A 230686-nucleotide genomic window follows, 5' to 3' on the forward strand; every position below is an offset into this window, starting at 1 on the left:
ATTCAAAAGCGATGGTAATTGATGGTAAAATTTATGTAGTTCCAGCTTCGGTTATCATTGGTAATCAAGGCACAAATTATGTGTTTAACTATGACAGTGGTACCAATACGTGGAAGAAGGTAAGTGATTATCCTAATTATCCATTAAAAGGCATGTCTGCATTTTCAAGTAATAACTATGGCTATTTGCTGAGTGGCTATATATATGACAGCAGAAACTATCAGTATGTTTTCAGTTATGTAATGCGCTATGATCCATTGAAAAACCTTTGGAAGGTCATTGAAAATTTCCCTGGCACCCCTCGTGGTGAAGCTACTGTCATTAAAATCGGGAATAAAGTGACCTTATTAGCTGGAGATTCTTACAATTTTTCTGTTGGGCCAAGGTATCCCGCCGATTCCTGGTCTTTTGATTTAAACACGGAAAAATGGGTAAAGTTAAAGGACCTTTCCCCTATTGTAAACACCCCACAATTTTCCTTTACTGTTAACGGCAAAGGTTATATAGGCTCAGCTTTATTTAACACCAATAGTGTAACTTCTGAACTAATTGAATATAATCCTGAAACAGATACTTATGCTAAAGTTGATAACCTGCTTGACCAAAACAAAGTCTTTGCAGGAGCAGCCGCTGTAGGAAATGTAGGTTACATTCTTTGTGGTGATAATAACTCCGGAAACCGGGGTACAAATGTTATTTTAAGATTTATTCCTTAAAAATTAAAATTACCGCTTTACCATTATTGCTTTTTCACGGAGCATCTTATTATTCAAATTGTCTAAAATCTACTCGCCACCACGCTGCAACTCCAGCGTAGCTCTCTCTATAAGGGCTTTATTTGTGGAATCCAACACTGCTTTAAAAAAATTATCTGGCCCCAGCACACTATAGGCTCTGCCTCCTAAATAGGGTATATAGCCCACTTCCTGCGTATATTCGGTCCAGCCGCTTAACATCTCGTGAAGCTTATCCGGGTTTTGTTCGGCAAGGTCTCGCTGCTCTATAGGATCCTCCTTTAAATTAAACAGCTGCCAGCTTCTGCCATCTCCGAAAGGTGGCATCAGGAACCGGATTTTCCACTCGCCCTTGATGTAAGCCTTGTTCTCCAGGCTTTCAATCCCAAAGCCACTCTTTTCATTCCTCACGGAGCTTTTTTTATTGCTTAACATTTTGTTAAATGAAATTCCCGTCATGGTTGCCAGCTTATTGTTTTGGAAGGTGTCTGGCCGTTTAATGTTAGTCATTTCGAGCAGCGTAGGCATGATGTCGGTACCTAAAATTTTGTTGGTCGCATCCACTCCTTTTACGGCAACACCGTGCCCAGAGATGATAAACGGCACCCGGATACCTCCCTCACCAGTGGTGGTTTTGAAATAGGAATAAGGCGTAGCAGTCACCTCTGCCCAGGCTCCTTCCAATGAAACAAAGGAGTTTGCTTTGCCCATGTTCTCCAGGCTGTTATCAAATGGCTTCATGATTGTTTTATAAAATGAAGGATTTTTGGGGTTGGCGCCGTTGTCACCTATAAGGATAATGATGGTATTTTCCAGCTTGCCTGCTTTTTGAAGGGCCTTCAGCACGCGGCCTATTTCCATGTCCATTATCTCCAGCATGGTGGCATAGAGTTCCATCCGTCGGGCTTCAATCTTTTTCTCCTGCGCTGAGAGCTGATTCCACTTCTTATATTCTCCTGAACCCATGTTAATTGGAAGATCGTTAGCTATCAGGCCAAGCTTTTTCATATTGTTCATCCTAACCTGGCGAATGTGGTCATATCCTTTGTCGTATGCTCCCTTGTATTTATCCATCCATTTATCTGGCACATGCAGCGGATCGTGTGGCGCAGTAAAGGCCAGGTAACCGAAGAATGGTGCCTCATCCTTTTGTTTGGTGATGTATTGTATCATTTTGTCGGCGTAGAAGATGGAGGAATAAAAATCTTCCGGAAGCTTTTTCACCTGTACGCTGTCGTCCATATACACGGTGTGTATCATTTCCTCAGGGCCTAATGGGAAAATATTGCTAAAATGGCTGGCTCCGCCGCCCAGGAAGGTGAAGCTACGCTCGAAACCTCTTTCAAACGGCCGTCTTCCTTCTTCGTGGCCCAGGTGCCATTTGCCGCTCATGTATGTGTGGTAGCCGTTTTTTCGCAGGGTTTCGGGAAGACTCATCACCCGGTCGTTCAGGTAGCCCTCATAACCTGGTTGCATGTACTGGTTGGCGGCCTGAAATGGAGACATGGCGCCTATTCCGCTGATATGGTTATCTATTCCGGACATGATCATGGCCCGGGAGGGCGCACAAAGCGGCGAGGTATAGCAATGCTGCACAATCAGCCCATTGTCGGCCAGGCGTTGGATATTGGGCGTTCGGATCTCCCCACCAAATGGCGACAGGTCAGAGTAGCCAAGGTCGTCCACCACGATCAGGAGGATGTTAGGCTTGTTATCGTTTGCTGTTCTATTGTTTCCGCAGGAACCCAAAGTGAAAATAAGTCCTGTACAAAGCAAGTAAGGTACGAAGGATGTTTTTTTCATTGGAATATAGTTTGTTTTTTTAGGTGATAAAGCTAATTTATGTCAAACGGGTTCAACACGGTGTCCACCGCTGACAAACATTGGTCTCATTTAGTCAACTAGTAGGTTAATTTACAGATATTTAAGGTGCTTGTCGCTTAAACAATTAAGAGAATTTACGATAAATAATTTTAATATTCTATATTAATGGCTTAAACGCTCTTATGAAATTTATTCTCACTGTTCCGCTCCGCTTTGGCCTATTTATAGCTTTAACATTGTCTGTACTTGCCGTCCAAGCCCAGATAAAGTTAAATGGCACTTATATTGCTACAAAGGTCACCTACTTAAGTGATGATGAGCTCCCCGAAGACAATCTTCTTAAGTATAACTACGTCAAATATACCTTCACTAGTCCAGATCAAATCAGTAGTTCAGGCGTCTACTATGAAAAGGGCACACCCTATTTATTTGCAATCAGAGGAAACCATTTAGTGATTAAAAGCGAGGCCGGTTCAATTATAAATACAATGAAGGTTTTGGAAAGCACTGCAGACAAAATAGTACTCGTTAGCAGTGCTGAAAATGGCTCATTAGAGGACCCCTGGGCGATTAAGTATACACTATATAAGGAACAACTCCTGCAAAAAAGCATGCCGCTCCATTCAGATGACATCTTTAGCATCAAGGGGACCGATACAATTTTTAAATCTGGTCAAAAAATATTTGCTCAGTTTAAGGGGCCATCTTTTCAATCCTATATTTATGATAAGATCCGAAAAAAAAAGATGGACGTCAAGAGTGGACAACTGCTTTCTACCTTTATCATTGATGCAAATGGTTTTCCTAATAGCCTTAGAATCATTCAGGGAATCAATCCGAAATTTGACGCCGAGTACATCAAAGCGTTCAATTCCGCTAGAAATAGTTGGCAACCGGCTTATTATAATGGAAAATCTGTAAAAGTGCTGATGAACCAGGAGTTGAGATACCTCTCCTCTGAGCAAACACTACCGTCCTATTTCGATGCCCAAAAGGCTTATGCCGCTTATAAAAATCGAGACTATGAACTCGCTTTGTATTATTACAATAAAGCACTCGAGGCCAAGAGTGATGATGTGGATAATTTGTACCGTAGGGGAATCTGCAAACAGATGCTCGGTAATTTAGAAGGAGCATGCGCAGATTGGACTAAAATACAGCTCATGGGTGATAAGATAGCAGATGAGCTCTTGCTGAAATACTGTAAATAACAGTAAATAATAGGCTTCAAATTCATTCCTAATATTGCAAAAATGAATCCACTTCTTTGGTTAAGTCGCACATTATCTATGTGTTAGTGTTTTACCCCGTAGCCTATCTACATTTGATAACAACAGGAAATAAAATTTAAAATATCAGTGATATTGGTATCTAAACCAGTAATCTGTAAAATTACTTTGCAGAACAAACACCTGCAAGAGGGTTCCAATGTACATGACCAAGGTGCTGAAATTAAAGCAGGCGAATTGGCGATGTCAAAAGGCAGCCTCTTAAGCCCAGCGGCCATTGGATTCCTTGCAGGAATTGGGACCACTGTTCTGGACGTTTATCCCATGCCCAAAATTTCAATCATTGTTACCGGAAAAGAACTCCAACAACCCGGGCTTCAGCTGAATTTCGGTCAGGTCTATGAATCCAACTCTTACTCGCTGTCTGCCGCATTAAAGCTAGAAGGTATTGCTAAGGTAAACATCTTTCAGGCTGACGATGAGCTGAGCATCCTGACAAGTGGAAGGCGTACTAACTGTTGCCTATTGTGCAGAACAACTCCATCTTTCTGCAAACTATTTTGGGGACCTGATCAAAAAGGAGACTGGAAAATCAGCTTTGGATCATATCCAGGCTAAGGTAATGGATATAGCAAAGGAAAAAATATTTGATCACCGAAAATCGATAAGTGAGATTGCATATGAACTGGGCTTTAAATATCCACAACATTTTACACGGGTATTTAAACAAAGGGTTGGTTCAACGCCATATGAATATAGAAAATTAAACTAAAAGGGTGATTGCGCTATTAATTCCCTGATTCTCCTGCTTTAGGTTCCTGATGGTCATAGCTCAACACTTCACTTAACTTCCAGCTATCGTTTTCAAGGACCCAGACCGAAGTGAATTTTGCAGTAGCCGTCCACACATCTTTTTTACCAGCTTCTCTTCTATAAAATTGATGAATGCCGTGTTGGATAGCCCCATAGAGCACGCCATTATTATAAAGTGGAAAGACAACAAAGCTTCCTTCCTGCGGCTTCCTTATTGGTTTTTTATCCGGGGTGCCACAGATGTATTTCTTCATATTTTCGAAAAAGATCTTCCTGTCCTGAAAGCCACTTTGGTCGTGATAGAATTTTAGGTCCTGGCTGATCGTTTTTTCAAGGTAGTCCATGTCACAACGATTGAACCCCCGTTCAAAAAAGATACTGTCCTGCTTTTTGATGTTGATATAAAGCGCTGAACTGGTGTCAACCTGACTGTAAGCGCTAAATGCGGTTACGGTCAAAACTAGAAGGATGAGGTTCTTCATGATTTCTCTTTTATTGACTTAATCTAATATCGGGTTAATTTTACTTATTAGAAGATTTGCTTAAAGGGATTTATGTAGTTGTTACCTCCCTCCCAGCCTTTTTTGTTCAGCATCCAGTCCTGTTGCCCTGTCTCTGGCTGATTTAACTGTCATTTTTCCAAAGCGGTAAGTGAAAGTTAAGCGCACACTTCTGCTGGTTCCCCATTGTTCAAGTGTGTAAACATTGCCGGGTAAAGTACTATTGATCCTTGCCCGCTGACTTTGAAAAATGTCGCTTACCCCTAGTTTCAAGTTTCCTTTTTTATTTGGCAGGTTAAAGCGAAGTCCTGCATCTAAACTATAGAGGCTTTCTAATTTGAAAGCGCCTTCAATTTGAGGCGTGCTGTACCAAAACGAGGCATCGGCGCTGAAGGCATCACTGATCGTAAAGTTATTTTGAATATTGAACTGCCCGGTCCAGGCTTCAGCATCCAAACTTGCACCATTTAAGTCTGGTGCCTGCAATTGTTTGTAATAGCCGAGGAAATTTGTGTTCATGTTCCACCATTTACCGATATTTACGGGGAAATTCAGTGTAAATGAAAGCACGTCTGCAGCTGCTAAATTGGTTACCGTTTGATACATCGCATTCGTTTCCGCATTCTGCAACAACACCTGGCTGATGACATCATCAGTACGGCTATAATTAATAGCGAAACTTATTTTTTGCCGAAGCAGATAGCTAAGTTCCATATTATTGGCATACTCTGGTTTTAAGTTGGGGTTGCCTATATTATAAGTGTATTGATCCAGGTAGAACACAAATGGATTGAGGTTTTGGTAATTAGGCCTGTTGATCTTCCTTGAATAGGAAAATTTAAGGATATGATCTGCATGAAAGTTTTGGCTAAAGTTGAATGATGGAAATAAATCTGTGTAATCTCTTTCGGTGACTTGCTGGGTAGTTGGCGAATTGCCTGTTGATCTGGTGTTCTCCACACGTAAGCCTCCCTGGAAGGAGGTCTTTCCAAGATTTAGGTTAATAATCGCATAACCGGCATTCACTTGTTCATTGTATAAGAACCGGTTACTTCTGCTGCTATCAAATACCCAACTGTTGTTGACATTGTTTTCATGAATATAGTCATTGTCACTTTCAACGTCAGATAACTTAAATCCAGCCTCCATTTTCAACTTTTTAGTGATCGGCAAGGTGTAATCTACTTTAATGGCCTTGATTATAATTTCTGAAGGTGCAAAATTTCGGTAGACCTGTCCGTTCTTTAAAAATGTGCCATCCGGCAGGCTGAACCGGTTCAAATAGTTGCCATCATTGCGGCCATCAAATGTAGCGTAGTCGGCATCAAGACTTAATTCTTGTCCTGCTGTATCCAGAACTCCCTTGTAGTTGATGTTATAAGATAAATTTTTCCGGTAAACATCCAGAAAGCCTGGCGTCAACAACACAGAATCAATTGCGGTAAATGAAGGGCCTATGTTGACCATACTATAACTATGCTGGATTCTTTCATATACATTTCCCTTGGCTAAAATGCCCAGGGTGTGATTTTTACTTAAAAAAAAGTCCGCACCAATTTTATAGTTGTGAGCTGAATTAGCGGAGGTATCTTTATTCTTCTGCGCAAAATATAGTTGATCACCTGGTGAAACCCTGTTGATTTCTAATTCTTCTTCATACTTTCCCTTGTTATAACCGTAGGATCCAAAAAGATTGAAGAATTGTTTGCGGTAATTGAGGTTGACAGAATTGCTGGTACTCATGAATTTGTTATTTCCACCTCCCAATGCCAGGTTGCCATTAAATCCTTCTGTTTTACTTTTTTTAGTTTTGATGTTGATGATACCTCCTGTGCTATTGGCTTCATGTCTTGCCCCTGGATTATTGACAATTTCGATGCTCTCAATTTCCGTACTTTGCATCGACTTCAATAAGTTACTTACTTCGGGGCCACTCAGGTAGGTTTGCTTACCATCGATGGTGACCAGCACATTGCTTTTTCCTGCCAAAGAAATATTATCGTTGTTATCTACAGTCACTCCCGGTGCTTTTTTCATCACTTCCAGTGCATTCAAGCCTGCAGTCGATGGTGTAGCATCTACATTGAAAATCAGTTTATCTGCACGTCGTTCAAGTACAGGTTTTGTGGAAGTAATGGCTACTTCGCTAAGACTTTTTGAATCTTCCTGTAGGACGATAGCCGGCACTTGATAAGTTGATGCGTCATTTAATTGAAAGACAGGTGTTTGTGACTTGCTGTATCCTACAAGACTGGAAACGATGTAGTAATTTCCACCTTTAGCCATTAATTTAAAATTTCCATTGTGATCTGAAATCCCGGTGCTTACCAGTGTAGAATCTTTAGCATTGTATAACAAAACACTGGCAGATGGCAGGCTTTCTGTATGGTCTTTTACCTGACCTGTAATATTTGAAATTTGTTGCGCATTTAAAAATCCAGGAGACAAGAAAAAGAGGGCAATAAAAGGTAAATGGAATTTCATGTAAATTAAGGTTGTTTCTCTATAGACGCAAGCTCCGCCTTAAAAGTTACCTTAATGCTGAAATATTTTTATCCCGAGGGAATCCCTGTTACTTTATCTTCCTTAGCGCCAGTTTTTCCGCAAAAAACTCAGCCAGTTACCATGCATCAGTTTCTCCATATCAGTTTGGTTATAACCTCTGTTAGCAAATAATGCTGGAACCTTGTTCAAGTCCGCAATGCTTTCTAAATCATAAGGGCATTGTTCTTTTCCGAATCCACCATCCAGGTCTGAGCCAATTCCAACGTGATCTGTATTTCCGGCGAGCTGGCAGATATGGTCGATATGATCAATCATCACCTCCAGGTTACAGTTAGTACCCATAGGTGTGGAGACCTTTCTTTCCCAATCAGGAACCATCATCCAGGCATCTAGCGCTGCACCAATCACCGCACCTCTTTTAATCAGTTCCTTGATCTGTTCGTCGGTAAATTGGCGGTTATGGTCTACAATAGCCCTGCAGTTGTTATGTGATGCCCATACCGGACCATTGAAATGATCCAAGGCATCCCGAAAACTTTCGTCACTCAAGTGGGTAGCATCTAAAATAATGTTTAAACGTTCCATTTCTGCCAGCAATGCATAACCGTCGGGTCCCATTTTCCCTGTGGCATTTGTTCCCTGGGCATACCTTCCTGGTCCATAATGTGCTGGACCTACAGCCCTTAAGCCTTTTTCCCAGGCTTTTTCAAGGTATCCCACATCGACCAATGAATCTGCGCCCTCCAGACTCAGGATGTAACCAATGGGTTTTTCCATCACTGGTGTTCCACTTTGCCATAAAGCCAGGTGCTTTTCCAAACTTTCAAGGTCCTTCACCTGCACCATTTCCCCTGCCGCTTCCATCGCCTGGTACCATGCCAATTGCCCTTGTGTTTGTGCCCATGCCTGTTCGGCGGAATGCCAACCTGGTAATGGATTGTCTGGAGCAACATAGCGTGCAATTTGTGTAGCCACAACCAATCCAATATTTCCTTTTCTCAGTTCCGGAAAGTTAACCGTTGCATTGCCACGATCTGGTTTATCGGTTAAGCCGCGCTCGCGCTCATTGATTGTTTTCAAAGGAAGCCTGAGGTCACGGTTCCATTCCATCGCATTCATACTCAAATCCAGGTGGGCATCGATTGTAAACATAATTGGTTTTTAGCGGTGATAGTTTTTAAGTTATTTATTAAAATAAGGCGTTATATGGTATCTTTTCTTTTTCGGGAATTGATCGGCCATATTTCCGGCGGCCTTTCGGTGGATACACTCAGGGCAGTATCATAAAGTGCAACAGTCGGACAAATATGGAATGGTAATCCATATAATAAATCGCCCACCTTGTAGCCGTGATTTTCACCTGCCTCAAGTACCAGGTGTTCTTCGCTTTGGCTTACAGGAATCAAATTTGGGGCGTTAAGGAAAGTTATCCTTTGCGACAAGCTATTTTCTGCCGATACGGCTTTATGTCCAAGATCCGTACAGATAAGGTTTTTATCTGGTAGAGATACAATTCTGGAAAGCACTAATGCTGCCGGTAAGAAGGGTTGTTCATGGAAAGCTTGCTGATAGCCATGATCCCAAAGGGCAAAGGTCCCCGGACTGCATTCAAAGTTGCTGGCTGCTGCATAAATCGGAAAACTCGGTGTACCACCAGCGATGACTTTTGGTTTGTGCTGGTCATGTTGTTCGATCTGTTCACTTAGGTCCTGGAGCACTGTGATGATTGCCTCGACTTTCTCTTGCCGGATACTATAGTCGCTATCATGAACATGACCGTCATAGGCATGCAAACCAAGTACATTTAATCCTTCCATGGAGCGGAGGTCTTCATAGAGTTTAAATGCTTTGCTCGAAAGAACGCCTGTCCGGTTCATGCCTACATTCACATCGATAAATACCTGTATAGTTGTGTTATGTTGTTTCGCAGCTGCAGCGACGCTTGATGCGGTTTCTTTATTGTCTACAAGGCAGCTGAATTTGGTTTTTGGAAATCGTTCCTGTAAAACCATGAACCGGGTGATATTAGGACCCACTGGTTGGTAAGCGAGTAATACATCGGGGGCTTCACAAATGCCCAACATCTCAGCTTCTGCAATGGTAGCACATTTGAATTGCTGTAACCCTGCGGCTAACAGCAGTCTGGTGACCTCAGCAGATTTATGTGTCTTGACATGTGGACGCAAACGGCTTTTATGATCGATCATACCGAGTAGCATTTTTATATTTTCCCGGATACGGTCTTCATAAAAGATCAATCCCGGGGAATCAATGTTTGCCAGGTTTTCCAGTTCATACCAGTTTGACTTATTCATAGTTGATAATTGTAATTAATTGACCAATAAATCAATATAGATTAATGCACTCCTTTTTTGATCAGTACAATTCAAAGAGTGCCTCCACTTCTACGGGAATATTATCTGGTAAGGATCCGAAACCTACAGCACTTCTTACGCCGACACCATGCTCTGGTCCCCATACTTCAGCAAATAATTCACTGCAACCGTTGATGATAAAAGGATGCTTTTCGAAATCAGGCGTACAGTTCACCATACCCAACACTTTTATCACACGTTTTACTTTGTCCAGGCTGCCTAGATTAGCTTTAATCGTAGCTAACATGGTCAGACCTACTTGTCTTGCCGCCATTTTGCCCTCATCCTGATTCAGATCTGCTCCTATCCTTCCAATAATCAAGGTTTTGTCGTCATTTACAGGGCCATGTCCGCTTAAATAGAGCTGTTTACCATCAATGAGGCAAGGTTTATAAACACCTAAAGGTGCAGGTGCTGGCGGGAGATTTAATCCCAATTTTTCAAAACGTTGGTCTGCAGTTAGATTTTCCATGTTAGAAGATACATTGTGTTTTATACTAATTAATTTATTCCAGGCAATTTATTTATCCCAGGCAATTTACAAAAGAGCATTGAGAATCAAAATGCCAATCAGTCCTACGGTCCCAACAATGGTTTCCATCAATGCCCAGGAACGGAATGTTTCTTTGAGGCTGAGGTTAAAATATTCCTTAAACATCCAGAAGCCAGAATCATTCACATGGGAAAACATCAGGCTTCCGGCACCCACGGCAAGCACCATCAGATTTGGATCAGTCTGTGCGTTGACCATTAGTGGAAACGCAATTCCTGCAGTTGTTAATCCGGCTACGGTAGCGGAGCCTACAGCAAAGCGGATTAAAGCGGCAATCAGCCAGCCTAAAAATAAAGGTTCAACTGATATTCCCTGAAGGTACTTTGCTATTTCGAGGCTTACCCCGGTTTGTACCAATATTTCCTTCAATGCCCCTGAGCCTGCAATAATCAATAAGATCATGGCGATGTCCTTAATTGCTTCCCCGTAAATGAACATGATATCGCTCATTTTCTTTCCCCTTGATAAGCCAAGCAGCCAGGTGGCGATCAGCAGTACAATCATCATCACGATAGATGGGTTCCCTATGAAACTGATGACTGGGGAAAGTGCTGAACCTGCCGGCAAGAGTAACGGCAGGATAGATGCCAGGGCCAATAAAATTACAGGAAGCAAGGCTGTGAACAAGCTGATCCACCGCCCTGGCAAATCTTCCGACGGCATTTCTTTAGTTCTGAAGGAAGCAAGTGGTTTTGCCTCTATATGTTTCAATGATTTGGAAAAGATAGGTCCTCCAACCACAATGGCAGGTATGGCTACGATCATTCCGTAAAATAAGGTAAGTCCCATATTGGCATCAAATTGCACCACAAGTGCTGCAGGCGATGGATGCGGAGGTAAAAAGCCATGGGTTACTGACAAGGCTGCCAGCATGGGTAAACCAATATAGATCGCATTAAGCTGGTAACGGTAAACCACAGAAAAAATCAGGGGAACCATTAACACAAAGCCAATTCCATAATATAAGGGGATGCCAATGATGAAACCCGTAATGACCATTGCCCATTGGATATGTTTTTTTCCAAATGTGCTCATCATCACCTCGGCAATTTTTTGTGCTGCACCACTTTCTGCTACCAATTTACCCAGCATTGCTCCTGTCGTAATGATGATTACCAGTGAGCCTAATACATCACCCATCCCTTTTTCAACTGCGCCAGCAATTTTTGTTAATGGTAAACCCAGGCTAATGCCTGCTATTATAGATACCACCAGAAAAGAAAGAAAAGCGTTGATCTTAAAGACGGAGATCATGACGATCAACAGAATGATGCAGAGTAAGACGGTGAGTATAGTCATCAATTAAATATCAAGATAATTAACAACTAATCAAAAGATTAATCAAGAAGTTAGGGAATTTACCGCCATTTATGATTTTACAAAATAGTGTTTGGATGATCATCACCTGCTGGCTCATCCTGACGAGGGGCATTTAATACAATTAACCATTATCATTTCACTTGCGTTATCAACAGCTGTTTAATCCAGCCAAGCTCGGGTGTGGTGCCTTTTTTAATGGTTAAGAAATATTTTGTTTGCCAATTTTGAGTTTTCTCAGCTTGTTTATTTGTCGCAATGTCCCAGGGTGGATAGAAAGCTCATCATTGTCTTTCGTATATCAAATATTTGCTAAATTTGAATGACAAGGACATGTCTTAAAATCAAGGGCTGGACCCCTGCACAATCCACTAAAGGTATTGTTTGTGTATTAAAGATTATATACTTATGAGCAACATTAAAAGCATTGAAAAGGAGTTGTCTCCAGAGCAGCGTGAAGAATTACTGAACGCGTTGAAAGTCCGTTTTGAGAAAAACATGGACCGCCATAAAGGCATGGAATGGGCTAAAGTACAAGCGAAGCTTGAATCGAATGCTGAAAAACTGTGGTCGCTCCATGAAATGGAAAGAACTGGGGGTGAACCAGATATTGTTGCCCATGATAAAAATACGGGCGAGTACATTTTTTATGACTGTTCAGCGGAAAGTCCGAAAGGTCGCAGAAGTCTTTGTTATGATGTTGAAGCACTGGATGCCAGGAAAGAAAATAAACCGGAAGGTAGCGCTATTGGTATGGCAGCTGACATGGGCATTGAACTGCTAACAGAAGAAGAATATCGGGCGTTGCAGCAATTTGGAAAATTCGACTTGAAGACGTCGAGTTGGTTGAAAACACCTGCAGCTATAAGGAACTTAGGCGGCGCCATCTTTGGTGATCGCCGTTACGACAATGTCTTTGTGTATCACAACGGTGTGCAATCTTATTATGCTGCAAGGGCTTTCCGTGGTTCGCTAAGCGTCTGATTTGATCATCTTAGCGTGCATTTTAAGTCAGAATCTTTACTATATTTTATAAAGTAGAGCGGAATGTCTAAATTTGCGCCAACATGAAAATAAATTATTTTAAATACATCAATACTTTTTTTGTGGTCGCACCAATGACCTTATTAATGGCATTTATAGCAATGGTATTAAACAACGGCTATATTCATGAAGATTGGGTTAGGCGTTTTTTTAGTTCATGGCTGATCATGTTTCCAATTGCATACCTGTCTGCACTAATGATTATTCCATTTGCAAGGAAGGTGACCAACCGGTTGTTTCAGGTATAAGAATATAAGATCAATCTGGCTTGGGGTGCATCTTTTTCCGCTGTCTAGAATAAAGGGTTTGTTCTAAAGTATTTCCCATCTTCAAACTTGACAACGATCCATCGTCATCAATAGGGTTCAGCATTTTGTTGTTTTTCGTCAAATAGTGTCAGAGTTCTGCTCCAGTAAGCATATCATAAGTATTGGACACTTCTTCTATGGCGGCATAACCACTATAGTTCAATCCTGATTGACCTAATTTAGATTTCTTTGTGGTGACGATAATTACGCCATTTGCAGCTCTTGACCCATATATAGCCGTAGAAGAGGCATCCTTCAAATATCAATATTTTCTATGTCTGCTAGGGCAAGCAGATCTATAGAAGCTCCCGACATGAAACATCTTGAGCAAATTTTACATAAAAAATTTCATAGTTAACAGAATTTAATATACATTATCTGGTATATACATGGGAGTTAAAGCGTTGAAAATCTGTTAAATATGGCCTCTTTCGTAAATAAAGATTCAATTGTCAGAGAGATCTGGGGGAAGGCTGATACCATCCTGTTTATTTTTGCAGGTGCGGCTGCTGAATTTGCGTTGAATAAAGCGGTAGACTGGCTGTATTTCACCGGCCGTCTCCCTGCAGATCCGCTTGGGAGATTGTTCTCTACCGTGTCTTATGCCCGAAGGATTGTTTTCTCTGAACATGAGGAGGCGCTGAATGCCATTGATAAAATCGCTGCCATACACCAAACAGTGGAAGATAATCGTGGTGCAAAAATACCCGACTGGGCTTACCGAGATGTATTGTTTATGCTCATTGATTACTCCATCCGGTCATTTGAAGTACTGGAGCGGAAACTCCAGGAAGAAGAAAAATCAGAGGTTTTTAATGTCTTTTATCGTGTAGGGCACCGCATGGGCGTTAAAGGCTTACCCCTTACTTATCAAGCCTGGAAACAGATGCGCGACGCGCATTTAATACAGGACCTCATCAAAAGTGAGTTTACGGTTGATTTGTATCGACAATACAAAAAACATCTTGGGGGGCCAAGGTATCTCCTTTTAAAAGAGGTACAAGTGTTGGTGGTGCCAAAACAAGTGAATAAGCTGCTTGCGCTGGGAAATGTTCCACTACTGCTTCCCGTGTTAGGTGCCTATAAATTAACACGGTTTCTTAAAATAGAAGGGATATTTAAAAATGCACTGCTGCCTGCTGCCTATAAATCGCAGATTCAGGAACTGGATGTCGTTAAAGATTACGCGGAGTGAGTGGGCGATTATGATTCAAGAATACTTTCAAGCATAGAGTTCCTGGCACTTTTCACAAAAATAGGCTGTCCTCTTTGTTTTTCCCAAAGTGCGGAGGTGTATAGGCGTATGATCTCTTGGGCAAGCCTTCTGGTAATGTATTTTCATTCCACCTTCAGTCCTGTCGCTCCGCTCCCATTCCAGGTGCTCAAAACCTTTAATAACTGCCACCTCAATCATTTCCTTAAGCTTTGCTTCTGGTATTTTACCGATGATACTCTCAGGATGCACATGAGTTTCAAATAAGATCTCATCTTTTAACTTATTACCGACTCCAGAAAAGATATCCTGATCTAATAACGCATCGCAAGCCATAAGTTTGGGCTTTTGAAACACCTTTTCTAGTGCGCGCTCCGGATTCCAATCCGGGTTCATGATATCCGTCGTCCAATCAATCACCTCATCTAATGTTTCCTCAATGATGGTGCTTTCGCAAGCGTAAAAATTAAGCTCACCACTTTCAAACCGCATTCCCAGCTTTAACTTCCCGTCTTCCTTCTTTTCGTTAATTCTATAATACCCCAATAACATCAGGTGAATTCTTACGGCAAAGTCGGGGAAACAAATAAAAAATTCCTTTCCATGCGTCTTAAAATCAAGTACAGGCTGATCAACCAGACGATTGACATCCATCTTTTTTGATTCGCCCGTTGCTTCAAGAACTTTATTCCCTACAAAAGGCTGAACCTTTTCTTTTAGATAAAACATAAAAGGACCTTCAGGCATAATAATTTAAATTTGGTAAGAAGTTGGACCGGTTGACAAGCATTAATTAAATTTAACAATAAAAATCAAAAAGATTTATCATTTCTATAATCAAAGCATCATCAACTTACCGCTTCATTACCATTAATAAACAAATTATATACCAATGATAATGGAAGGAGATTAGATGAGCCAGGCATCTACAGTAGATCTACGTTTTCACAGTAAAAGGTAGATACAACGTACATCCATGGTAGATCCACCCTAGATACATTATCAGCTGATCATAGCCTAACTAACCCGGTTTGCTGATTCCTATGATGTCGTTCAAAATTCTGCAGGTGCTTACACCCTATTTAAAGTGGTCAATGGTCAATGGATAAAAAATGAGCAACCAGGTATTGCTTACATGCGTTTCCCTGTTTTTTACAGAACTGCAGCCGGAATCATGTCGACGGCTAAAGAAATGGCAAACTGGATCATTGCCCTTCAAAATGGCCAATTGTTACAGCAAAAATCCAGCATAGCCACTTTATGGGATCCCGCTATATTGAATAACGGAAAAATTGGCGGGTTCAATCAACTGACCAATGGTTATGCCCTGGGATGGCCAACCGTTTACCAGGGAAGAGCATCCCGCTGTAGCACCGGTGGGTGGCGGCAGGTCTGCTTTGTTTGTTTACACGAAAGATGATCTTTCCATCATTATACTTACCAATATGATGGGCGGTAGTCCTGAAGGTTTTACGGATGAGGTGGCAGGTTATTATATTCCGGAGATGCATGCGGCTAATGGCTTTGGCTTGGCTCCTGCTGTTAAAAAACTACGCGCTGAATTGTTGAAACAGGGATTTAATAAAGCGGTGACAGCAGCTTCAAATTTAAAGAAAAAAGATCCTGCTTTTAGTTTAAAGGAGGATGACCTTAATGCCTGGGGATATCAACTTTTAAATCAGAAAGAAATTGGTAAAGCATTGTCAATCTTCAAACTAAATGTTTCACTATCTCAAAGCGCAAATACTTATGATAGCCTGGGAGAAATCCAGGAAATGATGGGTGATACTGAATCGGCGCTTGTCAGTTATAAAAAGTCTTTAAGTCTGAATCCTAAAAATAAGAATGCTGAAAATCGAATAAAAGCGCTTTCAGGCCGATAAGATCAGTCAGTTCAACGCTTCAAAATCTGCAAAGCATAGATCCCGGAACAGGTCCGGGATCTATGCCGCTAACCCGCCTTATGGTTACTATTAAGGCTTCAATACCACTTTAACACAATTATCCTGTTTTTCATCGAAGATCTTATAAGCATGCGAAACTTCACTTAACGGTAAGGTATGTGTGATGATATCGTCTAATACCACTTTTTCCTCTTTGACCAATTCAATTAGTTTGTCGATATAATTAAGCACTGGGGCTTGTCCTTGTTTAATCGTCAGTCCCTTATCAAAGATCCTGAACAGCGGGAAATTGTCTGATGGGCTGCCGTATACGCCAAGAATAGATACTGTGCCATTTCGTCGAACGGCCTCAAAACACATTTCCAGCACCTTTGTGCTCCCTTTTTCAAAGTTGATGGTAGATTTGATTCTATCCATCAGGTTACGTTCCGGTTCAAAGCCCACCGCATCAATGCAAACATCAGCACCCCTGCCTTGTGTCATTTCCCGGATGGCCTCCACAACCTTAACTTTATGTGGATTAAGGGTATCTACATTATTTACGGCTTTAGCTTTTTCAAGTCTGTAATTTAATGGATCTATGGCAATGACCCTGCCGGCACCATTTAACCAGGCCGCCTTTTGTGCCATGAGCCCAACCGGCCCTGAACCAAAAATTGCCACGACCTCACCCCCTTTAAGTTGTGCCCAATCAACACCTGACCATCCTGTAGGGAAGATGTCTGTTAAAAACAAAGCCTGTTCATCAGTAATGTTATCCGGGATGATTCTGGGGCTTACATCAGCATAAGGAACCCGGACATACTCTGCCTGCCCTCCAGCATAACCTCCATAGAGATCGGTATACCCGAACAAGGCAGCTCCTTTTTGATCCATCAAATCACCATTAGGGCCATAATGTTTATAATTGGAGTTCTCACAGGCTGGAGAAGCACCATGGCTGCAGAAAAAGCAGTGACCACATGCAATTGGAAAAGGCACTATGACTCGGTCACCCTTTTTAAGGTTCTTAACCTCCTTGCCTACTTCCTCTACAATGCCCATAAATTCATGGCCCATCACCATATCGGTGGTTTGAGGAACGGCCCCGCTAAGAATGTGAAGATCGGATCCGCAGATTGCTGTGGAAGTTACTCTTAAAATAACATCCGTAGCCAATTCAATACGGGGATCTGCTACGGTGGTATAACTGATATCCCCTGGTTTGTGGAATACTGCTGCTTTCATAATTCTCTGTTTTAAAAGTTTTAGTTATAAAGCAACGTATGTGGTAATTAATTGTTTGACTATCTGCTTAACAATTAGACTAATGGCCATCAATCATGGTACCTCTATCATAAAAAAACGCCTTTAAATTTCTTTAAAAGCGTTTAATCCAGGTATCGATACCGATCCCAATATTTATACCCGGGACATTAACCAAACTATTTATTTCCTAATGCTTTTTGTAAAGCTTGTGTGGTTGTATAATATTTAGCAATCATATTTGGTACTTCCCATTCAGGCATATTTCCTTCTTTTAAAAATCTAAGGTATTTTTTAGTGACCTCCGCGAAATGAGCTTCATGTCCTTGCTTTAAACTTTCAGGAATGATAATTTCCCATCCGTTTTTGACTTTTTTATAACTCAACTCCGGATAGTTTACCTGAAAAGCTTTAATCGTGGCTTTTAAACTTTCCTCATCACCATTTTTGGTAAGCGGCTCCACATATAACGTCGGTTTATACCCCTGTTCTTTACCTTGTTTAATAATGATATTGGCCTTGGTCCCTCTCATAATTGAGTAATGGGTATCGCCGGTACCAGTTGGTGCCTGGAAATTCCAGATCACAGATACTTTAGCGTGTACGCCTTTGATAGTGTAGTTCATCTCGCCATTAGAAAATACATTTAATACGGTATCCTTTACATCCTTTTTAAGGAATTCAGGGTAGGTATCGCTTTTAGTGGAAATCTTAAATTGTGATGGCGTTATGGCAGTCGTCCAGCGTTTAGCCGCAATCATTTGAATGTCCTTCTTATAATCCAGGGTAACATCAGGAAAACATTCCCATTGAATCAGGTCTACCAAATGTGTGGTTACATCCACTAGTCCATGACCTTCCTGCTCCACATCATAATACCATGTTGGTCTGATTAACGGAGATCCGGAAACAAATTTAGAAAAATGGTGTACACTTTCTTTTGTCACTGCGGGATTTTCCAGCGTTCCTTTTTCGAGTTCGCCAAACAGTTCTTTCTGTTGCGACAATTCTTTTTGGAGGATGCTGGTGATTTCATAACGCTCGGTCATGATATCATACAATAACACCTTGTTCTTTTTCGCAGCAGTAAAAGCATCAAGCAGTACTTCAAAACCCTGGGCATCGATAGCCATAGGTTTATCAGATAAAACATTCAAACCTGCTTCTACTGATTTTTTAATGTAAGCAGTTTTTTTCTTGTTGTTACCGGCAAGAACCACCACATTTCCAGCCTTTTGTTCCAGCATTTTTTCGAAGTAATCATCTCCTTTATAGACAGATTGCTCCCAATTTGTGGGGTTTTCTGCCTGGGTATTGTATTTATCGATAAGTTTGAGGTAGGCATTCAGTTCTAAACCTTCCGGTGCGTAAACACTGACTACCGGGTTAACGTCATCGTACATCGATTTTTGGACCAATGCTGCATGAAAGTGTCCCGGATCTACCGTGATTAATTTTACAGGGTATTCATTAGCTTCTTTATTACTTTTTGCGGAACATCCTGCTAATAAAAGCACACATACGCCTGCGCCTGCACCTACTACTTTACTTTTATTCATCGCCCAGCTTCTTATTTTATGTCCCGAGAAAGCATAAAACACTAAATATAAATAACATGGAAACAATACCCAGTAAGCTTGTCTTACATCATATACATCAGCAAAGTGGCCATAAAACAAAGGCAAAATCGCATTTCCGCAAAGACCCATGATCATGATTGAAGCTCCGATTTTTGTAAAGCGGCCCAACCCATCTAAAGCCAAGGGCCAGATTCCAGCCCAGACCATTGAATTTGCAAATCCAAGTAATACAATAAACCAAATAGAAACATCAGCAGTAGTACCCAGTATGGTAATTGGGCCTTTAGCGAAAATAATTAACAGGGTGAAAATAACACCCAGCACGGTACATAAACGCAAAGCATTCACCTGGCTGATAAATTTGGGTATACTGATGATCCCTAAAATGTAGCCTATGATGGTTGCCGCTAAAGTATAAGAAGGAAAAACTTTTGCCTCCATTAATTGGATATTCATGGAGCCGGCATAACCGATTATGGTATCAATTGCAATTACTTGTGTGCCTACATGCAGGAAGATGCCTAATGCTCCTAAAATAAGGTGTGGGAATTGAAATATACTGGTTTTATTAGAGTTTGCAACAGCAACAGTACCTGTTTCATGTTCTGTATCGATTTCAGGTAAAGGAGAAAATCTAACAAATAAGCCCAGTCCGAGAAGTATGATACCCACACAAGTGTAAGGTAAGATCACCCTGCGGATCAACTCATCCAGAACCAGGTTTTTTTCCGCCTCACCCATAAATGGAATTTGCTTAAATAATTCGCTGTCCGTACTTCTTAAAATCACAGCTGCAAATAATAAAGGCGCTAAAATACCAGCAGCTTTGTTGCAGATTCCCATGATGCTAATGCGCTGGGCAGCACGTTCTTTCGGCCCCAATACGGTTATATAAGGGTTCGCTGCTGTTTGTAATATGGCTAAACCTGCTCCTAATGTGAATAGCCCCACCAGGAAGATTTCATAGGTACGAAGATAAGCAGCCGGTACGAAAATAAAAGCCCCAATAGCCATTGTCCAGAAACCTACCATCATCCCCTTTTTAAATCCCACCGATTTTAAAAGGTAGGAAGATGGAACAGACATCACAAAATAAGATATGTAAAATGCGAAAGCCACCAGGTAAGATTGGAAATTGGTAAGCTCGCAGGCGATTTTGAAATAGGGAATTAATATCGCGTTCACCCAGCTGACAAAGCCGAATATAAAAAATAACAATCCAATAATGAGGATTGATAAGGTGGTTTCCCGTTTACTTAAGGAACTGACACTTATTGAAGAAACTTTGTTTTTCATTGGAATTTAGTTTGTTTTTCAACGGTAATGAAGCTATTCTAAGCTTATTGATTGCTTTTTTGTAAGCTGCAAGCTTATGATGGTTTCATTAGTATATTTTGGTTATTCAAAGGTGATGAAGCGATGAGCAGCAAGCTATCATCAGCTTATTTCCCGGGAGTTGTTACAGTTTTTAATTGTGGTTCTAACATTCCCAGGCTCGGTAAAATGTTGAAAGAGGCCGTATCATAAATTAAATGTGATTTATGATACGGCCTTAATGATTAGCTTAAACTTTAGGTTCCCATCCTGGCTGATATTCTCTGCTCCAGAATTTTAATGCTTCTTTGTTATTTAAGATGTGACCATTACTCGCATCAATATCAAGGGTGCTGCCGCTTCGTTGAGCGATGTTTCCCAATTGTACCAGCAAAGTGCTTTGATGTCCACTTAAGATATCTGCATTAAGATTCTCACCTTTACGGATGGCGTTGAAGAAGTTTTGAATGTGGTAGCCATCGAGTACTTGTGATGGATTAGTAAGACTGGTTGCATCTACAACAACATCATTTTTTACTGACTTTACCAGTTTGTTGTTCAAATCATGGATAACGTAGGCGTTATTTCCATCTATTTGCAATGTTCCATTTTCACCATAGAATATAACACCTACGGTAGCACCTTCAACTGTACGTCCATTACAGCTTCTGCCTTCCCAGCTGATCGCTCCTTTTTTACCAAATTCCATATTGATGACTTGTGTATCTGGTGTTTCCCAGTCGTCATTGTAACGATATCTACCACCTGCTGATGAAACTTTGGTCGGATAATCAACTTGTAGCCCCCATCTGGCAATATCCACCATATGTGTACCGTTATTTAAAGCTTCACCAGTACCCCAGTTCCAAAACCAATGCCAGTTATAGTGAATAAGGTTGTCCTTGAACGCTTGTCTTGGCGCAGGTCCTTGCCATAAGTCAAAGTTCAGATAATCCGGAACTGCTGCCGTTTTACCGATGCCAATAGAAGGGCGGTTATTTGAATACCAGGTTTTTGCGAAATAAGGGCGGCCGATCACTCCATTATGTAGTTCTTTAATAGCTGCAACTATATTTGGCCATGAACGGCGCTGGTTACCCATTTGGATTACATTTTTATATTTCCCTACAGCTGCCACCAGAATCTCACCTTCATTAGGATTGTGACTGGCAGGTTTCTCTAAATAAACATGTTTTCCTGCTTGTGAAGCCAGAATTGCCGCCGGAGCATGCCAATGATCTGGTGCCGCCACGACCATGGCGTCTACATCTTTATATTCAAGGGCTTTTCTGAAGTCCGGTTGTGCTTTCGGACGCTTTTTTTGCGTTGTAGCAACTTTTGCTATACATTTTTCTGCAGCGCGACTGTCGACATCACATACATAGGTGATTTCACAGTTTGGCTGAAGCGAAAAGTTGGTCGCCAATGCCAGTCCCCTGGCATTTACGCCCATCATCGCTACTTTAATTCTATCATTTGACCCGATAATACTTGCATAACTTTTCGCGCTAAAGCCTGGGAGAATACCTCCAAAAGAGAGCGCAGCGGCACCAGTAACTGCATGTTTTATAAAATTCCTGCGGGTGTTTTCTGTTTCTTTCATAATTTTCAGATTGATCCTGTCTTAATATTTTAACCTTTTTTAATAAATTCTGATAACAGTACAGGCTTACCATCTCTTGCCTTACTTGCATCTGCTGCTTCCATAAAAGCACAAATTTCAAGGGTTTCTTCAGGTCTGACTGGCACTGTTCCAGATTCAAAAAAATTGATGATTTGTATCAATAATGGATTATAACCCTTGAACTTACCCAGGTTAACCGTCGCTTTTTCTCCGAATACGGTAGCTCCATACTCGCTTTTTCCATTACGAGTGCCACGGAAAGTTCCAATACGGTTATCATCCCAAATTCCAACTACCTCATCCACATCAGGTGTGTGTACACGAGTTACACTTTTACAACCTGTTCCCATTAATGTAAATAGAATTTCAACACCATGGATACCGTACCAGAAAAAATCAGGATGGGTCTTTTCAAAAGCAGCAGGGCTATATGTATGAGCACCTAATACTTTGCCGATCTTTCCTTGGTTAATATCATCTATGCCATCTATATATCGCAGGGACGATGAAGAGAATACGGGTGTATTGTATTTTTTAGAGGCATCGAAAATAGCTTTTGCATCAGCAACAGATGCCGCTATTGGCTTGTCTATAAACATTCTTTTGCCTGCTTTTAAAACAGGTAATGCTTGTTCAAGGTGAAGGCGGCCATCATTCGTTTCCAGCAACACAAAATCAACCTTTTTTAATAAATCATTGATTGAGCTCACGATCTCTACGCCCATTTTTTTCACTTCTTCAATGTAACCCGGAATTCTATCTACGCTTGATTTAATGTCATTGCTTCCTTTAGGGTAGGCGGCCACCACTTTATATCCTTTATACTCCGGCAGCGCATCTGTGGCATTCAATGTTTTTGTAAAAGCAACTGCATGTGATGTATCTAGTCCTATAATTCCTACTCTTTTGCCTTTCATTTTACTTTGTGCAAAAAGTGGATTTAAACTTCCTGAAAACGTCAATCCGGCTCCGGTTATTGCAGCAAGTTTTATAAAACGACGTCGGTTATAATTATCCTTCATATTGGTCTATTTAGTTATAAATGGTTTAGGTTAATATATACTATTTCTAAGAAGATCTTAAATTGAATATTCGGGCTTCCAAAATTGAACATTTCCCGTGTCAATAGTTTGATTTCCCATGTGAACGGCAATTGCCGCGTCTCGTCCTGTTTCTACATTCGAAAATGGTTTTTTATTATTTCTGATGCAATCAGCGAAATCCAGCAAGGCGTAAGCCGTTGGGTCCAGGTTCATTCCATCCTGGGAAATGTATTCAACGGGAATACCTTGTCCTTTTTTGATAGATTCAATCGTGGCTCCGGTAACACCATCAACTGTTCCGTAGTTTTTCTTGGTTTGCTCAGGATAAATGAATGCTTTTTCCCGTTCAATCACTATGGATGCCTTAGTACCTAAAATGCGCATCGCATAACCGTTATGCTCGTTGGAGAGTATAGAGGTAACATTCGATTTAATGCCCTTCTGGTATTCATAGATGGTGTGAATATGATCATTGGTTTCACGCCCGTCCTTCCAATAGTTTATCCCGCCTAAGCCGGTAACCTTAATCGGATGATCATCAAGCATCCAATTCACCACATCAATTTGATGAGCACATAGTTCGGCCAGTAAGCCCCCCGAATATTCTTTGTACATCCTCCAGTTAACCTGGCGTTCAAGTTGCGCATCAGGGACAGGCCGACGCCAATCTGAATTTCTGTTATATTGAGACTCAATTGCTGTAATTGTTCCTAACCAGTTATTGGAGATCATCTCCTTGATTTTGTGGTACATGGCATAATAACGGTATTGATGCCCAACCTGTAATACCAGTTTGCTGGTCTTCATCCGGTTTACCAGCGCCACCGCCTGGGGAATGTCATAAGTCATAGTTTTCTCTACATACACATGCTTTCCTGCACTTAAGGCGTCCATTACCATCTGATAATGTAAATAAAGTGGTGTGGCAATAATCACTGCATCAATATCTTTATTTTTAAGCAGGCTATGGTAGTCTTTATAGGCTTTTGCCTTAGGCGCAGCCACAGCTATGCCGTTTTGCAGATTCTTATCTACAATGTCGCAACAGGCAATTAACTCTGTACCAGCCGTATTTTTTAACAAATTAGCCAGTCCTAAACCTCGCTGTCCGACACCAATTAATGCCACCCTTACCCTGTTCTGTTTTGAAATACGACTTGCAAAAGCGGGCATATCCACCATGGCTAAACTTGATAAAGCTATAGTTCCGCTGGTGATAAATTTCCTTCTCGAGATGAATCCGTTCATATTGATTAGTTACGTGTACGTTACCGAAGATAAAAAATAAAAATACTTTTTACCAATTTTATCAACTTACTTTTGAAATATTAATGATACAATATATGTTTTATTTAAAAAACCTATAAAATATACCTTAGTGCAAATTTTCTAGTGTTTTTATATGAAACACTAGTTCTTATAAAATTCAGAATTTTCACGGGTAATAATGTCAATCGGCATAAATTGTGTTTTTTCCACATTCATTGATAACACTAATTTACGATGTAAACTCATTAGTCCTTTGTATGCTTGTTCTTGTGGTTTTTGGCAGATCAAGAAATCTATGATGTCCTTTTTTAAATACTCAATATTTTTCTCTAAAAAGTCGTAACCCACCAGTAATATTTTAGTATTGTCGGTTTCTTCCAGATAACGAGCCACAGCCATCACCCTTGAATTGGTAACAAATACAGCATCAATATTCGGGTGATCTTTGAAAGCTGTCAGTAGATTCTTTTTTATGGAGAGGTAATCAGTTTGTCTGATATCAATTTTGACAATATCAATACCTGAATCGTTGTCTTTAAAGTAAGCCCGGAAGCCCTCTTCTTTCCTTAATAAATGGTGATGATTGTCTATCTCTTTTGAAATATTGACAAGAAGGATTTTTGCGTCTTTTTTAAGGACATAATTCATTAAATGTGCACCCGTATATCCGCTATGAAATAAATTCGGCCCAATATAACATAAGCTTTTCCGGTTTGGAACATCAGAGTTTATAAATACATAAGGTATGTTACGCTCTTCGCAGATTGTCGTAAAGTTTGTAGCCTCTTCGATAAACATAGGGGCCAACAAAACGCCGTCGACTTCCTTTTTAAGGATGGCTTTCGCCTGACTGACAAAGGTTGCTTTATCGTTTTGATCAAAGAAATACTTTTCGACACTAATTCCATAACGTTTGATCTCCGCTTCTGCTTCTAAGATACCATTTAAGGGTGCAACCCAATAAGTTGTTTCCTCAGATACTTCTGGTATCAATATAGCGAAGTGAAAAACTTTTCGCGTAGCCAGGCTTCTTGCCAATAAGTTTGGCTGGTAATCAAGTTCTTTTATAATCGCCAGTATCTTATCTTTCGTTTTTACAGACACTCCCGTGCGGTTATGAATAACCCGGTCTACTGTTGCAATAGATACATTTGCTCTTTTTGCAATCTCTTTCACACCAACCAGTTCCTTATCTATAGGTTTCATTCGTTTATCTTTTTCTTTAATAATGAAATGATCATTAGCTGTTATGCTTCGCTATTTAAGCCGCAGGCTGAATGCTTCATTAGTTATTATTTGTTTTTCCCAGCAACCTGCTACTGTCTTTGTCCAGGTAAAGAATTGCCTCCTGGTGTTTCTTTAATATAGTAGAAGGATACTTTTCTGAAATTTCGCTAATTATTGTATAATACACCGCCTGCGCTTTTTTCTCCCCTGGCACCATGCAATATGCATATTTACTTTTAAATAATGCAGGTATAGTTAATGTCAAGGCATGCGTTGGTACTTCACTAACTTCTATAAAACATCCATCATTTACCTGCTGATTACGGCATTGCTCATCTAAGGTGACCACTTTTACCAAAGTACTGTCTTCAAAATCAGCAACATGGGGATCATTAAATGCAAGGTGGGTGTTTTCACCAATTCCCAGACATACAATATCGCATGGATATTTTTTTAACAGCATCTCATAACGTTTACACTCGGTTTCCAGGTCTGAAGCATTTCCGTTTAAATAGTGAACTTCATTAAAGGGAACTTTACCAAATAATTTATGACGTAAAAAATTACCAAAACCTTGCGGTGCGTCTGCTGGCAAGCCAATATACTCATCCATATGAAAAGCATTGATCTTTGACCAATCAATTTGTTTTTCAATTAGTGCAGCCAGGAACTCATTTTGAGATGGTGCCGCGGCAAAGATCATATTGACAGATTCCTGCGACTGCAGCAATTCATTAATTTTTGCTTCCACAGCAGCTGCAGCAAGCGCTCCCATTTCTGCCCGGGTTTCAGCGGTCACGACCTTCAATTGTTCAACTTCTTTAATCATTTTAATTTCTTATTACGGTCAATATTATTTAAACACTTATTGCTTTTTATTGATTTTCAGGTGCGGTATAAATTATTTCTCCTTTCACTATGGTGGTCTTAATATTGATTTGATTATCAAAAATTAAAATATCAGCATCTTTCCCTGCCACCAGTGAGCCCTTTGTATCTGTAAGCCCCATAATACGTGCAGGCGTACTGCTCATCATCTCCACAGCCTCCATCAGTGGAACCCCTGCCATGTCAATCATGGTACGAATCAAACGATCAGCGGTTGCTACACTTCCTGCAAAGGCAGATCTGTCCGGTAATTTTGCAACTCCATCTTCTACAATTACCTTTAAACCACTCTCTCTGTTTCCAAGAATACTATCCCCGGGTGGCATACCCGCTGCACGCATGGCATCAGTAACTAATGCGGTCCTTCCCGGACCTTTAATTTTATAAACCAATTTCAATAAAGGCTCAGGCAGATGTATTCCATCAGCAATAATTTCAACATCCATTTTATCGATGATAAAAGCAGCTTCTACAGCTCCGGCGTAACGGAATGCATTTTTTCTGGTGACCCCTGACATCGCTGAATAAAGATGGGTTGCTAATGTATAGCCATTTTCATAGCCTTCCAGTACTTCCTCATATATCGCATCGGTGTGCGCAAGGGCTACCAGAATTCCTTTTTCACGTAAGCGTCTGGAGAATAGTAAGGCACCCTTTAGTTCAGGTGCAGCACTCCAACGCTTTATGGCCGAGGTCCTTGACAAAATATCTTCGTACTCTACAGGATCAGGGTTACGGATATAACGCGGATCCTGTGCCCCCCTTTGACTCAATGCAAAATAAGGCCCCTCTAAATGTATTCCTAAAAACTGCGCACCTTTATGATTTATTTTGTTTGCTTCTTCATAACATTCAAGAGTTTTAAAAAGCACTTCTTTCTCAGAAGTTAAAGTAGTCGGCAACATGGAAGTGGTACCATACTTAGCATGTGTTTCAGCGATTTTTAAGAAAGCTTCTACAGAATTATCCATAAAATCATATCCGCCACCGCCATGGACATGAATATCCATAAAACCAGGTGAAATATATTGTCCTTTGGCATCAATTGTCTTGGCATGCGGAGCATCAATATCGCCATGGGCTACTTCCAGTATTTTTCCCCCGTCAACTAAAATAGTTCCATTTTCTATAGTGCGGTAGGGCGTAATGATTTTTCCGTTAAATATTTTAAGCATAGTAAAACTGAGTTATGATTATTCAATCACTAAACGAACCCAAATATAATATTTGTTTTCGTGTACGTACACGAATCTTGTAAAAATGTCATTTTTATTTTAACTTTTAATTTTGTGACGTCATGAAGTGTAGAAATCCATTGTAATAACTTAAAATTCAAAGGAATATTGTTTGATTAAATTTATATAACGTTCTGCTGATTTGATTTTTTCCTCATACAACATCGGATCACTCATTTCCAATGCATTAAGCAGGTAAACCTTGGCCCTGATATTGGCACGATAATATTTAAAATACTTAAATATTAAAGCCGTTTCTATACTTTCCTTATTTCCGGAATACTGGTGATAAAATTTATGGAAGTGTTCACTCAGGTCATTTCTGCCATAGGCATCCAGGTCCATGCCTAGAAAAGCAATCTCATCCAGGATGTCCATTTCTCTAAGTTGATCATTGAACTCTATGCAATCAAAGATGACCGGCTCATCATACAAAAATATATTCCCCATATGCAGGTCACCATGTACATCCCTCACAAAGCCATTTACAGCTCTCTCTTGGATGTACAAGTGATGCTTTTCGAGAAAAAGATTTGATATTTCAATGGCATCATTAATAACATGGTGAAAAGTTTCAGCAAGGGGAGAAATAATTAATTTCAACACATTTTCAATGTCATTGAACCTGCTTTTGATCGCATCGATATCTATGGCTTTTTTAATTATGGTTGATTCCTGATGAAATTCAGCTATCTTTTTTGCCAGCTTTTCTATTTCTCTGTCTGTTACCTGATTATTTAGGAGCAGTTTATCCATTTCCCTGGAGGTATCCATTCTGGTCATGAGTACCGCATAGTCAACTATTTCTCCCTCCTGGTTGATAAAAGAATACTTATCATTTTTTTTATAAATAGGAATAGATCGTAGATACATGTCGCCCGCCAGTCGTTTATTCAATTCAACTTCCCTCTTACAAAAGTGTTTTCTTTTTTCAAGGGTAGAGAAATCAAGAAATTTAAAGTCAACCGGTTTTTTTATTTTGTAGGCATGTTTTTCTGTCAATATCACCCATGAAATATGAGTTTGAATTAAAGAAAGTTTGCTATTACCTTCTTGTAATTCTTTGCAATTCATGAGCTGATCAATATCCTGCTGTTTCATCTTGAAGATTTTTAATATAAACCACTGCCCTATTTAGCATTTCATCAATAGATTCCTGATCCGAATGCAACATCAGATGATCTTCGTCTAGTTGTTCGAATTCTTCTTTTATTTTTAAATAGACATCAAAATCAGCTTCACTGTCTGGTCTTTTATGACGCAATCTTTCACGGATCACCGATTCATCCGCTTTAATTTCTATAAAATAAAGTTGGTGATGAAGCTCCCTGGCTTTCTCTATAAACAGGTTACGTATATGTCTCTTATTGAAGGTTGCATCCAATACTACATTTTGTTGGTACTTATTCGCGTCTTCCATTAGTTGTAACATAGCCTGGTAAACAGATGATTTAGCCTGCTCTTCATAATGGCCCATTTGCAGCAAGTCCTTTCGAACAGCATCACTGCTAATATGCAAGGCCTTGATTTTTAAAGCAAACTGTGAAGCGAAGTATGTTTTTCCGCTACCTGGTAGTCCGAAAATTGCTATATTCATTTCTGTAAATTGCAGAATTTATGGCAGCAAAAAAAATACTTCTATTTTTTCCGTTTAACCTGTTATCTCATTACTTAAGATGCCTGGTTCTGGCTGATACCTATAATAAAGCCGAATATTCAATTTACTTCTTGAGTTCTGTTTCTTATGATCATTTTGTTTTAAAGCATGGTTATAAAACTTTTGACTGTCTGCAATTTGATGTTAAGCATGTCATGGGATGTGCAAAGGAATTTGACTTTTCCTGGTTAAATAAACCGGTACTTGAGAAAATTATGCTTGCCCAGGTTGCCGCAATTAAGAAATTAAATGCTGACCTGGTTATTGGTGATGTTGCCCCCACATTAAAAATGGCCGCTGAGATCACCGGAATTCAATATGTTTCCTTATTAAATGGCTATATGACCAGGTACTATGCCCTAAACAGAAAAATATCAAAAACCCATTTTACCTATAAGTTACTAAACGGTTTACCCCCTCTGCTGGTGGTATGGTTGACTAACATTGGTGAAAATATATCATTTAAGAAAATTCAGCAGCCCTTCAATTTACTGCGGTTAAAATATGGGCTTCTTCCGTTGCCCAATTATCTTTGTGAGATTGAAGGCGATGTCGGTCTGATTTGTGATTTGCCAAAGCTCTTTCCACAGAAAAACCTACCTTCTTCCTTTCAATTTGTTGGTCCCCTTGTCTACCAATACCAGGAGGAAAACAGCTCCTGGCTCACCGATATTCCTTCCAACAAGAAAGTCATTTGTATTTCATTAGGCAGTACCGGAGATTGGACAAAACTTGGGTTTTTAAATGATTCCTATTATGCTAAATATACCATTGTGGCTACGGGTGATACAACGAAAGTGTTGTCAGCTGCTCATGTTGTTTCCAGAGATTTTGTAAATTTAGCACAACTGCTTAAAAGATCTGGGTTAATGATCTGTCACGGTGGAAACGGAACAATCTATCATGGTATAATTAATCAGGTTTACATGCTGTGTTTGTCTTCTCATTTCGAACAGGAATGGAACATCGATGCGCTGGAAAGAAATGGATACGGGAAATCAGCGGATAGTTTTACAGAACAAGACTGGAGAAATGAAATTGAAGCAGGTATGAAGAACTATGTTTCAAGGGTTTTTTAAAATATTTATGCTATATTATTCAGATGACCCCAGTTAAACGTCGTAAACGTCTCAGGTACACCCGACATGCTGTTCGTAGCCTCTTACAACTTAATCCAAGTCCCTGGCGATGGTCGGTTGGTGTTGAAGCGGGAGTGGCCATACTGTTGCCAATGGGATTGTTTACACTGCTTGGCAACCAGACTTTTGGATTAATTGCTGCCTTAGGCGGATTTACAGCCTTGTATTGTGCTAAACTTCAGCGGAACGACCGCGTCAAGGTTTTGCCTATTTTAGCGCTTGGTTTTATTGTCTGTTCCACTTTAGGCGTATTGTGTTCAGGAAACGAGTGGTTAACAATCGCCTGTCAGATTTTTGTTGCCGCAATGAGCTGTTTGCTATCAGTAGGCTTCGGAATTGGCTCCCCGGGGCCATTGATGTTTGTATTGGTTGCTGCTTTAAGTGGCCGGATGGCAAATACAGTCAACTTACAACATACTTACCTTCAGGAATACACCATTCCTTTGCTAGTTGCCCTTGGTAGTATTCTGGCCATCCTTGTTGTGCTTGTACCCCTCGCTATACCCTCCTTTCGAAAACGTCTTGGTACTGCGTCAGGTTTGCAGGCATTATATCCTAAATTAAAACTGGATAAGCAAAATACAACTGTGATTGTCCGTGTAGTTATTGCAGTAACCCTGGCTAGTTTTTTAAGCAAGCCATTAGGTGCCCACCGTGCTTATTGGGTTGTCATTTCTACAATTGCCATTTTGCAATCGGGGCATAACCGGCGCTTAACCAATATCAGGGCGCTGCACAGGGTACTGGGTACCCTATTCGGTGTGTTAATTTTTGAAGCAATCATGCTTATAAAGCCGAGCGGCCTGCTATTGGTTTTGATGATCGCTACGCTTCAATTTGCTACCGAGGTGGTGGTAGGTCGCAACTACGGTCTCGCATTATTGTTTATTACCCCCCTTGCCCTTACTAATTCCACTGCCGGCGCCACTGGAAATATCAACATCACAGTACAAGGCCGCATGTCGGATATGCTTTTTGGGGCAGTTATCGCTATGTTGGTGTTTTGGATTGGAGAGTGGCTAAAACAGAGAAAGGCTTATTTATGATCCGTGTGACCCAGATCCATTTCCGGATTTACATAGTCTCTAACCAGACGCTTTAGTTCCTTAATTTCCGGAAAACGCTGCATTTCTTTCCTGTCAAATATGATTACATCATCAATTGAAATGATAAAAGCACCACCTGTTTCACTGGGAATCAGGCTTACGCCCTTAATTGCATCGGTAAATGTGTTTAACAGTTCCTGCGCCATATAGGCTGAGCGTAACATCCATCCGCATTTTGGACAGTACTCAATTGAAATTAGTGGCTTCATGGTGTGTTTTTTGATAATTGGTGAATTTAAGCATTATAATTAAACCTGACTTCCCCCACCCCTTTTTCCTGAATCAGGACTTTATATTTTAAACCCATATCATACAACAAGGTATGGCTGATCACTGATACTTGTCTGGCTGCCTGAATTACATTTTTTGTCGCTGAAAACTGGTTCTCTAAAGCCTTTTTGAATCCTAAACCAAGGAGAAAATGGCACTGATCGGTATAACCGCAAGTTCTTAAACCATATTTCTCCCCCCAGTGGATTAGCGCGGAAAAGTTAACATGTGCAGTAATATCCTGCTGGCCCACATGATCATACAGGTTGTCAGAAATTGAATGATGACAATATCCCAGGAGTGTACCTTGACTTCTGCCTTGTTTAAACAATTCTGCTATCAAATACCCATAATCAATGGTAAGCACAAAACCCCGGGTTAGGGATTGGGCAATGGTTTTTAACCATTCGAGCGCCTGCAGGTTAATTTCTGTACGGAAACCCTTGGACAGCTCCATCCCTAATTCTTGTAGGTAGCCTTTTAATTCCTGACTGGCTGGTTTCCAAACCTCTTTAAAGCCATTTTCATACGTTATGTAAGCTTCCAGGAGTTCATCTTCCATCAGCACCGGGTGTACTGCAAAATTATCCAGCAACTCATTGGATAGGATACAGCCAGTTATAGCAGAAATCTCCTCAATAGAATTGAACCAGGTTACCTTATCAGGCAAGTGGCTCCTTTCAATATGGCGCATCGCAGCACTTTTCTCAATGATGCAATAGTTTAGCTGTTGATACAATTTTTCATTGTGTTGAAGGTAATCCAGTATGTCATGGCATAGGCTGCCCTCACCTGCACCATATTCGACAATGGTAAAACTGTTGCTGCCCAATGCTAACCACATTTCCTCCAGCTGTTTGCCAATCATTGCCCCAAATACAGGTGTGAGACAGGCGCTGGTATAGAAATCGCCGCCGCTTCCAATTTTATTCCTGCCCGAGGTATAATAGCCTAATTCCGGGTAGTATAAACACGTTTCCATGAAATCATGGAAACGGATCTGACCTTCATCCTGTATCTTTTGTATAATGATTTCCTGAAGATTCATATGCTGATTATCACCTAGGTAATAACAAAATAATCAGGCTTTGTTTGTGAAATGTTAGTCAACAGCTTTCATTGTTCCCGTTTCTTTTAACCTGGTATGCCAGCTAAAAGCTTCCTGCAACAAGTGTGGTGTTTGTCCGCCATTTAAACAAGCCCTTTCAAAGTAATCATTCAATTGTTCCCTATAAAATGGATGCACACAATTGTCAATAATTTTTCTTGCTCTTTGTCTTGGTGCAAGACCACGAAGGTCGGCTAAACCCTGTTCAGTTACAATTATATCCACATCATGCTCTGTGTGATCCACATGGGATACCATAGGAACAATGCTGGAAATGGAATTTCCTTTAGCCAAAGCCGAAGTAACAAAGACACTTAAATAAGCATTACGGGAAAAATCACCAGAGCCGCCAATTCCGTTCATCATATGTGTACCATGAACATGTGTAGAATTAACATTTCCATAAATATCACATTCCAAAGCAGTATTCATCGTAATCACACCCAGGCGGCGAATTACTTCCGCTGCATTGCTGACACTTTGTGGGCGCAACACTATTTTGTTTTTATATTTTTCAAAATCACTGAAAATGCGTTTGTAATAACTTTCAGAAACTGTAATTGATGACCCCGATGCAAATGTCATTTTACCCGAATCCAATAGGTCAAAAGTGCTATCCTGCAATACCTCAGAGTACATCGTTAAGTTTTCAAAGTCACCTTCTCTAAAACCATCAAGTACTGCATTGGCTACTTTACCGATTCCTGCCTGTAATGGAAGTAATGATTTAGGGAGGTTGCCAATACTCACTTCATTGGCGAAAAAGCTAACCAGGTGTTTAGCAATCATTTTTGTAGCCTCATCTGGTGGTGCAACTTCTGCAGGTGCATCCACTTTGTTGGTCATCACAATTCCAATTATTTTCTTGGGGTCAATGGGAATCGTGGTTCTTCCTATTCGGGTATCTGCTGCGACGATCGGGATTTCTGAACGGTGAGGGTAATCACCGGTGGAAAACAAGTCATGCAAACCGCAAAGAGAAAACGGCACTGCCAGATTGACTTCAATAATAATCTGGTTGGCAAGTGCCGCAAAAGCACCGGAATTACCGACAGAAGTAGTCGGGACAATACTCCCATCCTCTTCAATTAAAATAGCTTCTAAAACTGCGATATCAATTTTTGGAAAATTATTAGCCTTTAATAAATTTGCCGTTTCACCCAAATGCTGATCAATGAACATGATTTCGCCATTATTAATGGCTTTACGCAAAATAGGATCTACCTGAAAAGGCAATCTTAAAGAAACTGCTTTCGCAGCTGCCAATGCACCATCAGTACCATAACCTAACGAAGCTCCGGTCATCAGTGTGATTTTAAGCGGATCGGTTAAAGCCCTTTCTGCCAGCGCAGGAAGAACAGCTTTACTGTCTCCCGCTTTTGTAAATCCACTTGATCCAACCACCATTTTATCTTTAAACATTGCTGCTGCTTGTTCAGCAGTCATTATTTTATCAATTAATTCGGTTCTTTTAATTCGGTCTTCGTACATGTTATGTTTTTTATGGACTATTCTATAAATGCATTTATCTTAATCATCCCATTTCAATTAAACGGGCGGTCATCAAAGATAATCAAGCAATATGGAGTCATTGTTGGGTTCCTGTAAAAATGTTAATCCGGTTCATGCCTGCATAAAATGCAAATTAAATTCTAAACTCTATATAAAAAAAATTGTTATCCATGAGGATCACGATTGAATACAAGCCCGAAACAGTTTAGGCTAAAATATAGTGGCTATGGATTTGAAGCCTAAGGAGTTTTTAACTGAAGAAGAAGTACAAAAAGGACTGAAAGTAGTAATATGGGATGGCTTAACTTCTGAAGTTATGACTTCTTTTACTGGGGGAGCTTTCCTGGTTTCAATGGCGCTATTGCTGGGTGCCAGTAATGTAGAAATCGGGGTGTTGGCAGCTTTGCCGATGTTCACCAATATCTTCCAGCTCTTATCCATCTGGTTGGTGGGTAAATTTAATAACAGGCGTGCCGTAACTGTTTATTGTGCATTTCTGGCTAGGTTTCCATTAATCATTGTTGGAATCCTGGTGTTAACCTCTTCAAGCACCTCCATTAACGTCCTTATCTTTTTTCTCTTCTTTTATTACCTGTTTGGCTCTATTGCGGGGCCAAGTTGGAATTCATGGATGAAAGACATGGTGCCAGAAAACATGTTGGGAGATTATTTTTCCAAAAGAAGCCGGTATACGCAGACATTAAATGTAGTGTTGAGTCTTAGCCTTGCCTTGCTGCTGGATTTTGTGAAGAGTTTTTATATGGAGTATGAATTAACGGTATATGGCGTTTTCTTTATTGCCGCAGGTATTATCGGTATTATTGGAGGCGTTATATTGTCAAAAGCACCCGAACCACAATCTTACTTATCTAACACAAATATTTTTGCCTTGTTTAAACGGCCAATGCAAAATGAAAATTTCAAAAGACTGCTGCTATTTAATTCTGCATGGGTATTTGCCCTAAACATCGCTACCCCATTTTTTATTGTGTTTTTGCTTAAAAGCATGAGGTTGCCAATTTCTTATATCATTGTTTTGGCGACAATCAGTCAGATTTTCAGTATTCTAACCATCCGTACCTGGGGAGCTTTTTCAGACCGGTACAGTAATAAAAGCATCATTTCCATAAGTGCACCCTTATATATTTTATGCATGATAGGTTGGTGCTTTGTAGGTAGTTTCCCTCATCTTTATGCTAACATGGCCTTACTGGTGGTTATTCAAATGATTAGCGGAATGGCCACCTCTGGTATTAATCTTTCGCTGACCAATATTGGTTTAAAGCTTTCTCCAAAGAAAGACGCTATTGTATATTTATCTGTTAAAAACATTATCACTTCGGTGTTTTCGTCTATCGGACCCTTAATCGGCGGTTTCCTGGCCGATGTCTTTGCTGATAAAAGCCTTTCACTCGGTGCCCGCTGGATTAGTCCAGGTGTGAATCAAGTGATTCGCGTGGTTTCCATCCATGACTGGAAATTTCTGTTTATCATCGGTGCATTATTGGCCTTGATATCCTTAGAATTGTTAATTGGCGTAAAAGAAGTCGGGGAAGTAAATAAGGATGTTGTTCGCCGGATTATGCGTAAAAGTATCAGGAGTAATTTAAAAGACTACTTTTTAATAGGCGACCTGATACATATGCATCAGCAATTGAAGGCTGTGGTGCGGAAAAAGGAAAAAGATGGGAAGCAGGATAAAACCTAGGTTATGTTAAGTGATCTACATAATCACAATTAATTGGCGAAATTAATTCATTGATTTGTTGCTCCAATGTATTCAGGTCAAATGGCTTTTGTATAAAAAGATCGCAGCGGTAGCGCTCAAGCGATAATACCCGTTCAGGGAATGCGGAAAAAATAATTACCGGTAAAAGGTTATACTTATAACTGCTTTTTATTTGATAACATAACTCACCACCATTGGTTCCTTTGAGAAGGAAATCGAGAAGTATAACATGTGGGTTAAAAGTATCAATTACATCTAAGATGTTTTTAATTTCTGAAATACCCTTTACTTGAAACCCATCTTGACTTAGCCACTCATTTAGGATTTCTAAAACAGCCTGATCATCATCAATAATTAAGATTTTTCTTTTCATGACTATATCAATTTAGGAGGAGGATAATCACAAAGAAATATAATTTCTTCTGCGTGTATATACTTAATTACAGTATAAGTTGCAATTGATATAAATGTACAATTTATTTTTAATCAATAGCATTATTATCATTAATAATTATTTATTTATAAAAATAGGTATTTATACGGCTCTAAGCTGGGTAAGATCAAACATTTAAGCGAATATGATGTTTGCTAAACATACAAACCAGTAGCGATATGGAAGTAGATTGGCATAGAATACTTTTTAATGATGAACCTTATTCCTTCTTCCTTGAAATATTATTTCGTACCCCGCTGATGTTTTTGGCGGTGGTGATCATTTTGAGATTTACGGGTAAAAGAGGGGTCCAACAACTATCTATATTCGAGATGGTGATGATTATTACTTTGGGATCTGCTGCAGGTGATTCCATGTTTTATAAAGACGTTGGTCTGTTTCATGCTGTTGCCGTATTTGTCATTATTCTGGGCATTTATCGGCTGATCATTATGTTAATCACTAAATATGAGAAAGTTGAATTGCTTTTAGAAGGCAAGCCTATGTATATCATTAAACATGGGAAGCTTAGCTTAAAGAGTGTCAATGGCCAGAATTTGGGTTCTGATGAGTTTTTTGGCGAACTCCGAAGCCATAATATCGAACACCTGGGGCAAATCAGGTATGCAATATTGGAAGATACCGGAAGGATCAGTGTGTTTTACTTTCCAGATGACGAAGTTTTACCGGGTTTGCCGATTTTACCTGATGATTATAATAAAAAGCAACAACAGATTACGAAACCAGGACTGTATGCCTGTGCTAAATGTGGCAGTATTTATCCTATGGAAATCACTGATCTGGTCGTTTGTGAGAATTGTGAGCATAATGAATGGGTTGAAGCTTTAGATCGGAGAAGAATTACTTAAGTTGTGTCAATGGGAAAAATCAGTGCTGGTATATTGCTATATAAATTGGAGAAAAGTCAACTGTTGTTTTTTCTGGTTCATCCCGGTGGTCCCTTTTTCCGCCGTAAAGATGAAGGCTGGTGGACAATTCCTAAAGGCGAACCCTTGGAAAATGAAGAGCCGCTCGATAATGCGTTGAGGGAGTTTGAAGAAGAGACCGGATACCGGCTGGCTGGTGATTTTATTAAATTAAAGCCGGTCACACAAAAAGGCGGAAAAAAGGTTGAATGTTGGGCTGTTAAGGGAAACCTCGATCCTGAAACCATTGTATGTAATACTTTTGAAATGGAATGGCCACCTCGGTCAGGTAAGCTTCAAAGTTTTCCTGAAATTGATAAGGCTGCATGGTTTGATTTCAAGCATGCTCAAGTGAAGATTAACGAACGTCAGCTTGCCTTTTTGGAGGAACTATCTCTGATTATTGACTCTTCCTCGAAATAATTGTGAGATAAATTAGAATATGATAAAAATAAATCTATCTTTGCACCCTCTTAAAAGGGGAATGATTCCGTAGCTCAGCTGGTAGAGCATTACACTTTTAATGTAGTGGTCCTGGGTTCGAATCCCAGCGGGATCACCAGATTCATCATCAAAACCTAAAAACCCTGCAATCGTATAGATTAGCAGGGTTTTTACTTTTATGGGAACTCCAAACACCGTGGTGTCTCTGCTTATTTTTGCCATAATTCTTATGTAGCAGAAGTTGTAGATGTAGTCATGAAAAACAATGCTCCCCACGTTGAAAAAGTGGTGGCTGCGATTGACTGCGGTATTGTGGTTAACAAAGATGCTGCGACCAACATGGCTGAAGGTGCTATTATTGACGGTATCGGAAACGCGCTCTATGGAGAACTTCCTTTCAAAGACGGAGCGCCGCAAAAGGACAACTTCACGACCTACCGAATGATCAGGATGAACGAGGCACCGAAAACAATTGATATACATTTTGTTCAAAATGAGTACGACCCTACTGGTATGGGAGAACCTCCTTTTCCACCAGTTTTTGCGGCAGTGGCCAACGCACTTTATTAAATCTGGAGCCGGATGTGTTTTTAACCAGTTTATGGTCTGACCCACACTTTCGGTATTTCCTGACACCTGAATAGTCGGATCAATTTCTTTTAAAATTTCTACTAAGCTTTCATAAGCCGCTGTTTCATCTTCAACGATCAGTACCTTCATATACGATTACTTTAGTGGTAAATAAACAGTAAAAGTAATCCCATCATCTTCAATTTTTATTGATCTTCCCGTTAATAACAAAAAGCGGCTCTCCAGGTTTTTAAGACCAGTACCATTGGTTACCGGACTAGATAGTTTTGGAAAAATAGGGTTTGAAACAACCAATTCGCTTTTATCGTTAAAATAGATATCGATGATCATTTTGTGATCGCTATCAATGATATTATGGACAACGATGTTATCAAGAAGCGGAAGGATTGACAGCACCGGTAGTCGATAGGCTAACATATTTTGATCCATGTAGACGTTATACTCCATTTTGTTAGCAAAGCGGACTTCCATCATATAGCGAAAGGAATTTACAAAGGCGAGCTCCTCTCCCAGGCTTACCAATCCTTTTTTATCACTTTGCAGGATATAGCGAAAACATCCGACAGCTTACTCACATAGGTCAGTGTTATTTCATCATTTTTTTTTCGGATTAAGGACGTTAGGCCATTCAGTGAATTGAAAAAGAAATGTGGATTAATCTGGTTAGTCAGTGCATCGTAACGGCTTTGCAGGCTTTTTATCGTTAACTCCTCAATCTCCTGCTCTTTTTTCCTTTTTTCGGTATATAGAACGATGATATGCCCAATCAGGGAAACCAGGATGGAAACAACAAAAAACTGAAACAGCACTAAACTACCGTAGTGCCTGACTTTTGTGAAAACCAAAAAAGAGATTCCTCCATAAATAGCATAAGTTATAATAGAACTTATCGTACTGAAAATCAGCCGTTTCTTAAAGCAAGCGGACTGTAGATAGTGTAAATTAAGTTTGATGAGGCTGAAAATCAAGCCAACAAAGAATGCATATCGAAATAAGAAAAAAACGATATGATTGTTCTTTTCCGATGATTGTAGTCCTTTTAATTCGAAGGGCAGCCAGGTTATATCAGGGTATATCACAAATATTGCGGACACCAAACTGATTAAAAGCAACTGATAGGAATTGTATTTATTTAGCAATTTACTCCTTTATTTATTGAGGTAATTAAACCTTTTTTTTATAAACATACAACTTCTGTTTCTAAGTGAAGGATGTAATTCTATGAAAACGAATAATGAAGGACAAAAGCGAAAATAGAATTATAGAATTTCACTTATAGGCGATTGCAGCACTTGATGGCCCTGCCAATGGAACTAAGGCAGTGGATCTGAAACCTACGGTCTTCGCCCAATTGTTGAAATCGTTGAAAGTATAGTCAAAACCCTTTCCGGTTTCGATAAGCATATTGATACTCATCATCAGGCCGAAGGCGTTTTGTTTCCTGTCATTATCAATCACACTTTCTATGGCAACAAAAGCACCCCCTTCCGGAACGGCCTGGTAGGCCTTTCTCATCAGGTTTATTTTTTTCTCTTCATCCCAATCATGGAGAATGTTGCCCATGACAACCACATCTGCTGCCGGAATGGGATCAGTAAAAAAATCTCCAGATGCCGTATTCACCCTGTCTGCCAGGTCAAATTGTTCGATATTTTCCTTTGCAATAGGTTCTACGGCAGGTAAGTCAAAATTTGTGCAGGACATATGGGGCTGGTGCCTGGCCACTAATAATGACAATAGGCCACTTGCCCCGCCTACATCAGTGAGGGTTTTATAATTGGAGAAATCAAATTTTTGAGCAAAAGCCATAAAATTGAGCTTTTGGATACCACTCATGGCATTGATAAATTCCCTTAATTTTTCAGGAGTTTTGTAAAGGGCCTCGAAAAGATTTCCGCCTTCATTCTTCGCCTCATTTTGCGGAAGGCCGGTCAGCAGCCCTTCTTCCAGGTTGCCCCAATGCTGATACAAACGATTGTTCAGCATTTCCAGTAACCCACCAATATAAGATGATTTGTTTTTGTCCAGGTACACATCGGTGTGAACATTGTTAGCATATTCAGCGTTTTCCAGTATTCCCTCCCGGGTCAAAAATTTAAATGCCGTGAGCGTGTCCAGAAAGTCATATACATTTCTGTCAGTACATCCAAAGTTTAGCGCAGTTTTGATTTGTTTTGCAGACATCGTTTTTTGCTCGGCAAGCAATGTAAACAGTTGAAATTTTACTGCTGTTAACAGAATTTTTGAAGCCCAGAATCCGGTTCCTATTTGCATGATGCTTTCCGGAGATGGTTGGTTGATTTCTTTTTCCATGATACCTCGGATTTTAATGGTGATATGCTTTATCAATGAACAAACGCTTGTTTATTAAGTTTTTAACAAAGCAGAAATAAAGCAAAAAATGCCGTCATTTTGATCATAAGGAAAAGAACTGCTATGGTTGACTTACGGTTCAGTAAGCATAGATGAAAGGATCATTTAAAGAAGGGTTGAATGAGCGCTATACCTGGCAGTGGTTTGAGTCTGGCCTGCTACCCAATTTCCGGTACCAGGTCGGTAGCAGGTCCGGTGGAGGTCGATGTTGGTAGGGCCTGGTTTCTTGGTCTACCCTTCGCTGATTTGAAAGATAAAGCAACGTTTCTTTAATGCTACAGCAGTGACGCTTTAATGCTGAGCCAATCTTTCTTTTAATTGTTGCAAAAACAACGATTCTGGTAATAAGCCAGCCATGGGTTGGTTAACTCCATCCACATAACCGTAGGGGTATTGTGGAAAAGGTGTATTTTTATTAACCGTGCCATATCCGCCGATCACATAATTCTGGGCTGTTGGCGGTTTCTGGCAGGTCATAATTCCATGCTGTCCATCTTCTCTTCTTACATCACAATTCCAAAGCACACTGTGCGCATTGGCCCAGCCATGACCGGTGCCATAACTCCCGCGGTTATAGATACCGAGCACTAATTTATTCTTTGGCATGGTTCCTATATCTTTAAAGTTATCAAAAAGCATGGCCATCGACCATTGGCGATGGCCTTCTGTTGTGGCATAAGGATCGACAGATAAACAATTAAGGTATACAATTCCCGCCACGGTAGTGGTGCCGTTAGAAACATAATTATGTCTTCCCTTTTTCGCTATACAATCTTTGAAAAGGATCTGTCCACAATAATCATCTACACTAAAATTATATCTCCGCCCTCCTTTGATCAGGGACACCGGGTCTTCGGCAATACAATTCAATACAGAAACTCTTTCTGCATTGACAAAAGAAAAGCCTGACATGGAGAAATTGGCCGCGGACACATCTTTAATCCAAGAATCTTTTACACCAGCCATTTGCAGTGCACTTTTAGCATGGTCTTCATCGTTATCTCTTTCTTTCCAGTCCAGAATTTCTATTCGCAAGTTTTCTATGCCGATATTGGATTTCACATCATCTTTTACCTTGTAGATAACAGACTGCGAAAGTTTTCTGTTTAAATGATTATAAAAGGGCACGTCTATAGTCACCTGGTTCCCCTTAATTTTAGTGATGGTCCTTTTGAAAACAATTGGCCTGAAACCAACCGTCCATTTGCCGATCGTATCATCCGCTGTACCACCATAATCAACTGCTTTCAACCAATCTTCAGAACATGGATGCTCAATGACAATCAGGTCTCCTATCTGATAAGGCTTTGCGTCTTTTATTTCGAAGGAATTACTGCTAACCTGCACAAAGTCGGTAACGATATCAGTTTGAAGCGTTGCCTTCTGCCATTTTTTTGTACCGCTCCCTACCACCATGATGTTTCGCTGGGCAGGTGAATTTCCCCTGCCATAAATTACCGTTGCTTCATCCGGATTATTGCCGGAGCCCTCGCCCCTGATCACCAGACCATCAACATCAACATTAATTATTCCATAGACATCATATTTACCCTTTTTAAGGAGTAAAACGCCTCTCTGCCCATGGTCATCTTTTGGGACATTTTTACTTGCTTGTATAGCCTTATTGATATGATCGGTATTGTCGCCTGGTATAGGAGAAATGGTTCTAATCACGTTTTTGATTGCGGGAACATCCACATTACTGTTTTTGTAACCTGCGAAACTAAAATCCGGGATACGGTTGAACTCTTTGTCCTGGTTATAAACTAGTTTGTTATTCTCAAATTTAACCATGCGGTTATCCGCTGAGGTTTGGGCCTGGATAGATACATTGAGCGTTAAAATGGATACTAAGGCAATTAATAAGTACAAGGGCATAAAAAATCTTTGGCTCTAATATAGTATTTAATTGGTTGAAGGTTTATATTGGCAGTTGATTAGGAATTGAATTTAATTTAAGATGATGTTACAAGGGAGTTTATTTCAACTGGAAGACCAAACTGAATGGGATGATTTGGGTAATGGAATCATGCGGAAAATTTTTGGTTACGATGACAAGATCATGCTGGTGAAAGCTAAATTTGAAGCCAAAGCAGTTGGCACATTACATGAGCATCACCATTCGCAGGTGACCTATGTTGACAGTGGTGTTTTCGAAATGACGATCGGTGAAAATAAATGTATCATCAAAAAGGGAGATGGCTATTATGTGCCGCCACATGAAATACATGGTTGTGTTTGTATTGAACCAGGAATTTTAATCGATGTATTTACGCCTTTACGTGAGGATTTTTTAAAATAAAAGGTCAGGCAAAGCTTTCAATTGCTTGAAATTACCAGCAGAATGAATCATGATTTCAATTAATTTCAATTAATATTTTGAACTTGACTGAAAGTTTCTATCTTTGCACCCTCTTCAAAAAGAGAATGATTCCGTAGCTCAGCTGGTAGAGCATTACACTTTTAATGTAGTGGTCCTGGGTTCGAATCCCAGCGGGATCACCAAACAAAAGCCTTCAAATCAATGATTTTGGAGGCTTTTTTGGTTCTATACAAAATTTTCTATCGCCATTAATAAACAATCGTTTACACAAGATATACACACTTTTAAAGTGGTTTAACGTTGTAAAACAGTGTTTTTATCCTTTAAATCAGGATTTCACTTTTTTGTCTCCCTTCCCAGTTGTAACCCTGTAATCAATTTGATAGTCAGTATGTTAAGGAAGTATAACAGTAAAATATTTTATAGTATTTTACTTCCTATAATTACACTCATAATTTTAATATGTCGGGTTCGGAGAATAAATTAAAATGGGTCATTCAATCTAAAAGCAGCTACTTTGATTTTAATTTGAGTGAACTTTTTTCCTATTATCACCTGCTGTTTAGGTTAGTGAGGAAAGAGTTTTTAATAAATTACCAGCAAACACTTTTAGGACCGCTATGGGTTTTATTTCAACCAATCCTCACCACTCTTACCTATGTATTTATATTCAATAAAGTAATTGGTGTTGAAGTTGGTGGAAAATTGCCGCCTGTTTTGTTCTACTTCTCCGGAATTGTGCTGTGGAACTTTTTTAGTGAAAGCTTTTTAGCAACTTCTAAAGTTTTTCGTGATAATTTTCATTTGTTTAGTAAGGTTTATTTTCCAAGGTTAATTGTACCATTAGCTTTAACTATTACACAGTTTTTTCGTTTTCTTATACAATTAGCTTTACTCATCATCATTTTAGGCTATTTTATTTTATTTAAAGGTTTCCATATCACCTTTACCTGGTACTTGCTTATGCTTCCGTTAGTTGTTTTTACAGTGGGAATGATTAGCCTTAGTATAGGGCTTTTCTTTTCTATTATTACCGCAAAGTATCGTGATCTAACCAATTTCGTCGAAATATCGCTAAGACTTTTAATGTTTGGAACACCCATTATATATCCCTTGTCCTTAGTGAAAGAAAATATCCGATGGGTTGTGGAGCTCAATCCTTTAAGCTCTTTATTTGAATTGTTTCGCCTGGGCTTGTTAGGTGAAGGCATCGTATCTCCCTACCAACTTCTATATAGCATGGTATTTATGACCGTGTCTTTTTTTATAGCAATCTTATTATTTAACAAACAAGGAGCTAAACTCATTGATGTAATATAGGCAGGCCATGGCAGAAAATGTATTGGAGATCAATAAGATTTCAAAATTATACCGGCTGGGTGAGATCGGTTCGGGTTCTCTAAGGCAGGATTTGAATTACTGGTGGAAAACATCCGTTCTTAAAAAGGATGATCCTTATTTTCTCACAGATGATACACCTCACCTATCCAATCAGAATTTATGGGCACTGAATAATGTTTCTTTCGAGGTAAAACAAGGTGATGCTCTGGGGATTATTGGTAGCAATGGCTCGGGCAAATCTACCCTACTTAAAATCCTGTCCAAGATTGTGAAGCCTACTAAAGGCTCAATTAAGGGTACTGGCAAAATTAGTAGTATTCTGGAAGTAGGTACTGGTTTTTATACTGATCTAACAGGTAGAGAGAATATATTTATCAGTGGTTACACCTTTGGAATGAACAAACGTGAAATACTGCGGAAATTCGATGAAATAGTTGAGTTTTCTGGTATTGAAAAGTTTTTGGATACACCGGTGAAAAGATATTCCTCGGGGATGTACGTTCGGCTTGCTTTTGCGGTCATTGCCCACCTGGAACCGGATATTTTAATTGTGGATGAAGTTTTAGCAGTTGGTGATGTAGATTTTCAAAAAAGGTGCTTTGCTAAAATGAAGGAGGTTTCACAAAATGAAGGAAGGACAGTTCTTCTGGTGAGTCATTACACACAAGCTGTTCAGAACCTTTGTAATAAAGCTTTATGGTTAAACAAAGGTGTGGTGAAAGATATGGGTGACTGCGCTGGAGTGGTTAATAAGTATCTCGCCAGTAATCAGCAGTTTAATCTTAAACAAAGCTGGGGTGCTGAGAATGCTCCCGGCAACGATTTTATCCGTTTTAAAGAGGTTGCACTGATTCCACAATTTGTAAATGCGGATGATTCTCTTGATATCAGAACACCGTTAACTGTTAAATTTAAATTCTGGAATTTATCCGACGATATTTATATTTCTATCGGCTTGCATCTCTTTTCTTATACCGGAGAATGCATTTTTGATAATCAATCTTTTTCAAAGCATTTTGATAAAGGACTTATTGAAGGTGAATGTGTCATCCCCGGGAATTTTTTGAATGATGGCTCTTATTATATTTCTATCCAAATAACTGGCGATGATTCGATTCCCTTATTTTACTTTGAAGAGTGCATGTCTTTTGATCTGGAAGACTACAGGTCTGAAATGAAATGGTGTGGTAAATGGATGGGTGCTGTACGTCCTCATTTCCCCTTTCAGATCGAACAGACGACTTTTAATTTAGAACTCTATCTCAAATAAAGTATGAAAGTGTTTCTTCCCTATATCATCCACCATATTGAGCTTAACAAGTCACTAGTCAATCCGAAATTTGAAACGAAGGGCGCAGGGAGTTATGTGGTTTTTTGGTGGAATGACATCGGATTGGGTCAATGTTTCATAGATCCTGATCAACACATGTCAGAAAGTGATTATGATGAACATCTGATTAGAGCCATTAAACCATTTATATCATTTTATTCTAAACATTTACTGAATAGCAATGAGGATTGGGAAGGTTGGATCAGGCTTAAAAAACTCGACTGCTGGAATGAGTGGATGAGAAAGGTACTTGATAAATTTACATCAATCACTATTCCATTTACTGTTCCGGTGTCTGTCGTAATTTGTACACATAACAGGGCTGCTCAATTACAGCAATGCCTTTTGGCGATTAAAAAGCTGGAGTGCCAGCCTGAAGAAATTATCGTTGTGGATAATGATCCCGCTGATGATTCAACCAAAGTTGTAGTGGAAGGTTTTCAGGGCCTTAAATATGTCAGGGAGCCCAAAAAAGGCCTTGATAATGCAAGAAATACAGGAATATGGAATTCCACACAAGCTATCATAGCTTTCACCGATGATGATGTAATTGTTCATCGTTTATGGGTTTACCGCATTTGGGAAACATTCCGGGATCAAAAAGTTGGAGCAATGACGGGGTTAGTCATTCCTTTAACGCTTGACACTGAAGCGCAGTTTATTTTTGAAAAGCATTGGAGTTTTAACCGTGGTTATATAGAAAAGATTTATGATGAAAATTATTTTATATCGGCCCTGCCAACGGGCCCCCCTGTTTGGGAAATTGGTGCTGGAGCAAACATGGCTTTCCGGAAATCTATTTTAAATAAAACCGGGTATTTCAACGAGATCCTTGACGTCGGAGCCGCAGGTTGTAACGGGGATTCAGAATTGTGGTTTCGGATATTAGCTAAAGGATACTCCATTTATTATAACCCAATGTGCATTGCTTTTCATGAACACCGGCAAGAATTAAAAGCATTAAGAAAGCAATTGTTCTATTACATGCGGGGTTTCACAACAGCCGCCCTTGTTCAGCAAAAACAGCTTCCGGAAGCTGACTATAAAAGACATAGATTAAGGCAATTTCCCAGGTATTATTTGAAATTGTTAGTGAAGGGTTTTCCCCACAATCGTTTGCGCTTAAAGACCATCTTCGCGGAAGTCTGTGGCATCATTTCGGGACTAAGATTCTATTACAAACATCATCGGGATTTTTTATAGATTAAAAAATGACAATTATAGATCAGAAAGATTCTTCTTTAGTTTCCATCATCATACCATGCTTTAATCAGGGTAAATACCTGTTAAATGCGCTGGAAAGCATTTGGTCGCAAAATTACGCTGATGTAGAAATCATTGTTGTCGATGATGGCTCTACAGACAATACAAAAGATATATTAAAAGAGCATATTGAAGTAAAGTATATCCATCAACAAAACGCTGGCCCTTCTGCAGCACGAAATAAAGGTATTTTAAGCAGTAAAGGAGCGTATTTGATATTCTTAGATGCCGATGACTGGCTTTTACCAAAAGCCATTGAAACCAATATGAGTTACCTCTTATGGAATAATGAGTTAGCTTTTGTTTCTGGTGCACATGAAAAAGTGTTTGTGGACAGCAACGACACGGTTGATGTAGTCAAACAAATTAATGCTGACCATTATATTCATTTACTCTGCGGCAATTACATTGGGATGCATGCCACGGTTATGTTTAGAAGATGGGTGTTTGATCATGTTTTATATGATGACTCTTTAAGGGCATGTGAAGACTATGATCTATATTTTAATATCACTAAAAGATTTCCTGTTTTTCATCATACACATAAGATTGCAGCCTATCGCATTCATCAAACAAATACCTCGGGTAATATTCCCTTAATTTTAAATTCCGCATTGAAAGTATTGCACAAACAGAAAAAAGACCTGCATACTTTACAAGAAAAACGGGCATACCATACGGGACAGCGTTCATTTAAAAATTATTATGGCTCACTGCTTTATAATCAACTTGTCAATCAGAAAATAGCCGTTACCATACCCCGTTTTTTAACCCTTGCAAGGTATTGCCCATTCCGAAGTTTCAAACTTTTCATTAAAATTTTATTCAAAAATCAAATGAGGCTAAAATCTATTTTGAAGGAAAAAACACCTGGCTTTTGTAAGCGCTGGATGCATGAAGCTGGTGTCTTTAAATCTTATAATCCCGCTATCGGGGAGGTGTATACCGGCGATTTTAACAGGCTATCCCCTTTCAGTACAAAATTCGGGTATGATCGTGGGGGACCCATTGATCGGTACTATATAGAGAAGTTTTTAAAACAGGAAGCTGATCATATCAAAGGCAGGACTTTAGAAATCGGAGATAATGAATATTCTTTGCTGTTCGGACAAAATAGAATTTCCAAGAGTGATATCCTTCACATTAATGATACTAATCCTAAGGCCAGCTTCATCGGCGACTTAAGTAATGCACCACAAATACCAGAAAATACTTTTGACTGTATTATATTAACACAGACCTTACATTTGATATATGACTTTAAAGCCGCTTTAGCTACCTGTCAGCGTATTTTAAAACCGGATGGTGTTCTACTTTTAACCACACCTGGTATTACCCCTATTGACCATGAAACCTGGGAGAGTACATGGTATTGGTCTTTTACCGATAAAGCGCTAACAAGACTCATTTCAGAAACTTTTCCCGGGGATATTGCTAAAATTGAATCTTTCGGTAACGTGTTTATTGCTTCAGCCTTTCTTTATGGTATGGGTGTTAATGAAGTGGCCGTTGATCAATTAAATTTTCATGATCCGCATTTTCAGGTTACTGTAACCGCAAAAGTCATTAAAAATCCCGCAAAATGGAATTGAGGCTGTTTAACAGATTGAGAAATAGTGTTGTGCAAAAATCTTTGGTGCTCATGTATCATAAGATTGCTGAACAGGAGCTTGATATATGGGACCTTGCGGTAAGTCCTGATCGATTTGAGCAGCAGCTGCAAGTATTGAAAAAGAAGACGAAAATAGTATCCTTACAGCAATTGATGACGACCAAAAGTCGGTTTAAAAACCGGGTAGCCATTACTTTTGATGATGGATATATGGACAATATTAAAATGGCAAAACCGATTTTAGAGAAATATCAGGTACCGGCAACCTTCTTTGTCACATCGAGACATGATCAACATGAATGTGAATATTGGTGGGATATACTTGAAAACTGTATATTAAATACAGAAAATCTTCCCCCTGTTTTCATGATGTTTATTGAAGGGAAAGAGTTTGTATTTTGCCTTGAGGAGGAAACTTATTTAACAACTGAAATTTTTGAATTGCATAAACAATGGAAAGCTTATTTGGAAGATCCACCTACACTAAGAGCCAAGTTGTATTATGAACTATGGCTCCTGCTTAAGGTCTTACCATTTAAGGAGCAAAAACATTACTTAAAAAAGATTCAGCAATGGGCCCAAGTAGCAGATGGGCTAAGAGCTGATTACAGAACGATGTCTGCCAGTGACTTGGAGCTGCTTGCAAATTCCAGTTTGTTTACTATTGGTTCCCATACTGCTAACCATCCTTCTTTGGCACAACATGATGCGGCTTTTCAAAAAAGGGAAATTGTAGAAAACAGGGACTATTTAGAGAAAATTGTAGGTCGTAAAATTCAGTTCCTGGCCTATCCTTATGGTAATTGCAATAATAATACTTTAGCGATAGCGAGAGATGTAGGTTTTGACGCTGCATTTACAACAGAAGAACGGACTTTTGACTCTTCAGCGGTGTATAGTGTAGGTAGGTTTCAGGTGAAGAACTTAACCGGCGGGGAATTTAGAAATCAGCTTAAAAATTGGCTTCTTTAAGTTTTTACTAAATAGGTGAATTTTAGCCAAAGACACTACTTTACCCTTATGATTTACTTTTGTATTTAATCATAATTTTAACGCAAATTTTCACTAATGACACTAGCGTTTCCTTATTTCTGGATAACATAAACGCTGCTTTTGCTTGTGTTAAGGCAACTTGAGCGTTTTGATCTAACCGGTAAATTTTCTGTGCGTTGATGGTGAAGTAATTAGCGAAATTCCTTCTTGCCTCCACTTTTCTTTCTTTTCTTATTTCTGTTGGCAGATAGTTCTGCGTGATGTCAATTACTTTTTTGATATCGCTAACGTTCTGGCCTGTAGACAAACACCTGGAGCTTATATTATTGTTGTGTACTCGATATAATGCCAGGTTTTGAGGTGTGTAAGCTACCTGAAATCTGGAAGCTATTCTAACCCACATTTCCCAATCTTCACCGTAATGAACAGCAAAGAAGCTGCCTAGTTCTTCATATACTTTCCTTTTTACCACAATTGAGCAGGTTTGTAACAGCTGGCATTTTGATATTTCCATTAGCCAGTTTTTTATGATACCGGAGTGTTCTTGTACTGGGGTATAATGTTCCATTAATTCACCATCTTCATCGATATTTGATAAACCCGTGAAAGCAGCACCAATCGATGAATACCTGGTAAATAGGTGTTCTATTTCATTATAAAATCCAGGTTTCACGAGATCGTCTCCGTGTAAGATATGAATCAACTCTCCCCTGGATTTCTTTATACAGGTCTCAAAATTCCTCAAACTTCCGACATTCTGGTGTTGCCGATGAAATTCAATTCTTCCCATGCCAACTTCTTCAACAAGTTTTTCAATATCATCATCCGTACTAAAGTCATCAATCACAGTGATTTGCATCTCTTGTTTTGATTTTGATTGAATCAAAACACTTTCAAGGCATGCTTTTAAATACTTGCTGCAATTATAAGTGGGAATCATCACTGACCAACGGGGCCTGTTTTCTGTACCGGGCAAAGGTTCAATTAGCGGTGGAAACTTGGGTGTACGTTCATTGACCATATTTTTACCATTAAGAAAAAACCTAAATGTTTCCATTTAAGCTTAATTATAATATTTTGAATTACATTTTTTCCGCTACACACATTAAGGATAATGCACTTGAATCAGCATTGGGATTTCTGCCCGACAATAAATTGCCCATCCGGTACTTAAAAGATGCTCTACCTAAATTACCTTGTAACACTTCTGCTCCCAATTCATGATTGTGTGGAAACACGTTTACTTTAAAACCCATCGGTTTAAGTAAATCATTGAACATCTCCTTGGTTACACCATGTCCCGGTTTGTGATGGATTTCACATGCAAGGCCCCAAAGTTGCTGATCTGAAGTTTTATGAAAACCATGGCCGATAACCTTATAATAATAAAGTCTGCCTATCCAAAGTAATTTGGCTATACCCTTATAATTCCAGGCACTTCGCTGTGGATCATGATCTGTAATTAACAAGCCACCTGGTTTTACTAGCCGTGCTGCTTCTTTTAACACCGCTTCCATATCTTCGCAATGGTGTAATGATGCATTTAAGGTAACAATATCTGCAAATTCGGATTTAAAGGGAAGATGGGTTGCGTCAGCCAATATTGGTAGATAGCCAAGTTCAGCGGCCAGCTCCAGGGATGTAGGAGCCACATCTATTCCTATTAACAGTTTCGGTTTCCCTTTTAATGTGGCAAAGATGTTGCCTGGTCCGCAACCAATGTCAACGATCACTTTATCGCTCCAATCGCCAATCGCTGCTGTCCAACGACTTTTGAATGCTTCACTTCTATGACAATAGATAAGATACTCTTCGGCCCATTCATGGTTTCCGAAGTAATGAGCATTTGCCTTGATGGCCTCCGATGGGTCATCAATCGGACATTCAAGATAATTACCTCTTTCTTTGATCTCAATCCCGGGTTTTAGATAGGATTTTATTCTGCTTTTCATAACTAGTTAATTAATAGGAATCTGTTAATAGCATCTGTGTACGGGTTTTAAATGTTACCGCATTATGGATTAAGCCTTAAAGGATAGAAACTTTTGTCAGCCTGATAGTTTTCTTCTACATTATTAGCATTTTCAAGCATATTTTTGGTGTATGTGGAAATAATATTCCCAATTGAAAAATGCTTTTTTGCATAGGCTAGCGCGTTCATGCCAATTTCATTCGTGTTATCAGTAATGCCTTTCAAAATGGCTTTTGTCAGGGATTCAACATCCTCTGGTACTGCAATTATGCCAACATTATTATTTGAAACTAACTGAAATAATGAAGAGTCTGGCAAAGCTGTTACGATTGCTACGCCACCAACAGCCAGGATATTGGTTAACTTGGAGGGCATGACCAGATCGCTTGCGTTCGCTTTTTGTATAATTAAATGCAGATCAGCCATGTTTAGTAAACAATTCAGTTTTTCAACGGGTTGCGTGGGCATAAAGATGACATTGGATAATTGTAATGTCTCTTTAAGCGTTTCTAGTTTGTTCAGATAAGGTCCCGAACCACAAATAACAAATTTCAGCTGTGTGTTAGCTGTAAATGCTTTTGCAGCCAGCATGATGTTCTCTAACCCTTGTTTTTCTCCGATTGCTCCAGAATACAAAACAATTTTATCAGACGATTTAAAATTGAATAGTTCCTTTAAGGGGCCTTTATTTGTAATCGGGAAAATCACTTTAGCATCTACCCAATTAGGGAAAAAATCAACTTGTTTATTACATTTACCCTTCACCTTATCCATCATTCCAGTAGAAACCGTGCTAATGACATCAGCCTTTTTAAGGATATATTTCTCTATGCTAAACATTGCGTTTAGCAGTGCTTTAGATTTGACCATTTTGAGATCCCGGGCAGCATCTATTTGCAGATCTTGAATATGGTATAAAAACCTTCCTCCTTTGAAAAATTTATAAAATATAGCCAGCAGGCCAGTTTCAAAAGATGGTGCTACTGTTATCACAATATCGTACTTCCTCTTCGTTAATAACTTCAGGACGATTAACGAAGAAGTAAGAAAGAATGATAGACCGAGTAACATTCTTTTAGCTCCAGAAGGGTTATCTGGCACATATTGAGGGCATCGGTAAATTTGGATGCTATTTTCATAAAAAGGCTTGCAAAATTTGGTTTCCTTTTTATACCAGAATGAATTTTTTAGATAGGGTTGTTGAATTTTCCATTGTGGATAATATGGAAAAGAAGTAATTACTGTACATTCATACCCATTTTGGGCAAGCCATTCGATCATTTCACCATTATACTTGCCAATTCCAATAGGTTCAGGATAATAGTTCCCTCCTATCAATAAAACTCGTTTTTGCATAATATTGATTGTTTTTTGTAAGGAAATAAGACGAGAAGAAGTTTATGCGGCTATATAAGGTGCTATACAGCATTTTTAGACGGTGGTTAATGAATTTAAATCTGTAGTAGATTTTTTCCTGTTGTACAGGTACATCATCAGGACGATAATTGTGTAAGCTACAATGTTAAAAAGGTCATGGTGGTCGATAGAAATGCGTTCTGTCCATTTATTGTCCAACGCAATGATCAACAAAGCTATTCTCCAGGTATTGATGAAACAGATAGCAACGATACCCATAAGTGACCAGGCCAGTTTTTTCTTCCAGTGTCCATCATTGGTAAGCACAAAGGCAACCCAAAAACTAATGACCCCTAAACCTAGACAAGGCAGCCAGATGTTTAATTGAACAACGTTTTCAATATTGATCAATTGTGAGCCAACGATATAGGCTTCTGTTCCTAAATTATAGGCAATAACGATAGCTGCATACATGATGCTGCTTCTTATCCAATCAATATAATTGAGATATTGGTCCAGGAAAGCACTATATAAACCCCCTTCCGGAGAAACCAGGCCATTAAATGCAACTGAGAAATAGTAAAATAGCAATACTAAAGCGATGAACTTAAAAAAATGAACTACGTCAAAATATTTTTCAATAAGATTCATGAGGTTTGGTAAAAAATAGCCAGTATGGATTCTCATCCTAACTGGCTGGTTACTTAAGGGAAAACTGGATTAAGTTCGGTTTTTTCTGCGGTCATATGCTTTTTTCATACCATAAGCTACACCTGCAGCAATAAGTAAACTGGCTCCGCCATCAAATGGCGCATTTTGTTGTTGGGGAGGGTTGCCATTACCCGGACCACGCGGTGGTGGTCTTAAACCGTAACTGTAAAAAGTTACACACCCTAATGAAATCGTTAGGAGTGTTGAGATGACCAATTTTTTCATAATTAAAAATTTAAGGATGAAGTAATTTGTTCCGGTGCTCTCTAATTCTACTGTATATCTGCATATAATAAGACATTCTAAGAATTTCGTGGGTTAAGCCTGTAGCGCCATCCCTGAAACCACCATACAAGATGTAGCTACCCATGAAAAATAAAGGGGCCAGAAAAACACTGTTCATTAATTTGTATTTTAGCCTTTGCTTAAATGTCCATTTTAAAGAAACATCAGGGGAAGCCATTGCCTTTAAAAATCTTGCTGCTTCCCAGCTTGCATATTCATCATGTTTAAGAATGAAATTTGAAATTCCACGATAATCCTGGTGGTCTATTTTGCTTCTGATAGTTCCAATACTTCCATTTATGATAGGATGTTCATGTACTTCCATATCTAAGTTACTCCAATGTTCTTCATCGATATGTTCATACTCACCACTTTCAGTCCGGAATAACGCTAGTTTTCTTAAAGGATACCCTCCTTTTAATTGCCTTCCTAAAAAATAAACTGTGTAGCTTAACCAGTAACCTGCTTTATCACCTTTCATCAACGCCGTGTACAACTCTGATTTAAATGCTGGTGTGAGGTATTCGTCAGCGTCCAAAAATAAGATCCACTGTGTTTTTATACGGTGGTTTTGTAAGTACCAATTTCGTTTTTTTGGAAATTTCCCATTCCATTTGAAATCAATTAATTCTACACCATAGCTGGCTGCAATTTCCTTTGTACGATCTGTACTGCCCGAATCTATGACAACAATATGTTTTGCTAAGTTTTTTCCTATGGCCGCTAAACATTTTGAAAGATTAGCTTCCTCATTTTTAACAGGAATGGCTATCGTAAGATCCAATGTTTCATTGAAGGGATCTTGATGCAAATGCATTCCGTTTTCGGACTGAACCGCATTTTTTATGAGTATTTCACGCATTAATGTAATTGCCATGAACATTTTTTTTAGTTAAAACTCTATTTTTTATAGGCTTACAAGGATGACCTGCGCAGACCTGCCAGGGGGGCATGTCTTTAGTTACAACGGATCTTGCCCCGATAACACAACCATCTCCAATGGTGACGCCAGGATGAATGAATGCCTCGGCTGCTATCCAGGCATGATCTCCAATATGTATCGGCATGGTTATCAGCGGAAAGCCTGTTTTTGTGTAGTCATGTGTACCAGTTACCAAATGCGCCCCTTGAGATATTACTGCGCGATAGCCGATAAAAATTTTTCCTTGAGAATAAAGGATAGCTCCCTTTGCTATTCCACATTCATCTAAAAGGACGAGATTCCATGGAGCCCAAATTTTTGTACCGGGATACACATGTACATTTTTACCTACTTTGGCACCAAAAATTCGTAACAGAAATGCTCTCCAGTGATGAAGGGGCTTTGGGGATGGGTGAAACAATAATGCAGATACTAAACCCCATAGTACCCTGTACATTCTATTGTGCAGGGAAAAAGACGGACCTGCATGTGTATCTGTATTTTTCATCATGATATATTTTTTTAAGGTGATGAAACTATGATGAGCTATCTTCATTGTTCTTGAGGAGTGTATGCTCATGCTGGTTACATTTCGAAAAAATATTTGACTTATAAATTGTTTTTGATAGCGTTTAAAAGCCTGGAAGTAGCGGGACCTATTGCAAATTCATTTTCAAAGCACATCCGCGCACGATTCCTCATCTCGAGTTTTTCATGATCAGACATATGGAGCCAGGTTCTAAAGGCTTTTAAAGTTCCTTCCATTGTATCGTCTTCTATTAAACCAGCATCCGCCTCATTAATTTCCCGACTTATATTTATTTGATTAGAAATTATGACTGGCTTTGCACATGCCAATGCTTCTACGACAGCTATACCAAAATTCTCCTGATGGCTTAGAAGTACAAAAGCCTCACAGCCATAGAAAGCACCCCATTTACTCTCATTTTCCAGCATACCAGGGAAAAACACAGAACTTTTGAGGAAAGGATTCTGATACACCATTGAATATATTTTTTTTCCATAGCTCGTTTCGAGACCAGGTCCTGCTATAACTAATTTTGGAAGTTTTTCCTTTTTTTTCGCTAATGAATGAATGAAAAGCTTTTCGTAAGCGTGGAGGAGTAAGTCGATTCCTTTTTTTTCGGCAATTCTACCCAGAAACAAGATATAAGAATGGTTTTCAATGCCCCTGCATTTTGTTTGGAAAGCCTCTTTCATTAATAATGTATACGCTGGGGGGGCTGTAATCCCTAATCCTACAATTAATTTATTTTTAGGCTGATATGGCGTAAATGGTTCATTGGCAAGCCGACATTCTTCTTTACAGGTGAAAAGAAGACCTTCAGCAGCATTAATTATCTTTCCTTCTATAAGTTTCCAATAAAGCCAGTTTCTAATTGCTTTAAGCTTTCTGGAGCTTGACCGCTGAAAATATGGATCAAGCATTCCATGAGGCATAATGAACAGTTTTGGAGCAGCATTCTCTGACATTTGCTGGGCAGCATTTCTTCTGTAATCACTTAAAGCTTTTGAAACCCCGAAATTTTGGAATAGCCATAGTCCATGGACAATGATGGCATCAAAACGGCTTAAGTTGCTTTTAAGCCATGGAATTAACTTGCCGCTATAACTCCATGGGCCTTTTGACGGCCCTAACGCATGGATAATGTAGGTAGTTGAACAATGGTGCTTTTGTGGATCGTCAAGTGTAACTACCTCGTTATTTATGCCAAATCTGGAGATTTCCATGGCCATGGCATTAACGGCCTGGCTTACGCCGCCCTTTTTTGGTTCCAATGCATCAACTACGTGTAGCAAATTCATATGAATGGGATTAAGTATTAATCTTTTAAGGAAGCGATGATAAGTCCGGAAATTAAGGTGCAAAAACCTAATGATGTTGGTTGTGACCAGCTACCTTGGGCGATGGCGAGAACACCAAAACTAAGTAGCATCCAGGGCAACAAGTTTCCCGACAATAGACTTGAATAACTTCTATATGAAATATGTAAAGCTAATTTTATACGTAAAATGATAACACTCATTCCCATAATTGGACCTAGTTCACCTATTATCCTGCCCCATTCTCCTTCTGAAAGTAAAAAATATCGTCCTCCTTTTAAGATCATACTGCCTGCATTTGTTCCCATTCCAATGCCATAGCCAAAGAATGGCTGATTGGAAGAAGAGTAAATGGCTTCCAGCATACCGCCCAGGAACCTATTGAATAAGACACCGCTAATTCCACCTTCAATATTATTTGCATTGGTAAAACGTTGTGAAAATACCTCCGTAGCTGTCCGGAAAAAAGAGGAAGATCCTAAAAGAATAAAACAAATAACTAGTCCCCCGATAACGAATAACATCCCGGTCAGGTATTTCGGTTTCATTGAAATTGCAACAGCAGCAAACAACATAGAAACAACTACCTGAAACAACAGTCCTCTGCTAATAGAAAACGGAATAGCTAGCAATAATGATAAAGTCGCCGTAACCAAGAGCAGTCGGTTAATGGTTTTATATTTAAACCAAAAGTATAGAATAAAGCAAGCAGCAAAACTGTAAAAGAGTGTATTTCCATTGATAAACGAAAAAATACCTGGTGGGCGGAATACCTTATTTACTCCACTAAAACCACCACCTGCTTCTCCTCCAACATTAATGTTGATTAACGCTGTTTGAGGGCTATAAAATTGCAATATGATCAGGATGGTCATTGGGATAGCAATGATCAAGGTAGCCTTCCCCATTTTTATAGCATCCTCTGTGTTTAAAACCCTCCCTATCACAAAAATTAAAGGAAAATGAAGGAGCAATATGCGAGCACCATATAGTGCAACCGTAATATTCCCGTGACCGAGAAAATAGGCGGTATATATTCCTACAATGCCTATTATGATCATACTGATGACGTAGTAATTAAAATTAATTAATCCTTGTTGCCATGCTTTTATCAGTATCCACAATACTAAGGGATCCCTGATGACTAATATAGGATCTGCAAGAGATGGAAAAATCCACTTACGCAAAGCACCTTCAAAAATCAGCAGTATAAAGTATAACCAAATAGCTTGTTTAAGCCTTGAAACTGCTGGTTCCATATTTATAATTTAATTTATTTAAAACCCGTTGTGGCAGGGTCCATTCGTTTTTCCAATACATACTTAAAGATTTCCACCTTTTTAGCTCTGCTTCTTTTGTGGTTACAGGTGATTGCCTTAACAGCGTTAATAAGGTATTGGCATAATATTGATTAATAACATCGGAACTGAAATATTTTCGCCATGCTTCAAGGGCACTTTTACCCATACCCATCGCCAAATATTCATTTCTACGTAGAAATGATGGTAATCCGCCAAGTTCCTTCTCTGGATAGAACAATGCGAAATCACGCCAATCTGGACCATTTGGTGGTACAAAATCATCTGCTAAGATTACAGGACACCTTCCTAAAGCCATGCTTTCATATATTCTAAAACTAACCGGAACCCAGCCAGCAGGACATAGAGAAAATTTTGAGGCACGAATTACGTTCACATAGGCCTTCTTTTCATCCTCATCATGGTTGAGCCAACTATCTGTTTTCTCTATACAGAAATCACTTTTAGTCTCTAATAAACTCACCATCTTTGGTCTGAGGCTATTTGAGTTAATATTGCCCCTCCAGCCAGCTAAATAAACCGGAGTTTGTTGATCGCTATGTTCGGCATTTATATATTCGTTTGGAAAATGCATATAGGGTACCAGTGCGTGTATATTTGGGTTATACTTGTAACTTGGAAGACTGGTGTATAACCCACGTAAGAGTCCGGTAGCACAATCATCAGAGTTGATGGTGAATACTTTTTCCGGATAAGCAGATACAAGCTCGTCAAGTTCCAAATTCTTTATATATCTGAAATTTTTAAAGGAATTTTCTTCCTGTATAATGATTGCATCAGCTTTATCGGGATTAAACACCTCGTGGACACCTTCTGCTAAAAGTAGGTTATCCTTTATAGCCGTCAGTATTTTCGATTCCTTATCTGACAAGCTTGTTAAATTCTCTTCTGTGAAAAAAAGTTTCATATACCATTAAGCGTTCATTGATTAACAAAGACTATTAAAACTGCACCTGATCAGGTTAGAACTGAATTTTTGGTTTAATGGTTAGTGCATCCCATTGATGTCGCGCTGCCTTTTCTGCTTCGTATTCAGCGATTAATATGCTGTTAGCTAAACCTCTAGATGCTAACCTTTTTTTCCAGTATCGACCCCACTTGATGATGGGGTTCTCTGGATATTTTTCAAACTGCCACAATTGTGCAAGTAGATAGCTGGATGCTGCATGACCAGCTGCAATCTTAACCAGATATTGATGTGTCAACCTGTTTTTTGGAATGATGTGTGTTAATTCTAACTCAGGTAATACACCCGCTAAATAACCATCGCGACAAGCATGAAGAGCGAGATTTATATCATCACCGGATGTAACTATTTCCCCAATCCGTCCAAGGGTACTGGCAACGGGACAATGCACACATGTGTTTACAAACGCTTGCGCAATTTTTCGACGAATACCTAAACCAGCCCCAAAAGGTAAAGCTTTATGATAGGTAACATCATTTGAAAAATGAGCACGTTGTTCATTTCGTAGCGCCAGTGATCTTAAAAATGGAAACTCTTCTGGTGTAGGGTCTATTTCAAAGTCTGGAACAATTCTGCCCGCACCCAGCGCGCCGATTAAAGGCACAGCATCCATGGTGCTTGTCAAAATATAAAGGTAATTTTCTTTTAAACAATTGTCATCGTCAACAAATATGATCACATCACCTGTTGCCTCTTCTATTCCTTTAATTCTTGCCGAATTAAGACCCAATTTTTCTTCTTTTAGATGCCTTCCCAGTGGATGCCACGATATATCAACCGCTTTTGCAACTTGTATGCTGCTGGCATTATCAACGATTAATAACTCCCATTTATTAAAACTTAAAGATTGGCTTTTAAGTGACAATAGGGTCCTGTTGATATGACCAAGCATTGGATTATGTGTACATATTATAACAGAAGCAACCATCATTTTTTCTTATTAATTACCCCTTGTTGTCAGCTTTATTGTACTTTATTAATTTTCAAAACGGAATACACAAAATAGATAAGTAATTCTGTCGATGCTAAAAATATATTAAACACCAAAATTCCAGACAGCGTGGTGATATTTAATACCAGGGCTCCAAAAATTACTGTAACAATTTTTATTGGTATTGAAACAAGCGGATTAATGACCCAGTTTCTACTTGTTGATATATTAAATAGAAAACTTGCGTATAGACTTATACAACTACCGGCCACACTCAATATCAGTTCTATTTCCAACCCGGAGTAGTCATTACCAAGTACCCATAATATTTGTGTAGGAAATATTGAAACTATAAGTACAATCATTAAAAACAATATCACTAGTCCAACTTGGATTTGCATAAACCTTTTAAAAATCAGTTCCTTATTGTTTTTTAGCCTGGCAAATCTGGGAATTATTAGTGCACCAAAAATGGAGCTGAAAAAATTCAATACCATGGCTAATCTCCCAAGTGCTCCTATTTGTGCGACTGCTGCAGTAGTTCCGATAAATGAAATGAGCCATATGGTAATTTGATTTGATATGCAGAAATAAATCGAACCTGGCAGGATGCGCTTTACAACACTTACAATTTCTTTCTTTATTTCAGGATCTGGTTTTTTTGTCCAATCTGCGTATATGGAAGATATTTTCCGTATTCGCGTGTTACCCCAGATTTGAGGGATGCTTGCGGATAAAATTGCAAGATAAGCCCATGGAAAAGCAAAAAGGGTTAATATAAGCATCATTAAACGACAAATACTCACTTTGATATGAACCTTTTGTAAGGGTATAATATTTTGGTGTAGTACTGGTCCAACTGTAAGCAGATTAGTGGAAAGCGAAGCTAAAAAAGCAGGTATAATAGATAAGGTAATAAAGATAGTCGTGACCCACCCTGTATGATGTAATCTTAGCAGGTATATTAATATCGGAATTGCAAAAATCAAGCTGGCAACGGCAAACTTCTTCCTTAGGTCAAAACCGGTTACCAATACAGATCCTAGTTTTTCCCGGTTCTGCCATACTTTGCCCCCCTGGGCCAATACACTGGTGGAAATCCCCCCGTCGGCAAGTAATACCATCGTACCGAGCATCGTATTTGCTAAAGTATAGTACCCATACTCCTGAGTTGAAAGCAGGCGGATGACCAGAATCCCACTAATGAATCCTATAGACTGTATGACTAATTGTGATATTCCGGTGATTGAGATGAGCCTGGTCCATTCAGTTATCTTTTCGTAATTCTGGCTTTTGGATATTCGCTGAACAAGGTCTTTCATAAATGGCTGTCGCAGAATTATTCGTGAATAATTTTAAAATGCTGTCAATAATATAATTTATTTCGTTTCTCTCCATAGGTACATAAATTGGTAAAAGAATAGAGTTATCCTGGAGATTCTCGGAAACTGGTAAGCTGATACCTTCCATGTATTTGTAAGCTGTTTCCCGATGTGAAGTCATAATTCCCCTTCTGGTTGCAATACCACAATCTAAAAGCATTTGCATTAAAGCATTTCTATTTAACGGGGAATTATCTTTGAGGTAAATACTATAGGATTGGTAATTACTAAAACAATCTCCTTCTTCACCTGGTAAACGGATAAAATCAAGGTGTTTCAATCCTTTATAATATAAGTCAGCAATTTTTCTTCTTTCTTGTACAATCCAGTCGAGTTTCTCTAGTTGTTTAATACCTACAGCCGCCTGAATATCAGTCATTCTGTAATTGTAAGCAAGTTCCAGATGATCTTCAAATACTATTTTGGAATTTTCATGCCTTGTTCTGTCGTTAATTGACATTCCATGCTGCCTTAACAATTTTAGTCTTTGTTCATAATCTTTCCGGTTAGTGGTTATCATTCCACCATCGCCAGTTGTGATGACCTTACGCGGGTGGAATGAAAAACACACGAGGTCGGAATGTGTTCCAATTTTACTGTTTTTATAAGATGATCCTGCAGCACAGGCGGCATCTTCAATTAATTTAAGGTTATATTTTTCACAAAGCTGCTTAAATGCATCAATGTTTGCTGGCATGCCTATTTGATGTACCAGTAAAATGGCTTTGGTTTTGGAGGTAACCCTTTTTTCTGCATCCAAAGGATCAAGATTGTATGTTTCGAGTTCAACCTCTGCAAATACTGGGGTTGCTCCAACATACCTGATGGCATTCGCAGTAGCAATATAACTTAAGGATGGACATATCACCTCATCATCAGCACCAATTTCCGCTACAATTAATGCTAAATGTAAAGCTGCTGTGCAATTAGAAAGCGCTACAGCATATTCAGTGCCTACATAGCTTGCAAACCTTGCTTCAAACTCTTCTACCTTGGGTCCTTGAGTTATCCAGCCAGTAAGTATGGTTTCATATGCTGCTTGTGCTTCTTCAGAAGTTAAAAAAGGTTTTGCAATTGGAATCATGTTAATTAATTAAATGTGTTTTCTTTTGAAAATACCATTGACTAAGCTCTAATAATCCTTCATTTAAATTTACTGCAGGTTCAAAGTTTAACATGTTAAATGCCTTCTGATTATTTGCTAATCTTCTGCTTACAGGATTAATTGTATTGTCTTCTAAATGACGAGGCGTTATTTTCGATTTATTCACACTTAATAACTCGTGTAATAATTGTTTAAGCGAGGTTTCTTTATTGTTGCCAATATTAAATACTTCATCTGTTATCGGCGCTAATAATGCTGCAACATTAGCCCTTGCTACATCTTTTACATTTACCAGATCCATTGATGTGCTACCATCACCATAAATATCAGGTGCTGCACCATTCCTTATGCAATCAAGCCATTTAATCATGACTTCGGTATATTTGCCATCCGTATCCATTCTGGGCCCATAAACGTTGAAATAACGCAAGGCCACATAATCTAATCCATACATGAACTTATAGCTTCTCCACAGTTGTTCTCCCCATAATTTCGCTCCACCATAAAATGTTTGGTTGTCATAAGGATGATCAGTTTCAGGTGTAGGAAAATTTTGAGCCAATCCATATACAGAAGCACTTGAACTGTAAATCACCTTTTTTATCTGATGCTTTACACACAATTCCGCTAATTCAAAAGTAGATTTGAGCATGACATCAAATCCATCCCTAGGACTAGCAGCACAGGCATTGATTCGTAACGCCGCCATGTGAAATACGTAATCAATGTGTATGAGATGCTGATCAAGTACTATTGTATTTCTGATATCTTCTTCGATGAATTCAACACAGGGGTTTTTAATAAAGCCTTCCATGTTCCCATAGCTACCTCTACTTAAATTGTCGATGATAACGATCTTGTTTGGACTGAATTTGAGCAATTCTTCTACTACATAAGAACCAATAAATCCTGCGCCACCGGTAATAAGTATATTACTGCCTTGAATTTTATTTAACATATTCATGATTATTTACAGATAGGATGAAAACGCCACTAATGATAAGTATAAAACCCAGGTAGGACAGCATGGAAAGGCGGTCTTGAAACAGGAAATAGCCCACAGCTGTTGTCAATATGAAATTTATGCCAGTTGCAATTGGAATTACCAATGAAAATTGGTTAGTCGACAAAGCTTTAAAAAGGAACAATGCAGATATTACAATTAATGAAAATGCAATTATGAAGTTTAAATTAAATAGGAGCCTATACCATTCCTTCCAAATAGATAAGGTGCTTCCTCGTAACTGAAATTTAATTATAGCTGCACCAGATACATTACATGCAGCATACAGGATGATATAAATAATTGATTTTGTCATTTCAGTTATAAATTGGATGTAGTTCAACAATTTCATCAATTACAAAAACAGGTCTATTCCTGCTGGCATCCAGTGTACGCCATAGATATTCTGCGATAATACCCAGTGAAATATTTGTAACGCCAAATCCTACCATGAGTATGGAAATTAATGCAGGCCATCCTCCATCGAGATCATCAAAAATAATTGTCCTGACAATAATATAGATCGTCCAGACAAGGCCAAGAATGAAGAAACTAATTCCCATTAATGAAACGAGCCTTATGGGCGCAAAAGAGAACGCAACGAATGAATCGATGAGCAGTTTTATTTTCTTAGATATCGTCCATTTGGATTCACCTATTAATCTTTCCCTCTTCGAATAATTTATTCCAGATTGTTTAAATCCAAGGCTTAATATTTGAATAAAAACAGAAGAATTACTTTCTATATTATTGTTTAAGCAATTTTGGACTTTCTTGGTAAACATTAAAATATCAAAACCATTTTTTGGGAAATTTGATATTGCATACCTTCTCATAAAAAAGGCATAGGTCATTGACAATAGTTTTTCAGTTCTGGCTGCTTCAGTATGATTTCTAAATGCCCAGCAAATGTCAGTACCCATTTCAATAATGTTTTCAAACATCTGATTGATCAACTCCAGTGGATCTTGAAGGTCTGCATACATAAAGGTGATATAATCGCCTTTTGCTTTCAATATACCCGCTCTCAAGGCTGCATGTGAACCAAAATTCTTTGAAAAGCTAATAATTTGAGTCGTATAAGCAACATGTCTACCATGTTTAAGCTTACTTAATGTATTATCACTCGATCCATCATTTACAAATACGACTTCGGTATCAAAACTTCTATTTTTTCCCAGATATAGGTTTAACTGACTAATTAGATAATCAATATTTTCCTGCTCATTCAAAACTGGAATTATGATGGAGACTTTCATAATTGTTTGTTCATTAATAAGTTACATACTTAGCCGGATTTCCAGCAACCTTTGAGTTCTCCGGAACGCTCTTTAAAACATTACTTCCCAAGCCCACCAGCGTTCGTTCGCCTATGTGTATGCCATTAATAATATTTGAACCGCTTCCTATATAGCAGTTGGAACCTATGTCGGTACTGCCAGCAATGAGTACATTACTCCCAATTAGTGTGTAATCGTCTATGGTAACATCATGATGTATAACAGAATTTGGTAAGATGCAAATGTGATTATGTAATCGGGCATTACTGGTTATTACAACCCCAGCCATAATTAAACAGTTATATCCGATCTGAACATGTTTACCAACTGTGGCCCTAGGATGAATGGCAGTTATAAACCGTTCCTCACTTATTTCTAAAGAACTTATCATTGCAGCCCGCTCTTTATAAGAATGGTAACTACCAGGTACTGCTAGCATGCATATTTCCGGGTGTTTTTTTATAATTGCCCTTGGGAAAATCTCATGAGTTGTTGAAGTTAGAGTTGAATTGTCATCAATAAAGCCCAAAAAGTCATATTCATGATCGTTAATACAATCCAGCGCCTCTATACCATTCCCATTGAAAGGGAAAATTAACAACTTCTTCATTTAGCTTAATAACTGTTCAAGACCTCTATGATATAAACGATTTCTTCATCTGTCAACTCAGCGTACATGGGTAAAGACAGACAGTGGTTTGCCAAATATTCAGCCTGGGGACAATCGCCATTTTTATAATTTAAATAGCTGTAAGCCTTCTGAAGGTGACATGGGACAGGGTAATGAAGCCCGGCTGTAATGTTTTTTTCGTTTAAATAACTGATGAGCTCATCTCTTTTGGCGGTGGTAATTACAAATAGATGGTATACAGAATCGGCCCAAACGGGTTGTTTCTGCATCGTTATTTTTGGATTTATAATTTGATTTAAATACATCCCCGCAATCGCTTTTCGGCGATCATTCCAACCTGTTAAATGTTTGAGTTTAACCTTTAAGGATGCCGCTTCTAAACCACCCATTCTCATGTTAAAACCTATCTCATCATGATAATACCTAACCGTTGAGCCATGATTTCGTAAACTTAAAAGTAAGTCATAATAGGACTTATAATTTGTGGTGATACCACCTGCCTCACCACAGGCCCCTAAATTTTTCCCAGGATAGAAGCTGAAACAGGCCATTTCACCAAAACTGCCCACTGGGATTCCTTTATATTTTGCACCATGTGCCTGAGCTGCATCTTCGATAAAATGGAGGTTATATTTTTCACATAGCTCTTTCACACTATCGATGTCAAAGGGTTGTCCGTATAGATGTACGCCTATAATGGCTTTAGTTTTTGTAGTAATACGGTCTTCAATGAGATTGATGTCCAATTGCCAGGTATCACCCGTGCAATCCACGAATACTGGTGTGGCACCTGTATACGTAACGCCCCATGCAGTGGCAATAAAGGTATTTGCAGGAACGATAACTTCGTCACCGATTCCAATATTAAGTGCAAGCATGGACAGGTGTAGTGCCGAGGTTCCATTATTTACACCAATTGTGTAATTGGTTTTGCAAAACTTCGCAAACTCTTGTTCAAATTCTTGCACAAATACACCGCCTGAAAAGGAAGCATGGTCATACACCTCTTCGAAGGCACTGAACACTTCATTTTTAATCTGGTGATGCTGTTCCTTTAAATCCAGACAAGGGATCTTTTTACTCGATGTAATGCTATCCATTTTTAAGCGATTTGATAAGATCAATTCTTAGATAATTACCTGGTCTACTGATTTCAGGAACCTTGCCGGATTTCCTGCATATACTGTGTTTTGAGGAATGTTTTGCAGCACTACTGAGCCTGCTCCAACGACAGCATTCTTGCCCACGTGCACGCCACAAAGTATTGTAGCACTAGATCCAATAGATGCGCCTTCTTCAATAAAGGTTTCTATACATTCCCAGTTTTCTTCTGACTGTAAAGAACCATCCTTATTAATTGCACGTGGAAACTTATCATTGATAAAGGTTACATTATGTCCAATAAATACATAATCAGCAATATGAACGCCTTCGCAAATGAAGGAATGACTAGATATTTTACAGTTTTTCCCAATGGTTACACCTTTTTGTATTTCTACAAAAGATCCGATTTTACAACCATCATCAATTGAACAACCATATGCATTGACGAAATTATAGATCTGTACATCTTTTCCTAAGAATACATTCTCCAGGCATTGTCTATCTTTGTGAATTGTAACCAGTTCCATACTAATTTTTTAAAATATGTGTTTCTGTTTCTTTTTGAAGACATTCCGTTTGCTTAATTAAAACTTCACATCCATTGTTTTTTATTGATTTAGTTGATGCTTCTAATATATTCACAACATCCAAACCAATAGCAGAAGACGATCTCGGTACTGTGCTTTCAGACAGGCAATTAATAAAGTCTGTAGCCATTTCAAACAGCGCTTCTGTTGTTTTCAATTTAGGTACATGAATATCCCCTATTCTGTAATCAACAAGTATTTTGTTTCTGTCTTCATTTCTCGAGTGCTTATAACCGCTATCATATATCTTCACCTTTTCTGTAGGCTCAACATCATTGTACAAGATCATCTTTTGGTCTCCCCCGATCAGCATCATTCTTAACTTTACGGGGCTTGTCCATGAACAATTAAAGTGGGCTATAAAACCGGAGTTATAATTCACAGTTAGATAAGCAATATTTTCAATTTCATTATTTGTATGTGTTGTGCCTGTGGCATTTACACTATAGGGTTGTTCAGCAATGATATAATTTAAAATGGAGATGTCATGAGGTGCAAGATCCCACAATACGTTAATGTCGGGTTGAAACAGACCAAGATTGATTCTGGTAGAGTCCAGATATTTGATTTTTCCCAGTTCCCCTTCTTCTATTAAAGACTTCATTTTTTCAACCGCCCCAGTATATAAAAATGTATGATCAACCATCAGCAATAGGTTCTTTTGTGTTGCCAGACTGATCAAAATTTCTGCTTCCATTGCCGTCGAAGTCATGGGCTTTTCAAGTAACACATGTTTGCCCTGCATGAGCGCAGTTCGGGCTAAATCGAAATGGGTAAATACCGGAGTTGCAATTACGACTGCATCAATGTTTTCGTCAATGATAAGGTCTTCAGCGCTTTCATAGCCCTTTATATTTGGATATAAACGGCTGAATTGCATTAAACGATCAGTACTTCGGTCAGCTACAGCAATTACGCTGCAGTTTGAAACCAGCGAAAAATTCCTAACCAGGTTTGGCCCCCAATACCCAATGCCTATTATGCCTACATTTACCATAACTCAATTATTTTTTATGCAGTGTTGTTATTAAAGGCTTTTGATGACGAACGTAAAGTCTGTAAGGACCATAAGGTTTAATATAAATATGATATAGATTTCTGAGTCGTCTTATGTTATCTGTTTTAAAATCATCATGATAGGTGTCAGCATATAAACTATAAACACCTTGATCGTGCATTCCAGCTTCTTCCAATCCAGCTGCAAATTCCGCCGTCATTTGCCTCTCCATCATTAAAAAATAATCCACCGTCGGCAAGACAATCTTTATGGTCTTAAATGTCAAAACATCACCGAATGCGAGGTATGGTGTATACATTTTCCAGCCTAAATTGCGACCAGCATAATAGAATTCAGAAGCACATAAGAAAACGTGGTGATCACCTTTGCCGATTAGTTGCTGTGCTGCCACACTAATTTGTCCTCTTTCTCTTTCTTCTTTGTTATCAAAAGCTAAAACTGTTCTCGCTATCAATGTTAAACCAACGCACCATACCAATAGGACGGCTAAAAAACCATTTAGCACCGACTTTTTAATTGGTTTAAAGCTTTCGGGTTGACGAGCAGGGTAAAGATAGGCTACCACAAATACAAAATATGGAATCATGTAAAGCACCCGGTTGATATAAACAACGGTAAGCACCAGCAAAACTACGATGGTCATACCGGCTATAAGTAGCCCAAGTTCTTTTCTTACTATTATTGTGAACAGTGCAATTATTGGAAGAAAGGGGCTGAATTTAAGGCTTCTAAGTATCTCCACACTGTTAGTATAGATATCCGGCGGACCAGCATTCTCAGAAGAATTTGGTCCCGATATCAAATTTAAACGAAGTCCTTCTATTACATTATTCATTGAGCTGAAGGCTACTGGGGCGACAGGAATAAGGATTAGAATTGTTGCGATAAAACAGGTTGAAATCAATATTACCATTGTTTTAAACAAACCTCGTGGTTCGTTTGCCGTACCTTTATCTTTTACGAGTGAGATCAATTCAAGGATAACTAGTGGGAAAAGGAACAATGCCGATGGCCAGATAAAAAAACTTAATGTCATTAAAAGACCCGCAACGACAATTTTCCCGTTCCATTTAAGGCTTGTTTTATTACTTCTTAATATCCAGCAGGCAAAAAAGCAAAGGGCTATTGCCCAGCAATCTATTCTGGCAATTGTGTAAGACTGTACAATAAGCGGATCCAGAAGAAAAATTATCCCGAGTAGGAAAGCAACATATCTTTTGATTCCACAAGCTAATAACCAGCCAACTGCTGCGGTTGCTGCCACCAATGCACCAAATAGGGACATTACTCTTGGACCATATTCGCCGAAAATATGATAAGTTAATTCCTGTAAAACTGGTCCGATATAAAACCAGGTAAAAACGGGCTGTTTTTTTAATGTCAACCAAGCAATAGACCAGTCAGAATCTGGTTGAAGGGTGTTTCTTCCAAGCTCAATAGTTGTAGGTTCATCCTTATGTAAATAAGGCGTGCTGTCTATCGTTGCTATAAAGAAAAACGATATGAATATGATGGAGCATAACCATTTCAGCCAAAATGAAAAATTCTTTCCATTGTACTTATAGTCTCGAACTAACTGCATATCTGAGGGGCTAATTGAGTATCAGGTTTATTTAACAGGCTAATTATTCTTCATGATGGAAAGCTTTGGTTTTGGCTTATCATTTCCAAAATATTGGTACGCATATTTATTTTCATAACCGTAGGATGCTTTTGACAGAACCCCATTATAAATGATATACATATTCTCCATTTGATGTTCATTAAATAGTTGATTAATATAATTCAGGTCGGATTTGGGAGTATAACCATCGCGTACTACATAGAGGTTTACATCACTGTAGGCGGAAACAATCATGGCGTCGGCAACAAGCTGCACAGGTGGCGTATCGATAATAATTTCGTCAAACGTAGTTCGTAACCACGTCATTAGTTCTTCCAGCGCTTCCTTTTCTAAAAGTTCTGATGGATTATCTGGTTCTGGTCCTGAACTAATGATAAAAAGATTTGAATGGATCTGCGAGGACTGGACAATCTGCTCTTTAAATTTGGTTCCATTTAAGTGATTGCTTAAACCAACATCATTTGATAAATTAAAAGTTTTCGCTACCTGAGGTTTTCGAAAATCCATATCTAATATTACAGTTTTCCTACCCGATGCGGCCATTACAGCCCCCAGATTACACGCGACCATACTTTTTCCTTCTCCCGGGATGCCAGAGGTTACCAGGAGTACTTTCCCATCTCCTGTTTTCCCATTGATATGACGAAGTTTTGTGCGCAATATTCTAAATTGTTCAGCAATCATATTTCTTGAACCACCGAGAACAAACTCCCGTGGGACGTCTTTTTGAAAGGAAAGTTCTCCAAGAATTGGGACCAAAACAGCATTTTCAATCTCATGAAAATTGTTTATTTTGTTGTTCAGTGAGTCCTTTATAAAAAGGATACCCCCTGGAATGATAATCCCCATAATGAAGGCCAAGGCGTAGGTAATACTTGAATTTGGTGATTGCGCTTGTCCATAATGGGCATCATCAACTATCCTGCTTTCCATAAGCTTTGCGGAGTTGATTAATCCAGCCTCTTCCCTTTTTTGTAATAAATAGATGTATAACTCTTCTTTAATACTTTGTTGTCGTTTGATATTAATGTACTCCCGTTCTTGTCCCGGTAGTTTTTTTATGGAAGATTCAAAACCAGAATTATATTTTTGCAATTGCTTTCGGGTGGTTAATAAAGACCGTTTGATAGCTGTAATTGTTCCATAAATTGCATGCTTTGTGGAGGCGATCTGTTGGTTTAAAGGGTCGAAGACAGGGTTTTTTTCTGGCGTATTTGCCAATAGTTTGTCTTTTTGTAATTCCAATTTAATTAACTGGTCTACCAAAGAAACCAGGCCAGGGTCGGATAGTCCAGCTGTGGCAGGGGCATTTACAGAATTGCCTGCAGAATTGATATATCGCTGAATTCCATCAATAACCTGTAGCTGGACATTGACTTCATTCAATCGGGAATCATTATTTTTAACATTATCCAGGTAAAACTGTGATTCTGATGATAAATCAGTTATACCCCTACTGCTTTTGTATGACTCCACTTGTTTTTCCACCCGGTTCAATTCTTCGGTAATTGAGTCCAGCCGGTCATCCAAGAAGCTTAACGTACTTAAGTTGACTTTATTTTTATAATCTATGGAGGCAACATTATATGCTTTGATCAGGTTGTTTAAAATATCTCGACCTCTCTCAGGGACCGTTTCTGTAATTAGTAATTCGGCAACGGAAGTTTGCTCTCCTGTCAGGTAAGCCAGATAGCTCGTCAAGTATCCGTCGGTTACGTTGTCAGGATTATTAATGTTTATCTGAATGGTTTGGCCAATATATTTTTTCAAGTTAGCGGTGGGGGTTAACTTCCAACTTCCCCATTTACTTTTTAATGTGCGCTCAAAAGAATAGACATTTTGAGACTCAGGTTGATTTAGAATGAAGGAATTTTCATCCTTGATCGTAACTTCTATCTGATGTCCATTTTGCGGGCTTGGAGGTTCAAGGAGCGTGAAAACTACCGGGGTGTTTGAATGGATATCTTTATCATAAAATTTTCCTGGGGAAGTGTAATTTATCCATAATTTAAGGTCATTTACCACTTTTCCCATTAAGGTTCTTGATGTTAATATCTCGATTTCATCATTCACCCTTTTAAAATTGTCAAATAAGTCGCTTCCCTTTTCGACCTTTTGCCTATCCCGTTCATCATTAATCAATATTTTTGCTTTTACAGTATAATAAGGTACAGTAGATTTAATATAAAAATACCCCAATCCCATACATACCAAAATGCTCAAAAAGAAAACTGGCCAGTATTTAAAATAGTTCCTATACCTTATTCCAGGGCTGCTATGATTTTCTCCTGCCAGTGGATCCTGTTGTTGGGCTGTATGTTTTACATTTGTTTTCATAGTTCGGCTTTAATGAAATTTCAGCAGATTGTTAAGCTCAGCAGCGGCCAACTTAGCCAAATGAAGAACCATACTTCCTCACAAAATTTACTTTATCTTTTTCTATCTCAACAGTCATAAAGCATCTTAACGAGGGTAGCATCACCTTAACTGACCTTTTACTAACTGCAATAACCTGTCCCTCCATTTCACTGAATGGCCCCTGAAGAATTTTGATTCTATCCTGAACATTAAGGGATACAGGCTTAATTTTGACATTTTGATAAAGAGATAAAAACTGCTTAATTGATTGAATCTCTGGATCCGGAATAACCGCCGGTTTACCTAACCAGCATACAAAGTTGACAATACCATATAATTCTCTAACCAGATTCATTTGCTGTTTTGACACTCTTACAAACACATAAGAAGTGAACAATGGTTCTTCAACGATTTTCTTTCTGTCACTCCATTGTTTTTCTACCCGGTTAAGTGGGCAGTAGTTTTCAATAGCAATCCTATTTAATTGATCGGCTACTTTCTTTTCCCAACGGGCCCTGGTATATACGGCGTACCAATTCAGTTCCATAAATACTAATTTTGACTATCCAATAAATACAGTTTGGTTTTACCTGGTTATAAAGATTCCAATTACGGAGATTACAGTTAAAAGCAAGCCTATTTTTTGATAGGTCTGGTTTAATGCAGGATCTTTAGTTTTACCAGCCTCTACGTAGATGACGTCGTTTGTCTTTAGGTAATAGTACGGAGAATCAAATATGTTCTTTTTGGTGAGATCTACGGTAACAAACAAGCGCTCACCATCGTTCTCTCTGATAATAAGTACCTTTCTTAAGGCGGTCATATTTAAATCGCCCGCCAAACTTATTGCTTCCGGAATAGTCAGCCTTTCACTTGGAACTTTAAAAAGCCCAGGTTTGGCTACATCACCCATTACTGAAACTTTAAAATTCATCAATTTGATCATTACCACAGGTTCTTTCAAATATGGAATCAACTTCATTCGAATATGTTCCTTTAGTTGGGCAGTGGTTAAGCCGTAAGCTTTAATGTTGCCTATCACGGGTAGCTGGATCTCCCCTTTTTGATCAACCAAATTGCCACTTAAAATTTCTGTGTCTCCATTGCCCGCATTAGAAGCAAAATTAAATACTGCAGAGGATTCAGGATTTAAGCTGGAAATGCTGATACCTAATATATCATCATGTTGGATAGTTGGTGGCAGATAATTGGTGACTTTTTCTCTGGTCACTACTGATCGATTAATATCCTGAAAATAGGTGGTCTTTTTATAAGAGCCACAAGAGTATAAAAGTGAACCTAATAAAAGATACAATGCGCAAGAACCTAATGATTTCATAAAACGGTTTTATGGATATTAAAAATGACTTGAGTTAGTAATTGATTTGTTATCAATGCATCAGCAAAATAAGCTCGGATTTTATATAGCTTCGCTCTTTCTCACTCACAGTGAGTGGATTACGTTGGGTGTGAAGGGTGAATTATTGGTTACAATATTATTTGTAACAATAAAAGTACATCAACAAAACTAAAAAGTAGATTCAATTCCAAATTTGTGTATTTGCTGTGAAAAAGTTGTCACCCTATATAAAATACCCGTTGGAAAATATACTTTTGAAGAGAACATCTAAATTTGTGATGTTCACTTCAAAATGTTGATTAAAATTAATTTAAATCAGTGTTATCTGTTCTTTTTTATATTGTATAAACCTCAAAATAAATTTTTTACGAAAAATTCATAGTCTCAATCATGTTAATTAGTGTGAACCAAGTAGTCTTATCTTTCTCGGGTTCAGCCCGTCTGTAAATACAGTTATTGGTTTTAGTAAGCATTTTCATCGCCATTCACCATGTTAATAACAGTCTGAAATATAATTTTGACGTCGAGCATTAAGGACCAATTTTCAAGATACCAAATATCATGATTGACACGCTGTTCCATTAGTTCCTTCGTATAGGTTTCTCCCCTATATCCATTTACCTGTGCCCAGCCTGTTATACCCGGCTTCAAATAATGTCTAACCATATACCTGTCGATGATTGCACTATATTGTTCAGTATGTTTTAACATATGGGGCCTTGGCCCAACTATACTCATATTCCCAAGAAAAACGTTAAAAAATTGCGGAAATTCATCAATACTGGTTCTGCGTAAGAATCGTCCGATCGCCGTTATTCTAGAATCCCCTTTACCAGCTTGTTTACTGTCACAATCTGAATTAATGCTCATACTGCGGAATTTATAACACCAGAAGTTTTTATTGTTTCGACCGCTACGAAGCTGTCTGAATAACACCGGTCCTTTGGATTCCATTTTTATTATTAAGGCGATTAAAGGAAATAGCCATATTAATACAAACACAATGATGAACCCGCTAAAAAGGATATCGAACACACGTTTTTTGAAGCCATTATCTGCATTTTCAAGGGGTTCAGTCCTTAAGGTGATAATAGGAAAGCTCTCCATGAAATTTATTCGAAAAGGATTGATTAAGGTTTCTGTGAAGTCAGGAACAAATTTCAACCGGATAAATTGCTTTTCAGCTTCCTTTAAAAGATAAATGGCTTCTCCTAACCTTTGTGGTGTTAATGACACGTACACCTCTTGAATTCCCCTTGCAGCAGCTTGTTTGATCTGCTCACAAGTGCCGGGCATAATTTTGCCAAAGACATCTACGAATAAGGCATTCTCATTGTTTAGAAAACCTTCGAAACGATAGGTCGACTGATTTTGCTTGAAATATGTAGCTAAACGGTTCCCGGTATCATTCATGCCCATTACGGCTACAATTTTTCTTACCTGGTAACGTTGTCTTAAATAAGGGTCCAGCACGGTACAGATAAACCGACTTGCCAGTATACTAAAACACAGTACAAAGTAGAATAAGAATAATAATGACCTCGGAATAGAACTGTTAAGATTAATAATTAAATAAAGCATAAAAAATATCATATGCAACGCAGTACTTTTCCAGCTTGCCCTATATAACTGCTCCAGGCTTTTGATACTGTTTACACTATATAATCTTAATATTATTGAGCTGATGATCCAGAATAAGTTAATATTGAGCAGCAGGTTAAAATTGTATTCAAATGTGAAGTTCATTTTTAGATGAATAGCCACATTATAGGCAATGAAAAAAGAACAATTTACCAAGAGGATATCAGTGAGAATCAAAAGTATTCGAAAGGAGTATAAGTAGCGGTTTTTCACAATGTATATTTAAAACGGTTAAATAATAAATGATTAGCTTACTCTTATTTCAAATTTTAAAGCATACTTTTTTAATATTTTTTTAGTTATTTACATTTTCTGTTAAACTTCTTCATACACTTAATGAATTAATTCTGTCTTTAATATTCAGAAGCTGATACTATGTTGCTAAAATTAGAGAGAATAATATTCCCTTTTTGTAAATATTATAGAATGAGCGTATTATGTGTACTTTCTCAGCCGTGATTTCGTGATTTATGAAAATATTATTTGAATAGTTAAATAAGTGGCAATGCAATTATGGATAATAATAAAAAAGAAATAACTCTGTGAATACAATTCACAGAGTTATTTCTCATAGTATACATTGACAAAGTATGTAGATTTTAAGCGAACTTTAATTAGACACAATGATTTCCCCTGGAAGGTCATCTCAGTTCATGTCAAAAGTTTTAGCTGGCTTCGCTATTTGGAAATTTGTCTTTTACTTCCATTGTACCATCTTCAATTCTTAAAACTATAATTTCTTTAGGATCTGATACGTTGACGATCCAAACACTCCTATCTTCTGTTTTTACGTTAATGGTTGAATTAATTTTATAATCGAAGTATTTACTTTTTACAACTTTTCTTACATCAGCTGGCATTTGTTTTTCTGTTCCATAGACTAAATGATAAACCAATAGACCATTTTTTTGAAAAACAGCCTTATTTTTCTGATCATTAAGAATAAAATTCACAATAATTTGCTTATTCACAACGTACCAAGTGGCATCAGTTGCATCTTTAAATACACGATCAAAGGATTTTGTTACTTTATCGGATATTGCGGCCTTATTTGAAGTACCATAGATTTCAATCTCTTCCAATTTAATTTGAGCCGATGACTCTGTAATTTCAGCTAAAGACGTCAATCCACTTAACAATAATAGAATAACTAGATTTTTCATGACTCTTAGTTTAATTTGTTGTAAAAATAAATACTTTAACAAAATCCCTGAGGAAAAGTATCTGTTAGCAAGTACGAGCGGATTTAAATAACGATCCTGCAGCGATTAACTGCTTTAAGCCTTTATTAAGGTCGTTCATAGGTAAAAGGACTTTATTCATCGACGAAAAATGGCTGTTTTGATTGAAAAATTTTTGTTTCTTAAACATTAGTTTACGTATTGTGTTAAATAAATACGTTGGGTGAAGAGGAGATATAATTCAAGAGCAAATGATTTGGAAATGTTTAATCGTGGATCCTGATCCGAATGCCTCGAAAATCGTGCAAAAATATACCGCATTGGTTGAACAACTCGAAGTGGTCGCCCTTTGTGATGATGCCTTTCAAGCAATGGCACACATGCAAACCGTAAGAATAGATCTCCTGTTTCTTGATATACAATTACCGAATTTACTCGGAACAAGTTTTATAAAAACCTTACAGCATCCTCCGAAGGTTATTTTCATAACTTCATTGCCTGAATTTGCAGTGGAAGCTTTTGAATTAGGGGCGGTCGACTATTTATTAAAGCCGCTTACTTTAGAACGTTTTTTAAAAGCTGTATATAAGGTTGTTAGCTCAATCAATGGTTCAAATGATGCCCAGACGCTGCCGCTTATCCGGAGGTCATTATATTTCAGGTCCGACAGAAAAATGGTTAAAATTTTCCTGGATGAGATCATTTATGCTGAAAGTATTAAAGACTATATAAAGATCTACAGGGATCACCACACGCCTTTATTAGTTAAACAATCTCTAACTTCTTTAGAGGCTTCGTTGCCACAACATTTATTTTTGAGGATACACCGTTCTTACCTGGTTTCCATAAACAGGGTAACTGCCTTTACAAACTATGATATTGAAATTGATAACATAGAAATACCCATAGGAAGACAATTTTTAGGACATTTAAAGAGGCTTACGTTAAAAAAGTAAGCCGATTTTTCAATAAGAGTCAACAACATCAGCTGTTGAGTGTTTATTTAACAAAAACATATAATTATGGATAACAAAGCAATCATAGAAGAGGTTATTAATGCCTTTGACACCAACGATGTGACCAGCCTGTTGAATTATGTTACCGATGATGTGGTTTGGGAAATGCGTGATCAAAAAGATATGGTGATATCAGGTAAAGAGAATCTTCGGAATTTTTTCTCCGAGTATAATGAAATGAAGATGATAAGATCAACACGTGACCATATCATTATTGATGGAAACCAGATCGCTGTTGACGGTACGGTTACTATGGAGGGCAAGGATGCCGAACAGTTTGAGATGTTTTACTGTGATATTTATGAGCTCACTGATAATAAGGTGAGCAAAATTATCAGCTACCCTATTAAAAAAATTTGATATTTAATTCTTCCCTGGGCTATCCATCCATAAAATAGCCCGGGGATATTAGTTTTTAAGTGGAATAGTAAAATAGAATTCAGTGCCTTTATCAAATTCAGTATTTACATCAATATTTCCATTATGCCTTTCAATAATCTCTTTGGAGAGGTATAAACCCAAACCCAGCCCTGAAATATTTGTTGGACCGTCGGCTCGGTAAAATCTGCTGAAAATTTTATTCTTTTGCGTTGAACTCAGCCCAATTCCTTCATCTTTGATGCTTACTTTAACAAATTCATTTTCCTTTGTTATGGATACGTAAACTTTATCCGCTTTTGGTGAATATTTAATGGCATTACCTAAAAGGTTGAACATCACCTGTTCCATCCTTTGTTTATCCGCCTCTACAATAAATTCTCCCTCCTTTTTATTGAAAATAAGCTGATGTGTTTTGTTCGTATATTGTTGCGTTTCTATAACATCTACAATTAAATGTTGTAGTTCGAAAGTTTCAAAGTTGAACTGTAATTTCCCAGCTACAATTTTTGAACTGTCTAGTAGATCTGTAACAAGGGTATTTAGTTTTTCAACCTGAGTTAATGCCTTTTCAATGAACATTTGTCCAACTTTTTCCTTTTCAGACCTTGCTTTTATTTGTAGATATCCTTTAATACTTGTCAGCGGAGTTTTTAGTTCATGACTTGCCAGGGCGATAAATTCATCTTTCTTAGCACTCAGGGCTTTCACCTCTTGAAACAACTTAGAATTGTCTAAGGCTACTGCAGCCTGTGAAGCTATACTTCCAATGATATCTTCATGTTCCGGTTTAAACATTCCAGCTTCGCGATGACCAAACAAAAGGCTACCTATTATACTGCCATCCGTAGATACTACGGGCACAGCTAAGTAACTTACCACAGGAAGATGCCCTGGAGGCATGCCAAAATGAGGGCTATTCTTACCATATCGCTCATCTTTAGTGATGTCGTCAGATCTCAATACTTCTTTCTGGTTAAAAGTTTTATCAAATATTGCCGAATTTCGCGGCATTCCTATTTTCTCAAACGATTCGGGGGGAGCTCCTGAGAGGGTGTAAAGTTTAAATTCTTCTCCCTCCTCATTAACCGAATTATAGAAAAAGGCACCGAAATCTGCTCCTGTGATCTTTGTGGTAACATCTGTTACCTGCTGAAGGATAATTTTTACATCAAGCTTTTCAAGTATCACTTTGCCTATGGCATTAAGCATCTCCAGGTTTTCCGTATTCTGTTTGATCGCTTTCAACGAACGTAGCTCCTCGGAAATGTTTCGTGCAATTTTAGATGCACCAATAACCTTTCCCGAGCCATCTTTAACCGGTGATACTGTTAGAGAAATGGGTATTTCCTGTCCGTTTTTCGCTATCCTAATTGTTTGTAAATGGTCAACTTTTTGTCCGTTTTTTATTTTAAAAAGAATACCATCCTCTTCAGTCCTCCGGGAATCAGGAATTAGGAGATTTATCGAATTACCAATAATTTCTTCTTCGGTATAGCCGAATATTTTTTGAGCACCTGTGTTCCAGCTTGTAATGATACCTTTAAGATCCTTACTGATAATAGCATGATCTGAAGATTCAACAATAGCTGAAAGCATAGCTTGTCTTTTATCTGTATCATATTGTTCCGTGATATCTATTAACGTGTTATGTGCACCAATCTGCCTTTGTTGATGATCAAATATCGGACGGGCGAATACCATTAAGTTTTTAAAGAGGTGGTTCGGCGTTTCTATGGTAATATAATGATTGTCATAAGCTATCCCTTCTTTCAAAGCCAATGCCATCGGGCAATCAGCTAATGGCATACTTTGACCATCCGGCTTATATATTTTCCAGGATCCACACCATAAGTCCTTCCCTATTTCTGGTTCACGGCCCCATAATTCTACTGCCGCCTGATTATAATAAGTGATATACCCCTCCAGGTTGCAGGAATACATGGCAAGTGGCGAATCATAAAAAAAGTGCTGAAAAAAAGTCTGCTCATTTTTTTGCCCCTCATTTAAAGCCTTTTCACTTTCCGGGTTTTGTGAAGGGTTTATATATGATTCCTGTATTTTCATCAGTTTATAGTTTGTTATTTAAAGGTGATGAAGCTATCATAAGCCTATGATGGTTTCATCAGTATATAGTTCGTTATTTAATGGTAATGAAGCTAAAGTGCTTCCTGTATAAGTATATTTTCAATGGAAAGCAGTTCTGACTCATCAAAATGCATACAATCCATACACTTTAAAGAATCGGCAAGTTGTTCTGGTCTACTGGCTCCAACGAGTACTGAGGTAATTCTTTTATCTTTCAACAGCCATGATAATGCCATCTGGGCCAAATTCTGCCCTCGTAAATTGGCAATTTCATTTAACTTTTTAATTTGATGCACTTTTTCTTCGGTAATTTGGTTGGCTTGCAAAAATCCATGAGCCTTAGCAGCTCTGGAATCCATGGGGATGCCATTCAGGTATTTATTTGTTAACAATCCTTGTGCCAGAGGCGAAAATGGGATGCAACCTACCCCTTCGTGTTCCAAAATATCCATCAACCCTCCTTCTACCCAACGTTCAAACATAGAATACTTAGGTTGGTGAATCAGGCATGGGGTTCCCATCTCTTTTAAAAGCTTTATTGCCAGCTTTGCTTCCTCAGCTCCGTAATTGGATAATCCTATGTAAAGTGCCTTCCCCTGGCGGACAATTAAATCAAGGGCAGCCATTGTTTCTTCCAATGGGGTTTCAGGATCTGGGCGGTGGTGATAAAAAATATCCACATAATCAAGGTTCATTCTTTTTAAACTTTGATCAAGACTGGATACCAGGTATTTTTTTGAGCCCCAATCTCCATATGGACCTTCCCACATGTGGTAGCCTGCTTTGGTGGAGATGATCATTTCGTCACGGTAACCTTTGAAATTAGCCTTTAATATCTTGCCGAAGTTTTCTTCAGCCGAGCCTGGAGGAGGACCATAATTATTGGCTAAATCGAAATGGGTTATACCTTTATCGAAAGCCAGTTTAAGGATGTCACTCGAATTTTCTAAAACATCTACATGCCCAAAGTTATGCCATAAACCGAGTGATATAATAGGAAGTTTTATTCCGCTGTTGCCACAACGTCGGTATTGCATTTGCTGGTATCGGTTCGCTGCTGGTAAATAGGTCATGAAAATAAAATTGAATGTGATTTGCTACTAAAATAACAAAGTAAATTAATTTTAAAACAAAAAAGGTCAGCATTTAGCCGACCTTCTTATTTAATATGCTATTAGTTGCGATGTATCAGAAATATTAGAATATAAGTAAATTAATAATCATCGTTCAAAGCAAAAATTGGTTTCTTGGTCATCCACTTTCCTCCGGTAAAATCAGGGAAATCAATTGTTTCATTTCCAAGTTCTATGGATTGTTCACTCAGCGGTGTAATTGCGCTCCAGGCAGCACCATCATATACATCTAAAGGTGTTTCCGTATTTCTTTTAGCGGCTTCAACAAAAGCATGCAGTACGAAGAAATCCATTCCTCCATGTCCGGCTCCCTGCGCATCATTTCCATATTTCTTCCACAATGGGTGATCATATTTCTCGAACCATACTTTTGCATCATCCCATTTGTGTGCATCACTTGTGCCCTCTACATGAATGCTCTTGTTAAGATCCATCCATAAACCTTTGGTTCCTTGCACCCTGAAGCCTAAAGAATAAGGTCTTGGTAAGTTAGTGTCATGCTGTAAAATGATAGTTTCACCATTGGCACAGGAAATTGTTGTGGTTACAATATCACCCAACCTGAAATTTACTTTAGCATTCGGATGATTTTCACCACCGTTTTCGACGATATAATTATGAAGGCCTCTTGCTTTAGTAGAGAAGGAATTTAATTTGATGAAGCGGTTTCCGCGATTGATGTTTATACATTGAGCAACCGGGCCAACACCATGTGTCGGGTATAAATCTCCATCACGGAAAACACTGTGATTTGTTCTCCATTTTGCTTCTGAGAATCCTTTTTCATTAAATTCTACGCCTTTACCTCCAGCACCATCATTAAATTTTATTGGCCTTAAATCATGCTGATAACCACCTTGAAGATGTATTATTTCACCAAATATGCCTTGTCTTACCATATTGAGCACCGCAAGCACATCTCTTCTATAACAAACATTTTCCAGCATCATCACATGGGCACCATGTTTTTCCGCTGCATGGACTACATCCCAGTGGTCTTGTAATGTTATTCCTAAGGCGACTTCAGTCCCAACATATTTAACCCCAGCTTCAATAGATCCAACAATCATCGGTTTATGCCATTCCCATGGGGTAGCAATCACCACTGATTTAAGATTTTTAATTTCCAGCATTTTTTTCCAGGCGTCATCATTTCCTGTAAATACTTTTGGCATTGCTTTTCCGCTTTTTGAAATGATCTTTTTCGACATCTCCAGCATTTTAGGATCTACATCACAGATAGCAACCACTTCAACGTCGCTTCTTTTTAATAATAAATCCAAGTGACCCTGACCCCGTAAGCCTACACCAATGATTGCTATTTTAAGCTTTTCACCTGCAAAACTAGCAAAAAGTGATTTTTCCGGCATTGCCGTTAAAGCTGCTGCAGTTAAACCGCTAGTTTTAACAAAATCTCGTCTGTTCATAATTCTTCTTTAGTTCAGATTATTGTAGTTATAAATAATTTTTAATTGATTTGTGTCCTTGCATACGTAAAGAATTGAATTTCAATGTTGATAGATTGATATCCCCTTCCCAATCACTGGTTTTTATTTTGTCGGTTTTTACAATTGATAAAGTTAAACCAGCGTTATCAATAGCTTTCAGTTTGGCGTGTGTCATCCCATTTTTTAGTGGGTTTACAGTTAAAACCAGTTGAAATCCTTCTTTTAATTTTTCGATTGGTAATGTTCTATGATCTGTAGTCTGGTCGATAAAAAGTTGACCTGAACCATGATATCCTAATTCAATACCACTACTTTGTGTACCATCTTTTATGCCTAACTGTAATACCGAAGCCACCAGGTCGGCGTGGTTAAAGTTAATACATATTGTAAATGCATAAGCCGTTGAAATTTCTGGCTTAATACAATCCATGTATTCAGTTCCCTCCCAAACCTGCTCCATTGCAATCGTTTCATCCTGCCTGAAATAGCTGGAAAGGTCCAGAACTGGGTCAGGTTTAATTGAAACAGGAGCATTTGTAGAAATTCCTTTTAAAAATAGATTAAAGATGTCTCTTCGCTGCATTTTTAGGGGTTGATTACATGTTTAGGCATTACAAGGTAAAAAAAAAATGCTTCCTTGATAAGGAAACATAGAAGCAATTGTTGCACAAACGTTTGCATGCCTTTGTAATGAAGTATAAAATGATGATTAAAAGATTTTTGTCGCTGTGTTCAGCTGTAATTTTATCATTGGCCTTGGGATGCCAAATGTCCTGTAAAGGAGCTTGTAATGGTATTAAAAAACAAAACAACCTGCATTTGGCAGGTTGTTTTGTTTACAGCCATTGCTTATTTAGCACTGTTTTTTTTCTCAGTTACTTCTGTACGAATATCTTGAGCTAATACTTTTAAATCTTGCATTGCTTTACGAACTCTTGTTCCAGCAGCACCATTACCTGAATTGTAGAATTTCTCAATATCGACCTCAACTGAAGCGACAAGTTCTTTAAGTTTTGTGAAGTTTTCCATTATTTGCTTTTTAATTTATTGCCAAATATATACTTTTTACTAAAAAAACCGTCATAGTAGCAATTTAAAGTGCATTTTTTTGATTTTCATAGGTAAAAACAACGATTTATACATATGTCGGCTATCACTTCTGTAAAAAAAATATCACAAAAGTATATAATAGTTCATCATATTACGCTTCAATTCTTATGGTGAATAAATTAAAATCTTCCTGATATAGATACGCCTAAAACTCCATCTTGATAAGCTGGAACAGCTGTAAAATTGAAATCCTTCTCCTTATTTACCAAAAGTTTCTTTAAATGGGGATAAACTACATAAGCCAACTTTGTAGATAATACACCTACCCCCGCACCAGCGACCACATCACTAAACCAGTGGTCGTTACTATAGATTCTTAACACGGAGGTAGCAGAGGCAACCGTATACCCAGCAATACTGTACCATGGTGATAGATCCCCGTATTCTTGATTGATGAGTTCTGCGCCGGTAAAAGCGATGGCCGCATGCCCGGAAGGGAAAGATTTAAAATCATAGCTATTGGGACGCTCTTTGTCGATTATATTTTTTAATATTTTAGTGCTTCCTACAGAAACGACTGCTGTCAGCAATACCAGGGAAGTTTTTTCTTTAACGTCATGCTTGCCTTTAATTCCTAATAATTCATAACCATATAAAGCAACAAAGGGGGCATACCTTAAGTAATCATCTGCAGTTGTATGAAAGGTTGGCCTTCGGTCATTTCTCCTTTCCGCAATATCTTGGTCTAAATTTTTAAGTGGCCCGTCACCAAGGGCAACAACACCATAACTAATGGCAATTATTGCTGGCAAAAATGTTTTGAATTTTAATCGGTCTTTTTGTGTAATGGTTGTATCGCTGTACTGCGAAAATCCTTGCAATGGAATGGTGATAAAAAAACTGATTAAAGTAAATAAAATGAGAAAGGTACGTTTCATTTGTCTACAGTTAGGTTTTCATCCGGATACTATTGTTTTCATGTAATGAAGCTAATTTTTATGCAATATACATAGTGATTTGTAGTCTTTTATTATAGTTTTCTTACTGATCAGTAAATAATGACAAGTGGTTTGCTAAACAGCGCGTTGACTCTTGCCTTTACCTGGCAGGTACTCAAGTCGGAATTGCTATCGGTTTTCCGGTACCAGGTCGGTAGCAGGTCCGACTTATACCCCTGTTCCTTCCGTCTTGTTTTCTATTCTTATTTGAGTTTCCTTTAAGGGTGTTACAATGTCTCTTTTAAGTATCCCTTGAGCAACTTTCATCTCAATTTAAAGTGATGCATCCATACGTTGTACGCTAGCAGCTGAAACAGTTGAAATTTTGTTATAATTTACTAACTTCCGGCATGAAAAATTTGATGTTCTTGCTCCCCCTTTTTATAGCCTTACAATTATCTGCCCAAAAAAACGCCAAAAAAATTCACGAGAAAGCTTTGGTTATAGATGCACATAATGATGTGTTGTTGAATCAGATGGTGAGTGGTGTTGATTTATCTAAACGATTAACAACAGGGTATTTCGATTTGGTCCGGGCTAAAGAAGGCGGATTAGATGCTCAAATTTTTTCTATCTGGTGTGGCGATGATTACGGCAAGGGTCGGGCTTTTGCTTTGGCAAACCGGCAAATAGATTCACTTTATGCTTTAATAGATCGCAACCCTGATAAAATTGTATTGGTGCGCAACAGTACAGATCTAAAAAAGGTAATCGCACAAAATAAAATGGCTGCACTTATCGGCGTTGAAGGCGGTCATATGATTGAAGACCGAGTGGACTATGTAGACAGTCTGGCTAAACGTGGGATGTGTTATCTGACACTGACGTGGAATCACAGTACATCCTGGTCTACTTCTGCTTATGACGAAACTTTTAAGCGTGACAGCCTTCCGTACCTGGGCCTAAACTCGCTCGGTAAACAAATAGTGAAACGGTTAAATAAACTAGGGGTCATGGTGGATGTTTCTCATGTGGGGGAACGTACTTTTTATGATGTATTAGCAACGACCAGCAAACCTGTAATTGCATCCCATAGTAGTGTTTATGCAATTGCTGCCCACCAACGAAATTTAAAAGATGAGCAATTAAAAGCCATTGCTAAAAATGGCGGCGTTGTATTTGCTAATTTCTACAGTGGCTTTTTGGATCCTACTTATAAGGAATCGGCACAAGTTCGGCCACCATTAAGTTTATTAATTAAACACATTGACTATATGGTGAATTTGATTGGTGCAGATCATGTTGGCATCGGTGCAGATTTTGAAGGTGCTGAATCTTTTCCTTTGGGCTTGGATGGCGTGCAGGATTACCCTAAAATCACGGCAGCGTTATTAGATTTAAATTATTCAGAAAAAGACATCAATAAAATTATGGGTGAAAACTTACTACGGGTACTTAAAGCTAATGCCGGTAAGTAAAAACAGGCATTGGCATGTGCTTAAGTACTTCTTTGAATTAATAAGCCCTCCATTTCTTTCAGGGCATTAAGTATTCCCTCTCTATGCGTTTTTAATAACTGCATATGATCTGCATGTGAAGCGTAGTCAGCGATATATTTATCATATTTTTCAAGGGCTGTTTTTTCGCCGGTGATAACGGCTTCTAATATAGCCACGTCTTCTTTTGAACTTAGCGACTGTTTAACGTCTATCCAGGTGCGGTGCAAAGCGCCTAATATTCCACCCTCTTCATTATTGGCAACTCCGCCATGGGTGGCAATATGGGTTTTTAACTCCTCGGCATAACCTGCGCGTTGTGCAGCGTATTTTAAAAAAGCACCCTGAAGCTCAATCTTATCTGTTATTTCACAAGCAGATTCATAGCCTTCCTTTCCATCGTTTACGATAGATAATAAATTTTTGAGGTCACTTATAATTTCGCTGTTTGTTTCCATGTGTGGTTTTTTTTAGTATTTATATAACCTTTATGCCTTCAAATAGTTTTAAAACTGCTGCTGTAACCCGGTCAACAATTGTGAATTTTCAAAAACCTTAACTATAACAAGCTGTTTTTAAAGAACTTAAAATTTAAAGGCCATGAAACATAAATTAATCATGCTCCTTGCTGTTGTGTTTATATCCAGTATCGCATTTGCACAACTAGGTCTGCCCCCAAAAGCTAAAACAGGTACCGTAAGTTATACTAACTACCCCCGTCATGTTGATTTTCTCCCTAGCCTGGTCAAGTATTTGAAAGTGCCCAAAGGTTGGGAAGTCCGGGTTGCTGCGAGTGGTTTAGGTAAACCCCGAATGCTGTATCCAGGCCTTTCCGGACGGCTTTACATCACCCGTCGTGATGCGGGCGATGTGCTCATGCTGACAGATAAAGATGGTGATCATAAATTCGAAGACCTGGTTACGGTAATTTCTGATTTTAAAGGGGTTCATGGCATTACCATTAAAGAGGGATGGATTTATCTTTGCAACAACAATGAACTGCGGCGTTACCCTTTAAACAGCGATGGTACCCTTGGCCCAATGGAATTACTGATTAATGATTTACCAAGTGGCGGCCAACATCCTAACCGAACTATAGCCTTTGGCCCCGACGGAATGCTTTATATCAGTGTGGGTACGCTTTGCAATGATTGTATAGAAAAAGATAAGGAAGCAGCGAGCATATTGCAGGTTGACCCGAAGACCTGGACACGCAGGGTTTATGCCAGTGGTTTACGTAACACCATAGGCTTTGATTTTCATCCGGCAACTGGTGAAATGTGGGGCATGGATAATGGTGCAGACACAAAAGGGAATAAATGGCCACCTGAAGAGCTGAATAATATTATTGATGGTCGAAATTATGGTTACCCCTTTGCCTACGGCTTTAATAAATTGGATAAAACTAGAGAAGATCCTCCAGGTGATACCAAGAAAGAGTGGATAGAAAATGCCACCCCATCTATCCTGAATTTTAAGGCACACATGGCGCCAATTGCCTTTAAATTTTTTAACGATTCAACCAATATTCCTTCCGATTTTACCGGGGATGCACTTGTAGCCTGGCATGGCTCCTGGAATAGTAAAAAACCGGTGGGCTTTAAAGTGCAGCGTATCCTGTATGAAGATGGTATGCCTATACGTGCTAAAAATTTCTTAACCGGTTTTCTGGCACCAGGTGGTAAGGCCCGCTTTGGAAGGCCTGCTGGCATCACCATCACATCAAATGGTGTAGTGTACATTTCTGATGATGCTAATGGAGTGATTTATGCAATTTATAGAACTCAGGAATTATGAAAACGATAAGATCAATGTTTATTGGCTGTATCTTCCTCATGGGGTGTGTAGCCGTAGGGCCTTCTGAAAGGATAAGTTTTACCGCTCCTGACGCTTATCCTGAAGGACTGGTATTTGATAGCCTCCGAAATGTTTATTATGTATCTTCCGCCCGGACGGGCACCATAGGCCTGGTTACGCCCGAAGGAGAATATTCTATTTTACATGCCGACAGTACCCTCAAATCAACCTATGGTTTAAAAATTCACCCCGATGGAAATCGTCTGTTTGTTTGTGTTGGTGATGCTAATTACAGTAAATTTACGTCTGCTGATACCAGGAAGAAAATGATCCGGTTGATTAGTGTGGACATTGAGTCCGGTCAAAGGCTGTCTGATATTGATTTATCTGGTTTATTACCAGGCAACCATTTCGGCAATGACCTTGTTTTCGACGACCAGGAAAATATTTATATGACGGATAGCTATGCGCATGCCATATATAAAGTTACCCCCAGTGGTGAGGCAAGTGTTTTTGCAAAGGATCCTAAATTTGAAACCGAAGGTGTAGGCATTAATGGAATAGTTTACCACCCTGACGGGTTTTTACTGGTAGACAATACGAATACAGGCCAATTGTATAAAGTTGCACTCCATAATGCGCAACAGATTGAAAAGGTGACTTTCAATCAATACTTTGTTGGTGCCGATGGGTTATTGCTTACTGCTCATGATACGCTGACCGTGGTGGTTAATGGCGGTAATGACAAAGTGTATCAATTAAAAACAGAAGATAATTGGAGAACTGCAAGGTTGTGTGGTACAACTTTATTACTGGAGCGATTTACTTATCCGTCTACTGCAACAATAAACGAAGATGAAGTATGGGTAATGAATGCTGAATTCAATGAATTACTTGACAGCAATGCAGTCCCATCCAGCATCTTCGCTATTCAGAAAGCTGAATTTAAAAAAGTTCCTAAGCGGAAACTGAAATGATTTTTCCGGTTCTCACCGACTCATCACAGGCAAACGCAATGCGTAAACTATTAATGGCATCTGCTGTTGGCTCGGTAAGATCTATATCTTCTAAAATTGACTTTAAAAAATACCGTTGTTCCCGGTTACAAAGTTCCTGGTGGTCTGGCTCATCAGTCATGTCTATCCAACGGTCTGGCTGCGCAAAAGCATCCTGATCGTCCAATGTGGCATAATGTACTTTAATGGAGTCTGTTTTTGTATGGGCATCGATAACGGCTGAATTTCCCGTAGCTGCTGCTTCTTTTGCCACAATTGAAACTGAACCCTTAGGTCCGAAAACATCTTTTATAAAAAAGGCAGTCTCACTGATCATCGGCCCCCAGCCTGCTTCATACCAGCCTACTGAACCATCCTCAAAGCGAATCTGGAGCTGACCGTAATTGTAATTTCCTTCAGGGATATCTTCCGTGAGCCTGGCACCGATAGCTGACACCTGTACAGGTTTTGAGCGTGTCATCTGGCACATCACATCGATGTAATGCACTCCACAATCAACGATCGGGCTTAAACTTCCCATCAGGTTACGGTGGACCATCCATTTTGCTCCGGAACTTTGCTGATTAAGGTTCATTCGCATGACTAAAGGCTTGCCCATTTCTGCAGACAACGCTATAAAGCGCTGCCATGACGGATGGTAGCGCAGGATGTAACCTACCAGTAATTTCCTGTCATATTTTTTGGCCGCTGCCGCCACCCGTTCAGCACCTTCCAGTGAAGCAGCAAGTGGCTTTTCTATAAAAACATGACATCCATATTCAAAAGCTTTGATAGCATAATTTTCATGGGTATCGGGGTAGGTGGAAATGCATACTGCATCTGGCCGGGTATTTTCCAACGCTTCCTCATATTCGTCAAATAAAGGGTATGCTCCTCCTAATTTTTCGTTCAAAACGACTTTACTATTTCCCCTGGATACCAGGCCACAAATTTCAAAGCCTGCTAATTCATGATAGGCAGTAGCATGGGATGCCCCCATGTTACCACAACCTACCACTAATACACGTAAATTCTTATTTTCTACTGCCATAAAATTTATACACCCAGGCTCCAGCCCTGACGGTATTCCCTTTTTACAAATTGGTTAACAGGATCAAAATTTGTCACTCTTAAACTTTCTTTATCCCATAGCAGTTTAATATCCCTGCCAGGATAAGTAAAGCCCTTACCATCCGCCCTTGGAATTTGAACATCCGTACCTCTGATAGCCAGGTTTGCAATGAGTAAGGTTTCTGTAAGTGGACCAGCTATTTCAAAGGGAGAACTCAGTTCTTTCTTGCCATATCCAGCAATACAGGCCTCAACCCATGACCAGTAATGACCTTCTACTCCACCAGGTACTCTTTCTGAACTTTGCTTAACGCGTACTTCATTAGTGCGTGATAAAGGTAAAAGTCTTGGGTTCCCGCCATAAACATCACAAACCATTTTCCCTCTTGTTCCTTCAAATAAAACGCCGTTTGCCCCAAAAGGCTCATTAGGTCCTAATTCTTCCGGACGTGTCGGTTTAATGCCACCGTCCATCCAATGCATTTCCAAATCGTCTTTGGTTTTTTTAGTTTTTTTGAAAGTTAAGGTAACGTGACTTGATGGCGGACAGCTATCGGGGAAGAAACCTCGCTTAAATTCGTCCAGGTAAATACTACCCACACTACATTGAACTTCGGTTGGGGTATCTAAACCTAATATGCTAAAAGGCACTTCTACCAGATGGCAGCCCATGTCACCGATCGCGCCCGTACCAAAATCCCACCAGCCTCTCCAATTAAAAGGAACAAGCTTATCAACAAAAGGCTTTTCCTGAGCACTCCCAAGCCAAAGGTTCCAATCCAATTCTTTAGGAACCTCAGCAGTGGTAGTTGGCCACATGATTCCCTGTGGCCAAGAAGGACGATCTGTCCAGCAATAAACAGTTTTAACTTTGCCTATTACGCCTGCATCCACCCAATCCTTTAATTTTCTTACACCATCACCCGAAGCACCCTGGTTACCCATTTGGGTAACCACTTTATAACGTTGTGCAGCGAGTGTTAGCTGACGGGCTTCATAGATATCATGAGAAAGTGGTTTCTCTACGTATACATGTTTACCTAATTGCATTGCCGCCATAGCGATCATTGCATGGTTATGATCAGGCGTAGAAACCACCACGGCATCAATATTTTTGGCTTCCTTGTCCAGCATTTCCCTATAGTCTTTAAAATACTTTGCTTTAGGGAAATTCTTTACAGAAGCAGCCGCTCTGCGGTCATCAACATCGCATAAGAAAGCAATGTCAGCTTTTCCGCCTTTATAAATGTTATTTAAATTGCTTTGTCCTTTTCCACCAACTCCAACTCCTGCAACATAAAGACGGTCACTTGGGGCTAAAAATCCTTTTCCCCCTAGAACGTGTCTTGGAACAATCATGAACCCAGCAGCAGCAATTGCCGTATTTTTAATAAAGTTCCTTCTGGAATTTGTTAAAGCTGAATTTTTATTGTCTTCGGTCATATGTTTATACTGTATATGCTAATTAATGTTATTTCTTACTTAAATCTTTGACGCGGATATTTCTGAATTGCAATGGTGAACCATGTCCTAAAAATCCAATATGGCCACTGTTACGGAATATTCCCGGGTGAGATTTTTTGTCTGCAGTGCCATTTTTCCGTGCTTCAGTAAGGTCCCCATCAAGTATAACGCTACCATTTAGGATTACCTTAATTTTCGGGCCCTTAACAATTACTTCCTGATAATTCCATTCACCTGTGGGTTTTAGAAAACCTCTTTTCGCTGGCAGGATGCCGTAAACAGAACCATGGTACTGATAAATATGAAGATTTTTATAAATAGGCGCTTCATTATCCAGAATCTGTAACTCCATTCCACTGTAGGCAGCATCTCCAGTAAGTGGTGCCCTGATACCTAAACCATTGTTAGCTCCAGGTGTTAATTGAAATTCGAAGCGGAATACAAAGTCACTGTATTCGTCTTTGGTAAATAAATTACCACCTGAACCTTTTCCAGGTTTTGGGCGAATAGCTATATTTCCATCTTCAATAATATAGTCAGTTGTATTTCCAGTCCATTGGTGCATATTGGTACCATCGAAAAGTACTTTAAAGCCTTCTTTTTTTTCAGCAGCACTTAATGCAAATGGCTTTGCTCTTGGAATTTCCCTGATGAAAATATCGCGGTATGCAATTGGCGATCCATGTGCCTGTAATTCGATTTGCTCTTCTGCGAAAATAGGCAGACTTCTGTCCCAAAAGTTCTCCAGGATTACATTGTCAGTAACCAATACACCATTAAGGTATACAGTAACACGGTCACCTTTCATTAAAATCCTAAAAGTATTCCATTCATCGAGCTTGTTGTCAGCAACGATTAAAGGCTTGCTTTCATTCGCTTTATTATTATATAAACCTCCGGATCCTACTTGGGCACCATCTTTAACCCGGGCATTGTCCCAAATTTGAACTTGTGGGGTTCCACGCAAATAGATACCAGCATCACCATTTTGCTTCTTGTCGTCAATAATTTTCCAGTCAACAAGCATTTCAAAATCACCGTATTTTTTAACTGTAGCTAGGTTGTCACCTTTACTGGCGAAAAATAATTCACCGTTTACTACTTTCCAGTTCTCCATCATTTCCCCATCTGCCTTTTTTTGCGCTGCAGTTAGAGTCTTGGCATCCATAGCTGCTCTTTTTATAGGATTAGCTACTAAACCTTTCCAGCCTTGAAGGTCTACCCCATTAAATAAGGCAACAAATCCTTCGCCTGCTGGCATTTCTGCAAGAAATTTGCGAATGGCTTCTTTTTCGTATTCGCTATCACCACCAGTTTTTACACTAAGCGTTTTGTTTAGTAAATTTTTTACGATTGTACCGGAGAAAGATTTATCTGACAAAGCGATATTCATCACGGTATTTGCCGCTGTTTGTTGTAACGCTGAATCATCAAGGTACTTACCCGCAAAGATCAGGGAGTTCATCGTTTTGGATTGTTCTAAATCCTTTAAGATCATTTGCTTTTGTGCCGTTGTTTTGGCAATAACCATAGCTTCACGTAGCTTTAGCAAGCGCTGTTCTCCAGGGTACGAAGCTGCTCTTACAGAACGAAGGTAACCTAGTAAGGCTTGGTTAAAATCTTGATCATCTTTGGTTTCGCGGGCAATTTTAATAAGATTTTCAATTGCACCTTCATCAGTCCATGAGGCTAAAGCCGCCAATGCTGATTTTTTATTTTGGGTGTCGCCTGAATAATAAGCCTCAGAAATAGCATCCAATGACTTTTTACCACCTAAACTTCCAAGAATTTTATAGTATAGAGGTTTTCTATCCTGAGGGGCTGCTGCCATTTGCTGCAATACCATATCTACCTGCGGCGAGTTATCTTTATTTCCTTTTACGGCAGCGATGATTGCATCTTGAACGGCTGTTAACTCTGCCGGTTCGCTTGTTTCATTTAACAGGGTAAACAGTTGTGGTAGGTCCTTATTTATAGCCGTTTGTTTAAGTGCAGCAAAAGCCGCTTGCCTAACATCAGCATTTTTATGTTTTAACAGACTGTATATACTGCCTATCTGCTCGTTGGCAGCACGGGAAGCCAGGATATTAACCAGCGCAATTTGTACCGGTGCTTTTGACTTTGGAATATAGGAAGCTATTTTCTCAGAAATTTCTTTTCCTTTCATCCTTAGAATAGCATCACTTGTGATTGCTATTGTAGAGGAATCTCCTTTACGCATTACTTTATATAAATCATCCAAGACCTGCACCTCTCCTATTTCGGCTGCTGCTTGTATAGCGGCAAACTTTAAATCCTGGTCTTTGCTTTTCATCAATTTCAGAATAGCAGGCAAAGCTTCCTTAGACTTACTTTCTCCAAACATATTTACAATACCAGCCTTTGTCGCTGAATTTGCTTTGGATAGTTTTGAAAGCCATACTGAAGTTGTTGTTGGGGTAAGATACGGTTGAGCAAACTTCAACGCCGCCTCACGATATTTCGTGTCTTTATCATCTGCAGCTTTTAACAGCAATGCGGTACGGTTGTCTGGCTGGCCATCGATAAGGATCTTCAGTGCCGCAGTACGCGTATGCACTTGATTGTCTGCAAGTGCTATCTGCGACAACTGCTGTGCGATTTTTACAGCCAGTGTGTTATTACCCTCTTTTAATAGATTTTGTGCATATAGAAGGTTGGCCGATAACGCGTCGGTGTTTTCATACAGGTAATTTGCTTTTTTGGAAGCAGCATTGAAAACAGTTTCTGATGATGGATCAGCAATAAGTGCCAATGCAAATAGGGTTACTTTGTTCTGCTTCTCATCTGCACTTTGTGCCAATGGATTTAACGCCGAAACCGCTTCTTTTGTACGGCTCATTCCTAACGCTTCGATAATAGATAACTTCGCTGGTTGTTGTGCTTTTGGCAATGCAGCCAATAAAGCAGCTTTAGCTGCCGTGGAGTTGACTTTTACCAAAGCCCTGGAAGCTGCATCAGCAAGTTGTGCATCGGTTAAATAAGGTTGAAGGGTGGCAACAGCATCATCTTTACCAATCAGTTCTAACTGACTGATTAAGAACTGTATGTTCTGCTTATCTGAGATGTTTTTTAAGGCTATGCTATAAGCTTTTACAGCATTACTTCTTTCACTTTCCTTTCCTGGCTGCATCACATAGGCAGAATAGCCGCCAATAGCATATTCTATTAGCGCATTATTCCCTTTTCCTGCAGGGCTAAGGCCATTAATCAGGCTAACCAAGCCGTTTTCTCCCAATTGGGAGATTTCCACCATGTTTCCATTAAGCTGTTTGAAATCCTTTGCAGGCAGCTGAGCTAATAGATCTGCTATTCTTGTGGTTAAAGTTCGCTGATCAGTGCTTGTTTGAGCAATAGTTGAATGATGTAATCCTATCGCAATCAATAGGACGAAAAATATTTTTTTTATCATTATTATTAAAATAAAAGTATCGACAGAATGAATTTAAAAGAACAATTACAGTACATAAGGCGCACGCATCACCGGATTAATGAATCTGTTTGCGGCTTCATCATTCACAAACTCTTCCTTAACCGGATCAAATTTCAGGGAACGGCCCAATCTTAATGCAGCCAACCCGATATTAATTATAGTACATGAGCGATGTCCGTTTTGTTCATTTAACGCGAATTGCTGTCTGGTTTTAACCGAGGTAGAAAAATCGATCATCTGTTCTGGGGGCTCTGGGAAAGAAGCGAGTTTACGTTCCAGATCAGGAATATCGGATTTAAAACCCGGGTAAAGTTTTCCCTTTGGACCTTCAATATAAGGTACATTCGTATCTTTTCCTTCACCATCTAAAATGATCTGGCAACCATCGGCATAGGTGTAAGTAATCCTTCTCCAGGTTCCTACAGCATCGGTATGTTGTTGTGGCGCATCGACCTCCACTGAAATAGGACTTGTATTATCTTTACCAAGGAAGTATTGAACCGGATCCAGGTAGTGTTGTCCCATATCAGCCAATCCACCACCATCATAATCCCAATAACCTCTGAAGGTAGAATGTACGCGATGGGTACTATATGGTTTATATGGTGCCGGGCCTAACCATGACTCATAATCCAATTCTGCAGGAACGGGTTCGACAGGTAAATTATCTTTACCTACCCAATAAAATTTCCAGTCAAAGCCAGTATGTTTACTCAACGTGACTTTCAAAGGCCAGCCTAACATACCGCTATCAACAAGCTTTTTAATCGGTTTTACAGTGGTACCCATTCCGTAAAATCTATCTTTAAATCGAAACCAGGTGTTAAGTCTGAACATTCTGCCATGCTGCTGTACAGCCTCCATTACTCTTTTACCCTCACCGATAGTATGTGTCATGGGTTTTTCACACCAGATATCTTTACCTGCATTAGCTGCATCCACAGACATGATACCGTGCCAGTGAGGTGGCGTTGCGATATGTACAATATCAACTTCAGGTAATTTGATTAATTCGCGATAATCGCTAAAGGTTTTAACACCTTTGTCCAGCATGGGTAGTGATTTTGCAATGTGACGTTTATCAACATCACATATGGCAACTACCTGAGTACCATCATACGGGAAGTGATTTCTACCCATTCCTCCAACGCCAATAACAGCTTTTGTAAGCCTGTCGCTCGGAGCTATAAAACCCGGGCCTCCTAATACATACCTCGGGATGATGGTAAACGCGGCTAATCCTACCGCAGATTTTTTAATGAAGTCTCTTCTTGAATTTGGTTGATTTGGTTTCATTTATATATTGTAAATTAAATTAATAAGTGGTTCTTCCTTTTTTAAAGATAATAATTAAAGGAAATATCGGATGATTAAATTCAATAGCTCTTATGCATCATCACTATGCAATGATATGAATTATAGCTATTGAATAATAATAATTCAGCATTCGCAATACTAAATTAATTTGGAATTAAGCAAGGTTTTACTTTTCAGGAATAGGCAGTAACTGGTTTTTATCAGGTCTATTTTTTTGCAAAATTGGTATCTATTAATTAGCCATTTTTGCCTTTAATGGCTGTTGGGTAGGTTTTTGCCCTTCTCCAGCCCGCTATGTCACTTCAAAACAAGCGTTCCGCTGCAAATTCAACCCACCGTTTATTTCTCCATTTTTTTTGTACCTATTCAATTGAGAAGCCTGCGGAGAAGTCCGGAAGTATAACATCATTCCCTTCCATTTCTTTGTCTTTAATAAAAGTTATTGCTTTTGTAATATTTTTGTTATTATCCGTGATCCGCACTTCTGCGGTAGTTGACAACACTTCTGCACCCGTTAAAAAACTAATTTTGGTGATGGAGATTAAAGATGGCAAATTCGATTCTATTAAGGAGTTTTTAAGAGTTCCATTAGTTTTTGATAGTTTTTTTCGATACTGAAGTCTGTTTCGACCAGGTTCAGGCTTCCCCGCCGATGCTTATTGATGAATTCTGGCTGTAATAAGTATTTTTCCATGGCCTTTTTGAGTTCTGTTTGGGTGGCTTTGATTAAAAAGCCATTCATTTGATCCCTGATGTAATGTGCAGTCCCATTATCCTCAGAGCAAATTATTGCCATACCGTTAGCCATTGCTTCCAGCTGAGAAACTGAAGCGGGTTCTTGAATACTGGGCATTAAAAATATGTGATGAGATTGATAGTGCTTTTCCATTTGAGGAAAAGGGACGTTTTTTAAAAGGGTAATAATATCTTTTAAATTTGTTGACTGAATGTCTTCTTTAATTTTTTCATAATATGCTTCCCTTTTGTCATTGCCTGTACTTCCTATGATGGTTAGCTTAAAGTTTTTATATCTATGATTTAGCTGGGCAACAGTGTCCAACAACATGCTTAAGTTTTTCCTTGGTTCATATTTTGCAACACAAAGAAAATTAATTGTTGCATCCGCTAGTCTTTCTTTGATTTCTACTGTTCCGGGATATATAAAAAATGGAATATAATCCATGTAGGCTAAATCCTTTAACTTTGTCTTTTTATTTACTTCATATAAAACCGGTGTGTACCATTTGATTTTATATCTGTTGGAGAGCACATAATCATACACCTTACGCAGTGGGGTTACGTTCGTAACCATTTTTGGTGATTGTGTGTAGTAAACTATTTTGATCTTAGAAAAGAGAAATGGGAAGAGACACTTTGCATACACAGGTTCTGGTCCTCCTCTTACCACCATTACATCCGGTTTGAACTTTCTGATCATGCCATAGTACTTGCAAAGGTTGGGAAGGGCGAAATTCTGAAAATCAGCTATATCTACACTCTTTTTGAAGTATTGTATATATTTTTTGGTAAGGAATGAGGCTGGTATTACTTTCGGGGTAATTGTCCTATAATCTTCGCTATTTCCCATTCCCATCACAAAAATATCCAGCTGATGACCTTCTTCTAATAGTTTATTTACCAATGATATTTGATTGGTGTGAAAACGTGGTGCTATAAATAATATTCTCATTAAATAACTTCATCAAGTGGTATAAAGCTATAATTTTGTTTGGGTAAAAAGAAACTTTACATTCCCTTTGTTTAAAAGATTATGAAATAGAGAAATTTTATTTAAATAGAAAATTTCAATCTTATTGGGAATTCTAATCCAGAGATACGTAGAGCTCACATTGTGTTAACCACTTGCCTTCTTTTTTACGCCACATAGCTGCGTAATTCCCTTTGAATTTTTCATTTTTATACGCCCATGTGCCTTGCTCCCAGGCGATACTTCCACTATCGCTGATTTGGATGTCAAAAGGTATGCGCTCAAACACAGGGCTGCTATGAGTGAACATGTATTTCCAATCTGCGGCTATCTTTGCTTTACCAATAGTATGGCTTCCATCCCCTGCAACCTGCACAAAATCTGGTAACCAGTATTTTGAAACACCCTCTACATCTTTTTCTAAAATGGCCTTATTAGAGGCTAACCGGTTTTGTCTGATTGTGGCGGCATCTTGTATTAAGTTCATCTTCAAATTTGCTATTTTCTTTCCTTATGATCATTATAAATCTCATTTTGTTCTTCCATTTGCGGTATTTCTATATAGGATCATCATTCTATAGTACTTATTTATATAATAATTATTCTATAGTAGTAATATATTGAATAAATCTTCTATATATTTGAATTATAGAAGAAATGAGCTATATTGTTTAAAAATAATTAGATGAAAACGTATGCTGTAATTACTGGTGATATAATTAACTTCACAAAGTTGACTCCGGTGAATAGACAATTATTGATTGAAGATTCTGCGAAGTTGCTTAAAGGTTGGATAAAAAAAAGTGCTGATGCGGAAATTTACCGTGGCGACAGCTTCCAGGTATTGTTTGAGGATATTACAGAAGCCTTAAATAGAAGCATTCAACTCTTGTGTTGGTTTAAATTGCGTTCAGATCAGATCAATAACATAAATATTGGAACCCGAATCTCAATTGGTATCGGGGAAGTATCTTACCGGGGAAAAAATGTACTAAGTTCAGATGGAGAAGCGTTTCATTTATCTGGAAGAAACTTTGATCAAATGAAAAATGGGGAGCTATTAGCAATTATCACCCCTGATCAGGAGAAAAATGCAGCTATAGAGGTTATTCTTAATTTTGTCAATAAAATAATCAGGGATTGGTCATTTGCGCAAGCGGAGGTTATATACCTGCTCGTTGAAGGGAAAACACAACAGGAAATAGCTAACGAACTCTCTTTAACCCAGCCTTCAGTGAACAGTAGAATAAAATTAGCTAATTGGAAAGATGTGGAATTAGCATTAAAGTATATTTCAGAATTAGCACAAAGAAAATAATGGAAATAAGTTTATTACTCCGTCTACTTATCGCGCATCTGGTTACAGACTTTATTTTACAGCCGAAGGATTGGGTCGCTGATAAAAACGCGAAGAAGTTTAAGTCTAAAAAACTTTTACTGCATATTATCATAACGACTGTGGTCGCCTATATATTCTCAGGATATTATGATAACTGGTTTATCCCTTTAACCATTTTTATTACACACTACATTATTGATCTAATTAAGATCTTTCTGAAAGATACTTTTAAATATTTTATAATAGACCAACTCCTCCACATTGTAGTGATTGTTATAATTTGGTTAACAGTACAAAATAAGTGGAATGACGTTGTGCTTTCGTTTGCTGGGCTTACAGACAAAACAAATTTTTGGTTGATTTTTTCGGCTTATTTGTTTGTGACCTGGCCCCTGGGGATCATTATCGGTAAAGGCACACAGAAATGGAGAAATCAGATTGCAAAAGAACAGGAAAAAGCCCAGCTAAAACAGTTATATAAAACAAGTTTGGAGGGAAACATGGGCAACGGAGAAAAACCAGCGGAAGTTCATGAAGAGGAACAGGGATTAGGGTTGGCCAGTGCGGGGAAATGGATAGGAATTTGTGAGCGAGTTTTAATACTGACTTTTGTGTTGATGCACCAATATACAGCAATTGGATTTTTAATGACGGCTAAATCTATTTTGCGGTTTAGTGAAAAGGAAACAAATACACAACTTAAAACAGAGTATGTTTTGGTAGGTACACTGGTAAGTTTTACTTCATCGGCCATTCTCGGAGTTTTAACCTCCTATTTATTGAAATAGTAAGTAACCCATTGAAACAGCCAATGTGAATTTTATTTAATACCCGTGCATCATAAATTACCGGCATGCATCGCTCCGTTGTTTCAACATCTGTTTATCTAAAGTTATCATGGGGAATTCCATGAATAAAAAATAACACAAACATTTAATCAAAAATGCTGTTTTATTTAAAACTTAAATACTTAAAGATATGGGATTATTTAAAACAGTGGTAATAGGTGCTGCATTGTATGGGGCCTATAAATATGCAACAAAAAAAGACGTCAATGGAAGATCCATGGTCGATGATTTGAAAGATAAAGCTCCTGAGTTTATGGATAAGGCAAAGCGTTTTAAAGAGGACATGGAAATGAAATATACCAACAGGGCTGATTCTTACACGGATGTAAAACAACCTTAATAATTTTGTCATGGTAGAAAGAAAACCAGGTTCGAAAAATAATTGGCTATTATGGTTAATAGGAATTGTTGTGGTGATGGTTATTGCTTTCTTTCTGTTCAGGGATAATACAGATACAGCTTATCAGGGTGCTGCCAGTGATTCCGCAACAATTGAAAGTGAAATCAATAATAATTGGACAGGAATTGACCCTAATATACCTGTTGCGAATTATGAAGAGCTGAAGGACACTTCCGTTCATGTAAAAGCTAATAATGATTATGCTGTTTATAGTTTGAAAGAAGCAATACTTTTCGAACCTGGTAAAGATTCTATTGGTGAAATTGGAGCGGAAAAACTAGGTCAGATTTCCACTTCTGCAGAAAAAAGATTTGCTGGAGGGCAAATTATTATTTATGGTTACACGGATTCGACAGGAACACAAGCAAGTAACAAAGAACTTGCGCTTAAAAGAGCCAATGCTGTAAAATCCTGGTTAATCCGAAATGGAAATATAATTCCAAATCGGATTTCTGTAAAAACCGAAGGTGAATCTAATCCAGTATCTTCCAACTCAACAGTGAAAGGCCGGGCTGAGAATCGTCGCGTCGATATCGTTGTCAGAAAGAAAGAAGGTTAATCCTTCCCTCCATTATTCGTTTTGTTTACGATTCATATTTTCATATCTCGAATCATAAGATGATGAATTCTGCAATAGTTTTTTATAGTCTTCCAGTAAAGTAATGTATTTTTCCATCCAATAATACACTGACTCCTGAGCCACATATTCTTTATTTACTTTAGGATTCAACACTCTTTCTTTACTTTTCAGTTTACTAGTCTCGAGTTCTTCATTGAAGTCTTTAGAAAAGTCATAATTAATAACTTGCCCAATCCCACAAATGACATCCGCGTTTAAGCTTTTTTGTTGAAACCAGTTGTATAATGTTCTTCTATTAACTTTCATCCTTCTGGATAATTCACTAATATTTACATTTTGACGGCGAACTGCGTGTTCAACTATTTCTCCAGCGTTTAATTTCATGATATCGTTATATAATTTCTCCCCAATAAATATTTCTAATTCTCAATATATGAATTCATTAATAATTTTAACTGTAATTATTGAATTAAATTATTAATGAGTTTCATTATTTAGGTAATAAGTTTATTAATAATCAAAAATATCTAATACTACAAAATTGATGAACCTACTGGTGGTCAAAATATAACTGTTTATGTTCATTAGTAATTTTCCCTAATTTGGAAGTATATATTATTAATCCGCCTATTTTTCCATAATCATCATACCAAGGTCGGATATCCCATTTTAACCAGATTCTATTTCCCTTGATGTCTTCAAAGTAATCCTTTTCACAGTTCATAATTTCTCCAGCCAAGCATTGCTTTTCAATCCTCCGCCATTTAATACCTTTATCTGGAAAGTAATCATAAAGATTTTTCCTAATTAAATTGATTCCTGATAAATTGAAGTCAGATACCCATTTTTTCGATACAACCAAGTAGTTAATGTCAATGTCCACCATAGCAATTGCAACCGGCAGCTGTTTAATTAATAGCCTGTGCTGATCTTCAGTGTTCATCTGAAAGCTAGTCTTTGCTACTTTAACCTCTTGATTTTTAAGCCAACGGTTATAACAACTTGTAAAATTCCCGGGGTTAGAAAATCCAAGTAATAAAGCAATTTGCTTTTTTGAACAGCCCGTCTCATGAAGATATTGATGAGCATATTCCATTTGCATTTTCCTGTAATAAATAAAGGGACTCGTGTTAAATGCATTTTTGAAATCTCTCATTAGTTTAGAGACTGATATATGATGCAAATCAGCGATATATTCAATGGAGGGGAACGCCGATAACAATTGTGTTTCCAGATATTGAGCTACCTGGGGCATTTTGTTGTTGTTATTCAGGTTATGCTGTTTACTTTTTAATCCTGCAAAATAAGATTCATTTTTTTTTGAATGTCCAAACTGACTTGGTTTCTTAAGCGCCAAATGCAAAAAGAAGCCAGAAAGACAACCACTTTCAATATCCGGATAATAGCTAGCTGTAACTTGATACCTGTCCCCAGAAAAGAAAAGCATCTCATACTCATATACCTCTGAGCTGCCTTCAAATACTTTTTTTATATATGGAAGATGTAATTGGTATGCAGTGCCTAATAATTCCTTTAATGTTGTTTTTCCAATAAGGTCAATGGGTTTTCTACCAAACCATTTCATGAATTGATTATTTGCAAATCTACAGATCATGTCTTTATCCCAATAGGATAAGATATTGTTCACCTGCTCAGAGGATAAATTGTCTGTAAATATATTCGATCGAATGGTCATGATACCTGCAGTTTCAGCTTATTTAAGTAAATTAAACCCGTTGAATCTAAAGCTAGCACAAATTAAAGAAGGAAAACACATAATTAAATAAAATTATTCTATCATATTTACCCATTAAGACCTATTTCTAATTAACAGATTTGTATAATCCTCAAGAAGATTTATATATTTTGTTTTCCAATAGAGAGCCAAATTGGGATCATAATCAAGATTAGGAGCGTTTTCACTCTTCATTTTTCCTAATTCAATATTTAGCTCATCATATTTCCCTGGTAGATCTTTCATAAAATCATGATTCAAGACATCTCCAATTTTATTTATAACCTCCAGGCTAAGGTTTTCTTTCTTAAACCAATTATATATTGATTTCCTGCTTACTTTAAGCTTTCGTGAGAGTTCACTAATACTAATTTTATCACGTCGTACAGCAAGCTCAATGATTTCACCATCATGCATAAAAAATTTATATTAAGGTTAAATTTTTGGACCTGCTTAATTACAATCAAATATGATTCCAATCAAGCTTTTTATACATAGAAATTAAACAAGGCATTATACAGTTTTGAGTCCACGACGATATAAAGGGGGGTAAGTATTTGATTGATTATCAATGTAATACTGCTGCATTATACTGCGACATGCCAATGGATCAACAAGGTATCTCCAGATTCTGTGAGGTAGAGTCAGATTTGACAATGTCTGTTTCCATTGGTATATTGAATCTTCTTGATAACCGGGGCCAGCCTGAAGATTTTGTATTTTATTCCTTGTTCTCTGTCCATATTGAGACATCATCAAACAAGCAATTTAGCAGGGAAACCGATCGAAATTCTTCCCTTGTAACTATTAGATGTTCTTTGGATAAGTAAGTATTGTAAATACAATGATAGATCATGGTGTAGTAGCGTAATAATTTTTTTCATACTGATGAGTTTGGTTGCTGATATATCTCGTACTCGTTAATTCCATCACGTTATATGGAAAGGAGAGATCTTTGTTTTCAAACCCCTGGCTACTATAAATTGTAATTGCGGGCAAATTCTCTCTATGGACCTCTAAGAAGACCTTCTGTAAATTCTTTTCAAGAAAAGCGTAGTTGAGTAATAGATTTGTTGATTTGCGGCCAATGCCTTTGCCCCACCAGTCTGTATCTCCAATAAAGAGATGGAATTCAGCATCGATATTGCTCATTTTAATGAGTTGCACATTGCCTATATAAGTATGAGAATTCTCCACACAAATCGCAAACCGCACCTGGTCTTTTTTTTCTAAAGACTCGGCTAACCATCTAGTTTCGGCTTCCAAGGTGGTGGTATTGGTGGGAACAAATCTCGAGTACTTCCAGATTTGTGGGTTATTTCTCCATTGATAAGACACCTTGGCATCTTCAATTGCCAAAGGCCTTAAGTAAATACTATTGCTCATAACAAAGTTTTTAAAATATTAATGATTCTTTTCATGTCAGCGTGGGTGTACCGATGATCAATTGGTAAAGACACAAGGTGCTCAGCTAAATAATACTCCAGCATTTTCCTTGTTGTCCAATTAAAAACATTCGGCCAGTAAGTAGGTATGTAAATTTTTTTTTCTATTAATTTCTGTTTAATTGTTGTAGATGTATGCACAAGTGGGTAAACCATTGCTCCATTTAAAGAAGATGCATCAAATGAGTAATCATTATATTTCAAAAGAAAATCATGTAAATACATGAAATTTGAGTTTCTACGATACTTACATTCCTTATAATCTATACCAGCTAAAACTTTCTGAGAAAAATTAGACATTCTACGTATAGGATTGTTTGATAAAACATTGTTGTTATCAATGAAGTCCTGGTAACCGCTTTCAATCCCTAAGTCAATGCTTTTCACCAGGTGAGAAATTCTATTGATGGAAATGTCCTTTTCTAATTTTAATTTAACGTTACTCGTCGTGTATAAATAGGCACCATCAGGAACGCCGAAGAATTTCCTGCAGGAATAAAAGGTGTCAATACCCGCCAAAGGTTCCGAGAAAAAGGCCTGGGAATTATCTATAATCAGATTCTTAAATTTCTTACTTAGCGATAGAACAGTTTCCTGCTTAAGCCCAAAATAATTCGTGTATAAAAAACATTCTGTAGGGCCAACTTCAAAATCTAAAACGGGGTCAAAACTATCATCGATGGTATAAAACTGATAAGGGATTCCTAACTTTTTTAAAGGCTCTAGTATGACCTCACAGGTAAAGTAAGGTATATAAACAGAAGTATACCTCTTAACCTTTAGAATATATTCCAGGGCATTCCTTCCTGTGTTTAATTTCAATAAATGCGGATAAAGTTCATTCCCGTTCAAGAATTGTAATTCCAGGTAACCACCAATTGGTTTTATTCTATTTAAAGATTTCGTTTGCATTTCAATTGGAGTTAATAAAATTTGATAAGTGTATACTTAACCTTGGTTTGGCTGATACATCCTCTTTTCTATAGGTTGGTAATATTCATGAAGTGTTGCTGGAAGCCTTGAGTTATAGCCTATAATTTGTCTTAAGTCGTCATTTAGTTCCTCTTTTAATTCATACCCTAATAATCTAGGATAGTCCATTTGTTGCTTAAAAAAAGGACGGGTAAAAGCCATGGTTAATGCTCTCCTTTGGTGGTCGGTATAATTTTTACCTGCAGCATGCCATAAGTTAGCATCAAACAAAATAATGCTTCCCTTATTTGCAATAGCACGATCTGAATACTCATAAAAATACTTTTCATCAGGCTTTTGTTCCTGTTTATGAGATCCGGAAAGAAAATAAGTCGCTCCATTTTCTTCGGTGAAGTTATCTAAGACAACCATCATTTGGATCATTAATTTGAAGTCACCGGTATAACTCCTAATATCTCTGTGAATATTTTGAACATATGGTTTTTCATCTTTCATGTTGATTACAGCACCAAGTGAATTCAATATGTAATTCCCCTTTAAAAAATCTTTTATTTCGAAATCACAGAATTTTTGTTCCAAAAACTTAAGTGAAAAACTATTTTTATCGACAAGGTGGTGAAGAGTGCCATTCATATTCGCACCGATACCATTTTTTATTTGTATGTCACGTCTGATTATATAGGCCTCCTTTAATGATTCGTTTATTTGATCTATAAATTCATCTTCCAGTGCATTTTCATATATAATCCAGCCATATTCTTCCATCAATTGATTGAAAGTGGTTAGATCACGATCCTGGTAAAAAATTCTATTTTTCATATATGGATTGATTAGTGTTCAGTGCAATATTCTGGTTAGCGATTATTTCTTTGTTAAAAGACTTTCTATATAATGGGAAAAATTCTGAATGAAAATTTTGATTATTTAAATGGAGGGTTACAAGCGAATTATAAACTTCATTATTGTCTATATAACACCATAACGTGTCATTTATTAGCAAATTTGAAAAATGACTTTTGAATTTAAATAAGTTGTCCTCCTTACCTCCTACTCCGCCTCCCAGGTGAAATACTTTTTTTCCAGTTCTTCTTCCGATCATACTGATCTCATCTGTCATTAGTTTACTTGGCGATTCTTTTAAATAATGAGAAGCTGTAGCTGAAAGATGATTTCTAATGATTTCGTTTGATAAGAGGATAATGGCCCCACATATCAGCTCGGGTCCGTTATAAATAAGAATGAGTTTCGATTCGAGTGTGGGGCTATTTAAAAGGTTAGTGAAATATTGTTCATCAAAATAATAGTTGGGTGATGCATTAAGTCGATCCATATTCTGCCAATACATATCAGTAAACATTTTAATCTCTTCCTGGGAATCAGCTTCTTTAATGAGGTACCCAGATTGGCGCAATTTCTTGACCTGTCGGTAGAGCCTTTTCTCGTATCTCTTTTTTTGTTCTTCCAGCGGAATTGTCAAATCCATGTATATAGTCTTGCCGTTATCTTTTAAGCCCCCAATATTTTCAAGCAAATATTGTTGATTTAAAAAAGGGTGTAGCCTGGAAAAAACACATATACAACGTTCTTCATGCATAAAGTTAATAAAGGCTGTTTTGAAGTTTTGGTTGGTTAGGCGGGAAAACGTGGAGAGATCTTTGTTAGAAAAAGGTCCTGAATGACCATAAACAGAAGTGAGATCGTAAAAAGAAGTTCCACTAATTTCCCTTTTTATTAATGGTAGTGCGATAAACCAGTCCCCCTCTTCAAATACAAAAAGTAGTGGTTCTCCTTCCTTATTTAATGTATGGTAATACCAGGTATGGTATATTTCGTACGCTAAAGCGCGTTCAGTGTAAGCGTTCCATTCGCTTTCTTCACGAATAATAAAGTTTCGATACATTAGAGTAGCTCTTGAATTTAAGATGATTTGATTAATGAACTTAGGTGCTTTGAATTTAGTTGTGAATCATGAGTTTCGAGACGAATGGTTAACAGCCTGCCAATATTTTCAACATTTGTTGATTTACTTTGTTTACGTCAAATTTCTCTTCTGCATAATTTCTGCCGTTTGCACCAAACCTAACGATGTCATCCGGGTGACGGATGTAATATTCCATTTTTGAAATGAGCTCCCGAACATTTTTAATGGGAACGAGAAAACCGTTTGTTTTTTTAAGGTCAGGATTGATGGTTTCTTTACACCCCACTGAATTACTGGTGATTATCGCACGTCCCATGGCCATTCCCTCCAGAATACATCTTGGAACACCTTCGCCATAGTAAGAAGGAAGGACAACAACGGAGGAATTATATATAAAAGGCCTGATATCAGTAACCAGCCCAATATAATTGATAATACCATCAGATTTAATTTTGTTAAAAAGTTCAATGTTTATCGCATCAATATTATCATCATATGGACCAATGAGATCAAAAGACACAGCAGGATATTTCTTTTTAATTATTTTGGCTGCCTCATAATATTCATTTATCCCCTTTGCATTAATAAGGCGTGCGATCATTAAAAACCTTATTTTTTTCACATCCGGCTTGGAATAGTCATAATGATTAAGGTCAACACCGGAGCCATTAACTATAAATGCTTTATTTCTCCTGCTAATTGTATTTGCTTTTAAAAGTGTATTGTAGTCGTCCTGATTTTGAAAAATAATACGCATCCTATCATTCGCTTTTAAACTCAGTTTTAAAAGAACTCTTGTAATATTCTGAACTAACGTTCTTTTTGTAGATAGGTCTAAGAAGTTGTAACCCAATCCTGTTAACATTGGTGTTATACAATTTACTTTTCTAAAATTTGCTACAAGGGATCCGTAGATTACCGGTTTAAAGGCATAAGGAAAAAATATATCCGGCTTGGTGGATTTTATTAACTTGTTAAGTTGAATAATATATCTAAGATCCGCTAGGATTGAAACATTGCTGGTGTTCAATTTACTTTCGTAAATTTTGACATTCATCTTATCAAGCTTGTTTCTGATCTCTTGCTGATCGATTTCAGGTGTAAATATACTTACCTCATGTTTTACAATTAATTCTTCAATTAATTTTCCCCTGAAATCTAATAGTGATCGCGGGGAATCACAGGCTATTAAGATTTTCCTTTGTTCTTTTTCCATTCGATGTTAAGTTTATTGTATAGGAATGTGATTTTAAAAGATAATGCCCTTTACAAATAAAGGTCAGTCCAACATTTCTGTTAGACTGACCTTTAAAACTTAAAATCTGTGTTTAAGTGTAACCCTGAATGTTGTTGTTAATTAATTACAAATTTAAAGTTGCTCCTGCTCCTGCAGTAACTACCGCTGGTACATTTGCTGCTGGAATTAACTCAGATTGGTACGAATATGTAGGTACCCATTTAGATTCTGGAGTGGAAATTTTATTTGCACCACTACCTTTGTAGACATTAGTACTTGCACCACTTACATAACCTGGTGCAGCATTGTATTCAGTAGTGATTGGTGTGTTTTGATTTTCAAAATAATTATTATCTGTTCTAACAGTTGCACCCATCGTTACTCCTACCGCATAACCACTACCATCTTTCATATAGTTGTTAAACACGTGCATAAATCCAAATCTAGTACTTGGTTGTCTTTCTGAAACATTATAAAAGTAATTTTTGTATACCGTTACTTTTAAGAAATCCTTATCAACAGTACTTCCATCTCCAAAACCAATTAACAATGGAATATGGCTGTCATGTAATTTATTCCATGATAGAGTTACGTAATTGGCTTTTTTACCAACATCTAACAAGCCATCATAATATTCCCAACCGTTATTTCTATCTGAAGATAGTGTACAGTGGTCAACCCATACATGGTGAGCACCTTCCTTAATGATTATGTTTGAATAAGTTTTTACATTTCTAATGGTCATGTTACGGATGATAACATTGTTTGTTCCGTAAATCATTAAACCAACGCCTTCTAAGCTAGAACCTTTTAATCCAAGGATTGTTTTATTGGAACTTACGTTAAGGAATCCAGTTCCGGTTATTTTACCAGAAACTTTAATAATAGTTGGTGCGCTTGATGCGATAGCTGATTTTAAAGCTGACAAAGTAGAAACTACTACAGTTTGACCACCTTTACCACCAGTTGTAGTCCCACCAACCATTGCATAACCAATGATATTGTCAGAGCTTACTGGAGTTGTAGGTGTTGTTGGTGTTGGTGTAGTTGCTGATGTGCCAGCACTTCCAACAGTAAAAGTGTACTTTTTGCCATTGGTTTTTGGATTTGAGTTATCAGAAGCTGAAATATAAATCGATCCAGTTAACCAATGACTAAATTTACCTTTTCCAATATTTCTTATATCGGCGTGTGTTGCATGTGCCTCACCCAATTCAACACCATCTTCGAATACTCTTACGGTAGAAACCTTAGGGTTTTCAGGTGAGTCGCCTGGGGTTCCTAGGCTAACGTTTATTTTGTAAGCATAACCGCCATCACTTTTTGATTTTGAAACATCCAGTGCTTTTGGTGTACTTACAGTTGTTGATTGTGTAGCAGACTGAGATTCTGCCGAAAGTGCAACGTCATCCTGAGGAATTACCTCATTTGAATCTTTTTTACACTGACTAAATGTTAATACGACTAATAGCAATAACATGCTCATAGGTAAACCGTTTTTTAGTTTGTTCATTCTTTCCATTTGATTTTTTTAAAGTATACAATGGAAACGCTGTTGAAGGCCCATATATATACCCAAAAAATTATGGAAAGTAGTTGATTTTACTAAGGAAGTTTTGGTGTATCGGTCTGGCGAATTTTAATAATTCTTTGCTGTGATAGAAATAGTGTAATAAATATAGTAGTAGTACAAAAATAATAATTAAAAGAATTGTAAATTGAATTTACTTAATTTTTATTATTTTAAATTAAAAAATTTTATTGTTGTTAGATTTAAAATATTCAAAAATAATCGGAAAATATTTTGTTTTATTTTAAAATTGGCTATTTTTTTAAGTATACACATTAATTAAATTGGAATTATTTGTAAAAAAATAGTCATAATACACTAAGATTATTGTTATGTAATTGATTAGTTACTTAATTTTTATTGAAAGCCTTAGTTTTTTAGCTATTAAATGTGAGGTTTATTAGTGGTATTATATTGCTTCGACTTTCCTCTTCTGATTTGATTCCTCCGCAGAACCATAAAAGTCTAAATACCACTTCACAAACTTTTCTATGCCTTCCCTTACTGATATTTTCGGATCATAGTTAAACGCACTTTTCATGCTTTCTATGTCGGCCCAGGTGTCAGTTACATCTCCACTCTGTAAGGATAAATAAGATTTTTGTGCAGTGAAACCTGTTTGCCTTTCTATCTCGGTTATAAAATCCAGTAAATTAACTGACTGTCCGCGGCCAATATTAAAAACCCTGTAGGGTGACTTTGATGTTGATGAATCTGGCTTAAAGCCATTCCAATTAGAATCAGTTTCAGCAGGGTTATCCAAAACCTTTACAATTCCATCAATGATATCATCAATGTAGGTGAAATCCCTTTTCATATTTCCTTCATTGTAGACCTCAATAGTTTTATTCTCTAATATTCCCTTTGTAAAAATGAACAAAGCCATGTCAGGTCTGCCCCATGGCCCATAAACTGTAAAAAATCTTAAACCTGTCGTGGGAATATTGAATAAATGACTGTACGCATGGGCCATGAGTTCGTTACTTTTTTTAGAGGCTGCATATAACGAAACCGGATGATCGGCACTATGATTTACAGAGAATGGCATTTCTTTATTTAACCCGTAAACGCTCGACGAGCTCGCATATACCAGGTTCTTTATGTGGAATTTTCTGCAGCATTCCAGTATATTCAAGAAACCATGGATGTTAGCGTCAAGATATGCTTGAGGGTTGGTTAAACTATACCTTACCCCTGCTTGAGCTGCAAGATTACAAACCGCATCAAAATTATAAGTTTCATAAATATATCTCAATGAATCCTGGTCAGTAATATCAGTTTTTATGAATATATAATTCTGGTGTTTTGTGCTTTTTAATGCAACGTTATATGCAATCTGACTTTTATTTATTCCGGATTCTTCCAGTCGCCCATATTTTAAGTTTACATCATAGTAGTCATTTATGTTGTCTATTCCAACTACTTCATCACCTCGTGAGATTAAAAATTTGACTAAATGATATCCGATAAATCCGGCAGAGCCTGTAACTAATACTTTCATAATGCTTTTTAATTATTTAAAAATTGGATTGGATTATAAGTTTTTATGCCAGACTTCGAGGCTGAATACACAAAACAGTATTTTTGCACGTCGTTCATCCGATATCTTGATCTTTCTTGAAATAAGGTTTTCGATAAAGTCCTTCTTTAAAATTTTAGAATATAAAGTATCTGAGCTCAATAGATAGTCATTGATGATATCTTTAAGTTCATTATCAACCCATTTATTCAGTGGAATTTCAAATCCCCTTTTAGGCTGGTGTACCAGATCCTGCGGTAGATATCGCTTACTTAAATCCCTTAAAATATGTTTGGTTTGAATGTTCTTTATTTTATACTCATCTTTTAAACCCGGAGCAAATTCAAGGATTTCTTTAGCTAAAAATGGACTTCTTCCCTCAAGAGAATGTGCCATGGTCGCAATATCCATTTTTGGTAATAAGCGACTGAATAACATCGATTCAAAATCCATCAGCAATATCTTTTTTAATGATGATATTGGATATTCATTTATCCTTATTAAATCAGCAGTAATGTCTTTCATCTGCGGCTTGATCAAAAATTGATCTTCGAAACCAACGAACAAATCCGACGATGCAGAGCAGTATATTTTGGTAAGGTCTGAATAACTGGCAAATTTCAATAGTCGATAGAGGTATGTATAATTACTTTGTTTTTTATTTGCAATGGGTAATAATGCAGACAGCATTTGTGAACCGAATTTGGTAACAGCATTTGGATTAAAAAAATCCATATGCTTAAACGGAACGTACCTTCTGTACCCTCCGAATAATTCATCTGCACCATCACCATTTAGAACGACAGTTATATGTTTTTTCGCTGCTTTAGCGACATAGTAGCTCGGTATTGCAGAATTATCTGAATTGGGTTCGCCATGGTTCACAATTATTTTCTCAATATCATTTTTCAGCTCCGAGAAATTGATCTCTACCACGGTATGATTCGTGTCATACTTTCGGGCAACTTTTTCAGCTAAAGCCGATTCATCAAAACTACCCTCCATCTTCACAGTAAATGTTTTTAACTTCGTATGGTGTTGAGCAGCAATTGCAGTAACAATACCACTATCAATGCCTCCGCTTAGAAAGGATCCAACATCTAAATCTGAACTGTCAATTCTACGGCTTACTGCCTTTTTAAGGATTTCATCAAGATGATTTATGGATTCTTCATACGACATCTGATTCTCTTTAGTATAACTGGCTTCAATCTTGAACCATGTTATATCCTCCGACAAGCCAGTCAAAGCATCAATTTTTAAATAATGACCATTCTCGAGTTCCGTGACAAGTTTATACGGCGTCGATCTACGATAATGATGTCCCAGATATAAGTAATCAGCTAAGGATGTATAATCAATTTCAGGTTTTGTGATCTTATAAAGAATATTAAGTTCAGAAGAGAACACTACTGTATCTCCATTACTATATATATATAAAGGTTTCTTCCCTGATCTATCCCTGGCTAAATATAACCTTCGGTTTTTGGTGTCATATAAGGCAAATGCAAACATGCCATCCAATTCATCCAACATCTTCATTCCCAGTAGTTCAAATAACAGTAGCAGGGTTAATGTATCGGAATTAGACTTTGCTTCAATTCCATATTTCAACCTTAATTCCATGTGGTTATAGATTTCCCCATTGAATACGATGATTAGACCGTTATGCTCCATTGGCTGCTGGCCAGATACACTTAAATCTTGAATTGCGAGGCGTGTGTGGTACAAGGTCAGATTATTAACTTTTCTCATATGTTGCTCATCTGGACCCCGATGCCATAAACCATCGAAAATTTTGCTGTCCAAAGGAGTTTTATAATTTACTGTACCAAATATTCCACACATATTGTTTATATTTTTTTATTAGTTTGCTACTTGATTGATTAAGTTCATCCAGTTCCCCATCACAATTTCTTCCTTGAAATTTGCTACTATGTATTTCCTTCCATTAAGGCCATACTGTTCTCTTTCTCCAGGAGTCATCTCCATGATTTTGATCATATTTGCAGCCATATCATGTTCGTCTTGTTTCTCACACAGAAATCCACATTGGGCTTCATTCACTAATTCATTGTTGCCATCAATAGCCGTTACCACGATGGGTTTACCATGTGCCATTGCTTCTAATATTGCGTTTGGCATGCCCTCTGAGAATGATGATAATACAAATGCATCTGCCTTTTCCAGGTAAGCTCCAATGTTTTGTTTAAAACCCAAAATATTGACATGCTTTTCTAGTCTCATCTCCTGAATAATTTTATACGGCCACACCTCGTTGTTTAATTCTCCTATAATATCAATTTTGAAATTTCTGTCTTTAATTAATTCTATAGCCTTAAATAACGTGAGGTAATCTTTATTCCACCTGAAATGTGCAACACAGATCCAATTGAATTTTTCGTTTTCAATTCCTGCATTCTTTTTGTGTTTCAGCACAGGTATTGAAATTCCATTATTTATTACTATTCCGCCCTTTTTGATTAAATTTTGTTTTTCAAAATTGATTTTTGAAGCAAATGAATTATAAACAATTGCGTCGTCTATGTTTGACGTGATCTTAAAAGGTATATACCATTTCTTTTGTATGACCGAAATTCTGATTGTCGATATGAGTTTGAAATTGAAAATTAATTTATACAGCCGTGCAAAGATGATTGCGATAAACATGAAAGCAATTACAACAGTTGGCCGGAATTCTCTTATTGTGTTGTATATTAATTTAGTATTCGAAAGACCATGTCTGGTCCAACTTTTTAAAAAAAGGACATTTAAGTTCTGTTTTTTAAGGTCACCATTGAATTCGTCTATTGGCTTAAGAGAAATAATTAAAACCTTGTTAAAATTATTTTGCAGATGTAGAGCAATTTTAACTAATTGGGTTTCTGCCCCACCCTTACTCATAGAGGGTGTCATCAAGATCACCCGCTGAAACATTTTCATACAGTAAATATTTGGTTATTATGATAAAAAGAAGTTGTTATGAACAACAAGAGCCAGAGAGGGTTATAAGACTATACGATGGGTATTTTTAATTAACCTTTGATTTGTATAGTAATTCAAAAGCACTATCTCTTCCTTCGAAAAGATTTAATGCCTTGTTGTATGTTTTTAGATGATTTTTTGCGGAAATTTCAATGTGATACCGATTGTTGTATGCTTTTAAGATGTTATCCTTTATAACGTCTTTCTCTTTTGAATAGACTGCTCTTTTCAAAGCTTGATAAAAAGATTCCAGCGTGGTGTTTTTACTTATAAAGCCTGTGACCCCATCTTTTATCATTTCTTTAATGCCGCCTACCGGTGTGCAAACTGGAATACAACCCACTGACATAGCCTCAATTAAGGATATAGGCATTCCCTCATATATACTGGAAAGACAAAATGCATCCGCAATGCTTAAATAATCAGCTATGTTATTTTTTCCACCCAAGATTTCAATATTTGCATCGTTCAAGGCCCTTGATCTTAATTTTATACTCAATTGCTCATCTTTAATATCTCCAATGATCAATAATTTGCATTTTATTGATTCTGTTTCATTAAACTTTTTAACACTTTCAATCAACATTTCTTGGTTCTTCTCCTGTGAAATTCTGCCAATATTTACCAGTAAAAACCTGTTATCAGCTCCTTTGTATTTTTCATGTAGTCGCCTGAACTCAGCTGTAGTAGATAACGTTGGACGACCATTTTCAACGATGACGTCGTTATTTAAATTATAATATTCTCTATATGTTTTGCTGCCATTCATCGAAATTGTGACAGGGATTACTTTATTGTTTCTGTAAAAAAAGGCACGTATATTTTTAATGACAAGATTCGGGCATTCAAAACTTGCCGTGTTATGAATGGTGTGAAAAAATGTTGTTCTGGATTTGAAAGCTCTGTATAAGGCTAAATATTCAAAAGCATTCAAATGGCTATGCACAATGTGAGGTGTTTTAACCTTCAGCCAATTGGTTAACTTCACTAATACACTTAGACTTAATCCACTTTTTTTATTAAAGGATATATAATTTACCCTATTGCTTAAGTCATTAATAAACGTATTCTGGGGATCATTACCAGATAGAGAAAGAATGTATACTTCATACTTTTCTATTTTAGCTATTTCATTGCACAGATCAATTACAAAGCGCTCGGCGCCCCCCCTGCTAAGTGTTCCTATGACATGAACAATTTTGATTTTATGCATAATTCAAAGTTTTTAATGACTGATCTGGTGCTACTAAATCTACCATTTTAAATTTATACATGTGAAGTATACTGAAGAAAAGAAATACTGTTGGTCCGTTAGCTTCAATTAACCAGGCATTATGAAATAAGGCATTTATTGAAACACTCAGGAAAGAAAAACATAGGCACACTAAAAGCCTGTTTTCTGGTTTTCTGATCACCTGAATGATGTTTAAAAAAATTCTGCAAACTTTATGATAAATAGAAATCAACAACCCTAATCCCAGGAACGGTCCTAGATAGGTGATGAACATCAAATAAGCATTATGAGAAGTTATACCATCCGAGAAAATATAATTACGATAGATGACATCACCCCAGGTCTTACCATAAAATATAAGCCCAAAAGGATGTTCCAAATAAATATTTAAATTTTCTTCAGTAAGGCTGGTCCTGTTGTGAGACGGATCGCTTTGCTCATTTTTCGCAATGATATTTTCCATTCCATCCAGGTAATCGTTTAGTACGAAATAATAAATCAAACCACATAACACCACTGCTATAGATAAAAAAAAGACTGCTTTAAATTGGTAGTATATTAATAAGAACAATGTTGTGGCAAATAAGAAAGTTACGAAAGCAGAACGCTGCATTCCTAATAATAAGAATACCAGGCAAATAAACAAAACCCCTACAGGGGCAATAAAAGATTTGTTAAAAGTGCAGGTATAAATAAAAAGAAATGGTGTAAGTGCAGCTAATTGATAACCAAATGTAAACTGATAGACCGAAATCCCTGCAGGACTTTGCATCACCCTTTCATCCAAAAGCATTGCTCTGAGTGTTTCTATTCCGTAGAAACTATCGATTACCATCAGAATGGCCGAAAAGGTTAATAGGCCATAAAACATTAAAACTGCGGTATTAAACCGGCTCCTGTTAGTCCCAATATAGTAATTGAAGAACAAGGCGCAAATCATGACGGAAAGCATATTCCTAGCGAACGTTTTAAATTCTGATAGTCCTACAAAATAATAAAGGAATATAGCTAAGCTAATGAAAACAACCTCTTTTATGTATAAAAATGGTGTCTCTTCTTTATTTCTAAAAAGAAAAATAAGCGGAAAACAAAATATTAAAGGTGCTGGAATTCTGAATGTATCTGTTAAAAATATTCCAAAAGACAATGCATATAGATATAAAATCATTAATAAAGCAGCAATTAGTTTCATGGTATTTAATTTAGGTTATCAATTATTATAGACAATGATTTTTTACCGATAAGAGCTCAAAATCAAAAAAATTAGTAAAGCATGTGCTATTTAATGATGATACTTTTTAAAGTAGAAGATATAATCTTTAAGTCAATCCATAAATTATTATGGTCAATATACTTAAGGTTTTCGCTCACTTTTGTTGGGATGATGGTATTGATATAATAGTTCTCTGGGTCATCAGAATTCTCCAGTAATTGATTTTCATTTATAAATCGAATTGACGCCCAGTCTGTTATGCCAGGCTTTACCGTTAATACCCTCTTCTGAACAGCATTATATAATTGTACATATTTCAAAACCTCTGGTCTGGGGCCAACAAAGCTCATCTCACCCTTCAAAATGTTAAATAGTTGCGGTAGTTCATCGATTTTATATTTCCTCAACCAGTAACCAATTCTTGTAATGCGGTTATCATGATTGCCGACAGTAAGGAGACCCTTCTTATCTGCATCTTTACACATCGTTCTGAACTTATAAAGTTCAAAGTTATTTAAGTTCAGCCCAACGCGAACTTGTTTATAAATGATAGGCCCCTTTGAATCTAATTTCAATAAAACGATAACGACCAGAAAAACAGGCAACAGAAATATAATACCTAATAGTGAAAACACCACATCAAAAATTCTTTTCCCATTCATATCAACGATATTAAAATAATACTTTGATTACTTCTTCAACCGGTTTAATCGTTTGCACAGCCTCCACAACGGCTTCAATAATATACTCTACCTCAGACTCTGAGAGTTGCGGGTAAATAGGCAGAGAAATTTCACAAGCATATTGTTTGTAGCTATTTGGAAATTGAGCAATATCATAACCTAAACTTTTAAAATAAGTAAGCATAGGCATCGGAATAAAATGAACATTGACCATCACTCCTTTATTTACTAAATCCTCAATGATCTTATCCCTCTGGCTTTCAGAAATATCCTTAATTCGCAAAGGAAATAGGTGGTAGGATGATTCTCTATTTTGATCTTTACAAATGGGCTCAATAAACCAGTTATATAGTTTAAAAGAATTGCAATATTTCTGAAATATATTTTTTCGCTGAGGAAGTAAGGTGTTATTATATTGCCTGATCTGTGCAAGGCCGATAGCGGCACAAATATCAGGCATGTTCATTTTGAAACCTTTAAACAGAATGTCGTATTTCCAGTTAGCACCATTTGATTTTGCAAATGCATCCTTGTTCTGTCCATTCAAGGAAAAGATTTTCAAGAAGTTATATTCATCCTGGTTATTAAATTCAGGAGGTAAGTTTAAGCAGATGCTGCCTCCTTCGGCGGTAGTAATATTTTTAACGGCATGGAAAGAAAAGATGGTGATATCGCTTTTCAATGAGGCTGGTAATCCATCATAGTATGCCCCAATGGAATGAGCGGCATCTGATACCAACAAAATTCTTCCAAGTGTCGCTTGTCTGTCTGAAGCTGGAACAAACTGACTTTGAATTTGTGGATCTTTAATGATCGCCTGGAGTTCATTAAAATGGCAAGGTAATCCGGCAATATCAACAGAAATTATAGCTTTTGTTTTGGAGGTAATTTTGCTTCTGACCATTTCAGGGTCAATAGTTAAATCATCCAGAATATCAACCATTACCGGAGTTGCCCCACAATGAATGACACATAAAGCAGTGGCACAATAGGAGTAAGCGGGAACTATGACTTCATCTCCTTTTCCAATACCAAACCATTTAAGGGTCATGATGGCGCCAGAGGTCCATGAGTTAACACAAATTGCCGCTTGGGACCCGGTTAGTTTAATTATTTCTGATTCCAAAGCTTTTACTTTTGGTCCGGAAGTAATCCAATTTGAATGAAGTGAATCAAGAACTTCATTGATAACAGCTTGATCAATGAACGGTGGGGAAAATGGGATATTCATAATCTTAATTTTTTAAGTTCTTTCACCAATAATGCATTCATGACTATAAATGCGTTGTTTTTTGTAGTAGATTAGTTTTTACAAAGGATCAATTCCTCCCATTTACTGGAGATGACATCAAGTGAATTTGTTAGCGCAATCTGCCTGGCGTTGATTGATAATTTTTCTTTGTAAATAGGGTTAACCAAAACCTTAAAAATTGCTTTAGAAAGCATGTGAACATTGTTGTCTTCTATTAATATGCCATTGACGCCATTTTTTATGATCTCAGAGGGGCCAAATTCACAATTCATTGCTATGCAGGGACAGCCAATACTCATCGCCTCGATCAACGCATTTGGGTAACCTTCGTTTCTTGAAGGCAAGACAAAAAGCTCTGTTTGCTGATAATAGTCCAGGAGTTCATTCTTTGCTCCTACCAGGTATACCCTGTCTTGGAGTTTAAGTTTAACTATCAGATCAGTAAGGTTTTGCTTTTCAGCCCCATCCCCTACGATAAGGAGATCTATATCATTTAAGGAAATGCCACTAAAAGCTCTAATCAACTGATCAAAACCTTTTTCATAACCTAACCTCCCAACTCCGAGTATAAACTTTCTATGATGGACATTTCGATTCAAAGAGCGTTCAAAAGTATTTATGGGATTCCTGATAACTTTATAGTTTTTTAGATTTTGGAAAACCTTGTTCTGTTTCATGCAGTCTTCAATTCCTTTTGAAGGAATTACAATGGCTTTTGACTTACGATAAATAATATAGGATAACCATTTGAATACAAACCCGAATTTATTAACCGTATGGTCAGGTGTAGTTCTTTCGGAGACTATGTAAGGGATTCTTAAGAGATTACAACTCAACCCAGTCCATAAATTGGCACTGGTCATAAAGGAAATCACACAATGTGGTTTTTCTTTATGTAATAACTTGACCAGGCGATAATATGTAGTCAGTCCATAAAAAATCCTCCTGGTTAGATTCTCATTCTTTTTCCGATTTAATAAGTTGACTATTGTAATAGATTTAGAAAGTTCATAAGCCTGCTCGGCCTCATTCATGCAGACAATAATAACTCTGAAAGCTTGATCTAAGCTGTTTCCTAATACTGAAACCACCCGTTCTGCCCCTCCCCTTTGTAAGGTGTTTATAACAAATACTAATGTTGGTTTAGACATGATAATCATTTATAATAATTTAATTATGGTATTAAAAGCATGACCGATTCTGAAATTTTTCATTTCAAAGAGCAAATATTCATGGAGGTATATTTTAAGAAGTTTGCGTTTTAAATCTGTAGAATATTTAAAATTTCTAATCACCAAATTAAAATCGCTGATCATTCTACTTTTTCTCAGATTTGAATTAATCATACTCCAAACTCCTCCAGAATGTAAACGATAACAGGCCATCACATCAGGAAGTACATATATTTTTTTATTTGTGGAGGCTACCGCAAAAAGTTTAAAAAACCGATCCGCTCCATGTGCCTGCGAATACCAGCCTTGTGATTTAATAGCGCGAACTTCGTCAACGTTTCTCACCACTAAGGAACAGAGGCGAGTTTCCTCCTTTTTTCCTAGCAAAACATCCTGGTAAGCATATTTTATACTTGTAGGACTAGGATTTAAATAAACAAGCTCTCCATTTTCATTGATCACTTTGGAATAGTGGCAGCAAATGACGTATTCCGAATTGGCATCCAGGAAATCAACTTGCTTTTGTAGCTTTAAGGGATCTGTCCAAAAATCATCACCATCGCATAGTGCTATATATTTCCCTTTAGCTAAATCAATAACTGAAATGTGGTTTGTAAATGCACCAACATTTTTCTCGTATGTGATCAGTTTTATCCTGTCGGGATAGCTGATGCAAAACTGATCGATGATGGATCTGGTTGAGTCTGTGGAACAATCTTCGCCAATTATGATCTCGACATTGAAATTTGTTTTTTGCATTAGAAAGCCTTCTATTGCCTGGCCAATATACTTTTCATGGTTGTAGGTGATACAACAAATGCTAACTGTTGGAACTGAAGAATTGCTCATTTGTTTTTGATTGAGTTATATAGATTCATTTACAAGGCATTCTGTACGAAAGCCAGGCTCGGAATAACATTATCCATTGCACTTTCTTTTTCTGAATTTTGAAGCTCCGCAGGGAATTCATAATTCTGGACACGTAAGATTATTCTTGTTATTAAATCCAAATCGCTGCTGGTGAGGGTATGGTAAAGTGGTAAACATAAAATTCTGCTGGCTACCGATTCACATACAGGCATATGTGATGGGGCGACAAATGGTAATGTGGAGAGTGATGGAAAAAAATATCTTCTGCAATATATTTTTTCATTTTCCAGCGTCTTTAAACACTTTAGCATTAGTTTCTCATTATCAAATAAGACAGGGAAATATGCGTAGTTGTAATCTAAGTTCTCATTTAATTTAGGGTATTTTGCTTGTAAACTGTCTAAATTTCTCCAATAATAAAATGAAAGCAGTCTTCTTTTATCTAAAATTTCATCGACATGTTTTAGGTTACACAAACCCATAGCTGCATGGAATTCACAATTTTTGCCATTTATACCTACTTCAGAAAACTCATCAGGTCCATTATGACCGAAGTTCCGCATTGAGGCCATTTTCTTTAATAACTCGGGATCCTTAGTAAAGACAGCGCCACCTTCTATGGTATGAAAAAGTTTAGTTGCATGGAAGCTGGTTGTGCTTATATCACCATATTCGAAAACAGACTTGTTTTTGTATTTGGTGCCGAAACAATGTGCCGCATCGTATATTACTTTTAAAGAATGTTTGTCTGCAATTTCCTGAATTGCATCAATATCACAAGGATTTCCATAGACATGGGTAGCTAGTATGGCTGAAGTTTTCGTAGTGATTGCCTGTTCAATTTTTTTGGGATCAATATTAAATGTCTCTGCATCAATATCAACAAAAACAGGCGTACAACCTTCCCAAATAATACTGTTCGTGGTAGCCACAAAAGAGAATGGGGTAGTGATGATTTCTCCAGTTAATCCTAATGCTTTGATAGCAATTTGGAGAGCTATAGTGCCATTTGAAACATAAAGAAGGTGATTTATATTTAAATAGTTTTTAAGTTTTAGTTCAAGTTCATTCACCAAAGGACCATTATTGGTAAGCCACTTACGTTCCCATATACTGTTAACGTATTCTTCAAATTCTCCGACTCTTGGAAGAAAAGGTTTTGTTACAGGTATCATCTTTTTAAGATTAAATGTTTAAAATCATGTATTGGTGTAAGTTTAAGCAGGGTGCTACATCCTATATAAAGAAGGAAAAAGAACAGGCCGTCAATTATTATCCTGGTGATGTCGAAAAATCCTATTGGCTTTAGAAACATTTGGTCGAATAGGTAACATATCAAACCGGTGGATAGGGAAATTATAATCGTCGGCATGATATCAGTGATCTGTTCTGAAATTGGGTAGTCTAATAACTTACCGCTGTAGAGTGAATTGATGTAATAGCTTATGAAACTAAATAACAATTGAACATATAGTAAGCCATAAATTCCAAAAGGAATGACACATAAAATGCCGATTACGCTGATAGATTTTTTAATAATTTCGAGTTTTAGTATGAGATCACTCCTGCCTTTAACCTTTAGAATGTTCAAATTGTAGGAATGTAAAGGGTACATCACTCCCGACAAGCATAATATTTGAAAGTACGGGACAGCCGGTAGCCATTTTACTGTAAATAAAAATGTAAATAGCGGCTCCCCTATAACTGCCAGGAAAATCAGGATCGGTGCATTCCAAAATAGTACTTGCTGCATCAATGTTTTATAAACCAACTTCAATTTGGTGTCGTTGTCATTAATTGAAGCAAACATGGGATAAGTAACCTTATTGATTATTGCAGATATGTTGCTGGTCGGAAGCTGGCTTACTGATTCTGCTCTGGAATAAAATCCCAACTGTAGTACCGAATAATATTTACCGATAATGAGTACGTAGATATTTCTATAAAGCGTATCCATGATGCCGGTTAAAGTCATCTTATAACCGAAATTGAAATGCCGTAAAAAACTCTTTTTGTCGAAAACTAAGCTTGGTACCCAGCCAGAATAAATCCAATGCATCACGGTGGACAAAAAAGATTGAAATAAATTCATCCAAACTAAGCTCCAGACTCCATAACCTTTCATGGCCAGTACCACACCTAACAATCCACCAATTAACACCGCCGGAATTTGAATGGTCATTTGAATTTTAAAATTCATCTCCTTGGTTAGCCGGGCATTTTGAACACTATAAAATGCATTGATGATGAAACCAATTGCATAAACTCTTAATACAAGTGCTAATACGTCCTGCTGGTAAAAGGAAGCGATATATGGTGCCGAAAGATAGATCAGTCCATACATTACTGCGCTTCCGGCCAGGTTGAAGAAGAATACAGTGGAATAATCTTTCTGAGTAAGATCAGCCGACCGTATTAATGAGGAGGCTAAGCCACTATCCATTAAGTTATTACCGATTGAAATAAATACCGTCAGCATGGCTATTAATCCAAATTCTTCAGGTAATAAAATTCTTGCTAAGATTACTGTTACTCCAAAATTAATCAGCTGTATGCTGAATTGCTGTATGAATGTCCATAAAAAACCAGACAAAGTTTTTTTAATCAAGCTCATTTAAGTAGTTATAAGCGCATGTCTACTAGAGACTCTGGAAGCAAAGATTTTATATCATAAACTACGGTATTCTCTTTGCACATACTTGAAATATCAAGATCCTTGAATTTTTGATGAGCAACAGCGAGTACGATAGCATCATATTTCCGCTCTTTTGTCTCTCCGTTTTGACATATCACTCCATATTCATTTTTTACCTGGACTGGATCAGCCCAGGGATCATGAATGGTGACTTTAATATTGTATTCCTCCATTCTCCTTACAATATCAATCACTTTTGTATTTCGAACGTCGGGGCAATTTTCTTTAAATGTAAACCCAAGGATAAGTACCTCAATGTTGTTGATATTCCCAATTGATACCATCCGTTTTACAAGCTCATCTGCAATGTAGCTTCCCATTCCATCATTCACGCGTCGACCCGCAAGAATAATTTCCGGATGATATCCGGCCTCCTGGGCTTTCTGAGCAAGGTAATAAGGGTCTACTCCGATACAATGGCCACCGACGAGCCCCGGTTGAAATTTTATAAAATTCCACTTTGTGCCTGCTGCATCCAATACCTCCTGGGTGTTGATACCGAGCTTGTTAAAAATCATAGCTAATTCGTTAACAAAGGCGATATTAATGTCCCGTTGTGCATTTTCAATCACTTTGGCAGCTTCCGCAACTTTTATAGATGAGGCTTTGTAAGTGCCGGCTATAATAATTGAACTATATAAGTCATCTATAACCTGCGAAGATTCCGGTGTAGAACCAGCTGTTATTTTTAGAATATTTGCAACAGTGTGATGTTTGTCTCCTGGATTTATCCGTTCAGGTGAATAGCCAGCAAAGAAATCAACGTTGAATTTCAAACCGGAATGCCGTTCCAGCACTGGAACACATTCATCCTCAGTCACCCCCGGATATACCGTAGATTCATAAATGATGATGTCACCTTTTTTTAGGATCTCACCAATCATTTTACTAGCACTCAAAAGAGGTTGCAAATTTGGCCTGTTATTCTTGTCAACCGGCGTTGGAACAGTAACAATAAAGATGTTGCAATTTTTGAGCAACGCTACATCGTTGGTGCAAAACAAGCCGGTTAATGTAGTACAGTCGTCTGTAATGATGGTTTTAAGTACATTAGATTCAATTTCATTGGTATGATCAAAGCCTTCTTTAAGGTTATTAATGCGTTGATGACTAGTGTCAAATCCAAATACTTTGTATTTTTTCGCAAACTCAACTGCTAGCGGTAAACCGACATAACCAAGCCCAATGATTGCGATTTTATTGTTTTTTAAGGAAGGAAAGTTCATTTGGCTTAGTTGATTAGTTCCAGGTTAGACGATGGTACTTTGGTAATTAAAGCGCAGCTCAAGCTGTCTATCACCACCAAAACATTTTTTCCTTGTAATTTGATGATCTGTCCTTCCTTCTGTTTCATAATCCCCTCTTTGATTTTTACCCGGTCACCAACTTCCATTCCCTGTAAACTCATCACTTCTGCTTCTGGATAGATTTGCAGGTAGCCCTTGATAGAATCAATCACATTAGGTCTGATTTCAGCAGGTTTACCCATAAAATATACAAAGTTCATGACGCCCAATGTCAGCCTTACTTTCAGTTCTTCTTTTGGTGATATATGGACAAATACATACGAATTAAATAAGGGTAGTTCAATGCTTTTAATTCTATCAGCCCATTTACTTTGAACTTTTCTTAAAGGGCAGTAAGAATTTATGCCCTGCATTTGTAAAAGTTGATTTACCTTTTTTTCCCATCTTGGGCGGGTATATATAACAAACCATTTTTTCACATTTGCTGCTTTATAAGTTAAATTTTCCATAATGTATTTTTAAATGTTAGTATTGACCCGCCCTGGCACAGCTTCGCTACCTCACTTACATGAGTATTTTTCTTTTTTTTAATTCACTTATACCTTGATACAGGGCAATTGCCTGCTTATTGATGTATTCCTAATGAAGTACCTGCCACAATCCCACCTCACACAGTTTGAATATGATTTAAACGCTCACGATAAGACCGGTGACTCCACCGCTACTTATGAGGAATAGGAATATCTTCCGTAACGATATATATTCTTGTTTTCTTTTTTAGCATCGTTAAAAACTAGCATAGGATTGTTTAACCTCTTATTTTCACATATCTCTTCAAATATTCCCAACTCACTTTTCTCCGTGAAATTGTACCTCACCAGGTAGATGCTTGCGTCGGCAAATGGCGCCAGACTAAAGGCATCAGCTACCTGCCCCACAGGTGGTGTATCTATGATGATATAGTCAAATCGTTTCTTCAATTCATGAAATAATACATTGATTTTATCATTCAATAAAATTTCAGATGGATTTTCAGGAATACTTCCGCATCCTATAACAAACAGGTTATCGGATGTTTCTGAGGGAATAAGAACGTCATCGACAGTCAGACTTGAAGAAGTTAGATATTCTGACAAACCAACATTGGAATTTAATTTCAAACTATTCAATAAATCAGGTTTCCTTAAATCAAATTCCAGCAAGACCACTTTCTTATCTACAAGAGACAAGGTTATACCTAGGTTAACACTGAAGAATGTCTTACCTTCTCCTTTTACACTGGAAGTGATCAACAGGGTCTGTGTGCTTTTGTTAGTTTGTAAAAAATTTAGATTTGATCGTATGTATTTAAACAGTTCTGAAATTGTAGTGCTTTTATCTTTGTGAACCACAATAGACTCTCCTATTTGTTTATGTGTTAGCTCACCTAAAATTCTTGCTCCACCAGTTATATATTCAACATCCACAAGATCTCTGACTTTATTGTTTAGTCTGTCTCTGCTGTAAATTACAGATGCAGGTACAAGAAATCCAAAAATTATACCCAACAAATAAACAAGCTGAACTTTTGGCTTATCAGGAATTGACCTATGTGCTGGCTTATCTATAATTTGTGAAGTGGGAATAGTTGCAGATAAGGATAATTCAGTTTCCTCTCTTTTTTGCAACAGATAATGATAAAGCGCTGTTTTAACACCTTGTTCTCTGCTTCTTTCTAATAATCCTCTCTCAAGAACAGGTACACTTCTCAATTTGGCCTCAAATTGAGATGATTTACTAGAAAAACTGTTTTGTTCTACAGTTAATCCATTCCTGATCATTTTCAAATTCTCCAATAGATTGGATTTCAACGCAACTAACTGCTCTGTGATATTTACAACCAATGGATTATTGACTCTGTTTGTCCGTAACAGCCTCTGTCTTTCAATCTGCAATGTATTGTATTTCTCAGTGAGGGTTGTTAATACAGGATCTTTCAAGCCTAGTGTTGTTGGAACTAATTCGAACTGACCGCCATCATTACTTAAATAGGTAATTAAAGATTGAACCAGACTTAACTGTACTGTTGAAGCGTCAAGTTGCATGTTGTAGTTGCCCGATGATTGCAAATTCATTTGGGCATCCGTTCCCAGTTCTGTAACCAGGTTATTTCTTTTATACATTTCGACATCTTGCTCAACACCTGTCAAATCCTTTGATAAAACCTTCAATTTTCCATCAATAAATTTAATGGTGTTTAAGGCCATCAGATTTTTATTACTTACGTTCTCCAGGTTATAAGTTTCTATTAATTTGCTTAACAAATCAACTCCACGCTGAGGTATAGCATCCAATAAAGAAATCACAATGGTATTGGCTTCCTTTACAGTTGGCAATACATTAATCCTCGCAGCACTGTAAGATTCGGCTAATTGATTCAGGTCGTTGAATTTAACATATACAGGCTTGTTGTTTATTGCAAATGCAGGACCTTTGACAACCTGAATGTTATATTCCGGTCGGGTGATATCCTGTTCAAACTGGTAAGTAAACTTCTTACCATTGTCAGTCAGGACAAATTGATCATCATTTAAGATTTGAACTGATATCTTTTTAGGATATGCCTGGTCAGTTAAATTCTTTACAATTACTTGAACAGGTAAAGTTTCTTTGTATAATGCTTGTTGTTTTAAAGGAAGCTTATAATAGTAACTCGTTTCAAAGGACATTTCGTCCAGAACCTTATAAAGTAAATCTCTTGATCGTAAAACTTCCATTTCATTTTCTACTGTTCTGGAGGTTTTAAACATATTCAAATCACTGAAGGCCGTTCCTCTTAACAAACCATCTCCCTGGGCATCATCCTGGATTAAAAGAGTGCTCGATACTTTATAAAGTGGGACGGTTACTTGCAGATAAAAATATGCACCGCCAATACCTAATATTAGGGCAATGACAAATAAATACCAGTATTTAACATATTTCATACTTTGAGCCAAGAGATCAGGTTTTTGAACCGGAGGGTGTTTATATATACTCATGATGGATTTAATTTATGATTTAAGATATTTGAACTGTGGGATAATTACTGTAATAAAGCGGTGGCGAGAACGGCTACTGCTGAGATTGCTGCCACAACCAACGGCATGGTGTTAGAGCTATTGCTATATTCTATAGATTTGGTTTTATCCGGTTCGATGTAAATCACATCGTTTTGTTTTAAGTAAAAATATGGGGAATTTAAAACGTTCTGTTTATTCAGGTTAACCCTAGCCATAGTCCGTTTACCATCTACTTCACGAATGATTAACACATTTTCTCTTTTACCGTAAGGAGTCATGTCGCCAGCCAGGCCCAATGCTTCAAGAAGATTTATTTTTTCGTTCGGAACGACAAACGTCGAAGGCGTGTTAACTTCTCCAATAACAGTAACCCTGAAATTTAAAAATTTCACATTTACCACTGAGTTATTGACGTATTTACTAAGTTCTGATTCAATTAAACTTTGTGCCTGCACAATGTTCAATCCCTCTACTTTTATTTCGCCCAGAACTGGAAATTTAATTTTCCCGTCCGAATTTACCCGATAACCTTCTCTTTCGTATAATCCATTTGCCCCAATATTATTGGTGGTAGACGCAAACAACACATTTGATTCCGGACTTGTACTATTTACAGTTATGCTTAAAATGTCATTTTCAATGATTTTTGGAACACCATCATTCATGATTTTAGTGGTAATTTCATTCTTTGATGTAAGATCACTGAAGTAGACCAAATTTCTTTTAGCGCATCCGCTTAGTAGTATTATGCATAAAGCATAATAAATGTAGTTTCTTTTCATAAATTAAACCTCCTATTAAGATTAATAAATATTACATTAAATAATATGATCTAAATCTAGGAACTTATACACTCAAAAAGAATTATTTTAACCATTTGTGAACTATATTGTGAATTACAGTCAATATTTTCACGTTTTAAAGAAATACATGCACACTTAAAGCTAAATTTTGCTTTCAGGAGGAAATTGAGGAGGGAGTTAAAATGTACAGCTGTATAACAAGGCAACAATTTCGTACCACATGTTACAGCGTTTAATATTTGTAAAATAGGAAGAGAATTTTTCAAAAGAGGATAATTACAACATCAAAACGATACAGGTTGTGATTAATCATTTAAAGATCAGTAAATAGTACCATTTTAACACGGGTTTATACTATCATACTATTTCTATAATAAGTATCTTTGAGCGTGAAGATCAACAGCTCAGTTTACAGCTGAATTTGATAAAAAGTTATTTACCTGGAAGGAGTTGGTACTTATCTTTAATTGTTTTTAAAAGATCATGTTAGATGATTTAAGCAATAGATTGTTCAATCCTTAGTCCTGATCAGGAAGACCAAAAAAAAATAAACAAAGTAAAATGGAAGACAATAATAAGCGTACAAAAATAACTCCTGTATCTCAATGGAGTGCCTTTGTTGATGCAAAGTGTCCTAGATGCAGGGTTGGTAAAGTGTTTGAAGGGCCTACCTATAGTTTCAAAGCTCAGCACATGAATGAATATTGCCCCCATTGTGCGCTCAAATTTGAAAGAGAGCCAGGGTATTTTTATGTAGCGATGTTTGTCAGTTATGCTTTTAATGTTGCTGAACTAGTTACTGCAGGCGTAGCTTCCTATATCTTTGGGCTAAAACTTGATTATGAAAACCTATGGTATTTTGTGGGCATTTTATTACTGGCAGTAGTAGCCTTCGCACCCTTTAATTATAGGTATTCCAGAATGGTTTTACTGTATTGGCTATCACCCGGACTGCGATATGAACCGGAAAGAGCAAACATGAAATAAGTAACTGAGAATTAAACTGGTTAGTCCTGTAATTTAGTTTTTGATTTCAAGAAATCAAAATATAAGGGTTCATCATCGAACATCTCTCTTCCTTCAAGCATATATGCCTGAAGCAGGCAATCTTTTGCTTTTTCCTCTTCACCAAGATGAAAATAGCATTGACCCAGACGAAGTAAAACAAAGGGATTAGCATCTTCAGGACCATACACATCGTAGGCCCGTTTTAAATTGCTGATTCCTTCTTCATAATTTTGTAAATAATAACAAGCATCCCCAATGGATGCACTCAACCACCCGGTGGCTTCCCATTTATCTTTTGGTTCTGGTATTACTTCAAGTGCCTTACTAAACCACCCTATTGCATGTTCAAAATTTTCATTTTCTATCTCATCATTTCCATTTTGAGCATAAATATTAATCCATTTTTGTTGTTCGTCCGACAGTTCTTCGTGTTCAACAGCGTTCTGGGTTTTAACTATATTATTCATAATAGTTATTGGGTTAAGTAAAAGATGGCTTAATATTGCGCTTGTTACCTCCTAACTTATTCATAAACAAGCCATTAATGAAATTAACAAATTTATTTTAATAATCAAAATAAATTTGTTAACCAAACTAACACTTAAGAAACAGAATGACTATCTATTTGTTTGATTATATTTACGACTTCATGCTCAGTTGCACGTAACTTAGTCTGACAAAAGGTGATTAAGTCTGAAGCTCGTTTTACTTTTTCAGCCAAAACATCAACAGAAATAGACTCTGTTTCTATTTCATGAGCAATTTCTGCCAGTTCTTTATAGGCGGATTCGTAAGTTAAGTTGCTTTCCATTATAGGTTTTTTATAGATTTTACGACGGTGTTAATTTCTGCAGTAGAAAGTTGTATAATCAACTCTTTTCCGGGCAAGAGAGCTGCTGTGTTACTGATTATTTTCCCATCCAATTTAAGTATAGCAAAGCCCTTATTTAATATATTTTGCGGACTCATCAAATTTACGATTGATAGATAATGATGCAAATTAACTTTTTCATGGGCAATAAATATGCTGTTAAAGGTTTTGATATTACCTAACAAATTAGAAATGTTTTTGTGTTCATTACTCAGCCACATTCCCGGCTTGTTTGTGATGATCCCTGACAATGTTAATATATTTCGATGGTTATCATTCAACAACCTCAAAACGTCTTTTAGAAGGTGTGTTTTTAAATCATTTAGTTCTCTCACATAGGAAGCGAATAGCTGCTGGGATTTGATGATCATCGCTTTTTGTATCCTGGACAGGTTCTCTTCAAAATTTCTATTGTGTGCTATGATTAATTCTGCTGCTTTAGTAGGTGTTTTAGTGGCAGTGTGCGCCATTAGGTCTACTATAGTTTCATTTTTTTGATGGCCTATTCCTGTGATGACCGGAATAGGAAATTTTGCTATAGCCCTGCTCAATTCATAGTTATCAAAAAGTAAGAAATCTGATTGCGCACCCCCTCCCCGAATGATAACTATTGCGTCATAATCTTTTTTGGAATTGAAAACATCAATTAATTTATCAAGAAAAGGTTTTGCATTTTCATCCCCCTGCACCTTGGCCAGGTACAAATCCAGTTTAAAAGCATATTTAAATGGATTATTTAATATTGTATGTTCAAAATCCTGATAACCAGCTGATGTAACGGATGAGATGACGGCAATGTACTGGATGGCCTTCTTAAACCGAAGCTCGCTGTTCCGGGTGATGTAACGACCTTCAGACAGCCTGATAAACGACGGATTTTCTGCTACCAATTTTGCCAATGTCAGGTTACGTTGCTGTTCAAATTGCCCCAACGTAAAATTGGTATCAATATCTATTAGGTTAAGTTGAAGACCAAAAGCCTGGTGATACTGTACACTTACCTGTACCAGTACATTGATATTGTTTTTAAATTTTTGACCAGTAGCTTTCTCAAAGTTTGAAATATGAACTGCTGCAGTACCCCATGCCCTTCCAGAAATTTTAGCCACAACTCCTGAGGATGCCTTATCTTTTTCAATCAGGTCAAAGTAATGCTGGTTTGTTTCACCCTTGTATGTATAATTGCTGATATCTGCAATTACCCAAAATGACCTGTTACCAAACACACCATCAATGGCAAGTCTGATTTGTCGGGCGAGGTCTGATAATTTTAATACCGAAATAGAAGTCAATACCTGAAATTAATTAATCCCTATAAAGTTAGTCATTTCAGCTAATAGCAGTGGCCATCCTGTCTAATAAAACTTTAATGGACTTACGCTTACTTAACCAGTTAAATAAGACAATTCCAACCATTGCACAAAATATGCCAGCAAGAACATCAAGCATATAGTGGTGGCTGCTGTAGACAGCTGTAAACCATATCCCTAACGTCACTATAATAAAGAATAAATTAATTAAGCCCAGTTTATTTCTCAGGCCATAATACACAACAATAAGCGGATATGATGAATGAAGTGATGGCATGGCTGCAAAAACATTTGATCCTTTACTGTAAACGGTTTGGAAAATTGGCAGGTTAAAGAACTGATCAAACCTGGCCAGGCCTCCGGTATTTCCCGGCGTTTGAGCATAAAACTCAAATCCGTGTAATTGAACATACCATGGGGGTGCGGCAGGATAAATGTAGTAGACGATAAATCCTAAAATATTCACCAGCAGAAATGTAAAAGAAAAATATAAAAATTGCCGGCGGTTAAAATAGAACAAGTAAGCAGCAAATGCCAGTGGCACTGGAATCCATAAAAGATAAAAAATACCACAGCAGACATCGGTAACGGTATTACTATTAATCAACCAATACTCGTTCGGAGTAACTGTGGTGCCATTTAATTTAATCCCAAATAGGCTTTTCTCCAGGTTATACAGGCTTTCAATACTTACGGTCTCGTATAAGTAATTAGGAAAAGCTTTCATGTAATCATAAAGGATCCAATAAACAATAAAAATTGAAAATCCCAGAATAAATTTTCTTGTATACCATGATGCGTAATAACAAACATTAAAAATCATGATTAACACAAGCTGATCAGTTTTAAACCCTACCAGGAATGCGGATAAGATTAAATAAGCTATGGATATTAATGTAGTTGTTATTAAGTTAAAACTTGTAAAAAGAGGCATTTTAAGTGGTAGATCTTCTGGCATTTTATTTCTTTAAAAAATTAGATCCTAAGATCTTATCCCAAAAATCTGAGCTGACCCCAAAACCTTTGGTTGAATCTGAATAGTGATGTAGCATGTGATGCTGTTTAAGCTTTTTCAAAAAGCCATTTTTAAAATTTGCATGGTGAAGTGCATAATGCATCATATCGTAAACCAGGTAGCCACCGATAAAGCCGATGAAAAAGGCCTGATTGGTGTCTGCAGGCAATAAATAATCAAATAGAAAATAAAACCCAAAAGCCAATGGAATACTCGCTGATGGAGGCATCACCAGTCGTTTAGCATCATTTGGATAGTCATGATGCACCCCGTGAAAAATAAAATGAATCCGGCGAAGCCATTCTGATTTTGGGTAAAAATGAAAAACAAAACGATGTAGTATATATTCGGTTAAAGACCAGACAAATAAACCAAAAAGCATATACCCAACAAAACTCAATATATCCATTTGGATCTTAAAGAGTGCATACCAGCCTAAATAGAGGATTACTGGAATATAGACCACCAATGGTATATAAAAACTTACCTTAGATAAGTTCTCCAAAAAATTACTTTTAAACATTCTGACTGATTCAGAAGAGTTCGAAATAAAATTCCTTTTCATGACCTTATATCTTTATTCGCTCAGTAAATGAAGCATTATTTACAGGATTTGTTCCTTTCAATTCTACATATTTAACATTCGGCACCCAGAAAGTTCCCCCCTCTATCCTTACAAAGATCCGTTCCAACTGCATTTTCTTTTTATTTGCCGTTACAAAAACATGGTATTTGTTATCCGCTTTTGACTTAACCAGGTATAAAGGGAACTTCTTATAGGATACAAAATTAAGTTTATAATGATCTTTCCCTATCTGTTCGGATTGAATCCCATAGGCAAATTTCCTTTGTATATAGTTCAATTCCTTTTTCTCCCCATCATCCTGGTATCGTTTCCAATACACTTTAATAGGCTCGTCTTCAACTAACTGTCCCTTGTCATCTATATTTAATTCACAGATAATCGTATTGGTGTTCGGATCGCGCTGTAGGTAGAATAATTGATTCTTTATCCCTTTTGGTGTTGGGAATTTTATTTTAGATGGATCGCTTTTATCTTCCTGGGCAACTGCGCTTGTTACGTTTCCGAAACTAAAGGCAGAACCAATTACCAGTAAGGCAACGATTGCTACTTTTCCGCTTTTTAAGGTATTGTTTTTTTCCTGGTCTCTTAAATTTAAGGCTTTTTTAGCATCATTCAACCTGTTTATGGCGGTTATATTTGTCATAATTGCCATTATTGTAATTGGTATCGTAAATATGGACATGGTTTCAAACACCTGTATGGAGATACCTGGAATGTAAACTTTATAATCGCCGCCCACATAATTTGCTGTGATGCCGCATGCTATGGCACAAACACCAATCGTAATTACCCTTTCAGGACGTTGCATTAAACCGCCCTTACATTCCACACCGAGGCCTTCTGCCCTTGCTCTGGTATAACTTACCATCATTGAACCTATCAATGCAATGAAGGCAAAAAGTGAACTTAAGAAATAGTGGTGTGCAACAAGATAATAACAGATACCTAAAAACATAACACACTCACTATACCTGTCAAGTACAGAATCATATAAAGCGCCGAATGTAGAACTCATATTTCCCAACCGGGCAACCTGTCCATCCAGCATATCGAATAATCCAGCCACCAGCACTAAAGCTCCGCCCCAACCTATAAAGGAAAGATCACCCCGGTTGCTTTTTTCTGCACCGAATATAAAGATGACAGCCACTCCCAGATTGAGTACCAGGCCGATCGTGGTTATCGCATTTGGTGTAAGCCCTATGCGTATAAGTGCCCTTACAAAGGGGTTTATAACCACATAAATTCCCTGCTGTAGACGATCTCTTAACTTAATTGTAGCCATTATATTTATTGTATTATTTAAAAATCAAATTTAACTCTTGCCCGGATTCCCCATTCAGATACCACGGGATGGTCCAGATAATTGAACCTTTTAACAAGGTCAACTCTTAAAAGTTTAAAAATATTCCCGATTCCAACACTTCCTTCCATATACGGTTCCCTATCTAGGGAGTAAGTTGTAGAAACACCATCTTGATTTACCGGAAATGTAAGTAAAGACTGATTTAATGCTGGGTCGTTCTCGTTTCTTATTCCACCGTATAAAATTTTGAAAGAAGCATTCTCCCTTAATTTCAATTTTTTTAATAGCGGTATTTTGTTAAAAAAGAAACCATTAAAATTATGGTCTATATTGAAACTGGCGTAATGATCACTTACAAACTCTAAGAAGTTCATCAGGTTATATGAATTTAACTGGTAAGCGTAACTTTGGTTTGCACGGTGGATAGTTAACAAAGGAAAAGGCAATTTTCCGAATGTATAACCTCCTTCTGCTGTTACGTCCGAATAGCCTAACTGAGACAGATAAAATCTCTTCTGAATGCTACCGTCAATTTTATGGTAGTTGTAGTCTCCATCAAAGACCCCTTTTAATCCGGCTGTATAACGAAAATTTAAAATGGGATATTTGTCTATAATTGGGGTCCGGTAAAGTTTCCCTTGATAAAACCGCTCTTTTGGTGCATAACGTAAAGCAAGTGTTACTTCCGAGGTGTTTATATTGTCAATTCTCTGCGCCCTGTTGTTTAAAAAATTATTAAAAAATAAGGTGCCTCCTGGCTTTTGAGACCATTTCCTGAACGACAGGTTATAAGAAAAATGATTCTCAAACTCCTTCATGTACTCAAACTTATAGGTGTCGTTGTAAAGCATCATGTTATTTTCGCCCCTTTTAAAAGATAAAAGGAAGTTGTCTTCCTGAACAAATTGCAACTCCTGGCCTGGTATTTTCGTATCTCTTTGGAAACTTGCCCGCAAGTAACTCTGTGGGAAAGTATAAATAGACTTGTTATTCAAGGAGTAGGTACCACTCAAAAAGTATTTCCATTTCTCGTCGTTAAATCCATAAGCACCATAAGTCTCGAAATAATATCTTTTGCTTAAAGCAGTTGTGGTACGGCCGCCTAAACGTAACCTAAACCCTTCAACTTCGTTAAAGCTATAAAATGTATTTACCGGTCCGACTTCAAATGGTCCGAAATCTTTGTATCCTGCAAAAAGCAGCGTTACCAGGTCCATCGTTTTTTTGAACGAAGTCATGTTTTTTAAGGTATCTACATTGCTATAAATCTGCAAGTCGTTCTTTGAAAGGGTGTCTGTCCTATTTTCCAGCCAAAACTGGTTTCCGCGTTTCTCCGCCTCAGGCACCACCACCAGCTTCGGTCCATCATACACTTCTGCCGGTTGTTTTTTATTAATCTGGTAGTCTGTAAGTGTAACAACTCTTTCCCCTGTAAAACCACCTCCCTTATTTTGATTGAGCCCAAAATCTACCAGAAGATTTGTTTTAGCTAAATAGTAACGGTTGACTTCATTTTTGTCAAATGTAAGTTTCACCTCCAGAGCCCTGACAAAGTTTAGGTTAATATTTTTATTGACTGTCAAAAATGCATCCTGAACAGCATAATTCCCGTCCATAGTGATATAAATTCTCCCTTCAAATAACATGTCGGTATTATTTCTTGGAATAAAGGACAGCTCTATTAATTGCGGAGAATGGTTCTTTATGGTATCGGTGATGAAAAATTTATAAAATGTAGGTGCAGCATCCGCGATCGGGCTAAGGAACTGATTACTTACCAAAGATATATTGTTGTCGTAAATGTTCACATCTGCATACATTCTTTCAAAATATTGGCTTAACCCTTTACTATCTATGAGGGGCGTATCATAATTCACATGCTTGTCTCCCAAGATGATGGTTTTTGTCTTTTCAGGGTTTTTGTTGTAATAATTTTGTGAAAATTTCTCTTGTATAAAGATAGGAAGAAGGTTTTTACCGCCAATTTTGGTGGAGTCCTGCTCTTCAAAAAGGAATTGGTAATTACGGAAAATCCTTTTGTTCTTAAATTTCTCTGAAAGATTGCTCATGTTAAAAACCATCTTTTCATATTGTTTATATTCCACCTGATCATAAGCTTCCATCCGGTTAGAATTCTTATGATCAATAACTCTTCTTATCAGTTCAACAGCAGGATTGTCCCTGTTTTTATAAGATGGTCTTTTTCCACTGCTGATCACAACTTCATTTAAAGATGTGGCAGCAGATTCCATTTGTACAGCAATTGTTTGTGTTTCTCCTGGTTTAATATTAACAATCTTGGTTTTGTAACCTACAAAACTAAATTGCAACTGTGTATGGTTCTCAGACGTGCTGATGGTAAATTTACCATCAGCATCTGATCTGGATACAATGTTTGTTCCTTTAAAGAGCAAAGTGACATAAGGCAATGGATCTTTATCATTAGCGTCTGTTATGATACCTGTAACTGTAGTACTTGCTGACAGACTTTGCGCTGAAGATTGAATAGCCATAAATGGCAGTAACAATGTCCCAATATATATTAACTTTTTAAGGTACTTTTTCATATTATGCGAATACAAATTTTTTCTGCATCAGGTAATTATAAGTTACCCCTACAGTACTTGTGACAATTATTTTAGATATGATGTAGTTGATGCTTAGGTAATGGGTCAAAAGAAATACCCCAGAGGTAGTCAGCATGAAATTGCCAGACCATACCAGCACATATTTCATGATCTGAAAATGTACTTTCTTTTTTGATGCACCGAAAACCCAATGACGACCCATGCTGAAATTTATAATCCCCCCAACTATTGTTCCACTTGCGCTACCCATCAGGTACCAGAAATGTAAATACTGCGTACAGACTAATGTGGTAAGAAAGTCAAATATTGAGGCCGATAGAGAGGCGACCTGAGCCTTGATAAACGTCGCCATATCAAATAAGATTAAATTTTAAAACAACTTGTAACACAATATTAGCATAAACACCTGCTAAAACATCATCAAACATTACTCCCCAGCCACCTGGCCACTTCTCCAGTTTTCTGATCAACAATGGTTTTAAAATATCAAAAAATCTGAATAAAAGCAAGGCAACTATTACATTTACAGGAGTTACAGGGATCCATAATAAAGAGATACACATCCCCGCTACTTCATCAATAACTACCCTTTGGTGGTCTTTTCCCCAGATCTCTTCCACTACATTAGCTGACCAAATGCCGAGTAGCGTAATTAATACGGTAATGATTAAAGCTGCGTTAAAATTTCCTTCATTCACCTGGGCGAAATACCAGACCAAACAAGTTGCAGCCGCTGCCACTGTACCTGCTCCTTTGCCGATATAACCTATCCCCAGGCTTGTTGATGTAATTTTATGAAACAGCATTATTGTTCTATTAATTAACTATAACCAATGATTGCTCTTGTACCAGGATAAGGTCTCTTTAAGTCCTTGCTCCAAATTGAAGCTCGGTTGATAATCCAAATCCTTTTTAATATTTTCTATACTGCATGCCCAATTAACTGCTGTTAACTCGGCCATTTTCTCTTTATTCAAGGCAGGAGTTTCTTGACTTCTGCTATATAACAAATCCATTATCGTAGCTAAACCACTTACTGTTGTAACGGGTAGATGGAATTTGATTGTTTTCTTTTGTAGTAATTCTTTTGTAAAATCAGCAAGTGCATACCTGTTATAAACCTCTCCGTCAGAAACATTATAACTTTTATTTTTTACAACTGCACAAAGTGCATTTACAATGACCCTGGCTAAATCTTTAACATAGATAAAGCTCAATTGTTGTCTGAAATTACCAATATATGGCTCTATACCTTTGTTTATTGTTTTAAACAGAATCAATATATCTTTCTCCCTGGGGCCGTATACTGCCGTTGGCCTGATGACCACTAAGGGCAGGCCATTGATTTCATTTAAATACTTCTCAGCAAGCAATTTGCTTTTCCCATAACTTGTGACAGGATTAGCAATCGTATCGTCATTAATCTTGCCATTGAGGTCTTTTAAGGGACCTAAAGCAGCAAGACTGCTTACAAAAACAAATTTCTCTATAGGTTTATTTAATGAATTGGCAGCTAAAGCAAGATTCCTGGTGTATTCGGCATTGACTACATTGTATTCGGCTTCACTTTTTGCTTTCGTAATTCCGGCGGCATGAATAATGTAATCATATTCTTTTTCCGCCAGCTGATGTTTTAAACTGTCAACAGAGGTAAAATCAAGATTTACAAAATTTACGGGAAGGTTTTGAAGGTGTTTAATACTGCTATTCGAACGTACTGCGGCATAGACCTCTAAATTATCGGCTAAGGCCTCATTTAGGAGATGAAAACCAACAAATCCGCTGGCACCAGTTATTAATACCTTTTTTTTCATTATTTCGTTTATTTTGAATAGGTAATAGCGCTTCCATGAGCAATATTCATTTTATATAGATTTTTCTAATATTCTATATTTCCTATACAATTCCCCTCCAATTTGTTCTATCGGTTTGTTGATTAAATCGTTGTTATCTAAAGTCCACGATGCCTCCGCATAGGTCATTTTCTTCTTTTGAAATGCCTGGATGATCAAGCCATATAAACAAGCTTCGATACCCATTTTACGATAGCCATCCACAACACCAAGCAATAAAATACGGATGCCCTGTATTTTCTTCCGTTGGGTTAGTAATTTATACCAGCCTGTTGGAAACAGTCTTCCTCGTTTCACATTGATCAACACCTGGTTAATGTCTGGAATAGCTAAACCAAACCCCACAATCTTTCCCTCTTGTTCGGCAACTAAACAAAAGTCAGGATCCATAATTAATTTTAGATCTTTTGCCGTATAGTCAAATTCATCATCCGTCATGGGTACAAAACCAAGGTTTTTGTCCCACGCTTTATTATAAACTTCTCTTAATGCAGCAGCCTCCTGTTTAAAGTTTTTTAGATTTATCTTACGGATCACGATTTTGTTTCGTGACAACCGTTCCTGCAATGCTGTGACAAGTTTTGCCGATCGATCATTATAGTTACCTGCAGAAAACCGATAAGCTCTTAAATCCACTTTTTTATGAAAACCAGAATTTTCAAGCAGTTGTAAGTAATAAGAAGCATTATAGGGCATCATTGCTAAAGGAGGTCCATTAAAGCCCTCTATTAACAATGCGCAGGTTTCATTGGTGGAAAAATTTACCGGTCCGACCATTGTCGAAAGCGACCGTTCTTTTAGCCACTTTGCCGCAGTATCTATTAATAAGTCGGCTGTTTCCTGATCATTGATGCAATCAAAGAAACCAAAGAAACCATCATTTACCTGATTGATTTTGTTGTGGTTGTTGTTCTGAATGGCTGCAATTCTTCCAATAATCTTATCGCCGTCATAGGCCAGGAAAGTTTGGAGGGTAGAATGTTTATAAAAAGGATGCTTACCAGGAGTAAGCATATCCTTTTGTGCAATAAATAATTCAGGTACATAGTTAGGGTCCGCTTTATACAGTTCATGCGGAAAATCAATAAATTTACCTAATTGCCCTTTGCCATTTACGGCAACTACGTGTTTCATATACTAACCTTAACTGGCGTAATTTCTACTTCTTTAAAGGCTTCGTATAATTTTGTGATGGCTTCTTCAATCTGTTCGAAGGTATGTGTAGCCATTAAAGAAAATCTTATTAAAGATGAATCTGAAGGTACCGCAGGTGAAACAACAGGATTTACAAACACACCATTATTAAGCAGAATGTTTGTGATTTGGAACGTTTTGAAATTGTCCCGGATATATACAGGAATGATTGGGCTGTCTGAAGCTCCAAGGTCAAACCCTGCATCTAAAAGTAGTTTTTTTGCATAATTGGTATTAGCCCATAATTTGTCTATTCGCTCCGGCTCAGATTCAATAATATCCAATGCCGCAATAACACTAGCTACAGCCGCAGGAGGCATACTTGCACTAAACATCAACGAACGCGCCCTGTGTTTAATGTATTCAATAGTTTCCTCATCAGAAGATATAAAACCGCCAAGAGAGGCTAATGATTTGCTGAAAGTTCCCATAATCAGGTCAACTTCCGACGTAAGTCCAAAGTGAGATGCTGTTCCAGAACCGTTGAAGCCAATAACACCTAAACTATGTGCATCGTCCATCATAATGTTTGCACCGAATTCGTCAGCAATTTTTACCATTTCAGGAAGCTTAACCAAGTCCCCTTCCATACTAAAAATACCATCGGCAACAATAAGCTTTGCAGCATCTTCAGGAAGTCTGCTCAATTTCTTGCGCAGGTCTTCCATGTCATTATGTGCGTATTTAATTGATCTTGAAAAGGAAAGCCTGCTTCCGTCGATTATAGAAGCGTGATCATACTCATCAAGTACCAGGTAGTCGTTTCTGTCTAATAAACATGAAATCACCCCAAGGTTTACCTGGAATCCAGTACTGAACAAAACTGCAGCTTCTTTTCCAACGAAACTGGCCAGTCTTCTCTCTAATTCAAGATGAATATCCAGTGTCCCATTTAGAAATCTTGATCCGGCACAACCTGTACCGTATTTTTCAATTGCACTTTTGGATGCTTCCTTTATTTTTGGATGATTCGTTAGTCCCAGATAGGAATTTGATCCGAACATCAAAACCTTTTTTCCATCAATAATCACCTCGGTATCCTGAGCCGATTCAATTGCCCGGAAATAAGGATATAGGCCCTTTTCTTTAATTGCATTTGCCTCCTTGAATGATGCAATCCTATCGTGTAATTTTTTACGCATGCCTGAATTATATATTTTTTACTTCAGCGGTTTTCATATTATTTTACGCAAATAAGCTCAACCCATATGGTTAAATTAAAACTTAATCTAATATATTAATAAAATGTTAATTTATGATGAACAAAAGTAATTCATTGATAGACCTTATTTAGGTATTAGTCTATAATATTTTTGTCACACTTTTAATTATCTATTAACCGCTGCTTTTTATTATTAATTTTCAATAATTTATTTATTTTTCTTATTAGAATTTTAGACCTATTTGGTCTTAAAGTCCAGACTACTAAGGTTTTTGTTGCCAATTCCTTCAATAAGTAGATCTACCAGACTATCAAAAAACTCGCCAGATTTTAGCTCTGTACTTTCAATACTTAACGGATAATGCAATCCTCTAAGAGCAGTAACCATCATAAATGCCATTTTATTCATTTTTGCTATAGAAAGTTCTTTAAACTCTCCTGACTGCACTCCTCCTAGCAGGATTTCCCTGATCATGTCTATTTGAGTTTGCTCATAGCGTGTTTTTAAACAAATCAACATTTTGAAGCTTTCCATTGCCTCTTCAAAAACGACTTCTTTTAAATTGTGGTAATCAACAATTGCCGTAATCTGTTCCTTAAGAAATGCTTTTAATTTGGCTTGTGCTGTATAGGCGCTATTTACGGCACTTCTAAGTCTTTTAACCAAATTTTTCATTTCTATCTCTACAACAGCCTCAAAGATTTCTTTTTTACTGGGAAAATAATAATAGAGTGTACTCTTTCCTTTCCCAACGGCAGTGGCAATGTCCTCCATAGTGGTCTTTTTTAAGCCATGTTTTCCAAACAGCTTATTAGCACCGGCAAGAATCTCTGTAATTACAATTTCATCCCTTTCCATCTCTGTATTTATATTTTAGACCAGAATTGAATTCCAGTCCAAAAGTACATAAATAATTATTTTCCAATAACGGAAGGTGGGTTTGTAGCGAAAGTTTACACTAAAGAAACATAACTTAGCCTTAAAAGGTGAACCGTAATTTAACTCCGCCATTGCTGAGTTGGAGGTCTTCGTTAGATAATTTTCCGACAGGAATTTTGAGAAAAGGCTCAATCACAATATGATACTGTTTAAATACTTCTTGCTTGTGGCCTATGGAAAGGTTGAAAAAGCCAAGGTAACTGTTCCCTTCTAACGGAGCGTCAGTAGATGCTTCTGCGTTCTCTTCGGCTAACCTTGTCTGAAAGGTTTCCATTATCCCTGTTTCAGGATCTTTAAGTGTTCTGGATACTTCTAACTCAGTAATGTAACGGTTATTTCTCTTTTCAGTTAATACATTAAAGTAGGAAACTCCTATTGAGGTGTATAATTTCTTGTTTAAATTATAGGTCAAAGATAATGGGATGTCAATTCCGCTGATATTTGCATCGGTGGATACGAGTCTCTTATTGGATGAATAGTTTGCTAATCCTGCGGCTGGTGAATTTGGAGCTAAGTTTAAACCAGCGTTTGAACCTGGATTTTTACTGGCGTCCAAGGCTACATAGGCAATTCCTGAGCTGATCGAGAAGCTTTTAGATAACCTGAACTCTGTGGTGATACCAGCCCCTAAGTTAACCTTGCTTTGCAATACCGTTGGTAACAACTCGACCCCAAAATTCCATTTAGAGGTTTTCTTTTCTTTTATATGCGCAACCTTTGTCTCCTTTTGAAGGAATTCCATAAAGTTATTCTCCATGACAGGTTTTGGTTTATCAGGTATTGGTTTTGATGTATTAGCGTTTACCGGATCAATATCATTACCCCCATCGCTATAAGATGCAATTTGGTTGTTTGTTGCAGTCTCGACATTATTTGTATTCTGGTAATCTCTATTCTCTCCCTTTAATTCAGTGTTTCTTTGTTTAACAACCTTGTTCGTTTTCGCTATAAGCTTAACTTCTTCATGAGGTATTTCTGTTGCTTTCGTGGTAGGCATTTCTTTTGAAGGACTTGTCTCTGGAATGCTTTTTCTATTTACAATGATTGCGTCATTATTGCTGTCTTTTAAAATAAAAGGAACAGCAGTGATGATCAGGGCAATCGCAGCTGCAATGCTTAACCAGGTAATGGCAGCTGGTCTCTTTCCCTTTTTTGGCTTAGAAAAGTTTTCCCATGAACCGGGCTCATAAGGTTCCTCATGCGCCTTTAAAAGCGCAGAAATTCCGTCTATCAGTTCTTTTTTATCTGGAGTTTTCATTAGCTATTTCATTCGTTTTTATATACAATTCCCGCAGTCTTTGTTTGGCCCTGGTGAGGTAGGTTCGACTGGAGCTACTGGGTATGGTCAGGATTTTTGATATTTCTTCATGGTTGAATCCTTCAATTTCATACATATTGAAGACCATTCTATGTAAATCGGGTAAATGGTACAACAGTTTCAGGATGTCATCGACATGAAGTTTATTATTGATTTCTACATGATCGACATATAAGTTCTCATAGGTATCTACAAAATTTAATGGCGATTTATTAATACGGATTTTATCAAGCGCTGTTCGGACAGTTATTTTCGCTAACCAGGACTTAAAGGTTTTCTGAAACTCTTCAATATCATGGGGCCGTTTAAAGTCATACATGCGCTTAAAAGCTTTCACAAAGCTATCGTTCACAACCTCTTTAGCTGCATTGCGATCTTTAATGTACCGGCTGGCCACACCCATCAGGTATCCCCAATAGTGAGTATATATACGTTCCTGAATACGATGATCATGAGCTATAAGTGCGTCAATAATATCCTGAAACAACAGATTAGTTTTTTTTATGCTTCCTTGAGCCTTAACCTCCATTATGTATGCAAACGGGTGATCTCCTTTAAGTGCTACAAAAGTATCATCTTTTTCAACAATATATTTATTTTGACAGGTGATGAGGGACGGAGCTAAAACTTTTCAATGAAAACTGTAGCGTTTAAGATGGCACCCCCGTTTTACCTATAAAAACATTAATCAATTATTTTATATGAAAACATTTACAAGCCTTAATTCATTGTCAAAAAAATCATCTTTATTCGCAGCCTTAATTGGTGCAGCCGTATTTTTTAATTCCTGTAAAAATGATATTGATGATACCAGGCCCGCAATTGCAGCATTAACTGTTGTTAACGCTTATCCTGACACCAATCCGCTGGATTTTTATATGGGAGGTACCAAGGTCAATAATACAGGAATTGCATTCGGACAAAAAATCAATTATTTTGAGGCTTACGAAGGTTCTCGTTCTGTGAACATTACCACAGCGGGAAGTTTAACAAGCTTACTAACAAAACCTGTAATTTTAGAGGGTGGATTCTATCAATCTTTATATGTTATCGGTAAAACAGCTGCAGATTTAGACTTCCTGCTTTTAAAGGATGTATTTGTGCCAACCACTGAAAAAGTAAATGTGCGCTTTGTAAATCTATCTCCGGATGCTGCTGCCCTGAGCCTTGAAGTTGTAGGCGACACCACTACTTTTAATGACCAGGCTTATAAAAAGGCTACACCTTTTAAACCAGTTGTTGCTGCAAAAGCGGAATTAATTTTGAAAGATAAAGCAACCAACACAGTGAAAGCCACACTTAAAGATGTTACTCTTGATAAAGGAAAGATCTATACCATCTGGGCTAAAGGTTTAGAAACAACGACTACTGATGCGCATAAGTTATCTATCCAGGTAACGGAACATTAAAGTTACCAGGGCGTTGGTAGGGGGTTGCTAGGGCCTTGCTAGGGTTTAACAAGGGCTGGTAGCCCTACCAAAGCCCTGCCAATGCCCTCGCAATGATTCATCAGCGGTCAAACAATAATGAGCCGATAATCAAATTAGCGAAAGGCAACTTAAATAAAAAGGGCCGGATCATTCAAAATGATCCGGCCCTTTTTATTAGGAAATTTTTGGTTATCGCCTCCCCTGTTTCAGTATAAAAGCACCCAGCATTAGGGCTACTGATAAACCGGAAGTTCCCGGGAAGTTGATGAATAAATATAATAGTCCGCTCACACCAGCTATAGCTATCATAAATAACAGCCCTTTAACAGGTGTTTCCATTTTACATGCAGCAATGAATGCAGCAATGTAAAAAACCGCCGCTAGAATATATATAAACATTTTACAAATATGTGAATAGAATATCAAATTATTGTTAAGTTTTCTATGAAACTTAATTATCTTTCTCCACCGGTTTAATCAAAAACCTCAATGACTGATCTTTTGTGAAATAGGAGGTTGTCCAATTATATAATGTTTTGACTTTATTTCCACGGGCAATTAAGGAGATCAGGTGTATTACTAACCAAGCTACCCAGGCAATAAATCCGTTGAAATGTACTTTAGGACTAGGAAGATCGGCTACCGCTTTATTACGACCAATAATTGCCATTGATCCCTTATCAATATAGGCGAATGCCTCAAGTGCTTTTCCATCAACCATGCGCTTAAAGTTCTTACCTAAGTTTTTAGCCTGTTGTATAGCTACCTGGGCAACCTGTGGATGACCATCAGGAAAATTTTTATCAGTGGTTTGCAGGCAGGTGTCTCCTAAAGCATATATGTTTTTGGTGTTTAATACCAGGTTATGTTCATTGACCAGCATCCGCTTGCCACGGCCATAACTTTCTTTTTCAATCCCTTCAAAAACCATTGACGTAACTCCAGCCGCCCAAATAAGTGTACTTGCCTCTATGACTTTTCCATCTGCAAAGTAAACAGTATCATCAACATAATCTTTTACCAGGCTATTCAGGTGAATCTTAACACCCAATTTGGTAAGCATATCATGAGTATACTGCTGTGACTTTTCACTCATTGGCGCTAAAACAGTCTTCACTCCGTCCACAAGATAAATTTCTGCGTTGGTGCCAATCAATTCAGGATAATCACTGGGTATCACGGTTTTCTTCATTTCCGCAAACATCCCTGAAATTTCAACACCCGTTGGCCCGCCTCCTGCAACAACAACGGTAAGCATTTTCTTTCTTTTTGCCGGATCCTTTTCCCGGGATGCTTTTTCCAGTTTGGCCAGCATGGTATTTCGCATGTATAAGGCATCAGACACAGTTTTCATCGGAACCGAATTTGCTTTCACATTTTCCATACCGAAGTAATTGGTTTCTGTGCCTGTTGCAATCACCAGGTAATCATATTCCAATTCCCCATTATCTAAGATAACTTTGTTCTCTTCCTGATTAATGCTTTCAACAATACCCATTCTAAAAGTAAAGTTCTTTTTACCCCTGAAAAGCTTTCTAAAAGGATAACTGATATTTGAAGTTTCCAAATAACCAGTAGCTACCTGGTATAATAAGGGAGGGAAGAAATTGTAATTGTTTTTATCAACAAGAATGACTGAATAAGCAGCATCGTCATTTAATTGATTAACTAAATTTACGCCTGCAAATCCCCCTCCAATAATTACAATAGTTTTTTTCGTAGTCAACATATTTTTTATTTCGCATGTCCATACGCTTTTCAGGAAAAACGGTTTTATTTCATTTGATACAACCTATAACCTGCTAAGTGTGTTTTTTACACTTATGCGTTCAACTGCAAAAATCCGCAAAAATATTCGAACTATAAGCTTTCCAGGATACTTTTTGTGTTTTCAAAACTAATATGTTGGAAAGATTTGATTCCAAGGCCTTGTGCCAGGTTAACAAACATGATCCTGTCATCGAAATAAATACATTGTTCAGGAGCAGCCTGGGCGATGCCTAAGGCCAGTCTAAATATACCTGGGTCAGGTTTCCGCATTTTTACCTCACAGGAAGATATAAAGGCATCAAAACACTCATGTAAATGAAACTTCTTAATCCTATACTCATTTAGTTCTTTGCCTTCATTATTGATCGATATGATTCTGAATTTACAATCTCTTTTCCAGTTTTTGAGCCATTGCAGCATTTGTGGAAGCTCGGCTGATTGTGCGTACATAAAATTCTTAAATTCATCTCTGCTGAATTCCCTTGGATGGTTAAATATCACGAGGTCAAGGTATTCATCAAGGCTGATTTTACCTATCTCATAAATATTAAATATAAAATTGTGAAGGGAGTTCACTTCATTATAGTCTAAATCAAACTTTTCTGAAGCTAAAATTCTCGACTCATGGCCCCAACCATTGGTAAGCAGGATACCACCGATGTCAAAGAAAAGGATTCGTAGGTCTGTGTCTTTCATATGTTTTCCAAAGCACTAATCTTTTTAAGCCTTCGAACATGTCTTTCTTCGTTAGAAAAATCAGCTTCCAGAAAGGCTTTCACCAACTCTTGCGCTGAGTTTAATCCGGTAATTCTTCCACCCAAACATATCATATTCAGATCATCGTCCTCCACCCCCTGGTGTGCAGAGAAATGTTCTGTGATCAATGCTGCTCTTACACCAGGAATTTTGTTGGCAACCACCGATGCCCCAACCCCACTCCCGCAAACAGCAATTGCCCGGTCAATTTTCTTTTCCTGAATGGCTTTGGCCAAGGGTATGATAAAGTCGGGATAGTCGTCGGTTTTGTCCATAACAAAAGCGCCAAAATCTTTCACATCATAGTTCAACGTTTTTAAATAGGCCAGCAGAACCTCCTTGAGTTCAAATCCACCATGGTCTGCAGCGATTCCCAGTTTCATCTGTTTCATTTGTATAGGTATGTTATTTACTGATCAGTGCTTTAGCTCTTTCTACAACATGTTCCACCGTAAAACCGAATTCTTTATATAGGTCTGCAGCAGGTGCTGACTCCCCATAACCAGACATGGCAATCATATCCCCCTCATCTGTAATGTATTTATGCCAGCCCAATGCAGATGCCGCCTCTACAGCCAATCTTTTTTTTAATCCTGGCGGAAAAACATGCTCTTTATATTCTTGGTCTTGTTTTTCAAATAGTTCCCAGGAAGGCATGCTGACAACCCGTGCAGAGGTACCCTGTTCCCTGAGTTCACTTTGTGCCGCCAACACCAGACTAAGTTCAGAACCTGTACCTATTAAAATTAACTGCGGATTTTCAGCATCAGACAGGATATAGGCTCCCTTCTCCAATGCTGCTGCTGGGGTGTATTTTTTCTGGTCTATCACTGGTAAAGCTTGTCTGGTTAATACCAGCACAACCGGACCGCCCTGATGTTCTAGTGCCACCCGCCAGGCATGACTGGTTTCATTAGCATCTGCGGGCCTGATCAGTGTAATATTCGGAATAGCTCGTAACGAAATGAGTTGCTCTATCGGTTGGTGTGTGGTTCCATCTTCTCCAAGGCCTATACTATCATGTGTATAAACAAATATGGGTTTAATTTTCATAATTGCCGCCAGCCTTATCGGCGGGCGCATGTATTCAGAAAAAATTAAAAAAGTGGCACCATAGGGAACAATCCCTTTTGTTAACGCCATGCCGTTTAATACAGCACCCATCCCATGTTCCCTGACGCCAAAGTGAAAATTACGACCCTCTCTTTTTTCGGAAGTAAAGGAAGCAAACTCATTTAAATTAGTGTCCGTTGATGGAGCAAGATCTGCCGAGCCACCAATTAAACCAGGAATAAATTCAGCGATTGCATTTAATACTTTCCCTGAGGCCTGGCGGGTAGCCATTTTTTCTGTAGCTTCAAAAACGGGTAATTTTGCCTGCCAGCCATCAGCCAGTGTATCTGTTAAGGCCTGTTCATAAGCTTTGCCAAGATCCGGAAATTTCTCTTTGTATGCTTTGAAAAGGGTATTCCATTTTTCCGCTACCGTTGTTCCTTTTTCACCTATATTCCGGTAAAAACTCAATACTTCTTTAGGTACCTCAAAGAATTTTTCGGTGTCAAAACCAAAGAACTTTTTAACCAGGGTTACTTCTTTCTCGCCAAGTGGTGATCCGTGGGATCCGGCCGTATTCACTTTGTTAGGGCTCCCATAGGCAATTTGAGTCCGTACTTTGATGAAGGAGGGTTTTTGGGTTTCTGCCTTTGCATTCCTTACCGCAATTTCAATGGCATTGATATCATTGCCATCCTCAACCACTTGTACATGCCAGCCATAGGCCCTAAAACGCATGGCTACATCTTCATTGAAAGCAATGTCAGTGCTTCCTTCAATGGAAATGTGGTTGTCGTCATAAAGACAAATGAGGTTACCCAATTCAAGGTGCCCTGCCAGGGAAGCAGCTTCAGCAGATACGCCCTCCATCATGTCTCCGTCACTGCAAATCACATAAACTTTATAATTAAACAGCTCAAAACCTGGCTTGTTAAACCTGGTTGCCAGGTGCTTCTGACCAATAGCAAAGCCAACGCTGTTAGCAAAACCTTGCCCTAATGGACCCGTAGTGACATCAATGCCATCCGTTAGGCCATATTCAGGGTGCCCTGCTGTTTTGCTGTGTAATTGCCTGAAGTTTTTTAAATCATCCATCGTCAGGTTATAACCTGTAAGGTGCAGTAAGCTATATTGCAACATACAGCCATGCCCCGCGGATAAGATAAAACGATCACGGTTGGGCCAATGTGAATCTTTAGGATTGTAGTTCATGAATTTTGTATACAGCACATGCGCCATCGGTGCTGCCCCCATTGGCATTCCAGGATGTCCGGAATTTGCTTTTTGAACTGCATCCACAGCTAATACCCTTACTGTATTAATGGCAAGTTCCTCTAGTTCCCTGTTATATTCCATTATCTGTTTGATTATTACGTTAATAGGTAACGTTTCCAATCTTAAACAGTTTTGAAAATCTTACATGAGATGTGATAACAGGCGGGCCACTTTTTCTGGAAATTGTTTGTATAATGGTCGCTTAAACCATTCTGCAGCATCAATTTTCTGAGCATTCTTTAAATCTTCGTAAAAAACATCCCGTAGCTGCAATGCGAAGCTGGCATCATAAATTATGGTATTTACCTCAAAATTGAGATCAAAACTTCTGTGATCCATATTGGCAGTACCAATGATAGACAGCTGGGAATCTGAGACCACTGTTTTTGCATGAATAAAGCCTTTCTTGTAAAAGTAAATCTCCACCCCTGCTGATAAAAGATCACCGTAATAAGAGCGGGCTGCTGCATCTACAGTAAAGGAATCGGATTTGTCTGGAACTAATAGTTTAACCTTTACCCCACTTAAAGCTGCAACAGTCAATTCATCAATTAAACTAGGGCCTGGAATAAAATAAGGGGTGGTAATTAAAACCTCCTCTTCTGCCATACCTATTGCACCTAAAAATGAATAAAGAATGGTTGGATTGTCGGAGTCTGGTCCACTTGCTGCAATCTGTACGACCGCACCTACGTCATCGGTAGCTTCAGCAGTGCCGAAATAGTCTCTCTCCACCACCAGATCATCGTCCGAGCAAAAATTCCAATCATTAATAAATAAAAACTGAAGGTAATATACACCTTCACCGGTAATTTTAACATGCGTATCCCGCCAGTATAACTGATCGGGTTCATCGGGATGGTTAATATAGCGGTCATTTACATTAATACCCCCTGTAAACGCAATATATCCATCAATAATTATAATCTTACGGTGATTTCGGTAATTGATTCTGTTGGCTAACTTTATAAATAAGACTTTATAAAATGGTGCACATTTAACACCTGCCTTTTCCATCTCCGGAACCAGTTTTTTCCTGATGGAGCGGCTACCAAAATCATCATAAATGAAACGAACATCTACCCCTTCCTGTGCTTTTTCAATTAAAACTGCAGCAATCTGCTGACCAATAACATCATCATCAAATATGTAATATTCCATATGAATATGTTGTTTAGCCGCCTTTAATTCCCTTATTACTTCCGGGAACTTCTCTTCCCCATTCAATAACAACTCCACCTTGTTGTGGTCCGACAACCTGCTCAAACTGCCATTTAATAAAAGCTTGGCTAACCTTTTAAATTTTTTTACCTCAGGTTTTTTTTGTGACATCACACTTTCAGACTGCTCATGGATTCTAACGGTGAGCTCTTTAAGCCGCTTTTCGTCTTTAATCAGTTTTTTTGTATACAATTTACGTTTTCTATAATTTGTACCTATTGAGAAATATATAATCATCCCTCCAAAAGGCAGAAACACAGTTAACAGCAGGTAGGATAATGTTTTGCTGGTATTATTCGTATCATATACAATGCGGATGCAGACGGCAATTACAATAAGAATGTAAATAAGTTCAGCAAGTAAAATCCAATTCATTTAATATAATTTTGTTGATTTTAAAATTAGCAATATCTTTCACATTTATATAAAGATATTAATTGAGGAAACTGTCACAGGCTGACGATCGATCATTACCTATACAAAGCAAAAAACATATACATGAAAACGTTCTTTAAAAACTACAGGGGTATCATTTTATTACTGATTGGGATCATTGCAGGTAGTATAGCAGGCTTAATTTTCGGTAAAGAAGTAGAGGTATTGAAGCCCATTGGTGATATCTTTTTAAACCTGCTCTTTACAGCGGTCATCCCACTCGTTTTTTTTGCAATATCCTCCGCCATTGCCAGTTTAAAATCTTCCAACCAGTTGGGTAAAATGATGGGCATTATGTCTGTTGTTTTTTTAAGCACTATTATCATAGCTGCTTGTATCACCATAGTTGCCGTACACCTGTTTCCCATCCATGAAAATATTCAGGTCATTAAATTAACGGAGACTATAGAGAAAAAATCAATAGGTGAGCAAATTACGCAGATGATCACCACGGGAGAGTTTTATGAATTGCTATCCCGGAAGAGCATGCTGGCGATGATCATTTTTTCGGTGCTGATTGGCTTTGCCACGCTGCATTCAGGCGAAAAAGGCGCTTCGTTTGCAAGATTTTTGCACGCTGGTAATGAGGTGTTTAAAAATGTGTTTATCCTGATCATGAAATTAGCGCCAATAGGCCTGGGCGCCTATTTTGCTTACCAGGTTGGCGTATTCGGGCCCCAGTTATTTGGAACTTATGCCCGGTCGCTGGGTTTGTATTACGCCGTCGGTGCTTTTTATTTTATCTTCATTTTTAGTTTATATGCCTTTATTGCTGGCGGTAAACAAGGACTTAAGAGATTCTGGCCCAATAATATTATACCTTCAGCCACCGCTGTAGGTACTTGCAGCAGTATTGCTACAATTCCAGCTAATATGGATGCCTGCAAAAAAATCGGCGTACCTGATTATATTACCAATGTTACTATTCCATTGGGTGCCACCTTGCATAAAGATGGTTCCAGTATTTCTTCTATCGTAAAAATGGCAGTAGTTTTTGCGATGTTCGGGATGAGCTTCAACAGTGCGGATGTGATTATATTAGCGCTTGGAATGACTATCCTGGTAAGTATTGTTGAAGGTGGTATCCCCAACGGCGGTTATGTGGGTGAGCTTTTATTCATTTCCGCTTACGGTTTTCCACCTGAAGCTTTACCTCCTGCAATGATTATTGGCACCTTAGTGGACCCGATGGCAACACTTTTAAATGCTACGGGTGACAATGTATCTGCAATGTTGGTCAGCAGGTTTACGGAGGGTAAAAACTGGTTAAAAGCGGCAGTTTTGCCTGGTTGATGTCCTCGGCGTATCTTTTATAAACCATTCTAAAGGGAAAGTGTTATCTATTCATAAATTATGGAAACATGAGAGAACGTGATAGCAACACAAAAAGTCTTTGGCAGGACCTGCCCTTAGTTTGGCAACCAGCAAATGTAGCGGTCGATGACGCTGTTTATGATGTATTGATTGTAGGCGGAGGCATCACTGGATTGACTACTGCCGTCCTGCTTCAAAAAGCTGGGAAAAAGTGCATCCTTGCTGAAGCCAAGAATTTGGGCTACGGCACTAGCGGGGGTACGACCGCACATATTAATACCTTTTTTGAAGCTTCTTACAAGGATATAGAGAAGGATTTTGGTGAAGATGCCGCCAGACTTATAGCGGCGGCGGGCACGGAGACTCTTTCCATGATTAAAAGTTTAATAGATTCACATTCGATTGATTGTGATTTTCAATATAAAGACGCCTATTTATATGCAGAGAATGATCAGGAGGCCAAAGCGTTAACGGAAATTCTGGCATCTTCAAGAAAAGCAGGAATAAGTGCCGTTGAAGTAAGAGAAAATAAGGTCCCGGTTCCGTTTCAACTATCTGTTTTGTACAGTGAACAGGCTCAGTTTCACCCATTGAAATACATTTACCAATTAGCGGAGGTATTTGTGAAAGCGGGTGGCATTATTCTGGAAAATACTTTCATCAGGAAAACTGAATTTAAGGAGGGGGTTCATTTTGCTGAAAGTGACCTCACTACGCTCAAAGCATCCAACCTGGTTTATGCTACACACCTCCCACCCGGCATTAACTTGTTGGATTTTCGTTGCGCACCCTACAGAAGTTATGTTTTGGGTATCAAGTTAAAAAACGAAGATTACCCTGATGCACTTATTTATGATATGCAGGAGCCTTATCATTACTTCAGAACCCATGAAATTAACGGTGAAAAATACCTGATTTTAGGTGGAGAAGATCATAAAACAGGTCATGATGATCCGAAAAAGGCTTTTGAAAATTTGGCTTCTTACGCCAGGAAATATTATTATGTATCTACCATAGCTTATCAATGGTCGGCACAATTCTATGTTTCTGCTGACGGCCTACCCTATATCGGACTTTTACCCGGAGGTGATGATCGATTGTATATTGCCACGGGTTACAATGGTAATGGAATGACATTTGGCAGCCTGGCGGGAAAAATGATCTCTGATCAGATCCTAGGTATTACTAATCCTTATGCTGAATTGCTGAGCCCCTCACGTATTAAGCCTATCGCTGGTTTTGAGGAGTTTGTAACTGAAAATGCTGATGTGGCTTATCACTTTATTGCAGACCGCTTGTCGGCTTCAGCCATTGATTCTTTACAGGAAATTATGCCAGGTACAGGACAAATTGTGAAGTATAAAGAGGAAAAACTAGCCATATACAAGGATATGAATGGTGTGGTAACAGCTTTAAATCCGGTTTGTACGCATGCAAAATGTATTGTAAATTTCAATCCTGCAGAAAAAAGCTGGGATTGCCCTTGTCATGGCGGAAGGTATTCCATCACTGGGGAAGTCTTAACCGGTCCGCCGAGAAGAAACCTTGACCGGATTCCAATAAGTGATTTATAATAAAACCACATTATTGAGCAATAGTACGTTGCTCAATAATAACTGTGCGTTAAGTAGATATTAATTTAATGTCATGGGTAGATTCGTTGTTGAATTGTCAAACTTTTGCTAAAAATCACTTTAAAAGCCGTGTTTTGCAAGATCGCCCTGAAAAATAAGATCAGATTCAATATTTTTGCGCACTTTAAATAGAATACTAATTAACTAAATTAACATTAACAGCAAATAATGCATAACCCGGAAAATAAGATCAGAGTAGCAATTTTAGGCGTAGGAAATTGCGCTAGTTCACTGGTACAAGGTGTAGAATATTATACGAAAAACAATGAGCAAAAATCAGGCTTGATGACTGATGATATTGGTGGGTATAGGGCTAAGAATATAGAATTTGTTTGCGGGTTTGAAATTGATGAAAGAAAAGTTGGCACAACTTTAAAAGAGGCTATTTTTGCAAAACCAAATTGTACGATTGTTTTAAACGATACGATACACACAGAGGCGCCAATTTACAGATCGCCTGTACTTGATGGTGTATCACCATTGATGGAAGCCTATCCTGAATCTGAGCGCTTTGTTATTAAAGAGGAGTTAATCAATACGGATCTTTTAAAACAAACAGTTTCTTATGACAAAGAACTTGTTAATGCCTTAAGAAGTGAAATTATATCACACCTTAAATCGCATCAGGTTGAGGTGTTGATTAATTACCTTCCGGTTGGTTCACAAGTGGCAACTGAATTTTATGCAGAAATCTGTATTGAATTAGGCATTTCCCTGGTAAACTGTATTCCGGTGTTTATTGCTTCTGATCCTGTTTGGGAACAAAAATTTATAAATGCAGGAATCCCGATCATTGGTGACGATATGCGCAGCCAGTTTGGTGCTAGTATTGTTTCTCAAATGCTTCAGGAGCTTGCTTTTGAACGTGGACACCATGTAAAAGCACATATTCAAAGAAATGTTGGTGGTAATACCGATTTCCTGAATATGGAAGATAAAAATCGTTTGAAATCTAAAAAAATCTCTAAAGAGAATGTGATCAGAGCTCAGAATGATATCAGAAATATTTCAACTGAGAACAGCTTTTTACATGCAGGCCCTTCTGAATATATTCCTTTTTATGGCGACAATAAAGTGGCCAACTTCCGCTTAGAATTGGAAGGCTTTATGGGTGCCCCTGTAATATTTGATGCACAGCTATCCGTTCAGGATTCACCAAACTCTGCAGGGGTTGTAATCGATGCCATCAGGTATGTTTACGTTGCTAGAGAACTAGGTTTAGTAGGTGCTTTGAGAGGTCCTTCAGCTTCTACGCAGAAAACACCTCCTCAACAAATGATGTTTAGCGATGCAATTTTAGAATGTCATGCTTTGGCTAACCGTGAATTGACTGAATCAACCAGAAAACAATTGAAAAAATAATTAAGCATATACTTTATTGATAAGGCCGTTCATTGATAAAATGAACGGCCTTTGTGCTGATCATGTTTCTATAAATTCCCATGCACTTTGATAGGAATTAATTTGTTCAGCATAATTTATAAAATCATTATAAAAGGGAAGCCTCGAGAGTGTAGCGCTGTCACCGATCACCACTAATTTCTTTCTGGCCCTGGTCATGGCTACGTTCATTCGTCGGATGTCTGAAAGAAAACCAATTATTCCTTCATTATTGCTTCTCGTTAAACTGATATAAACCATTTCTCTCTCTTGTCCCTGGAAGCTGTCGATGGTATTTATTGTCAGTTTAGCTGTCAAGGCTGCCAATTCGGGGCTATATTGCAGTAAATCTTTCAGGATTTGAACTTGTTGTTTGTAAGGCGAAATCACAGCAATACTTGGGAAATCTTCAGGCGCATAATGGCTTTGTAAGGTAGTCACGGTTTGAGTCAGATGTTTGAGCAGAAACACAGCTTCTTCTGGATTTGTAGCACTTGTACCATCCATTTTTTCATCAAAGCCACAGCCTGCTGTGTCAATAAAAGTTAACGCTGCATCACCTGCATACAACAAATGATCTGCAACTGTGGAATGAGCTTGTAGCCTGTTGTGGTAAAAAACTGAGGATGGGTAAGCCATAATGGCACTGTTCATGCGATATTGCTCTTCTAAGAGCACCACTGCGTTTGGATGTAATGCAACACATTTCTCAAATAAAGTTGTGCTGAGACCGCCTTTCGCTGCTTCAGCGGACTTAATTGTTGGAGGTAGCTGACAATGATCTCCCGCAAAAACTACTTTCTGTGCTTTCAACAATGGTATCCAGCATGCGGGTTCCAACGCTTGTCCTGCTTCATCTATAACTACGGTATGAAATTTAATATTTCTTAAGGTAAAATGATTTGAACCAACCAGGGTTGCTGTGATGACCTGCGCATCGCCTAAAACCTGGTCACTAATGTATTTCTCTGTTTTTTCTACTTCCTTTAATATCTGGTAGGCCTCTTCAAACAGCTGTTTCCGTTGCTCTTTTTCAGCTTTCCCAAAATTCCGCTTATATTGATGAGCCATGCTTTTATAGAGATTAGCTTGCTTTTTCAATGCCTTGATTTGTTTCATGTCCTTGTGCTCAGCCATTTTGCTGTCGAAAGTCAAAGCCATTAACTGATCAGATACCCTGGCAGGATTACCAATCCGCAGTACATTTAGACCCTCCTCAGCTAATTTCTCTGTCAACAAATCTACTGCCGTATTGCTTGGTGCCACAACCAGTAACTGTTGACCCTCCTGGTTAATTATAGCTTTAATGGCTTGTACAAGTGTGGTCGTTTTACCAGTGCCGGGAGGGCCATGGACTATTGCTAGTTCATTTGCAGTAAGGATTTGATGTACAGCGTTCTGCTGCGAAGAATTCAATTTAGAATTAATAAATTGCTTGATGTCAGTTCGGAAGGTTACCTTTTTCTCACCTGTCAGAATTTTAATCAAAGGCAAAGACGGAGAATTTTCATCAGCAGTTGATGCAAGCCGGATGGCTTTCTTCATTTCATCGTAACTGTTGTTATCGAACAGGAGATCAATTCCTAATTTTCCAGCGCCAGACCACTCAGGCAATTCATCTGTTTTTAAAGTGATTTTAAGTCGATTACCGCTGATAAAGTTGATAATTCCTTCGCTACGATCCTGGGGATGATGTTGAGAAAACAAGGCGGCCGGCATACCAAACCTGAATTGATGTGGGATATCTATAGCTGAAGTTCTTTCAACTTCAACCGTTAGGTAGTCGCCCCTACTCATTTCTGATCCTTTTATAGCAATTGGATACCATGTAAGCCCAGTACTTCTTCTTTCAGCAACAGTGGAGCTTTCTGTTAAACGCTTAAAGGATTTCAGGTCTTCTTCCTGTTCTAATTGCAACAGGGAAGACAATTGGTCAAAATAATTCATCTTCAATTTAAAGAACCATGGTTTGATATAGTTTTTCCAGGGTAGCTGTAGCATCTGTACAAAAACCAGGATGTACTTTAGAGGTTTGTACAATGGTACTGCGGGTAGCGGTAAGCCAGCGGAACCTTGATGGGAGGTCTAAGCTTCCGATAGGCCCACTATCTTTTCCGCCTGCACAAATTTTATCCAGCGCCTGCAGATGTGATTCCAGCTCGTTAAGATCCAGCTTCGGGCATAAAGCATGCAGCCTTGATGGTTCAATGATATATATCAACTTTAAGAATTTCTGTTTTGCACAATAAAGAATGACACCGACATTGAGGAATTCTTCGCGTTCTACCCTAGGCACCACACGAACGAGTGCGTACTCATATAAGAATTGCTCTTGCATTTTGTGCTTCATTAACGAAAATTTGTGAATTTGCGATCCTTGTATTTAAAAAATAAGCGTAGGCCTGCCTATGTTCTTCCGGAGTTTCAAACTGAGTTTCACCAGTTAACCATACATCTGGAATTAAGGCTACCACAGATTGAATGAAATCTGGTGTTAAAATAGCTGTATATTCCTTATTTACGACTTCCAGTTCTGTTGCCTGGCCTAGCAAAACATGATCTTTAATCAGAGAAAATGGTTTTTTAGCCTGTTCTTCCCAATTTTGCCAGGAGTGGTGAAAATAAAGAGCGGCACCATGATCAATCAGCCATAGCTGCTGATGCCACATCAACATATTGGTATTACGGGCTGTTCTGTCCATATTGGTGAGTAAACAATCGAGCCAAACAATTTCTGATGCCAGTTTTGGTTCTACTGTCGTCACTGTTGGGTCATAGGTGATTGCGCCTGAAAGGTAATGTAGAGCCAGATTTAAACCAACACTAAATTTGAGCAGGTCCTGAATTTCCTCATCGGCTTCTGTACGGCCAAAAGCTTCGTCCAGATTTGCGAATACTAATTCCGGAATACGGAGACCAAGTTTACGGGCTATTTCGCCACCAATAAGTTCGGCGATCAAGGCACGTGGCCCCTGTCCGGCACCTCTAAATTTTAGTACATATAAAAACTCATCATCGGCTTCAGCAATGGCAGGCATGGACCCCCCTTCACGTAAAGGAGTAACATACCTGATGACATTTACTGTCCGAATTTCAGGGAACACATTCTTCATTATTTTTGCTTGTTTCTAAATCATTTTTATGGTTTGGCCAAACCATTATTTGTTGCGATGCTGCAAATTTAACTTTTTATCAGCAATATGATTCAATAACGGACCGTTGATTCAAATCTGGCCTACAATTCGCAATTTACTTAACCATATCAGGCCAAGGGTATCCTTTTCGCTGGCTACAGTTCTGATGACATGATCCGAGGGGCAGGGATGTAACTTATCTTCTTCATAATACAACATTAAGTCTATTTCCCCATATTCCGGATAGGTGTAATTACCAAGAGGTTGCTGTGTGACGAGTGTTGAGCTGCCTTTATGTGTCTTGGAATAAAGATGCCCGCCATAAGCTAATAGTATTTCATGGCCGATTTCATGTGCAGCAATCAGTTTGAAATCAGCATCAGCTTTCTCCGGCGATTTATAATACCATTTCCCCCTATATTGTAGGTGGCCAGTATTATAAAATAAAATTCTGGAAAGTTCCCAATTCCTGGATCTTCGGGATCTTGCATTGGTTTGATATACAATTTTAGGAGATTTGATGGCGTTGCTGCCCGTGTTTAATACGTTTAGAAAAAACTCGTAAGCCTCATCATTTCCGAATACAATATTTTTACCTGTAACATGGCAATCATTCCTACCCCAGTGATATTTTAATCCTGCTATGGCTATTGTCAATAATTCAGGAAATCCACCATCACTGAAATTTGTTCTTAATGTACCCGTTATTTTTTTTAGTCTTCGCTCAATTTTTACATCAATCCATTGAACTACATCATATTTTGCGGTAAAATTAATAGATAATGTTTCAAAAATCCCTGCTTTCAAAACCGTTATTTTCGCTTGTAATTTCCGGCCGATGAACATGCTGCTGTCATAAACATCATCGTTACTGAAGCCATCCCAGGAAATTTGATGCGCACCTGGTAAGGTGTAAATGCTATCATGTATTCGGTTGTATATCAACGTTCCCTGATCATTAATAATTTCAAACATGACACTGTCTACAGCTGCATCAGATAAAATATAGTTAAAAATGAACAAACCGTTCTCTACCTTATCGTTTATATCAGGGACGCCCAAAGGAACAACGGTTTTGGCTTCCGCTGCAATGCTGAAGTTCAGCAAAAAATATTTACTGCCGGAAGGGTCTTTATCATGACCGGACATTTGCTTTGTCGATTAGACTTTTTACCATGTTAGCATCTGTTAGTTCAAAGCTATATTCATCAGCCGCTGAACCCATGTTTACTTCGGTGTTTTTGAACCTCATCTCACTATTGACGAAGTTTTTCGCTGTCGCATGAAATTCTGTTGCGCCCGTAATTGAAATAATATCTGCGACATTATTTTCTCTCACACCAGCACCAGGCATGATGCTGATCCTGCCTGCAGCAAGTTTGATGAGTGCCTTAAGTCTTCCAGCTCCTTCTAAAGCAGTGACTTTACCTCCCGAACTTAATATTCGCTCACAGCCAATTTCAATAATGTCTTCCAGGGCTTTTTCCATGTCAATGCAACTATCAAAAGCCCTATGGAATGTAACTTTCATAGGGCTGGCTAATGCGATCAGCGCCGCACATCTTTCTTTGTCTACACTCCCATCTGACTTCAGTATTCCAATAACTATACCGTCACAATTTAATGATTTACAGATTTGTATATCAATCTTCATTAAGTTAAACTCCAATTCTGAATATAAAAAATCGCCACCACGGGGACGGATAATGGGATATACTTTGATCTTCAAAAGTTCTTTCGCTAATTTAATTTGTGCATAGCTGGGTGTGGTACCCCCCTCCTGTAGATTATCACAAAGTTCTACTCTTATGGCGCCACCTTCCTGTGCAGCAATTGCAGAGGCTACACTGTTGGCACAAACTTCCATTTGAATCATAAGGAATTGATCTAATATAATTGTTTCTTGTTTTTATAGGGTTGATGTAGAGAAGTGGCTTTTTCCGGGAATTAACAAGTCTTGCTGCTGTTCGTTACAGACCGCAAAAGTAAATCCTTTTTGAATGGCATACGCTCCGTATTCCCCTTTTTTATTGATTGCAAGAAAGCCTACCTGGATTTGTTTAGCTGTTTCAGGTTTCTTTCTGATAATACGCATCACCGCTTCTTTGCAAGCTTCTTCTGGTGAGTACCCTTGTCTCATGAGCTCTACAACCAGGAAACTACCGACATTTCGAATCACTTCTTCACCGACACCTGTCGAGGTTGCACCGCCCACCTCGTTGTCAATGTAAAGGCCGGCACCTATAATCGGACTATCACCCACTCTTCCATGTAATTTATAGGCCATACCACTGGTGGTACATGCACCGGAAATGTTCCCTTTTGCATCAATGGCCAACATCCCTATGGTATCATGATTATATTGATTACCCGGCATATTTTCAATATTTATCACAGGGGAATACTTGGCGGTTTTAAGCCATTCTTTCCAGGCTTTCTCACTTGCTTTAGTAAGCAGGTTCTCTTTTTTAAAACCATTTTCTAAAGCAAACTGCAAAGCGCCTTCACCTACTAAAAATACATGAGGTGTTTTTTCCATAACCATTCTCGCTACGGAAATTGGATGCATTATGTGTTCTAAGCCAGCAACTGAACCGCAATTACCTAATTCATCCATTATGCAGGCATCCAGGGTGACTTTACCATCCCTGTCGGGGAAACCACCATAGCCTACAGAATGGTTATCTGGATCGGACTCTGGTACGTGAACGCCTTTTTCTACGGCGTCTAACGCGCGGCCGCCGGTTGAAAGCACTTCCCAAGCAGCTTTATTTGCAGCCACTCCAAAATCCCAGGTAGAGATCACAATCGGTTTAACAGTTTTTTTGTTGTTGAAAGGCAGCATTGCGACAGCCTTGTTTTTATCGAGTGCAAGAAAGGATGCAGAAAATGCAGATGCCTTTAAAAATAATCTTCGGTTAAACATTAAGTCTCTTGTTTACTTTTTATCATAACGGCACCTGCCATCAAATATTTGATCGCTAAAATATTAAATAATAAGCCAAATAGCATTGATCAATGTTTTTCTTTATTCTCTTTGTAAACAATTAACCTCCAATATCGCTATAAACCAGGTTGAAGCTGGAATAACCACGCAATTTAACTGAGGTAAACACCTGTATCGGAAAAAAAATACCTGTGTAAAAAAAAGAAATACTTGTGTGTATTTATCTACACTTTAAGTAACATATATAAAAATGCAGCAAGCGCAGCTCCCGCCATGGGTCCGATGACCGGAATCCAGGCGTAAGTCCAGTGCCCGCTACCCTTATCTGGGATTGGAAGTAGGGCGTGCATTATCCTCGGACCAAGGTCACGAGCTGGATTGATCGCATAACCTGTTGTTCCACCCAGGGAGAGTCCGATGGCCCAAACTAAAAAAGCAACCGGAATGGCCCCTAATGAACCCAACCCTACTGGTGTTTTATCACTACCTAATTCTGCATTTGTGAAATGAAAAATGACAAATATTAATACAAAGGTGCCAATGATCTCACTGATGAGATTTGACGTTGTATTCCTAATTGCCGGACTAGTGCAAAATACTGCTGCCTTGAGGCCCTGATCATTGGTTTTGATGAAATGATCTTTGTAGATGAGCCATACGAGAAATGCACCCAGCATAGCCCCTATAAATTGAGCAAGTATATATGCCGGTACTTGTGTCCAGCTGAAATCGCCGGCGATGGCCAAGGCAACGGTTACAGCTGGATTTAAATGGGCTCCACTATAAGGACTTGCAATGACAACACCTGTAAAGACACCCAGCGCCCAGCCGGTTGTGATCACCATCCAGCCACTGCTGTTTCCTTTAGTACCACTTAAAACAACATTAGCCACAACACCGTTTCCTAAAAGGATAAGAAACATGGTGCCGATTATTTCTGCAGTAAATGCATTCATATGTTAAATTCGTTTAGTTTCGTTTGAGGTTTAATAATTATTCAGCTTCGGTCCAGTATTTTACAGCGCCAACGGCTTTATGCCAACTTTTGATCAATTGTGGCATATCATCCCTGAGAACTGGTTCAAACTGCCGGTTGATTTTCCACTGTTCCCGTATGTCATCTATGTTTTTCCAATACCCAATAGCCAAGCCGGCAAGATAGGCAGCACCAATAGCCGTTACTTCTGTAACTTCCGGTCGTACTACACGAACGTTCAATACATCGGCTTGAAATTGCATTAACAAGTCGTTAGCGGTGGCACCACCATCCACACGTAATTCCTTGATCGTAACCCCTGAATCTGCTTCCATTGCTTTCAGGACTTCCATCGTCTGGTAAGCAATGCTTTCCAGCGCAGCACGGCAAATGTGAGCGTCATTTGTTCCTCTGGACAAACCGAAGATCGTTCCGCGTGCATATTGGTTCCAGTGCGGCGCGCCTAATCCGGCAAAAGCAGGTACTAAATAAACCCCTCCGTTGTTTGGAACGCTCGAAGCAAGCGCCTCTATTTCAGCGGAGGTACCAATGATTTTAAGTTCATCTCTAAGCCACTGCACCACAGCACCTGCAATGAAGATACTGCCTTCGAGCGCATACTGTACTTTGCCATCAATCTGCCACGCGATAGTTGTAACTAGGTTGTTTTTGGACAATATAGGCGTATCGCCGATATTCATTAACATAAAACAGCCTGTTCCATAGGTATTCTTTACCATTCCGGTTTCGGTACACATCTGACCGAAGAGCGCTGCCTGCTGATCTCCGGCAATTCCTGCAATCGGAATTTTTTCAGCAAATAGACTTCCAGAGGTTTCCCCATATACTTCACTACATGATTTAACTTCAGGTAGCATGTTTACTGGAATTTTAAATAATTCCAGCAGTTCTTTGTCCCATGAAAGGCTATGTATATTATAAAGCATGGTTCTGGAAGCATTGGATACATCGGTCACATGCACTTCGCCTCCGGTTAAGTTCCAGATCAGCCAGGTATCAATGGTACCAAATAACAATTTACCCTCCGCTGCTTTTTCTGCTGCTCCAGGTACATTTTCTAAAATCCATTTCACCTTTGTTGCAGAAAAATAGGCATCGATGATAAGCCCCGTTTTGTTCTGTATGCTTTCCGCAAAACCACTTTCTTTTAACGAATCGCAAAAAGCAGCAGTGCGTCTATCTTGCCATACAATGGCATTGTATACAGGAATGCCCGTTTCTTTATCCCAGACAACCGTTGTTTCCCGTTGATTGGTAATTCCAATTGCAGCTATATCAATTGATTTAAGATTTGCTTTAAGGATTGCTTCGGTTGCTACAGAAACCTGTGATGTCCAGATTTCGTGAGCATCATGTTCCACCCAGCCAGAATGCGGATAAATCTGTGTGAACTCTCTTTGGGCAACAGAGACGATGCTCCCTTGCTTATTGAATACAATAGCCCTGGAACTGGTCGTTCCCTGGTCAAAGGATAAGATGTATTTTTCCATTTAATATTTGGTTAGAATGGGATTGAAGTCCGGCAAAGTAAATATATTTTTTCAAATATCAGGAGGAAGCATTTCTAATTAAATAGAATTGATATTTTTTCTAATGTAAACTTTAATAAACTATAAATGTTATTTGAATTATTAACTTAATTCTAACAAAATGGCAAATACACATAAATACGCACTTATCACTGGTGCTACCAGTGGTATTGGCTATGAACTGGCAAAACTATTTGCAAAGGACCAATATAACCTGATCCTTGTCGCACGGGATCAAAGCCAGCTTGACCTGAAGGCAAACGAATTTAGGGCGACAGGAGTTGAAGTGCGGACACTGGCGAAAGATCTGTTTGACAGGGAGCAGACGTTTTCTATTTATGAAGAAGTTAAAAAATTGGGGGTTGAGGTTGAGGTATTGGTTAATGATGCGGGACAGGGTGTATATGGGGAATTTAAAGACACTGAACTGCAGAGAGAGCTTGATATCATCGAACTGAACATTAGTTCAGTTGTCATATTAACCAAGGCCTTCTTAAAGGATATGCTTGTTAGACAATCAGGCAAAATACTTAATCTTGCTTCCATTGCAAGTAAGGCACCCGGTCCATGGCAATCGGTTTACCACGGCACAAAAGCATTTGTGCTTTCTTTTTCTGAAGCTATACGAGAAGAACTTAAGGATACCGGTGTAACTGTGACTGCTTTATTACCGGGGGCAACCGATACAGACTTCTTCAATAAAGCTGATATGAACCAAAGTAAGATAGTGCAGGAAGAAGATTTAGATGACGCTGTTAAAGTTGCTGAAGACGGTTATGAAGCGCTGATGTCGGGGAAAGATAAAGTGATTTCAGGATTGAAGAACAAGATTAAGGTAGGCATGACCAACATCATGACAGACAGTGCGGCGGCGCATACCATGGGCGAACAACAGAAACCACAAAATGAAGAAAAGTCATAAGACTTTTCTTCATAAAAATTTAATTGATAAGCCAAATGCTTTTCACACCGAAATTAATTAGGCTTTGCAAACAATTCCTGATACATCTTTAAATTGTTTTTTAAAATTCCCCTTGCTGCATGTATCCGGGTTTTCACTGTGCCAATTGGTATGTGGAGTTCTTGGGCAATTTCGTGGTATTTATACCCTTCAAAATATTTTATGAAAGGGATATAATACTCTGGCTGAAGTTTGTCAAGGGCTTTATGAATATCATCCATCATACATTTGTTTTCGCCGGTATTCGTAGAGGCACTGAACCTTAGCTGGTCCGACGATATTTCTTCAGTTACGCTAACAAGTGTGTTAATTTTGGTTTTCCTCCGGTAACTGTTGATAAAAGTGTTTTTCAAGATGGTGTAAAGCCAACCTTTGAGGTTTGTTCCTTCTTTAAACTTCGTGGCATAATGAATGGCCTTCAACAAGGTATCCTGCACCAGATCATCAGCATCATCAGCATCTTTAGTAAAGGAAAATGCGAAAGAACGTAGCGAGTCCTTGTATAAATACAACTCGTGGTTAAAATCAGTCAGTTTTTGTTCCATAGCTTCGTAAGATTTAGGTAAAAATTAGCAAACAATTCTCATACCAAGAATTGACTATTTTGCTAAACTTTTTGCCGATTAATGATAAACAAAAATACAATATAAATACTTCATTATCAGATGCTATGAATGTTTACAAAAATAAAAGGTTAAAGTCAAAATATTCTAGGTAATACCTCCAAAAATTAATAGGAATCAGGGATTATGCCGGTGATGTATAGCGTTCCTGAATAAGCTGAAAAATAGCTTTACGGGAAATTTCCGGATTTTGCTCAGCATGCTCTATTTTTTCTGTATGTGTAGCGAGTTCTTCATCATTTACATGTTCCCTGAACCATGTTGAATAATCTTTCCGCTGAAGATGGTACAACCAGGTTTCATCATCAACACCCGAGGCCATCTGTATAAATATCATAAGGTTATTAGCTTTAAGATTTAGCTTGTTTTCCGGACCCCGAAAATAAAAACTGTCAGGACCCATGTCTCCCTCAGCATACTTGCGTTTATGCCTTTGCAAAAGGTGACTGGGCATAATAGTTCTTACCAAGATAGTTTTTTCAGTAATCGCCTGCCATACCAGCATTTCACCTTTTTGAAGCACAACATTTTCTTCAATTTCTATTTCATGATCAGTTAATGAAGCGAATGCCGCCATTGAATCATTTGGATTGTCACCGATGATTAGTGTGACATTGATTCTTTTCAGAAATGCAGTGTTGATCAGGTCTGGTTTTGTTGTGATGGCTACAAAATTCTTAAAGTCTTCAGGGAAGTTATAAAAGCTATCGGTGACTTCGAACGGAGCTAAATGATGTGCCTCATCCATAATGATAAAATGAGGATGCCCCGTGTTTTTTCTTAAATCAATCAAAGCTGTAAGTAATTGCTTAAAAAATAATGGTCTGTCATTCAATGGAATCGACAACGTGTTCACCACAACATTTTGTAAGGCAACACTCATCAACTGTATCACTTGTTCAATTAAAGGTAATTGGCTACTGTCCCCTACAGTGATCATTTCAGGTAAATCCAGGTAATCTCCTTCCGGATCAATCAGGCAGAATTGGTATTTTTTATCAATAAGTTTTTCCAGAAAGGCAACTACAAAGGTTGTTTTTCCAGCACCAGAAGTCCCCGAAAGTAAGATACTGTTACCATAAGGACTAATTTCGAATGGCGAACCATCATAGCATTGGCCCAATTCCAGGTAGTGCCTGTTGAGCATAGAATCCATAGAGATCAAATCGTCCTTGATCATGAGCGCTATAAGCTCTGATACGCCTTCACCATGATCAGCATCTGTTGTCCAGTCGGCAACAATTTTAACCTGAGGCAAGGCATTTTGTACAGCCACAGCACATTCAGCAACCTTCAATAAGGCGTTATCGTTTTCTGCGTCCCCAATGGCGACTACATTATGCTCAGATATGCCGAGTTCTTTTAAAGCTTCGTGTAAACCTTTAGCTTTATTGATACCGGGAGGCAGCACCATGACGGCACCTTTGTTAAAAATCACCTGGTACTCTAATCCAGATTGCTTAATGGCATTCAAAACCGTATCCTGGTGGGGTTCCCATGTAGCAACGATGACCCTGCCTACAGAAAGAGGGCGTACTTGTTTATCCTCCAATATCTGGATAAAACTTGCCGGTGGACGCTCCCCCAGTAATTTTTCTTCCAGCGTTGCAGGTCTGTATATCAACGCTCCGTTCTCAGCTACAATGCGATCAAAAATTGCAAATTCTGGAAACAATTCCTGTAACTCCTCGAGTTGGCGGCCAGTGACCAGGATAAGTTTTCGGCCACTGGTTTTAAGTGCTTTCAGCGTTTCGACCACCTCGGGTGAAACCCTTTCCTGTTTTGCAAGGGTTCCGTCGTAATCTGTTGCCAATACATGATACCGCATAAGATATATTTTGCATTGAAAACAGGTAAAACAGATGCTTGTTTCAGTAATTATTTATTTCTAAATAAAGCTGTCCACCTCTCTGTAAGCTTGTACAAGTCGTTCTTCACCTGCAGTACCTTTTAAGGAAATACCATGTTCCATTCCCATCACACCTTTATAACCTTTTTGATGCAGGTGTTTAAACAGATTTTTATAATTAATTTCGCCGGTAGTTGGTTCTTTTCTACCTGGATTATCACCAATTTGAATGTACGCAATTTCCTCCCAACAGCGATCAATGTTCACAATCAGGTTTCCTTCCGTTTTTTGCATATGATAGATGTCATAGAGGATTTTACAGGAAGGACTGTCTACCGCTTTACATACATTGTAGGTTTCATGTGTTTGCTGCAGAAATAATTCTGGCGTGTCACTTAAAGTTTCTAAAACCATAATCAGCTGATGAGGTTCAAATATTTCTGCACCTGCACGCATAGCATCTACCACATTAGCCATTTGATTGCCATAAGGAAGCTTCCTCTCGTAAAAACCTGGAACAACGGTAAGCCATTTGGCGTTACATCTTTTTGCTGCTTCAACCGATTGATGACAAGTAGCAATAAAATGATCCTTAAATTCTTTTTTACCAGTAGTCAATGATGTTTTCCAATTGTCACCGCCGTCAACAACAAATACACCCATTCTCATTCCTAACTTTGCCAGCAGGTCCCCTATTTTCGTTTGCTCTTCTTTTGGTCTTTTTAAATAGCCATTGTCTTCGATTGATCTGAAACCCTGATCATACATATACCTAATCTGGTCCAGAAAACTTTTTCCCGCCAGGTTAGTGAACATGCCTTCATGTGGCGCATAATCGAGGTTAAACGGTTTCCCTTTTTTAATAGAATTCTTTTTCTCTGCCCCAGCAAATGCACTGATGGTGGAGGCTCCGACAAGTGATCCGGTCGCGATCATGCTATTTTTTAAAAATTCAATTCGGTTCATTTCATTTTAATTTACAGGTGTATTGCTAGGATTAATTTACTATCATTTTCTTAAAGCCCTTAGTAAGGGTGTCTGCAATTTTACCATCTTCCTGATGATAAATAAGATACGCTTCCATATCCCCTCTACTTTCAATAAAGCGGATGGCTTCCTTAACATCCATTGCCATCACCGCATTGTCATAGCCATCAGCACTAATGGCGTCCTTTGCATATATTGTGACACTGATTAATTGGTTGTCAAGTGGGTAACCTGTGGAAGGGTCAATTAAGTGGGCAATTTTTTTGGCTCCTTTTTGAATCCATTTTCTATAGTTCCCTGAGGTTGTGACCGCGCCATCAGTAATATTAATGATATGTCTGATTTGCGGTTCTGCTAAGGGTGTTAATGCAGGCCCTTCGATGCCTATTCTTCTCCGTGATCCATCAGGTTTAAGCCCCTTAACCCGAAGTTCGCCACCTATTTCAACTACAAATGAAGTGATGCCCAAGCTGCACAGGTAATCAGCCACAACATCTACTGAATAACCTTGTGCAATTCCATTAAGGTCTACCTGAATTCCCGGTAGTCGTTTTTTAAGAAAATTTCCATTTAACTCAATTCCGTCCATTCCTACAATATTTAAGAGTTTCCTGATGGTCAAACTATCAGGAAACTCTGTAATCGGCTTTGATCCAAAGCCCCATGCCTGAACTAAAGGACCCACCGTTACATCAAATTTGCCTTGGGTATCTTTATAGACTTCAAAAGCTTTGCTTATTACTGCCTTAAATTGTGCGTCGAGAACAACGCCTTCTTTAGAAGCATTGAATTCATTGATCAGCGAATTTGGCTGATAAAGCGACATTGACGAGTCAATGTCAGTTAATATACTGTCTACAGCAGCTTTAGAAATTACAGGGTTCTCTGCATAATACTTGATAGTGTAACTAGTTCCCTGTGCATAGCCATTTATTGTATATTCTTCCTGATCCTTTTTTAGGTAACCTAAAAGGACTAACAATGGCAGTATTAAAGCATGTAGTTTATAAACAGAAACCATAGTTATCTCTGGCCTAAATTACTTTAGTTTTACCGGGCATTGGAATCGGATATAGTCCATTTGCATCAGGCATTACCTTAGGATTGGCCGTCCACGTTAACTGATCTGGCATTAAACTATTTTCAGCCTTCAAAGCATCATCCCATTTAATCACTTGTCCGGAATAGGTTGCATACCTGCCTATGATTGCTGTTAAACAGCTTTTTGCACTACGTTCGGCATCAGCAAATTTGAATTCATTTTTTGCAATGGCAGCAAACAACTCATCATGTTCTGTCTGATATGGATTTTTATTGCCTTTTGTTGGGTGATTGTAAATCTCTTTGCCTGTATGATCCCATAAAACAGCCTGATTGCTGCCGGATAAATAAGTACGTCCTTTGGTACCCTGAAAAGTCTCATCAACCCGGTTTTGTGTACCTTCATAATGGCGACACTGGCTGTAAATAACAGCACCATCAGCATACGTCAATTCTACAGCATGATTATCATAGATTTCTCCATAATCTTTTCCTGTTCTCCAGGCACGGCTGCCAGTACCCTGAACGGAAATTGGATAAGCATTTTTAACCCAATTTGCGATATCAATATTATGCACATGTTGTTCCACAATATGGTCTCCACATAACCAGTTAAAATAATACCAGTTACGCATTTGATACTCCATTTCAGTTTGATTAGGTTCACGTTTTTTTACCCATACGCCCCCACTGTTCCAATACACTTGTCCACCTACAATATCACCAATTGCACCATCCTGAATTCTTTTCAATGATTCCTTGTAATTTTCCTGGTACCTGCGCTGCAAGCCCACAACCACATTTAATTTTTTCTGCTTAGCAATTTCTGCAGTCGCCAAAACCTTACGTATTCCCGGAGCATCTACTGCTACAGGCTTTTCCATGAAAACATGCTTACCTTGTTTTACCGCTTCTTCAAAATGCATAGGTCTGAATCCCGGCGGGGTCACCAATAACACAACATCTGCTAGTGCAATTGCTTTCTGATAGCCATCAAAGCCCACGAAACGACGTTCCTTAGGTACATCTACTTTGTCTTTGAACTTAGCAGAGAGTGCTTTATAGCTATTATCCATTCTATCCTGGAAGGCATCAGCCATCGCTACCAGTTTTATGTTTTCCTTTGTGCTCAAGGCTTGAAATGCGGCCCCGGTTCCCCGGTCACCACATCCTATCAGGGCTATTTTAATCGTATCATCAGCAGAGAAGTGACCACCTGCAAAAGCAAATTGATTTAAAAAGACACCTCCCGCAATAAGCGCTGAGGTTTTTAAAAATTCTCTGCGCTTCTCACGCAATTGTTTATTTTCCATGTTTTAATTGGTTTATAGGTTCTTAGTTGAGTGTTTTATCTGTCTTAAGATTACCGTTCTTAATAATCGGCAATAACTGGTTGGTTGTAATAAGCATCAATTTCCGCTTTTGATGGCGGAGTTACCGGTCTTACCAGGCGCATACCGATAAATGGAGCTTCCGGGAACCACCAATTGCTTTTAGGAATTTGTGGGTCCAATTGTTTCCAAATTGGGTCTGAAGCAAGCCTTGCAGCTGAGCGAAGGTCTGGAGCCTTACTTTCATAAGACCCACCACGAATGACATGCGCATATAAATTTTCAGGTACAGCTACCGGATTATTTATTTTCTCACCTTTTACTTTACTATAAAAATCCGGAATATATTGATCATAAGTCCATTCAGCAACATTACCGTAGAGGTCAAAAAGGCCCCATTTATTTGGTTTTTTCTTTCCTACAGGATGTGTTTTTCCGTCGCTGTTTTCTGCAAACCAGGCATAATCACCAAGTTTGGAGGCATCATCACCAAAGTCATATTCACTTGAGCTTCCGGCACGGCTAGCATACTCCCATTCGGCTTCGGTAGGCAAGCGATAAAATACGCCCGTTCTTGCATAGAGCCATTTACAGTATTGTATAGCATTGTAATGCGTCATGGCCAGCGCTGGATGATTTTCTTTTCCCATCCCAAAAGTCATATCGAGATATGGTTTTGTGGGTCTGGCTACGGCATCAACATTTTGAGGAACCGGTGATGTGCTGTTTGTGGTTTCATAGTCTTTATACAAAAATGGCTCATAAAGATCCCAGGTCAGCTCGTAGGTGCTCATCCAAAATGGGGAGATCTTTACTTTATGAACAGGTTGTTCATCGGGTTTTCCTTTTTTACTGCCCATCAGGAATTCTCCTCCAGGGACAGGCTGCATTGAAAAGTTAAGTTTGGTACCGTTGATTTGCTGCTGATAAGGCTTTCCTTTCTCCTGAGCTGGAGAAAGGAAAGAACCCATCAGTAAAGGAATTGCAAGTAATTTTTTAACGTTCATTTCTAATTTTAAGGATTTAAATCATAAAAATACATTTATAATTTAATAACCGGGATTTTGTAACAACTCTTTGTTTCGGTTAATTTCATCACGGCTAAATGGCCTGAAGTAAATCTTGTCTTCCCATTTGCGGTTTTCCTGTGCGGTCTCGGTTGTAGGAGTGTAAGTATAATCATAAACGGTTGAGTTATAGCGATAAGGCTTCGTCATACTTTGCCCAGCTTTAAACTTTCCGGTTACTTTAATATAAGTTGTTTTACGACCCAATGTTTCAGGAGCAATCATCCAGCGACGAACGTCATGGTACCGTTGCTCTTCATAAACCATCTCGATTCTGCGTTCCTGTCTATACACATTCCTAAGTTCGGCAGCTGTGCTTGCCGTGATTTCTGGCATTCCAGCCCGGAAACGAATACGGTTTAACCATAATGTTGCCTGGCTAAGGTCACCGAGTTCAATACTTGCTTCAATATAATTTAAAACAGCTTCGGTATACCTGAAAAAAGGCCATGGAACAAACTGAGGGTGTGAAGCATCAATAACGTTTGGATCTGCGTCAATGAACTTATGCATATAGTAACCGGTATAACTACCATTCCAGTCTTCAATTGAACTACCACGAGTATCTAAACCTTTAAAAGTAATAACTTTGCCATTATCCATCAAATCGTATTCACCAGTCTGTATTTGATTAGCAGGATCGACACTTCCGGAAACTTTATCCCTGGGTTTCCAATCAGCACCATCATATAAGATTGTTGCATATAAACGTGGATCACGATTGATGTAAGGAGATGCTTTATGCGCGGGGTTTGTCCAGCTAAACTTAGTCCCATCAATCATTTCATAATCATCCACCAATAACCCTATTGGCGTGTTACCTGCCCAGTTATGATAACCATTTGGCCCGTTGAACCTACCATAACGCATATCACTGCGGTCAATGAAGTACCTGGCAAAGATTAATTCCGAAGATGCAGCTGCATCAATACCCGGCCCTTTACTTCCGCCACCCATGGCTATGCTCTTATAGTTGTTACGACCTTCTATTGGAGAAACTTTTGATGCAAGTGTTAATTTATAACCTGCACCGGCATTAACCACTTCCAGCGCAGCTGCCTGCGCAGCTTTCCAACGAGCTGTGCGATCACCGGTTAAGTAACCAAGAAGCTCGGGATTTGCATATCCAGCTACAACAGTGGATTTGCCTTTGGCTGTAGGAATATCGTGTAGATCGCTCGCTGCATAAAGAAGTACCCTTGATTTTAATGCCAAAGCTGCTAAAGGTGACGTCCTCCCCTTCTCCAAGGATTTGCCTTTTAATAAAGTGTTGGCATCATCACAATCTTTAATGATAAAATTTACACATTCTTCAAAACTTGCCCGCTTAACTGCAAAATCATCATCTAAACCATAGCTTTTATCAACAAGTGGAACAGCCCCATAATAACGAATCAACTGATGATAAAAGTAGGCCCTTAAAAAATGAGCTTCACCAAGTAACTTATCTTTTATATTCTGATCAGCAATGCCATTTTCTCCTCCCGCTAATCTTTCAATAGTTAGGTTACATGCCCGTATTCGATTATACATCTGGTTGTATCCCCAGGTATTATCGATCCAACCCAAAGTTGTAGCATTGATAATGCTGGCGTTGATCAAATCGATCCCCCTGTTAGGGTGTGTAAACATGGACTCATCAGAAACAGACGACAGCATTTGCTCCGAAAATCCACCAACACTTAAGCCGTTGTATATTTCAGAAACAAATGCCTGGGCTAAAGCCGGGTCATTCCATACGAGTTCAGCAGAAAGCTGGTTAGGAGGTGTCAGGGCCATAAAGTCTTTTTTACAACCTGGTGCAAATGTGACTATGTATACTATGGCAATGGTATATATGTATTTATTGATTGATTTCATATAATAAAGATTTTACAATTTAAAAAGTTGCCTTAATACCTGTATTGATAACTCTTGCTTGTGGATAATACTGCGCACTGGAATTGGTTGATTCCGGATCCCATATTTTGATTTTATCCACGGTGAACAAATTAAGCCCATTAACATATATCCTTACCGCGCTGAGACCAACTCTTCCAACAAATGCAGGAGGAAGTGTATATCCTAATTCTACATTTTTGAGCCTGATGTAATTGTTACTGCGTATCCAGTAATCATTGCGTGCTGCATTATTGAGATCAGTATAATAGGTTTGACCACGATTTGATAAACGTGGATGCTCGCTGCTTGGGTTATCAATGCTCCAGCGGTTAATGTATGACCATTCTAAATAGTTCCCAATCTCACCTGATTCAGTTAAACCTACAATTTGTACCCCACCTGTTGCACCTTGAATTAAAGCGGAGAAATCAAAGTTTTTATAAGAAAGATTAAAATTGAAACCACCTGTGAAAGTTGGCGTGCTCGTTTTGTCATTCCTAATCTGGTCTTCACCGTTGAGTATACCATCGCCATTCACATCCATAAATTTCATATCACCTGGCAATAATTTCCCAGTGAAAGCACTGTAATCAAGTTTGTTCGCGTCAATCTCTGCCTGGTCTTTAAAAACTCCTGCATATTGATATACCAGTTGAGTTCCAGTTGGCCTGCCGGTTGAGCGCTGCCATTCAGGTGCACCTGGTGTTTCATCCCAAAATATAATCTTATTTTTAGCGTAACCACCATTTACACTAAGCCCGTAATTAAATTCACCAGCGCGGTCATTCCATGATAATTTGAATTCGAAACCTTTATTATCCACTTTTCCCAAATTTACAGGAGGCAGTTTATCTGTTATACCAGAACTTCCTGGTATAGAGTTTCCTCTTGCAATCAGGATATTAGTACGCTTATTGTAAAAAGCATCAAATTCAAAACTTAATTTATGGTCAAGAAATGTTGCATCTAAACCAATATTTGCATTATTAGCCACTTCCCAACCAAAGTTTAAGTTTGGCACTCTGTTTTCGAATAGTGTTTGAGTGAGCTGATCGTTCATCACATAATTACCAAAGCCCATTGTGCTTAAATATTGGTATTCAGCCAGCGCATCTCCGAAATAGGCTTCTGCACCCATTTGACCCCATGAACCTCTTAATTTTAAACTATTAACAAAATTCACATTGTCTTTAAAGAAAGGTTCTTCGGAGATCCTCCAACCAACTGATACCCCTGGGAAAAATCCAAACCGCCTGTCTTCAGGGAAAATATAAGATCCGTCCAGTCGCCATAAAAATTCAGCAATGTATTTTTCCTTGTAATTATAACCAGCTCTACCAAAATAACTTAAACGAGCCCTTTGAAATAAATTATTAGGATCCCCGGCATTACCAACCGTTTGTTCTCTATCACTACCTGCCAGCAATTCCTGTAGGGCGGTAGATAGAAAATATCTTCTTGATGCAGAGAAGCCGTCATTGTTGACTTTTTCTTTTGTAATACCAGCCATTAAATTAAAGGTATGATCGCTGATTTTTTTATCATAATTAATCATACCCATTAAGTTGATAGCCAACTGACCACCTGCAGTTTCAGACAAACTTGCATCAGTGCGTGGTGAGCGAACGGAACCTTCCAACTTAGGAGTCACACCATCGGCTTCAAAGGTTACTTTATCCCAGTCATAAAGTGTCCATGGGGTTTGCCAATTTTTTTGTCTTCCAGAAAATTTATCTATGGCAGCAGTACCTGTTACTTTTAAGCCTTCAATTCCTGGAATTGTTATTTCTAACTTACCTGTAGATTGAAAATAATCCCTGCGATCTCTATTATAACCCGTCAAATCGGTAGTAATTACATATGGATTATAGCCGAATTCTATGTCCCTGCCTGGCAGACCATTTGGCCATACTTCCATTTCCGTGGGTTTACCGCGCATTAACATCCTGAAAATATCCCCTGCACCTACTGTAGGAAAGTTACGAGCCTCTTCTCTTCCCGTTACACCTAAAGATGCTGTAATATATTGGTTTAATTTTGCCTCCAGATTGATACGCATGTCGTATTGCTGATATCCGGTTGCAGAATTTTTGTAGTAACCATCCTGATCCAGGTAGCCAAGTGAAATCAGGTACTTAAGATTATCAGTGCCACCATTAATCTGCATATTATGCTTTTGTTGTGGTGACCATGTTTTTAAAGTTGTACCAAACCAGTCTGTATTCGGGTAACGCAATGGATCAGATCCGTCGGCAAATTGTTGCATTTCATCTGGCCGATATGCTGCAAAAATTGTTTTACCTGGCAGAACATATGACCCCGTAGAATTAAAACTATCCCATGCTGTACTCCATTGATTACTCGGTAAATCAGCACCAAAAATCTTAAGCTCGTTTAAGATTTCTGCGTACTGTGAAGAACTGGACATTTTAGGAGTTCTGGTCGGTTGTTGTAAACCATAGCCAAAATCATAGGAGAACTGTGGTTTTCCAGACTTACCTTGTTTTGTGGTAATCAAAATAACCCCATTGGCAGCACGTGATCCATAAATGGCAGCAGAAGCATCTTTCAGCACGGAAACACTCTCCACATCATTTGGATTGATCCTTTCTAAACCACCAGCCCTGTTTGGCACACCATCAATAACAATTAAAGCGTTGTTGTTACCTAATGAATTTACGCCACGAATGCGAATTGCAGAACCATCATAGCCAGGCTCACCACTACTTTGAATCGCTGTTACGCCCGGTAGACGCCCCGCTAAAGAGTTGGAAAGATTGACGGTTGGTGTTTTAGCAAGTTCAGATCCTTGAACGGCGGCGACGGCCCCCGATACTACTGCCTTTTTTTGGGTACCATATCCCACCACGATAATCTCGGTCAGCTCCTGGCTAGTTTCCAGAAGTTTAACATTAATGATAGCTTGATTATTCACCGCGACCTCTTTGGTTACATAGCCCATGTAAGAAAAGACTAAAATCCCGTTGTCTGGAACTTTTATCGTATAATTTCCAGATAATTCAGTACTGGTAGCGGTTGTTCCGTTTTTAAGTTTAACGCTGACACCTGGTATTGGATTTCCTGTGGCATCGGTAACCTGCCCCTTAACCACAACATCCGCTACTCTACTATTCATTGGCCTGATCACTATTAAGTTATCTTCAAGCGTATGAAACTTCAACCCAGTATCTTTTAAAAGGATAGACAAGGCCTCAGTTACAAGAATGTCTTGTTGATGAAGTGTGATGCTCTTGTTCAGAGGAATGTCTTCCTCACTAAATAACAGTCTAAAATCCCCCTTCTTCTCAAGAAGGATTAAAGCCTCTTTGAGCTTAACGTCGTTAAAGTTTAAGTCAACTTTTGTAACCTGTGAGAAGGTTGAAGCAGATGCCTGCAAACATAAGAGAAACGTTAATACAAAGGTCCAGTTTAACATTAATGTCAATTTTGTTTTGGAAAAGTGGGCACATAGAACTCCATTGCACAGTTCTTTTTTTTTCATAGATTTGTGTGTTACAAGGTTAAAAATCTGTAAGCGTAGCATTTACTACTGCTGATGGTTTGAAAGGGAGAATAATGTTTGCCGCATTTTCTCCCTTTTTTAATGGATAATTACGTCATGATCGGTTAATTTAAAGTTAAAAGGTTTGATTAATTGCATAGCTGTGAGTGCTTCTTCAATGTTTTCGTCTTTTAAGACCCCCGTGAAGCGATAGGATCCTGTTTTTTGTGATTTTAAATGAATCTTGACATTATACCAACGTTCTAGTTTTGGTTTCATTTCTTCAAATGTTTCGTTTCTAAAAACCAGCTTACTGTCTTTCCAGGAAGTTTCTTCTATGTAAACCTGATTGCCAATCTGTACAGGATTAACATTCTCTATCATTAAGGTGATATCGTTCGGTACTACTTTTTGCTTTTCTCCTGTCTCTTTTTTCTCGACCAGGGCGAATTTTTCTGAAGGGTTTAATATAATCTTTTGCTCTGGTTTATTGTTGACGGAAAGCTCTATTGAGCCATTAATTAAGGTTGCTTCAGACTTTTGATCTGTCGCATAAGCTTTCACATTAAATTTTGTCCCCAGAACTTTGATGGAAATTTTATTGGTGCGCACAAAGAAGGGGCGTTTAAGATGATGGGCAACGTCGAAATAAGCTTCTCCGGTAAGGAAAACGACACGTTTCTTATCCTCGTTGATGGTCGTGTTGTAGGTAAGTTTACTATCTGAATTGAGCCACACGATCGTTCCGTCTGGAAGGTTGATCTTTTTTCTCATACCTTTTCCAGCAATAATCTGAATTTTAGACGCTGCTGTATCCTTTGTTGTGAAGACGAATAAACCTGCGATCAGAATGATCAACAAGGCAGAAATCAGGCTGATTTTTGTTTTAATGTTCAAGGCGGTCAGGGAAAGCCTTTTAGCATGCGCTAATTCATTTTTATACTTATCCTGATGGCAGTGATAAACGATGTCAATTTCAGGCATCATTTCTGTAGAAGGAGACTTTAACCAGAGTTGACCTAATATTTCATCGTAATAAATGGAGTCCGGATATTTAGCCATTAGCTCATTTAACTCATCAATTTCAAGTTGAGTTGCTTCACCAGCCAATTTCCGGGCTAGTAATTCATGTATTCTGTGTTTATCCATAGGGATGTCCAGCGGAAGTTTATATTGGTTATAGAGAGGACAATAGATCAGAGAAAACTCCCTAGTCAATTTGAAATAAAAATTAAAAAGAATTCGTAAGGTTGAATTCTGCTTTGAGTATGCTAGTTAATTTCTTAATGGCAGTAACAAGATGAGCGTCTACTGTCTTGGTGGAAATATTTAAAATGATTGCTGCATCCTTATAACTCAATCCCTCTTCCTTAATCAGTTTGAAAACGAGTTTGCAACGGTTAGGCAATGCCTGTATGGCAATCTCCAGCTTTTTCCTAAGCTCATCATTGATGAAAATTTGTTCAGGGGTCAGATTATCTAAAAAAACTTCAATTGCGATGTCTTCAATCGAAACCACGGTTTGTTTGGAGATTTTATTCAGCGCATTTAATGAAAGATTGCGGGCAATAACAAAAGCATAAACTTTAATGTTTTCAATTTCCAAAAGCCTCAGCCTGCTTTTCCACAGCGCAAGCATCACATCACTGGCTATTTCCTCTGCTAACTCTCTGGATTTTAATAAACTAAAGCTAAATCTAAATAAGGAAGGAAATAATAATTTAAAGAGTTGCTTGTATGCATGTTGATTGTTATCCAATGCAATTTTACTTACAAGATGGTTCAAGTCAGGTAAATGGTTCGACATAGGCATAATTTGGTTAATTCAAATCTATGAATTAATCAATACGAAGCAAATCTATTATCAGTTAGAAGCAATCTAAATCTCCATTAATGAAATTGCATTCGTATTGCCCTGCTGGATGGCCAAATCTATAGCAGTTAAACCACGGTTCTCTTTAATAGTGAGATCCGCTCCATGCTTCATTACGACCTTCACTAATTCATCTCGTCCAAACAGCACCGCAAACATCAATGCCGTGCCTCCATTTGAATGTTGGATATTTAAATCAGCGCCATAAGCAATAAGTAATTCAGCTATTTGGGGATAGCCTTTGAAACAAACGCCCATTAGGGCAGTATTTCCACCCAGATCCTGCATATTTACATCGGCATGGGCGTCTAAAAGTATTTTAACAGCCTCCACCTGATCATTGTAACTTGCAATAATCAGTGGAGTATAACCTCTTAAATCCTGTGTATTTACATCAGCCCCCTGCGCTATCAAAGATTGTAGAAGCGGTAAGTCACCGGTCCTGGCCGCATTAATAAGCTGATCATTTATTTTTTCCATGGAATTGAAATAATTGTTTACAAAGGATTTAAGAGGTTTTATTTACTATTGATTAATAAGGTTTACTTTCTTTGCTTTCTTGTTCTGCCTGTACTACAGCATCATGAGAACCAGTGGTACCAATCGGGCCCTTATTGCTTTTATCAATATTGGTTTTTGCCAGGCCTTCAGCCACCCTTCTGCCGTAATCTGCATCACACTGGGTAAAAAGAGCTATCATTTTATCTTGTATACCTTTATTGGCAGTAGCAAGCGTATTCACCAAATTTAAAATCAATTCGTCTCTTTCCCAGTCTTCAAAATTTCTGTAAGTTTCCCCTGCCTGGCCAAAGTTATTTTGTTTTTCAATTTTTTGACGAACCAAAGCGGCTTGATACATCGGTGTGTGATCTTTTCCTGCACGTTCGGCCTCTTTTGGACCACCTAAACCTGAGGGTTCATAATTAACATGAGGATTAGAAACAATGCCTCCCTGGTTATAAGCCATATTACCATCACGTTGGTTAGTGGCAACCTGTGCTTTTGGTGCATTGATTGGCAACTGAAGGTAATTGGTTCCTACCCGATAACGCTGTGTGTCTGAATAAGAAAATGTCCTTCCCTGAAGCATTCTATCGTCAGAGAAGTCAAGTCCGTCTACCAGAACACCTGTTCCGAAAGCAGCCTGCTCCACTTCAGCAAAATAGTTTTCAGGATTTCTGTTCAGTGTCATCTTACCTACGGGATACCACGGGAATTTTTCCTTAGGCCAGATCTTTGTGTCATCCAATGGATCAAAATCAAGTTCAGGATGATCACCATCTGCCATGATTTGTACGCAAAGCTCCCATTCAGGGAAATTTCCGCTCTCAATGGCTTCATACAAATCCTGAGTAGCATGATTGAAGCTCTTACCCTGAATCTCTGCGGCCATCGCAGAAGTTAGATTTTTTATTCCTTGTAATGGTTCCCAATGGTATTTTATGAGTACTGCTTCACCATCTTTATTAACCCATTTATAGGTGTTCACCCCTGATCCCTGCATCTGTCTATAATTGGCAGGAATTCCCCATGGTGAGAAAAGGAAGGTAATCATGTGTAAAGCCTCAGGTGAATTGCTGATAAAATCAAACTGTCTTTCTCCATCCTGCCGGTTCGTCACTGGGTCCGGCTTAAAAGAATGAATAAAATCAGGAAACTTGAGTGCATCACGAATAAAGAATATTTTCAAATTATTCCCTACTAAATCCCAGTTGCCATCTTCAGTATACATTTTAACTGCAAAGCCACGGGGATCCCGAAGTGTCTCCGGAGAATGACCTCCATGTATTACAGTGGAGAAGCGAACAAACAATTCCGTTTTTTTTCCCTTTTCCTGTAAAAACCTTGCACGGGTATACTTAGAAATAGGCTCATCGCCTACAGCTCCATAAGCTTCGAATACGCCATGGGCACCAGCTCCCCTAGCATGGACTACTCGTTCCGGTATGCGCTCCCTGTCAAAATGAGACATTTTTTCGAGAAAATGATAATTCTCAAGTGTAGCAGGACCCCTGCTACCTACGGTTCTTAAGTTTTGGTTATCATAAACAGGATGGCCATTTCTAGTCGTTAAATTATCTTGTTGGCTCATAATAAATGGTTTAGGTTATCAATGATATAAATATAAACAACTAAAAACCTTTTGCGGAGTAAAAATTTTAAAAAACATCTGGTAAACCATATTCAGCTGTTGTTGTTATGATAGCATGAGTAAAGTAAAAAATCTAATATCCGGATTAGCGGGAGCAATAGCATTGAATATATTGCATGAAACTTTAAAAAAGGAAAAGTCCAATGTGCCCAGAATCGATTTACTTGGCGAAGAGGCTTTGCAAAAAACGCTTCGGCATTTCGGCACCAGCATTGATCAAAAAAAAGATCTTTACAAAGCTACATTGGCAGGCGATGTGCTGAGCAATACTTTTTACTATAGTTTAATCGGCGCCGGAAACCCCGCATATTTATGGCCCAGGGCTATATTCTTGGGTCTGAGTGCAGGCATAGGTGCTGTAAAATTACCTGAACCTATGGGCTTGAATCCTGAACCCGTAGCAAAAACAGATCAGGTAAAAGTGCTCACCGTTGGGTACTATGTGTTTGGTGCTGTCGTAACCGCATTGGCACTGAAGCTATTATCAAATAAGTAATAAAGTATTCCACATTACAAATGGCAAGAAAACAATCTCCTGAAGTGAAAAAGAGCTTCAGAAGCTATTTTCAAAATTGATGTTGAAAATTCAGGTTTACTAAGCGTTGCATTTTGGGGTAAATTTGACCATTCTATTTCATCATGATGAGAAAATCTACAGCAACTGATACCTCAAAGAATAATGATAAAGGGTTGGCATTTCAACGATTCTTCACTAAAGAAGGCGCCAATGTATATGATCTGTTTACCTACGAAAAACGTTCATCTGTTATCCGTAATCCTGGAGGAGATGCTGTTTTTGAAATGAATAGCGTTGAAGTTCCTGCTTCCTGGAGCCAGGTTGCAACAGATATCTTAGCTCAAAAATATCTCCGTAAAACCGGAGTGCCTCAGGCTGACGGAACAACAGGATCTGAAACCAGTATTAAGGAGGTTGCTCACCGCATGGCAAATTGCTGGAAACAATGGGGGCAGCGGTATAATTATTTCTCGTCCCAACAGCATGCACAGGTATTCTATGATGAACTTGTTTATACCATCGTGGGTCAGCTTGCAGCGCCCAACTCTCCTCAGTGGTTTAATACAGGTCTTCACTCCTCCTATGACATTGCAGGTCCGCCTCAAGGCCATTATTTTGTCGACCCGGTTACACAAGTTATACAAAAATCTAAGTCTGCTTATGAGCGGCCACAGCCACACGCATGTTTCATATTATCCGTGAATGATGATCTTGTGAATGACGGTGGTATAATGGACTTATTGATCCGTGAAGCGCGTATATTTAAATATGGTTCTGGTGTAGGTACCAATTATTCCGCTATTCGGGGCGAGAATGAAAAACTTTCAGGAGGAGGCTACTCTTCTGGTTTAATGTCTTTTCTCAAAATCGGTGATCGTGCGGCGGGAGCCATAAAATCTGGTGGCACGACACGTCGCGCAGCAAAAATGGTATGCCTGGACCTCGATCATCCTGAAATTGAAAACTTCGTTAACTGGAAAGTCGATGAGGAGAAAAAAGTCGCTGCCTTAATCGCGGCAGGTTATCCTTCAGATTATGAAGGTGAAGCCTACCGCACGGTGTCGGGACAAAATTCAAATAATTCGGTTCGTATCCCCAATGAATTCTTTAAAGTACTTGATCATCAAGGTAATTGGGACTTAATTGCTCGCACTAACGGTAATATCGTGAAGCGTATACCTGCAGAGAAACTTTGGCAGGATATTGCTTTTGCAGCATGGGCATGTGCAGATCCGGGGGTCCAATTCGATACGACCATAAATGAGTGGCATACCTGCCCCGCTGGTGGACGGATCAACGCCTCTAATCCCTGTTCGGAATACATGTTCCTTGATAATACAGCATGTAACCTCGCCTCCATCAACCTTGCCCATTTCTTTGACCCCAAAACACAGGTTTTTGATGTTAAAGGATTTGAACACGTATGCCGCATCTGGACGGTTGTGCTGGAAATATCCGTTTTGATGGCACAGTTCCCTTCAAAAGAAGTTGCCCAGCTATCTTATGATTACCGCACACTCGGCCTTGGTTATGCCAACCTGGGTGCAATGTTGATGGTCGCCGGCATCCCTTACGATAGTGATAAAGCTCGTGCAATTGCGGGGGCCATCACTGCTGTGATGACCGGAACGGCTTATGCGACTTCAGCTGAATTGGCAAAAGAACTCGGCACATTTAGTAAATATCCCGAAAACAAGAATTCCATGCTGCGTGTAATCCGCAACCATCGCTATGCTGCTTATAATACCAGTGAATACGAAGGGCTAGAGATCGCTCCTCCGGGAATAAATCAAAAGCATTGCCCGGATTATTTGCTAGCTGCTGCCTGCAATGCATGGGATAAGGCTGTAGAATTAGGCGAGAAATATGGTTTTCGTAACGCGCAAACTACGGTTATTGCTCCAACAGGAACGATCGGCCTTGTGATGGACTGTGATACCACAGGTATTGAACCCGATTTTGCGCTGGTTAAATTCAAGAAGCTTTCAGGTGGAGGCTATTTTAAAATCATCAACCATGGGGTTCCTGCTGCCCTTCGTAACCTGGGATATAGGGAAGCTGAAATTGATGCTATAATCAACTATGCCAAAGGTTCCGCATCCTTTAAGGGATCCCCTCATATTAATTTCAACAGCTTAACCGTTAAGGGCTTTTATCCAGAGGAACTTAATAAAATTGAAAAATCATTGCTTGCCGCATTTGAAATTGGTTTTGTGTTTAACCATTGGAGTTTAGGCGAAGCCTGCTTGCAACGTTTGGGATTTACACAAGCACAATATACTGCTACAAATTTCAACTTATTAAGAGCACTTGGATTCAACCGCCGGCAAATTGCTGAGGCAAATCAATTTATTTGCGGAACACTGACCCTCGAAGGTGCGCCATTTTTGAAAAAAGAACATTACCCGATCTTTGATTGTGCAAATAAATGCGGAGAAAAAGGAGAACGTTTTATTCACGCTCATGGCCATATCCGAATGATGGCTGCAGCACAACCTTTCCTATCAGGTGCGATTTCTAAAACCATTAACCTTCCCAATGAAGCCGTTATTGAAGAAATTAAGGACTGTTACGAACTTAGCTGGAAATTAGGTTTGAAGGCAAATGCAATTTATCGTGATGGATGTAAGTTATCTCAGCCCTTGTCTACTAAATCAGCTGATTCAAAAGAAGATCGACTTGATGCTGTTGAAGAAGTTTTAGGCAGGACTGGAAATTTAAGGCTCAGTGACCTCACACCAGAGCAGGTTTTAGAAGCAGCTAGAGCTATACTTGAAAAATCTACAGACACAAAATTCAAACGCCAGCTTTCTTCCGTTGTCGAACGTAAAAATCTCCCCGGAAAAAGAGGCGGGTTTACACAAAAGGCAGCTGTTGGCGGACAAACAGTCTTTGTTCGCACCGGGGAATATGAGGATGGAACTTTAGGTGAAATCTTTGTGGACATGCACAAAGAGGGTGCAACTTTCCGATCGTTGATGAATTGTTTTGCAATTGCGGTTTCTGTTGGTCTTCAATACGGTGTGCCTCTGGAAGAATTTGTAGATAAATTCACCTTTACCCGTTTCGAACCTTCGGGAACTGTAGGCGGCCATGAAAATATTAAAAGTGCCACTTCTGTGATTGACTATATCTTCAGGATGCTGGGCTACGAATATCTAGGTCGTGAGGACCTGGTACATGTAATCACCAAACAACAGGTTGAAGATACCCCACAGCCCGGCCCGCAGAAATTTGTAAATCACCAGTTAGTGAAACCTATGCTGGATATTTCAGGTGGTGGACAATCGGATGCACCAGCATGTGGAAATTGCGGCCACATCATGATCCGATCCGGGACTTGTTATAAATGTTTAAATTGTGGTACGCAAGGAGGTTGCACGTAACGCCCCTTCCTACAATAAGATTACTGCATAAATAACTTATTAATAGACCTTTATTGTAAAACTTTTATCAATTGCAGTGGTTTAATAAAAAGGTGTGGTATTAAATTTTGTAGATATGAAAACCCTGATCGTGCTTACCGATTTTTCAAAGGCTGCAACAAATGCAGCCCGGTATGCTGCCGCATTAACCCACCAGTTCCCGGTTTCAAGGTTTATCCTATTTAATTCTTATGAATTTAAACCTGTAGCAACAGATATCCCTATGACCAACCAGGCTGGTATGGCAGCACAACGTGAAGAAAGCATCCGAAAACTTGAAAAATTAAAAGTAGACCTACAGTCCTCAATTGCCCCTGATACCCAGGTAGAAATTATGGCTGTTGAAAATGCCTTAATTTATGCTGTACATTCTCTCACAGAACAACTTCATGCTGAATTAACAGTGATGGGAATTACGGGCATGAGTGGCTTTGAGAGAGCTATTATAGGCAGCAATACAGTTACTGTCGCCAGAGAAATCACAACTCCTTTATTGCTCGTGCCACATATGGCCGCATTTGAGAAAATTAACAAGGTTGTCTTTGCTACAGATCTTAAAAACAACCTAAGGAAATCTGCTACGGAGATAAAAACTATTATAAATGCGTTAGGTGCGCGTTTATTGATTTTGAATGTTGAAAAAAGCGGAAAAGAGCATTTCAATACTGCGCTGGTAACCGAACAAGCTATGTTGCATGAAGTTTGGGATGAAAATGATCCCGAATATTACTTTAATGAAAATGATGATATTGCTGCTGGAATTTTAGACTTTATTAAAACACATGATGTCCAGGTGGTGATTGCTATCCCAAAACAGCATAGCTTTTTTGAAAGTCTGTTCCATAAAAGTATTACAAAAAGGCTAACTTATCATACGCCAATTCCTTTGCTGTTACTACAACCAGGTTGATTTGTTCTACTTCATTCTGTGACTACCTTTACCTATTTCTGTGCAATATGACCTGAAAGTCGTTTCATCATAAAATCATGAGTTGGTGATAGTGAATAAGGACCTAAATAAACATCAAGCATTTTTAGAAAATTTATATCTTTAGTTAAGGATAAATAAAAAAGATAAATTATGGTGCGCTTCATTTTAACTTCCATTATGGCATTAAGCATGGTGTCTATGCTCAATTCAAAGCCTGAAGACCTTATCAATACCACTTGGTCTGGTAAAATTAATGTACCTGACCCTGTTGATGCCGAAATGGAATTTAGAAACGATAGCCTCTTCACTTATATAGGCACAGACCTGGTAGAAACCACTTCCTTCAAAATTAAAGGTGATACTTTAATTTTACAAAAAATAAGTGGCATGAGTACCTGTGACCAGCAACCCGCTGATTATAAATATACCATCAAGGATGAAGTGTTAAAATTAGAAGCATTAAATGATAACTGTGCCGAGCGTAAATCAGCATTTTCAAACGATGGTTTTAAAAGACTTAAATGATGCTGTGAGCAAACTCCTAAACAAAAAACCCGTTTCTTTGCGGAAACGGGTTAGACTTGAAAGCACTAAAAACTAGCCTAATTATTTAATTTCAATTTGACGAACAATTTGCTTTGCCTCTTCTTTTTTAGCAACTGATATAGTCAAAATACCATTATCATATTTTGCTTCTATATTGGCGTCATCAGCAGAATCTGGCAGAGCGAAAGAACGCACAAACGAATTGTAGCTGAATTCTCGTTTGTTGTATTGCTTATTGTTTTCTTCATGCTGCATTTGCTGCTCAACTGATACTGTTAAAAGATTTCGATCAAGTTTAACCTTGAAATCATCCTTATTTAAGCCAGGAGCAGCCATTTCAATTTGATATTGATCCTCAGTTTCACATACGTTAACTGCAGGAACTCTTGAAATCATCCTGTCAGACAAGAATGAGTCATTGAACATGGATTCGAAAATATCGTTGAATCCAGTTGTTAAAGCATTTTCTTTTGGTCCTTTATTAAATTTAATCAGTGACATAAATAAAACCTCCTTTATTCAAGAATTAATACATCAATTAAACTTTCAAATCCAATTAAAATAATCAACTCGTATGCCAAATTGTAAAATCATCAGATTACGCCCTTAGCCATACGTAAAAACTGAAATTTTTTCATATCATTGAAAATTTGACACAGCCACACTTACAAAATGGCAGAGCATGTAAGGTCATTCCTCTTTCTTGTTTTCCCTGTCTTCATCTTCCTCGTTTTCATTGCCCCCATCCTCATCTTCTTTAATAATGACTGTTCCTGCTGTTGGCACAGGATTATTAGAACCAGTACCGTTTGTTAGAGGAATAGACTCCTCGTCGTTTTCTTTTGCAATCTGATCCTGCTGGCTTGTTGGATTTACATCCTCTTGATTTTTTAATTTACCAGTATCTTGTTCTTCCATCATCTTTAAGTTTCTTCATTAAACAAACAGATCAACCGGTAGTTCTAAATAATCGACAAAATTTGAATTTATTCGATTAAAACCATCGAAATCCTGATTTTTGTCGTTTACCTGGAAGAATAAAACTAAACATCAAAGTTTTTGTTATAACTTAAACTCATCAATTGATTCAAATGAAACCATCATACGTTTATGATCGCTTCATCAACATTAAAAACAATTATCCCCATGAAAAATTATTTAATTATTGCATTACTTTCAGCGACAACCATCTTTAATTCATGTTCCAGCAACAAAGATACGGAGGTTGCGGAAGCCAAACTTGCCACTACTGCAGATGCAAAGGATATCGGAACTGCTAAATTTTTCCAACTTGCAGACGGAAAGATGAGAATGGATCTTGAAATCAACTTTCCAGCCAGGGCTGACAGTACAGTTGCAGTTCATTTTCATGAACATGGTGATTGTGGAAACATGGGTGAAAATGCACATGGGCACTGGAATCCCACTAAAGAGAACCATGGTGAATGGAATTCTGCGGCTTATCATTCCGGCGATATCGGAAACATCCAATTGGACAATAAAGGCCAAGGCAAGGTTTCAATCACTACAGACAGATGGAGTATTGTAGACAATGATGCAAATACCATTATTGGCCGTGGAATTATTGTCCATGGTGGAACTGATGATTATACGACACAACCAACTGGTAACTCTGGCCCGAGAGTAGGCTGCGGAGTGATCACAAAGATTTAATTAAGTGTATGATAAAAAAAGGACTCTGAGATAGAGTCCTTTTTTTATGTTCACTAAGGTTGCCGAGGTGTACCTGCGCCACCTCCTGTAGTAGCTGTATCCCCCGTTCCTTTACCACTATTTCCAGTGTTGTTCATGGCGCTATCAACCATTCCAACTGAGTCTGTCGATACGGTATCAACCATTGATGTATCCGTTATCAGGGAGTCTGAGTTCCCGGATTCTTGCGTGTTAGAACCACATCCCGCCATAGCAATCCCGGCCAGGGCGAAGATCATAAAAAAAGTTTTTCTCATCCGTAATATGTAATTATTACACATAAAATTCGATTAATTATAGAGAGAACATTTAAACCTCAATTAAGTTGAACTTAAAACACATTCAGGGGTTTTACGCAGACTATTCATAGGTATTTGTAACCAAAATTTTATCACTTTACGGCTACTCCTATAACTATATATTTGCTTTTCATCGGAATTACACTAGCCAATAAAGCATCTATCTTACCTAAAAAATTTCTTTGTTCCTCATTTCTCCCAAAGCACCCAAAAAATCCTTCTGTTGTATAGTCCAAGGAACTGAAAGATGAAAATAAATCATCCATCTCACTCATTTTTAAATAGTTCCAGTTTTTTGTTCCATAACCTTTCCTAAACACCCGGTGTAACAAGGTTGATTCCAGGTTTTCAGCAAAAAGCAAAATCCCTCCTGGTTTCAATGCCTTATAGATTTCGTTTACCGTGCTCGCTTTTTTTTGATTTTCATCACTACTGATCCCACCCAAAATTGATTTAAAGATGATTAAATCAAAATAATTCTCATACGGAATATTTGTAGCATCCAAGGCCCCATAAGTGATCCTCGATGACATGTTGTATTTTTTATGAATATGATAGGCATCTTTTTCAGGGCCATTCAAATCTGTACAAAACACTTTGTTCTTATTTAAAGCGAGCCACAAAGACATCCCGCCTTTACTTGATCCTAATTCTAAACATTGGTATTCTTTATTAGTAATTGAAGCATTTTTCTCCCAGTAATCAATTGCTTTAGACCAGTTTCGAATGTCCCAGGCTACAATGTCATTAATCAATTCTTTTTCCACAGGTTATAATTTAAGTTTATATATAATAATAATCTCACCGTAAAACAGCTTGTTACGATGACATGCTAGTTCGTATATTAACAAATGGCTTCGTTAAGAAAGGATTCAAGAGTTGAAAACGTCAATTGTAAACCCATACTTTTCATAAATATACCTATGGATTAAGGTTCATAGACTGATTAATATGAAATTGTGTAATTGCACACTTGTGTATCTACACATAGATATACATTTGAAATGAAGTGGTTTTTTAACTGATATTCAGTCGTACACACTACGGGGAATCGCTTAAAATAACCAATAAACTTGCTTCAAACTATTGTTTAAATAGAATATTATACGAACTGATTTACTGAGTTTTATATTAAACTAACAGAATAATTATAGATGGTTTATTTCCTATTCGTCTGTTACAGATTTTAATAAAACCCTGCGATTAAAATGCTATTAAATTTAGCAACAAAATTTTGATACAATTCATGCCAAAAAGGATGTCAAAATAATATTTGGTATTAATTATCCTCACACTTCCCAAATTGAGGTGATAAAAAACTTAATTAAATCTTAGCTGTTAAAGCTAAAAATGAAAGCAAACGCTCAGGGTCAACAGCCACAAACAAAGAACAAAATCTGTGATCGTTTTAGCTTCATCACCATTAAAAAACAAACTATATACTGGATTATAATGGATATATATTGGACCGACAATGCATGTGGCATGTATCTACGTTTTTATGGAAAAAGGTAGATACAACGTAGATCCATGGTACATCCAAGGTACATCCACCCTAGGGTCAATATAAGTTAACAATAGCTTTGTCACCATTAAAAAAATGAAATGATGTATAACGCAGTAAGAGCAGTTATAATCATGACTGCATATTTGGTTATTTATATAGTTTTATTTGAGGTTAAGGCGCCTCAGCCCTTGCTATCAATTTTATTCCTCATATCTCCATTCCTGATGGTTTATATGGTATATATTATCCTGAAAGATCAAGGATTTAAATACCCTGAGTTAGGACCACAGGAAGAGTGGGGTTACGTTGACCGCCCTCGTGAAACCATTTACCCTCCTGCTTGTTACCCATTTATGGAACCTTTTCAAATTGAAATCAATATTCTGGACGATAGCAAAACATTATTGGTTTATCCAGGTCCCAATCGGGGTACCTATGATGTTTTTGAAGACAGGCGACGGCTTGGCATTCTCTATAGAGACCGGAGCCAAGGTGGCATATGGTGCAGTAAAGACCCCATACCTGTGGAATTGGTCAACCTGATTGGAGACCGTATTGATGCCTATGAAAATTGAGGTTTATACTCATAATCTATAAATTGACACGCATGCCTATGCCTAATTTAAAAATGTCTGTTAAAGGAACCGCCCCAACATTTTTGAAATAGCTCACGAGGTACAGCTCGTTGGTGTTAAACTCGGTATATAATCTGACACCCTTGATTTTTGATGTTTTAAATATTTTTAGGGCATCGAGCTCCAACTCCGTACTGATTGAAATATGTGGCCGTAAAGCAGTTGACCACCAATAATAACCGTCTTCGTAAGTATCTTTGTCCCAATGAAAATCAAATTGTTTCCCAAAATGATAGGTAACAAAAACTCCCGGGTTGGCAGGATAAAGTGCTATGCCATCTGATATCTTCAATTTCCATGGGCGATAAGCAAATTTACCGCTTAAAATATGCAGTGTCCCCCCCCTGCTCTCCGGAACATAACCGTAGTTAAAATCAAGCGATCCCCGCTTATTTTTAAACACCGGATAACCGATGCCTACGCTCATAAAACCAATGCTACCTGCATGTTGGATTACTATATCTTTGGGAACCAGAAATTCTAGAACTTGAGCCTTAGCTTCGTTCGCACTAAACAGTAAAATGCACAACAAGCTATAGAACAGGTTTTTAATACGCAATATTTTCAAACTTAAGTTTTCCATCCAAAATTTCGATGAGTACAAATTTTCTTTTTTCAATAGGATCAGTAATGATGTAAGGAATGCTATTTTGAAACCCCGGATAGAATACACGGTGGTTATGGGTATGCGCATATAAAGCCGCTAAAGTATTGGGGGAATTATTAACCGTATTTACATACTCCGTAGCTAATGTTTCATCGAAATCAGCATCATCGGGCGGTACGTGGGCTATGGCAATATAGGCGTCTACTCCTGTTTCAGGTGATAATTGCTGTTTAAGCCAGTTTAAATCAGGCACATGACCTTCAAAGGAGGACTCGCGGCTATTGGTGTTATGGCAAACAAATTTTACGCCTTTGTAAACAAAGGAAAAGTTAAGTTCGCCGAACATGTGTTTGTAAACTCTTTCGCCATTGGCAACCAAATCATGATTACCTATCACCCCTATGTAGGGACTGCTTAGCTTTGAAAATATCTGGTCAACAGATTCCATTTCCTGGTATAGGCCAAAATCAGATATGTCTCCATTTAGAACCACAAAATCAATTTCAGGTAACTTATTAATGGCGTCCACTAAATCTTTTGAATCTTTATAGGCGCGTTGACTGTCGCCCGTTAAAATGAAGCGTATGCGTGCATCCCCCGGTTCTTCGTTAAGGCGGTTAATGCTATTCTGGTTAATATTTGTCGGACTATCACCACTAAAAACCTGATTAGGGCTATATTCAAGGCCTCCGCACCCTAACAGGAGAATGTGCAATGGCAATATAGATCTAATTAATTTTAACATAAGTCTGCTTCATTTATATTTCTGCAAATCTGCCTAAAATAATTGACTATAAATATAAAAAAGTCAGCACCGCACAACTATAGACAATTGGATGATAAATTCATAACCTTTGTTAGCCCAGGAAGTTTTTAATAATATATTTTTCTCTATAATTTTTATGTCAACTAAAAAGTTGAAGCCATTGTCTTAAGCTCAAATTCTGTAAATTCGCAGGATGAATCATGAAATTGCAGTCATATTTGACATGGACGGTGTCATCTGCCATACCAATCCATACCATTCTCTTGCCTTTAGGGAGTTCTTTTCCACAAGAAACGTCGCGCCAACCGATGATGAATTTGCGCTTCATATGTTTGGCAAAAGCAATAGTTATATACTTAGTCATTTTCTAGAAAGACCAATACAAGGTGAAGAGTTATTACAATTGGAAGAGGAAAAAGAGGGGCTTTTCAGGAGGATATACGAACCATATGTGACTCCAATTACTGGTTTAACCGCTTTTATAAGTGATTTGAAGGATAAGGGCGTCATGATTGGCGTTGCCACATCGGCACCTTATGCCAATCTGGATTTGATTTTAAGCAGAGTAAACATCAGGGAAAAATTAAGTTCCATCATGGCCAGTGAGGATGTGAAAAAGCATAAACCGGATCCCGAAGTTTACCTCACTTCAGCAGCTCAGCTGGGGATACCACCAGAAAAATGTGTGGTCTTTGAAGACTCCTTTTCAGGAGTTTCGGCAGCACTGAACGCTGGAATGAAGGTTGTCGGCGTACTTACCTCCCATACCATAGCTGAACTCCCGCCTTGCAATTTGTATATCAATGATTATAATGGCTTGAGCTATCAGGATGTCATTCAACTCCTTTAACAGTCATGGGTATCGTATAAATTGATTCTCTAGCTGTAATAAATAAGACATTTTTTTCCTTACCGGAGAAACATACATTACTGGTACTTTTAGGGACAGTGATGGTAGCAATGGACTTACCATCTTTATCGTATATAAAAACGCCATTGCCTCCGGTAAGGTAAATATTGCCTTTATTATCCAGGGTCATGCCATCAGCACCCCGGTTAATGAGCAAATATTTGTCTTTCAATCCCCCTTCCTTATCAATACTATACCTGAATATCTTTCCGGCCCCGATATCAGCAATGTATAAATACTTTCCATCGGGTGTTCCCACTATTCCATTGGGTCTATCGAAATTGCCTGCAATCTTTTTTACAGCATGACTTCCTTTAGGCAGATAATAGACATCCTGACTTTCCAGGTCCGGTTTTGTCCTCGTCCAATAAGGGCGTTGGTAATATGGATCTGTGAGGTAAATGCCCCCTTTGGGATCCACCCATAAGTCGTTCGGCCCATTAAGTTGTTTACCGTTTAAATCAGCTAACAATACTGATATTTTTCCTGACGGGGTAATGGACCATATTTCCCCTTTTTCGTCCGCACAGGTGAGCAAATTACCGTCCTTATCGAAGTATGTTCCATTGGACCTGCCGGATTTATCCAAAAACAAAGAAAGTTCACCGGTTGTGCTGTATTTCCAAATTTTGTCGTTAGGCTGATCGGTAAAATACACATTTCCATCTTTGTCAGGAGAGCATCCTTCAGTAAAACTAAAATCAGAACTGATCAGTGTCAATTCTTCCTGGACAAAAAGACTTTTTTCACCTGGTGATTTCATGGTTTTGCAACTTATTAGCGTTGATCCTGCAAGTAAAAGCGCGATAATTTTTTTCACATGTTATGATTAAAGTAATTCATTTAAACCTAGTAATTCATCGATCTGTTTAGCCATGGTCCTGTCCTTTTCCGTAATCATTTCAACATCTTCATCATGCGTACTTAACCATATCTCAATTTTATTCCACTCGTTAGTCCATCTCGGATGATGATTACTTTTTTCAGCCAAAAATGCCACCCTTACCATAAAAGAAAAGGCTTCCTGGAAGTCTTTGAAGATAACAGCTTTATATAAACAGTCATCTTTCTCTTCCCATTGCTTTTGAATAATGTTCTCCATATGCTTTATAACGCTTATAATTCACCATATTGCTTTATACCCAAAAACAAAAATTATGATTTTGTGTTTGGTAAATCCGAGTATTTCTACTGGTGATTAGTTTTTAAAGTAAGAAATTGAATAATGCAATACTTTGTTATAAAGGTCATCAGGCAGGAAAGGTTTAACAATATAGTCATTCATACCGGCACTTTTAATCTGCACCTGAATATCATCAGGTAAATTAGCCGTAAATGCTATAATAGGTAATTTTACACCATTAACCCGCATTTTTCTACTTGCCTCATACCCATCCATCAGTGGCATATGTAAATCCATTAAAACAAGTTTGTGTTTGTTGGTATCTAACATTTCTAAAGCTTCGACCCCATTGCTGGCAACGTCAATAGAAGCGCCCCATGTTTCAAGGTGCTTTTTAGCAACCAGCACATTAATGGGATTATCTTCTACCAATAAAATAGTGAAATTTGTCAGCATCGTCCGCTCATTTGAGGTCGATGCTACCCGTTGGTGATCAGCAACGATGGCGTTTTTTTCGAAAGTTTGCACAAAATAAAACTCAGCGCCCTTACCTTCCTCGCTAACAACAGAAAGAGATGAACCCTGCAATTCTAAAATACGCTTGGAAATGGCCAAACCTAAACCACTGCCGCCAAAAGCCCTGGAGGTTGAAGAATCAGCCTGGGTAAACCTTTCAAAAATGAGCTTTTGTTTTTCTATGGATATTCCGATGCCTGTATCTTTTATTTTGATAAGCAGAGAAATGTGAGTATCATTCTGTTCTTGCACAACAATATCCAGCTGCACATAACCAGCATTGGTAAATTTTATTGCGTTATGCACAAGATTAGTGATCACCTGACTTACCCTTGTGGGGTCGCCAAACACCCTGTTTTTCAAAGAATTATCAATTTTCAGACGCAAATCAATATTCTTTTCCGTAGCCGATATTTTCAAAGCAGCTATAATATTTTTTGCAATCCCCACCATATCCATCTCAATATGCTCAAATGAAATTTTGCCCGCCTCAATTTTATTAAAGTCCAGGATGTCATTGACAATATTCAATAAATTATTTGCAGAGAACAGCATCACGTCAAGTTGTTCTACCTGATCCTCACGAGGCCCGTTCCTAAGCAATAAATGACTCATGCCGATAACTGCATTTAACGGTGTCCTGATCTCATGGCTCATGGTACTTAAAAATTCACTTTTAGCTTTTAAACCTTGTTCTGCTTCAAACCGGGCTTTTTTCAATGTAAAATACACCCTATGGGATAAGATGAGCGATTGTAGAAAGAAAAAGCTGATAAAACAGGCAAAATTGAGAAGTTGATAAGGTGGTATCAAATTCCAATAATGCAATAATGAAATTGAAAAAGTTATCATTAAGGCAATGGAGCTAACCAAGGTATAGATGGAACCGGGTCGTTTACGTCTATAAGCGATGATGTAAACGTAAGGCACATAAAATAGGCAGAATATGGCAACAATTATAAAAGGCGACAGTAGTTGCGTAAAGTAATAGGGCGGTAAAAACAGGGTAAGGGCAGCAAAGGAAAAACATGAGATACAGATCACTAACGCAACATTTTTATGACAATCTTCAGGATATAAATACCTTGTAAATACGCCAAAAAGCCCTATTCCTAAATATAAGGTGATGTATTCCAGTCTGATGGTGAGATACCAGCTAAGGTCTGGCAATAATTTGTGGAGCACATAACTGTCAGCGCCAATGATTCTATAGCTATATACAATTGAAAATAAAGCGAAAAATAAGATCGCCTTATCTTTGTTGCCTACCAGGTATAAACCCAAAAAAAAGATCCCACCCATAAATAGACAACCCGTCAACAGCAAATCAATAGCATCCGAAACATGTCGCTTTAAAATAACTTGTTCTTTTTGTCCGATATATATCTTTTCTGCAATTCCCCCTTTTTGATGAGCAAAATTTGCTATTTGCAAAGTCAACTCTATAGCAGCAGTACCAGGGGGTAAATCGATGGTCTTTTCTTGCCAATAAGGTCTAAAACCTTTTGCTGAAGTACTAATAGTGCCGTTAGCTGCCTGCAGCAGCCCATTGATATATAACTTGTATGCACTGTAAGTAGTAGGCATCGCTAAAGTTAGCGGTCGGGTGGTTGATGGCAATAAAACTTTTAGCTTATAGGTAGCATAACCAAAGGCTGGTAGTTTTTGGCCACCAGCAGTGATATCAGTCCATCTTGAAGGGAAATCTACCAATTTGCGAGCAGGTGGCTTATTTTCATTCGGATCAAGTAATTGTTTCCAGTAAAATAGCCACTGTCCATTCAGGGGAATTTCTTCTTCGAAAGATTGTTGTCTTAAATCGATAACACCATTATAAGCTAGTGGTTTAGCCATTTTTTGATCAGCAAAAACTTTAGTAAAAAAAAAGCAAAGCAGCACTAAAATAAGACCAGTATTTTTTCTTAAAGACATCTCACGTAAATATAGAACATTCTCTTTTACATTTTTCATGAGTATATAGTTTGTAAGTTGATGGTTTCATTGGGAAAAATAAATCCGTATGCATACGCTGATCTAAACGTATTGTTATAGCTTTGCCTCAAAACAAGCAATAATGTCAAAAACAAAACTTACAATTAATAATAACGGATCAGTTAGAATAGAAGGCGATTTTGAAATCGTGGATAAAAATGGCGCTGTATATGGTCTTCAGGGAAGAACTGTATTATCTATTTGCCGTTGCGGACTTTCAAAGAATAAGCCATTTTGTGATGGTGCACATAACGGAAATTTTGACCATGAAGCAATAGCTTTTGATCTGCCTCCAAAAAAAGCTTAAAAATTAATCAACAGATTGTATCCCCAGTCATGAAAAACTTTCTTTACGGTATTGATTTTGGTACAACCAATTCAGCATTGTCCATTTATGATGAGGAAAAAGAAGAGATTGTGGATACAATTTTAATTCCATCATTGATTTATTTCTCCAACAATCCTGATAATAAGCGCAGTAACAATTATATTGTTGGTGAAAGCGCAATTTCAGCCTACCTGAGCGAGGGCATGGATGGGCGGTTTATCAAGTCGATCAAACAGATTTTATCAAAAAGTAGTTTTACTGAAACCCGTATTCAAAATAAAAAATATACGGCATCTGATTTAGTCGCATTAATATTGAAGGAGCTTAAAAATAGAGCAGATCTGATTATCGGCCAGGATTGCCGGAAAGCGATTATCGGACGGCCAGTTTTCTTTGATGATGATAACACCCAAAAAGATACTCTTGCCCAAACGCGCTTAAGTAAGGCTGCTGCACTTGCCGGCTTCGAGGAGGTACGTTTCCAATATGAGCCAATCGGTGCTGCTTTTGCCTATGAGAAGACCCTTCCACATGAAGAAAGAGTTCTCGTCGCAGATCTTGGCGGCGGAACCACAGACTTCACTTACCTGGTTCTTGACCCTGCAAAATCAGGTAGTTTAAACAGAAGAAATGACCTGATGGCTACCGGTGGGATTTATATTGGTGGTGATAGTTTTGATTCTGCCTTTATGTGGGAAAAAGGAACACCTTATTTTGGTAAATACACTCAGTATGAGGCTACACCAGGGAAAAAATTAACGGTTCCTAAATCACTTTACGCTAATATCTGCACTTGGGACAAGATGAACTTCTTCAATGGTAACCGGATCAAAAAAGACATAGAAAATTATTATTATTTTTCAGGATATGACCGTCAGTTTAAAAATTTGATTACGCTAATTGATCATAACCTGGGCTATTCTGTTTTTCAGGCTATTGAAAATACAAAAATCGGTTTGTCAGCAAAGGATATTTCCAAATTCAGTTATTCAAATATGGATATTGATATTGATGAAGACATTGAAATCAGCCAATTCGAAGCTATCATTGACAAAGATATCCAGAAAATAGGCAATTACCTGGAAGAATTCATGTTAGAAAACAACATCAGGGCCACAGCTATTGATAGTCTTTTTCTAACCGGCGGCACATCATTAGTTCGCGCCGTTCAGCAGCTTTTTGAGCGCAAATTTCCCCACCTCATCGCTAAATCCGGTGATAATTTTACAAGCGTTGCAAAAGGCCTTGCCTTAAGTGGTTATCTATTTAATGACAGGTGTTAGTAGTCAGTATTCGTTGATACTTTATGTGGCTCAGATTGTATATATAAACCAGCTGATTGTAATCAATTGTTTCTTATCAATCTCTTAAAAAAGTCATAACTTTAGATAGATTTCATCTTTTAAACTATGATCATCAAAGAAGTTAAACCTTTCATACTGCTTGGTCTCTCCGTTAAAACGACAAATGAAGACGGCCGTTCGACTATTGATTGCGGTAAACTATGGCATAAATTTGAACTGGAAAATTATATAGATAAGATTCCTGGAAAGCTCAATGATGAGATTATAGCTGTATACTATGATTATGAAGGTGACCATACTAAACCTTTTTCGTACTTTATTGGCTGCAGTGTAAAGCAACATGTCGAAGTACCTATCGAGTTGCAATCCTGTTTGGTACGTGGCGGTGCTTATCAAGTTTTCAAAGCATCTGGTAAACTGCCTGATTGTGTGGCAGACAGTTGGAAGGAAATATGGAATTCTTCGATAGACAGAGCTTACGAGTCGGATTTTGAGGTTTATGATGAAAGAAGTAAAGATTGGAATAATGCAGAAGTTGAGATCTACATCTCCATTAAATAAGGAATTAAATTACTTAAACTACTTGGATTAATGGCCCGCCATCCTGCTCTTTAAGCCAACCGAATGACTGAGCTGATAAAGCATTCTCTTGTAATAACCTTTCGAATTCTTCAATCCCATCTTCCGAAACAGCCACTAATAACCCTCCACTTGTCTGCGGATCAGCCAGCACAAATCGTTGTTCGTCGGTGAGGGCGCCAATTTTCTGCCCATAACTGGCCCAGTTACGCTGTGTGCCCCCTGGAAAACAGTTTTGACCTAGGTATTCAGGCAGGGAAGAAATTACTGGAATTTTATTATATTCGATAACCGCAGATAAACCACTCCCTTCACACATTTCTGCCAGGTGCCCTAACAGGCCAAAGCCAGTAACGTCGGTCATGGCCTTCACGCTTTTAAGTTTACCAAAGTACTCGCCAGGCTTGTTCAGTGTAACCATACTCTTTAAAGCCACAGCAGCGTCCTCAGCACGTAATAACCCTCGTTTTTGGGCAGTAGAAAGTATGCCCACGCCAAGTGCCTTAGTGAGGTATAAACGGCAACCGGCAATGCCTGTAGAATTTTGCTTCAAGTGACCAATTTCTACGGTCCCATTCACAGCAAGACCAAAAACAGGCTCCGGACAATCAATGCTATGTCCGCCTGCCAGCGTAATTCCTGCTTCAGCACAAACAGCTCTGGCGCCTTCGAGCACCCTTTGAGCAATTTCAGGTGCTAATTTTTCAATCGGCCAGCCCAAAATCGCAATCGCTAAAACTGGCTTCCCTCCCATTGCATAAACGTCGCTTATTGCATTTGCAGATGCTATCCTTCCAAAATCATAAGGATCATCAACAATGGGCATAAAAAAATCTGTTGTTGATATTAAGGCCGTTCCATTACCCAAGTCAAAAACAGCGGCATCATCCCGTTTATCATTGCCAACCAAAAGTCGTGCATCGGGAGCTGAAGGAATCGGACTGTGAAGTATTTTATCTAAAATTGCCGGACTTATCTTGCAGCCGCAACCTGCACCATGCGAATATTGGGTGAGCTTAATTTCTTTCAATTCCATCTTTATTGTTTTCCAATTCTAAATTCTGGTGAAGGCTATTAGCAAATGCTAACACCTTTTTAGCATTATTTGCCGGGCTATCCAGCTCCAGGTTCAAAGTAAATATTTTAGCAGCATCTCTTTTGTTTAATCCTATATGGTAAGTTTTATCATAATAATATAAGACCAAGGCGATGAAATCCTCCATCCGATTCTCCTGAATAGCTTGAAGCGCACTTTTTGTTTGTTCAGGCCCCAGGCGTTTCCGAATTCGTTCTGTACATGCAATCAGAAAATCTTTATCCAGGACACCATATTCTTTCGTCAATTTATCAATACGTTGTTCAAGGGAAACATCAAGCTTAATTAATACTGAATTACGCATCTGGTTATAGAATGGATGCGGAATACACCGTTTTCCAATAGTTAAACTCTCATCTTCCACCCATATAGGTTTGTCACCATTGAATTTACTGAGCTGAAAAGCAAAATTATTTTCAAATTGCTCTTGTGTGGGTTGAACCATTTTATTCATCGTACCGTAGGAAGAACCCTGGTGTTGGGCCAGTTCTTCAAGATCCAGCACCTGTTCATTCAATAGTTGAAGCTCATGAAGGATACTGGTTTTATTTGATCCTGTCATCCCACCAAGCACCTTTAGATTAAAAGGCTGAGTGAACTGATTTAAGGCCCAACCTCTGTAACTTTTATAGCCGCCTTGAATTAGATAGACTTCAAAGCCATAAAGATCAAGTGCCCATGCCATTGCCCCACTCCGCATACCTCCGCGCCAGCAATGCACTGCAATTTTTTTCTTCGGTGCAATCGACAGGGCCTGCTGAATAAAACCAGACCATTTATTACCAGTAAGATCGAATCCCAACAAGATAGCTTCCTCTCTTCCAACCTTTTTATAGGTTGTACCTACAGCTATCCTTTCTTCATTAGTAAATAATGGAATATTAAGGGCATCAGGAATGTGTCCCTGGGCATACTCGGCGGGTGTACGCACATCAATCAAAGGAACAGAAGGGTGTGAAAGAATATAATCGCTGATTGCAATAGTTTTGACCATTTATCAAAAATCAATACGCTAATATACTTAATTAACGCTAACGAAGTATAAGGTATTTGAAGTAAACACCCAATAGTAAAAGCTATAAACAGGCATCTTTTGTGATTTATTAATCATCATCGTATGTTGATTTTAATGCTATTTTATTTTTGAATACTTAAGGTAGCTAACCAATATTGCTGCTTTTTTAAACCTTGCAGAGGATCAGAACCACTGTTGTAAGAAATACCAAATGCCACACTTACAGGTAATGTTAAGAAATAGTAATCAATACCAGTGGTCAGTAAGTTGGTATACTTTTCCCTGTTGACTGTCGAATTTATGATCGCATAACGAAGTACATAGTCAACAGATGCTTCCCAGGTTTTTATAGGCTCTACCATTCTGGTAACAGGAAAACGGTATTTATTCCCTCCTATGCTATATTGAAACTTAACCATTGGCCTAAAGATAGTACCATTATCAGCCTCTTCTTGTGCTGAATAATTATGCTGTAACTCAAACGCAGGAACAATAGAAAGCAGGTTAATCAATTTTCTGTTGCCCCGTATGGTATACGTATTTAAATTTATTCCTGTAGCCGAGGATCTGAAAGGAATGGCATCCATCATCAATACAAATGAATTAAGGGTGTCCATTACGTTTCTTGAATATTTAAGTGTAGGGGTGAAAATTAATTGTGTAAAGGTAGTGTTCGCTTTATTGCTAAAAATCCTGGTTCGTATGGAAGTTGAAAATCCTGCCTGCCAGGTGAATTGCTCCTCCGTTATCATGGTATTCCGATGGTACTCTCCTATAAATTTGCCTGTCATATCCAAGGCTTCTGTTAGTGGGACATCAAAAAAAGACAGGCCAATGGCACCGTCGATCAGGTAAGAATCTTCGTGATTTTCGGGTAAGGTAAATTGGAGCCTCACAGGCTCTTTTCTTGTCGCAGCGGATCCAAAAGATTGCTTTAACTCCAGGTTCTCGAATAAGGAATATAAGAAGGGCTGCTTTCCTAAAGAATCTTTCTGCGCCATTGCCGCACAAGGAAAGATGATGATTATAAACAGCAATAGCAGCTGATGGTCAGCAATATGAATATTTACCTTCATATTTTACTTTTTACAAGTTCAATACAATCTCCAACGGTAGTACAGTCTTCTATTTCGGCAAGTTTGATTTCATTATCTTCATTGTATTCCTTTACCAGCTCATCCAGTGAATCAGCCAGGAACTGGTAAGCAGAATTAGTAGGTAATAAATTTCCGATCTCCATGTCTTCAGTGAGGTAATGGGGCTCTCCATCAGCCTGTCCTGATGCAATAAGAATGCTCCTCTTGACCTGTTCCTTTATATCGGTCTTTTCTTTAAAAAATGCTGACTGTCTTAAATGTTTCTGCGATAATTCAAACTGTAATACCCTTCTTTTCCTTGTCCCTATTACTTTTTCTTTTTCGAAAGGATAAGCATCAGCTGCCATCCTGATATCCTCTGCAGACAAATCATCATTTTCTTCTGTATAACAAGCAGAGAATTCACCACTTAAAAACATCCAATCAGGAAAAGAATAGTGCATGATGGAGTGTTTATCATGGGGAGAGTAAGTCAGCCCGCCTGCCGGCATTTCCCGCAGATTGAAATCAACCTTTTCTTTAGACCAGTAATTAGGGGGGCCTGCAAGATAACTGTACACCGTTTCCCAGTCAAAATCACATGCAGCCACAGGTGATTGATGTTCATGATGAAATCCTAAAGCATGGCCAAATTCATGCAGCACAATGCCTTTATAATTTGATGGGAGTCGTACATCAAAGCCTTCCAAATTTAATGTGATTTCCCCAGGAAGACTTATTTGCGGATCAAGACTATCCTGCCCCACAAAAGACCAATAACCTGGATGTTCAAATCCAACACGCAGGTGTGAAACATCGTCAGGAACCCATTCCCTGTAGGACTGGGTTGATGGTTCGTATCCAAAATCAAATTCAATGTTGGCATGTTTGCTCCATGTTGAAGCGGCTTCAGCTATCTTCTGATGTAAGTCAGAATCACCGCCCTTAAAGCTTACAGTGATAGGATTAATGTCCCACAGCAGCAAATCTTCAAATACAAGTTCAGTTGGCTGCCCATTTAGCTGTTCAGGATATTCCTTTGCTCTCTTAAAAGCTCTTGCTTTCATCCTTTTGATGACATCATCTGGATAGCCCTCCATGATCGGTATTTGTTTCATGAGCATATATTTAGGTGACGAAGCTTCTCAAAGATTAAAAATCAAGGTTCTAACGAGGTCAGGAAAGTCTATAAAGGGATTTCTGTTACCTTGCATCTGAAATATTTGATAATTACGGTGTTTTTCATACAAGGTTACCGGTTGTCCCAAGGCCCAGTTTTTCAGCGTCTCTATGTCCTTATTCTGATATACTTTGATCACCCCCGGGTAACGGAGCAGGAAATAAAGCACTGCTCTGGCTACTATTCCCTTGTTATTTTCAGGTTCAAACATACCATCTTCTATATTTCCACAAGCGGGTATGACCTTATCATCCCCTGACGAAGGTTTTGGATTATAATCAGGGAAATCAACATAAGGATAATCATTTCTAAACGTATTGCAATTGGACTCACAGGCAAACAAATGATGCAAATCACCGCGCATGGGTTCTTGTTTTTTAAACCACGATTGACAAACCACATGTTCGCAATTATAAGGAAAATCAGCTTCCAGCTTCTCGACATTCTCATCAAATGCCGCACGGCCAATCGAGTCCACACTTTTTTCCAGTTCTATAAATTTCAGCTGGCGCTCAATATCTACTTTTTTATCTGCCAGGATCAATTCCTCTGTGGTAAATAGTTTATTGGAATATATACTTCTCAACAGCCCGTCGGGATGCAGATCCACTTGATGATAAACATATTTTGATGGGTTATAGTTATGATAGGTCGTATGAGTTCCCTCAAGCAAGGCGTGAAGTTCATTAAAAGTTACCCGCGTCATATCTTTGATATTTAGATAGTACCTGCCTTTGCTATCATTATCGTGTTTTTCAGGATAATAACTTTCAATCTGCAACTCATCAGCTTTGATCCCCATTGATTTCCTGATCTCTTCAATATCAGTCAGTGGTTCAAAAAAATCGCGTAAAAATGGAAAGCTTCTCACCGCAACCGTAGTGATGTCATACACAATGCTACTCACCCTAACTCCTTCATTCTCTATCCAATGTACCTGAACCTCACCCTGTGACCTGTCCCAAATTTCACCTGCCAAATTTAAAATCTTTCCATCTTTATTATAATATGGTATCCCAGCATGATGAAGGGCTACCACTTCCCATTTATCATTAAATACAGGCGCTCCCGAGGAGCCACTTTTGGTATCGGTAACATACCTGATAAATTTAGGCATGGAAAGATTGGTTACTTCATTTTGGCGTAAAGCCACTTTTTTCATTTTACCATCAGGGTGCTGGATAATAGAGACATAGTTCCCCTCCTTGGTTTTACCAAGACTAGGGTTTAATTTCAGGTAGCTATTTTCTATCAAGAAATTTAAGCCATCAGCAGAACGATCTTCCACCCAGATAATGCTATAATCGAGTTCTTCGTTGGTGTAAAATAATTTAGCAGGGTTTAAGCGGAAAACTTTTAAGGGTAAAGGTAGACCGTCTATGCTTCTTTCAAAATTGAACTCAGCGAATGACTTTTCCGCATAACCTGAATTAGGCAAAACATGGTGATTGGTAATTAATATTTGAGGAGCAATGAGAAAACCTGTTCCAAAGCCCTCCTCTCCCTCTGCAGAATTAATATTGATACGACACACTGATCTTGAAGCAATTACACCCCTTTCCAGGTAATTAACATCTAAAGTGTCATCACCTTTAATAACCCGCTCCCTTAACAGCCGGTTATTGATTAATTCTGTGATGTTTAGATTATGTTCCCTTAAATATTTGTTTACTTGTTTAGGATTTATAACGGATTTAACAGCTACAGAATCGTCTCCAGGATAAAGCTGATGCCGTTGCTTCGTTTTTTCAATTTGCTCAATGAACTTCTCAAATACTTTCATACTGCTATTCATTTACCTTTTTTTAGTAACTGCTCAATAAGTGCCGTTTTTTCCTTAATCCTTATGAGTTTATCATTAGTCCGAACGGATTTAAATTTTTCCTGTTCCAGTGGAACATCCTCCTCCAGTTGATCAATATCTTCTTTAACCTCGCTCACTAATTTCAATACAAGAGACCTTTCTGAGATGCTGAGTTCTTGCAAACGAGGCAAAACAAGGATCAGGAGAATAAAAGCCGAAGAAAGCAGGAAATAAGGCAATGCCTTTTCAGTTGTTATAATTGGTCCTTGTCTGGCGGTATTGGCAGCAACCTGGCCTTTGTTAGTCCTTTGATTTAGTCTTTCCCGATTAAGGTTTACCTGTAGCACCATAAATCCTGCGACTAAAATGCTAACCGGAAATATTAACCATATGTAATTGAAGTTTTTCATCCGCCTATTATTTTTTCAATACCAACTTTTCTGGTGTTACTTCTTTAACTGGATAAGCCTGTCTACTTCCATCGCTCAGGTCAATAATTAAATGATCACCCTCCAGTTTCCAGGTGCCAATAACCGCATCCGGAACATCATCCCTGCCAACCTGCGTATCTATCACCTTTCCATTCTCTTTGAATTCCAGCTGTGTCCTTCCGCGGGCCTTACCTAAAGCAAAGCCTTCGGGACGATACACCATTTCATTCTCGGTATCTTCCTCAAAGGAATGTGTCCATTTTCGGTTAAGGTATTTAAGCTCTAGCGCCATATTTCTGTATTTAACCTTGAGCATTAAACAAGGAAGCCCTCGGTCCATGCATTGTTGCATTCATCCGCGCTGCCTGCCCATCAGTGAACATAAACATGGCATTATCGTCTACATAGTCCATATAATTCATGAACATATCACCATGAGGACCATTGTCGCAAGAGATAGAAGGAAAAGTAGGGCTTTGATAATTAGGCCCCAGCTGATTTGGGGTATCTTCCACGTAATCGGAGTCTGAACAACTGTTCGCTCTGCCGTCACCAAATATGTGAGAAAGGTTTAAATAATGTCCTATCTCATGTGTTGCTGTCCTGCCTGAATTAAAGGGAGCAGTAGCGGTGCCTACCGTACCAAACGCACGGTAATCAACAACAACGCCATCTGTCTCTGGAGGCCCACCAGGGAACTGTGCATAACCAAGGATAGATTCCCCCAGGCTGCAAACCCAGATATTTAAATAAGAGTCTGTGGGCCATGGGGATTTCCCCCCTTGTGCGGAATCTTTTACCGCATTGTCTGTTCCAAAAGATGTTATTGCAGTCTCAGTTCGTGTTATGCCATTCGCTTTTTTATTTTCGGGGTCATTTTTAGCGAGATTAAATTCTATAAAAGCATCTGCTACAAGGTCTTGCCATACTTCAGGCACTTTGTTTTTATCCTTGTTCCGGGCCCGGAAATCTTTATTTAAAACTTCAATTTGACTTAAAATCTGCTCATCCGAAATATTTTCGGCCTCTGAATTATAAATTACATGAACTACAACTTGTATCACGGCTGGCTTATTTAGCCTGAAAGACTTACTTTTTTCAAGAAGAAGATTGATGTCGGTTTCAATGGAAGCCTGTGCCCTTCTGTATTCTGGGAAGATTTCTGCCTGCCGGTTAAAAACTTCCATTGTAGCACAATGCCTGATTTTAATCTGTTCTGCCATAACATAATAATTTAAAGTAAATTTCTGACGTATGGGAATTCTTGATTTGATACTAAATTTACTAAAATTTTTATAGGTTTAATAGCTAATATAAATAATTAAGATGAGGCTTTAATTGTGATTAATTCAAATTCCTGTATAAAGAGTCGTATTTACTTGGTTAAGATTCCCATGATAGACCCAAGAAAAATTTCCTATATAAGTGTTAAATACTTTATTAATTTCAGGAGTGGTCAATTTCCCAATATCTTCCAGTAGCGTAAGTGTACGGCGCCAGTTGTTATGCAGCACCTCACTAGCTGCAAGCGTTGCCGCCTGGGCAGCATTGGTCTCCTGGCTACGGTAGAATGCAGTCAGGTAAGTCGTTTTCATGTTCTTCACTTCCTCATCTTTGAAGCCATCTTTTTTGATCTTCGACAACATACTATAAAATACCGTTATGTATTTATTGGGTTCAGTTGTCGAAACCGCTATTCTGGAAGATGAAGTTGCACTACCACTAAACCAGGATTGTGGCGCATAGGAAAGTCCGTTTTTTTCACGGACTTCAAGGAAATGACGGTCACTTAATATCCGCATAGCCACATTGAAGGCATTAAAGTCTTTGCTGCCAGGCGCTGGTCCGCCTGTAATGCCCTCAATATAATTTGTGGCCAGTGCTTTTGGGGCAGCAGTGAAACGGTTCTTTGTAGAGCTGAATGATGATTTCCTTAAAAGAAACGGCTTTCCAGGCTTTACTCCTGCGAGCAAGGTCTTTAATTTCGAGGCCAGCGATTCTTTATCAAGATCTGCAACAACTACCATCAGCAGCCTTGATTTTGTTAAAACGGAATCATAGTAGTCATTTGTTTCAACAGCAGTTAAACTATGAAGGTTAGTGGCGGAGCCATCCGGATCTTTTGCGTAATCCTGGCCCGCAAACGCAATTTTCTCAGCAAATTTATCAATTGAGGCATCGGGCTCTGACTCCCTGGCATTCAAGTTATTAATCGCATCCTGCTTGATCCTACCGAACTCCTTTAAATCAAATTTAGGCTGCAGGAGCGCTTCCACATATAAGGGCCATACTGTTTCAAAGTCCATTTTGATGCAGTTCATTCTGAAGGTCGCATAGTCCTTCCCTGCTACACCAGTTACAATGGCACCAACTGCATCAAGTTTATTCTTAAAATCATTTTTATCCCTTAATTCTGTGCCACATTCTGTCAGTGCCATCATCGCGAGCGACTCTATTCCTGCTTTATTTTCAGGGTAATTCTGGACGCCACCTTTTATTATCGTGCGGATTTCCACGATATCATTGCCCGCAGGCTGAACAACCACTTTAACGCCCTCAATAATCATTTCATAAGGTTGGTTGTTCGCTTTTGCAAAGGTAACCGTGGTCGCAATTGCAATTATTAAGAAATAAGTTTTCATCGTATTATCGTTTTATAACTATTTCTACGAATTCGCCTTTGATCATTTTTTTATTTAGTGGCGAAAAATGTCTTTACATTAACCTGCTTGTTGATCTCCTGATTAAGGATAATACCCGAAACCCGGGGCTTATTTAAAATATATTTTTGAAGGTAGTTTTGAATATCAGCACGGGTTACCTTCTGATAGTTACTGATGAGGTCTGTTCCATATTCGTAAGAAGTACTGCACCAAAAATAACTCAGGTTACTCGCTAGAGAAGATGGCCTTTCTAAATTACGGATTTCATTGCGCAGTAACACCGCTTTGGCATTGGCAAGTTGGGCATCGGAATAATAATCAGGTGTGGTAAAACGTCTAATCTGCTGTTGAAGCATTTCATGGCATTCTTTAAGTTTGTTTGGATTGGGCATGACATTAATTTCTATCCAACCAGGAAAGTAAGTTGTGCCATAAAAGATTGATGCGGCAGTTGCTAATCCATTGTCGATAAGTGATTGCTTAAATTCGGAAGCGTTTAAATCAAGAATGGCAGAAAATACATCCGCGGCAATGGTACCTGCTGAATCAGTTTGATAGCCTGGCCCCTGCCATGAAATTTTAATAAAGGGTGTTTGTGCTATAGACGTTTCTTTAATAAAAGATTCATTTTTAACCAGCGGTTTGAAAGGAGGAACTGGAAATTTTTCATGCGGATTAAACCCGCTATGTTCCCAATCGCCAAATATTTCTTCAGCAATTTTAAAAGATTCCCCATGTTTAACATCACCGCAAATGATCAGTAAGCTATTGTTAGGATGATAATATTTATCCTTAATAATCTTCATTTTTTCCGGTGTAGCCGTATTGATGATGTCGTGGTCCCCAATTGGATTTTTACGGATAAATAAATCACCCCATAGTAATTTCTGAGATTCGTACCAAATAACAAAAGAGGGATCACTTTCAGCCCGCTGAAACTCGCCATCCACCACAGGCCGCTCATATTTCATATCCTCTGTTCTATATATAGGGTAACGGATTGCTGAATTCATGAATTTCAAACCTCCAGACAGGCTATCCCTGTGTAAGGTGAAATAATAATTAACACGTTCAACACCTGTTGTTCCATTGATATAAGCACCCAATTCCTGAGTTCGTTTTTTGAACTTTTCATGGTCTGGATATTCTTTATTAGCTTTAAAGAACATGTGCTCGAAAAGGTGTGACAAGCCACTATATTCAGGCCCTTCTGTATAAGCGCCATTCTTTACAGCAATCTCAATAGTCACCAAAGGAACTTTGCTATTTTCAATGACAACCACTTCAAGTCCATTGGCTAATTTTTCCCAGAAATAGCTCTCCGGCAAGCGTGGCTGAGCCTCAACCCGATAGGTTATTCCTAGAAAAAGGAATAAACAACTCAAACCAAATGATATAAAATGTTTCATAACAGTGGTATTAGTGATATCAGGAATAATTAATTGAAGGACGAAGGAATAAGCGGATACATTATTCTAAAACTGGTAAATGCTGGATAATTTCATTCCGGCTGTTTTCATATTGAGAAGGTAATTTTAAGGCCGAACCCAGTTCCTCCACTCGTTCATCTATTGAAAATCCAGGATTATCTGTTGCCAATTCAAATAATACGCCGCCTGGTTCCCGGAAGTATAAGGAGTAAAAGTAATTGCGATCTATCTTTTCGGTTATATTTAAGCCCGCATTGACAATTATTTGTCTGAAAGCCATTAAAACCTCTTCGTCCCTGACCCGAAAGGCCACATGATGTACAGATCCGCATGCAATATGGCCTGCAGTACCACCAGGTTGCTCTACCAGATCAATGATATGAGCGGTGTCCACTGCGTCAGTTACAAAGCGATACCGGTTGATATAGCTATCCAACAACTTATAGCCAAAGATATTGGTCAATAAATCTGCTGTGGGCTGTAATTTATTGGTAGAAATGGTAACGTTATTAAATCCTTTGGTGGCATGTTTGCTGCTAACCTCCGCAGTTTCCCAGGGTAGTCGGTTGTCAGTATCATGTGAAGCTATAAGTTCCAGTTTTAACCCATCAGGATCAAAGAAAGGAAGAAGCTGTTCACCAAATTTTTCCGTTACGTCTTGATAATTCACCTTATATTTCTGAAAACGCTGAATCCAGAAATCAAAGCTATTTGCCGGCACAGAATAACCGATCTCTGTAACCTGCCGCGTACCGCGTCTGCCAGCCTGCATGCCTTCCCAAGGAAAGAAAGTTAAGATCGTGCCCGGCGTACCCAACTGGTTCCCGTAATAAAAATGGTAAGTATAGGGGTCATCGAAGTTTACTGTCTTTTTCACTAACCTCAAACCTAAGACATGCGTATAAAAATGATGATTACGTTTGGCTTCACCGGCAATAGCAGTAATGTGATGCAGACCTGATATACGTTCTTCCATGATACTGTTTTTTTTAAGCTTTTTCTTCGTAATAAAAGTAGCCTTACCAGCATCTGATAAGGCTACTACTAAGCAATATGCTGTTAATTAATGTTGATTTCTCTGGTTTCCATCTGGGCTGGTTCTTTCCTTGCCACTCTAATGGCTAATACGCCATCATGATAAGATGCTTCAATATTATTTTCATCAATTGTCTCAGGCAATGTAAATGCCCGGGTAAAGGAAGTATAGCTGTATTCTCTACGGTTATACTTTTTGTTTTGCTCAGTTTCTTCAGCTTTCTTTTCTGCAGAAATATTCAACACATTTTTATCCAAACTGATCTTGAAATCCTCTTTCTTTAAACCTGGAGCAGCGAGTTCAATATCATAACCTTGCTCAGTTTCAGAAATATTTACTGCAGGAACACGGGAAATCATCCGGTCGGAAATAAAAGCATCGTTGAAAAGTGATTCGAAAATATCATTAAGCCCTGGGCTCAATGCATTTCTGGTATCATACTTCATTAAATTCATAAGGCAATCCTCCCTTTTTTGATAAGTTGATATTTATCTAAAATATAGACAATCAGGAAATTAACTTGTTTGTCATTTTTTAACTTTATCAACCATCTCCTCTTTTCTAAATTGCAACACTTTTAAATTTCCGGTCATGTAATTGCAAACCCAGGCCTCCAGTATTTCCTGATCTTCATACAAGCTTACCCCAACTGGCTTACCTTTGCACTTTATGGAATATATCCTCCTGAAACTGTTCCGGTTGATTTTAAAAATGTCAAGGGTATTCCCTTCATAGCAAGTTACAAATAAGAATTTCTGATTTTTTGATAGAGCAATGGTACGGGGCTGTCCATGAGTTGCTGCTTTAAATAAAAGTTTACCTGTAGCCGGCTGAATGCAGGCGATTTGCGAAAGGGCATTAAAAGACACCAATAAGCGTCCGGATGTGTCTAATAAGAGGTGTCTTGGATTTGATAAAACCTGTAAATTTTTTTCGATCTTCCAGTTCTTGTTTTTTATAACGGAAATTTTGTTGCTACCGTAAATCGCTATAAATGACTTGTTCTTCTGTTCATCTATTGCAATACCCCGGGGGACTTCAGGCAATTTGATGGTGGAAAATCTCTTTCCATAGGGAGAAAGTGTGTCGTTTATTTTCAGAACGCTAAGGGATTTGGAGCCCCAGTTACTCACCAACAATGTTTTATCATCATTGGTTTTTGCGATTACCTTGGGCATCAAACCAGTCTTAATTAAGGCAGTAAAATGTGTGTCAACTTTATGAGTTTTGAGGTCTTCTATATAGACAGCTTTTGAATGGGGCATTGAATCCCTTGCCCCTTCCTGTAACGACGAATCTAATAAGAGAGGAACAATGCCCCCCGCGTTGTGTAAAGACACCCATAAAATCTTATCGTGATGGCTAAAACAGGCTTCAACAGGCTTTTCAGCGAAAGAGGCAAGTATGGGCTTATTTAAGACGTAATCCCAACCGCTAGCCTTGGTCGGTCGGAAACTAATGATCCGCAGTAATTTTTTATCCTCCCTGCCATATTCATAAATACTCATCCCCTCGAGGTTAAGCGCATATAATTTTGTACCTGTACGATTAAACAATACAGATTTAACCCCCCATGATGCAGGCAAGTCTGTAGTTTGAGTAAACGTTAACCAGGAATAGGGTTTAACGGACACCATTGCAGCTGTATCCTGCTGAATGTGATGCTGAAACTTCCCGGAGTGATAGCGTTTAGTGGTGACTATGATATCTCCGTTCCAGCAAAGCCTGTATATTAGCGATAGAAAAACAAGCACTAAACACGTTTTCATGTTGTCTCATTCTACGATTATTTTTGACCTTTTAATACCTCTTCATAAACCGCAATACGGTGAGTTCTGACCTTATAGGGGATTTTGTCGATGCTGTTACTTACCTGGAAACCAATAGCGTGTGACTCTTTCACTGGCATATGGCAATCAATACAGTTTTTAGCTAAAAGAGCCATATCCATGTTTTCAATGGGATCATGTTTTAAGTCCTGATGACAACTCATACATTGCTGAGCGTATATACCGGCGTCAGCTTTTTTTGTGCTATGCACATCATGACAAGATACGCATTCTGCTTTTCCTATTTTAAAACAAGCACTGGCTTCTAGTAATTGTTTTTGGTTACCATGTACATCAGGTTCTTTTCCAGTGAACGCACTATATTGAGGCAGGCTTTTTAAAGTGTCACCGGGTTTAAAAGCAAATGTAGAAGTAAGTGTTTGCAGTTCCGCACCGGAGTGACAAACACCACACATATCAATTCTTCTGGCTAAAGGCAGAGATTTGTAACTCACCATCGCTTGCGCTTTTTTAACTTCCGGGTTTTCCTGGTGAAATTCTACATGTTTTGCCGCCGGCCCATGGCAGCGTTCACAATCAATTCCCGCAATTAAAGATCCTTTAACAAACTCTTCTTCTATGTTTAAATCATTTGTCTGAACTATTTTCTTATCCACATACGAGCTGTGACATTCTAAACAGCGTGCAATAATGGGCCTGCCGAAATAAATCTGTTCTTCAGGAAAACCCGGACTATTAACCCATTGGTGTTCTTTGGTTAAATAATTTAAAGGCATCTGCATCAGTTTATTTCCATACCAATAGGCAAATGTATAAGCGCTTAAACCTGCACCAAATACAAAATCCGTTCGTTCGGCCTTGACCTCTGACCCACTGAGGTATGCAACTTGAAACAAGCCGCCATCGCGTTTTTCAATACCCACCCTGGTTTTCTCATTAAAAACAAACTCCCCTTCCGGTATATTTAAACTGTCTGTTGCACTACTGCCGGATAAAAATTTAGAAGTTTTAAAGTGCGCATTATGGACGTATGAATCGTTTATCCCCTGGTGACAACTTTTACAAGTTGTACTACCAGCATAAGCTGGCCCCCTGCTATCCGCTTTTTCCGAGATCTGGGTACATTGCACAATTACAATCACGATTGTGGCCAGTATAAAAGTCAATAGTACAAAGCGCCTTTGGCCCATGAATAATTTGGTTAACTATAATTTGGTTAGGTATTAAAATGGAACTATTTATAAATTTACTGGAAACTTAATTAATATACAAGTATGAAATCTATAGGAGAGAAAGAATCTCGGGTGTAAAATGAACAGGTACTAAAGGAAGATCATTTTCATCGGTAGCTGCTGCATTGATGGCCTCAGCTACATCCATCCCTTTTACTACTTCTCCAAATACAGTATAATCGCCATCAAGATGCGGCGTGCCGCCAATAGTTTTATAAACCTCACGTTGCTGTACAGAGAACTTCTTGCCCTTCTTTTGCTCCAATAAATTCAATTGGTCATCAGTAATTTTTTTACCCGATACCAGGTAAATTTGTGTGAGGTAAGAACTCTTTTCAGGATTGTCGTTTCTGCCAGCGCCCAGTGCTCCCTTCTTATGGTATAGGGATGGAATAAGCTCAGCTTCAGTACGTTTTAAGGGAGCCTCAGGATTTATTTTTTCTCTATTCAGGATGGTTTCATCCAGCTCGCCGCCCTGGCTAACAAATCCTTTGATTACCCGGTTAAAGGCTGCCCTGTTAAATAACCCCTGGTTAATGCTTTTTAAAAAGGCATCCCTGTGTTTCGGGGTTTCATCGTATAAGCGCAAAATAATATCTCCTTTTGTTGTTTTTAGCCGAACAAAAGCAGGCTGAGCGTAGGTTGCTAAAAAGGTGAAGTATAATAGAAACGTGAGTCCAGGCGCCTTCATAGGATATTGATTGTTGCTGTAAGAATCAAATATACATTTGACTGGGCATATTCAGTCGGATTTTATTTGCATGATTCCTTTTGCTTCACAACAGATTAAAATATCGTTTTATAAATAGTCCTGATACTCGAAATGATGACCAGCACGCCTACGGAGATGAGAATAGTTTTAGTGTTTAGCCTGCCTGCTAGTCTGGCCGCGATTGGTGCCGCTACCAATCCACCAACAATTAAACCGGCTATGGTTTGCATGTGACTTGTGCCTAAAAGAATGAAAAACGTAAGCGCACTTCCAAAAGTCACAAAAAACTCTGTTAAACTAACTGTACCGATAATATACCTTGGTGTTTTACCTTTAGCAATTAAAGTACTGGTCACCAATGGTCCCCATCCACCACCGCCAAAAGAATCAAGAAATCCACCAGCGCCGGCCAGCCAGCCAGCATTTTTCACTTTTCTGTTTTCATTTCTTTTTTTGAAGGCACTATAGAGTATACGGGCACCCAATAAAAGGGTATACACTGACAACACGGGGCGCAAATAGGCACCATATTCTTCACCGAGGTACACCAATAATACGGCACCAATCACTGCACCCAACACCCCAGGAAGTAACAGGGTTTTGAATAACTTCTTGTTAATATTTCCGAATTTATAATGGCTAAAGCCTGATGCACCACTTGAAAACATCTCTGCGGTATGGATACTTCCACTTATCGCCGCCGGATTTAGACCGGTGGAAAGCAACACAGTAGTGGAAATAACGCCATAACCCATTCCCAAAGCCCCGTCTACCAGTTGCGCTACGAAACCCGCCAACACCATCCATCCAAAAAGTGCATCTAGTTCTATCTGACTCGTATACGTCCAGAAATCCGTAAAGAGACTATCTAAGGGATAATAGGTAGATATAGCATGCCCAATTAAAAAGAAAGCCAATGCAAACAAACACCTTGCTGCAAATTTCTTCCAGTATTTCTCATCACGTGCGCTTTGTCCCTTAGCCACTACTGTTTTCACCTTTTTCTCCGGAATCAGTGAAATGAGAACGTCATATTCTGAGGCTATATGCTTAATTTTTGGAGTTAGTCCGCTAGCTGTATCTTTTAGTATAATTAAATCATGTGCAGCAATTAATTCTGGTGAATAAGGCAGATCATTACTTTTGAAAGTTCCATCTTCTTTCAGTACTTCTGTATCAATATCCTTATTGCGTTGTTCTAATATCGCTAAAGCATCGGCAATCTCCACGCTCTCTCCTACCAGTAAAACTCGGTAGCTTTCTTTCTCTAAGACTTTCTCCTCAAGGGTATTTTGATACTTTATTTGAGCCATTTGTATTGCTGCTTTTACACTATTCGGGTAAAGATATAATTAAATCTACTAAATCAATAGAATTTAAAGTGTTTTTTTAAATGTTTTGTATCATAAAATATAATATTGAATCGCATTTTAATACAAGATATAATTCTATTTTATTAAACAATAGGTTTTTATTATTAACCATAAGAACTTAATAACCAAATAATTACTGATTACTCCACCTGTCTTTCGCCGATGTCCTTATAAAAAAAAACAGGCAGTTATATTTTTAACTGCCTGTTTTAGGATTGAAATTATGGTCTACTAAACGTTCTTATCACATCCAATTTGAGTTATTATTATTTGGGTAAGTCGTAACCATTATGGTAAGGGGCCATTAAAAATTGGTCATTGATTTTTTGATTAGTAAACAGATGAGTATCTGCATCCCATGTTAATTTTTCACCGCTACGGTAGGCAATATTTCCCATTTGGGCTACCGTAGCAACATGTGCACCAGCCTGGATGGAACAGTTCAATTCCTCTTTTTTTCTTGACCTGATGCATTGAAAGAAGTTGATCATGTGATTGTTAAGTCCATTATCTGCCGATTTCACCAAAGGCTTGCTGACCTTATTACCACTTTGCTTTTCTTCAATAACTTCCCAGCCGCCCCGATCCAGAATTAAGGTTCCGTTGTTCCCAATGTAAGCAATTCCATGATTTCTATTATATGACCCATTGTCAATCCCCATGGCCGAATCCCAGACCATGTTGAATTTATCAAATTCATATAGTGTCGTCAGCGTATCTGGTGTTTCCTCATATAAATCAGGATAAGCAAAGCGCCCCCCCAATGCGGAAATAGTTTTTGGAATTGGTGACCCCATACCCAGGAGCCCATAATCCAATAAATGTACTCCCCAGTCAGTCATCAATCCACCGGCATAATCCCAAAACCACCTGAAATTGAAATGATATCTGCTGGAATTGAAGGGCCGTTTTTTAGCAGGACCTAACCATAAGTCGTAATCTACGCCCGCCGGAGGTAAAGTATCCGGAACCACAGGACCGGGTTTCATCCAACCCTGATAACACCACACTTTAACTGTTCTGATATTCCCAAGCTGTCCTGTTTTTACAAAATCGACGGCATCTTTAAAATGCTGCTGACTGCGTTGCCATTGTCCTGCTTGTACTACTTTATTATATTTTACCTGCGCATCAACCATTTTACGGCATTCCATAATTGAATTCCCAACAGGTTTTTCTACATATACATCTTTTCCAGCCTCACAAGAATGGATCATCATTAAAGCATGCCAATGATCAGGTGTACCTATAATCACCGCATCAATATCCTTTCTATCTAATAAGGAACGATAATCTTTATAAGCTTTAACTTTTGCAGCATCAACCTTTAAGGCTTTAAGTTCCGACATTCGCTTATCAAGCACATTTTTATCTGAGTCACATAAAGCCACTAAATTAACCCCAGGCACCCTCAATGCAGCTTTTAAGTTTTCCCATCCCATCCCATTAATGCCAATTACACCAATATTGATCTGGTCATTGGCACCAAAAGTCTGTTCATAAATGGCATACACGGGGTTGTCCAGTGCGGAGAGTAATATGGCGCTGCCCAGGGTCCCGGCGCTATTACGAATGAAATTTCTACGGTTTAACATCTGGTTTACTTTACAGGTTCATACTTCATGTAAATTACAAAATAAAAGAATAAAGAACCACTCTAGATCCACCCTAACTTTAATATAAGCTGACGATAACATCATCACCATTCAAAAACAGTATATATTAATGACTAAAGTATTGGAATATATAAAACCTAAGCGGGCTTTAGGATGTTATAAAATTATCATGGATACGTATGAAAAACACTCAGCCATAAATACCATCATGGTTTTAACCGAACTGGATAAGAGTGCAAAAATTGCAGCAGAATATGCTTTGACCCTGGCGCAAGAGTTGAAAGCTAATATCCTTTTATACAATTCATTTTTATCGCAGTCTTCGCCATTTGAACCCCTACCGGGAGATACAAATACCACCTACATTATAAAAAACAGTTATGAGTATCTCGAAAAAGAAGTCAAAAGATTACAAGGGATATTAAGTTCCAATCAGCTTTCTTTTAATCCTGATATTTTCTATCTGAGCGAAGAAGGTGAATTAGCGGATAATATTTTTAATGTATTAAAAAAAGAGAGTGTGATGATGATTGTAAAAGGTGGCTGTTTTGATCATGACGAAGACGATCTTTTGGGTAATGAGTTTCAGACCATTTTGAAAAGAGTGCGTCTACCAGTCCTTATCGTGCCTGAATATGGAAAATAATATTTTTTTATCCGTGTATAGCTTCCTTATTACCAAAGCTTTGAATAAGCTCTCCTTCAAAATCAAGCCATTCCTCCCATCTTTTATCTACATCCACATCTATGGTGTATTTTCTGGCGAAATTTAAAAAGGTCGTATAATGATTCGCTTCAGATACCATGAGGTCATAATAGAATTTTGCCAATTCCTGATCCTTGATATTTTGATACAGTACACGGAAACGCTCACAGCTTCTTGCTTCAATCATTGCAGCAAATAACAGGCGATCTATAAAGGCTGAGTTTCTGCTTCCATCTTTACGGCTAAATTTCACTAATCGCCCTACATAATCATCCTTACGCTCACGCCCTAGTGTGTATCCCCTTTTTTTGATGATATCAACGACCATTTGGAAGTGCTGCATCTCCTCAATGGCAATAGCGGTCAATTCTTCAACCAGATCCATGTGCTCAGAATTATTTGCGATCAGCGTGATGGCATTCGTTGCTGCTTTTTGTTCACACCAGGCGTGATCCGTCAAGATCTCTTCTAAATTTGATTCAGCAATATTTGCCCACCGCGGGTCTGTCAATAGTTTTAATCCAAGCATAAGGTTAACATTAAGTTCGTTCTGCAAAATTAGGAATAATCCAAGTGATTCAAAATTGTGCTTTAAAAACCGCTAATTTGCATAAATTTAAGAGGAATGGACGTGAAAAGAATTTTAATCATTGGATTTGTATGGCCGGAGCCAAAATCTTCGGCGGCAGGCACACGAATGATTCAGTTGATTAATTTATTTCTTTCTCAGGGATACGAAGTAATTTTTGCCTCTGCTGCATCAAAAAGTGAGTTCAGCCATAACCTGGATGAGCTAGGGGTTGAGGAAAAGGAAATTAAACTTAACGACTATAGTTTCAACCTTTTTTTGAAGGATATTTATCCAAACGTCGTGCTTTTTGATCGTTATATGGTTGAGGAACAATTTGGCTGGAGAGTAAGCCAGGAATGTCCGGATGCGATGAAAATACTAGATACGGAGGATCTTCATTGTTTACGTCATGCCAGGCAACTGGCCATCAAAACAGGGGGCTCATTAGCTGAAATGGATCTATATTCTACAATGGCTAAACGGGAGATTGCCTCGATTTTACGTTGTGATTTATCACTGATCATCTCAGAAGTTGAGATCAATCTTCTTCAGGAAAAATATCATGTCGATTCTACGTTGATCTATTATTTGCCATTTTTGGAGCATCCGTTGACGGAAGAAAGAGTTTTAGACTGGAGAACTTTCGAACAGCGTGAGGGATTTGTATTTATCGGCAATTACCTACATGAGCCGAATTGGCATACACTTCAAATGCTAAAGACCGTGATATGGCCCGATCTCAGAAAAAGGCTTCCTGCTGCCGGCATGCACATTTATGGTGCTTATCCAACTCAAAAAGTGATGCAATTACACAACCAGAAAGAACGATTTTATGTTCATGGGCGTGCTGAAAATGCCCGCGACGTGATCGCAAGTCATAAAGTATTGCTCGCTCCGATACAATTTGGTGCGGGTGTTAAAGGTAAGTTTATTGATGCGATGCAGGTAGGTACACCAGCCGTAACTACCTCTTTAGGGTCAGAAGCAATGAAAGGTGCTTTGGAATGGAATGGGGTTATAGCTGACGACCCAAACGTCTTTATCACTCAGGCAGTTGAGTTATATCAAAATAAGCAATTTTGGCAGCAGGCTCAACTGCATGGTATAAAGATCATTAATGAACGTTATGCAAAATTAGGAGACGGACAATCATTTATTGCACAGCTTCAGGTGCTGGCATCAGATTTAAAAGCCCACAGGAACCATAATTTTATTGGTCAAATTTTACAGCACCACACGGCTAACAGTACAAAATATATGTCTATGTGGATTGAAGAAAAAAACAAAGACAAATGAAACGATTCTGCTGTCTGGCATACAACCTGACTTATAAAGCTGTGGCCCCATGTCAGAATCCCATTATGCCGGCTTTTTAAGGATTTATATTCCAGCCATGTGCACGATCTCTTACCAATTTAATTGCCTGTAGAACATCCTGTAAGGCGTATCACTGAGATCGCTGCTTTTTGCATTGAGTATTATCTTTAAAGTAAGACTTCTTCTTTTGCATTTATAGCTAAAACAAAAAAGTTGCAAACTAGGGTAAGAATCAATATTTACATAAGTCTTCTGTAAAGAATAAGAAACCTTAAAAATTAAGTGGCTGTATCACTATGACACAGCCACTTAATGTATATCGTTTTATGATTCGGCTTTTACTTAGCTGGAGTAATTACAATTTTTCTAAATTCAATCGGTCCATGATCTCCCTGGATATAAAGAGGTCCTGGTTCACCTTCATTGCTGTCAAGGGAACCGCCTGTTATTCCGGGAATTTCCTGGTTACTAATCACTGTTTTGCCATTCGCAACAACAGTAACCATACGGCCAACCAATGTAATTTCAAAAGTCTGCCATTGATCAGGGCCAAGGGCAGTAATTTCACTAGGCGTTAAAAAGCCATATATTCCACCATATAGCACGCTTGAGGGATGTGCATCCTTTGGACTGTCTTCAATCTGAACTTCATGACGTCCTCTTAGATATACACCACTGTTACCTCCTTTTTTATATTTAAATTCTATCAATAATTTAAAATCGGTAAATTTTTGATCAGATATTAAATTAGCGCCGGAACGCGGACTTGTTAGAATGCCATTTTTAACCACCCATTGGTTTTCACCTAAAGCTTTCCAGCCACTAAGATCCTTTCCGTTAAAAAGATTAACGGGTTTGCCCCATGCTACTGTTCCTGTTCTTTTTAGATAGGGTGCCTTAACCCCCTTCCAATTGTATTTTTTTCCATCACTGGTCACAATCGTACCACGAATTCCTGCACCTGCCAACTCTCCTTCAATCACGAAATCCTGATCGCCTTCCTCCCACTGTGGCGGAATCTTAAAACTAAACTTCCCCTGGTCAAAATTAATTTTAGCCACTGGCCGTGCACTGCCAGTTACGCCTACAAAGGTACCAACTAAGGTCTTTGTTCCAGAAAGCTTAACTTCTAACCAGGAAGGAGAAGGTTTACCATTTTCATCCATGGTGATGTCCCAACGTCCTATTAAATCATTAGCTGATACGATCCGTTGAACACTGGTTGATGGGGAAAGCGTTGCAAACAGCATATTTGCTGATCCTAACGTCAATAAACTGCTTATGCCCAATACAAGAAACTTCTTTTGCATACGAATTAAATTATAATTGTATGGTAAGATAGGACTTATTCGCTTTTCGCCAAAGATATTTCTGAAAAGCTTGTGGAAAACATACCCGGCATCTATCAGCTATTAACGTAAGTACGCTTACATTTAACTGCCGAGAAATATACCCAAGCTATATAAAACAACTGCATTGGAATCCTATACCATAAATAGCCGGGGCCCTCGCCATCGTATGTCGCTTTTTGAAGATCTATATGGTTCATTGCAGCATAGATGTTTGAAGGGAGTATCATGATAAAAAATAGGATGAGCAACAAACCGGTTATCACCTGGAATTTGCGTAACAAAAGGCCAATTGCAGCCAGCAGTTCCAAAACCCCTGTCAGATAAATAAGTTCAGCCTTAAAAGGTATAAAGTCCGGTAACATCATTGACATTCCTTTATTAAAAATAAAGTGTGCCACAGCGGTCAGTAGCAGCATTGTAGACATGGCAATGCGGCCAGCTAATGCGAAATGATACTCCTTCTTGGTTATTTTCATAATAACCAGCGACATACAAAACACGCCTAATAGTGTTATTCCAGTTTCCATATCTTTAATTTTATTTGACGAAGTTAGAGAAAACTGAAAGTCGAAAAAATGAACCTGGGTTAATAAATGCGTTTGCGGATCCTGCTTAGTGATTGGGGCTTAATACCGATATAAGAGGCAATGTATTTTAAAGGAATTTTTTGTATCAATAGCGGCTGTTCTGTAAACAATTTAAGGTAACGTTGTTCAGCTGTATCATTCAGCAAAGAAAGCTCGCGCTTAAAACTTTGAAGGAACAAACCTTCGCCGGCATGCCTTCCAATCGTATTCCCGATGGCTGTCTCTGCATAAATAGCCTGGAGATCCTCATAATTCAAACGCCAGAGAATGGTTGGTGTAAGGGTTTCTACATGGTAAGTACAAGGTATTTGAGTTAAAAAAGAATCATAAGCACTTACAAAATGATCATGAAATAGGAGACTAAAGGTAAGGTCATTATCTTCTTTGGGGATATAAAAACGGATGATTCCTTGTTCTATAAAGGAGAGGTAGTTTTCTTTCTCCCCTGTTTTCAATAACAAAGCCTTTTTTGGGTACGTTTGTTTCTTTAGTTTTGAAGAAAAAATCTCCCAATCAGCATCAGAGACTTTGCCCATTTCTTCAAGCTTTTTCCTTATTTGGTCCATTTATAATGGTTGGTTGTTAACAGGCAAATTAAAAGAAATTATTATCATCGTTGGCTGTAAAATGTAAGAATAAATTAAAACCACTTTTCAAGAAATGCACTGCCATTTTTGAACATAAACTTATCAATGATCTCTGCTGCACTATGTTCAATTTTTGGGTAAGCTAATAGAACACTAGCCAATTCAACTTTTAGTGCCTGTGCAAAGGAAGCAAACGCTGTGGAATTGCGACAACATTGTAGCGTTTCAATCAAGCCGTCGAAATCGGATCCAATACAAATATTGTCCCAAGGATGCGACATTCCTTCCCAGTCAGTAATTTGCCAAATTCTAATCAATTGGTTAACTACCAGCCTTATATGATGTTTATATTCAATAGCGTTTACCTCTTTTTTATATGTGGAAAATATCTCGGTCAACTCTTCATCTACGGCTCTTAAATCATCAATTTCCTGCGGTTCTGGATTGATGGTTTTGAGCATTAAATTACCATTATCAATATCGCCCGCATCAAAGTGTTCAAATAATTCTTCAATCTTCTCATTGGCCCGTGCGGAAGTTAGTAGTTCATATTCTTCATGACTATAAAAATCCTTGTGTAAATCACTCGGGTTACCTTTCCCACCAAGTATCCGTACATCCATGGAAATGCCAATCAGTCCATTACTTTCCAGTATTTCACGGATGTCTTCATTGTAAAAATTTATAGAAAGGGGAAAGAAATACGTACCCTCCAATTCCCCTCTATTTTTTAGCCATGCAACCTTGTACCCATAACTTTTCTTCCGCGGATTAATGATACCCCTGTTACTTGTAAAAACAGTCCAGCTCTCCCCTGCCAATCCTATATGGCTGGCAATGATGGGCAAGTCCGGAAAGTTCTGTTTACGGTATTTGTAGAAGATTCTTCTGCTCACCAGGCTCATGTGTTTAACGTCTATCAACACATTTTTTTTTAAGGCATTTACCATCAATCGTTTGCCGTACGCAGTGATACCGATACCTTTAGGTAGCAATGGTCCTTTGCTGAGTAACTTATTTCCATAAGCATGTGTCATGAACTCATTAGGGGTTAAATGTGCAGGGGTTAAATACAACACTTTATACCCCTTATCAATGAACGCGTTGAAATTCCGGATGACGTTTTCTATATTCTTTATTTTATTTTTGAGGTCGTAAAAAGCATGTCCACCTTCAAAATTGAATACCACATGTAGAGTATCTGCATCTTTGGCATCGTAATCCGCCCAACGTTGCAGAAATTTTATTTTTTTTGCAGGGTCAATCTGATCTTCAATCCCTGGTCCTGCAGTAATATTGGCAAACTCCTGGAAAAAAACTTCCTGATAAGAGACGGTCAAAGTAGCCATCTCTTCTAATCTGTTCCTGTCTATTAAACCCTGAAATACGATTGAACCAATTTTCAATAAAAACTGATCCAATATGCCAATTTCAGGGGGATAAAGGGTTAAACAAACCAAGTTGACTTCGCCTTCCTGTATGATTTGTTTAAATGAGCATTGAGATTCCAGGATATCCCCAATGACATGATCCGGAGGGCTTATATCTCTCCACACAGATAACTGATTTCCATCCTGAGGCAGAAAAAGTGTCTTTAATCCAGGATGACAATGAAGATCAAAAAAAGCCATAATTTCTACCAGTTATCTGTGTGGAAAGGCGCTGCAGGCAAACCTTCCACATTATAGAGGTTATCGTGCCCAATAGGCCAGTCGTTTTAGCCTAATTTTAATCTATCTCGACCTCTTAGCTCCTTTCGGCCATTTCTTTTACTTTATCAAGTGCCAGCGGCCAGGTCTTTAACATGTATTCCTTATAATCATCATTTATATCGATATCTACCCTTAATTCGGTTTTCCCATCCACTGTATTAAGGGTGTAATTTTCCAGTGAACCGGCCCATTCCTTAACCGCTTCACTCTCCAGGTCCTCTACTCCATCTTTATACTCACCAAGGTGCCTGATGGATAAAAATTCATTTGGAATGTTTTCAGCAATCTCAGAAACCATTCCTGAACCTTGTCCATCTAGAAAAAGTGTTTTGCTGCCTTTTTGCCAATCTGTTTTCACGCTTGAACCTTCAGCAAAAGGTGCTGTCCATTTCGGATAAGTATCTGTGCCAAGAAGCACATCCCATACTTTTTCCCGCGCTGCGTTAATAGTGATTTTAAATTGCTGCCTTTCCATGATATCTTAATTTTTTACAAATTATTCTTAAACGGTTAATTAAAGATAATATAAATTACAAGATCTATCCTACTTCCAATTACCCATTTGCCATCATGCCATACTTGCAGTTCCAACGATTTTGAACGACCAAATGAACCTGCTCTTCTGATTACAGATCATTCCAGCTTCAGTTATTGTTGCGGCGATATTTAAAATCGTTTATGAATCTTTGAATAATAACCTTTAAATTCAAACAGCCAATATAAATAAACTTGTTTCCTGGAAACGCCATCATCAGCTTACAAATAGCATTGAACCGAGTTCGAGTATAACTTGTGAAAACTTCATAACCTAAAAAACAAATGATATAACTATGAAAAATTTTAAAATTTACTTAGGTCTGCTCTTATTCTCCCTTACTTTTCAATCCTGCTTCCAACAGAAGCCACAGATAAGTCAAACTGCCAGAGAAATATGGCCGGTTGAAAAGGCAAATGAATGGTATGCCAAATGGGGATGGCTGAGGGGCAGTGATTTTATACCAAGCACGGCAATTAACCAATTGGAAATGTGGCAGGCAGATACATTTGATCCTGCTACAATTGACAAAGAATTGGGATGGGCGGAAGGAATAGGAATGAATTCCATGCGTGTATATCTACATCACCTGGCATGGCAACAAGATAGAGAGGGATTTAAAAAGCGGGTTTCAAATTATCTTGACATTGCCGAAAAACACAAGATATCTACGATGTTCGTGTTTTTTGACGATTGCTGGAACCCTACCTACAAAGCAGGGAAACAACCGGAGCCAAAACCAGGCATACACAATTCAGGTTGGGTAAGAGATCCCGGAGACTTATTGTTTTCGGATTCTACCCTTACAGACACCCTGGAAGTTTATGTAAAAGATATTTTAAACACCTTTAAAGAGGATAAACGTATCGTACTTTGGGATTTATACAATGAACCTGGAAATTCCGGATATGGGAACAAAAGCATGCCACTATTAAAAAAGGTTTTCGAATGGGCGCGTACGGTGAATCCAAGTCAGCCGCTATCTGTTGGGGTATGGAACCTCTCCTTAAAAGAGCTTACAGATTATCAGATCAAAAATTCAGACATCACCACTTATCATAATTATGGTGATGTGAAAGATCATCAAAAATGGATTGATACATTAAGATCCGTTTCAAAGCGGCCACTGATCTGTACGGAATATATGGCCAGATCCAGGAACAGTCTGTTCAGTAACATTATGCCTTTGCTAAAACAGGAAAACATTGGCGCTTATAATTGGGGCTTAGTAGCAGGAAAAAGCAACACAATCTATGCCTGGGACATGCCGATCAAAGATGGAAAAGAACCCAGATTATGGTTTCATGATATCTTTTATAAAGATGGCAGACCTTATAAACAGTCAGAAATTGATTCCATTAAAATGTTGACAGGAAGAAAATAACTCTTCACCAAAACATTCTTTTTATGAATAATTAAATAATTAAATTAGAGCATACGAATAAGTATAGGGCCATTGATCATGGCTTCATTTTCTTAGGGAAAACAAAATATATACTGATGAAGAAGTATATCCTTTTCATAGTTGTTTTTAGTATGCTCCATAACATTAGTGCACAAGAAACGGGCACGGTGTTAACCATAGAGGAATGCTATGCGCTTGCGCAGGCGCAGTATCCTTTATCGAAAAAAAGGGATCTGATGAAGAAGAGCAGTGAATTCACCATAGGAAACCTCTCTAAAGGATATTTACCACGGTTTGATATATTTGGCCAGGCAAGCTACCAATCTGAAGTCACTAAAGTACCTGTCAGTACACCGGGATTAAATATACCTGAACTCAACAAAGACCAATACAAACTCTATGGAGAGTTTAACCAGTTGTTGTATGATGGCGGGATCATTAAACAACAAAAACTAGCTGCTGCAGCACAACTAAAAGTTCAGGATCAGCAAATTCAGGTTGAACTATACCAGCTTAAGGAAAGAATCGCTGACCTTTACTTTGGCATTTTGGTAATTAACGAACAACTGAAACAAAATCAGCTTTTAAAAAATGACATACAGATAGGGATAAACACAGTTTCAGCACAACTCAAAAATGGAACAGCCTATCGAAGCAGTGTCGACTTGCTTAGGGCCGAGTACCTTAAAGCTGAACAGCAGGCGATAAGTATCCGGAGTTATAAAAAGGCCTATGCAGCGATGCTGGGCCTTTTTATTAATCGAGAGGTCCGGATGAACACACTGTTGAAAGTTCCCACTCCGCCCCTCCTTTCATTGGAAATCAACCGGCCCGAACTTAACTTCTTTAATTACAGTGGACAAAGCTTTGAACTTGATAAGAAGTCTATTAACGCAGGGAACAGGCCTAAATTAAACCTCTTTTTCCAGGGAGGAATAGGAAATCCAGCCCTAAATTTTCTTAAAGAAGCCTTTGAACCTTATTATATAGGTGGTATCAGATTAGCATGGTCTTTTACAGGATTTTACACTTCGAAAAAGCAGCAGCAAATTATAGACCTCAAAATCCAGGAGATAGAAACAGAAAAAGAAACTTTCCTTTTCAATACCACCCAGGCGGTTAAGCAGCAGGAAGCAGAAATAAGTATGCTTAACGAGTATCTGGTATCTGACGATGAGATCATTACCTTAAGAAATAATGTTAAAAAAGCCGCTCTGGCACAACTTGAAAACGGTGTCATTAGTCCCGCGGATTATTTGAAGGAAGTCAACGAGGAAAACCAGGCCGTACAAAATAAAATTATCCATCAGACAGAATTACGCTATGCACAATTCAAACATCAGTTAATCACAGGCAATTAACCCATAAAAATAGCACGATATAAAAAGCTTCTTTATGATAGCCTCATCATCATTCAAAACAATTCAAATGAAAACACTATGGCTAACGGCATTATCCGCATTGCTCTTTTCCTGCAACGGCAATCAGACGGAATTTGATGCAACAGGAACTTTTGAGGCTGTGGAAACGATCATCCCCGCTGAAGCCAGTGGAATTATCGAAGCACTTGATGTGGAAGAAGGACAAAACCTGCTGGAAGGCCAGGTAGTTGGGTTTATAGATACCACACAACTCTCCCTAAAAAAAGACCAGCTTTTTGCACAAATAAAAGCGGTACGAAGTAGAAAACCTGATTCACAGTCGCAACTCGACATTTTCAGGGAACAGTTGCAGCAAGCAAGGGTTGACCAGCAACGCATGCAAAACCTGCTCAAGGCTGATGCTGCCACCCAAAAACAAGTGGATGATGCCAATACCCGCGTCGCTATCCTGGAGAAGCAAATTAAGGCCAGGGAAACAGAATTAAACATCAGTACCACGGGCATAGATGAAGAAGCCCAAACGTTGAATGTGCAGATCAAACAGGTAGACGACCAGTTAAAAAAATCAAAAATTGTCAACAATATAAAGGGAACTGTAATTAGTAAGTATGCGGAGAAAGGTGAAATGGCCTTCCAAGGCAAACCATTATATAAAATAGCTGATTTGAGATCACTGATCCTTCGGGTGTATGTCAGTGGTGAGCAATTGCCGGTCATCAAACTGAATGAAAGGCTCAGGGTTTTCGTTGATGCTGAAAACGATAGTTACCGGGAATACCCGGGTGTTGTACAATGGATAAGTGACAAAGCAGAATTCACCCCAAAAACTATTCAGACCAAAGACGAACGTGCCAACCTGGTATACGCTGTGAAAGTCAAAGTTAAAAACGATGGATTCCTTAAAATTGGAATGTACGGAGAAATTAAGCTTTAAATTATGGAGGCCGTCATTGTAAATAGGATTATTAAAACCTATGATAAAGGAAAAAAGAAAGCCGTCAATAACGTATCTTTTTCGGTGGGCCAAAGTGAACTTTTTGGGCTCATCGGTCCGGATGGTGCCGGCAAAACCAGTATCTTCAGAATATTAACGACACTATTGCTTCCCGATAGTGGAGCCGCCACAATTCACGGTCTCGACGTCATCAAAGACTTCAAAACCCTGAGAAAAAGCATAGGATATATGCCCGGTAGGTTTTCCCTTTATGAAGATTTAACCGTACATGAAAACCTTACCTTCTTCGCTACGTTGTTTAACACCACATTGGCAGAAAATTACAATGTAATAAAAGAAATTTATGTACAAATTGAGCCTTTCAGGGATCGCAGAGCGGGGAAACTTTCCGGCGGAATGAAGCAAAAACTTGCTTTATGTTGTGCGCTCATCCACAAGCCTGACATCCTGTTTTTAGATGAACCCACTACCGGCGTAGACCCAGTATCCAGAAAAGAGTTTTGGGAAATACTGAAAAGACTCAAAGAGCAACACATCACTATCATCGTATCAACTCCTTATATGGATGAAGCAAATCTTTGTGACCGGATCGCGCTGCTTCAGGAAGGAAATATTCTGTCAATAGACACCCCCAAAAATATTATCGACAGCTATCCGAATGAACTATTTGCCATAAAAGCCGATCGAATGCACCAGTTGCTGCTGGTTTTAAAAGTATATCCCCGGCGAAATGAAAGCTATGCCTTTGGCGAATATGCCCATTTTACATTCAAAGGTAAGTCTGATCCCCAGCATTTAGAGCAGTTTCTACTCAACAATGGCTTAAAGGAAATTCAAATCAAGGACGCTGCAGTATCCATTGAGGATAGCTTTATTAACCTCATGGCATAGTCAACAGACATCTACAAAACAACTTGATCATGAATAGAAAGGTAATTCAATGCAAAGGACTAACAAAGCGGTTTGGGAGTTTCACGGCGGTAGACCATGTTACATTTGAAGTGGATAAAGGAGAAATTTTTGGTTTTCTCGGAGCCAATGGCGCTGGGAAGACAACTGCAATGCGCATGCTTTGCGGCTTATCGGTACCCACCTCAGGTGAAGCCACTGTAGCAGGTTTTGATGTATACAGGCAGTCGGAAGAAATTAAGAAAAAGATCGGATATATGAGTCAGAAATTTTCGTTATATAATGACCTCAGTGTTAAGGAGAATATCCATTTCTTTGGCGGTATCTACGGCCTTACAGTCTCGGAAATAAAGCTTCAGGGTACAAAACTCCTCGAGCGACTGGGCATGGAAGACCAGGCTAAAAAGCGGGTAGCGGCACTTCCTTTGGGATGGAAACAAAAACTGGCATTTTCTACTGCAATTATTCACCGACCAGAAATTGTTTTCCTTGATGAACCTACCGGTGGTGTTGACCCAGTAACCCGACGACAGTTCTGGGATTTAATCTATGAGGCCGCTGGCAACGGAATCACCATTTTTGTCACCACCCATTATATGGACGAGGCTGAATATTGCAATCGGGTTTCCATCATGGTCGACGGCAAAATAGAAGCGCTTGATGTACCTGCGCTTC

General features: G+C 38.4%; 217 protein-coding genes, 2 tRNA genes and 4 pseudogenes (2 of these 223 running past the window's edge). 57 read left to right on the forward strand and 166 right to left on the reverse strand.

The window, feature by feature from the left end; translation table 11 throughout:
- Positions 1-716, forward strand: the end of a protein-coding gene (locus WG905_RS06285) for a Kelch repeat-containing protein (RefSeq protein ID WP_339590856.1). It extends 1087 nt beyond the left edge of the window; the window shows 716 of its 1803 coding nt (coding positions 1088-1803); its start codon lies beyond the left edge, outside the window; the stop codon is at positions 714-716.
- Positions 717-785: 69 nt separating this feature from the next.
- On the opposite strand, the gene WG905_RS06290 is transcribed toward WG905_RS06285, so the two are convergent.
- Positions 786-2537 (reverse strand): arylsulfatase, encoded by a 1752-nt coding sequence (locus tag WG905_RS06290; protein ID WP_339590857.1) that lies wholly within the window; start codon positions 2535-2537, stop codon positions 786-788.
- Positions 2538-2740: 203 nt separating this feature from the next.
- Between WG905_RS06290 and WG905_RS06295 the strand changes: the two genes are divergently transcribed.
- The 3 genes from WG905_RS06295 (at position 2741) to WG905_RS06305 (ending at position 4559) form a co-directional block, all read left to right on the forward strand.
- Positions 2741-3769, forward strand: coding sequence for a tetratricopeptide repeat protein (locus WG905_RS06295; protein WP_339590858.1), 1029 nt, complete (start codon positions 2741-2743; stop codon positions 3767-3769).
- 153 nt (positions 3770-3922) lie between these two features.
- A complete protein-coding gene (locus WG905_RS06300; protein WP_339591089.1) occupies positions 3923-4405 on the forward strand; it encodes a MoeA family protein in 483 nt (160 codons plus the stop codon).
- Positions 4287-4559, forward strand: coding sequence for a helix-turn-helix domain-containing protein (locus WG905_RS06305; RefSeq protein WP_339590859.1), 273 nt, complete (start codon positions 4287-4289; stop codon positions 4557-4559). The genes WG905_RS06300 and WG905_RS06305 overlap by 119 nt, the downstream gene beginning before the upstream one ends.
- Positions 4560-4575: 16 nt before the next feature.
- On the opposite strand, the gene WG905_RS06310 is transcribed toward WG905_RS06305, so the two are convergent.
- The 7 genes and pseudogenes from WG905_RS06310 to WG905_RS19515 all read right to left on the reverse strand — a co-directional run.
- Positions 4576-5082: a nuclear transport factor 2 family protein gene (locus WG905_RS06310; RefSeq protein ID WP_339590860.1), complete on the reverse strand. Its 507-nt coding sequence runs from the start codon at positions 5080-5082 to the stop codon at positions 4576-4578.
- Positions 5083-5163: 81 nt separating this feature from the next.
- Positions 5164-7584, reverse strand: a complete 2421-nt coding sequence (locus WG905_RS06315) for a TonB-dependent receptor (protein WP_339590861.1) — start codon at positions 7582-7584, stop codon at positions 5164-5166.
- A 102-nt stretch (positions 7585-7686) separates the two neighbouring features.
- Positions 7687-8757 carry a dipeptidase gene (locus tag WG905_RS06320; protein WP_339590862.1) on the reverse strand — a complete coding sequence of 357 codons (1071 nt, stop codon included), beginning with the start codon at positions 8755-8757 and terminating at the stop codon, positions 7687-7689.
- Positions 8758-8807: 50 nt separating this feature from the next.
- The gene (locus WG905_RS06325) at positions 8808-9920 is read right to left on the reverse strand and encodes a D-TA family PLP-dependent enzyme (RefSeq protein ID WP_339590863.1); all 1113 of its coding nucleotides are present in this window, start codon (positions 9918-9920) and stop codon (positions 8808-8810) included.
- A 61-nt stretch (positions 9921-9981) separates the two neighbouring features.
- The gene (locus WG905_RS06330; protein ID WP_339590864.1) at positions 9982-10452 is read right to left on the reverse strand and encodes a RidA family protein; all 471 of its coding nucleotides are present in this window, start codon (positions 10450-10452) and stop codon (positions 9982-9984) included.
- A gap of 66 nt (positions 10453-10518) precedes the next feature.
- Positions 10519-11832 carry a gluconate:H+ symporter gene (locus tag WG905_RS06335; RefSeq protein WP_339590865.1) on the reverse strand — a complete coding sequence of 438 codons (1314 nt, stop codon included), beginning with the start codon at positions 11830-11832 and terminating at the stop codon, positions 10519-10521.
- A 152-nt stretch (positions 11833-11984) separates the two neighbouring features.
- Positions 11985-12119: pseudogene (locus WG905_RS19515) on the reverse strand (hypothetical protein); the annotation flags it as partial.
- A 139-nt stretch (positions 12120-12258) separates the two neighbouring features.
- Between WG905_RS19515 and WG905_RS06340 the strand changes: the two are divergent.
- Together WG905_RS06340 and WG905_RS06345 are read left to right on the forward strand one after the other, a co-directional pair.
- A complete protein-coding gene (locus tag WG905_RS06340) occupies positions 12259-12834 on the forward strand; it encodes a DUF4256 domain-containing protein (RefSeq protein WP_339590866.1) in 576 nt (191 codons plus the stop codon).
- A gap of 83 nt (positions 12835-12917) precedes the next feature.
- Positions 12918-13142: a DUF2798 domain-containing protein gene (locus WG905_RS06345; RefSeq protein WP_339590867.1), complete on the forward strand. Its 225-nt coding sequence runs from the start codon at positions 12918-12920 to the stop codon at positions 13140-13142.
- Positions 13143-13290: 148 nt separating this feature from the next.
- On the opposite strand, the gene WG905_RS06350 is transcribed toward WG905_RS06345, so the two are convergent.
- Entirely contained in the window at positions 13291-13461 is a 171-nt protein-coding gene (locus tag WG905_RS06350; RefSeq protein ID WP_339590868.1) for a hypothetical protein, read from the reverse strand.
- A 162-nt stretch (positions 13462-13623) separates the two neighbouring features.
- On the opposite strand from WG905_RS06350, the gene WG905_RS06355 reads away from it, so the two are divergent.
- Positions 13624-14397, forward strand: a complete 774-nt coding sequence (locus WG905_RS06355) for an oxygenase MpaB family protein (protein ID WP_339590869.1) — start codon at positions 13624-13626, stop codon at positions 14395-14397.
- A 27-nt stretch (positions 14398-14424) separates the two neighbouring features.
- Here WG905_RS06355 and WG905_RS06360 read toward each other — a convergent pair whose 3' ends face one another.
- The gene (locus tag WG905_RS06360) at positions 14425-15162 is read right to left on the reverse strand and encodes an endonuclease (RefSeq protein ID WP_339590870.1); all 738 of its coding nucleotides are present in this window, start codon (positions 15160-15162) and stop codon (positions 14425-14427) included.
- 340 nt (positions 15163-15502) lie between these two features.
- Here WG905_RS06360 and WG905_RS06365 point away from each other — a divergent pair, with 340 nt between their 5' ends.
- Both WG905_RS06365 and WG905_RS06370 read left to right on the forward strand, forming a co-directional pair.
- Positions 15503-15835, forward strand: coding sequence for a serine hydrolase family protein (locus WG905_RS06365; protein ID WP_339590871.1), 333 nt, complete (start codon positions 15503-15505; stop codon positions 15833-15835).
- Positions 15732-16298 (forward strand): hypothetical protein, encoded by a 567-nt coding sequence (locus tag WG905_RS06370; RefSeq protein ID WP_339590872.1) that lies wholly within the window; start codon positions 15732-15734, stop codon positions 16296-16298. The genes WG905_RS06365 and WG905_RS06370 overlap by 104 nt, the downstream gene beginning before the upstream one ends.
- Before the next feature lie 90 nt (positions 16299-16388).
- Here the strand turns inward: WG905_RS06370 and WG905_RS06375 are convergent, their stop codons facing one another.
- The 11 genes and pseudogenes from WG905_RS06375 to WG905_RS06425 form a co-directional block, all read right to left on the reverse strand.
- A complete protein-coding gene (locus WG905_RS06375) occupies positions 16389-17546 on the reverse strand; it encodes a zinc-dependent alcohol dehydrogenase (protein ID WP_339590873.1) in 1158 nt (385 codons plus the stop codon).
- Positions 17547-17743: 197 nt separating this feature from the next.
- Positions 17744-19123: a putative oxidoreductase C-terminal domain-containing protein gene (locus WG905_RS06380; RefSeq protein ID WP_339591087.1), complete on the reverse strand. Its 1380-nt coding sequence runs from the start codon at positions 19121-19123 to the stop codon at positions 17744-17746.
- Positions 19124-20440, reverse strand: a pseudogene (locus WG905_RS06385) (sugar MFS transporter); the annotation flags it as partial.
- A gap of 268 nt (positions 20441-20708) precedes the next feature.
- Positions 20709-22061 (reverse strand): Gfo/Idh/MocA family protein, encoded by a 1353-nt coding sequence (locus tag WG905_RS06390; RefSeq protein WP_339590874.1) that lies wholly within the window; start codon positions 22059-22061, stop codon positions 20709-20711.
- Between the two features lie 29 nt (positions 22062-22090).
- Positions 22091-23104: a Gfo/Idh/MocA family protein gene (locus WG905_RS06395; protein WP_339590875.1), complete on the reverse strand. Its 1014-nt coding sequence runs from the start codon at positions 23102-23104 to the stop codon at positions 22091-22093.
- A 57-nt stretch (positions 23105-23161) separates the two neighbouring features.
- Positions 23162-24373 (reverse strand): Gfo/Idh/MocA family protein, encoded by a 1212-nt coding sequence (locus WG905_RS06400; RefSeq protein ID WP_339590876.1) that lies wholly within the window; start codon positions 24371-24373, stop codon positions 23162-23164.
- Positions 24374-24535: 162 nt separating this feature from the next.
- Positions 24536-25600, reverse strand: a complete 1065-nt coding sequence (locus WG905_RS06405) for a LacI family DNA-binding transcriptional regulator (protein WP_339590877.1) — start codon at positions 25598-25600, stop codon at positions 24536-24538.
- Between the two features lie 79 nt (positions 25601-25679).
- On the reverse strand, positions 25680-26450 hold the full coding sequence (locus WG905_RS06410) for a glucosamine-6-phosphate deaminase (protein WP_339590878.1): 771 nt from the start codon (positions 26448-26450) through the stop codon (positions 25680-25682).
- 46 nt (positions 26451-26496) lie between these two features.
- Positions 26497-27684 carry an N-acetylglucosamine-6-phosphate deacetylase gene (gene nagA / locus WG905_RS06415; RefSeq protein ID WP_339590879.1) on the reverse strand — a complete coding sequence of 396 codons (1188 nt, stop codon included), beginning with the start codon at positions 27682-27684 and terminating at the stop codon, positions 26497-26499.
- A 150-nt stretch (positions 27685-27834) separates the two neighbouring features.
- Positions 27835-28845, reverse strand: a complete 1011-nt coding sequence (locus tag WG905_RS06420) for a hypothetical protein (protein ID WP_339590880.1) — start codon at positions 28843-28845, stop codon at positions 27835-27837.
- The gene (locus WG905_RS06425) at positions 28826-29341 is read right to left on the reverse strand and encodes a P-loop nucleotide/nucleoside kinase family protein (RefSeq protein ID WP_339590881.1); all 516 of its coding nucleotides are present in this window, start codon (positions 29339-29341) and stop codon (positions 28826-28828) included. The genes WG905_RS06420 and WG905_RS06425 overlap by 20 nt, the downstream gene beginning before the upstream one ends.
- 20 nt (positions 29342-29361) lie before the next feature.
- Between WG905_RS06425 and WG905_RS06430 the strand changes: the two genes are divergently transcribed.
- Positions 29362-30480: a glycosyltransferase gene (locus WG905_RS06430; protein ID WP_339590882.1), complete on the forward strand. Its 1119-nt coding sequence runs from the start codon at positions 29362-29364 to the stop codon at positions 30478-30480.
- Between the two features lie 23 nt (positions 30481-30503).
- Positions 30504-31586, forward strand: a complete 1083-nt coding sequence (locus WG905_RS06435) for an FUSC family protein (RefSeq protein WP_339590883.1) — start codon at positions 30504-30506, stop codon at positions 31584-31586.
- Here the strand turns inward: WG905_RS06435 and WG905_RS06440 are convergent.
- Genes WG905_RS06440 through scpC form a run of 3 tightly spaced genes read right to left on the reverse strand, consistent with a single transcriptional unit; the run spans position 31577 to position 34515 of the window.
- Entirely contained in the window at positions 31577-31855 is a 279-nt protein-coding gene (locus tag WG905_RS06440) for an Rdx family protein (RefSeq protein ID WP_339590884.1), read from the reverse strand. The genes WG905_RS06435 and WG905_RS06440 overlap by 10 nt on opposite strands.
- Positions 31856-31881: 26 nt before the next feature.
- A complete protein-coding gene (locus WG905_RS06445) occupies positions 31882-32964 on the reverse strand; it encodes a class I SAM-dependent methyltransferase (protein ID WP_339590885.1) in 1083 nt (360 codons plus the stop codon).
- Positions 32965-33018: 54 nt separating this feature from the next.
- Positions 33019-34515 (reverse strand): succinyl-CoA:acetate CoA-transferase ScpC, encoded by a 1497-nt coding sequence (gene scpC / locus WG905_RS06450; RefSeq protein ID WP_339590886.1) that lies wholly within the window; start codon positions 34513-34515, stop codon positions 33019-33021.
- 247 nt (positions 34516-34762) lie between these two features.
- Here scpC and WG905_RS06455 point away from each other — a divergent pair, with 247 nt between their 5' ends.
- Positions 34763-36244 (forward strand): MFS transporter, encoded by a 1482-nt coding sequence (locus WG905_RS06455; RefSeq protein ID WP_339590887.1) that lies wholly within the window; start codon positions 34763-34765, stop codon positions 36242-36244.
- Position 36245: 1 nt separating this feature from the next.
- Here WG905_RS06455 and WG905_RS06460 read toward each other — a convergent pair whose 3' ends face one another.
- On the reverse strand, positions 36246-36638 hold the full coding sequence (locus WG905_RS06460) for a response regulator (RefSeq protein ID WP_339590888.1): 393 nt from the start codon (positions 36636-36638) through the stop codon (positions 36246-36248).
- 239 nt (positions 36639-36877) lie between these two features.
- Here WG905_RS06460 and WG905_RS06465 point away from each other — a divergent pair, with 239 nt between their 5' ends.
- From WG905_RS06465 to WG905_RS06480, 4 genes and pseudogenes are all read left to right on the forward strand, one after another.
- On the forward strand, positions 36878-37567 hold the full coding sequence (locus WG905_RS06465; protein ID WP_339590889.1) for a DUF421 domain-containing protein: 690 nt from the start codon (positions 36878-36880) through the stop codon (positions 37565-37567).
- Between the two features lie 9 nt (positions 37568-37576).
- Positions 37577-38047, forward strand: coding sequence for an NUDIX hydrolase (locus WG905_RS06470; protein ID WP_339590890.1), 471 nt, complete (start codon positions 37577-37579; stop codon positions 38045-38047).
- A 63-nt stretch (positions 38048-38110) separates the two neighbouring features.
- Positions 38111-38186: transfer RNA gene (locus WG905_RS06475), tRNA-Lys, on the forward strand.
- Positions 38187-38248: 62 nt separating this feature from the next.
- Positions 38249-38638 (forward strand): annotated as a pseudogene (locus WG905_RS06480) (molybdopterin cofactor-binding domain-containing protein); the annotation flags it as partial.
- Positions 38639-38794: 156 nt separating this feature from the next.
- On the opposite strand, the gene WG905_RS06485 reads toward WG905_RS06480, so the two are convergent.
- The 3 genes from WG905_RS06485 to WG905_RS06495 form a co-directional block, all read right to left on the reverse strand.
- On the reverse strand, positions 38795-39133 hold the full coding sequence (locus WG905_RS06485) for a LytS family sensor histidine kinase (protein ID WP_339590891.1): 339 nt from the start codon (positions 39131-39133) through the stop codon (positions 38795-38797).
- Positions 39134-39174: 41 nt separating this feature from the next.
- On the reverse strand, positions 39175-39504 hold the full coding sequence (locus tag WG905_RS06490; RefSeq protein ID WP_339590892.1) for a histidine kinase: 330 nt from the start codon (positions 39502-39504) through the stop codon (positions 39175-39177).
- A 424-nt stretch (positions 39505-39928) separates the two neighbouring features.
- Positions 39929-40972: a methyltransferase gene (locus tag WG905_RS06495; RefSeq protein ID WP_339590893.1), complete on the reverse strand. Its 1044-nt coding sequence runs from the start codon at positions 40970-40972 to the stop codon at positions 39929-39931.
- A gap of 180 nt (positions 40973-41152) precedes the next feature.
- Between WG905_RS06495 and WG905_RS06500 the strand changes: the two genes are divergently transcribed.
- Positions 41153-41305: a hypothetical protein gene (locus WG905_RS06500; RefSeq protein ID WP_339590894.1), complete on the forward strand. Its 153-nt coding sequence runs from the start codon at positions 41153-41155 to the stop codon at positions 41303-41305.
- An 18-nt stretch (positions 41306-41323) separates the two neighbouring features.
- On the opposite strand, the gene WG905_RS06505 is transcribed toward WG905_RS06500, so the two are convergent.
- Entirely contained in the window at positions 41324-42910 is a 1587-nt protein-coding gene (locus WG905_RS06505; protein WP_339590895.1) for a peptidoglycan-binding protein, read from the reverse strand.
- A gap of 82 nt (positions 42911-42992) precedes the next feature.
- Here WG905_RS06505 and WG905_RS06510 point away from each other — a divergent pair, with 82 nt between their 5' ends.
- The 7 genes from WG905_RS06510 (at position 42993) to WG905_RS06540 (ending at position 49873) form a co-directional block, all read left to right on the forward strand.
- A complete protein-coding gene (locus tag WG905_RS06510; RefSeq protein ID WP_431844503.1) occupies positions 42993-43334 on the forward strand; it encodes a cupin domain-containing protein in 342 nt (113 codons plus the stop codon).
- A 127-nt stretch (positions 43335-43461) separates the two neighbouring features.
- Positions 43462-43537 (forward strand) — tRNA-Lys (locus WG905_RS06515).
- A 346-nt stretch (positions 43538-43883) separates the two neighbouring features.
- A complete protein-coding gene (locus WG905_RS06520) occupies positions 43884-44675 on the forward strand; it encodes an ABC transporter permease (protein ID WP_339590896.1) in 792 nt (263 codons plus the stop codon).
- 7 nt (positions 44676-44682) lie between these two features.
- On the forward strand, positions 44683-45966 hold the full coding sequence (locus WG905_RS06525) for an ABC transporter ATP-binding protein (RefSeq protein ID WP_339590897.1): 1284 nt from the start codon (positions 44683-44685) through the stop codon (positions 45964-45966).
- A 3-nt stretch (positions 45967-45969) separates the two neighbouring features.
- A complete protein-coding gene (locus WG905_RS06530; protein ID WP_339590898.1) occupies positions 45970-47229 on the forward strand; it encodes a glycosyltransferase family 2 protein in 1260 nt (419 codons plus the stop codon).
- An 8-nt stretch (positions 47230-47237) separates the two neighbouring features.
- Positions 47238-48881, forward strand: coding sequence for a glycosyltransferase (locus tag WG905_RS06535; RefSeq protein ID WP_339590899.1), 1644 nt, complete (start codon positions 47238-47240; stop codon positions 48879-48881).
- Complete coding sequence (locus tag WG905_RS06540; protein WP_339590900.1) at positions 48872-49873, forward strand: polysaccharide deacetylase family protein; 1002 nt, start codon at positions 48872-48874, stop codon at positions 49871-49873. The genes WG905_RS06535 and WG905_RS06540 overlap by 10 nt, the downstream gene beginning before the upstream one ends.
- A gap of 46 nt (positions 49874-49919) precedes the next feature.
- Here WG905_RS06540 and WG905_RS06545 read toward each other — a convergent pair whose 3' ends face one another.
- The 26 genes from WG905_RS06545 to WG905_RS06665 all read right to left on the reverse strand — a co-directional run bounded on the left by WG905_RS06545 (position 49920) and on the right by WG905_RS06665 (position 76458).
- The gene (locus WG905_RS06545) at positions 49920-50951 is read right to left on the reverse strand and encodes a glycosyltransferase family 2 protein (RefSeq protein ID WP_339590901.1); all 1032 of its coding nucleotides are present in this window, start codon (positions 50949-50951) and stop codon (positions 49920-49922) included.
- 25 nt (positions 50952-50976) lie between these two features.
- Entirely contained in the window at positions 50977-51846 is an 870-nt protein-coding gene (locus tag WG905_RS06550; RefSeq protein ID WP_339590902.1) for a class I SAM-dependent methyltransferase, read from the reverse strand.
- 62 nt (positions 51847-51908) lie between these two features.
- Positions 51909-53222, reverse strand: a complete 1314-nt coding sequence (locus tag WG905_RS06555; protein WP_339590903.1) for a WcaI family glycosyltransferase — start codon at positions 53220-53222, stop codon at positions 51909-51911.
- Positions 53223-53297: 75 nt separating this feature from the next.
- The gene (locus WG905_RS06560) at positions 53298-53909 is read right to left on the reverse strand and encodes an exosortase/archaeosortase family protein (protein ID WP_339590904.1); all 612 of its coding nucleotides are present in this window, start codon (positions 53907-53909) and stop codon (positions 53298-53300) included.
- A gap of 33 nt (positions 53910-53942) precedes the next feature.
- A complete protein-coding gene (locus WG905_RS06565; protein ID WP_339590905.1) occupies positions 53943-54158 on the reverse strand; it encodes a PID-CTERM protein-sorting domain-containing protein in 216 nt (71 codons plus the stop codon).
- Positions 54159-54168: 10 nt separating this feature from the next.
- Positions 54169-55095, reverse strand: a complete 927-nt coding sequence (locus tag WG905_RS06570; protein ID WP_339590906.1) for a glycosyltransferase family 2 protein — start codon at positions 55093-55095, stop codon at positions 54169-54171.
- On the reverse strand, positions 55073-55651 hold the full coding sequence (locus WG905_RS06575; RefSeq protein WP_339590907.1) for a WcaF family extracellular polysaccharide biosynthesis acetyltransferase: 579 nt from the start codon (positions 55649-55651) through the stop codon (positions 55073-55075). Before WG905_RS06575 ends, WG905_RS06570 begins: the two co-directional genes overlap by 23 nt.
- Before the next feature lie 98 nt (positions 55652-55749).
- Positions 55750-56898 carry a glycosyltransferase gene (locus WG905_RS06580; protein WP_339590908.1) on the reverse strand — a complete coding sequence of 383 codons (1149 nt, stop codon included), beginning with the start codon at positions 56896-56898 and terminating at the stop codon, positions 55750-55752.
- Positions 56899-56984: 86 nt separating this feature from the next.
- A complete protein-coding gene (locus WG905_RS06585) occupies positions 56985-58244 on the reverse strand; it encodes a hypothetical protein (protein WP_339590909.1) in 1260 nt (419 codons plus the stop codon).
- Positions 58219-59211, reverse strand: a complete 993-nt coding sequence (locus tag WG905_RS06590) for an exostosin domain-containing protein (RefSeq protein ID WP_339590910.1) — start codon at positions 59209-59211, stop codon at positions 58219-58221. The genes WG905_RS06585 and WG905_RS06590 overlap by 26 nt, the downstream gene beginning before the upstream one ends.
- 55 nt (positions 59212-59266) lie before the next feature.
- A complete protein-coding gene (locus tag WG905_RS06595) occupies positions 59267-60202 on the reverse strand; it encodes a glycosyltransferase (RefSeq protein WP_339590911.1) in 936 nt (311 codons plus the stop codon).
- A gap of 32 nt (positions 60203-60234) precedes the next feature.
- On the reverse strand, positions 60235-61524 hold the full coding sequence (locus WG905_RS06600; protein ID WP_339590912.1) for an MATE family efflux transporter: 1290 nt from the start codon (positions 61522-61524) through the stop codon (positions 60235-60237).
- Entirely contained in the window at positions 61469-62668 is a 1200-nt protein-coding gene (locus tag WG905_RS06605; protein ID WP_339590913.1) for a DegT/DnrJ/EryC1/StrS family aminotransferase, read from the reverse strand. The genes WG905_RS06600 and WG905_RS06605 overlap by 56 nt, the downstream gene beginning before the upstream one ends.
- Position 62669: 1 nt before the next feature.
- Positions 62670-63647, reverse strand: coding sequence for an NAD-dependent epimerase/dehydratase family protein (locus tag WG905_RS06610; RefSeq protein ID WP_339590914.1), 978 nt, complete (start codon positions 63645-63647; stop codon positions 62670-62672).
- Positions 63637-64044, reverse strand: coding sequence for a DMT family transporter (locus WG905_RS19520; protein WP_431844504.1), 408 nt, complete (start codon positions 64042-64044; stop codon positions 63637-63639). Before WG905_RS19520 ends, WG905_RS06610 begins: the two co-directional genes overlap by 11 nt.
- The gene (locus WG905_RS06615) at positions 64010-64951 is read right to left on the reverse strand and encodes a glycosyltransferase (protein WP_339590915.1); all 942 of its coding nucleotides are present in this window, start codon (positions 64949-64951) and stop codon (positions 64010-64012) included. The genes WG905_RS19520 and WG905_RS06615 overlap by 35 nt, the downstream gene beginning before the upstream one ends.
- 13 nt (positions 64952-64964) lie before the next feature.
- Complete coding sequence (locus WG905_RS06620) at positions 64965-65582, reverse strand: NeuD/PglB/VioB family sugar acetyltransferase (protein ID WP_339590916.1); 618 nt, start codon at positions 65580-65582, stop codon at positions 64965-64967.
- Positions 65583-65587: 5 nt separating this feature from the next.
- A complete protein-coding gene (locus WG905_RS06625) occupies positions 65588-66703 on the reverse strand; it encodes a DegT/DnrJ/EryC1/StrS family aminotransferase (RefSeq protein WP_339590917.1) in 1116 nt (371 codons plus the stop codon).
- Positions 66704-66730: 27 nt separating this feature from the next.
- Positions 66731-67234, reverse strand: coding sequence for an acyltransferase (locus WG905_RS06630; RefSeq protein ID WP_339590918.1), 504 nt, complete (start codon positions 67232-67234; stop codon positions 66731-66733).
- A 1-nt stretch (position 67235) separates the two neighbouring features.
- Positions 67236-68291: a Gfo/Idh/MocA family protein gene (locus WG905_RS06635; RefSeq protein WP_339590919.1), complete on the reverse strand. Its 1056-nt coding sequence runs from the start codon at positions 68289-68291 to the stop codon at positions 67236-67238.
- Positions 68292-68298: 7 nt separating this feature from the next.
- A complete protein-coding gene (locus WG905_RS06640) occupies positions 68299-69894 on the reverse strand; it encodes an ArnT family glycosyltransferase (protein WP_339590920.1) in 1596 nt (531 codons plus the stop codon).
- Between the two features lie 39 nt (positions 69895-69933).
- Complete coding sequence (locus WG905_RS06645; RefSeq protein WP_339590921.1) at positions 69934-72273, reverse strand: GumC family protein; 2340 nt, start codon at positions 72271-72273, stop codon at positions 69934-69936.
- A gap of 52 nt (positions 72274-72325) precedes the next feature.
- Positions 72326-72841 (reverse strand): UpxY family transcription antiterminator, encoded by a 516-nt coding sequence (locus WG905_RS06650; RefSeq protein ID WP_339590922.1) that lies wholly within the window; start codon positions 72839-72841, stop codon positions 72326-72328.
- 39 nt (positions 72842-72880) lie between these two features.
- Positions 72881-73633 (reverse strand): polysaccharide biosynthesis/export family protein, encoded by a 753-nt coding sequence (locus tag WG905_RS06655; RefSeq protein ID WP_339590923.1) that lies wholly within the window; start codon positions 73631-73633, stop codon positions 72881-72883.
- A 483-nt stretch (positions 73634-74116) separates the two neighbouring features.
- A complete protein-coding gene (locus tag WG905_RS06660; RefSeq protein WP_339590924.1) occupies positions 74117-75508 on the reverse strand; it encodes an undecaprenyl-phosphate glucose phosphotransferase in 1392 nt (463 codons plus the stop codon).
- A 452-nt stretch (positions 75509-75960) separates the two neighbouring features.
- The gene (locus tag WG905_RS06665; RefSeq protein ID WP_339590925.1) at positions 75961-76458 is read right to left on the reverse strand and encodes a hypothetical protein; all 498 of its coding nucleotides are present in this window, start codon (positions 76456-76458) and stop codon (positions 75961-75963) included.
- 269 nt (positions 76459-76727) lie between these two features.
- Between WG905_RS06665 and WG905_RS06670 the strand changes: the two genes are divergently transcribed.
- A complete protein-coding gene (locus WG905_RS06670; RefSeq protein WP_339590926.1) occupies positions 76728-77432 on the forward strand; it encodes a LytR/AlgR family response regulator transcription factor in 705 nt (234 codons plus the stop codon).
- A gap of 66 nt (positions 77433-77498) precedes the next feature.
- Positions 77499-77852 carry a nuclear transport factor 2 family protein gene (locus WG905_RS06675; RefSeq protein ID WP_339590927.1) on the forward strand — a complete coding sequence of 118 codons (354 nt, stop codon included), beginning with the start codon at positions 77499-77501 and terminating at the stop codon, positions 77850-77852.
- Between the two features lie 48 nt (positions 77853-77900).
- Here the strand turns inward: WG905_RS06675 and WG905_RS06680 are convergent, their stop codons facing one another.
- The 6 genes from WG905_RS06680 to WG905_RS06705 form a co-directional block, all read right to left on the reverse strand.
- Positions 77901-79937 carry a PAS domain-containing sensor histidine kinase gene (locus WG905_RS06680; protein WP_339590928.1) on the reverse strand — a complete coding sequence of 679 codons (2037 nt, stop codon included), beginning with the start codon at positions 79935-79937 and terminating at the stop codon, positions 77901-77903.
- A gap of 92 nt (positions 79938-80029) precedes the next feature.
- On the reverse strand, positions 80030-81031 hold the full coding sequence (gene mgrA / locus WG905_RS06685; protein ID WP_339590929.1) for an L-glyceraldehyde 3-phosphate reductase: 1002 nt from the start codon (positions 81029-81031) through the stop codon (positions 80030-80032).
- 140 nt (positions 81032-81171) lie between these two features.
- Positions 81172-82518, reverse strand: coding sequence for a Gfo/Idh/MocA family oxidoreductase (locus WG905_RS06690; RefSeq protein WP_339590930.1), 1347 nt, complete (start codon positions 82516-82518; stop codon positions 81172-81174).
- Positions 82519-82546: 28 nt separating this feature from the next.
- Positions 82547-83122: a hypothetical protein gene (locus WG905_RS06695; RefSeq protein ID WP_339590931.1), complete on the reverse strand. Its 576-nt coding sequence runs from the start codon at positions 83120-83122 to the stop codon at positions 82547-82549.
- Between the two features lie 266 nt (positions 83123-83388).
- On the reverse strand, positions 83389-83568 hold the full coding sequence (locus tag WG905_RS06700; protein WP_339590932.1) for a histone H1: 180 nt from the start codon (positions 83566-83568) through the stop codon (positions 83389-83391).
- 200 nt (positions 83569-83768) lie between these two features.
- On the reverse strand, positions 83769-84527 hold the full coding sequence (locus tag WG905_RS06705) for a phosphatase PAP2 family protein (RefSeq protein ID WP_339590933.1): 759 nt from the start codon (positions 84525-84527) through the stop codon (positions 83769-83771).
- Between the two features lie 410 nt (positions 84528-84937).
- Here WG905_RS06705 and WG905_RS06710 point away from each other — a divergent pair, with 410 nt between their 5' ends.
- A complete protein-coding gene (locus WG905_RS06710) occupies positions 84938-86005 on the forward strand; it encodes a dipeptidase (RefSeq protein WP_339590934.1) in 1068 nt (355 codons plus the stop codon).
- 20 nt (positions 86006-86025) lie between these two features.
- Here the strand turns inward: WG905_RS06710 and WG905_RS06715 are convergent, their stop codons facing one another.
- Positions 86026-86481 (reverse strand): PA2169 family four-helix-bundle protein, encoded by a 456-nt coding sequence (locus WG905_RS06715; RefSeq protein WP_339590935.1) that lies wholly within the window; start codon positions 86479-86481, stop codon positions 86026-86028.
- Positions 86482-86623: 142 nt separating this feature from the next.
- Here WG905_RS06715 and WG905_RS06720 point away from each other — a divergent pair, with 142 nt between their 5' ends.
- Together WG905_RS06720 and WG905_RS06725 are read left to right on the forward strand one after the other, a co-directional pair.
- Positions 86624-87820: a PQQ-dependent sugar dehydrogenase gene (locus WG905_RS06720; RefSeq protein WP_339590936.1), complete on the forward strand. Its 1197-nt coding sequence runs from the start codon at positions 86624-86626 to the stop codon at positions 87818-87820.
- The gene (locus WG905_RS06725) at positions 87817-88797 is read left to right on the forward strand and encodes a gluconolaconase (protein ID WP_339590937.1); all 981 of its coding nucleotides are present in this window, start codon (positions 87817-87819) and stop codon (positions 88795-88797) included. The genes WG905_RS06720 and WG905_RS06725 overlap by 4 nt, the downstream gene beginning before the upstream one ends.
- Here WG905_RS06725 and WG905_RS06730 read toward each other — a convergent pair.
- The 7 genes from WG905_RS06730 to WG905_RS06760 all read right to left on the reverse strand — a co-directional run bounded on the left by WG905_RS06730 (position 88778) and on the right by WG905_RS06760 (position 98313).
- Entirely contained in the window at positions 88778-89866 is a 1089-nt protein-coding gene (locus WG905_RS06730; RefSeq protein WP_339590938.1) for a Gfo/Idh/MocA family protein, read from the reverse strand. The two genes, WG905_RS06725 and WG905_RS06730, sit on opposite strands and share 20 nt — an antisense overlap.
- Positions 89867-89871: 5 nt before the next feature.
- Positions 89872-91329, reverse strand: coding sequence for a Gfo/Idh/MocA family protein (locus WG905_RS06735; RefSeq protein WP_339590939.1), 1458 nt, complete (start codon positions 91327-91329; stop codon positions 89872-89874).
- Positions 91330-91357: 28 nt separating this feature from the next.
- Positions 91358-94780: a DUF1080 domain-containing protein gene (locus WG905_RS06740; RefSeq protein ID WP_339590940.1), complete on the reverse strand. Its 3423-nt coding sequence runs from the start codon at positions 94778-94780 to the stop codon at positions 91358-91360.
- Positions 94781-94825: 45 nt separating this feature from the next.
- Positions 94826-96097 (reverse strand): Gfo/Idh/MocA family oxidoreductase, encoded by a 1272-nt coding sequence (locus tag WG905_RS06745; RefSeq protein WP_339590941.1) that lies wholly within the window; start codon positions 96095-96097, stop codon positions 94826-94828.
- A gap of 383 nt (positions 96098-96480) precedes the next feature.
- Positions 96481-96672 carry a hypothetical protein gene (locus tag WG905_RS06750; protein WP_339590942.1) on the reverse strand — a complete coding sequence of 64 codons (192 nt, stop codon included), beginning with the start codon at positions 96670-96672 and terminating at the stop codon, positions 96481-96483.
- 11 nt (positions 96673-96683) lie between these two features.
- A complete protein-coding gene (locus tag WG905_RS06755) occupies positions 96684-97808 on the reverse strand; it encodes a glycosyltransferase family 4 protein (protein WP_339590943.1) in 1125 nt (374 codons plus the stop codon).
- A gap of 133 nt (positions 97809-97941) precedes the next feature.
- A complete protein-coding gene (locus tag WG905_RS06760) occupies positions 97942-98313 on the reverse strand; it encodes a YybH family protein (protein ID WP_339590944.1) in 372 nt (123 codons plus the stop codon).
- A 198-nt stretch (positions 98314-98511) separates the two neighbouring features.
- Here WG905_RS06760 and WG905_RS06765 point away from each other — a divergent pair, with 198 nt between their 5' ends.
- From WG905_RS06765 to WG905_RS06780, 4 genes are all read left to right on the forward strand, one after another.
- The gene (locus tag WG905_RS06765; protein ID WP_339590945.1) at positions 98512-99144 is read left to right on the forward strand and encodes a hypothetical protein; all 633 of its coding nucleotides are present in this window, start codon (positions 98512-98514) and stop codon (positions 99142-99144) included.
- Positions 99144-99953, forward strand: a complete 810-nt coding sequence (locus WG905_RS06770) for a DUF3307 domain-containing protein (protein ID WP_339590946.1) — start codon at positions 99144-99146, stop codon at positions 99951-99953. The genes WG905_RS06765 and WG905_RS06770 overlap by 1 nt, the downstream gene beginning before the upstream one ends.
- Positions 99954-100143: 190 nt before the next feature.
- Entirely contained in the window at positions 100144-100353 is a 210-nt protein-coding gene (locus WG905_RS06775; protein WP_339590947.1) for a YtxH domain-containing protein, read from the forward strand.
- A 10-nt stretch (positions 100354-100363) separates the two neighbouring features.
- On the forward strand, positions 100364-100972 hold the full coding sequence (locus tag WG905_RS06780; protein WP_339590948.1) for an OmpA family protein: 609 nt from the start codon (positions 100364-100366) through the stop codon (positions 100970-100972).
- A gap of 12 nt (positions 100973-100984) precedes the next feature.
- Here WG905_RS06780 and WG905_RS06785 read toward each other — a convergent pair whose 3' ends face one another.
- From WG905_RS06785 to WG905_RS06850, 14 genes are all read right to left on the reverse strand, one after another.
- On the reverse strand, positions 100985-101377 hold the full coding sequence (locus tag WG905_RS06785) for a hypothetical protein (protein WP_339590949.1): 393 nt from the start codon (positions 101375-101377) through the stop codon (positions 100985-100987).
- A 166-nt stretch (positions 101378-101543) separates the two neighbouring features.
- Positions 101544-102689, reverse strand: coding sequence for a PAS domain-containing protein (locus tag WG905_RS06790; RefSeq protein WP_339590950.1), 1146 nt, complete (start codon positions 102687-102689; stop codon positions 101544-101546).
- Between the two features lie 114 nt (positions 102690-102803).
- A complete protein-coding gene (locus tag WG905_RS06795) occupies positions 102804-103145 on the reverse strand; it encodes a helix-turn-helix domain-containing protein (RefSeq protein ID WP_339590951.1) in 342 nt (113 codons plus the stop codon).
- A gap of 435 nt (positions 103146-103580) precedes the next feature.
- Positions 103581-104114 carry a GNAT family N-acetyltransferase gene (locus tag WG905_RS06800; RefSeq protein ID WP_339590952.1) on the reverse strand — a complete coding sequence of 178 codons (534 nt, stop codon included), beginning with the start codon at positions 104112-104114 and terminating at the stop codon, positions 103581-103583.
- Positions 104111-105085, reverse strand: coding sequence for a hypothetical protein (locus WG905_RS06805; protein ID WP_339590953.1), 975 nt, complete (start codon positions 105083-105085; stop codon positions 104111-104113). The genes WG905_RS06800 and WG905_RS06805 overlap by 4 nt, the downstream gene beginning before the upstream one ends.
- Before the next feature lie 36 nt (positions 105086-105121).
- A complete protein-coding gene (locus WG905_RS06810) occupies positions 105122-105925 on the reverse strand; it encodes a phytanoyl-CoA dioxygenase family protein (protein ID WP_339590954.1) in 804 nt (267 codons plus the stop codon).
- Positions 105915-107006, reverse strand: a complete 1092-nt coding sequence (locus tag WG905_RS06815; RefSeq protein ID WP_339590955.1) for a GNAT family N-acetyltransferase — start codon at positions 107004-107006, stop codon at positions 105915-105917. The genes WG905_RS06810 and WG905_RS06815 overlap by 11 nt, the downstream gene beginning before the upstream one ends.
- A gap of 88 nt (positions 107007-107094) precedes the next feature.
- Positions 107095-108243: a glycosyltransferase family 4 protein gene (locus WG905_RS06820; protein WP_339590956.1), complete on the reverse strand. Its 1149-nt coding sequence runs from the start codon at positions 108241-108243 to the stop codon at positions 107095-107097.
- A 145-nt stretch (positions 108244-108388) separates the two neighbouring features.
- Positions 108389-109786 (reverse strand): pectate lyase family protein, encoded by a 1398-nt coding sequence (locus WG905_RS06825; RefSeq protein ID WP_339590957.1) that lies wholly within the window; start codon positions 109784-109786, stop codon positions 108389-108391.
- Positions 109787-110243: 457 nt separating this feature from the next.
- Positions 110244-111335, reverse strand: coding sequence for an NAD-dependent epimerase (locus WG905_RS06830; RefSeq protein WP_339590958.1), 1092 nt, complete (start codon positions 111333-111335; stop codon positions 110244-110246).
- A gap of 33 nt (positions 111336-111368) precedes the next feature.
- Complete coding sequence (gene asnB / locus WG905_RS06835) at positions 111369-113201, reverse strand: asparagine synthase (glutamine-hydrolyzing) (RefSeq protein WP_339590959.1); 1833 nt, start codon at positions 113199-113201, stop codon at positions 111369-111371.
- 18 nt (positions 113202-113219) lie between these two features.
- The gene (locus WG905_RS06840; RefSeq protein WP_339590960.1) at positions 113220-114296 is read right to left on the reverse strand and encodes a glycosyltransferase; all 1077 of its coding nucleotides are present in this window, start codon (positions 114294-114296) and stop codon (positions 113220-113222) included.
- A gap of 88 nt (positions 114297-114384) precedes the next feature.
- Positions 114385-115551 carry a glycosyltransferase family 4 protein gene (locus tag WG905_RS06845; RefSeq protein ID WP_339590961.1) on the reverse strand — a complete coding sequence of 389 codons (1167 nt, stop codon included), beginning with the start codon at positions 115549-115551 and terminating at the stop codon, positions 114385-114387.
- Positions 115544-116443 (reverse strand): O-antigen ligase family protein, encoded by a 900-nt coding sequence (locus tag WG905_RS06850; protein WP_339590962.1) that lies wholly within the window; start codon positions 116441-116443, stop codon positions 115544-115546. The genes WG905_RS06845 and WG905_RS06850 overlap by 8 nt, the downstream gene beginning before the upstream one ends.
- Positions 116444-116588: 145 nt before the next feature.
- On the opposite strand from WG905_RS06850, the gene WG905_RS06855 reads away from it, so the two are divergent.
- Entirely contained in the window at positions 116589-116795 is a 207-nt protein-coding gene (locus tag WG905_RS06855) for a hypothetical protein (protein ID WP_339590963.1), read from the forward strand.
- 55 nt (positions 116796-116850) lie between these two features.
- Here WG905_RS06855 and WG905_RS06860 read toward each other — a convergent pair whose 3' ends face one another.
- The 10 genes from WG905_RS06860 to WG905_RS06905 all read right to left on the reverse strand — a co-directional run bounded on the left by WG905_RS06860 (position 116851) and on the right by WG905_RS06905 (position 128527).
- Positions 116851-117447, reverse strand: a complete 597-nt coding sequence (locus WG905_RS06860) for a sugar transferase (RefSeq protein WP_339590964.1) — start codon at positions 117445-117447, stop codon at positions 116851-116853.
- A 10-nt stretch (positions 117448-117457) separates the two neighbouring features.
- Positions 117458-118699, reverse strand: coding sequence for a DegT/DnrJ/EryC1/StrS family aminotransferase (locus WG905_RS06865; protein ID WP_339590965.1), 1242 nt, complete (start codon positions 118697-118699; stop codon positions 117458-117460).
- Positions 118700-118770: 71 nt separating this feature from the next.
- Positions 118771-119871 (reverse strand): glycosyltransferase, encoded by a 1101-nt coding sequence (locus tag WG905_RS06870; protein WP_339590966.1) that lies wholly within the window; start codon positions 119869-119871, stop codon positions 118771-118773.
- Between the two features lie 9 nt (positions 119872-119880).
- Positions 119881-120741 carry a glycosyltransferase family 2 protein gene (locus WG905_RS06875; protein ID WP_339590967.1) on the reverse strand — a complete coding sequence of 287 codons (861 nt, stop codon included), beginning with the start codon at positions 120739-120741 and terminating at the stop codon, positions 119881-119883.
- A 29-nt stretch (positions 120742-120770) separates the two neighbouring features.
- Positions 120771-121937 (reverse strand): DegT/DnrJ/EryC1/StrS family aminotransferase, encoded by a 1167-nt coding sequence (locus WG905_RS06880; protein ID WP_339590968.1) that lies wholly within the window; start codon positions 121935-121937, stop codon positions 120771-120773.
- Positions 121934-123376: a lipopolysaccharide biosynthesis protein gene (locus tag WG905_RS06885; RefSeq protein WP_339590969.1), complete on the reverse strand. Its 1443-nt coding sequence runs from the start codon at positions 123374-123376 to the stop codon at positions 121934-121936. Before WG905_RS06885 ends, WG905_RS06880 begins: the two co-directional genes overlap by 4 nt.
- An 8-nt stretch (positions 123377-123384) precedes the next feature.
- A complete protein-coding gene (locus tag WG905_RS06890; protein WP_339590970.1) occupies positions 123385-124683 on the reverse strand; it encodes a nucleotide sugar dehydrogenase in 1299 nt (432 codons plus the stop codon).
- Positions 124684-124688: 5 nt separating this feature from the next.
- Positions 124689-125213: a UpxY family transcription antiterminator gene (locus WG905_RS06895; RefSeq protein ID WP_339590971.1), complete on the reverse strand. Its 525-nt coding sequence runs from the start codon at positions 125211-125213 to the stop codon at positions 124689-124691.
- Positions 125214-125429: 216 nt separating this feature from the next.
- The gene (locus WG905_RS06900) at positions 125430-127724 is read right to left on the reverse strand and encodes a GumC family protein (protein ID WP_339590972.1); all 2295 of its coding nucleotides are present in this window, start codon (positions 127722-127724) and stop codon (positions 125430-125432) included.
- A 44-nt stretch (positions 127725-127768) separates the two neighbouring features.
- A complete protein-coding gene (locus WG905_RS06905; protein WP_339590973.1) occupies positions 127769-128527 on the reverse strand; it encodes a polysaccharide biosynthesis/export family protein in 759 nt (252 codons plus the stop codon).
- 582 nt (positions 128528-129109) lie between these two features.
- Between WG905_RS06905 and WG905_RS06910 the strand changes: the two genes are divergently transcribed.
- Complete coding sequence (locus WG905_RS06910; RefSeq protein ID WP_339590974.1) at positions 129110-129535, forward strand: DUF983 domain-containing protein; 426 nt, start codon at positions 129110-129112, stop codon at positions 129533-129535.
- 20 nt (positions 129536-129555) lie between these two features.
- Here WG905_RS06910 and WG905_RS06915 read toward each other — a convergent pair whose 3' ends face one another.
- From WG905_RS06915 to WG905_RS06985, 15 genes are all read right to left on the reverse strand, one after another.
- The gene (locus tag WG905_RS06915; RefSeq protein WP_339590975.1) at positions 129556-130023 is read right to left on the reverse strand and encodes a tetratricopeptide repeat protein; all 468 of its coding nucleotides are present in this window, start codon (positions 130021-130023) and stop codon (positions 129556-129558) included.
- 134 nt (positions 130024-130157) lie between these two features.
- Entirely contained in the window at positions 130158-130367 is a 210-nt protein-coding gene (xseB, locus tag WG905_RS06920) for an exodeoxyribonuclease VII small subunit (RefSeq protein WP_339590976.1), read from the reverse strand.
- Positions 130367-131719: an exodeoxyribonuclease VII large subunit gene (gene xseA / locus WG905_RS06925; RefSeq protein ID WP_339590977.1), complete on the reverse strand. Its 1353-nt coding sequence runs from the start codon at positions 131717-131719 to the stop codon at positions 130367-130369. The genes xseB and xseA overlap by 1 nt, the downstream gene beginning before the upstream one ends.
- Before the next feature lie 37 nt (positions 131720-131756).
- The gene (locus tag WG905_RS06930) at positions 131757-132464 is read right to left on the reverse strand and encodes a phosphatase PAP2 family protein (protein ID WP_339590978.1); all 708 of its coding nucleotides are present in this window, start codon (positions 132462-132464) and stop codon (positions 131757-131759) included.
- 232 nt (positions 132465-132696) lie between these two features.
- Positions 132697-133257 carry a sterol desaturase family protein gene (locus tag WG905_RS06935; RefSeq protein WP_339590979.1) on the reverse strand — a complete coding sequence of 187 codons (561 nt, stop codon included), beginning with the start codon at positions 133255-133257 and terminating at the stop codon, positions 132697-132699.
- A gap of 64 nt (positions 133258-133321) precedes the next feature.
- Positions 133322-134623: a DUF4833 domain-containing protein gene (locus tag WG905_RS06940; protein ID WP_339590980.1), complete on the reverse strand. Its 1302-nt coding sequence runs from the start codon at positions 134621-134623 to the stop codon at positions 133322-133324.
- 17 nt (positions 134624-134640) lie between these two features.
- On the reverse strand, positions 134641-137211 hold the full coding sequence (locus WG905_RS06945; protein WP_339590981.1) for a DUF5686 and carboxypeptidase-like regulatory domain-containing protein: 2571 nt from the start codon (positions 137209-137211) through the stop codon (positions 134641-134643).
- Position 137212: 1 nt separating this feature from the next.
- On the reverse strand, positions 137213-137584 hold the full coding sequence (locus WG905_RS06950) for a GtrA family protein (RefSeq protein ID WP_339590982.1): 372 nt from the start codon (positions 137582-137584) through the stop codon (positions 137213-137215).
- 1 nt (position 137585) lies between these two features.
- Positions 137586-138038 (reverse strand): phosphatidylglycerophosphatase A family protein, encoded by a 453-nt coding sequence (locus tag WG905_RS06955; protein WP_339590983.1) that lies wholly within the window; start codon positions 138036-138038, stop codon positions 137586-137588.
- A gap of 18 nt (positions 138039-138056) precedes the next feature.
- Entirely contained in the window at positions 138057-139046 is a 990-nt protein-coding gene (locus tag WG905_RS06960) for an NAD-dependent epimerase/dehydratase family protein (protein WP_339590984.1), read from the reverse strand.
- A 51-nt stretch (positions 139047-139097) separates the two neighbouring features.
- Positions 139098-140219 carry a hypothetical protein gene (locus tag WG905_RS06965; protein WP_339590985.1) on the reverse strand — a complete coding sequence of 374 codons (1122 nt, stop codon included), beginning with the start codon at positions 140217-140219 and terminating at the stop codon, positions 139098-139100.
- Positions 140216-141421 (reverse strand): serine palmitoyltransferase, encoded by a 1206-nt coding sequence (gene spt, locus WG905_RS06970; protein WP_339590986.1) that lies wholly within the window; start codon positions 141419-141421, stop codon positions 140216-140218. The genes WG905_RS06965 and spt overlap by 4 nt, the downstream gene beginning before the upstream one ends.
- A gap of 258 nt (positions 141422-141679) precedes the next feature.
- A complete protein-coding gene (locus WG905_RS06975) occupies positions 141680-142300 on the reverse strand; it encodes a TetR/AcrR family transcriptional regulator (RefSeq protein ID WP_339590987.1) in 621 nt (206 codons plus the stop codon).
- A 121-nt stretch (positions 142301-142421) separates the two neighbouring features.
- Positions 142422-143639: a hypothetical protein gene (locus WG905_RS06980; protein WP_339590988.1), complete on the reverse strand. Its 1218-nt coding sequence runs from the start codon at positions 143637-143639 to the stop codon at positions 142422-142424.
- Entirely contained in the window at positions 143623-144186 is a 564-nt protein-coding gene (locus tag WG905_RS06985) for an RNA polymerase sigma factor (protein WP_339590989.1), read from the reverse strand. The genes WG905_RS06980 and WG905_RS06985 overlap by 17 nt, the downstream gene beginning before the upstream one ends.
- A 214-nt stretch (positions 144187-144400) precedes the next feature.
- On the opposite strand from WG905_RS06985, the gene WG905_RS06990 reads away from it, so the two are divergent.
- Positions 144401-145108 carry a DUF4397 domain-containing protein gene (locus WG905_RS06990; RefSeq protein WP_339590990.1) on the forward strand — a complete coding sequence of 236 codons (708 nt, stop codon included), beginning with the start codon at positions 144401-144403 and terminating at the stop codon, positions 145106-145108.
- A gap of 210 nt (positions 145109-145318) precedes the next feature.
- Here the strand turns inward: WG905_RS06990 and WG905_RS06995 are convergent, their stop codons facing one another.
- From WG905_RS06995 to cls, 6 genes are all read right to left on the reverse strand, one after another.
- Positions 145319-145528: a hypothetical protein gene (locus WG905_RS06995; protein ID WP_339590991.1), complete on the reverse strand. Its 210-nt coding sequence runs from the start codon at positions 145526-145528 to the stop codon at positions 145319-145321.
- A 52-nt stretch (positions 145529-145580) separates the two neighbouring features.
- Positions 145581-146858 carry an NAD(P)/FAD-dependent oxidoreductase gene (locus tag WG905_RS07000; protein ID WP_339590992.1) on the reverse strand — a complete coding sequence of 426 codons (1278 nt, stop codon included), beginning with the start codon at positions 146856-146858 and terminating at the stop codon, positions 145581-145583.
- A 131-nt stretch (positions 146859-146989) separates the two neighbouring features.
- A complete protein-coding gene (locus tag WG905_RS07005; RefSeq protein WP_339590993.1) occupies positions 146990-147595 on the reverse strand; it encodes an HAD family hydrolase in 606 nt (201 codons plus the stop codon).
- Entirely contained in the window at positions 147592-148047 is a 456-nt protein-coding gene (locus WG905_RS07010; protein WP_339590994.1) for an RpiB/LacA/LacB family sugar-phosphate isomerase, read from the reverse strand. Before WG905_RS07010 ends, WG905_RS07005 begins: the two co-directional genes overlap by 4 nt.
- Positions 148048-148060: 13 nt before the next feature.
- Positions 148061-150064, reverse strand: coding sequence for a transketolase (gene tkt / locus WG905_RS07015; RefSeq protein ID WP_339590995.1), 2004 nt, complete (start codon positions 150062-150064; stop codon positions 148061-148063).
- Positions 150065-150124: 60 nt separating this feature from the next.
- On the reverse strand, positions 150125-151579 hold the full coding sequence (cls, locus tag WG905_RS07020; RefSeq protein ID WP_339590996.1) for a cardiolipin synthase: 1455 nt from the start codon (positions 151577-151579) through the stop codon (positions 150125-150127).
- Between the two features lie 123 nt (positions 151580-151702).
- Here cls and WG905_RS07025 point away from each other — a divergent pair, with 123 nt between their 5' ends.
- The 3 genes from WG905_RS07025 to WG905_RS07035 all read left to right on the forward strand — a co-directional run bounded on the left by WG905_RS07025 (position 151703) and on the right by WG905_RS07035 (position 155949).
- Positions 151703-152932: a dicarboxylate/amino acid:cation symporter gene (locus WG905_RS07025; protein WP_339590997.1), complete on the forward strand. Its 1230-nt coding sequence runs from the start codon at positions 151703-151705 to the stop codon at positions 152930-152932.
- A 68-nt stretch (positions 152933-153000) separates the two neighbouring features.
- A complete protein-coding gene (locus WG905_RS07030) occupies positions 153001-154527 on the forward strand; it encodes an FAD-dependent oxidoreductase (protein ID WP_339590998.1) in 1527 nt (508 codons plus the stop codon).
- Between the two features lie 228 nt (positions 154528-154755).
- Entirely contained in the window at positions 154756-155949 is a 1194-nt protein-coding gene (locus WG905_RS07035; RefSeq protein ID WP_339590999.1) for an inositol-3-phosphate synthase, read from the forward strand.
- Between the two features lie 60 nt (positions 155950-156009).
- Here the strand turns inward: WG905_RS07035 and WG905_RS07040 are convergent, their stop codons facing one another.
- The 8 genes from WG905_RS07040 to glpK all read right to left on the reverse strand — a co-directional run bounded on the left by WG905_RS07040 (position 156010) and on the right by glpK (position 164535).
- Complete coding sequence (locus tag WG905_RS07040) at positions 156010-157914, reverse strand: AAA domain-containing protein (protein WP_339591000.1); 1905 nt, start codon at positions 157912-157914, stop codon at positions 156010-156012.
- A gap of 7 nt (positions 157915-157921) precedes the next feature.
- Positions 157922-158317: a DUF3037 domain-containing protein gene (locus WG905_RS07045; protein ID WP_339591001.1), complete on the reverse strand. Its 396-nt coding sequence runs from the start codon at positions 158315-158317 to the stop codon at positions 157922-157924.
- The gene (locus tag WG905_RS07050) at positions 158283-159080 is read right to left on the reverse strand and encodes a HipA family kinase (RefSeq protein ID WP_339591002.1); all 798 of its coding nucleotides are present in this window, start codon (positions 159078-159080) and stop codon (positions 158283-158285) included. Before WG905_RS07050 ends, WG905_RS07045 begins: the two co-directional genes overlap by 35 nt.
- A gap of 111 nt (positions 159081-159191) precedes the next feature.
- Complete coding sequence (locus WG905_RS07055) at positions 159192-160250, reverse strand: hypothetical protein (RefSeq protein ID WP_339591003.1); 1059 nt, start codon at positions 160248-160250, stop codon at positions 159192-159194.
- Complete coding sequence (locus tag WG905_RS07060) at positions 160237-160977, reverse strand: copper homeostasis protein CutC (protein ID WP_339591004.1); 741 nt, start codon at positions 160975-160977, stop codon at positions 160237-160239. Before WG905_RS07060 ends, WG905_RS07055 begins: the two co-directional genes overlap by 14 nt.
- Positions 160978-161010: 33 nt before the next feature.
- Complete coding sequence (locus WG905_RS07065) at positions 161011-162027, reverse strand: glycosylasparaginase (RefSeq protein ID WP_339591005.1); 1017 nt, start codon at positions 162025-162027, stop codon at positions 161011-161013.
- 245 nt (positions 162028-162272) lie between these two features.
- Positions 162273-163004, reverse strand: a complete 732-nt coding sequence (locus tag WG905_RS07070) for an MIP/aquaporin family protein (RefSeq protein WP_339591006.1) — start codon at positions 163002-163004, stop codon at positions 162273-162275.
- Positions 163005-163041: 37 nt separating this feature from the next.
- Entirely contained in the window at positions 163042-164535 is a 1494-nt protein-coding gene (glpK, locus tag WG905_RS07075) for a glycerol kinase GlpK (RefSeq protein ID WP_339591007.1), read from the reverse strand.
- A gap of 160 nt (positions 164536-164695) precedes the next feature.
- Between glpK and WG905_RS07080 the strand changes: the two genes are divergently transcribed.
- The gene (locus WG905_RS07080; protein WP_339591008.1) at positions 164696-165496 is read left to right on the forward strand and encodes an SDR family NAD(P)-dependent oxidoreductase; all 801 of its coding nucleotides are present in this window, start codon (positions 164696-164698) and stop codon (positions 165494-165496) included.
- 53 nt (positions 165497-165549) lie between these two features.
- Here WG905_RS07080 and WG905_RS07085 read toward each other — a convergent pair whose 3' ends face one another.
- The 12 genes and pseudogenes from WG905_RS07085 to WG905_RS07140 form a co-directional block, all read right to left on the reverse strand.
- On the reverse strand, positions 165550-166080 hold the full coding sequence (locus WG905_RS07085) for an RNA polymerase sigma factor (RefSeq protein WP_339591009.1): 531 nt from the start codon (positions 166078-166080) through the stop codon (positions 165550-165552).
- 202 nt (positions 166081-166282) lie between these two features.
- Positions 166283-167986: an HAD family hydrolase gene (locus tag WG905_RS07090; RefSeq protein WP_339591010.1), complete on the reverse strand. Its 1704-nt coding sequence runs from the start codon at positions 167984-167986 to the stop codon at positions 166283-166285.
- A 60-nt stretch (positions 167987-168046) separates the two neighbouring features.
- Positions 168047-168973 (reverse strand): hydroxypyruvate isomerase family protein, encoded by a 927-nt coding sequence (locus WG905_RS07095; RefSeq protein WP_339591011.1) that lies wholly within the window; start codon positions 168971-168973, stop codon positions 168047-168049.
- Positions 168974-169004: 31 nt separating this feature from the next.
- A complete protein-coding gene (locus WG905_RS07100; protein ID WP_339591012.1) occupies positions 169005-169976 on the reverse strand; it encodes an FAD:protein FMN transferase in 972 nt (323 codons plus the stop codon).
- A 52-nt stretch (positions 169977-170028) separates the two neighbouring features.
- Complete coding sequence (locus WG905_RS07105; RefSeq protein ID WP_339591013.1) at positions 170029-171348, reverse strand: Gfo/Idh/MocA family protein; 1320 nt, start codon at positions 171346-171348, stop codon at positions 170029-170031.
- A gap of 59 nt (positions 171349-171407) precedes the next feature.
- Positions 171408-172373, reverse strand: coding sequence for a formylglycine-generating enzyme family protein (locus WG905_RS07110; RefSeq protein ID WP_339591014.1), 966 nt, complete (start codon positions 172371-172373; stop codon positions 171408-171410).
- Between the two features lie 42 nt (positions 172374-172415).
- On the reverse strand, positions 172416-174293 hold the full coding sequence (locus WG905_RS07115; RefSeq protein WP_339591015.1) for a RagB/SusD family nutrient uptake outer membrane protein: 1878 nt from the start codon (positions 174291-174293) through the stop codon (positions 172416-172418).
- Positions 174294-174312: 19 nt separating this feature from the next.
- Positions 174313-177816, reverse strand: a complete 3504-nt coding sequence (locus WG905_RS07120) for a SusC/RagA family TonB-linked outer membrane protein (RefSeq protein ID WP_339591016.1) — start codon at positions 177814-177816, stop codon at positions 174313-174315.
- Positions 177817-177915: 99 nt separating this feature from the next.
- Positions 177916-178965 (reverse strand): FecR family protein, encoded by a 1050-nt coding sequence (locus WG905_RS07125; protein WP_339591017.1) that lies wholly within the window; start codon positions 178963-178965, stop codon positions 177916-177918.
- Between the two features lie 82 nt (positions 178966-179047).
- Positions 179048-179623, reverse strand: coding sequence for an RNA polymerase sigma factor (locus WG905_RS07130; protein ID WP_339591018.1), 576 nt, complete (start codon positions 179621-179623; stop codon positions 179048-179050).
- A gap of 72 nt (positions 179624-179695) precedes the next feature.
- On the reverse strand, positions 179696-180169 hold the full coding sequence (locus WG905_RS07135) for an ankyrin repeat domain-containing protein (RefSeq protein WP_339591019.1): 474 nt from the start codon (positions 180167-180169) through the stop codon (positions 179696-179698).
- Between the two features lie 52 nt (positions 180170-180221).
- A pseudogene (locus WG905_RS07140) lies at positions 180222-181775 on the reverse strand (catalase); the annotation flags it as partial.
- A 121-nt stretch (positions 181776-181896) separates the two neighbouring features.
- On the opposite strand from WG905_RS07140, the gene WG905_RS07145 reads away from it, so the two are divergent.
- The 4 genes from WG905_RS07145 (at position 181897) to WG905_RS07160 (ending at position 187239) form a co-directional block, all read left to right on the forward strand.
- The gene (locus tag WG905_RS07145) at positions 181897-182337 is read left to right on the forward strand and encodes a hypothetical protein (protein WP_339591020.1); all 441 of its coding nucleotides are present in this window, start codon (positions 181897-181899) and stop codon (positions 182335-182337) included.
- A 146-nt stretch (positions 182338-182483) separates the two neighbouring features.
- Positions 182484-185744 (forward strand): vitamin B12-dependent ribonucleotide reductase, encoded by a 3261-nt coding sequence (locus tag WG905_RS07150; protein ID WP_431844505.1) that lies wholly within the window; start codon positions 182484-182486, stop codon positions 185742-185744.
- Positions 185745-185859: 115 nt separating this feature from the next.
- Complete coding sequence (locus WG905_RS07155) at positions 185860-186693, forward strand: universal stress protein (RefSeq protein ID WP_339591022.1); 834 nt, start codon at positions 185860-185862, stop codon at positions 186691-186693.
- Positions 186694-186864: 171 nt separating this feature from the next.
- Entirely contained in the window at positions 186865-187239 is a 375-nt protein-coding gene (locus WG905_RS07160; protein ID WP_339591023.1) for a hypothetical protein, read from the forward strand.
- An 81-nt stretch (positions 187240-187320) separates the two neighbouring features.
- Here the strand turns inward: WG905_RS07160 and WG905_RS07165 are convergent, their stop codons facing one another.
- Entirely contained in the window at positions 187321-187761 is a 441-nt protein-coding gene (locus WG905_RS07165) for an Hsp20/alpha crystallin family protein (RefSeq protein WP_339591024.1), read from the reverse strand.
- A 189-nt stretch (positions 187762-187950) separates the two neighbouring features.
- Positions 187951-188181, reverse strand: coding sequence for a hypothetical protein (locus WG905_RS07170; protein WP_339591025.1), 231 nt, complete (start codon positions 188179-188181; stop codon positions 187951-187953).
- 225 nt (positions 188182-188406) lie between these two features.
- Between WG905_RS07170 and WG905_RS07175 the strand changes: the two genes are divergently transcribed.
- Positions 188407-188934, forward strand: coding sequence for a superoxide dismutase family protein (locus WG905_RS07175; RefSeq protein WP_339591026.1), 528 nt, complete (start codon positions 188407-188409; stop codon positions 188932-188934).
- Positions 188935-188987: 53 nt separating this feature from the next.
- Here WG905_RS07175 and WG905_RS07180 read toward each other — a convergent pair whose 3' ends face one another.
- Together WG905_RS07180 and WG905_RS07185 are read right to left on the reverse strand one after the other, a co-directional pair.
- A complete protein-coding gene (locus WG905_RS07180) occupies positions 188988-189119 on the reverse strand; it encodes a hypothetical protein (protein ID WP_339591027.1) in 132 nt (43 codons plus the stop codon).
- Between the two features lie 245 nt (positions 189120-189364).
- Positions 189365-190039 carry a class I SAM-dependent methyltransferase gene (locus tag WG905_RS07185; protein ID WP_339591028.1) on the reverse strand — a complete coding sequence of 225 codons (675 nt, stop codon included), beginning with the start codon at positions 190037-190039 and terminating at the stop codon, positions 189365-189367.
- Positions 190040-190877: 838 nt separating this feature from the next.
- Between WG905_RS07185 and WG905_RS07190 the strand changes: the two genes are divergently transcribed.
- The gene (locus tag WG905_RS07190; protein WP_339591029.1) at positions 190878-191354 is read left to right on the forward strand and encodes a hypothetical protein; all 477 of its coding nucleotides are present in this window, start codon (positions 190878-190880) and stop codon (positions 191352-191354) included.
- Positions 191355-191370: 16 nt separating this feature from the next.
- Here the strand turns inward: WG905_RS07190 and WG905_RS07195 are convergent, their stop codons facing one another.
- Positions 191371-191997, reverse strand: a complete 627-nt coding sequence (locus WG905_RS07195; protein WP_339591030.1) for a hypothetical protein — start codon at positions 191995-191997, stop codon at positions 191371-191373.
- Positions 191963-192766, reverse strand: coding sequence for a metallophosphoesterase family protein (locus WG905_RS07200; RefSeq protein ID WP_339591031.1), 804 nt, complete (start codon positions 192764-192766; stop codon positions 191963-191965). Before WG905_RS07200 ends, WG905_RS07195 begins: the two co-directional genes overlap by 35 nt.
- Before the next feature lie 214 nt (positions 192767-192980).
- On the opposite strand from WG905_RS07200, the gene WG905_RS07205 reads away from it, so the two are divergent.
- Positions 192981-193637 (forward strand): HAD family hydrolase, encoded by a 657-nt coding sequence (locus tag WG905_RS07205; protein WP_339591032.1) that lies wholly within the window; start codon positions 192981-192983, stop codon positions 193635-193637.
- On the opposite strand, the gene WG905_RS07210 is transcribed toward WG905_RS07205, so the two are convergent.
- The 3 genes from WG905_RS07210 to WG905_RS07220 form a co-directional block, all read right to left on the reverse strand.
- The gene (locus WG905_RS07210) at positions 193621-194460 is read right to left on the reverse strand and encodes an SMP-30/gluconolactonase/LRE family protein (protein WP_339591033.1); all 840 of its coding nucleotides are present in this window, start codon (positions 194458-194460) and stop codon (positions 193621-193623) included. The genes WG905_RS07205 and WG905_RS07210 overlap by 17 nt on opposite strands.
- Before the next feature lie 66 nt (positions 194461-194526).
- The gene (locus WG905_RS07215) at positions 194527-194799 is read right to left on the reverse strand and encodes a 4a-hydroxytetrahydrobiopterin dehydratase (protein ID WP_339591034.1); all 273 of its coding nucleotides are present in this window, start codon (positions 194797-194799) and stop codon (positions 194527-194529) included.
- Positions 194800-194895: 96 nt separating this feature from the next.
- Entirely contained in the window at positions 194896-197307 is a 2412-nt protein-coding gene (locus WG905_RS07220; RefSeq protein ID WP_339591035.1) for an ATP-binding protein, read from the reverse strand.
- Between the two features lie 103 nt (positions 197308-197410).
- Between WG905_RS07220 and WG905_RS07225 the strand changes: the two genes are divergently transcribed.
- The 3 genes from WG905_RS07225 to WG905_RS07235 all read left to right on the forward strand — a co-directional run bounded on the left by WG905_RS07225 (position 197411) and on the right by WG905_RS07235 (position 199521).
- Entirely contained in the window at positions 197411-197635 is a 225-nt protein-coding gene (locus tag WG905_RS07225) for a CDGSH iron-sulfur domain-containing protein (protein ID WP_339591036.1), read from the forward strand.
- Positions 197636-197664: 29 nt separating this feature from the next.
- Positions 197665-198939, forward strand: a complete 1275-nt coding sequence (locus WG905_RS07230) for an Hsp70 family protein (protein WP_339591037.1) — start codon at positions 197665-197667, stop codon at positions 198937-198939.
- A 126-nt stretch (positions 198940-199065) separates the two neighbouring features.
- Positions 199066-199521 (forward strand): GyrI-like domain-containing protein, encoded by a 456-nt coding sequence (locus WG905_RS07235; protein WP_339591038.1) that lies wholly within the window; start codon positions 199066-199068, stop codon positions 199519-199521.
- A 13-nt stretch (positions 199522-199534) separates the two neighbouring features.
- Here WG905_RS07235 and selD read toward each other — a convergent pair whose 3' ends face one another.
- The 17 genes from selD to WG905_RS07320 form a co-directional block, all read right to left on the reverse strand.
- Positions 199535-200575 carry a selenide, water dikinase SelD gene (gene selD / locus WG905_RS07240; RefSeq protein WP_339591039.1) on the reverse strand — a complete coding sequence of 347 codons (1041 nt, stop codon included), beginning with the start codon at positions 200573-200575 and terminating at the stop codon, positions 199535-199537.
- Complete coding sequence (gene mnmH / locus WG905_RS07245; RefSeq protein ID WP_339591040.1) at positions 200556-201629, reverse strand: tRNA 2-selenouridine(34) synthase MnmH; 1074 nt, start codon at positions 201627-201629, stop codon at positions 200556-200558. The genes selD and mnmH overlap by 20 nt, the downstream gene beginning before the upstream one ends.
- 143 nt (positions 201630-201772) lie before the next feature.
- Entirely contained in the window at positions 201773-202726 is a 954-nt protein-coding gene (locus WG905_RS07250; protein ID WP_339591041.1) for a hypothetical protein, read from the reverse strand.
- The gene (locus WG905_RS07255; protein ID WP_339591042.1) at positions 202723-203844 is read right to left on the reverse strand and encodes a M12 family metallopeptidase; all 1122 of its coding nucleotides are present in this window, start codon (positions 203842-203844) and stop codon (positions 202723-202725) included. Before WG905_RS07255 ends, WG905_RS07250 begins: the two co-directional genes overlap by 4 nt.
- Positions 203845-203871: 27 nt before the next feature.
- Complete coding sequence (locus tag WG905_RS07260) at positions 203872-205701, reverse strand: endonuclease (protein WP_339591043.1); 1830 nt, start codon at positions 205699-205701, stop codon at positions 203872-203874.
- A complete protein-coding gene (locus tag WG905_RS07265; protein WP_339591044.1) occupies positions 205698-206120 on the reverse strand; it encodes a hypothetical protein in 423 nt (140 codons plus the stop codon). Before WG905_RS07265 ends, WG905_RS07260 begins: the two co-directional genes overlap by 4 nt.
- A 7-nt stretch (positions 206121-206127) precedes the next feature.
- A complete protein-coding gene (locus tag WG905_RS07270) occupies positions 206128-206433 on the reverse strand; it encodes a hypothetical protein (protein ID WP_339591045.1) in 306 nt (101 codons plus the stop codon).
- Positions 206434-206443: 10 nt separating this feature from the next.
- Positions 206444-207364, reverse strand: coding sequence for a zinc metalloprotease (locus WG905_RS07275; RefSeq protein WP_339591046.1), 921 nt, complete (start codon positions 207362-207364; stop codon positions 206444-206446).
- 126 nt (positions 207365-207490) lie between these two features.
- The gene (locus WG905_RS07280) at positions 207491-208783 is read right to left on the reverse strand and encodes a M16 family metallopeptidase (RefSeq protein WP_339591047.1); all 1293 of its coding nucleotides are present in this window, start codon (positions 208781-208783) and stop codon (positions 207491-207493) included.
- A gap of 50 nt (positions 208784-208833) precedes the next feature.
- On the reverse strand, positions 208834-210213 hold the full coding sequence (locus WG905_RS07285; RefSeq protein WP_339591048.1) for a M16 family metallopeptidase: 1380 nt from the start codon (positions 210211-210213) through the stop codon (positions 208834-208836).
- A 61-nt stretch (positions 210214-210274) separates the two neighbouring features.
- Positions 210275-211210 carry a ring-cleaving dioxygenase gene (locus WG905_RS07290; RefSeq protein ID WP_339591049.1) on the reverse strand — a complete coding sequence of 312 codons (936 nt, stop codon included), beginning with the start codon at positions 211208-211210 and terminating at the stop codon, positions 210275-210277.
- 83 nt (positions 211211-211293) lie between these two features.
- Complete coding sequence (locus WG905_RS07295) at positions 211294-211725, reverse strand: Hsp20/alpha crystallin family protein (RefSeq protein WP_339591050.1); 432 nt, start codon at positions 211723-211725, stop codon at positions 211294-211296.
- Between the two features lie 72 nt (positions 211726-211797).
- The gene (locus WG905_RS07300) at positions 211798-213039 is read right to left on the reverse strand and encodes a YncE family protein (RefSeq protein ID WP_339591051.1); all 1242 of its coding nucleotides are present in this window, start codon (positions 213037-213039) and stop codon (positions 211798-211800) included.
- A 17-nt stretch (positions 213040-213056) separates the two neighbouring features.
- On the reverse strand, positions 213057-214250 hold the full coding sequence (locus WG905_RS07305) for a multiheme c-type cytochrome (protein WP_339591052.1): 1194 nt from the start codon (positions 214248-214250) through the stop codon (positions 213057-213059).
- 91 nt (positions 214251-214341) lie between these two features.
- Complete coding sequence (locus tag WG905_RS07310) at positions 214342-214983, reverse strand: peptidylprolyl isomerase (RefSeq protein WP_339591053.1); 642 nt, start codon at positions 214981-214983, stop codon at positions 214342-214344.
- Between the two features lie 95 nt (positions 214984-215078).
- Positions 215079-216317: a sulfite exporter TauE/SafE family protein gene (locus WG905_RS07315; protein WP_339591054.1), complete on the reverse strand. Its 1239-nt coding sequence runs from the start codon at positions 216315-216317 to the stop codon at positions 215079-215081.
- A 326-nt stretch (positions 216318-216643) separates the two neighbouring features.
- Positions 216644-217972 carry a Gfo/Idh/MocA family protein gene (locus tag WG905_RS07320; RefSeq protein WP_339591055.1) on the reverse strand — a complete coding sequence of 443 codons (1329 nt, stop codon included), beginning with the start codon at positions 217970-217972 and terminating at the stop codon, positions 216644-216646.
- Between the two features lie 130 nt (positions 217973-218102).
- Between WG905_RS07320 and WG905_RS07325 the strand changes: the two genes are divergently transcribed.
- Positions 218103-218639, forward strand: coding sequence for a hypothetical protein (locus tag WG905_RS07325; RefSeq protein ID WP_339591056.1), 537 nt, complete (start codon positions 218103-218105; stop codon positions 218637-218639).
- 7 nt (positions 218640-218646) lie between these two features.
- On the opposite strand, the gene WG905_RS07330 is transcribed toward WG905_RS07325, so the two are convergent.
- Complete coding sequence (locus WG905_RS07330; protein ID WP_339591057.1) at positions 218647-219228, reverse strand: MiaE family protein; 582 nt, start codon at positions 219226-219228, stop codon at positions 218647-218649.
- 96 nt (positions 219229-219324) lie between these two features.
- Here WG905_RS07330 and WG905_RS07335 point away from each other — a divergent pair, with 96 nt between their 5' ends.
- A complete protein-coding gene (locus WG905_RS07335; protein ID WP_339591058.1) occupies positions 219325-220566 on the forward strand; it encodes a glycosyltransferase in 1242 nt (413 codons plus the stop codon).
- A gap of 359 nt (positions 220567-220925) precedes the next feature.
- On the opposite strand, the gene WG905_RS07340 is transcribed toward WG905_RS07335, so the two are convergent.
- From WG905_RS07340 to WG905_RS07360, 5 genes are all read right to left on the reverse strand, one after another.
- Positions 220926-221897, reverse strand: coding sequence for a 3-keto-disaccharide hydrolase (locus WG905_RS07340; protein ID WP_339591059.1), 972 nt, complete (start codon positions 221895-221897; stop codon positions 220926-220928).
- 95 nt (positions 221898-221992) lie between these two features.
- Entirely contained in the window at positions 221993-222466 is a 474-nt protein-coding gene (locus WG905_RS07345) for a DoxX family protein (RefSeq protein WP_339591060.1), read from the reverse strand.
- Positions 222467-222525: 59 nt separating this feature from the next.
- Positions 222526-223092: a Crp/Fnr family transcriptional regulator gene (locus tag WG905_RS07350; protein ID WP_339591061.1), complete on the reverse strand. Its 567-nt coding sequence runs from the start codon at positions 223090-223092 to the stop codon at positions 222526-222528.
- A 74-nt stretch (positions 223093-223166) separates the two neighbouring features.
- Positions 223167-224744, reverse strand: coding sequence for a membrane dipeptidase (locus WG905_RS07355; protein WP_339591062.1), 1578 nt, complete (start codon positions 224742-224744; stop codon positions 223167-223169).
- Positions 224745-224859: 115 nt separating this feature from the next.
- Entirely contained in the window at positions 224860-225300 is a 441-nt protein-coding gene (locus tag WG905_RS07360) for an SRPBCC family protein (RefSeq protein WP_339591063.1), read from the reverse strand.
- A 355-nt stretch (positions 225301-225655) separates the two neighbouring features.
- Between WG905_RS07360 and WG905_RS07365 the strand changes: the two genes are divergently transcribed.
- The 5 genes from WG905_RS07365 to WG905_RS07385 form a co-directional block, all read left to right on the forward strand.
- A complete protein-coding gene (locus WG905_RS07365; protein WP_339591064.1) occupies positions 225656-226744 on the forward strand; it encodes a glycoside hydrolase family 2 TIM barrel-domain containing protein in 1089 nt (362 codons plus the stop codon).
- Positions 226745-226860: 116 nt separating this feature from the next.
- A complete protein-coding gene (locus WG905_RS07370) occupies positions 226861-228126 on the forward strand; it encodes a TolC family protein (protein WP_339591065.1) in 1266 nt (421 codons plus the stop codon).
- Positions 228127-228193: 67 nt separating this feature from the next.
- Entirely contained in the window at positions 228194-229081 is an 888-nt protein-coding gene (locus tag WG905_RS07375) for an HlyD family secretion protein (RefSeq protein WP_339591066.1), read from the forward strand.
- Positions 229082-229084: 3 nt separating this feature from the next.
- Complete coding sequence (locus WG905_RS07380; protein ID WP_339591067.1) at positions 229085-229993, forward strand: ABC transporter ATP-binding protein; 909 nt, start codon at positions 229085-229087, stop codon at positions 229991-229993.
- Between the two features lie 29 nt (positions 229994-230022).
- Positions 230023-230686: the 5' portion of an ABC transporter ATP-binding protein gene (locus WG905_RS07385; protein ID WP_339591068.1), read on the forward strand. It continues 77 nt past the right edge of the window; 664 of the gene's 741 nt are visible here — the first part of the coding sequence; it begins with the start codon at positions 230023-230025; its stop codon lies off the right edge, out of view.

This window comes from Pedobacter immunditicola (assembly GCF_037482985.1).
Lineage (GTDB): Bacteria > Bacteroidota > Bacteroidia > Sphingobacteriales > Sphingobacteriaceae > Pedobacter > Pedobacter immunditicola.

Coding starts and splice junctions, on each gene's coding strand:
- cls (WP_339590996.1), bottom strand. CDS start 151,579: ATGAATTGGATTTTACTTGCTGAACTTATTTACATTCTTATTGTAATT.
- WG905_RS06560 (WP_339590904.1), bottom strand. CDS start 53,909: ATGAGAATCCATACTGGCTATTTTTTACCAAACCTCATGAATCTTATT.
- WG905_RS06590 (WP_339590910.1), bottom strand. CDS start 59,211: ATGAAACTTTTTTTCACAGAAGAGAATTTAACAAGCTTGTCAGATAAG.
- WG905_RS06555 (WP_339590903.1), bottom strand. CDS start 53,222: ATGCAAAAACGAGTTTTATTGATAGGAGGGAACTATTATCCTGAACCT.
- WG905_RS06570 (WP_339590906.1), bottom strand. CDS start 55,095: ATGGCAATTACATTAATGCGTGAAATACTCATAAAAAATGCGGTTCAG.
- WG905_RS07360 (WP_339591063.1), bottom strand. CDS start 225,300: ATGGAAAGGCAGCAATTTAAAATCACTATTAACGCAGCGCGGGAAAAA.
- WG905_RS06500 (WP_339590894.1), top strand. CDS start 41,153: ATGAGCGCTATACCTGGCAGTGGTTTGAGTCTGGCCTGCTACCCAATT.
- WG905_RS06820 (WP_339590956.1), bottom strand. CDS start 108,243: ATGGAAAAAGAACAAAGGAAAATCTTAATAGCCTGTGATTCCCCGCGA.
- WG905_RS06700 (WP_339590932.1), bottom strand. CDS start 83,568: ATGGAAAACTTCACAAAACTTAAAGAACTTGTCGCTTCAGTTGAGGTC.
- WG905_RS06895 (WP_339590971.1), bottom strand. CDS start 125,213: ATGGAAAATTTAACTTATAAAGCAGCAAATGTGAAAAAATGGTTTGTT.
- WG905_RS07095 (WP_339591011.1), bottom strand. CDS start 168,973: ATGAACCGAATTGAATTTTTAAAAAATAGCATGATCGCGACCGGATCA.
- WG905_RS06505 (WP_339590895.1), bottom strand. CDS start 42,910: ATGCCCTTGTACTTATTAATTGCCTTAGTATCCATTTTAACGCTCAAT.
- WG905_RS07065 (WP_339591005.1), bottom strand. CDS start 162,027: ATGTTTAACCGAAGATTATTTTTAAAGGCATCTGCATTTTCTGCATCC.
- mgrA (WP_339590929.1), bottom strand. CDS start 81,031: ATGACCTATTTACCAGCAGCGAACCGATACCAGCAAATGCAATACCGA.
- WG905_RS07290 (WP_339591049.1), bottom strand. CDS start 211,210: ATGGAAGAACGTATATCAGGTCTGCATCACATTACTGCTATTGCCGGT.
- WG905_RS06630 (WP_339590918.1), bottom strand. CDS start 67,234: ATGGAACTGGTTACAATTCACAAAGATAGACAATGCCTGGAGAATGTA.
- WG905_RS07310 (WP_339591053.1), bottom strand. CDS start 214,983: ATGAAGGCGCCTGGACTCACGTTTCTATTATACTTCACCTTTTTAGCA.
- WG905_RS06310 (WP_339590860.1), bottom strand. CDS start 5,082: ATGAAGAACCTCATCCTTCTAGTTTTGACCGTAACCGCATTTAGCGCT.
- WG905_RS06360 (WP_339590870.1), bottom strand. CDS start 15,162: ATGCCTGAAGGTCCTTTTATGTTTTATCTAAAAGAAAAGGTTCAGCCT.
- nagA (WP_339590879.1), bottom strand. CDS start 27,684: ATGCTTAAAATATTTAACGGAAAAATCATTACGCCCTACCGCACTATA.
- WG905_RS06655 (WP_339590923.1), bottom strand. CDS start 73,633: ATGAAATCATTAGGTTCTTGCGCATTGTATCTTTTATTAGGTTCACTT.
- WG905_RS07210 (WP_339591033.1), bottom strand. CDS start 194,460: ATGAAATCACCAGGTGAAAAAAGTCTTTTTGTCCAGGAAGAATTGACA.
- WG905_RS06355 (WP_339590869.1), top strand. CDS start 13,624: ATGGCCTCTTTCGTAAATAAAGATTCAATTGTCAGAGAGATCTGGGGG.
- selD (WP_339591039.1), bottom strand. CDS start 200,575: ATGGAATTGAAAGAAATTAAGCTCACCCAATATTCGCATGGTGCAGGT.
- WG905_RS07180 (WP_339591027.1), bottom strand. CDS start 189,119: ATGGTTGATACCGTATCGACAGACTCAGTTGGAATGGTTGATAGCGCC.
- WG905_RS06395 (WP_339590875.1), bottom strand. CDS start 23,104: ATGAAGGATAATTATAACCGACGTCGTTTTATAAAACTTGCTGCAATA.
- WG905_RS06290 (WP_339590857.1), bottom strand. CDS start 2,537: ATGAAAAAAACATCCTTCGTACCTTACTTGCTTTGTACAGGACTTATT.
- WG905_RS06670 (WP_339590926.1), top strand. CDS start 76,728: ATGATTTGGAAATGTTTAATCGTGGATCCTGATCCGAATGCCTCGAAA.
- WG905_RS07345 (WP_339591060.1), bottom strand. CDS start 222,466: ATGGAAACTGGAATAACACTATTAGGCGTGTTTTGTATGTCGCTGGTT.
- WG905_RS06550 (WP_339590902.1), bottom strand. CDS start 51,846: ATGAAAAGCAGAATAAAATCCTATCTAAAACCCGGGATTGAGATCAAA.
- WG905_RS06745 (WP_339590941.1), bottom strand. CDS start 96,097: ATGAAACCAAATCAACCAAATTCAAGAAGAGACTTCATTAAAAAATCT.
- WG905_RS06965 (WP_339590985.1), bottom strand. CDS start 140,219: ATGAAACACGTAGTTGCCGTAAATGGCAAAGGGCAATTAGGTAAATTT.
- WG905_RS06575 (WP_339590907.1), bottom strand. CDS start 55,651: ATGATGAAAAATACAGATACACATGCAGGTCCGTCTTTTTCCCTGCAC.
- WG905_RS06805 (WP_339590953.1), bottom strand. CDS start 105,085: ATGCAAACGAAATCTTTAAATAGAATAAAACCAATTGGTGGTTACCTG.
- WG905_RS06635 (WP_339590919.1), bottom strand. CDS start 68,291: ATGGTAAATGTAGGCATAATAGGCATTGGGTATTGGGGGCCAAACCTG.
- WG905_RS06495 (WP_339590893.1), bottom strand. CDS start 40,972: ATGGAAAAAGAAATCAACCAACCATCTCCGGAAAGCATCATGCAAATA.
- WG905_RS06790 (WP_339590950.1), bottom strand. CDS start 102,689: ATGACCATTCGATCGAATATATTTACAGACAATTTATCCTCTGAGCAG.
- WG905_RS06370 (WP_339590872.1), top strand. CDS start 15,732: ATGGTTATGCCCTGGGATGGCCAACCGTTTACCAGGGAAGAGCATCCC.
- WG905_RS06455 (WP_339590887.1), top strand. CDS start 34,763: ATGGATTTGAAGCCTAAGGAGTTTTTAACTGAAGAAGAAGTACAAAAA.
- WG905_RS07330 (WP_339591057.1), bottom strand. CDS start 219,228: ATGCTTGGATTAAAACTATTGACAGACCCGCGGTGGGCAAATATTGCT.
- WG905_RS06665 (WP_339590925.1), bottom strand. CDS start 76,458: ATGAAAAATCTAGTTATTCTATTATTGTTAAGTGGATTGACGTCTTTA.
- WG905_RS07170 (WP_339591025.1), bottom strand. CDS start 188,181: ATGATGGAAGAACAAGATACTGGTAAATTAAAAAATCAAGAGGATGTA.
- WG905_RS07260 (WP_339591043.1), bottom strand. CDS start 205,701: ATGAATAGCAGTATGAAAGTATTTGAGAAGTTCATTGAGCAAATTGAA.
- WG905_RS06940 (WP_339590980.1), bottom strand. CDS start 134,623: ATGGCTACAATTAAGTTAAGAGATCGTCTACAGCAGGGAATTTATGTG.
- WG905_RS07025 (WP_339590997.1), top strand. CDS start 151,703: ATGAAAACGTTCTTTAAAAACTACAGGGGTATCATTTTATTACTGATT.
- WG905_RS06955 (WP_339590983.1), bottom strand. CDS start 138,038: ATGCTGTTTCATAAAATTACATCAACAAGCCTGGGGATAGGTTATATC.
- WG905_RS06595 (WP_339590911.1), bottom strand. CDS start 60,202: ATGATGGTTGCTTCTGTTATAATATGTACACATAATCCAATGCTTGGT.
- WG905_RS06535 (WP_339590899.1), top strand. CDS start 47,238: ATGACAATTATAGATCAGAAAGATTCTTCTTTAGTTTCCATCATCATA.
- WG905_RS06640 (WP_339590920.1), bottom strand. CDS start 69,894: ATGCAGTTAGTTCGAGACTATAAGTACAATGGAAAGAATTTTTCATTT.
- WG905_RS06850 (WP_339590962.1), bottom strand. CDS start 116,443: ATGTTTTATGGCCTATTAACCTTTTCGGCCATTCTGATGGTAATCGAT.
- WG905_RS07215 (WP_339591034.1), bottom strand. CDS start 194,799: ATGGAGAACATTATTCAAAAGCAATGGGAAGAGAAAGATGACTGTTTA.
- WG905_RS06410 (WP_339590878.1), bottom strand. CDS start 26,450: ATGATTAAAGAAGTTGAACAATTGAAGGTCGTGACCGCTGAAACCCGG.
- WG905_RS06780 (WP_339590948.1), top strand. CDS start 100,364: ATGGTAGAAAGAAAACCAGGTTCGAAAAATAATTGGCTATTATGGTTA.
- WG905_RS07225 (WP_339591036.1), top strand. CDS start 197,411: ATGTCAAAAACAAAACTTACAATTAATAATAACGGATCAGTTAGAATA.
- WG905_RS06840 (WP_339590960.1), bottom strand. CDS start 114,296: ATGAAAATGTTTCAGCGGGTGATCTTGATGACACCCTCTATGAGTAAG.
- WG905_RS06760 (WP_339590944.1), bottom strand. CDS start 98,313: ATGAACTTAATACAAGATGCCGCCACAATCAGACAAAACCGGTTAGCC.
- WG905_RS07325 (WP_339591056.1), top strand. CDS start 218,103: ATGACTAAAGTATTGGAATATATAAAACCTAAGCGGGCTTTAGGATGT.
- WG905_RS07355 (WP_339591062.1), bottom strand. CDS start 224,744: ATGGCTTTTTTTGATCTTCATTGTCATCCTGGATTAAAGACACTTTTT.
- WG905_RS07375 (WP_339591066.1), top strand. CDS start 228,194: ATGAAAACACTATGGCTAACGGCATTATCCGCATTGCTCTTTTCCTGC.
- WG905_RS06740 (WP_339590940.1), bottom strand. CDS start 94,780: ATGATAAAAAAAATATTTTTCGTCCTATTGATTGCGATAGGATTACAT.
- WG905_RS06975 (WP_339590987.1), bottom strand. CDS start 142,300: ATGGAAAGGGATGAAATTGTAATTACAGAGATTCTTGCCGGTGCTAAT.
- WG905_RS06580 (WP_339590908.1), bottom strand. CDS start 56,898: ATGGCCATGGAAATCTCCAGATTTGGCATAAATAACGAGGTAGTTACA.
- WG905_RS06930 (WP_339590978.1), bottom strand. CDS start 132,464: ATGAAAGCTTTTCCTAATTACTTATACGAGACCGTAAGTATTGAAAGC.
- WG905_RS07285 (WP_339591048.1), bottom strand. CDS start 210,213: ATGAAACATTTTATATCATTTGGTTTGAGTTGTTTATTCCTTTTTCTA.
- WG905_RS06345 (WP_339590867.1), top strand. CDS start 12,918: ATGAAAATAAATTATTTTAAATACATCAATACTTTTTTTGTGGTCGCA.
- WG905_RS06860 (WP_339590964.1), bottom strand. CDS start 117,447: ATGAATGGGAAAAGAATTTTTGATGTGGTGTTTTCACTATTAGGTATT.
- WG905_RS06295 (WP_339590858.1), top strand. CDS start 2,741: ATGAAATTTATTCTCACTGTTCCGCTCCGCTTTGGCCTATTTATAGCT.
- WG905_RS06585 (WP_339590909.1), bottom strand. CDS start 58,244: ATGGAACCAGCAGTTTCAAGGCTTAAACAAGCTATTTGGTTATACTTT.
- WG905_RS06845 (WP_339590961.1), bottom strand. CDS start 115,551: ATGCATAAAATCAAAATTGTTCATGTCATAGGAACACTTAGCAGGGGG.
- WG905_RS07350 (WP_339591061.1), bottom strand. CDS start 223,092: ATGGACCAAATAAGGAAAAAGCTTGAAGAAATGGGCAAAGTCTCTGAT.
- WG905_RS06405 (WP_339590877.1), bottom strand. CDS start 25,600: ATGAAACCTATAGATAAGGAACTGGTTGGTGTGAAAGAGATTGCAAAA.
- WG905_RS07370 (WP_339591065.1), top strand. CDS start 226,861: ATGAAGAAGTATATCCTTTTCATAGTTGTTTTTAGTATGCTCCATAAC.
- WG905_RS06795 (WP_339590951.1), bottom strand. CDS start 103,145: ATGCATGATGGTGAAATCATTGAGCTTGCTGTACGACGTGATAAAATT.
- WG905_RS06675 (WP_339590927.1), top strand. CDS start 77,499: ATGGATAACAAAGCAATCATAGAAGAGGTTATTAATGCCTTTGACACC.
- asnB (WP_339590959.1), bottom strand. CDS start 113,201: ATGTGTGGAATATTTGGTACAGTAAATTATAAAACTCCTTTGGACAGC.
- WG905_RS06730 (WP_339590938.1), bottom strand. CDS start 89,866: ATGGCAGTAGAAAATAAGAATTTACGTGTATTAGTGGTAGGTTGTGGT.
- WG905_RS06915 (WP_339590975.1), bottom strand. CDS start 130,023: ATGAATAATATAGTTAAAACCCAGAACGCTGTTGAACACGAAGAACTG.
- WG905_RS07145 (WP_339591020.1), top strand. CDS start 181,897: ATGAGTAAAGTAAAAAATCTAATATCCGGATTAGCGGGAGCAATAGCA.
- WG905_RS07295 (WP_339591050.1), bottom strand. CDS start 211,725: ATGAATTTAATGAAGTATGATACCAGAAATGCATTGAGCCCAGGGCTT.
- WG905_RS06775 (WP_339590947.1), top strand. CDS start 100,144: ATGGGATTATTTAAAACAGTGGTAATAGGTGCTGCATTGTATGGGGCC.
- WG905_RS06990 (WP_339590990.1), top strand. CDS start 144,401: ATGAAAACATTTACAAGCCTTAATTCATTGTCAAAAAAATCATCTTTA.
- WG905_RS07320 (WP_339591055.1), bottom strand. CDS start 217,972: ATGTTAAACCGTAGAAATTTCATTCGTAATAGCGCCGGGACCCTGGGC.
- WG905_RS07115 (WP_339591015.1), bottom strand. CDS start 174,293: ATGAAATCAATCAATAAATACATATATACCATTGCCATAGTATACATA.
- WG905_RS06720 (WP_339590936.1), top strand. CDS start 86,624: ATGAAACATAAATTAATCATGCTCCTTGCTGTTGTGTTTATATCCAGT.
- WG905_RS06460 (WP_339590888.1), bottom strand. CDS start 36,638: ATGAAAAGAAAAATCTTAATTATTGATGATGATCAGGCTGTTTTAGAA.
- WG905_RS06340 (WP_339590866.1), top strand. CDS start 12,259: ATGAGCAACATTAAAAGCATTGAAAAGGAGTTGTCTCCAGAGCAGCGT.
- WG905_RS07265 (WP_339591044.1), bottom strand. CDS start 206,120: ATGAAAAACTTCAATTACATATGGTTAATATTTCCGGTTAGCATTTTA.
- WG905_RS06910 (WP_339590974.1), top strand. CDS start 129,110: ATGGAAGACAATAATAAGCGTACAAAAATAACTCCTGTATCTCAATGG.
- WG905_RS07085 (WP_339591009.1), bottom strand. CDS start 166,080: ATGGAACAAAAACTGACTGATTTTAACCACGAGTTGTATTTATACAAG.
- WG905_RS07275 (WP_339591046.1), bottom strand. CDS start 207,364: ATGGCAGAACAGATTAAAATCAGGCATTGTGCTACAATGGAAGTTTTT.
- WG905_RS06785 (WP_339590949.1), bottom strand. CDS start 101,377: ATGAAATTAAACGCTGGAGAAATAGTTGAACACGCAGTTCGCCGTCAA.
- WG905_RS06320 (WP_339590862.1), bottom strand. CDS start 8,757: ATGTTTACAATCGATGCCCACCTGGATTTGAGTATGAATGCGATGGAA.
- WG905_RS06770 (WP_339590946.1), top strand. CDS start 99,144: ATGGAAATAAGTTTATTACTCCGTCTACTTATCGCGCATCTGGTTACA.
- WG905_RS07230 (WP_339591037.1), top strand. CDS start 197,665: ATGAAAAACTTTCTTTACGGTATTGATTTTGGTACAACCAATTCAGCA.
- WG905_RS06650 (WP_339590922.1), bottom strand. CDS start 72,841: ATGGAACTGAATTGGTACGCCGTATATACCAGGGCCCGTTGGGAAAAG.
- WG905_RS07280 (WP_339591047.1), bottom strand. CDS start 208,783: ATGAAAACTTATTTCTTAATAATTGCAATTGCGACCACGGTTACCTTT.
- WG905_RS07380 (WP_339591067.1), top strand. CDS start 229,085: ATGGAGGCCGTCATTGTAAATAGGATTATTAAAACCTATGATAAAGGA.
- WG905_RS06625 (WP_339590917.1), bottom strand. CDS start 66,703: ATGGATAGCATTACATCGAGTAAAAAGATCCCTTGTCTGGATTTAAAG.
- WG905_RS06530 (WP_339590898.1), top strand. CDS start 45,970: ATGAAAGTGTTTCTTCCCTATATCATCCACCATATTGAGCTTAACAAG.
- WG905_RS07005 (WP_339590993.1), bottom strand. CDS start 147,595: ATGAAAGACACAGACCTACGAATCCTTTTCTTTGACATCGGTGGTATC.
- WG905_RS07090 (WP_339591010.1), bottom strand. CDS start 167,986: ATGCGGTATCATGTATTGGCAACAGATTACGACGGAACCCTTGCAAAA.
- WG905_RS06380 (WP_339591087.1), bottom strand. CDS start 19,123: ATGAATAAAAGTAAAGTAGTAGGTGCAGGCGCAGGCGTATGTGTGCTT.
- WG905_RS06715 (WP_339590935.1), bottom strand. CDS start 86,481: ATGGAAACAAACAGCGAAATTATAAGTGACCTCAAAAATTTATTATCT.
- WG905_RS06810 (WP_339590954.1), bottom strand. CDS start 105,925: ATGAAAAATAGAATTTTTTACCAGGATCGTGATCTAACCACTTTCAAT.
- WG905_RS06315 (WP_339590861.1), bottom strand. CDS start 7,584: ATGAAATTCCATTTACCTTTTATTGCCCTCTTTTTCTTGTCTCCTGGA.
- WG905_RS06880 (WP_339590968.1), bottom strand. CDS start 121,937: ATGATACCTGTAACAAAACCTTTTCTTCCAAGAGTCGGAGAATTTGAA.
- WG905_RS06375 (WP_339590873.1), bottom strand. CDS start 17,546: ATGAAAGCAGCAGTATTCCACAAACCAGGGGATATCAGTTATACCACC.
- WG905_RS06960 (WP_339590984.1), bottom strand. CDS start 139,046: ATGAAAAAAAAGGTATTAATAACTGGTGCCAGCGGATTTGTTGGTTTT.
- WG905_RS06855 (WP_339590963.1), top strand. CDS start 116,589: ATGAAAACAACCTCTTTTATGTATAAAAATGGTGTCTCTTCTTTATTT.
- WG905_RS07205 (WP_339591032.1), top strand. CDS start 192,981: ATGAATCATGAAATTGCAGTCATATTTGACATGGACGGTGTCATCTGC.
- WG905_RS07035 (WP_339590999.1), top strand. CDS start 154,756: ATGCATAACCCGGAAAATAAGATCAGAGTAGCAATTTTAGGCGTAGGA.
- scpC (WP_339590886.1), bottom strand. CDS start 34,515: ATGTACGAAGACCGAATTAAAAGAACCGAATTAATTGATAAAATAATG.
- WG905_RS06815 (WP_339590955.1), bottom strand. CDS start 107,006: ATGTATCGAAACTTTATTATTCGTGAAGAAAGCGAATGGAACGCTTAC.
- WG905_RS06980 (WP_339590988.1), bottom strand. CDS start 143,639: ATGAAAACTCCAGATAAAAAAGAACTGATAGACGGAATTTCTGCGCTT.
- WG905_RS06995 (WP_339590991.1), bottom strand. CDS start 145,528: ATGTTTATATATATTCTAGCGGCGGTTTTTTACATTGCTGCATTCATT.
- WG905_RS06620 (WP_339590916.1), bottom strand. CDS start 65,582: ATGAAGAAGTTGTTAATTTTCCCTTTCAATGGGAATGGTATAGAGGCG.
- WG905_RS06830 (WP_339590958.1), bottom strand. CDS start 111,335: ATGAAAGTATTAGTTACAGGCTCTGCCGGATTTATCGGATATCATTTA.
- WG905_RS06945 (WP_339590981.1), bottom strand. CDS start 137,211: ATGAAAAAGTACCTTAAAAAGTTAATATATATTGGGACATTGTTACTG.
- WG905_RS06565 (WP_339590905.1), bottom strand. CDS start 54,158: ATGAAAAAATTGGTCATCTCAACACTCCTAACGATTTCATTAGGGTGT.
- WG905_RS06710 (WP_339590934.1), top strand. CDS start 84,938: ATGAAAAATTTGATGTTCTTGCTCCCCCTTTTTATAGCCTTACAATTA.
- WG905_RS07175 (WP_339591026.1), top strand. CDS start 188,407: ATGAAAAATTATTTAATTATTGCATTACTTTCAGCGACAACCATCTTT.
- WG905_RS07235 (WP_339591038.1), top strand. CDS start 199,066: ATGATCATCAAAGAAGTTAAACCTTTCATACTGCTTGGTCTCTCCGTT.
- WG905_RS06485 (WP_339590891.1), bottom strand. CDS start 39,133: ATGATGGAAGTCCGCTTTGCTAACAAAATGGAGTATAACGTCTACATG.
- WG905_RS06545 (WP_339590901.1), bottom strand. CDS start 50,951: ATGGAAACATTTAGGTTTTTTCTTAATGGTAAAAATATGGTCAATGAA.
- WG905_RS07155 (WP_339591022.1), top strand. CDS start 185,860: ATGAAAACCCTGATCGTGCTTACCGATTTTTCAAAGGCTGCAACAAAT.
- WG905_RS06695 (WP_339590931.1), bottom strand. CDS start 83,122: ATGCAGCGAAGAGACATCTTTAATCTATTTTTAAAAGGAATTTCTACA.
- WG905_RS07160 (WP_339591023.1), top strand. CDS start 186,865: ATGGTGCGCTTCATTTTAACTTCCATTATGGCATTAAGCATGGTGTCT.
- WG905_RS07125 (WP_339591017.1), bottom strand. CDS start 178,965: ATGGATAAACACAGAATACATGAATTACTAGCCCGGAAATTGGCTGGT.
- WG905_RS07120 (WP_339591016.1), bottom strand. CDS start 177,816: ATGAAAAAAAAAGAACTGTGCAATGGAGTTCTATGTGCCCACTTTTCC.
- WG905_RS06390 (WP_339590874.1), bottom strand. CDS start 22,061: ATGAAAGAAACAGAAAACACCCGCAGGAATTTTATAAAACATGCAGTT.
- WG905_RS07135 (WP_339591019.1), bottom strand. CDS start 180,169: ATGGAAAAAATAAATGATCAGCTTATTAATGCGGCCAGGACCGGTGAC.
- WG905_RS06735 (WP_339590939.1), bottom strand. CDS start 91,329: ATGACCGAAGACAATAAAAATTCAGCTTTAACAAATTCCAGAAGGAAC.
- WG905_RS06425 (WP_339590881.1), bottom strand. CDS start 29,341: ATGAATATAGCAATTTTCGGACTACCAGGTAGCGGAAAAACATACTTC.
- WG905_RS07300 (WP_339591051.1), bottom strand. CDS start 213,039: ATGAAAACGTGTTTAGTGCTTGTTTTTCTATCGCTAATATACAGGCTT.
- WG905_RS06470 (WP_339590890.1), top strand. CDS start 37,577: ATGGGAAAAATCAGTGCTGGTATATTGCTATATAAATTGGAGAAAAGT.
- WG905_RS06420 (WP_339590880.1), bottom strand. CDS start 28,845: ATGAAACAGCAGGATATTGATCAGCTCATGAATTGCAAAGAATTACAA.
- WG905_RS07270 (WP_339591045.1), bottom strand. CDS start 206,433: ATGGCGCTAGAGCTTAAATACCTTAACCGAAAATGGACACATTCCTTT.
- WG905_RS06605 (WP_339590913.1), bottom strand. CDS start 62,668: ATGATTCCAATTGCAAAACCTTTTTTAACTTCTGAAGAAGCACAAGCA.
- WG905_RS06905 (WP_339590973.1), bottom strand. CDS start 128,527: ATGAAAAGAAACTACATTTATTATGCTTTATGCATAATACTACTAAGC.
- WG905_RS07250 (WP_339591041.1), bottom strand. CDS start 202,726: ATGAAGGTAAATATTCATATTGCTGACCATCAGCTGCTATTGCTGTTT.
- WG905_RS06890 (WP_339590970.1), bottom strand. CDS start 124,683: ATGAACTTTCCTTCCTTAAAAAACAATAAAATCGCAATCATTGGGCTT.
- WG905_RS06510 (WP_431844503.1), top strand. CDS start 42,993: ATGATGTTACAAGGGAGTTTATTTCAACTGGAAGACCAAACTGAATGG.
- WG905_RS07080 (WP_339591008.1), top strand. CDS start 164,696: ATGGCAAATACACATAAATACGCACTTATCACTGGTGCTACCAGTGGT.
- WG905_RS07340 (WP_339591059.1), bottom strand. CDS start 221,897: ATGCAAAAGAAGTTTCTTGTATTGGGCATAAGCAGTTTATTGACGTTA.
- WG905_RS06400 (WP_339590876.1), bottom strand. CDS start 24,373: ATGAACGGATTCATCTCGAGAAGGAAATTTATCACCAGCGGAACTATA.
- WG905_RS19520 (WP_431844504.1), bottom strand. CDS start 64,044: ATGAAATTGTTGAACTACATCCAATTTATAACTGAAATGACAAAATCA.
- WG905_RS07010 (WP_339590994.1), bottom strand. CDS start 148,047: ATGAAACAGATGAAACTGGGAATCGCTGCAGACCATGGTGGATTTGAA.
- WG905_RS06540 (WP_339590900.1), top strand. CDS start 48,872: ATGGAATTGAGGCTGTTTAACAGATTGAGAAATAGTGTTGTGCAAAAA.
- WG905_RS07150 (WP_431844505.1), top strand. CDS start 182,484: ATGAGAAAATCTACAGCAACTGATACCTCAAAGAATAATGATAAAGGG.
- WG905_RS06330 (WP_339590864.1), bottom strand. CDS start 10,452: ATGGAAAATCTAACTGCAGACCAACGTTTTGAAAAATTGGGATTAAAT.
- WG905_RS07195 (WP_339591030.1), bottom strand. CDS start 191,997: ATGGAAAACTTAAGTTTGAAAATATTGCGTATTAAAAACCTGTTCTAT.
- glpK (WP_339591007.1), bottom strand. CDS start 164,535: ATGGAAAAATACATCTTATCCTTTGACCAGGGAACGACCAGTTCCAGG.
- WG905_RS07040 (WP_339591000.1), bottom strand. CDS start 157,914: ATGAATTATTTTGACCAATTGTCTTCCCTGTTGCAATTAGAACAGGAA.
- WG905_RS07255 (WP_339591042.1), bottom strand. CDS start 203,844: ATGAAACAAATACCGATCATGGAGGGCTATCCAGATGATGTCATCAAA.
- WG905_RS07305 (WP_339591052.1), bottom strand. CDS start 214,250: ATGGGCCAAAGGCGCTTTGTACTATTGACTTTTATACTGGCCACAATC.
- WG905_RS06645 (WP_339590921.1), bottom strand. CDS start 72,273: ATGAAAACAAATGTAAAACATACAGCCCAACAACAGGATCCACTGGCA.
- WG905_RS06680 (WP_339590928.1), bottom strand. CDS start 79,937: ATGAAAATACAGGAATCATATATAAACCCTTCACAAAACCCGGAAAGT.
- WG905_RS06325 (WP_339590863.1), bottom strand. CDS start 9,920: ATGAATAAGTCAAACTGGTATGAACTGGAAAACCTGGCAAACATTGAT.
- WG905_RS07060 (WP_339591004.1), bottom strand. CDS start 160,977: ATGATTCAAATGGAAGTTTGTGCCAACAGTGTAGCCTCTGCAATTGCT.
- WG905_RS06865 (WP_339590965.1), bottom strand. CDS start 118,699: ATGAATATCCCATTTTCCCCACCGTTCATTGATCAAGCTGTTATCAAT.
- WG905_RS06885 (WP_339590969.1), bottom strand. CDS start 123,376: ATGAGCTTGATTAAAAAAACTTTGTCTGGTTTTTTATGGACATTCATA.
- WG905_RS06600 (WP_339590912.1), bottom strand. CDS start 61,524: ATGAAAGACCTTGTTCAGCGAATATCCAAAAGCCAGAATTACGAAAAG.
- WG905_RS07315 (WP_339591054.1), bottom strand. CDS start 216,317: ATGGCTCAAATAAAGTATCAAAATACCCTTGAGGAGAAAGTCTTAGAG.
- WG905_RS06800 (WP_339590952.1), bottom strand. CDS start 104,114: ATGAGCAATAGTATTTACTTAAGGCCTTTGGCAATTGAAGATGCCAAG.
- WG905_RS07110 (WP_339591014.1), bottom strand. CDS start 172,373: ATGAACGTTAAAAAATTACTTGCAATTCCTTTACTGATGGGTTCTTTC.
- WG905_RS07220 (WP_339591035.1), bottom strand. CDS start 197,307: ATGAAAAATGTAAAAGAGAATGTTCTATATTTACGTGAGATGTCTTTA.
- WG905_RS06440 (WP_339590884.1), bottom strand. CDS start 31,855: ATGAAGCCACTAATTTCAATTGAGTACTGTCCAAAATGCGGATGGATG.
- WG905_RS07045 (WP_339591001.1), bottom strand. CDS start 158,317: ATGAAGCACAAAATGCAAGAGCAATTCTTATATGAGTACGCACTCGTT.
- WG905_RS06755 (WP_339590943.1), bottom strand. CDS start 97,808: ATGAGAATATTATTTATAGCACCACGTTTTCACACCAATCAAATATCA.
- WG905_RS07190 (WP_339591029.1), top strand. CDS start 190,878: ATGATGTATAACGCAGTAAGAGCAGTTATAATCATGACTGCATATTTG.
- WG905_RS06690 (WP_339590930.1), bottom strand. CDS start 82,518: ATGAACAGACGAGATTTTGTTAAAACTAGCGGTTTAACTGCAGCAGCT.
- WG905_RS06825 (WP_339590957.1), bottom strand. CDS start 109,786: ATGGAAAGAATGAACAAACTAAAAAACGGTTTACCTATGAGCATGTTA.
- mnmH (WP_339591040.1), bottom strand. CDS start 201,629: ATGGTCAAAACTATTGCAATCAGCGATTATATTCTTTCACACCCTTCT.
- WG905_RS07105 (WP_339591013.1), bottom strand. CDS start 171,348: ATGGAAAATAAACAATTGCGTGAGAAGCGCAGAGAATTTTTAAAAACC.
- WG905_RS06725 (WP_339590937.1), top strand. CDS start 87,817: ATGAAAACGATAAGATCAATGTTTATTGGCTGTATCTTCCTCATGGGG.
- WG905_RS06610 (WP_339590914.1), bottom strand. CDS start 63,647: ATGTTAAATAAAATTCAAGGCAGTAATATACTTATTACCGGTGGCGCA.
- WG905_RS07030 (WP_339590998.1), top strand. CDS start 153,001: ATGAGAGAACGTGATAGCAACACAAAAAGTCTTTGGCAGGACCTGCCC.
- WG905_RS06525 (WP_339590897.1), top strand. CDS start 44,683: ATGGCAGAAAATGTATTGGAGATCAATAAGATTTCAAAATTATACCGG.
- WG905_RS07055 (WP_339591003.1), bottom strand. CDS start 160,250: ATGTCCGGTCATGATAAAGACCCTTCCGGCAGTAAATATTTTTTGCTG.
- WG905_RS06950 (WP_339590982.1), bottom strand. CDS start 137,584: ATGGCGACGTTTATCAAGGCTCAGGTCGCCTCTCTATCGGCCTCAATA.
- WG905_RS06705 (WP_339590933.1), bottom strand. CDS start 84,527: ATGAAACGTACCTTTCTCATTTTATTTACTTTAATCAGTTTTTTTATC.
- WG905_RS06335 (WP_339590865.1), bottom strand. CDS start 11,832: ATGACTATACTCACCGTCTTACTCTGCATCATTCTGTTGATCGTCATG.
- WG905_RS06875 (WP_339590967.1), bottom strand. CDS start 120,741: ATGAGCAATTCTTCAGTTCCAACAGTTAGCATTTGTTGTATCACCTAC.
- WG905_RS07365 (WP_339591064.1), top strand. CDS start 225,656: ATGAAAAATTTTAAAATTTACTTAGGTCTGCTCTTATTCTCCCTTACT.
- xseB (WP_339590976.1), bottom strand. CDS start 130,367: ATGGAAAGCAACTTAACTTACGAATCCGCCTATAAAGAACTGGCAGAA.
- WG905_RS06465 (WP_339590889.1), top strand. CDS start 36,878: ATGGAAGTAGATTGGCATAGAATACTTTTTAATGATGAACCTTATTCC.
- WG905_RS07000 (WP_339590992.1), bottom strand. CDS start 146,858: ATGTTGACTACGAAAAAAACTATTGTAATTATTGGAGGGGGATTTGCA.
- WG905_RS07335 (WP_339591058.1), top strand. CDS start 219,325: ATGGACGTGAAAAGAATTTTAATCATTGGATTTGTATGGCCGGAGCCA.
- tkt (WP_339590995.1), bottom strand. CDS start 150,064: ATGGAATATAACAGGGAACTAGAGGAACTTGCCATTAATACAGTAAGG.
- WG905_RS07070 (WP_339591006.1), bottom strand. CDS start 163,004: ATGAATGCATTTACTGCAGAAATAATCGGCACCATGTTTCTTATCCTT.
- WG905_RS06900 (WP_339590972.1), bottom strand. CDS start 127,724: ATGAGTATATATAAACACCCTCCGGTTCAAAAACCTGATCTCTTGGCT.
- WG905_RS07130 (WP_339591018.1), bottom strand. CDS start 179,623: ATGTCGAACCATTTACCTGACTTGAACCATCTTGTAAGTAAAATTGCA.
- WG905_RS06430 (WP_339590882.1), top strand. CDS start 29,362: ATGGCAGCAAAAAAAATACTTCTATTTTTTCCGTTTAACCTGTTATCT.
- spt (WP_339590986.1), bottom strand. CDS start 141,421: ATGCGTAAAAAATTACACGATAGGATTGCATCATTCAAGGAGGCAAAT.
- WG905_RS06615 (WP_339590915.1), bottom strand. CDS start 64,951: ATGAAAGTCTCCATCATAATTCCAGTTTTGAATGAGCAGGAAAATATT.
- WG905_RS06435 (WP_339590883.1), top strand. CDS start 30,504: ATGACCCCAGTTAAACGTCGTAAACGTCTCAGGTACACCCGACATGCT.
- WG905_RS06765 (WP_339590945.1), top strand. CDS start 98,512: ATGAAAACGTATGCTGTAATTACTGGTGATATAATTAACTTCACAAAG.
- WG905_RS07200 (WP_339591031.1), bottom strand. CDS start 192,766: ATGTTAAAATTAATTAGATCTATATTGCCATTGCACATTCTCCTGTTA.
- WG905_RS06870 (WP_339590966.1), bottom strand. CDS start 119,871: ATGTCTAAACCAACATTAGTATTTGTTATAAACACCTTACAAAGGGGA.
- WG905_RS07050 (WP_339591002.1), bottom strand. CDS start 159,080: ATGAAGAATGTGTTCCCTGAAATTCGGACAGTAAATGTCATCAGGTAT.
- WG905_RS07165 (WP_339591024.1), bottom strand. CDS start 187,761: ATGTCACTGATTAAATTTAATAAAGGACCAAAAGAAAATGCTTTAACA.
- WG905_RS06445 (WP_339590885.1), bottom strand. CDS start 32,964: ATGAATCTTCAGGAAATCATTATACAAAAGATACAGGATGAAGGTCAG.